Below are 230,686 nucleotides of genomic sequence, written 5' to 3'. Positions count from 1 at the left end.
ATCAGCTGTCGACCCAGTGATTTCCAGAATTCCGCAGGTCGGTCCTTTCCGATACCAAACACCGACAACTCCTTCTGCCATCCGGATATTTTGGCTGACTGAGACCCTTTCAAAACCAAAATTACCTGCCCCAATCCAAATTTTTGTTCCAACCGCACCACTGCCGAAAGCAGCATCTGGGAATAAATCGTCATGTCCTCTTTGTCGTTTTTCTGAAGACAGCGATCACAATTTCCGCATTCCCCCGGGTAAGCTTCTCCAAAATACTGCAGTAAAAATTTTCTCCTGCATTCGCTGGATTGACAATACCGAACCATCGTTTCTAACTTGGCCTTCATGTGGCGCACATATCCGGGATCCTCGGCAGTTTCCAGCATGCGTGAGAGGGTAATGCTATCCCCGATGCTGTAAAAGAGCAGTGCCTCGCTCGGCAGTCCATCCCTGCCGGCACGTCCGGTTTCCTGGTAATAGCTTTCGATGTTCTGTGGCATATTGGTATGCACCACAAAGCGGACGTTCGACTTGTCTATCCCCATTCCAAAAGCCACCGTAGCCACAATGATCCGCACCTCATCCCGAAGGAATTTTTCCTGGTTGGCCTGCCGGATTTCCCTGGGAAGGCCGGCATGATACGGAACCGCCTCATGGCCATTGGCTTGCAACTTTGCCGCCGTTTCCTCCACCGATTTCCGGGACAAGCAATACACAATGCCGGAATCCCGGGGACGGACGGACAAAAAATCCAGCAGCTTCCCAAATGCGTCCGAGCGTAGACCCACGCGATAGGTAATATTGGGACGGTCAAAAGAAGAGATGAACCATTCCGGTTGTACCAGCTGCAACCCCGATGCAATATCAGCCCTGGTTTGTGGGTCGGCAGTGGCCGTAAGTGCCAAAAAAGTGGTATCGGGAAAAATACCCCGTAGCTTCCCCAAATTTAGGTATTCCGGCCTGAAATCATGCCCCCATTGGGAAACACAATGCGCCTCGTCCACTGCCACCAAGGACAGGTTCAACGTAGCGAGCAGGTCCAGCAAGGGGTAAGTCCCCCCAAAAAGGCGTTCCGGCGCCACATACAACAGTTTGATTCTACCCTTGGACACTTCGTCAGAGATGTGACGCTGCTCGCTGATATCCTGGCTTGAGTTCAGAAATGCCGCAGGTATCCCTAATTCGTTCAGGGCATCCACCTGGTCCTTCATCAATGCAATTAGCGGAGAAATCACCAGGGTCAGGCCAGGAAGAATCATTGCGGGTACCTGGTAACAAACCGACTTGCCTGCTCCGGTAGGCATCAAGGCAATGCAATCTTTTTTTGCCAGTACCTTTTCGATGATTGCCTCTTGCTTGCCTCGAAAGGAAGCGTATCCAAAATATTGCTTTAATACGTCCAGTGGTTGCATTCCTGGGGTGAGTAGGGGTAAAAACACGAGCCGGGAAGGTACTACAAATTAAAAAAAAATTCAACTTCCGCTCGTTCGTGGGCGGGCCGCGGGTTAATGCTCCCTGCCCTGAACCGGGAGGCCGGGAATGAATGAGATCGATGAAAACGAGGGTGCGCACCGCCTCGTCGAGGAAAAAGCCTGCATCTTTCCTCGGTAAGGGAAAAAGATATTGCCTGTGCTGCACCGTTTTTGCCCGCTAAAGAACCGAAAAATTTCATGTCGTACCTGACCGGTGGGTTGCATCTCGTCCCAAGTGATTGCTGGCACGAGGTATTCTCTCGAAACAAATGGCGACTGAAAACCATTCTCCATACAGCCCACCGAATCGTTTGCGGAACGACTGGCCAACAAGCCCGAACCTGCCGGACCCCTCTCCGACCATTGGTGCCGTTGTATAGCGATTCACCGGGGCGTACAGGCTGCTTTGAGCCATCCCAAAAACGATACCCATGATTTCCAGCCATTACCGCTACAATTGGAGGAGCCCCGGGAAATAGGTCATTGGTATTTATTTTCCATCATTTATCCCGGTATATCCGGTTATGCTTTCGTTTTGCCGAAGAACAAAAGGTAAAAAACGAACTTTCTTTGATTGCTTTTTGGGAAATGTGTTCCGTTGAAAGTACCCGTCTGAGGCGTCAATCCGCTAAGAATCTCATTTTTCAAGAGATCCTTCCAGGGAAGGAAAACGAAACGCGGAATAGCCAGCTACCGATGTTTTTGGTTAGCTGTGAATAGGCTGCCCCGGTTAAACTTTCATGATTTTAATCCGGTCCACCTTTCCGTTATAAACCAGCTCCAATACACAGACGCCTTTGGAAGCTTTTTGAATGACTTCTCTCAGCCATTGATCCAAGGCCATTCCAACTTCACCCTCAAAGGACACCGATGAGGATCCGGAGGAAAATCGGGCACGTACCGGGCCGGAGACTACGCCCCTGCTTACTTTTACCTGCAAATTCGACCCGTTGCTGGGATTCGGAAATGCAGTCCAGTCAACTTCCACCGGTGCATGGTTTACCACTTTGGTAGAAACCACTTGACTGTAGTCGCTTTCGCCGGTAAAGTCAACCTGCTTCAGGCGGTAATAAACCATCCCCTGAGCGCCGTCAAGGCGCCGGTCTTCAAAAGTATACCGGGTTTCAGCCGTAGTCCATCCTGCGGCGGTAACTTCTCCCAGTTTCTGAAAATTTCCAACCCCGCCAATGGATCGTTCGATCTCGTAGTGGCTGGATGCGGTTTCTTTGGCGGTTTTCCAAACCAATTGATTCCCCTGGACAGCTAGCGGGCTTACGGAAACGGATTTCCACACCACGGGTAAAGCCAGGCACCCTTCTCCATAAAAGGCATTGTTTTGCATGGAAATATGGTAGGTTTCTCTTTGGGTAGAATTTGGGTAGTCGCAAATGAAAAACCCAGTGTTATTTTTGCCATTAACGGAACCTCCGTTGGATGCAGTCAGCTTTCCTCCAACAAAAATTTCCGAAGTATTGTGTAGGTGAAAGGAGCCATTAGTCATGGTGACATCTTTTTTAATCACTCCCATGGCAGCATTTCTCAGGGTAATGGTCGCACCTCCACTCGTCTGCAGGTATTCCTCAAACGTAAAGGTAGCATTGTTTTCGGCCTGTAGGGACCCCCCGTTTCCCATGGTGACATTGCCCATAAACCTCCCGTTCGCATGGTTTGCCAACCGTATTGACCCACTTTGTCCGGTAGAGGTAGTCCCCTCTACAAGGATGCTACCATCTCCATTCACCTCCAAGGTGCCATTGGTTATTTCGAGATCACCTGTTACCAGAGCTGTCCCGCTTTGAGCGCCTACGGTCACGGTCCCTCCGGAGGTATAATTCAAATCCACCGTCTCAAAAACACCGTATACGTTCAGATTTGCATTGCTTCGCATAACGGTTGTTTCCAACACTTCCAGCATCCCACCTTCTTCCACCGTGATGGTCGGCTGATTGTTTCCAATCACAAACTCCCTAACCGTCATTTTGGCGTTGTTTGGAACGACTATGCTGACTTTCCGATCGATGACGAATTGTCCGTTTACAATCAATTCTGCGCCTTCTTCCAATACGATCTGGGGAACAGAGCCTCCACCATTGATCGTCAGGTCTCCATTAAAAATCAACTTTGCATTGCTCCCTAAGGATAACCCCGAAAACGTACCGCTGCCAAAACCGGAAGCATTCCCATTAAACGTCACCTCGTGATTGATGCCCACGCTTATGGCACACCCCCAGTTCTTTGAAATCGGCGGGAAGCCATGACTCAGATTTTGATGGGAGGAGCAAGAAGTAGAACTACTCCAGGTAGCGGTCTGCTGCCATTCACCGTCTGCAACACTTGTGAAATTCTGTGCAAGGGCCTGTCCGAGAGAGGAAAATACCCCTAGGCCTGCAAGGAAAAGCGCTAGATTCTGCGTGGTTAGGAAAAAGGTTTTCATAGCTGTCCGAAATAGATTGTAGCCTAAACCTACGAACCAATCGCCGCTGACAGGAAATTATTCGTTCAAGCGGGGATAATGGCAGCCAAAACCAGAAAAATCAAGGGTGAAAATTTTTCAACTATTACTTTTTGTATTTTGAATATATAGTTTCCCCTTATAATCCGTGACATGGGATGTAGCAGGGGTAAAGGAGGACACCGGGATATTGGCGCTACCGTAACACGCTTAGTACCCGACCCTCCGCCACAGCTACGATTTCGCTGCACAGCCCCCGGGAGCTCCGATTCCCATTCGGTTACCAGGCGGTATAACCGAAAATTCCGCGAAGGGATCTACCCTTTATAACGGGTGAATCCCACTTTGGAAGGTATTGAACGCAATCGCTTGCCGGTCCAACCTGTACAAACAAGTGGTGGAGGGACGGGTTCGGGACAGGAGCCTGTTTTGGCAGGGGAGGCTTTTTGAAGAGGAGAGCCTGGCCGATCGTTTCGGATAAAAAAAGCGGCGATCCCCTAAGGAAAAGCCGCCGCTTTGTGATAATGAGCATTGGGAAAATCACCCATTCATACTGATAAGAAATTCGGCATTGTCTCTGGTTCCTTTCATTCGCTGCAAAAGAAACTCCATGGCTTCCTGAGAGGTCATGTCGGACATGATTTTTCGCAGAATCCAAACGCGTTGCATTTCTTCCTTGTCCATGAGTAGGTCTTCCCTCCTCGTCCCGGATCCTGGCACATCGATAGCGGGGTAAATACGTCGGTTGGACAATTTTCGATCAAGTGACAACTCCATGTTACCGGTTCCTTTGAATTCTTCGAAAATGACCTCATCCATTTTGGACCCGGTCTCCACCAGTGCAGTTGCGATAATGGTGAGCGATCCACCGTTTTCTACATTTCGGGCCGCTCCAAAAAATCGTTTGGGTTTGTGTAGCGCATTGGCATCCACTCCACCGGACAAAATCTTGCCGGAAGAAGGTACCACGGTATTGTGAGCACGGGCGAGGCGTGTAATGGAATCGAGTAAAATCACCACGTCGTGGCCGCATTCCACCATGCGCTTTGCCTTCTCCAACACAAGTGCCGCAACTTTCACGTGTCGTTCTGCCTGTTCATCGAACGTAGACGAGATCACTTCTGCTTTTACCGACCGGGCCATGTCCGTGACTTCTTCCGGACGCTCGTCAATCAATAAAATCATCAGATGCACCTCCGGATGATTTTCGGCAATGGCGTTGGCGATCTTTTGCAGCAAAACGGTTTTTCCCGTTTTTGGTTGGGCCACGATCATTCCCCGCTGTCCCTTTCCGATGGGTGCAAAAAGGTCCACAATACGGGTCGAGTAATTGTCGGGTTTGGTTGTCAGGCGCAACCGCTCCTCTGGAAACAGAGGAGTAAGGTATTCGAACGGAATCCGATCTCTGATTTCGTCGGAAGTCTTACCGTTAACGGTTCCTACTTTCAAAAGCGCAAAATACTTTTCACCTTCCTTGGGAGGCCGTATTTGCCCCTGGATATTGTCCCCTGTTTTCAATCCAAAAAGTTTAATCTGTGAAGGAGAAACGTAGATATCGTCCGGTGAAGCCAGGTAATTGTAATCCAGGGAACGTAAAAATCCATAGCCGTCGGACATGATTTCCAACACGCCTGAATTTTCGATGATGCCGTCAAAATCCTTGATTGTAACCGAAGTCTTTCTTTTGGGTATGAAGGTGGAATCCGGCTGCGGCTGCTCTTCCCCCTCTTTGGGGCCTCTTTTTTTTCGAAAAATCCTGCTCCGATACCGGCGTGGAACTTGAGTCGTTTCCTGACTTTAATTCTTCAACATCCACTACCGCCCTTCGTCTGGGTCTAAAACTGCGGCCTTTGGAATCGTCTGTTTTTCCGCCCGCTTTATTTGTAGTGTCTTCCTGCTTTTTTGTATCTGCTTTCTCTTTGGATCTTTTGTCGGAAATATCGGCTTTGGCTTTGGAAAAATTCTCTGTTGAGGGTTTTTTCTGTTTTTCCTCCTTGTCTACACTTTCGTTTTTACCTTTTTCATCTTTCGGAATCTCTGTTACATTCTGTCGTCTGAACTTGGGTTTCTCTTCTCCTCCCGCCTTGGATTGCCCGGCTACTTCTTCTTCCACTGCCACTTCCGTCTCTACCTTTGATGGCTTCTTCTTTGGAAGCGATTTCTCAGGAGTAATCGCTTGCTGGTCCAGAATGGCATACACCAAATCCTCTTTCTTTAATGACTTGAAATTTTTAACCCCCAGCTCCTCTGCAATTTCTTTCAATTCAGACAATAGCCTGATTCTTAATTCTTCTATGTTATACATAAAAAACGTGTGAATGTAATTCTAGACTGTGTAAATGATGAAATGGTATGTATCTTGATTGGTATAAAAAGGTATACAGACAATACTAAAATCTCCAGGATGGCGATCTTCTGCTTTTCTTGATGCTACAATATTACATCAATCGGTACTAATACGCAAATTTTTGTTTAATTGTTATTTTCAATGAAAGGAATTGCCGGAAGGATATTCCGGACGCTAATTTTTGATTCCTGTCCGCCATATCGTTAATTTTAGATGCATAAATAATATCTCCCCATGATGCCTGGCAACTACCATCCCATACAGCTGACTGCATATTCCCTGCTCTCCCTTGTCTTGATCCTTTGGGTGATGCACGTAGGTTCGTTTATACTCGTTCCTTTTATTTGGGGTGTGTTTTTTGCCTTTGCATTGCATCCAATGAGTAACTGGCTGGAAAACAGGCGTTTTCCTCGAGCCATCGCGATCGGAATAAGCCTCGTCCTGGTGAGCATTGTCGGTGCAACGGTGATTTACATCTTGTTAAACCAAATGATATTGCTCATCGCTGACATCCCCGAAATTGGTAGCATCCTTCAGGAAAAAATCAACAATTACCTGATCGAAATCGAAAACTGGCTGGGGATTGCCGGTATAGGCGGTTTGGAACAGTGGGAATCTCTCAACTGGGTACCGCTGGAAAACCTCAATGAGACGGTGTTCAATACGGGAAAATCCCTGACATTGATTGGAATTATTCCGCTGTATATTTTCTTATTGCTCTATTACAAGGATTTCTTTGTCGCATTTTTACTAAAGGCCTCGTCGAAAAGTAATGAGGCCATACTGGCCTGGGTGACGGATTCCGGGAAAGTCATTCACGCCTATTTGGTTGGCATGTTGAAAGTCACCTTTTTGGTAGCCGTCATGGCTGGCATTTATTTTTACCTCATTGGCATCAAGTATTACTTCCTTTTCGCCTTGTTTATTGCCGTCATGAATCTCATTCCCTATATCGGCGTGGTAGTCAGTTCCGTATTGGTTATTTTATACGTATTCCTGACTACCGACACTTTTCTGCTTCCGATGGTTACGTTATTGGTATTGTGGGGAATTCAACTGCTGGAAAACAACCTGATCACGCCATTGGTGGTAGGATCAAAGGTAAAAGTGAACGTACTCGTTGTGGTCCTGGCAATACTGATCGGCGGAGGTATTTGGGGAATTTCCGGAATGGTATTATTCATCCCCCTGGTGGGAATAATAAAAATTGCCTTCGACCGGATACCTTCGCTGCAGCCCTACGGCTACCTGCTTGGAGACGATTTTCCCGTACTGGAAAAAAACGAGAACTTTGTACGCATCTTACGGAAAAAATGGTCCGGAAAATAACAAGTGCGCACGAAAGGATTCGAACCTTCACACCCGAAGGCGCTGCCGCCTGAAGACAGTGCGTCTACCAATTTCGCCACGTGCGCATGTGCTTGCAAAAATGAAAAATAAAATGTTTTTCAGCAAAGAAATATCCAATTATTCCTCCCACAAGGTCCGAATAATTTTTTTCGGTAAATCAACCCATTCATTACTAAGCCTGTATCGCTGTAAGATTCCGAACGCACGAGCTTCGGACTTTCGTTCTACCTGAGATTAAGCCCCATTCGATGGACCCTTCTTTTGGCAGTTTGGCAGCCAGCTGCCCGGTAACCGTTGCTACCAGGCCATGGATTGGGAATTAGCTACCGCTTAAACGGTAGCTTGTCAAAGAAGCGCTTATCTACCTGAAAAACCGTTCCGTGCCTACTCCCTTCCGGGAAATTTATCCGGGAGGAAATATCGGTCCAGTTTTCCAGATCAGAGGACATTACTGCACCCATTCGGTTTTCTCTGTACTTATCGAAATATACCAGGTAATAATCGCCGACTTTAGCCACGGTGGGCCCTTCCGCCCAATAGTCGCCGGTGATGGGCTTTCCGGCTGGACCGTAAGGGCCTTCGGGTCGCTGACTTCTGGCAATCCGAATGTTTTTCTTCGGCGGCTGCCGGGTTTCATCTTTGACAAATAGCAGGTACTCTCCGTCAACTTCCCGAATGGTGCCATCAATTACATTGAAACCAGGCTCGTAAAAAAGGCGGGTTTCAGAAAAAGAAATAAAATCCTTGGTAGTCACATAATATTGGCGATGATTGTAGCCGTTTTCATCTTCCAATTGGGTTTCCGGGAAGCGGCCGGTCACGGTACTGGACCAATAAATCAGGTAGGTATCCTGCTCTTCGTCGTAAAAAATCTCGGGTGCCCAGGTATTTCTGGCATTTGGTTCGTGTTCCATCACGGGGATGAATTGTTGCTCCGACCAGTTAACCAGGTCATCCGTGTAGGCATATCCCAATCCTTTTTCGTTCCAGCTTACGGTCCACACCATATGGAATCTTCCATCCCTTCCCTGCACAATGCAGGGATCCCGCATGAGTTTATCCCCACCTGCGGTTGGCGTAAGCAAGGACCTGCCTTCTTCCAAAGGCTTGAATTGATACCCGTCCAGCGAATAAGCCAAATGCAACCCATCTTCACCATTACCGGTAAAGTAAGAAAAAAGATACACCTTCTTTTTCGCCTGGTAGGCGGTTGAGCTGCAGGCAAACAGGCTTGCAAAACTTCCCAGTATCAACATCCTGAGGTAAATAAATCTAATCGAGTTCATTGCTATCGTTCCGATTTCAAACTGTGGCAGGAACAAAGATAACAAATAATCAAGGTTCGGTGATTTATGGCAGAATTTTGATGATAAAAATCACGCTCCGCCCATCTCCCAAACTAGCCGTTTAATCCGGATATATTTCCATCTATAAAACAGTATTGGGAAAAAACGCTTAATACCACCTTAAAATAGCACTATACAGGACAGTACATAATAGAATATTTTTTATTTTCCTCTATTTTTAGGGAAAATACTTGAAATACCTTATTATGGTTCAAGTATTTATATCTATAATCAATTAATCAATAAACCTTAACTCTTATGAAAAAATTTTTCTTTGAACCCTTTAACTATGGCTGGGTCGTAGTCGCCTTTTCACTGCTTTTGCTCGGTGAACAGGCGATGGCCCAGGGACAACGCACCGTCTCTGGAGTTGTGAAATCGCAGGAAGACCAGGAATTGATTCCGGGGGTCTCTGTGCTGGTAAAAGGCACTACCCGGGGTACCGTCTCGGACATCGACGGGGAATTTAGCCTGGAAGTGAGCGATGGAGAAGTACTTGTCGCTAGTTTTATCGGGTACGAAACACAGGAAATCCCCGTTCAATCTGGGGTAACTCAAGTAGAAATCACGCTTCGTTCGTCTTTTTCGGACTTATCGGAGGTAGTGGTTGTCGGCTACGGTACTCAGAAAAAATCGGATTTGACCGGGGCGGTCGGTTCGGTGAGTGCCGACGAGCTGCAAGAACGGCCATCTGCCTCCCTTAACCAGGCCCTTTCCGGGCGGATACAGGGAGTAAATGTATCCGTAAACTCGGGGCGTCCCGGCGGAAGAGCCAATATCCGAATTCGGGGAAATACCTCGGTGAGTATTGCCAACGACCCGCTTTACGTAATTGACGGAGTCATCATTCATGCTGCGGGCCTGGCCAATGGCAGTACTCCGATTGACTACATCAACCCGAACGACATCGCTTCGGTCGAGGTATTGAAAGATGCGTCTGCCACGGCGATCTATGGCGCCAGGGGAGCCAATGGCGTTATTCTGGTGACCACCAAACGAGGCAGCAGTACCGGCGGTGTGATAACCTTCGATACAGACGTAAGTGTGGGTGTACTCCCGAAAAAAATACCCCTACTTAATTCCGAGGAGTTTTTAATGGTCGAAGACATCGCCTACCAAAATGCCCAAAAGTACGATCCCACCGGATGGGCGAATGGCATTTACCGGGACCCGCAACTCAAACGAACCAACCCACGTCTGTTTGATGCCAATGGCAATCCCCTTCACGATACCGACTGGCAGGACGAGTCCTTCCGCCAGGCAGTCACACAAAATTACCAGTTGGGACTCACCGGAGGCAACGAAAAAGACTCCTATGGTATATACATAAACCATCGAAATGAAGAAGGTCTGATGCGTGGCTCCTACCTGAAGCGGTATGCAGGCCGGTTTGTCTTTGACAGCCAAATAAAGGATTGGTTGAAAGTAGGTGGTAGCCTCAGCTATACCGACCAAAAAGAAAGCCAGGTGGATCCTCTCGGTGCCGGTGGCATCATTGCCATGCGGCAGGTCCTGGAAGCATTACCCATCATTCCGGTGAAATACGCCGACGGCTCCTGGGCTGGAAACGAAGATTATCCCGGTATGGAAGGCGGCAATAACCCGCTGCACGTGGTTGAAGACCGGGTATACATCCTCAATACCCAGACCATGCTGGGCAACCTGTATGCCAACTTCAACCTGGCCGAAGGCCTGGAGTTCCGCTCGGTATTGGCCACCAACATCATCAATCAGCGCGTAGACTATTACGGCGGCCGCATGCTCAATTACATCGCCAGAAACCAACGGGGAGACGCCTACGTAATGAACGACCGGCTGAATTCCTGGCAATTTGAAAACTACCTGACCTATACCAAGGAGATCGACGAAAACCAGTCCATCAATGCCTTGCTGGGGATTTCCTGGCAGCACGTGGACCGCTTTAACAGCATGGCCCGGTCCAGGGATTTTCAAGACGACTATTTCAAGTTCAATAATCTGGGAGCCGGTGCCAACGTGTTCCAAACCACTTCCGGGACTTCTGCATACGGGTTGAATTCCTATTTTGGACGGTTTAATTACAACCTCAAGGAAAAATACCTGCTTACCTTTACCGGACGAATCGACGGCTCTTCCAAATTTGGTGAAGCCAACCGCTATGCTGTCTTTCCATCGGCAGCATTGGCCTGGCGAGTCTCCGAAGAGGACTTCCTAAAGGATAGCCGAACCATTTCAAATTTAAAACTCAGAAGTAGCTATGGGGTTACGGGGAACTCTGAAATACCCGCCTATCAGGCCCTGGCCGGAATGGGTAACTATACGGTGATTTTTAATAACTCCCGTTCCATCGGATTGGGTATCAACCGATTGGCTAACCCCGATCTGCGCTGGGAAAAAACGTTCCAGACCGACGTGGGACTGGAATTGGGCTTGTTTAACAACCGCCTCACTTTTGAAGTAGACCTGTACCGAAAGCTTACCGAAGACATGCTGCTCAATGCACCCGTACCCTCCAGCAGTGGCTACACCCAGGTTACCCAAAACATAGGAAGCATGGAAAACAAAGGGGTAGAATTTGCCTTGAACTCCGTAAACGTGGTCAACAATGATTTTAAATGGGACACCCATTTCAATATTTCGGTCAACAAAAATACGGTACTGGAGCTGACGGGTGGGGCCGATATTTTTTCGGGATCCACCATCATTCGTGAAGGAGAGCCGGTAAGTTCCTTCTTTGGATTTGTCCACCTGGGCACCTGGGATACCGACGAAGCCGACCTGGCTGCTCAGTATTTCAAATTACCGGGTGATATCAAGTACGAAGATGTGAATGGTGACGGCGCTATCAACGACAACGACCGGGTGATCATCGGACAAGGTATTCCCAAAGGGTTTGGTACCCTAATGAACACTTTTCAGTACAAGAATTTTGAATTGATGGTGGACCTGCAATTTATGTATGGCAATCAGGTCTTGTGGAGAAGCAAGCACTCCGCCGAGGACAGGCAAGGTATTGCCAATAGTTTCCGCACGGTACTAAATGCCTGGACCCCTGACAACCAAAACACGAACATCGCCGAGTTGCGGCCTTTGACCGCCGGCTACAACACCTTCAACGATTCGGACCGCGCACAGGATGGTTCCTTCCTTCGTGGAAGAAACCTGTTGTTTGCGTATACGTTCGAGCCCGAACTGATCCAGCGCCTGCACCTCAACCGGCTACGTGCCTTTGTATCGGTACAAAACTTCTTCCTGAACACGAAATTTCAGGGATACGATCCTGAGGTTTCTACCTCGGGCTCTCCCTTCGACCAGGGAGTAGATTTGTACGCCTACCCAAAACCACGGGTATTTATGTTGGGTGTAAACATTGCCCTCTAAATAGAAAAGCTTGAAAAAATGAACATCATGAAAAAATACATCATACAATTCAGCCGATTTTGCCTCATCGGACTAGTCATGAGCACGGTTTGGGGATGCAACGAATTTCTGGAAGAGACCGATAAGTCGAATTTTACCCTGGAGAATTACTTCACCCGGCCAGAACACGCCACCAGCGTGGTGAATTCCATCTACGAGAGTCTTTACCCCGTCATGCAAAGTGGATTTGGTGGAGGACCCTGGATGATGCTGGAGTTTGCCACAGGCCTTGCCAATACAGAACTGGGACAGGCACAAAACAGCCTCTTTGTCCGAAACCTGATCAATAACTCCGACAATGGCTACGGACAAACCTACTGGACCAGTTCGTACAGGGGAATTGCCAATGCCAATCTGGCCATTGAAAAAATCCCGGAAATCGAAATGGACAATGCACTGCAAAACCGACTGCTGGGAGAAGCGCGGTTTTTACGGGCCTACTACTATTTCAACCTGATCCGGATCTTTGGAAACATTCCACTAATTACCACCTCTATCGACCTTACCAGCCCGGAATTGTACCCCGATCCGGCAAGTACCGAAGCGGTATACAATCAGATCGTAGCCGATCTGGAGGTCGCTGAAAACTCCGGCTTGCCCTGGAGGGATGCCACCGGAAGGGTCTCCATGGGAGCAGTCAAATCGCTGTTTTCCAGCGTGTACCTCACCATGGCCGGTTACCCCCTTCAGGCAGGAGACCAGTATTACCAACTAGCGGCAGAAAAAGCGGATGATGTCATCCAATCCGGCGTATTCAGCTTGTTTGATTCGTACAGCAGCCTGCATTCCGTGGAAGACAAAAACCAGGGCGAACACATCTTCATGAAGCAATACGCGGCCTTTACGGTACCCTCTTCCTGGCAGGTTTCCATCATTCCCTACAACCGGGGAATATCCGCCTATAGCGCCGAAACCGGCGGTATTTTTGCCAATCAGGAATTTGTGGAATCCTTTGAGTCCGGAGATAAGCGGGCAGAGGAAAAGGAATTCTTCTACACCGAATACAGTCTGGAATCGGATAGAAGCACGGTCATGGAATTGGGTGACTACTACATCTGGAAGCATTTCGACGAAGAGGCCCAGCTATCAACCACCAGCAGTGGGATGAACTGGCCCGTCTACCGGTATGCCGAAATTCTTCTGATCTATGCAGAGGCCATTAACGAAGCAAATGGCCCTACCACTGCAGCCTACGAAGCGATCAACAGTATTCGCCGAAGAGCAAACCTTCCGGAGCTCGAAAACCTCAGCAAGGAAGAATTCCGGGAGGCTGTCTGGAGGGAAAAATGGGTGGAATTGTGCTTTGAAAACAAAACATGGTACGACATGGTACGCCTGAGAAAGGCCTTCAATGTAAATACCCGGCAATTTGAAGACTACGTGGGACATGAATTTTCGTACGGACCTACCCTTCGGGAGCGGGAATTGCTCTTCCCCATTCCTACCGCAGAGATCCGAAACAACGACAAGCTGACACAAAATACCGGGTATTGATCAGCCAATTGGAAAAAACAAACCGAAAGGGGCGAAACAGGCGACAGACGTCTGGTTTGCCCCTTTTATCCTATATTCGTACATTAGATCGATTATCTGTAGGAATTGTTCCAAACAATTTACGTACTTTAAACTCCAAAACAACTTCTTTTCTCCATGAAAGCACCCTTTCTACACACCAACAGCCGCTACCTTTCTTTCCTGGCGTTTCTCCTTTCTTTCGTGCTGTCCGGCAACTTTTGCGTGGCCCAACAGGAAAAGCTGATGCTCCATTTTGACGGCAAAGAGGGCCCCGGTAAGGGAAAAAAAATCGTTCTGATCGCAGGGGACGATGAATACCGCTCGGAAGAAGGCCTTCCCATGCTCGCAAAAATTCTCTCCACCCATCATGGATTTTCCACAACGGTACTTTTTCCCATCAATCCGGAAAAAAACGAAGTGGTCCCCAACTATAAAAACAACATCCCCGGCATGGAAGCCCTGGAAGACGCCGACCTGGCCATCATCCTGCTGCGCTTTCGGGAGCTTCCGGATGAACAAATGCGCTACTTCGATGCCTTTCTGAAAGCCGGAAAGCCGCTAATCGCACTCCGAACGTCTACCCATGCCTTCAACTACAGTGCGGAAAGCGAAAGTCCCTACGCCAAATACCACTGGCGTAGCCAATCTCCAGGCTGGGAAAAAGGTTTTGGAAAGAAGATTCTCGGAGAAACATGGGTGGCCCATCACGGACACCATGCCGTAGAAGGTACCCGTGCCTTATTGGACGGCGTTCAGGCGGCTGCCAAAAACCCCATTCTGAATGGAGTGAAGGATATTTGGGCCGCATCGGATGTGTATACGGTGACCGACATCGGAGAAGATGCGACCGTTTTGATTCACGGTGCGTCTACCTCCGGGATGACTCCCGATGCCCCAATCAATTGGGAAAAATCCCTGATGCCGGTAGCCTGGACCAAATCCTACGCCCTGGATGGCGGGAAAAAAGGCAGGGTCTTCGCCAGTACCATGGGGGCTTCTGTGGACTTGCTCAGCGAGGATTTGCGGAGGCTCATTGTCAACGCCACCTACTGGGGCCTCGACATGGAACCAATGATTCCAGAAAAAGCCGAGGTATCCATCGTTGGTTCCTACGAACCGACCATGTTTGGATTTGATAATTTCAGAACAGGAATGAAGGTATCGGATTTCGAATAATCCCCTTAGAAAACACCTTTTTTTACCCATCATTAACGTACATATCATGAATAAAATTGGATTTAACGTGCTGGCCTGGTCTGCCGTTGTTTCGGATGAACTAAAACCCATCATTGAGCGGCTAAAAGCGATTGGTTACGATGGCGTTGAATTTTTTGTGGGATCGCCCGATGAAAAAGCCTACCGGGAAATCGGCTCCTTTACAAGCGAGGCTGGTCTGGAGACCACGACAGTTTTCGTATTGGGCCCGGATGAAAATCCGATAGACCCCAGCACCGCCGTGCGGGCAAAAGCCCTGGAAAAAATAAAATGGACCATCGACCGCTCCCACGACCTGGGGGCAAAAGTGATCTGCGGCCCCTTCCATTCCGCTTTTTCTACCTTTGCTCAGCGGTCTCCCACAGAGGAGGAATACGAATGGAGCGCAGCCGTGCTGCGGGAAGCAGGTGACCATGCGGCCCAGGCTGGCATCGTCCTCACGCCGGAAGCCCTAAACCGCTTTGAATGCTACCTGTGCAACACCATGGACCAATTAATCCATTTGGTTAAAAAAGTCGACCACCCCAATGTGAAGGCCATGTTTGACACCCATCATGCCAACATTGAGGAGAAAAAACTTGGGGATGCCCTCCGCAAGGTGGCCCCCTACCTGGGCCACGTGCACATCAGCGAAAACGATCGCGGCACTCCAGGTTCCGGTCATGTTCCCTGGGACGATACCTTTTCTACCTTGGCAGCGATCAAATTTGGAGGCTGGCTCACGATTGAGGGATTTACCAGAAATGATCCAGACTTTGCCAACTCCATCGGTGTATGGCGGGAGTTTTCCCAACCCTGGGAAATGGCCGAAAACGGATACCGCTTTATCCGGGAAATGGGGGCCAAACACGGACTTTAATCCGGCTCCAACTTCATCTCTCACGTCAACTAACTTAACTAAAAAAAACAATGAATACCTTACCCTTTCGATTCGGAGCAGAAGTCTATACCTGGTTCATGAGTAACAATGGAGAAACCTACAAAGGTCAGCTCGGCCACATGATTGAAGTAATCGCCAAAGCTGGATTTACGGGAATCCAACCGATTTTTACCTGGATGGGCCCCCTGGCGGATGCCGATCTGCTCGAGAAGAAACTCAAGGACGAAAATATCGATCTGGCAGCGGTTGCCCTCGCACTGGATTGGAACGGGAGCCAGGAAACCGAGGAGGAGAAAAAGATCGCCGATGAGGCCATCAAACTGCTCGCCAAATTCCCCGGCTCGGTTCTCTGTACCGTGCAGATACCCACCGGCCGACACGATCTGGTGCAGCGGAGAAAAAACCTGGTGGAGATCGTAAACACCGTGTCTTCCCGGGCAGCCGATCAGGGAGTGGTCAGTAGCTTTCACCCGAATTCACCCCATAGTTCGATTACCCGAACGGAAGAAGATTACCAGGTAATTCTGGAAAGCCTGGATCCAAAGGTGACCGGCTGGTGCCCGGATGTGGGCCACATCATTAATGGAGGCATGGACCCTTTGGCAAAGATGAAGGAATACCGCTCGCTGATCAATCACGTCCACTACAAGGACTGGGACGGAAATCCGGAATTCACGCTGATGGGAAAAGGAAAGGTGGATTTCACCGGGATCACGCAATGGTTAAAAGACGAACAATTCAACGGCTGGATCATCTGCGAAGACGAGGGGCAGGAAGCGCTGGAGGATCCCGATTTTGTCACCCTCCACGATGGCAAATGGGTTCATGAATCGCTCATTCCAAAACTGAAATAGAAAATGCCTACCGTTCAAAGCAATGGAATCAACCTCTATTACGAGGAAAAAGGATCGGGTGATCCGTTACTATTGATCATGGGAATCACCGCCCCGGGATCCGTCTGGGAAAAACACCTGGCACATTGGGAAAAAAGCTTTCGCTGCATTGTGGTCGATAACCGCGGTGTAGGACTATCCGATAAGCCTCCAGGCCCTTACAGTTCGGCGCAAATGGCGGACGACTGCGCCGGGTTATTGCGCCACCTGGACCTTAGGGATGTCCGCGTAGTAGGTGTGTCCATGGGCAGCATCATCGCCCAGCAATTGGCCATTCGCCATCCCGAACTGCTGCGATCCCTGGTACTTATGTGCCCTTGGGCACGCTGCGACCGGATGGCCGAAACGATCTTCCGACACATGGTAGATTGCAAAGCCCGGCTGCGCCCGGAAGAATTTAGCTTGTACGTGCAACTGTTGATTTATTCCAAAGCCTCTTTTGATGACAAAAAAAGTTTCGAAGGCCTGGAAGAAGACCGGAAAAACGCCGCCCTGGAGCCCAACCCCCAACCCTTGATTGGTCTGGAAGGACAGGCCGAGGCATGTATCCACCACCAGGTGTTGGAGCAACTACCTTCCATCTCCCATCCTACCTTTGTACTGGGCGGAGAGGTAGATGCGTTTACACCGCAATGGATGACCCGGGAAGTGGCCGAAGCCATTCCCAATTCTCAGCTACACATCTACCCGGGTAGCGGACATGCCTTTCATTGGGAAAATCTTGAGGATTTCAACCAGCGGGTTAACCAATGGTTGCTGGAAAATTAACCATCACCGAGGCCCCAACGGTTTTTTGGATTTTTTCACCCTCGCAAAATGCTGCCTGGCCGGTAATGTTACCTCCCGGGCAGCATTTTTTTGTTTTTTTTGAAATCAAATGACCCCCTCACTCCTACTGAAAGTTGGGAACATCCTTCCGACAAGCCCTCTGAAATCGAGCCTGTCAGAGGCAGGCAGACAGCTGCCTGCTAAAAAGAAATTACGTACCGATGAAATATCCACTTCCCCTCGGCTCTCTATCAATCGTTACAGCATATCGCATCCTTTTCCAGCTGGGATTGAATCTGGCAGCTGTCTGGATGCAACACCCAATGGAAGATTCGCGGCCTATTTTTCAATTTTTCATCCGTATTTTTGACTTTACCGAGGAAGGCAATATACCCTCTTTCCTTCCTCGTTGATACTCCTTACCGCATCCTTGCTGCTTTTCTCAGGCTATCCTCTAAAAAAAATGACGAGATTCCATCGCCTGGCTGACTCGGGTAGGCGCTTGTCGTTGCATTTTTATGCCTGAATGAAGCCCCCAAATCCATGGATTTTTGATTGGCTTTTTTTGAAAAAACGTAGGCCGATCCGATTATTTTTAGTGCGCCTGGATTGCTCCGTTCGGCAGGGCAGGACCGCTACTGGGCATGGTATACGTTTCATTTTTCAAACGATTAGACTGGAAACTATTTCTTTCGATGATGGTGTCTGGTGCTGTCTAGGTAGCTGGCGCCTTTGGAATGGAGATGCCAGGAGAGAATCCCAAGGACAACGAGGGATTTGGCTTTCAGTAGCTGGTATTTTATCCGTTGAGCAAACCCTGGAAAAGACGGGCCTGACCTTTTACACGTTAACACTTTTGCGGGCAATCTCTCGCACGAAAAGGAAAATCTCTTTCAAATTGGCTCCTTCTGCCGGGCAAACGATTTTAAATCGGCTATCAAACAGGATAGTGCAGGATACTTTGTACGGTAAATACACTAACTTTATAGCATGATTGGATATACATGCATTGCTCTTTCGTTGACACTTCTCAACATTGACCCCAAGCCGGTTACCTTCGAAAAACAACTCATCGCGATGGAAAGCGCGGAATCCGTGGGCGTGTTTGATGTAGATGGCGATGGAAACCCGGATTTAGTTTCCGGAAGCTATTGGTACAAAGGTCCGGAATTTTCAACCCGACAGCTTATTGGCCAGGTAAAAAGGGTGAGTGAATATTTCGATGATTTTTCCACCATACCGATGGATGTGAATGGAGACGGAAAAATGGATTACGTTACCGGAGGTTGGTTTGGAAAGACGCTGTTTTGGGTGGAAAACCCTGGAAATAACGGAGAATGGGTGGTGCACGAAATCGCCAATACCGGAAATGTGGAAACCACCCGTGCCTGGGACGTGGACGGAGATGGCCACCTGGACGTTGTCCCCAATACCCCCAACCAACCCCTGGCCTACTACCGCCTGATTCGGGACACCAACGGTAAGGGAACAGGCCGCTTTGAAAAGCACCCCGTCACCGAAAAACACGGACACGGCCTGGGCTTTGGCGATATCAATGGAGACGGGCAGGGGGACTTTATTGTCCCGGAAGGATGGCTGGAAGCCCCTGGCGATTTGGAAACAGGTACCTGGAAGCTTCATCCTTCTTTTTCCCTGGGCGGAGCCAGTGTGCCTATTATCGTTACCGATGTGAATGCGGATGGATTGAATGACTTTATTGTGGGGCAAGGCCACGACTATGGCTTGCATTGGTACGAACAGAAGCGCGAAGGCGAGGAGATTTCCTTCACGAAACGCCCCATCGATCCCTTTCAATCCCAGTACCACACCATGGAATGGGCAGATATTGACAACGACGGGCAGATGGAATTGATCACCGGTAAGCGCTACCGGGCCCATAATGGAAGAGACCCGGGAGCAAACGACCATTTGGGGCTGTATTATTTCAAGTGGAACGGAGAATCCTTTACAAAAAATATTATAAGTTACGGGCCATTTGGAGAAGGAAAGGGTGCCGGACTGTATTTTTCGGTAGAAGATCTGAATGGTAACGGCCTATTGGACATTGTGGTTGCTGGCAAAGACGGTCTGGTGGTCTTTCACAACCAGGGTCCTCGATAAGTTATGCATCCCCTTGCTCCTAACGCAAGGAGCGGGAAAAATCCTCCGGAAGCAACACGGAACGATAACGTTAAGTTAACGCAACTTTATCAGCGATTCCCTAAATTGCTTGAAAAGAAATACAATCAACCCTTATGAAAAATATCGCATTTTTATGCTGGTGTTGCTGCATCAGCATTTCGGTTTTCGCCCAGGATCATGTATCGGGCTTTGTGTTTGAAGACAGCAACCAAAATGGAAAAAAAGAACGCAGAGAAAAAGGCCTCCCCGCCGTAGGCGTTAGCAACGGTGTAGAGGTGGTACTCACCGATGAGGACGGTAGGTACCGGCTTCCCATAACCGGGGATGAGATAATTTTTGTCATCAAACCGTCCGGATACGCTGTCCCTACGGAAGCAAACGGATTGCCCGCATTCTACTACAACCACAAACCCGAAGGTTCACCAGAGCTAGAATACGGCGGGGTTGCACCCACTGGGAAATTACCGAAATCGGTGGATTTTGCGCTTTATCTATCCGAGGAACCGGAAGAATTTACCGCCATGGTCTTCGGGGACCCGCAACCCTACACCCAGAAAGAACTGGAAGCCTTTGCAAAGGGGGTAGTCAGTGAGGCCAAAAACGAATCCGGTATTCGCTTTGGGATTAGTCTGGGAGACCTTGCCGGTGACGACCTGGACCTTCATCCGGGTTACGTGGAAATCCTGAAACAAACCAGCTGGCCCTGGTACAATGTCATGGGAAACCACGACATGAATTACGATGCAACGATTGACGCGCATGCGGATGAATCCTTCGAGAAGACCTTTGGGCCCTCCTCCTATGCCTTTAACTACGGCAGTGCACATTTTATCGTATTGGACGACATCCTGTACCCCGATCCCAGAGACGGGCAAGGGTACTGGGGAGGCTTCCGGCAGGACCAGTTGGATTTTGTCGAAAACAATCTGAAACACGTAGACACGGACCGCCTGGTGGTGCTTTCATTTCACATCCCCTTGCTTCACCAAAATGAAAATGCCTTTCGCAATAGTGACCGAAAACGATTGTTTGACTTGTTGAAAGACTACCCGAACCGCCTTGCCCTATCGGCCCACACCCACCTGCAACGACATAATTTCTATACGGCCGAAGATGGATGGGAAGGTGAAGGGCGTTTTCACGAATACAATGCCGGTACTACCTCTGGGGATTGGTACTCCGGAAAACTGAATGAACAGGGTATTCCCATTTCCACCATGCGTGATGGTACGCCAAAAGGGTACGCCCTGCTACAGGTTTCAGGTAATCGATACACAATCGACTACAAGGTAGTAGGAGAGCCCAGAGATTATCAGCTACGGATTTTTAATCCCAAGGTCGTAGCCAATAACCGAGGCAGCTCCTCCGGCATATTCGCCAATTTCTTTATCGGAGACAAAGACGACCTGGTAGAATACAAAATTGATAATGGAGATTGGCGCCCCATGACCTGGATCGAAGCACCGGATCCTTCCTTCCTGGTAGATGTCATGGAATGGGATTTGATGGAATCCCTGGAGGCAGGCAGGCGACCTTCGAACCCGGTCAATTCTACCCATCTTTGGCGAGGCGCCATCCCCACAAACCTACCCGTTGGTATGCACACGATTACGGTGCGGGCACGGGACATGTTTGGAAGAACCCATACCGGGACCAGTGCCTACCGGATTGCCGAACCGGTCAGCTTTTAAAACCACCCACCTGCGTTCCTTGGGAAAATGGCCGTCTATCCGACGGTCATTTTTTTTCCATTAGGGGTAAGAGATTCACGGGTAACCTACCCACCCGGCCCGGTTCTGAGGATTTCGCTTGCCTGTTTTCTCAGAAATTCACTTCAGCCCAAAATGACGCAACTCCTCGTCGATTTTCTGGTTCCATCGCTCCTGCGCAGGACCGTTCAATCCGTGGGCGGTTTCGCGGTCGTATTGCTCCTGAAGCCGATTCATTTCCCGATAGGCCTCCAGGTAATGGAAAGAAACCTTTCTATCAAAATTATGCGGCTGTAGATCCAGTTGCTGCACGCGTTCCTTCAGGCGTTCCATCACGATTTTCGCAATATCAAAGTGCCGTTGTTCGTGATTCAGCCCATAGCTATTATTGGTCCCGCGCACCCAGGAAGCGCTTTTTAGCATGTAGGTTTTAAACACCAGGTCCACGATTACTTCTCCGTCTTCGATCCAGCTATCGCCTTCGTAGCTGATGCTGGCAAAGATGGAGGCTGCGTAATTATTGAACCGGGGTCTTCCTTTAAAATCAGCCCAGGTTAGGGGCCGGATGGGGTTGTAAAACACGGTATCGTCTCCCAAATCTTCCCGGTAATCCCGTATGCGCACCTGCACATCGCTGAGAAGCTTGATTTCATTTTTGGATTCCTTTTCTATCCAGTCATTAAAATACGTGAGGGAATTGTTGATGGACCTTCTGAGCACAGGTTCGATCAGGTAAAATTGCCGAATCCCCCGTTTGTAACTGATTCCCCCCTGAAAATCCAATAAGTGAACGAGCTCGTCTCCCCTGTCCAATTCAAAGGAAAAATCCAGGAAAACCTCGCCCGCTACCAGCCCTTTCCCCTCGCCCTTAAGCTCCTCCAGGATTTTCAAATCCTTGATTCGGACCACGATCGGTTTTAATTTTTGGTTTTGGGGAAGTACCGCGAACAGGTACGTTTCCAGGCCTTTCAGGGCTCCTCCTTCGAGATCCACCGTCTCCAACTGCCTGCCGCTATTGGCACCGGGCACCAAAAATGCCACCGGGGATCGGTCGGTGCGGTCATCAATCACTCCTTTAATGTAGTAGTCCGAGGGAACAAATAACTGGGAGGTCACCTTCAACACAATAGGGTCTATGGCCTGCACGGCTGCCACCGGTCGTCCGGACAAAAACAAGAGTTGCCCCAAACAACCAAGGAGGAGCGGGAGAGTTGGCATGTATAGCTGCGAAATTCTCATGGACAGTTTACCTTTCTATCAGCCATAACATGAATTCGACCCCAGGGGTTCTAGGGGGCAGGAATACCCAAAGCGGCTGCGATGGTTTCCAAATCCCGGACCACCGGCAGTTGCAGAGGAATGCCTTCCTTCATCCGAATCCGGTAGGCTGCCCACTCCGGATCACCCGGGATCCGAACTTTTGGACCACCCGGCAGGTGTCGCGTGGCACGCATGGTCTGTATCCAGGCGTCCATGTCTGACTTGAAGACCTTGAGGTCGCGAAACCCTTCTATGTCCCAGGCTCCGAAAAAATGACCAATCCCCTTTCCTACCTGCTTTTCTGACCGCGGGGAGTCGATGGCAAAAGGGGTGGCAAATGGTCCCCAATTGGCCCCGCTCAAAACCGCGGTCATGAGGTCTACAATCCCTGCGATGCAATATCCCTTGTGCCCGGATCCTTCTTTGCTACTGCCCAGGGGTAGCAAAGCCCCGCCCTGCATCATGCGCTCCGGCACAGTGGTGCCGCGACCCTGATCGTCCAGACACCATCCCAGCGGCACGTTTTCTCCTGCCCTCCAGGCGATTTCCACCTTACCGTAGGCTACCGTGCTGCTGGCAAAATCCATCAAAACAGTAGGCTCAACCCCCGTGGGAAAACCCATGGCAAGGGGGTTGGTTCCGAGCATTTTATCTATACCGTTGAACGGGACCACTCCCTTGGAAGAATTGGTCATGGACATGCCAATAAAATCCTCCCGTACCGCCATCAAGGGATAATAGCCCGCAGCCCCATAATGGTTGGTATGGCATACCGAAATCGAACCCTGCCCGTGCATCCGGGCTTTTTCTATGGCCATTTCCATGCATTTCGGCCCTACAACCAAACCCAGCCCATTGTCTCCATCCACCGTGGCTACGGCATGCTTTTCCCGGATGACTTTAAGTTTGGGTTTGGGATTAATCCTGCCCGCTTTTAATAGATCCACGTAGGTTTTTAATCGGGCCACTCCATGGGAATCAATACCATGTTCGTCGCTGTAAGCGAGAACATCTGCCGCCTGGAAGGCATCCTCCTCAGAAACTCCGAAATGAGTAAATGCACGGATGGTAAATCCACGTAGCGCTTTCGGGTCAAAACGTACTCTTTCTTTACTCATCGGTTGAAAACAAAAAGTAATACCCGGGTTTTTGTACGAACACTACTCGATCCCAGGGACTACCGAAGCGGAACTTCCATCATCAGGGAAGGGGTTTGATCATAATGTCCTTGTAGTAGATGACACTTTTCGGATCGTGAGCCTGTAGCGCGATGGTGCCACTGCTCAACCTTTTCCTGCTGTCACCGATTTCTCCCCGATCTGTTGATTCCGTGAATTCGTTGATTACCTTTCCATTGACCTTTACCGTTACCTGATCACCCTGCACAATGATGTGTTTGGTGTACCATTCTCCATCCGGTACGTAGGTTTCCTTGACATCCTTAAAACTGTACACACTTCCGGTTTTTCTCCAGTCCCCGTGCGTTTGGTTTACCTGGATTTCGTAACCTTTCTCTGGCCATCCCCCTTCCTGAAATTCGGAATGGATAAAAATACCCGAGTTGGCGTTGGGCATGGTTTTGATTTGCAGTTTCAATTCGAAGTTTTTGAAGTCATGGTCCGCCACTTTCCCGGTGTAGAATAGATGCGCCCGTGGGCCATCAATTTTGATCACACCGTCTTCTATCGAGAACGATTCCGGATTTTCGCTGATACTCCACCCCTTAAAGGATTTGCCATTAAAAAGTTTGATCCAGCCTTCTTTGTCTGCTTTTTGCGCATGAAGGGAAAAGGAAATGAGAGCGAATACAGCGATACATGCAATTTTTTTCATCAGAGCTAGCATTGGTTTATTGTTGAATTGAGAACGAAAATACGACAATAACGGGGATTAATCAAACAGGACCATTGAATCCGATTTCAAAAATTTACCTAACTCCCTATTTCCAAAGATTCTACTAAAAGCGAGCCGTAAATATAAATTTACCTCCCTCAATCCCTGTGTTTTATAGCCGATTTAGAATTAAATGGAGCGGCGGGCCGACGTGTGTGCGCAAATTAAAAATATTTGATTTTTGATTTTAGAATAGTCACTGTATTTTAGGGAAATTTTTAAAAAACGGATACATGAGCCAGGAAGAAAAAACCACTTACTCCCGGGAGGAACTTCAGGAATTTGAAGTATTAATCAATGAAAAGCTTGCGGTCGCCAGAGAAGAACTTGGGCAATTGAAAAGGTCTCTCAGCAAACAAAATGACAGCGGCACGGACAATACTGCCTCGACTTCCAAAATTTTGGAAGACGGAGCCGATACGCTGGAAAGGGAGAGCCTGAGTCAACTGGCAGCCCGGCAACAAAAATTCATCATCAACCTCGAAAACGCCCTGAGGAGAATTAAAAACGGGACCTACGGGGTCTGTGTGGACACCGGCAAGCTCATAAGCAAAGAACGGTTGCGGGCCGTACCGCATACCATGCACAGCATTGAAGCTAAATTAGCGAAAAAATAAGTTTGGATTTTTTACACCGACACATTGAGGCATTGGTATTCTGCTCCTCCGATCCGCTGGGATTGGAGGAGATGCGGAAGTGCCTATCCGAAATGTTTGAATCCGAAATTCCAGTCGAGCACCTGGAAGAAGCAGTGCAAGCCCTGCAACAGCAATACCAAAGCGATAGTCATGCCTTTAGCCTCGAAAGAATAGCCGGGGGCTATCAGTTTTTAACCAAACCGGCCTACCAAAGCAGCATTGCTATTCTGCAAAAACACCAATCCCAGAAACGGCTGTCTACCGCCCAGTTGGAAACGCTGTCCATCATCGCCTACAAACAACCGGTGACCAAGTCTGAAATCGAACAAATCCGGGGTGTGAACTGCGACTACTCTGTTCAAAAGCTGTTAGAAAAGTCACTGGTAGCCATCAAGGGAAAATCCGAGGGTATTGGCCGGCCCTTACTTTACGGCACTAGTCAGAAATTCATGGAATATTTTGGCATCAATGACTTGAGCGACCTGCCGCAACCCAAAGATTTCAAGCCCGAAGAAAACGAAATCGGCGACCAAAAAGAATGATTTTCTCGATTTTTTAAAATTATCCCATAAATAAATCCTAAATTTACAGCCGCTTTGCGTAACAATACGTCCATTTGGATTGATTTTGCGCATGCATACACGAGTTAACTACAGCAGCGATGCTGCAATCTTTATGAAAAAATCCGATACAAATTCAAGCGATGCTGCTGGAAAATCCAGCAGGTTTGCGCGCGGTTCAGCAAAATCATCCCTCCACGAAAAAGGCAAGCCCAAGAAGACCGAAACAGGCCTACGCACGGAAAAAAGTGAATACAAGGGAAGAGGGAAGAATCAAAAGCCCATTTACGGAGAGGTTGAGGAACGTGGAGCCAAAAAGAAAAGCTTTCGGAAACCGTACTCACCGATAAAAAAAGCAGGAAAACCCGGCAAGAAAGAAAAAACCGAAAACCAACCGGAGTACGACCTTTCCGCCATACGAAAGCAGGTACCGAAAGACACGGAGGCAATCCGTCTGAACAAATACATCGCCAATGCGGGCGTTTGTTCCCGAAGAGAGGCAGATACACTGATAGAAAAAGGAGAAATCACCGTAAATGGGCAGGTAATCACCGAATTGGGCTACAAGGTATCCCGGAAGGATAAAGTTACCTGCCGTGGCAAGTCCATCCGGCCAGAAAAGCCGGTATACCTCTTGCTAAATAAACCCAAAGATTTCATCACTACCACAGACGACCCTTTGGAACGAAAAACGGTCATGCACCTGATAGAGGGGGCCTGCGAGGAACGCTTGTTTCCTGTTGGAAGACTGGATCGAAACACCACGGGTTTGCTCCTGTTTACCAATGACGGAGAACTCTCTGCACGCCTGACCCATCCCGCCTATGAGATTAAAAAAATCTATCAGGTGACATTGGACAAGCCCATTAGCAAAAACGATGTGGATGCCATTCGGGAAGGAGTGACGCTGGAAGACGGCCTGACGCAGGTGGACGATTTGCAAGTACTCTCCCTGGACAAAACCATTCTGGGGCTGGAAATCCATTCGGGAAAAAACCGGATTGTACGCAGACTATTTGCCCATTTCGGCTACGAAGTGACGGCCTTGGATCGGGTTACCTTTGCGGGGTTGAGCAAGAAAGACATTCCCCGGGGAAAGTACCGTTTTCTGACCGAACGGGAAGTGATCCACCTGAAATTCATGAACAAAGGCAAAAACAAAAAGCGGCATGCATAAGCCGCTTTTTTGTTTTTGGGCGGGATTTGGTTACCTTATTGTAAAATACGATCAGAAACCATGAAAGCCATTTGGAACAATAAAGTACTCGCCCAATCTGATGAAACCATCTTTTTGGAAAACAACCACTATTTCCCTCCGGAATCCCTTAACCGGGAGTTTTTTGAATCGTCAAACCACACCACCGACTGCCCCTGGAAAGGCCGGGCTAATTACTATACCCTCCAAATCGGGGAAGAAATCAACCGGGATGCGGCCTGGTTTTATCCCGAACCCAAAGAAGCCGCAAAAGAAATAAAGAATTACGTGGCTTTTTGGAAAGGAGTAAAAGTGGAAGAATAAGGCCTTATGAAGAAATTTGATGCCATTATCATCGGTGCGGGTCAATCCGGCATGCCACTGGCCAAAAAAATTAGCGCTAAAGGCCTTTCTGTCGCACTGATAGAGAAAAGAGCTATTGGCGGTACCTGCATCAACGACGGTTGCTCTCCGACTAAAACAATGGCCGCTGCTGCCCGGATAGCGCATTTAGTCGGTCGTGCCGGTGATTTCGGGGTCGAAGTAGCATCCTATGCCGTAAACCAAAAAACCGTCAAGAAGCGGAAAGACTATATTGTTGACCTCTTTCGGGGTGGAGCGTCCAAAAGCTTGGAAAAATCGGAAAAGATCACCGTCATTATGGGGAAAGCGATTTTTCAATCCAGTAAAACTGTCCTTGTGAAACGTGAAGGCCAGGCAGATATGGAAGTGGGAGCAGATAAAATTTTTATCAATACGGGATCGTCTCCCAGGATTCCAGAAATAAAAGGATTGTTGCACAGCCCCTTTCTGAACAGCAGCAGCATCATGGAGCTGGAGGAAACTCCCGAGCACTTGCTTGTGCTGGGAGGTGGTTACATCGGATTGGAGTTCGGCCAGATGTTCCGCCGTTTTGGAAGTAAGGTGACCGTTATGGACATGGCTTCGCGTCTGGTACCGACGGAGGATACCGATGTCTGTGAAGAAATTTCCTCCATTTTCAAAGAGGAACAAATCGATACCAAATTCAACATCAAGGTAAAAAAAGTAAGCCATTCCAATGGTAAAATTACCCTTAGCTACGATGATAAATCGGGTGAAGGCAGCATCAGTGGTTCGCACCTACTGGTAGCAACGGGCCGAAAACCCAGCAGCGAGGAGATGGGCCTGGAAAACATAGCTGTGGCACGCACTGATAGCGGTCATATAGTCGTGGACGAAAACTTCGAAACTTCCGCCCCGGGAATTTATGCGCTGGGTGATGTGGCCGGAAGTCCGCCCTTTACCCATATGGCTTACCACGATGCCTATCTGGCATTTAACCGGATCTACGAAAAAAATACCAGCCAATCAACAAAGGACCGTCTGGTGCCCTACTGTGTCTTCATAGACCCGCAATTGGCCCGAATCGGATTGAATGAACAGCAGGCAAAAGAAAAGGGGATTTCCTATACCACCGGCAAATTCTGGATGAAACATGCCGGAAGGGCCCTGGAAACGGATGAAACCAGGGGTTTTTTCAAAGTGCTGGTAGACCCGGAAAGCAAGCAGATTCTGGGAGCCACCAATCTGAGTATGGACGGTGGTGAGATCATGGCGGTGCTTCAAATGGCAATGGTTGGCAAGGTTCCCTATGATCAGATCCAGCACCTGCCGATTGCCCACCCCACACTGGCCGAAAGCCTGAACAACTTAATGGGACAAGTCAAAAATACCGATGAATAGTATTTCTTAGGCAGGTGAAATTTCTGATCGTGCTTTTTTAATTCTCAGGAAAGGGTATTCCAAGTAGGCACAGGACGCCAATCCACGATACAAAAAGGCATTGGCCGATAGTGGCTGCGCGGACGCGTATGACACGAAAAATTAGATCCTGTGCATCCTCGAAACGGGCAATACATCCCTTGAGGATAAAACTCAAGGTGAGCCAGGCCTTTTCAGTCCACATGACCATCATCCGTTGCCTGATAGACGAAGGAAAATTATTGATCGCAGGTCGATAGGGGGATAATGATGACCAATATCGGGGAATCTTTATTGTTGATGTAACCTCAGTAGAGGAGGCGAGCGAATGGGTGAGCAGCGAGCCCTCCATTGAGGCAGTATATTTGGGTATCAGACTGTGCCCCAGGTGTGGTTCCGCTGCCTTGGCCGTGTACCTGGATGAGGCAGATAAAATTTGGAAAGAAAATCCCTGAGCATTTTAATCCCGCATTTGCTTCCTTTTTCGAAGTACTGGGAAAAATTCCTGGCTCATTTTCACCAGGCAGAGGTTAAAGGGCTCAAAATGTCAATATTTTTTTAGTAACTTAACTATCTAATTCTTTTTACCATGAAACTTTCACCGCATACACTCAGTATTGCCGGATTGGCAAACGCCCCTATTCTTAAGTTTCTGCTATTTCTAAAGTACTGGCTTTACGTATTGTTGCTGGGAATTTTTATCATCCTGTCCGGAGCCTGTAATCAAAAAACCGAATCTGTCCCGGGCCTGGAAAGAATATCCGTGGACCTTTCGCAGGCTCGTTCGGGAAAATTATCGGAGTTTTTCGAACCGGATATTAGCTATATCTGGCTGGAGGATGATTCGCAGGAGGCTCAGCTCAATGCCGGATTGCAAAAAATACTCTTTTACGAAAACCGAATCTATACCCTGGATATTTTCGGCTGTAAGTGTATCCACATTTTCGACAAATCCGGTAAGTTTTTGTCAAAGATTGATGCCCATGGAGAGGGGCCGGGCCAATACCTGGACTTCGATGATTTCGCAGTGGTAGACGGAGAGCTGGTCCTCTTCGGAGTACTTCCACGCAAGATGATGTGGTTTAGCCTGGAGGGTGAATTTCTACGAGAACATTTTTCCAGGGATAGGATTGGCACAGGTGTATTTTCAGCATTTGACCAAAGAATGTACCTGTTCACCGACACCCGGGATCCGGGGGACTACTTTGTCAAAAGCTTCGGTAAATCATTTCAGGATACCATCAAGCGTTTCCCCTACAATTCGGAAAAGCTGTATGAATATGGTCCAACAAGAAATTATTTTCAAATAAGTAAGAAAAACCTGTACTTTGGAATGACCTATCTGGATACCATCTATCAGGCGGATAAGGGCCATTTTATTCCAAAGCTCGTTTTTGATTTCGGAAAATTCGGGCAGGACCTTGATGAGATTAAAAGGCTTGATCCTGGCATGGAAAGGCTAGACTTTATCAATAACAGAGCCAAGTTGTACTTCTATGGTCAATACCTCATTTCCGAGAAACAGCTATACACTTTTTTGAAATATGAAAAAAAAGTATACAACCTATTCTTTGATCGGGATAAGCGACAAACACATCTGCTTCGGGACAGCATTCAGGACGATATTAGCGGAGGAATCGATCCAATTATGATCATGTACAGTTTTGAGCCGGGAAAGGTAGGGTTAAAACTGTCTGGAAGGGATCTATATGAAACTCTAATGGAGAAAAAAATCAATATGGAAAAGGCGGAATTTGAAAACTGGGCAAAAAACCAGGGGAGGAATTTCGCAGAGATAGCCATGAAGGCACGAGAATCCGAAAATCCGGTGTTGATCGTGTATAGGCTGAAGTAGCATGGTATGGAAGTGAATTCCAGGTTGATCGAATAATTGGATTCCTTGCCTTATTGTCAAAATCCTCCCCGACACCGAAGCCTGTAGGGCTTCAACAGCAATAACCCCGAGCGAATACAGCCTACTCAGCTCTTCCAAGAACTATAATCAGTGAAGGGAACGAACAATCGATCTTCAAAAGGCATTCTCGCTAGGTTCAACCCCTACCGGGGTTGGAATCAATCAGCTATCCCAAAACCGTGGGCTGTACCCACGGTTATCGTTGTTCAGGCCCTCCAGGCCTGGGTCCAATGAAGAAAGCATCGAAAGCCGGGAATGAAAACTTGTTAGCGGGCGTCCCGAATTGAAATATTGAACTGCTTGATTCACAATCAAAAAAACTCTCGAATCCGAAGCCTGTAGGGCTTCAACAGCAATAACCCCGGGCGAAACCCGGTGTCTGCAGAAAACCTGCTTCCACACAACCCCGGCAGGGGTTGAACATGGTCCTCAGGATGACTTTGTTACCCTCAGTAATCAAATAAAGACCCTGTCCAATCGGGCTTTTGCCAGCCCTATACCACCCACAGCCGATTGTAATTCAATTGTCATTAACAGAAATTCCGTCTGAGGGAGACCCTCGCCTTCCCAGGTCCATTGACAACCTGGCAAATCCCATCTCGTCTTCCACATTTACGAACATCCAGATCGTGCCGTCCTTGACGAAATGCTTCTGTGGTGGCATCCTGATGTCAGGTATTCTGGTCTCCGCCAGCATGTTCAGGTTTTCGTCAAACAGGGTCAGGAAGACCTCCCCCCCGGTAGCGGAGGGCCATTGAAAGTTTTCCGAATTTGTTTCTTCCAGCACCTCCTTGTGCGAAAACCGGTAGTAAACCCTATTTTGTTCGTCCCAAATCGGTGAAGAAAAACTGATTTCTTCCCTCACCTGCCGGATCGCTTCCAAAAAACCATCTTGCGTATCAAACTCGCTGACCCCGGGGGCTGTCTTTTCATTTTCAGTAAGCTGGCTAGTGTAGGTGTATACCTGCAGGCTATCCGTCTCAGGCAAATACTGGTAAATTTCGTTCCTGACGTTACTTCCCAGCAAGATTTTGCCTCCCTCTCGAATCAGATAGGTCTGAGGACCAGATACCATTAAACCCTTTCCATCTGTAAATTTCATATTAAAGTTCTTAAGATTTTCGAATTGCGGTATGGAAATCGTTTGGGTACTGCCTTCGTTTAAATCAACCCGCATGAGTTCCGTCGATTTTGCTTCAAAGCTCCGGAGAAAGCCCAGGTACTGGCTTTCCTGATCAGGAAGACCCATCGCAACCAGAAAAGCTTGTCTAGCATCGGTTTTGCCACTATCAGTAATCAATTCCTGAAATTTCAATTCTTTCAATTTTTTACCACTCATCTCAAAAACAGCAGGATCTGGAAAGCTGATGATCACCAAATGGTCATTATCCAAAAGAAAAAAAGAACGGAAAAAATCACCCGTGCCGTCAGGGCCTTCCTTTTCAAAAGGCAGTTTCCGCACCAGCTTCTTCTCATCCAAATCAATCTGCTCGAAGCTATGATCGTGCTGGTTATAATTGTATAAATACTTTCGGTCCGGAGAAAGATCCGATTGATACACCCTTCCCGCTACAAAGAGCAACTCCTCTCCGGGATCAATGACTACCGTGTCCAGGGAATAATCCAGAGAGGTTTTGCCACTCAGGTTTTCTGCAGGGTTTTTGCCGGTACAGCCTATCTGAAACAGAAGGAACACCGTCAAGGGAAAATACTTAGGCATAACTTTTTACATTTAGAACTATAAATTTAAAAATAATGGTTGAAAAACCTATTAAAAGATCAATTTTAAATCAACTAAATTAAGATGACCTTTCCATGGTATTCGATCAGAAGGGCAATTTTTGGAGCCAACACCCTGCTGTTCGGGATTTGTAGTGTTGAACACCGATACCTAGCTGGTACCGGACTGTATCGATGAGACCTGTTTACAAAAAAAGTCCGCACTCCCATTGTTTTCAGATCAAAAGGGTTATTTTTCGGGGCAATCCTTTGTTCAATTATTTCCCTAAGATCTATTAGTTTTATGAAATTTGTTTCTAACCGATACTTGAAAGTATATTTTTTGATTAGCTGGGTGCTTGTGGGGATGTCCCCTGCCAATGCCCAAGACAACACTCCGTTCGCTAGCGGTCTGTATCTGGAAACTATTCACCGGTATGGGAGGGAGGTGATCTTTTCGGATCCGGTAGCTTTCCAGTTGGCCGAAGGAATTTTCCAAAAACCGGTAGAAGGCAAGAGCCTGGCGGCCGATGTGGATGCCATTTGGAAAACCATCCAGCCCGCAGAAGATGGAAAATTTAAAGGACGGATACGAAGTGGGTACCTCTACCTTACCTATGATTCGGATAAAAAGCAGAATGCCCTGCTAAAGGTAAGTGGAAGCAGCATGCTTTATGTCAATGGTATTCCGAGAGCAGGTGATATCTATGGAGATGGCTGGCTTTACTTGCCCATCGCCTTGGAAAAAGGCGAAAATGAAATTTTAGCCCGGTTTAACGGGCTTTGGTCGGGAATTGCCGCAGAATTACTGTTGGATCAAAAACCGGTCCTGCTAAACGTAGCAGATGCTACCCTTCCGGATATTGTATTGGGAGAGGAAAATGGTGCACTTATGGGAGCGGTAGTGCTCATCAACAATACCTCCAAACCCATCAGGAATGCCAGGATGGAGGCCGTGCTCAACGAAAAAGTGGTAAGGACTCCACTTCCCACCATTCCGCCCATGACCATCCGGAAAGTGGGTTTTGAAATAAATGCTAGCGAAATATTGCAAAAAGACGAATATGCCTGTTCTCTCAGGCTGTTGCTGGGAACCAAGGTAGCCGATAATCAAACAGTAAGCCTGGATGCAAGAGAAGCCACCGAACATTACAAGCAGACATTTGTCAGCGAAATAGATGGCAGCGTACAGTACTATGGAGTGGCACCCCAGACGGATGGGGGAAGCCCCGGTTCAGCCTTATTTTTATCCGTGCATGGTGCAGGCGTGCAAGCCATAGGCCAGGCAAGGGCCTACCAACAAAAAGACTGGGGAACATTGGTCGCCCCTACCAATCGCCGGCCCAGGGGATTCAACTGGGAAGATTGGGGCAGAATAGACGCCATGGAAGTCCTGGACCTGGCAGTAGAAAAATTCAAGCCCGATCCCTCCCGGATTTACCTGACCGGGCATTCCATGGGCGGACATGGTACCTGGTATTTGGGCGCAACCTTTGCCGGCAAATGGGCGGCCATCGCCCCCTGTGCCGGCTATCCCACCTTGATGGGCTATGGTTCTGCTGACGGAAAAATACCGGAAAACCCGGAAACGGAGTTGGAAAAAACCCTGCTAAGGGCAAGCAACCCCAGCAACACCATAGAACTGGCGAAAAACTATGCTGCGGGCGGGGTCTACATCCATCATGGCGACAATGACCGGGTGGTTTCTGTCAATTATGCCCGGCAAATGCGAGGCATTCTGGCCGAATTTCATCCGGATTTCAGCTATTATGAATATCCGGGAGGCAGCCATTGGTTTGGCAGTGAAAGTGTGGACTGGCCCCCCTTATTCGATTATTTTAAATGGCATGAGCGGAGCCCCGACAGCCTGACCCATACCATTGACTTCTCTACGGCCAATCCGGCCATCTCCTCCAACAACAAATGGCTGCATATCCTGCAACAGGAAGAGTCCCTGGCCTACAGCCGGGCCCACCTGCAACGCGATAGGGAAGGATTGAAAATCAGTGGGCGAACAGAGAATATTGCCGTGCTGGGTATTGATACCCGGGATTTTATTGGTAGTGCCAGGATCTCATTGGAAATCGATGGACAAGAGTTGGTTTGTGAAAATGAAAATACCTCCATGCTCTACCTCCACAAAAACAACAATACCTGGGTTCAAGGACCGAAGCCTGATGCTTCCCTCAAGGGCGTCGTTCGCAACGGAACTTTCAAAGAGCCCTTTAACGACCGGATGATTTTCGTGTACGGCACGGCCGGCAACAAAGCCGAAAATGAATGGGCTTACCACAAGGCTCGCTTTGATGCAGAAAGCTGGTATTACCGGGGAAATGGTGCTGTAGATCTGGTTTCAGACCGGGAGTTTGATCTGGAGAAACAGGGTGACAGAGGGATCATTATTTATGGCAATGCCGATACCAACCGTGCCTGGAGTACACTCCTTGCTGATAGTCCTGTTCAGGTTACCCGGGAAACTGTTAGCCTCGGTGATCGGATTTTGCGGCAGGACAACCTGGGAGCCTATTTTATGGTTCCCCGCAAAGACAGCGATACGCTCGGAGTGGCGGTGGTAAGCGGTACTGGATTGAAAGGCCTGCATACAGCCAATGCCAACCAATACTTTGCCGGCGGAAGCGGCTTCCCGGATTTCGTCGTTTTTACCTCCGAGCTGCCGGTAAAGGGTGTTGAAGCCATCAAGGCTGCCGGGTTTTACAACAACGACTGGACGTTGCCCGCTGGGGAATAAAGAAATAAGAATAAGGTTCAACCCCTACCGGGGTTGGAGGCAATCGATAGTCCCAATGCCGTGGGCTGCGCCCACCGTTATTGTTGTTCAGGCCCTTCAGGCCTGGGATACTTTGGGAAGTCAGTAGGAGCGGAATAGAAAATCAAAAGGGATTTATCTGATTCCAGCTCATTTATGCTGACTGAAAATCTAAAAATTACTTTCGAATCTGGTTCTAGCTCGTGGATTCATTTGACTTCCTATCCTATTATCGACGATCTTCTCGCAGTCGAAGCCTGAAGGGCTTCAATATTAATAACCCTGGGGGAAACCCGGGGCTTACAGGAAAACATCCTTAGAGCAACCCCGGCAGGGGTTGAACAACGTGCTGCGAACCGACCGTTCTTTTTGGAGATAAGGTATCCTCTGCAATCCTCGGATCGAAAATGACGCTGTATGGTAGGAAAATAGTCGTCTTTCTGAGGGCAGCTGCGTCTGATTCAACCCCTACCGGGGTTGGCGATAACCGACAGCCCATCAGCCGTGGGCTGTGCCCACCGTTATTATTGTTCAGGCCCTTCAGGCCTGGGATAAACTAGGGAACCTGGCCCAATAGACTTAGAAATAAATGAGGGTTTTTATACCTCAATTCCGGTAATGAAACCGTAACTCTCAAATCACTTTCAATCCAATTCCCAGCTAATCGAATCAGCCGACTTTTTCCCTAATTATCAAACTCCTACTTCCGAAGCCTGAAGGGCTTCAATATTAATAACCCTGGGGGAAACCCGGGGCTTACAGGAAAACATCCTTAGAGCAACCCCAGCAGGGGTTGAACAATGTCCTGCGAACCGACCGTTCTTTTTGGAGATAAGGTATCCTCTGCCAACCTCGGAAGAAATAGCGGTGTACCAGCTTTTCGGAGTTTGCCATGCTGACCTCAGATAAACAGGGTTTGCCACCCCTACTGCCGTAAACCTAGTTTTTACAGCCATCAATTCTATTCCAGGACATTAACCCCTCCACTGGACTGGCGGCAACCAATTGCGCCCTGATTCTGAAATCATAAATCTATGCTAAGCCGCACAAAGCCCAGCTCATCTTCCATATTCTCAAAAATCCAGATCGCTCCGTCCTTTACAAAATACGTCTGGGGAATGGTGGTTAATTCGGGTACCAGGGCCTCAGCTATCATCTCCAGATTCTTGTCAAACAAGGTCAGATAAACCCGAACGTTTGTAGCAGACAGGGAAAACCAGCCATCCTTCTCAACCGTTTCAACGTCTGCCTGATAGGAAAACCGGTAATAACGTTCATTGACTGTATCCCATAGTAGTCGCTCAAAATTAATCTCAGCCGTTCCGTTTGCCCTAATTCGTTCCATCTCTTGATCACTTTCTACCTCCTTGGGATAGTAAGGAGTCTTTTGGTTGGGCGTTAATCGGCTTTCATAGGTTTTCAATAGCAAACTATCGCTATTGGGAAGGTATACATACAGTTCATTGAAAACGTTATTGCTGATTACGATGCCTTCTCCTTCCGTTTGAAGCATTACCTGAGATACTAAAAAACTACTAATCTGTCCCCCGCTGAATTGTGTTACATGGTATTCTTCCAGCTTATCAAATGCCGGAAGGACCAATTCGGTGACTGTGGCAGCGGGTACATCCACCTTGATCAATTGCATGGACTTTGCTGTCCAGTCTGTTAAAAAGCCTAAATAGTGGTTGTCAATACCGGGAATTACTGCCTTCATGCGAAATCGGTTCCCTTCTTCCAAAATCGATGACTCGTCTAGTAATTCCTGGATTTTCACCTCTTCTAATTTCTCCCCTTCCAAATTAAAGATTGCTACCTGCTTCAACGAACCAGCTACCAGGACGCTGTCTCTCCCCAAAAGAAAAAAAGGAGTAAAAAAAGAGCCGGTACCCTGAGGTCCCTCCCTTTCAAAGCGTATTTTTTGGACAAATCTTAACTCATCCAAATCTATTTTTTCCAGCGCATGGTCCGTTGGATTGTAATTGTATAGATATCTTCCGTCTGCCGACAACTCAGCGTTGCCCAGATTTGCCCGGAGGTAGAGGATTTCATCTCCCGAATCGACCAGGACGGTGTCCAATGAAAATGAAAGTTGCCCTTGTTGCCCGAGATTTCCTTTTTCAGGACTTCCGCAGCCAGCTAGTAAAAGAAGGATGATAAAAAACCCAAATTTGTTCATGATCAGGGACTAAGTACGTAATATAAAAAATTAGTTCCCATATTAAAAGGGACATTTTGTTTACATCTTTTCCTTTATTTCCATTTTGTGGTTTTACATAATTCCGGCAGGGGATTTTTCCACGGATCCCTCTTAAAATTTCTTCGGCCTATCGATTAAACCTTATATTTAGGATATACAAACGCTTCCAAGATGGAAATTAAGTTCCAGACCAAAGAAGAAAGTAACCGGGAACAGCGGGACGCATTTCTACGGCTGGCACCGGAAGATCGGTTCTACGCTTTTCTGGACCTTTGCGAAAACCTGAAGAGATTCCCCGTCAATTCAACCAACAAAGCCCCTGCCGACAATTTTATAGTTGAAATCAAAACCCATGGATAAGATTGATTAATGAATGTGCCTTTGAGATTGTAGATTCAGGATGGTAAAAATCATCAATCGTAAATCAAAAATGATGGGTAGCAAAGAACTGCAAAATAGAACAAAGTAGTTTGCCTTGGATAGTATCAAATCGATAACCAATTTACCCAACAATAGGATTGGCTGGACCATTACCGATCAAATAATACGTTCATCAATATCAGTTGCTGCGAACTACAGAGCAGTGTGCAGGTCCAAAAGCAACAGGGATTTTATCAGTAAAATGGGTACTGAAATTGAAGCGGCAAACGAAACATTATTCTGGTTGGAAATGATTAAAGAAGCTAAATTAATGGCTGGAGATTAAGAAATATTAAAATTACGGAAAGAGGCGAATGAATTGGTATCAATTTTTGTATCCTCAATAAAAACAGGAAAAAAGCGGCTCAACCGATCACCCTTTTTTTTGGGAAAATTTTAAATCATAAATCTCAAATCATAAATTACCTTTCATTCCTTCCGCCGTATCACGTAATTCTTGATGGGACTGTGCATGCTGACCCGCTGCAATTTGCCATTCTCGTATAGGTAGTTGTTTTCATTGCCCTCCACATAGGTATCGTAGGCCCCGTTTCCTTTGTCGGTAATGCTGGCAAACCGACCGTGGTTTTCGGTAATCATTCTTTTTTTTCCTTTGGGCTCCTCAAAAAACAAGCGCACCGCACTGTAATCGATCTTTTCACGGACCTGATCATTAAATTCATATTTATAGGAATTGGCCCGGATATCATACACCCCGTCTTCCAGCCAGATTCGGGACAGAAAATCTCCGCGGTTGGTCTTTTTTTCTACGGATGATTCGATAAACTGCCCCCGATGGTATTTAACTTTGGTGGTATAATCCAGGTTGATCCGCCCAAAAAACCAGAAGCTTACTTCGCTTTTTAGCAAATAATAGGTGGTGTCGCTTTTGGTTTCCTTCGTCGCCACCATGTCCCCAATATCAAATCCTAAAATGGAAATGGCATATTCGTGCCTTTCCTGTGCCTGAAGCAGCATGGGCGAGAAAACTAAAATAAGGGCGGCAATTGCAACAAGGGGATATTTTAGCATGGAAAAGCTTATTTGTAATTTTTGTTTAGACGAATAGGATTTACGCTAATAACAACAAATCAAATTCAAAATAAGCTTAAACTTACCAAAAAATACGTCAAAGATGAGCATTGGGCTTGCAGATTTGCGATTTGGGGGTGGTGAATCACCAATGCATCCAGAATCACATTTCCCCCATAAATGTTCTTCTATGCCTTATATAGTTCTTCTTTTTTTTGAACCATATAAGAAATATAAGGGATTATAAGGTGGAGGGTCCCCAAATTACTTTAATCACTAAATTTACCAGTCTACTTTCCGGTTTAAGGGTGGATCGCAAGTACGCCCTGAATTACAAAATAAACCCCTTATATGTCCTTCTATGCCTTATATGGTTCCTGTTTTTTGAACCATATAGGGTATTATAAGGGTGAAGATTCACTGTGAAGCTTTTTCAACACTTAACTGAAAAAATACGATATCATAAATCAATATTGAGGCGCACAAATCCCAACTCATCCTCCAGATTGACAAAGATCCAGATTTTATCGTCTTTGGCGAAAGAAAAGTAGGGTACATGGTCAAGCTGAGGCAGGGAGGTTTCATGAAGTAAGTTAAGTTCCTTATCCAATACCATCAGGTAGACGACGGTAGAAACAGGTCTTGGAAATCCACCCGGAGGAAGCTCATCCGGATAGGAATACTCGTAGAAAAAGCGAAAATAACGTTCATTTTCAATATCCCACATTAAAGGACCGAATGATACTTCCTCATACAATGCCACGTATGCCCGCTGAAAAGCTCCCTCATCCTCGGTTGCTAGCCTATAAACCCCCTTTTTCTCATTTGCTGTCAGGGAAAGATTGTATTCCTTCTTTACTGATTTACGGGTTTCAGGGTCGAAAATAAACAAGCTGCTCGACACTGTACTGCCCACTACCAGCTTATTTTCACCATAGGCCTGCATTACGAAGCCTGCCGCATACCGTCGCCTGGAATTGCCTGCCCTGTGCTCCAGGTTAAAGTCCCCATGTCTGAATTCCTTTGCCAAAGGGATATATGAAAAATCATCCCTGCTGCCGTTAAAATACCCCAGCTCACTGCTGTTAGCCGCATTGTCAACGATCAGTCCATAAATCTGGTCTCCCACTACCTTTACGGGCTGAAAAGTCTTCCTGTCTACATGCATTAATGAGGCACCCTCAAGCAAAGGGTCAAATTCCGCAAGTTTATTCCCCTCCCAATCAAAAATGCCTGCCTGGTTACTCGTCTGTATGAGCAATTTTCCGGAGTCAAGCGATACCAGGTAATCCACGTATTCCCCGGTGCCGTTGGGACCTTCCTTTTCAAAGGGATATTTAGCGGCCAACTCAAGTTTTTCCAAGTCAATTTTTTCAACCGCATGGTCGAAATCATTGAAATTAAACAGAAAGCGCTTATTCTCTGTAAAAAAACTTCTTGAAGCAGCTAAATTGGGAAAAACGAGCTGCTCTCCTCCATCAACAATAACCGTATCCAAACTAATATCCAGGCGGATCTCTCCAGTTCTTCCCCGATGATCACCGCTCCCACAGCCAATAAGTAAACTGACGGTGAAAAGAAAAACGAAAACCCTCATGCGTTTATGATTTGATTTAGACAATAAAAAAAATTACCTGTTAAATATTAAATTATTCATACCAAAACACTCTATGTTTATTACATTTTTTTTAATAAACCTAATTTATTTCCTAGCTGGTAAACTGCTGGTATACCTGAACTGGTTTGTGGCTAACTATCTCACAAAAAAACGCATGGCAGATTGGTAAGCGACTTAGGATAAATAGTAAAAAACGGCAAGGAATAATTATGCCATTAGACAATAAATCTCAAATAAGCCCTGTATTACAATAAAAATCACTGAAGTATTCTTATATGCCTTATATGGTTCCTTCTTTTTTTTACCCTATACGATATAAGGGATTGTAAGGATAAGGGCACATTTTGACCTTTTCTTCTGGAAATCGATAATTAGCTGTTATTTAAAGAATAAATTAAAATAGTGGCCTGGTCTAATTAACGCTTGTATGTCTTATAGGGTTGACATTTGTTCAAACGACCTACAAACAATCCGAAATCAAAAATCAAAGCTCAACCTTACAAAACCCATTTCGTCTTTCATGTTCTCAAACAACCAGATTTTGCCTTCTTTGGCGAAGTGGTAGGCCGGTGGCTGGTCCAATTCAGGAACGGTAGTCTCTCTCAGCAGGTTAAAATCGGCATCGTATATGGTGAGGTACACGCTGGCATCCGTGGGTTTCGGAAAAAGACCATCTGTGGGACCGTCACCCCCAGCTCCGTATTGCAGCTTGTGGGAAAACCGGTAATAGACCTTCCGACTTTCATCCCAGATCGGCTTGTGGTAAAATATTTCCTGCGTTGCTTTTTTATACAGTTCTTGAAATAAGGCCCGGTCATTTATTTTTTCCGGAAAGACCGTCTCCTTTTCCCGGGGAATCCAGCCGTTTTCAAAGGTCTTTTTTTTAAAATCGTATTGACCCGGTTCGAGAATAAAAAGATCAGAGCTTGCTGCCAGACCTAATAAAACTCGATCATTGACCGCTTCGAGATATTCGCCTCCACTGATAAACATGGCGGTAGTCCCGTCGTCAAAGTCCATCTGGTACTGCATGGATTTCCTTAGCAAAGGATTACTAACTTTCCGATAGGTTTGCTCTTCCACATCCCAAAACAATAGCCGAGGCGCCCGCTCCCCGGGAACGATGTACACGCCCACATAAGCGAACGCATTTTCCGGTAATCGTACCGGAAATAGTACATTGCCATCTTCGGTCCGGGAGGCAAAAGAAGGAATTGTTTTCGGCCCCACCTCCGCTAATTTCTTACCTTCTCCATCAAAAAGAGCGTGATTGCCATATCCGGCAAGCAGGAATGTATCTTTCCCCACCAGCCTCATACCCAATCGATAAGGCCCAATGCCATCTGGCCCTTCTTGCTCGAAAGGAAGCAAGGCCTGCAGTGCCAATTTTTCCAGGTTGATTTTTTCGATGCGATTGCTTTGAGTATTTAAATTGTATAGGTTTTGTTTGTCCGCACTCAGCGCAGCAGAACGCAGAGAGCTGTTCAGAAACAAGATTTCTCCTTTGGCATCGATCTGTACGGTATCCAAGGTGAAATCCAAATCCGGAGCCCTGACTTTCTCACCGGGCGAGCCGCAGGCTGCCATAAACAGGAAAACCACAACGCATCGCAATGCCTTCATCGGTAGTGATTGGATTAAAAAAGTAAAATACGGAAAAAATTATGCCCTTGAAAATTCCTTTCAATTATCAACGTGCTGGTCCAATTAAGTCTTTCCCGGAACGTGCACAAAAAAACCGTCCAGGTCTCAAAGACCTAAACGGTTATAGACATTGACCCTTGGGGTTCTCCCAACCCCGAGGGTCTTTTCGCGGAGCGTGTACGAATAAAACCCTCGAGGTCTCGAAGACCTCAAGGGTTTTAGACGAGTGCGGTTTTCCCAACCCTTTCCTTCTCGGAGTGGGTACGACGTCTCAAATCCCCTTCCCTACTTTGGCAAGCGCCTTTTGGTCAAACTGTCCTTCCAGCTCTATCACCAGGTATTCGGCATCCTCATTGGAACGGATCAGCAGCACCAGCCCCTTCATGCTGCGCTGACCCAGCGCATAAATGGATACGCCACTGTCTTTTTCTTCCGCCTCCATCATCAGTTCGTAGTGTTCCCGCTCAAGTCCTTGCGCCAACTTTCTAAAATCAGCTCGCGCTTGATTTCCACTCACTGGCAGCTTGAAAAGCTTGACCCGGTCGATGCTCTCTGTAATGGCCGATAGGTTGGCTTCCTCAATATCAATGTCCCAACCTTTGGCAAAATCCAGGAAATTACCCGCCAGATCCAGGTGGAAAAAGGATTCATCTCCTTTGTATTGATTGTACAGCCGGTCCACGCTTTTACTTTGCCCAAAGAGGCTCATTGGAAGGCTGAATAAAATAGATAAGGAAACAATTTTCAGTACATTTTTCATAACAGTAATCGTTGATTGTATGGGAATAAATAGTTTTAATCTCATGGGTTATTGCCCTGCCCGTATTCCTTCATGCCCGGCAGGTTGGTTTTTTCGGATAACATGTTCAGGTCTTGATAGGTAAAATCCCCCAGCATACTCATCAGGGTAAATTCCTCCTGCGCTCCCGAAACCATCAGCAATTCTTTGATGCGTCCTCCTTCTTCCCGCACCATGAATTTCAGCGAACTGCTCTTGTCTTTGATATCCATCAACTCTTCGTATTGATTGCGGTTCAGTAGACCGATGGCTTCTTCGAACATGGCCAGTCCTTTCACCTGCTCGCCCGATAAAATCCGAATACCCTTAATTTTCGAAATAAGGGACAGCATCTGTTCGGCCTCTTCGTCCCCTTCCACGCTGTTGGAATTCAGAAAACCGCCGGCCATCTGCATCATTTTGGGACTGATATAAACCCTGGAAAAACGTTCGTCCTCCACGTATTTGGAATAGAATTTTTCGATGGCGCCCTCCTGGGCTTGTAGGCTACCCAGTATCAATGCCAACGGGCATAAAAGGACAATAAATTTTCTAATCATTTTTCAAATCGTTTAAATTGAATAATTGATGGGGAGCATGCAGGTATTTGAGATCCTGCATGACCTGCAGCTGCTCTTCTCCCTTTTGCAGATTTTGCTGGATTAAGCCAAATGCCTCCATGACCTCAAAATAGGCACGTTCCTGAGCTTCTTTTTCTTGCCAAACCTGGTATTGACGTACCGAGACCCCCACACCGGCAAGCAAAATCAGCGTCGCCGCAAGCTTCATCCAGCCCCTGACAAATCCACCGTCTGTTGGCCTGCTTATCTTGCGAAAACCCGAATTTTCCGGAAGTTCAGATTTCATGCGCTTGATCTCCTGCAGGCCCAGGAAAAAGGCCTTTTCCTGCTCGTACCCCGGCTCTTGCGCTAACAGTGCCTTCATCTCCTCTTCTTCCGCTGGCGAACTGGCTCCCTGCCAATAATTCTCCAGTAATTGATCCAGTCTATCGTTCATCTTCCTTGCATTTCAGTAAAAATTCTCTGAGTTTCTTTCTGGCCCGGTGCAGGTTCACTTTTACTTGCTCGACTGAAATCTCCAGGTAGCTGGCAATTTCTTCGTAGGTCAGTCCCTCTACTTCCCGCAACTCAAAAACCTCCCGCTGTTTTTCGGGCAAATCCTCCAGGAAGCGAAACACCAGCTTCACAGTATCACCTGCTTCCGGGGATTCAGGCGTCGCCTCCGGGATTGCTTGACCCTGGTCTTCCAACGGTTCCGTCCGGCCTGCGCCTCGAAACTGCTGCAGCACTTCATTTTTGAGGGTCTTCACCATCCATCCTTCCGGATTATCCATTTGCTCCAATCCTTCCCGGTGTACCCAAGCTTTGGAAAAGGCCTCCTGAACGGCATCGTTGGCAGCATCCCGATCTTTTGTCCGGAGGTATGCCATTCGGTACAGTCTATTTCTTAGTGGCCAGATCTTCGCTTCAAAAAAAGTGCTCATGTAGGTGTAAGATGAAGTTGTAGCAGGAATGTTACACTTTTTACCAACTTTTTTTTAAAGCAGTGCATTCCGAGGACCTTTTCGCCGAGGAAACGGTCCGAATTTCGAACAACTGCACGATTCATGGGTTGATTAATTCGGTATTGATAGCATGCATCGGTACTATTTAGTAATTTGCCACGGAAATGATAAAAAACAACCGCACCAACCATTCCTTCGGGTATAAAAAAAGGCAAAAAAAAAGCCCTGGTCGAAACCAGGGCCAGTGGTGATGAGTGGGCTCGAACCACCGACTCACGGATTTTCAGTCCGATGCTCTACCAACTGAGCTACATCACCGCTGAAAGTGTTGCAAAGGTAGGTAATTGTTACTTTTGTACAAACGATTTGAATAAAAAAATAGAAGCATTAGAGTAATACATTCACTATGAGCAGCTTACCACAAATCCTATTTTTATTGGTTCTGGGTGCCTCGGGATATATTTTATACAAGCGAATCAGCTATTTACGACAGACCATTCTGTTGGGAAAACCACTGGCACGAAACGACCGGCCTGGGGAACGTTGGAAAACGATGGCGCTGGTAGCTTTCGGCCAAAAGAAAATGTTCAAACGACTGGGACCGGCTCTGCTGCACCTGATCATTTACGTTTCCTTCGTGGTCATCAACCTGGAAGTGCTGGAGTTTATCATCGATGGCTTGGCCGGCACCCACCGGATTTTTGCCCCATTTCTCGCGGGTTTTTACACCCTGGCCATGAACCTGTTTGAAATCCTTGCATTCGGCGTATTGATCTCCTGTGTCGCATTCCTGGTGCGCCGCAATGGCATGAAGGTCCCCCGGCTTTCCTCAGCCGAACTAAAGGGTTGGCCCAAGCTGGATGCCAACCTTATTTTATGGATTGAAATTGCGCTGATGCTTGCCATCCTCACCATGAATGCCACCGATCAGTTATTGGCCTATCGGGGAATAGCAGGATACATCCCCCTCGGAGGCCTCTGGATTAGCAGCAGCCTGCACGGACTTTTTGATGGGATGAGCAGCAGCACCCTGCTGCTTGTCGAACGCGGTGCCTGGTGGTTTCACATCCTGGGTATCCTGGGTTTTGCCATTTACGTAACCTATTCAAAGCACCTGCACATATTCCTGGCTTTTCCAAACACATGGTATGCCAATCTGGAGCCCCAGGGCAAAATGCCGAACATGGAAGTGGTGACGCAGGAAGTAAAATCCATGCTGGGTCTGCAAGCGGTCCCCGAGCCAACGGATCAGGCCGAGATTGGCCGGTTTGGTGCAAAAGATATCCCGGACCTTTCCTGGGTACAGCTCATGAATGCCTTTTCTTGTACCGAGTGCGGCCGCTGTACGGCCGAATGTCCGGCTCACCTCACGGGTAAAAAGCTGTCGCCCCGCAAAATCATGATGGATACCCGGGACCGTGCCGAAGAAATCAGCCGAGCCAATGCAGCCGGAAAAGACGGGATAAACGATGGTAAAGCCCTTCTGGGCGACTACATCAGCCAGGAAGAAATCAACGCGTGTACCAGTTGCAATGCGTGTGTCGAAGCCTGTCCGATCAATATAGACCCTTTATCGATTATTTTAGAGTTGAGGCGATACACCGCGATGGAGGAAAGCGGTAGTCCTGCGCAGTGGAACGCCATGTTTCAAAACATCGAAACCAGCTTTGCGCCCTGGAAATTTTCCCCAACCGATCGGTTTAACTGGGCAACCAAACTTAATCAGGAAGAAAAGAAACCAACAACGAATGAGTAATACCTACCAAGTCCCTACCATGGCCCAAAAGGCGGCGGCAGGAGAAACCCCCGAAGTACTTTTTTGGGTGGGTTGCGCCGGATCCTTTGACGAACGGTACCAGGCCGTTACCCTGGCCTTTACAAAAATTCTGACCAAAGTCGGGATCAATTTTGCAGTGCTGGGGGAGGAAGAAACCTGCACCGGAGACCCTGCCCGTCGGGCGGGAAACGAGTTTTTGTTTCAAATGCAGGCCATCAGCAACATACAGGTGCTGGATGGATATCGGATCAAAAAGATTGTCACGGCATGCCCCCATTGTTTCAATACCTTGAAAAATGAATACCCAGCCCTGGGAGGCAATTACGAAGTCATGCACCACTCCCAGTTTCTACAGGCACTGATCGAGGAAGGAAAAATCGTCATGAAAGGGGGCGGCGCATACAAAGGAAAGCGGATCACCTTTCACGACAGCTGCTACCTGGGAAGGGCCAACAACGTTTACGAAGCCCCCCGAGAGATCATCAAAGCCCTGGACATGGAGTTGGTAGAGATGAAAAGGTGCCGCAGCAAGGGACTTTGCTGCGGAGCCGGTGGTGCCCAGATGTTCAAGGAACCCGAGAAAGGCAATAAGGACATCAACGTAGAACGAACCGAAGAAGCCTTGCAGACGGGAGCAAAAACCATTGCTGTGGGCTGTCCGTTTTGCCTTACCATGATGTCCGATGGAGTGAAAAACAAAGAACAAGAAAAACAGGTAGAAGTTCTGGACCTGGCCGAACTGATTGCAAGGGATCAGGGCTTGTCCGGCTGAGTGGAACCAGCGTTTGCGTGATTAAGGCAACATTCTTTTGACTTATTGCGTTTTTTAGTGGATCTTAATCCCTATTTTGCATCATATTTCGCTCGATTTACGTTTAGTAGGTATGCGTGTCACAAACCCGGGCGATGCGCAACGCAGCAAACGTAAACTACCATTTCTAAACCAAGATCAGGCATGTACGTACCTTTTGAACAAATGTCCGAAGAAGCCAGAATATGGGTCTACCAGGCAGACAGGCCTTTTGAAGAAGAGGAGAAGACCTGGATCATTTCCAAACTGGTAAGTTTCTGCAATCAGTGGAATAGCCACGGAACACAGTTGCCCACGTCGTTTGATATCAAATACGACCAATTCATTGTGCTCGCGGTGGAGGAAGGCGCCTTTGGTGCCAGCGGTTGTTCGATCGACAGTTCGGTACGCGCGTTGCGCGAAATTGAGACCCAGCTATCCATCAATCTCCTGGATAGCGGAAAAGTGTCGTACCTGGACGGGAAAGGCGTCAACGTGGCTTTTTTACCAGAGATAAAAATGCATGTTCAGGAGGGGCACTTGCGGCCGACAAGTAAGGTGTTCAATCCCGGTGTCAATAAAATTGCCGATTTAAAAAACCAATGGCTGATACCGGCCGAGTCAAGTTGGTTGAAAAAATATTTTGCCCACTAAATTCGAAAGGGAATCTATTTCGTATGAAAAAAGCAACGCATTCCATCCGTTTCGCTGCCCTTTGGGTCCCCCTCCTTGTGATTTTGCTTCATGCTTCCTGTACCAGTCTCCAACAGAAAGCACAAAACCAATTTAGCTCAGGGGAATACCAAATGGCAATTAGTTCTTACTCCAGATTACTGGACAAAGACCCGGATAACAGCGAGGCCAACCTATTCATTGCCGAAAGTTACCGCCTTTCCAATCGCATTGAACAGGCCGCTCGCTTTTACGAAAAAGTTTCCGAGGCGGATGCCACCTTTGAAAGCGCCTATTACAAAGGCAAAAGTTTGCAAGGAAAAGGTGAGTACGATTCGGCGAAAGTAGCGTTTCAAACGGCCAAAACCCTGACCATGGACGATGAAAAAATCGGCCTGGCAGAAAAAGAAATCCAAAATATTGACGCGCTTTCCAATATTGAACCCCTTTGGCCGAACCACGAACTTGAAAATTACGAGTTATTGAACACGACAGGGATCGACTATGCACCGGTTCTGAGCGAAAATTACCTTTATTTTACGAGTTCCAGAGGTGCCGGAGGATTGTATCCTGCTACCGGACAGGGATACACCCGCCTGTTCAGGGCACGCGCCGAGGGGATCAATGTGGACGTACAAAACGTGCAAACCCTTCCCGAATTTCAAAACGAAAGCGGCTTGAATCAGGGAGCTATTGCGATCAGCCCCGACGGAAATACCATCATCTACGCACGTGGAAATGCCAATGCAAAAAATGACCTTCCGGAGGTGAGCTTGTTTGCCTCCTATTTCAGAGGAGGAGGATTTACCGAGCCCATCTTTATGCCAGTAAACGGAGAACCGGAATACTGGAATTCCACACCGGCATTTAGTGCCGACGGGGACACGCTTTTCTTTGCTTCCAACCGTCCCGGAGGTTTCGGTGGGATTGATTTGTACCGCTCAACGCGACTTGCCAATGGTGATTTTGGCAATGTGGTGAACGTGGGAGCCCCCATCAATACACCCGGCAACGAACTATTTCCCCGGCCCCTTCCGAATGGCGATTTTTATTTTTCTTCCGACGGACATCCCGGATACGGAAAGCTAGACCTTTTCCTTGCCCAAAAGGAAAATGGAGCGATTAACGTAAAAAACCTCGGCGCCAACATCAACTCCATTGGCGATGATTTTGGAATCTTTTTTACAGATTACCCGGAAGAGGGATACCTTACCTCCAACCGTCCCGGAGGCAAAGGGGACGACGATATTTATTATTTTAAAGACATGACCCCTCCGCCCAAAGTGGTAAACGTGCTGCTAAACGTGGTCACGAAAGAACGGTTGGAAAGCGGGGATGAGCAGGTACTCCCACAAACCCGGGTCGTATTGTACGATGCCAATAACCAAACCATTGATGGCAATTTTTCCAGCCAAAGCGGGAGATTACGCTTTCCTTTAGAGCCGGAGAAGACCTATACCATGATCGCTTCGAAAAACGGATATTTTTCCCAGAGTGTGCCCTACAGTACGATCGGGAAAACGCCGGCTCCCGAGGAACTGATCCAGGACGTAACCAATGTGACCCTGGATACCACCATCGTACTGGAGCAATTGGTATTGGAGCGGGCGATTGTGTTGGAAAACATTTATTACGATTTGGACAAAGCCGATATTCGACCCGATGCCGCGCAAGAGCTGGATAAACTGGTCAAAATTCTCAAGGACAATCCAGGTATCCGAATTGAGCTCAGTAGCCATACCGATGCGCGGGCAACCGACGCCTACAACCAGGATCTCTCGCAGCGAAGAGCCGAATCCGCAGTGGAATACATTGTTTCGCAGGGAATCGATCCCTCCCGCCTGGAAGCCAGAGGTTATGGAGAACAACAACTGCTGATCGAGAACGCCCAAACGGAAGAGGAACACCAAGTCAACCGTCGAACCGAGTTTAAGGTAATAGAAATCACCGGGTAAAATCCATATATTTGTAGCCTGTTTGTTTTTTTCAAAGCCAAGGTTATGAACGAAAGGTATATGCAACGCGGGGTATCGGCCTCCAAGGAAGACGTACACGAAGCCATCTCCAAATTGGATAAGGGGCTCTACCCCAAGGCCTTTTGTAAAATTGTACCCGATATCCTCGGAAACGACCCTGCTTATTGCAACATCATGCATGCCGACGGGGCCGGTACCAAATCCTCCCTCGCTTACTTGTATTGGAAGGCCACCGGTGATCTGAGTGTCTGGAAAGGTATTGCGCAAGATGCCATCGTCATGAACATTGACGATCTTCTTTGCGTAGGTGCGGCCGATAATATTCTGGTCTCCTCTACCATTGGTCGAAATAAAAACCTGATCCCTGGCGAAGTCATATCTGCCATCATTAATGGCACCGAAGAAGTCCTTCAACTACTGCGGGAACACGGGGTGTATGCCCTGCTTACCGGGGGAGAGACCGCCGATGTGGGGGACCTCGTTCGTACCATCATCGTAGACAGCACGGTTACTTGCCGGATGAAGCGGGAAGATGTCATTTCCAACGACCGCATTGCCGCCGGCGACCTGGTAGTCGGGCTCGCCTCTTTTGGACAAGCCCGGTACGAAACCACCTACAACGGCGGGATGGGCAGCAACGGGCTTACCTCAGCCCGACACGATGTTTTTCACAAAAGCCTGGCCCAGGCCTTTCCCGAGAGCTACGATCCCCTTCTGCCAAACGAATTGGTTTACTCGGGCAGTTTTGGGCTCACGGCCCCTGCTCCCGGCACTCCGCTGGACATGGGCAAACTCGTCCTTTCGCCCACCCGTACCTATGCACCGGTCATCGCTTCCCTTTTAAAGTCCTTACGCACCGAAATCCACGGTCTGGTACATTGCAGCGGTGGGGCACAGACCAAAGTGTTGCATTTCATCGAAAACCTGCACGTCATCAAAGATAACTTGTTCGACACCCCTCCCCTTTTTACCTTCATTCAGCAGGAAAGTGGAACAGATTGGAAGGAAATGTACAAGGTGTTTAATATGGGACACCGGATGGAAGTCTATCTGGAGGAAAAAAGAGCCGAGGAGGTGATTCAACTCGCCTCGGAGTTTGGAGTGGCGGCCCGGGTGATCGGTCGCGTGACGGACTACCCGGGAAAAAAAGTCACCGTAAAGGGGCAGCACGGAGAATTTATCTACGAAGGCTAGCCCATGCCGTTGCTGCGATTTTCCCTAAACCGGTGGCTTGCGTATTTGCTTTACCTGGCAGCATTCCTACTTTTTGCAATTTCTGTAAGCCTAACCACCGTTGACTGGACTCCGTATCCGGAAAAAAGCTACTATAAAAAGACCATGGCAGCATTGGACGGGCTTCCTGTAACAGGCTCTGACCGGGGCTTTCTGCTGGGGGGCTGGGCCAGCGCCAACATGACGCCGGAAAAACCTGTCCCGCTGGTCGCCTACCGCCCCAGAGGCAACTATGAATTTGTGCAAGACAGTAGTTACATCAAAGCACTCGTGGTTGGCAACGGTGATATTACCCTCGCTTTTCTGAATTACGAATTGCTCATTGTTCACCCCAAACTAGCAGAGGCACTAACAAATGAAATCCGGGAACGTGCCATTCCTGTGGATCGGGTTTATTTCACCGCCACCCATACCCATAGCGGTATGGGCGGAACCATTCCGGGACCCGTTGGGAACCTCGCTCTGGGAGGCTGGAATCAGCCGCTCGTGGATGGCATCGCTGGCGGCACGATAAGGGCCTTGCAGGAAGCAATTTCGCGTATGGACACCGTGCGGATTCGTTATAAAAAAAGCAATGCCCGAGATTTTGTCAGCAACCGTCTGGTTGCCGGGGATCCGGTGGACCCGTTTATACGGCAATTTCATTTAACAAACACAGCCGGAAGAAGCGCAAGCCTGGTAACCTTCAGCGCGCATGCGACCTGTTTGAGTAGTCGATTCATGGGCCTTTCGGGCGATTATCCCTTTTATTTTTCGAAAGAACTCGAAGCCGACCAGGACCTGGTGCTGTTCGCTGCCGGAGCCGTTGGCAGCCATCGGCCCGCTATTCCCGGAAACAACATCGAAAATGTGCGGAAGTATGCGGCGGAACTGGGTACCATCTTGCGCCAAACTCCTTACCGAAACGGCAAGCAGGCCGAAACACTACTCATGGCTGCCCGGCTTCCGCTGTACCTGCGCGAACCCCATTACCGCATCAGCAACAACTGGCGGATCCGTCCATGGCTTTTCGAATGGGCCATTGGCGATTACCCCGCCCATTTTGACCTGGTAAAAATCGGAAACACCCTGTTTATCTCTTCCTCTGGAGAGGTATCTGGCGTATTTTATGAGGCCTGGGAAAAAAAAGCGGCCGCTCTGGGGATGAATCTGATGATCACCACCTTTAACGGAGGATACATCGGTTACATCACACCGGACAACTACTACCAGGAAAGCTACTACGAGGTACGAGACATGAATTTTTACGGTCCCTACAATGGGGCTTATTTTAACGAGGTAATTGGTAGATTAATCGATTTGGGCGCAAGTTGGTAACACATGGCCCGAAAAAACCCTCTCTGGAAAGCAATGCGATCCAGCTCTTTCCATCCCCATTTCTGAAAAAATGACTCATAATCCGGAAGATCCTTGCGGGGGTGTCGCGCAAACCACCGAAAAAGGCAAATCATCGCGACAAGCAACCACCGCCGATCGGAAATTGGAAAAAAATCGGCAAAAAGCCATCGGGTTTCCGAATGAATGCGGGTCTGCAGTTCCAAAAATATCCGGTCAATGCCTTCGTCCGGCAACACGTCCAGTAAATAGTGAGAGACGATCGCGTCCAACTTCACCGCAGGTAAATCGCCCAGCTGCGACGAGTGAACCCATTCGATCTGCGCTTGTACGGATAATTCCAGGCGCTGCCTGGCTCGCCGCAGCATGGCCTGCGAAGGCTCCAGGTAAAGAATACGACCACCAGTTCCGCATCGATTCAACAGTTGGGGAAGAATCGATCCCGTACCTCCACCCAGTACCAAGACCGTATTACCCGGTCGGATCCGATCCAAAAAAACAGTTCTACTCCGCTGAAAGTCTTTTCCAAACACCAACTGTGACAAAAAATCATAGACCGGGGCGATCAGGCAATACGGGTCCTCAGCTACTTTTTTACGCAAGCCAATCATACCAGGAGTAAAACAAGTGGAAAGGAAAAGCTGGCTTCGAGCCGCCTCCTGGCGGACGCGATGTTCTCTGGTCTTTCCACAAAGCTGATAACATGAACGAGCAGCATGAGTGCCCATATCAGTGTGTAGCGGTGGTAGTAGGAAGACAGGTCGGAAAACAAGAAAACAGCATAGCCCAGGCCCAGAAGGCTCAATACCCAGAGCAAATTGCGCGTTTTATTTTTGCCCAGAACGGTTGCGATGGAATGATGCCCCTCTGCCTGGTCCAGCTCCCCGTCCAGGAACGACAAATAGACCAAGTTGTACCAAGCGAGGAGAAAATAGGCCAGTACATACACGAGCCAGGGATGGGGTGCAAATTCAAAGTCGTGGCGCAGGAACGGAGCCAGTACCACCCCGGCTACGTAAAAGCCCGCGATTGAGAATTCTTTGGCAACGGCCGTCCTTTCGCCCCCCCAGTGCAAAGCCAGCATGATAAGAACAATCAACAAGAAGACGAGCAAACCAACTTCCAGTAATGGGGTAGCTCTCAGGTAACGAAAAGCGAGTAGCAGCCCGGCGATCCCCACGGCCCCAAGTGCTCCTACCAGTCCTCGGAAGTGTTCCTGATGAAAGCGGTGTCTTTTGGTGAGCGCATGGCGGTATATCTTGCGGGCATCCAACAGGTGATCAAAAGTGTAAATGGTCCAAACCGCCATGCCCAGCAGCAGGTAGTGGTACCAAAAAAGGGAAATGCGCATCATGTCGGTAAAAAAATACATGCCCGCGCAGGCCCCGGATACCACGTCCAGCGAGAGGATGTTGAAATTTTCGACCAATTTCCTTATTTTTTTTTTCAATAAGCCCACAAGCGTACGATTCGCTGCAAATTAACGAATTGAAAACCCGATTTCACGGAAATAGTGTGTAATTTCCCATTTGTTTGATATTCGCTGAAATGAAAAAGATTATTTGTGCGCTCTTGTTGTTTTGGAGCCAGGAAGGCAGTGCCCAGCAGCATTTGGTTAAAATCGCATGCGTTGGAAACAGCATCACGGAGGGGCCCGGTAGAAACCACCCGGATAGCTATCCCCTGCAGCTTCAAAAGCTTCTAGGTAAAAATTATGAGGTGAAAAACTTCGGCGTGAGTGCCCGAACACTTCTGAAAAAGGGAGATTTTCCCTATTGGAACGAACCCCAGTTTGAGCAGGTGCAAGCATATGCACCCGACATTTTGATTCTCCTCCTGGGGACAAATGACTCCAAGCCGCAGAATTGGGCCTACAAGGAATCCTTTCTGGAGGATTATCTGGAGATGATTTCGGTGATTAAAAGCCGCATGCCCCAGCAGGGGAAAATATTCCTTTGCCTTCCGGTGCCGGTGTTTGAAGACAACTGGGGCATAACAGAAAAAGTGATCGTGGAGGAAATGACCCCGCTGATTCGGGAAGCAGCCAAAAGAACCGGAGCGGGACTGATTGACCTCCATCTTCCCTTGAAGCCCTACGGCAAGCATTTTCCGGACGGCGTGCACCCCAACAAGCACGGCGCAACTATCATGGCCCAACGCCTGGCAGACGCGATCCGGTAGTCCCTCCCTAGTCCTATATGGAAAAAGCCGCTGCTTTCTTCGCTCCGGGTTTCCAATTTTGTTTTTCCCTTTGTAAATTGTTTGGAACATGGGAGAACACCGCGTAAATAAGGCAATCAAATTACCCGAGAGGAAGCGATTTCTCAAAAACCTGATCCGGGATATAGAGGCGTTGGACCAAATGATCCTGGAAGGACTCATCGAAAAAGACGTACAACGTATCGGTGCCGAGCAGGAATTTGCGCTAATCGACGCGCACAATAAACCCTCGAAGAATGGTCCCCTGATTTTGGGCAAGCTGGACGATTCCCATTTTACTTCCGAGCTGGCCATGTACAACCTGGAGCTAAACCTGGATCCCTTTGAATTAAAAGGGGGAGCTTTTCCCCTGATGGAAAAGCAGCTCAGAAAATACCTGCGTAAAGCCGAGCAGGTGGCTGCCACTTTTGGAGACGAAGTCGTGCTGACAGGTATATTACCTTCCATCGATTTGCGTTCGGGACAAATGGACTACATGACCCCAAATCCCCGTTACCAGGCGCTAGACGAGATCATCAAACAGCTGAGGGGGCAGGATTTCGAACTGAATATTTCCGGGGTGGACGAATTGATTTTGGCGCATACCAATATTCTGTTTGAGGCCTGTAATACAAGCTTTCAGTGCCACCTTCAGGTCACTGCGGAAGAGTTTGTCGACCAATACAATTGGGCGCAGCTGATTTCAGGCCCCGTTCTCGCGGTCTGTACCAACTCTCCCTTGCTATTTGGCCGGGAGTTGTGGTCGGAAACCCGAATTCCGCTTTTTCAGCAAAGCATCGATATTCGCAGCAAAGGCTACCACCTAAAAGAAAAAGAACAGCGGGTGTCCTTTGGCAACCATTGGGTCCGGGATACCACCGAGATTTACAAGGAGAATATCGCTCGATTTCCCTTAATCCTTACCCACAAGTCCACCGCTGACTCCCTTCAGGAATTGCAAAAAGGGGAAATTCCCCATCTGCAAGCCTTAAAACTGCATAACGGTACCATTTGGCGCTGGAATAGACCTTGTTTCGGGACGGGCAACGGGATTCCCCACCTGAGAATCGAAAACCGATACCTGCCTTCCGGACCCACCATTATCGATGAAATGGCGAATTTTGTCCTTTGGGTAGGCTTGATGAAAGCCATGCCCGAGTCGTACCGAAAATCCTGGCACCGCCGATCCTTTGAGGATACAAAAGGGAATTTTTACCGGGCGGCGACCTCTGGTATCTTTAGTAACATGGCCTGGGAAAACCGAATGGTTCCGGTGCAAAAACTGCTATTGGACGAACTACTCCCCCTCGCGGAAAAAGGCTTGTTGTCAGTGGGTATTTCCCGGGAGGAAGCCAACGGCTACCTGGAAATCATACGTAAACGGGTTAAAACCGGCCAAACGGGCAGTAGTTGGATGATTAAAAGCTACCGGACCATAAAAAAGCACATGAGCAGAGACGAAGCCATGGTAACCTTGACCCAGGCGATACAAACACGAAGAAAATCCGAACTGCCCATCAGCGAATGGAAAGCTGCCAGCCCTTCGGAGCTCAAATCCATACCGATCCAATACGATTGGATTGGTAACATCATGACTACGGACTTGATAACCGTGCAGGAAGACGACCTTGTCGCTTTGGTGAAGAAAATCATGCTTTGGAAAAACATTCGCCACGTACCGGTAGAAAACAAAGCCGGAAAACTAACCGGATTGATTACCCGATCCACTATTGAAAAACTCGGGGGCACCGGCGAGGAGCTTGAAATCGCTAAAAACATTATGGTATCTGAACTGGTCACGGTGGGACCACACACGGACATCAAGTATGCGATGTTGCTCATGGTCAATAAGAAAATCAGTTGCCTGCCCGTGGTAGACGGGGACCAGTTGATCGGCCTGGTAACGGATACAGATGCACAAGAAGTCTGGGACAAGCTATACGCGAAAAACAATGTTTGAGTCCCTTCTCGACACAGGAAATCCACGGGTCCTGTTTGCGCACCATCGGGACACCCGGTCTCCAACCCTGGTGATCGTGGCAGGTATCCACGGCAACGAACCGGCTTCCGTAATTGCCATGGAGTCCCTTTTTGGCAGCCAGGCCGACAGCAACTTTTCTTTTGACGGAAACGTATTGGTCCTCAAGGGAAACGAACAGGCACTCAGGCAAAATCTGAGGTACATCGCAAAGGACCTGAACCGGATCTGGACGACAGAAAACCTGCGCCGGATACGCAGGAAAGATGTGGGGCAAAATGGCTTTGCCTACCCGGAATTGGAGGAATTGGCTGCGTTGGATCAGCTAATCACCGCGATCCTTGCCCGGTACGGACAGGGACGCCTGCTGTTTGCAGATCTTCACACCACTTCCTCGGAGAGTTGCGCATTCCTTCCCTTTAACGATACGCTCGTCAATCGGGCCGTAGCAAAACAATTCCCAGTGCCGCTGATTCTGGGCATAGAGGAATACCTGGAGGGACCCTTGATGAGCCATATCAACGATCTGGGCTTCCCTGCTCTGGGTTTTGAGGCCGGCAGACACGAGGATCCGGGAAGTATCCGAAGGCATCAGGCATTTGTCAAACTTTGCATGAATTATCTGGGTATTATCCACCTGTCTGCAGTCGATATCGCAAGAGAAGAAGGTTTTCTGAAAAGCAAACAGGACGTCCGACCGGGCTTCTACGAAATCCTTTGCCGCTATCCCCTTGGACCCGAACAGCGGTTCGAAATGAAACCCGGATTTTTCAATTTCAATCCCATTCGGAAAGGGCACCTGCTGGCAAGCAACGATGGGAAGCCTGTCATAAGCCCCTATAAGGGCATGATTTTCCTTCCTCTTTATCAGAAAATGGGTCAAGAGGGTTTTTTTATCGTACGACCAGTTTCCCGGTTTTGGCTCTGGCTTTCGCAAGTCCTTAGGAAAACGCGTTTACCAGATATCCTCCCCTTGCTTCCCGGGATTTCCAAAAAAGAACCCCAGGCAAACCGGTACGCCGTGAATCCAAAAATCGCTCGGTTTCTAAATAAAGAAATCTTTCACCTACTGGGCTTTCAAATCGTATTGAAAGATCCGGCAACCCACTGGGAATTGGTAAAAAGGAAATGAGTTTGTTACCGGTAAGCAAATTTTTCGTATTTTTCAACGGTGGTAAACCTTACCGCCCACTTTACGGTTTACCTGTTTGATGCTTCATTACACAACATACATTCGAAATGCCGAAACCCCCTGGGTTACTTTTGTACACGGAGCAGGAGGAAGCAGTGCCATTTGGTTTCGCCAAATTCGGGATTTCAAAAAATCCTTCAACGTGTTATTGGTGGATTTACGTGGTCATGGAAAATCCAAAAACCAGGTTTACGAAAAAATAAAGCAGTATTCGTTCGACATTATCGGTGATGAGGTAATCGAAGTGCTGGACCATTTGAACATCCGCCGATCTCATTTTGTCGGGATTTCTCTGGGCACCATCATTATCCGGGAGATTACCGAACGGCATCCGGAGCGGGTTAGCAGCATGATTCTTGCGGGCGCAATCATGAAGCTAAACATTCGCGGTCAATTGCTGATGCGGCTGGGCATTTTATTAAAGTCGGTCATCCCCTACCTTTTGCTCTACAAGCTGTTTGCATTCATTATCATGCCCCGGAAAAACCACAAGGCATCGAGGTACCTCTTCGTACAGGAAGCAAAAAAACTGTACCAAAAAGAATTTATTCGCTGGTTTTCGCTGGCTGCAAAAGTGAATCCGCTGTTGGCCTTTTTTCGGATCAGGGAAACCCCCATTCCGACCCTGTACGTGATGGGAGAAGAAGATTACATGTTTTTACCCTCCATCACCAAACTGGTTGAAAATCACCGATCTGCCAAATTGGTAGTGGTTCCCTCCTGTGGGCACGTGGTGAACGTAGAAAAGCCAGAAGATTTTAATCGGATTGCACTGGAATTTCTGGCGAGGTGATGTTTATACGAATCGTACAGGGATTTTAAAAACCCGGAGGTCCCTGTTTCGCTAGCCCACCAAAAACAACGCGGAATTACTTTTTTCCCTGTACGGTGAGCCTATCGCTACACCTGCCAGGCTGACTCAATAAATGTTGCTACTAATTGGAATCAATCAAGTTTGCTTCTCCTGAGAAACGAATTCGCGGTCAGGTCAGGAAACCAAATCACCAATTACTACTTGCGACTCGTCTTCCGAAAAAATCAGGGTCAAAAAAATAGTAAAAAGCCACGCCTGTATCCGACTCTCGGACCGGTACCCTTCCGTCTGGGTAGCAGAACGGGTGATCCGGAAAGGTGAAAGAAAATTTCCTTTTTTCAAGATTTCTTGGACAATTTTAATGCATTTGACTGATATACAACCCCTTGCGATTGGTGAACAGGCTTTTCTTTTACATAAAAGGCATATTTAAGTGTTTCAAAATTTTAGACAGCTAATTTAATGTATTTCAAAATAAATAAAATATTTTGTACATTTTTTCAGTAATTTATATTAAAAAATATTGGGATTCGTACGATTTCCATGCTAAGTTTCGGATGCTAAAGAAATGAAAAAGGATCGGAGAATTCAAAGAGGATAAAAAATATTGTTAGTTGGTTATTTTTTAATGTAGGGTTTGCCCGGGGTCTTATGGAAACATAAGGCTCCGGCATTTTTTTTTGAAAGCCCTCAAACCGGATAAGGGGCACTACTTTACCCCCGACTTCTCCAAGACAATGCACCAATTAAGAACCATTCACCTGCTGTTGCCTGCCAACCAACCCCTTAAATCATTCAGCGTCAAGCCCTTTTCCAAGCTGAATCAGAAAAAACTCGCAGCGGCATGCATGGCTAGAAATTAACTTTTTACATGATTAAATAAAATTTATTTGAGTTTTTCCGTTAAAAAAAATCGATGATCGGTCACGAACGCATTTTTTCTCTGGACAAAAGACATTAATATCCCTATTACTATTTTCCGTACCCTATTTTCTGCATTTCAAAATATTTAAAACATTTTGTAAATATTTTCAGTCATTTATTTCTTTATTTGTTCGGATTTGTTCTTTTCGTATAGTAAGTTTCGGAAGTTAAAGAGATGGGATACGGATTGGAGAGAACGAGGGAGTTGGACATCCGTGAAGGCAGTTGGTTATTTTTTTAATGTAGGGTTTGTCCGGGGTCTTATGGAAGCATAAGGCTCCGGCATTTTTTTTTGATTGGCGACCCGGGCTAATGCAATCAACGGCCTGATTCGGTAGCTATCAGCTGCAGGCGCCTATTGCGATCGGGCGTGGTAAACATAAAAGATACCAGTATACCTTACGGCTCCTTTAGGATCGCTTCTATGTTTTTTCGCCAACCAAAGCGGCACCACAGAATAGTTGTTGGAAGGGTTTACCCGTACCAAAATAGACATCGCCAATTCCATGCCGGTGAACCGCGCATCCCGTGCCTGTGGGTGTCCAACGGAAAAGAGCTCGTGGAAAGTGAGGCGGGTGGCAGCTGAGGGCTATACCTCCGGTTAGGGCAGCCACCGTTTTTCATCAAAACAGCGGATTAGCAATCGGCCCTTTTGGGGACCATCAGGCTCCTCACCGCTACAATTGACACCGGCCTCACGGCCCTCCCGAAAGCGAAGTACCGGGCTTTTCCCGACCGTACCCTTCGCGCATTGCATCGATTTTCCCCTACACCGGCCGGAAGAGCAAACCTGCTTCGAGGTACCCGTAGTTGCCGAGCCACCTGTCCGAGCCCTACAAGAGGCGTAGTAATTTAACCGTGGCCTACGGCACGAATGGACGGGCAGGAACGGTGCTTTTGGCAGGACCTTTGATGACAGTGACAGAGGTGCCGAGGATCCGGCTCTTTCGCGCTCGAGAATAGCACGTTTACAGGATAAACTCAGTGAGGATGGCCAGTCCTGAGGCGAATAAAATGATCAAAAGTTTGTGGAGTTGAAATCGGTGCTGGGGCGAGCTTTCAAAAAAGATAATGGTGGAGATGTGCAGAAATCCTCCTGCCACCAAGCCAAATAAGATATTAAGGGTACCCCTGCCGATGAGTTGTTGGTCAAAAAGCAAATCGGTAGACACCATTCCCAAAGGGGATGCTAAGGAGAAAAGGGCCAATAACACTAGAATACCTGCTCGTTTCATCCGAGTCATCAATACTGCCACCAGTGCAAATGCTTCCGGCATCTTGTGCAGAATAATCCCAATCAATAGTGTTTCGCTGCCGTGCTCGTGCCCTGCCAGCATGGGTTGTTTGGAAAGAAGGGTGCCTTCAAGGAAAGCATGTAGAAATAGTCCGATCATCAAGGTCCAGACACTATTGCCCCGCCCCTGTAGGCCGTGATCGTGGATATGACCGTGCTCTATTCCGGACGACATTACATCCAAAACCTGCTGCAATAAAAACCCCAACAGTATGTACAAACCCATGAAGTAGGCAGTACCTTGGTCTGCAAAAAGCTCTGGCAAGATATGTAAAATAGTGATGGCAAAAAGGTAGGCTCCTGCGAAAATCAGTCCCAATTTAAAGCTTTTTTCTTTCCATTCAGGAACCAAAAGGGCCAACAACCCGGCGCCAAATGCGGCCAAAAAAAGTAACAGAAAATGCAGCATAGTTGTATTTTGGGTTAGTTGGCTTTCTTTTCATCCACTGTGGTAAGCAGGGGAGCCAGGCCTTCACTGACGTGATATCGCATCTGTCCCTGTTCGTCGTTAAAGATAAGAAAGATCTCCAAGTCTTTTCTAGCTGTTTGTATCTCGATGGCCTTTTCCAGACCCAACACCATAAAAGCGGTCGCAAATGCATCGGCAGTCATACAGTCCCTGGCTACCACTGTGGCACTTAATAATCGGTGTTCTACCGGATAGCCCGTAAAGGGACTGATGGTGTGCGAATACTTTACGGAATCCTTCACGTAATAATTTCGGTAGTTCCCTGAGGTGGCCATGCCCTTGTTGTCCAGGGCGATGATGGAATACAGATCATTGGCCAGCCCTTCTTCGCTTGGCCGGCTGACACCTACTTTCCAAAGTTCGCCTCGTTCGTTTCGCCCGCGAGCGACCAGTTCTCCTCCGATTTCCACCAAAAAATGCTGAACCCCCCGTTGCTCCAGATACGCTCCCACCAAATCCACACCGTATCCTTTAGCGATCGCACTCAAATCAAGATAGCTGGCTGAATTGGTTTTCTTTAAAACGGATTCGTCAAAAAACAATTGATCAAAACCAACCTGCTCCAAGAGTTGCCGAATGGCCACGCTATCTTTCAGGGAGGCTCCTTCCGGACCAAATCCCCATGCATTTACCAGCGGACCTACGGTCGGATCAAATGCACCAGCGGTGGCTTGATACACCTCGTTGCTTGCCTTCAGTACCGGATACAGATAGGGCGATTCGAACACAATCGAATCGGTTTGATTGAATCTACTGATCTCAGAATCCGGAATATAGGTAGAAAGGGACTGATTGATCTCCCGAAGCAAGGAATCGATTTCTTCCTGAAAGTCTCTTTTTCCGGGATCCAGGTAGACGATGCGGTAGCTGGTACCCATAGTCGGGCCGGTAAGGACAATTTTTGGGTCATCCGGCACATCGGTAACCGGAGCGTTTCTATTTTGCCGGTACAAATACACCATAAACACCACCAACAACAACAAAATGCTGTAAATGATATTTTTTTTGGCTGATTTTCGCATAAAACGATGCCTGCTTTATTTTTCCGAAAGTTAATTCTTATTTTCCAATTGCGCCTACTATTTACCCAATATCCCCCGCTGCTACCGGAGGTATCCGTTTCTGAGAGCAGAAAACCGCACCATTTTATTTATATTTGTACCTATTAGTAAGCGACTATGAGAGAAGACTATCTGCGTGGCGACCAAAACAGCCTCAGTCCGGGTGACAAAGAAATCGAAAAAGCCTTGCGGCCCTTGAGTTTCCAAGATTTTACCGGTCAGCACAAAACGGTGGAAAATATCAAAATCTTTGTTTTAGCCGCAAAGAAAAGGGGAGAGTCCCTGGACCACGTCTTGCTTCATGGTCCTCCCGGTTTAGGGAAAACCACCCTGAGCCATATCATAGCGAACGAATTGGAATCCAGTCTCAAGATTACCTCCGGACCCGTGCTGGATAAACCCTCGGACCTGGCCGGCTTGTTGACCAATCTTGAAGAGGGAGATGTTCTTTTTATCGATGAAATTCATCGCCTCAACCCCATCGTGGAAGAATACCTCTATTCTGCCATGGAAGATTTTCGGATAGACATCATGCTGGATTCGGGACCCAACGCCCGTTCCGTTCAGATCAGCCTGAATCCCTTTACCCTGGTGGGTGCCACCACCCGGTCCGGGTTGCTCACCTCCCCATTGAGAGCGCGCTTCGGGATCAACGCCCGCCTGGAATACTACGACGCGGCGCTACTCTGCACCATTGTCCAACGGTCCGCTTCCATCTTGGGCACCCCACTTGATGAGGAGGCGGCCTTCGAAATCGCACGAAGGAGCCGGGGCACACCGCGGATTGCCAATATGCTGTTGCGCAGGACGCGGGATTTTGCAGAAATAAAGGGCAATGGACGAATCAGTATGGAGATCGCAAAAATTGCACTCAACGCGCTGGATGTAGATGAAAACGGACTCGACGAAATGGACAACCGCATCCTGACTACCATCATCAAGAAATTTAGCGGTGGTCCGGTAGGCCTCTCCACCATTGCCACCGCCTGCGGAGAAGAAGCAGAGACCATCGAAGAGGTCTACGAGCCGTTTCTGATTCAGGAAGGCTACCTCAAACGAACCAGCAGGGGAAGAACCGCGACCGAACTGGCCTACAAGCACCTGAAAATAAAACCAGATTTTGGTGGACAATCCGGCAGCCTATTTGATGTATAGCCTCCTCTTGAGGTTTTGACGCCATGCAAAAAAACAAGGAAAAAAACAGCCAACTCATCAAAGACGCAGCCCGGAAATTGGGCTTTGACTTTTGCGGCATCGCAAAGGCGGAGTTTCTGGAAGAAGAAGCACCAAAGCTGGAATCCTGGCTAAACAAGAATTACCATGGAAAAATGGCCTACATGGCCAACCATTTTGATAAAAGGCTGGACCCCCGAAAACTTGTGGAGGATGCCCAGTCGGTGATCAGCCTGATTTACAATTATTACCCCCCGGATCGACTCCCGGAGGAGAGCACAGACATAAAAATCGCCAAATACGCTTATGGAAACGATTACCATTTTGTGATCAAAGACAAATTGAAAGACCTTCTTTCCCTACTACGCGAAGAAATTGGCGAAATCAACGGCCGGGTTTTTGTCGACAGCGCACCGGTGATGGAACGGCAATGGGCTCAAAAAGCGGGTCTGGGCTGGACGGGTAAAAACAGCTTGTTATTGAATCGAGACATGGGGAGTTTCTTTTTTTTGGCAGAATTGATCATTGATTTGCCCCTACACTACGATGCTCCCATTACCAAAGATTATTGCGGCACCTGTACGCGATGCATCGATGCCTGCCCTACGGACGCCATTCTTCAACCGAACCTGCTGGATGCCTCAAAATGCATCTCCTACCTGACGATCGAATTAAAAGACGAAATCCCATCCGAATTCAAGGGGAAGATGGAAAACTGGGCCTTTGGATGCGATATCTGCCAGGATGTATGTCCCTGGAATCGTTTTTCCAAACCCCATCGGGAACCGGCATTTTTACCCCATACAGCGCTGAAATCCATGGACTGGGAGGAAATGACCAAGGAAACCTTCCATCGTGTGTTTAAAAAATCAGCGTTGAAACGAAGCAAATGGGAGGGCCTGATGCAAACAATCAAATTTTTACGCAACGGAAAATCAGGGTAACGAGCTTTTTTTTTGAAAAACTAAAACTATTCCACTGCTCTGACTGTTCTTGATATTTTCAAGGGAAAATACCTCCCGGTGCACCGCTAACTCGTTAGCTATCTGTCAGTAAAACAATTTGTACATCTTTTGACTTTACTAATTCAAAAGACAATACGGAACAGCATATCAATAAATACAATTATATTAAATATTTTTGCGGAAAACCCGTGTAAAGTCAAACCATTGAAACTATAACAACAAAAAAATTGTATTTACCTAATTCTAATTAACCTTAATCTAAATTTTATTCCATGCGTAACATTTACCGATTATCATTGGTCATGTTTCTGTCTGTACTCAGTATGGGCTGGGTACATGCACAGTACAGCGTATCGGGCGTAGTCACCGATGAGCGGACCGGAGACCCTATGATTGGGGCCAGTATCCTGGTCCGGAATACGACAAAAGGCACTGTCACCGATCTGGACGGCAGATTTAATCTAAACTTTGACTCCAATTCTCCAGCGACACTGGTCATATCCTCGCTTGGGTACCTCAGTCAAACCATTGATGTCAGCCCGGGGTCAAACACCTCACTGGCGGTATCGCTAAAAGAAGATGCAACCAACTTGGAAGAAGTGGTCGTAACGGGTCTTGCTTCCACGGTCAAGCGTTCCAACCTGGCAAATGCGGTATCTTCCGTCTCTTCCCGTGAACTCACCGGAACAACAACGATTCAAACCACCGATGGCGCATTGTACGGCAAAATAGCCGGTGCCAACATCCGGTCCAATGGCGGTGCTCCGGGAGGAGGACTTTCCATCCAGTTGCGAGGCATTTCCAGCCTGATCGGCGCTTCACAGCCATTGATCATTCTCGATGGCGTGTACATCAACAACTCCTTTCAGCGTACCGGACGTGCAACCGTCACCGGTGCGGGCGCTTCCAGCCAGGACGACGGCGCCAACCGCCTCGCGGACCTGAATCCCGCGGACATCGAATCCATCGAGGTCTTGAAAGGACCTTCGGCGGCCGCCATTTACGGAACCCGGGCAAACGCCGGTGTCATCATCATCACGACCAAAAGGGGTTCGGAGGGAAGGACCAAAGTATCCCTGGCTCAGGACATTGGCTTTGCCCAACCCTTGCGCCTGCTGGGCGTAGACGAATGGAGTGAAGAGAAAATCAACGTCTTTTTCCCTGAGAACCGACGACCGATCGAACTGCAACGATTCCGGGAGTCTACCGGAACCATTGACTACGAAGACTACTTCTATAACAATACCGCCCTGCTGAGCAATACCCGCCTTACGGTATCCGGCGGCGACGAGAAGACCAAGTTTTTCGTGTCGGGAAACATCAATTCAGAGGATGGTACCGTAAAAAATACCGGATTTGACCGCTTTTCCTTGCGTGCGAACCTGGACCACAAGATCACGGATAACATCAAATTGGGGGTGTCCTCCAACTACATCAAATCGAATACGCAACGGGGTTTTACCGGAAACCAGAACAATACGGGAGCAAGTATTGGATACAGCATCGCCTACGTACCCAACTATTTTGACCTGCGGCCCGATGAAAACGGAAACTATCCGGTCAACCCGTACTTCAGTGAAAATCCGGTCGCGGTGACCGACAATGCCATCAACGATTCCGATGTACAGCGATTTGTACAAGCTTTCAACCTCGATGTGGATATTCTTAAGACCAGCAACAGTTTCCTGCGGGCCAATGTCGCCGGTGGTTTTGATTTCTATCAAAACTCCACCCTGGTGTACCTGCCCGAATTTTTGCAGTTTCAGCGAGGACAGGCAAATCCGGGAGATGCCTTTTGGGGAAAGCAGGAGAGTTTCAATACCAATTTTCAGGCGGCCTTGGTTTATAACTTCAACTGGGGCAAAGTCAACATGAATTCCCAAGCCGGTATGGTTCGGTTGGATTTCAACAACAGCTCCTTGTTTAACCGCGGGCGGGGCCTGGTACCGGGCCAAACCAATCTTCGACAGGCGTCGATCCAAGAGATCGTGGATCAATTCAACAGCGAAGTACAGGAAGCCGGTGTGTTTGTGCAGCAAGAGGCAAATTTCGAAGACAAAATCATCGGTACGGTGGGCGTCCGTTGGGATAAATCCACACTGAACGGAGACCCCAACCAATACTACGCTTTCCCCAGAGCTTCACTTGCATTTAATGTGGCCAATTTTGATTTCTGGAATTCCTCGGTAGTGACCCAGTTGAAACCCAGGATCGCCTACGGGGAAACAGCTGGTCCGGTTGCATTTGGAAACACGTTCACCCGTCTTGAAGGGGCCAATATTGGAGGCTTGCTGGGGTCGGTCGTAGGTACGCAAATCGGAAATACGGAAATACGGCCGGAAACAGCTACTGAGTTGGAATTTGGAGTAGATCTTGGCTTGCTTAACAACCGATTTTCACTGGAGGCTACCTACTACATCAAAAACACGCAAAACAACATTCAGAATCTAAACCTGGCGCCATCTACGGGGGTAAACACCACCCCAAGCAACGAAGCAGAATTACAAAACAAAGGCCTGGAATTGAGTTTATCAGGTACGGTAATTGATCAGTCCAATTTCAATTGGTTTTCCCGAATCATGTACTGGCAAAACCGGGTAAACATGACTCGCCTGGGTATTCCACAGTACCTCCTGGGTGGTTTTGGTCCCGCATTGGGCACGTTTTATTATGCCGAAGGATTTGCGCCAACCACCATCGTCGGTACGCCGGCCAATCCAGAGCATCCGAGCGGATTTACGGTATGGGGAAATGCCCAGCCTAAATTCAATGCCTCCACATACAATGTATTGCGCATTTATAATAACCTGGAATTGTCGTTTCTGGTGGAATGGCGCCAAGGGGGAGAAAACATTAACCTCACCTCATTCCTATCCGACGCAGGCGGAACCACCAATGGATGGTTTGGCGATGACAATGGGGATGGAACACCGAACGGAAGGCAACGACCGCCTGAGCCTTACAACAATGCCGGGCGATGGGTACAGGATGCTTCGTTTGTGAAAGTGAGGGAAATAGGCTTGTATTACACCCTTCCTAAAGCTACCGTGACCAATGCCTTTGGCAACGCACTGGAAGGAGTTCGGTTTGGAATGTCTGTGAACAATGCGTTCTTATTTACCGATTACCAAGGATACGATCCCGAAACCTCCACCTTTGGCGCGCAATCGGTGGCCAATAACGTGGATATCGCTCCCTATCCCACACCACGAAGGATTTTCTTTCACGTAAATCTTGATTTTTAATCCTAAACTAATGAAAACGATGCATATCATTCAAAAATACATTGGATTGAGTGTTGTGGCCGGATTGCTCTTGTTCAGCTGCAACCCTTTGGAACTGGATCAAATCAACGATCCCAACAACCCTTCGGTCGGAAGTGTAAGTGAAAACGCCAGCCGATCTCAGATACAGTTTTTGGTGACCGGATTGGAATCCCGACACCGGGGCTATGTGACAAACGTTTCCCAGGCATGGAATACCTTTGGCCGAGAAATTTGGTACTTAAACGGATCGGATCCTCGTTTCCAAACCGATTGGCTCGGTCAGGCCGGTCGGGTACCCGACAGGATTTATTTCGGCTTTGGAACTACCGGCGGTGGATCCTGGGCAAACCCCTATCAGGCAATTCGGCAGGCATCGACACTGATTTCTGCCGCTGAAAACACTACCGTACTCAGTACTCAGGAACAGGCCGCTATCATTGGATTCGCCCGCATGATTCAGGGTTATCAATTCATGATTCCCGCGAACTTTGTGTATGACAACGGGATTCGCATCGATGTAGAAGACCCCTTGAATCCAGGACCGTACGTTTCCTACGAAGACGCCATTCGGCATGCACAATCCCTGCTGCTGGAAGCAGACCAGTTGTTGGAATCCGCCGGATCCGGCGATTTTCCGTTCACCCTGACGTCGGGGTTTGCCGGATTCAATTCGCTGCAGCGCCTGCGGGAGATAAACAACGCCATTCTTGCCAGAACGGATATCTACCTGGAAGATTGGCAGGGTGTATTGGATGCGTTGGAAAACTCCTTCATGGATCTGGAGGGAGATTTGCAGGAAGGACCCGCACACCCCTATACCGGTGCACCCGATTTGTTTAACCCGCTGTTTTACGTCCGGGATGCCGCTATCAATACCATTATCGTGGTCCATCCGTCTGTTTTGGCAGACGCTACACCGGGCGACGCCCGCGTAGCAGCCAAGTTCTTTGAACGACAAGAACCTGTCATCGTGACCACGGATGCCACACCACTGGTAGGTACCCACCAGGACAACCGTTGGCCGACCAATACCACTCCCATTCCATTTATACGGAACGAAGAGTTGATTTTGCTGAAAGCCGAAGCCCACGCACAATTGGGTCAAACGGACCTTGCCGTGGAAGCGATTAACGTTATCAGAAATGCCGCCGAAATTGGCGACTACAACGGTGCCACCGATCAGGCAAGTCTGATCGATGAAATTCTCTACCAACGACGCTACTCACTTTGGGCAGAGCCCTGGGGTCACCGGTGGATTGATGCACGCCGGTACGAGCGAATGGATGAAATCAATACTTCCTTTGATCAGGGTACCGTATTTCGGCAGTTCCCGCATCCGCAGTCCGAAGTAAACTGGGACATTTACGCGGAAGACTAATCGATCCCATCTTTCATTAAGAAAGCCATTCCCTGCTTAGGGAATGGCTTTTTTTCTGCTTGCTTTTTCGGCAATGTACCGCCGACACGAACACCGCCGACGGTGAAAGCAGCGCAAGCATACGATTTTTTTTGCCTTGCTACCTTGTATAAATGTTTCGTTGAAAAACGTTTTTCAGACCAACACGCAGCCGCTTATTCCAGTACCCGAAAAAGGTAAGCCAAGGAAAATTCCAATTGCGTGAAATTGATATCAAAAATACGCTCCTGTGATTCAGGCCGACCAAATTCATAGGAATAACGTACTTCCCCCTGGAGCGTATGCTTACCAAACAATTTTGAGAGCCCCACGCCGGCTGTCAATCCGTACATGACTTTCCGGGGCCGGTCATCCGGCTGACCGTATGTGGGAATTACCAACTCTCCCTCCATCACCCGACTAACGTCCCTGGCATCCAGCAGGTAGCCGATATGGGGTCCGAGCTTGATATGAAACCTCCCGGAATTCCCCAGGTAAAAATTAGAAAGAATCGGTATTTTCAGGTAATCAAATCGGGTTTCGTTTCCAATATTGATGGTATCGGTGGCGGCATAGCCGGTCGTAAGCAGCTGAAATTCTACCTGGGCGCCGGCATTTTTTTCAAAAAACTGCTCAATGACGAACGAATACGTCGGCGCCATGACCCCGGTAACGGTTCGGGGGAAACTACCCAAGGTAACCCGGTAGGTAGCACTAGATTCGGTATACCCAGCCCGGAAACCCACACTGGTCTGGGCCAGAAGATTGCCGGAGAGTAAAAAAGAGGAACAGTACCGGCCAGAGGATTTTCATAGGAAATAAGTTGAAATTCCTTGGTTACTGATCGCCTTTACTGGTATCCTTTTTGGAATCTTCCCGGTCTCTCAGTTTCTTATCGTCCACATTTTTATTGAGGAAATCATTGATTTTATCGATCGAAAATGAACTGGAAATCTCGCCAAACGAATTGATATTCATGGTGAAGCCTTCCAGCTCTTCATTCACCTTTGGTGTCTCCTTCTTTTTGCTTTTTTTAGCCATGGCTGTTTATCGTTTACTCCGATATCGTTTTCGGACACGGTCAAGATCAGGCCGTCCCTATTTTATTCAACGCAAATTCTATTCTTTTGATCAATTCTTCGCTGCCTAATATCTCAAAAATCTCCATTAAGTCAGGTCCCGCTCCCACTCCGGTGACTGCCAGGCGTACCGCTTGCATCACTTTCCCTAACTTGATACCTTCGGATGCAGCAGTGGCTTCAAGCAGCGCTTTGGCTGAGGCTGCCGTAAGTGGTGCTTCCGCGGCACGCAGGTTTTTGCTGTAGGCCGTCAGCAGGGAGATAGCTTCCTGATTCCACTTTTTTGCGACCACCTGGGCATCGAAATCTTCTGGCGCAAGCAGCATAAACCGACCTTCGCTCCACAAATCCTTGGGAAACGTAGCCCTTTCCTTCATTACGGAGGCAATCCTTTCTGCTTTCTCCGCAGGCACGGACAAATTTTCCTTTTTCAAGTCTTCCAATAAATAGGCTGCAAGCTCCTTATCGGATTTCTTTCGCAAGTATTGCTCGTTATACCACTTGGCTTTATTAATATCAAACTTGGTGCCTGACTTGCCGATCCGATCGATGGAAAAGGCTTCTATCAACTCTTCCGTAGAAAACAGTTCTCGCTGGTCACCTGGATTCCATCCCAAAAAAGCCAAAAAGTTCAAAAATGCATCCGGCAGGTAGCCGGCTTCCTTGAAACCTGCCACCCACTCCCCGGAATTGGGATCTTTCCAGCTGAGCGGAAAGATGGGGAACCCGTGTTTTTCGGCATCTCTTTTGGAAAGTTTGCCATTGCCGTCCGGTTTCAACAATAGGGGTAAATGGGCAAATTCGGGCATGCTGTCTTCCCAGCCAAGGTACCTGTATAACAATACGTGTAAAGGCGCCGATGGCAGCCATTCCTCTCCCCGGATCACGTGTGTGATACCCATTAAATGATCGTCTACAATATTGGCCAGGTGATAGGTAGGCATTCCGTCGGATTTCATGAGCACCTTATCATCCAAAGAATTAGAATGAACCATGACCCAACCCCGAACCATGTCGTTTAATCGCACTTCCTCTTTTCGCGGTATTTTGATACGGATGACATAGGGCGCACCGGAGGCCAACCGGGCTTTTACCTCGTCGGCCGGCAGCGTAAGTGAATTTTTCATTTGCGTCCGGGTGATCGAATTGTACTGGGGCGAAACCACACGTGCAGCCGTCAGTCGCTGCCGCATCTCTTCCAACTCCTCGGAGGTGTCAAATGCGTAATAGGCATGTCCCTTTTCAAGCAAGTACTCGGCATACTCCCGGTACATGGATTTGCGTTCCGATTGCCGGTAGGGTCCACAATCCCCCGGATTCCAGGGACTCTCATCTGGATTGATCCCTATCCAGTCCAGAGAATTCTTTATATAATCCTCGGCCCCCGGAACGTATCGGTTTTGATCGGTATCTTCAATCCGTAGCAAGAACTTTCCACCCTGCTTGCGGGCAAAAAGATAATTGTACAAAGCGGTTCTTACGCCTCCTATATGCAATGCTCCGGTGGGAGATGGAGCAAATCTTACGCGTACTTCTTTACTCATAAACAACCGTTGATTTCTTTTAAGAGGGCAAAGATAGGCAAATAATAAAGAATTTGGCCCCTAAACCCCGGAAGACTTATTCGTTTTTCGATTAAACCATACCGGGTCAAAAAAGGTTACCAAGAACGTACCATGACAAAAAGCACATCCCATACCGACCAAATGACGGCGGAAATGTACCGCCTGCTAAAGATCTTTGGATCGATCTCGGTCGGCTTGGTGTTATTGCTTTCGTTTTTCAATGAGTACCGGGCCAACAATTCCGGGGAAGAAACGGAATTTACTGCCTCCGATGCCGGACTGATCTACTTTAACAACATTCGGAAAATAGATTACCACACCGCTCGACTGCCGGAGGCGATGATCGACCGCTATACACATCAGGATTTTGATCCGGATAGTCTCAAACCGGCCATTCACCTGGACCTTATCGTTCACAAAAATAACATGACGGCGGTGCCCTATCTTGTACCGAAAGGAGGGCTACAAACGAGCCCATCCTTATTGCTCAGGGCCTACCAAACCCACGAAAACCCGAATGACTCGCTCGCATTCCAAACAGGAGACCGACAGGCCCATCTGCAGGCTGCCAAAAAACTCTACCAATGGCTTGCCGCGGATATGGTCCTCATCGAAGCCAAGACGGAAAGCGGCTGGGAAACAGTGCTCTCCGATCCGAAAGAACGAAAGGCATTTATTCAAACGGTTAGAGACTACGAAAAAATCACCTCTGCTAAATAAAATTCTTTGCTCGGCTGGCGATCTACCCTGTAGTGGTACCGGCTGAGTGCACATGGAAAAAAAGAAAAATTACTATAACTTGTGAAACAGTCGACCGGTACAACCGAATCCGTCGGCCACTGATACCCAAAATAACCCCCTGATGGAACTCAAGAGAATTGATAACCTCTGGCACTTTTTTGCCACCCAAAATCAATTGTTCTTAAAGAAAAAGACAGGCCAGGAAGTTGCCTACACCTTTGTAAAACACAACATCCTCCTCACGCATCTATTTAACCCGAGGTTTACCAGCCAATCTGTCCTTACCATCGGTCCCGAATCCTTCGAATTGGCCGTAGAAAGTCAGGCCGCTGGTCGGAAAAGGTTTGGTCTGCCCGGCCAGGCGATCAAGGTCCATCAGCGACTTTTCTTCCCTAGAGATTTGCTGCGTCTTACCGCTCATTTCTCCGTAACGGTAGAGAGGGATCGCTTCCGGAACATTCGGGTCTCACTGGAGCCATTTGTACCCCAAACGATAATAAAAACGTATCAGCCGGTCAACTTCATCAGCGAAATCCTGTGGGGATTTCGGTATTTTTCAGAAACCATTAAAAATTAAATGCAACGCGAACCACCAACCCCTGGTGAACGTTACATTCCTGTCTACGAGGAATTATGAAGCGCCCTTCCAATCACACAGAATTTCCACAGTTTACCATGCCGCATAGAGGTTTGTTATTGCTTGCAGGCATTTATGCCGTCCTCTGGGGGGCCTTTTTCCGTTGGTTCGGGCCAACCGTTTTGAACTGGCTGGCCATGGACACCGGGCTGGAGGTATGGCAGGGAACCGTTTTCTACGGAAGCCTGGGAATGCTGGCTGGCTTGCTGTTATTCCTGTCCGCTTTTTACCCGCTGAGCTGGATCTACCTGATGGGATTGGGAATTATTTCGAAAGTCGCTTCTCTCGTTACTTTTCTGGCCCTTTACATGGGGGACATGGATTGGAACAAACGGCTGGGTTTCCACCTGATTTTTAACGAATTGCTCTGGCTCATCCCCCTCTCAATCATCTTCTGGAAGGCCCTTCAGGTAAAAAAGTATCTTAAATCCCTATCCGGGTAACCCCTGCGCTAACTCCCAAAAAGTCTCCCTTTTCCAACCAACAGTCCTGCCCTGTGGTCTTCTCACAATACCTGCCAAAAACGTCAACGCCGGCCAACCAGGCAAGCTGCCATCTCTGGTGCATCTCGGGCGTTTGCTAGCGGTTCGATCCAGGTCAGGGCACGAAGTGCAGGGAGGTTGCCGTAACCAATGGCAACTCCGTTTGAAATAGCTGTTGGATGCACTTCCTTCTCATTCGATCTGAGTACAGGTGCACCGATGAACCGGCTCAAAACAGATGGCGATTTTCGCCAAAAAAAATCGAGAACAAAATACCAACCCTAAGCGGTCCTGTGGTACGCTGACCGCCCGGACAGCTTCGCTAAGTGGATGGTACCCGGGTCGCTACCGCGGGCAGCCGGGTACCCATGGAAACGGTTGGCCGAAGTCTGCCCGAATACCAGAGAGAAACAGATACAAACACCCCCGATTATTTTTGAGAAACCGGGGGCGCCGGTGATCAAGTCAATATAATGAGCAACAGCAGAATAACGATCAATGCACCTGCGGAGATGTAAATACCCCCGCCCAAAGCTTTCGCTTCTTTATTGATCTCTCGCAGCTCCTCGCGGATTTCCTTTCTCTCTTCCTTGTCCATGGCGCGGAAATCCATGGTTTTTATCTCTTTTACCCGCTCGTCCAATTGCTCCAGACGGGCCTTTTCTTCGGGACTGGGTTCCTTTTTTGCAGGCTCATTTTTTGCCATGGCTGAAGGAGCGATTGCTGTCAAGCACATCAGGATGGCTAAGAAGTACGCGATCTTTTTCATTGAAAGGGGTTGTTAACGTGAAACATGTTTCTGCATTTTTGAATAGCAAGCTAACGACGTCTTGAAATATTTCCAAAATATACCAATAATCCTAGCAAAAAAGGAATATCTTCGCGTTGACCGTCAAAATCAGTGGGAAGGACCTCTGCTTGTCCGCTTTTTTTCCATACGGAGTTCGGCCCTGCCCGGTACATTGCCCGGGCAAAAAGCAATCTTCCCGGAATGAGCGTCCCTGCCTGAACAAAGCGTGGGAGGCCGCTACCTCTCTCCTCAGCCGAGGATCAATTTGTTCAAATTCAGGGGTCAACGATTTGGTCAGCTGATGGCGGTTGGATCTAATTTTTTTCTGGGCGCAGCATTGCCTAAAATTCACTAACTTGTGCTGGGTTTGGGGGCAAATGGCTCCGGCAATCCCATAGGACACCTCAAAAAAACCAGATCAACTAATGGCTAAAGGCAGCAAAAAGCTTTTTCTTCTGGATGCAATGGCATTGATATACCGGGCGCATTTTGCATTCAGCAAAAACCCCCGGATCAACAGCAAGGGGCTTAATACCGGCGTGATGTTAGGCTTTACGAATACCCTTCTGGAAGTATTGGAAAAAGAAAAACCCACGCACATTGCGGTGGTTTTCGACACCCATGCACCCACCTTCCGGCACGAACGATTTGAAGCCTATAAAGCCAACCGTCAGGAGCAACCGGAGGACATTGCCGTCGCCATACCCTGGGTCAAGCAGATTGTGCAGGCTTTCAATATCCCCACCTTGGAATTGGACGGATTTGAAGCAGATGATATTATTGGAACCTTGGCGAAGAAAGCCGAACGAACCAGCTTTACCGTGTACATGATGACACCGGATAAGGACTACGGGCAACTGGTGGAAGACCATATTTTCCTCTATAAACCCGCCTTTATGGGAAACGCGGTAGACGTCATGGGTCCAAAAGAAATCTGCGAAAAGTGGGATATCGCGCACGTGGACCAAGTACGCGATATATTGGGATTGATGGGCGACGCGGTCGATAACATCCCGGGTATTCCTGGTATTGGTGCCAAAACCGCAGTAAAACTGCTAAAACAATTCGGATCGATCGAAGAACTGCTCCGGAACACCGATCAACTCAAGGGGAAACAAAAAGAGAACGTTGAGAATTTTGCCCAGCAAGGACTATTGTCCAAGGAGTTGGCCACCATTATTCAAGACGTGCCCGTTGACTTCGAGGAAAATGCCCTAATCTACGAACCACCGAACGAGGAAAAACTCAAAGCCCTTTTTGCAGAACTGGAGTTTCAAACCTTGACCAGGAGGGTGTTCGGAGAAGCCATAAAAAAACCAAACATAAAAGTAGACGAGCAATTGGGGCTTTTTACAGGAAATGAACCTAATGCGACCTCCGAAGAGGTCCAAGACCCGCCCATTTCCGTTCCAAATAGCCTGGACACGATCTATACCCGTAACCACGATTACCACCTGGTGACGGGAGAGGAGACCATTCGGGAGCTGGTGCATTATTTACTGCTTCAGCAAGAGATTTGTTTCGATACAGAAACCACCTCCATCAACCCCAACCAAGCACAACTTGTGGGCATATCCTTTGCCTACCTACCGGGCGAAGCCTACTATATTCCCTTTCCCGCAGACAGAAAAATAGCTGATCGCATTCTGGCACTTTTGGCCCCTGTCTTTTCTTCGACTGAAATCCTTAAGATCGGGCAAAACATCAAATACGATATCCTGGTATTGATGAATTATGGCATCTCTGTAAAGGGGAAACTTTACGATACCATGCTGGCGCATTACCTGATCGAACCGGAAGGAAAGCACTCCATGGACTGGATGGCCGAGCAGTACCTTCGCTACAAGCCGGTTTCGATCGAAAGCCTCATTGGGAAGCGGGGAAAAAACCAAGGCAATATGCGGGATGTGGCCCCGGAGGAGGTGGCTCCTTATGCGGCAGAAGATGCCGATATCACCCTATTATTGAAGAAAGAATTGGATCCCCTGATCCGGGAGAATACCTTGGAAAAGCTATTGCATGAGGTAGAAAGCCCCCTAATCGAAGTATTGGCTGCCATGGAATTTGAAGGGGTTCGCATCGATACCGAGAGCTTGAAAGAAATGTCCGTCGAGCTTGAAACAGAAAGCCGGGTCATCGAAAAAAAGGTGTACGAATTGGCCGGTGAGCAATTTAACTTGAGCTCACCCAAGCAATTGGGAGAAATTCTTTTTGTCAAACTGCAGTTGGACCCCAAAGCAAAAAAGACCAAAACCGGGCAATACGCGACCGGGGAGGAAGTACTCAGCAAGCTGGCAGTAGACCACGAAATTGCTCAGGCCATTTTGGATTTCCGTCAGCTGGTCAAGCTAAAGTCGACCTACGTGGACGCCTTGCCAGGATTAATAAATCCGAAAACCGGCCGCATTCACACCACCTACAACCAATTTGTGGCTGCTACCGGCAGGCTCTCTTCCATCAATCCGAACCTGCAAAACATTCCCATTCGAACCGAACGAGGTCGAGAGATCCGAAAAGCTTTCGTGCCAAAGGATGAAGACCACCTGATACTGGCGGCAGACTATAGCCAGATTGAACTACGCATCATGGCTGCCTTTTCTGAAGACCGGTCCATGATCGAGGCCTTCGAGCAAGGACGCGACATCCACGCCACGACAGCTGCCAAGATATTTCAGGTACCTTTGGAGCAGGTAAGTGCAGACATGCGAAGGAAAGCCAAAACAGCCAACTTTGGAATCATCTACGGCATTTCTGCCTTTGGTCTTTCCCAACGATTGAAGATTCCCCGATCGGAAGCAAAAGAAATCATCGACGCCTACTTTAAGGAATTCCCTGCCGTAAAAGCCTATATGGATAAAAGCATCGAAAAAGCGCGAAAAAACGAATTTGTGGAAACCATTTTGGGCCGAAGGAGGTACCTGAGGGACATCAACAGCCGAAACGCCACCATGCGCGGCTTTGCCGAGCGCAACGCCATCAACGCCCCCATTCAGGGTTCTGCCGCGGATATGATCAAAGTGGCCATGATCCAGGTGCACGAATGGATGGTCCGTGAACAACTGCGTTCCAGAATGATCCTGCAGGTACACGATGAATTGGTGTTTGATGCGCACAAAGAGGAGGTGAACTTGCTGAAAGAGAAAATTCCTGTGCTCATGTCAGGAGCGATCCGCTTTGCGGTACCGTTGGAAGCAGAGGTGGGCATTGGCAACAATTGGCTGGAGGCCCACTGATCCCTCATATACCACATGGGTAGTCACAAACCATCTTTTCCCTATCGTCCATGGCCAAAGTAAAAACTGCTTTTTTTTGTCAAAATTGTGGGGTAGAAAGCCCCAAATGGGTAGGAAAATGCCCCTCCTGTGGAGAATGGAATACCTACGTGGAGGAAGTCATCCAAAAGGAGGTGAATCAGAAAGGCAGTTGGAAATCAGGAACACTCGCCCCCAAGAAAGTCAGTCACCCCAAGCGACTCAAAGAAATCGACTACGAAGCACAAAGTCGCCTTATCACCGGAGATGTGGAACTGGATCGGGTGCTGGGAGGTGGCATCGTTCCGGGTTCGTTGGTATTGATCGGCGGGGAACCGGGTATTGGCAAATCTACCTTGATGCTGCAAATTGCACTCATGTTGGCTTCCACAAAAATCCTATATGTATCCGGGGAAGAAAGCGAAAACCAAATCAAGATGCGCAGCGAACGGATGGACTACCGATCCGATAATTGTTACGTACTCTCCGAAACCAACACACAACTAATTTTTCAGCAGGTAGACCTGCTGAAACCCGAATTGCTGATCATCGACTCCATACAGACCTTGCATTCCCAATACATAGAATCGGCCGCAGGATCGGTGAGTCAGGTGCGGGAATGTACGGCCGAACTGATGAAATTCGCCAAAGAAACCGGAACACCGGTTTTTCTGATCGGTCATATAACCAAAGACGGAGCCATCGCAGGCCCAAAAATCCTCGAGCACATGGTGGATACGGTGTTGCAGTTTGAGGGCGATCGCCACTTGAGCTACCGGATCCTGCGAACCTCCAAAAACCGTTTTGGCTCCACCAATGAATTGGGGATTTACGAAATGCATGCTGCCGGATTAAAAGCTGTTACCAATCCTTCCGAAATACTAATGACGCAACGGGAGGAACAGCTGAATGGCGTGGCCATTGGTGCCATGCTGGAAGGAAACCGGCCGCTACTCATTGAGATACAGTCTCTGGTAAGTCCAGCTACCTATGGCACACCGCAGCGAAGCAGTACCGGACACGACGCAAAACGCCTCAACATGCTCTTGGCTGTATTGGAAAAAAGAGGTGGTATGCGCCTGGGGCAGCAGGATGTATTTCTAAATATCGCCGGGGGATTACGGGTGGATGATCCAGGGCTGGACCTGGCGGTATGCGCTTCCCTGATCTCTTCCTACGAAGATAGTCCCGTAGACCCACGCATCTGTTTTGCCGGAGAAATCGGCCTGGGCGGGGAAATCCGCGCCGTCAACCGCATCGAAAGCCGCATTGCAGAGGCAGCAAAAATGGGATTTAAGAAAATCATGCTCTCCCGATACGGGTTGAAATCCCTGAATACGGAGCAGTTTTCACTGGAAATTGTGCCCGTTACCAAATTGGAAGAAGTATACCGACACCTCTTTTTGTGAGGGGCCTAGTCGGCAAGCTTTTTATTGGCTTTTCTCCCCCCAAAGGCAGCGAAACAACAATTCTTGTGCAATAGCTCCAGTTGGGAGAAGCCTACTTTTTTCATTAGGTCCAACTGAAACAGAAGGGACCGGGGACTGTCTTCTTTTTCGATGTAGTCGAATACCTTTTTTCGGTAGGTCAGTCCTCCGATAGACTCCAGGTACAAACCGTACCGGTTCCACATCATTCTCTGCATCTTGGGATCATCGTGCACCACCAAATCCGAAACCCAGAAGCTTCCTCCCGGTGCCAGCACCGAATAAATCTTCCTGAACACCCGTTCCCAATCGGCGGTATCACGCAGGTGATGCAGCACCGCAGCCGCCACGATGATATCGTACGAATTCTCAACCAGCTGCGCCTTCCGAATGTCCGATTGGATCGTTTGCACCTTTCCGGTAGTGGCCCAGCTGACCCGATCATAGGCCCTGTCCAACATCGGCTTACTCAGGTCCAGTAAATCGCAATCCATCTGGGGAAAGTAGTGCAAGATCTTTAACGAAAGATTGCCGGCACCAGAGCCAATATCCAACATGGCTGTTGCCTGAGGATTGGATACCACAGCAGCATTGGCGATCAACTCCATCGACAGCGGAGCATCCATGGTGGCCTGCTGTCCCGATTCCAGGTTCGAAAACCTTTCCACATCCCGATCAAATCGGGCTCTGATTTCTTCTGTAGTAGATTTATCCCGCATGCGAGCCAATCGATTTGGTTCAAAACAATTTTAATCTTACGAATTTTACCATACAATTACAAAATTAAGTCGTTCACGTGCATTCCAGCCTCGGGATCCTTTGAATCCCCTGCACCTGGAACGGCCATTTTGCTAGTTGACGGGATGCCGAAACGCTTCTGAACCCGGATTTTGCAGGTCGATCAAGTAGCCGTTTACCACTGCGTAGCGGTATTCGCCCTCCCTGACGAGAAAAAAATTCGGGGCATTTGCAAGCGAAGGTTCCAAATCCGGAAGCTCCTCTCCGGTTAAGAGCAGCAAGGGCAGCTCGTGCAGTTTTCCCTTATTTTCCGTTGACGTCTTTACTCCCAGATAACCTTCCCGTAGCAAGCGGAACGCTTCTTCTCGATTGAGTTCTTCCAGAGGTTTCTCCTCTTCCCATACCTTGCCGGCGGTCGCCTCCAGGCCGGTGGCGTCTAGTTCTTTGTAGCCATGGTATACCGAGAGGTCTCCCCAATCCGAAACCGTCCCCTGAAAATACCTGCGTTCCTCCGCATACCGGGCAGCACGCCGTACGCCAATATCGGTGACATACGAATGCCCGGCAGTGGTTACGGAAACATTTCGAACAATCAGGTCCATCAAACGGGAAGAATTATCAGGAATAGCCAGGTAATCGTCCACCGGAAATGTTTCGTACGTACCCGCAGCAATTTCGTACAGAGCGTTCAGAATAATCATGAAATTCAGTTTTCGCACGTATTGCTTTTCCGGATCATCTGGAAACGCTCCCGATTCGATCAGGATGGTACTCGTCCCCCATTTCTGAAAATTATCTCCAAAAGCCCGGGGCTCAAAGGAATCGTTGTACTTGCCAAGGTGGTCTGGAATCTCTTCCTGCAACACCCGATTCATACCCGCGATCACTTTCATGGCTTTTTCCCTTCCGGGGTTCATCTCCCGGGCCTCGTTATAGGCCGGTGCAAGCACCGAAATGGTGGCCGGATTGGTCGTTCCGGATACATTGTAATAGCTGTTCTGATCGTGGAGGTTAAAGCCAAAATCGGGCTCAAACGCGTCTCTGGCATTTTTTAATACAACGGCCTCCGGGCTACTTTGTCGAATCGCATCGCGGTTTAGGTCAATGTGCAACGCGTTTCTACGCTGAAACCGTTCCGCCCCGTCAGGATTGACCATAGGAATGAATCGGATTTGCAATTCATTTCGAATCTTCTGCCGGATATCCTCAAAGGCATCGGTTTCGCTGCCTTCCAAAAAATTGAACAGGTCAAACAGCGCCATGGTGGCCGTACTTTCGTCTCCGTGCATCTGCGACCATAGCAGGACAGGCCTGGTGCCATCGCCGTAGGTAAGCGCGTGGATGGGCCTTCCCTCCACCGAATTTCCCAGGATTTGGTTTTCAAACAAAGAAGAGCGGGATTCAATCAAAGGAGCGATGGTCGCGTACCCAAATCGACGCTGGGTAAGACTGGGCTCCCGAAACTGTTCGAATGCCTCAGCCAGACGGTTAGTATCCAGAACTTCCGCATCAGGGCTGCAGGAATGCATGCCCAGCACACAGAAGATCGCACAAAGTAGAAAGATTCGAAGGTGGTTGCGGTTGGTATTCATGCTGCGTCGTGGTTTTGGTGTAAATATGGCTAAATTTAATGAAATATTGAGGAGAGAGTTTAAACGAAATCCGGCGAAAGCGTACCTTTGGGTGATGAAAACACCAGATCCTATCCTATGAAGCTCGAAATCTTACCTTTTCAACTTCCATTAAAACACACCTTTACCATCGCCCATCAAAGCCGGGACATTCAGGATACATTGATCGTTAGGCTGCTGGGACCGGATGGGCTGTATGGACTGGGCGAATCCACTACCAATCCCTATTACGGCATAACGATCGAAAACATGCAGGCATGTTTGCTAAAAGTGGCAGATGAGGTCTTGTCCGGATTAGCGCCCATGCACCCGGAAGAGCTTTGGAAGATCACCCAACCCTATTTTAAAGACAATCCCTTTGCTCAATGTGCGCTGGACATCGCTGCCTGGGATCTGTATGCCAAAATGCAGGGCAAAAAGTTATACGAGCTATTGGATTTAAACCCGGCCGCCATTCCGGTAACCAATTTCACCATTGGCATTGCTCCCATTCCTAAGATGATCGAAAAAATGAAGGAGGTAGACTGGCCCATTTACAAAATTAAATTGGGTACGGATCACGACCTGGACATCATCAAATCCCTACGTGCACACACCGACGCGGTCTTTCGGATTGATGCGAATTGTGCCTGGACTGCCGATCAGGCCATCGCATATTCTGGGGAACTGGCCAAACTAAATGTAGAATTCATGGAACAACCCCTGGCCAGGGAAGACAACGAAGGGATGAAGAAAGTCTATCGGTACAGCGAACTTCCGGTAATTGCCGACGAAAGTTGCATCACAGAAGAGGATGTTTCCCGTTGTTCGGGCCTTTTTGACGGAATAAATGTGAAATTGGTAAAGGCAGGAGGCATCACGCCTGGCCTGCGGATGCTTCGGCAGGCCAAATCCATGGGAATGAAGACGATGGTAGGTTGCATGACCGAATCTTCTGTAGGAATTGCAGCCATCGCGCACATTGCTCCCCTACTGGATTATGTAGACATGGATGGGGCCATGCTTTTGGCCCGGGATATTGCGGAGGGCGTGACCATTCGTACCGACGGGGTCGAATTCCCTAACCGGCCCGGAACGGGCGCAGTCTTGATAGAAAGTCCCGGTGTCGGATGAGTCGTACCTACTGCACTTCTCAGTTGGGACGAACCATTTCCCATCAAGGCAAAGAATACCTGCATTTTAGCGGTACTTCCTATTTCGGCATGGGCACCCTTCCCGAATTCAAAGAACTCCTGATTCAGGGGATCCACATTCACGGGCCCAATCACGGATCCAGCCGAAACAGCAATGTACAATTGCCTGTATACGAACAATTTGAGAGCCGATTTGCCGCCGGATCCGGGTCCGAAGACGCGGTACTCCTAAGTAGTGGCTACATGGCCGGGCAACTTGCATTGCATACGCTCCGACCCCTGGCGGATCTCGTCTGGACGGCACCGGACACCCATCCCGCCATTGCCATTGACAATCAACGTCCGGAGGGTCTCAGCCACAGGCAGTGGCAGGAGAAATGCATTGCCAAATCCCTGGAACTCATCGGACAAAAAATCCTGCTGCTCTCGAATGCCGTGAATCCCCTGCTCCCCGAGGTGTATGATTTTGCCTGGACCAAGCAGCTATCTCCTGCGAACGACTATTTCTTGCTGATTGATGACAGCCATGCCTTTGGATTGCTGGGACCGGGCATATTTGGTACCCATGCCCAATGGAAGGAACTGCCGGTGAACCTGATGGTCGCCGGATCGCTGGGCAAAGCACTGGCTCTTCCAGCCGGAATTATCATCGGAAGCCATTCGCTTGTTGATCTTGTTCGAAAAAATCCCGGTTACCGCACTGCCTCTCCGCCTGCTCCTGCATTCTTACATGCATTTTTGGAAGGGCAAAACTGCTACCTCAAGCAGAAGGAAACCCTGCAACGAAACATGCAGCAGCTTTTTGGAGCATTGAACGGGCTGAGGGGTTTTCATTTTCTGCCTAACTATCCGGTGGTCACCTTTGATCGGGAAGACTGGGTGGAACAACTGCACCGGGAAGGCTTCGTCTTATCATCCTTTCCTTATCCATTACCCGATAGCCCTGCAGTAAACCGAATTGTTTTGTCGGCCTGGCACCTACCCGCTGACCTGGAAGCATTGGTGGCTGCACTAAAAAAGTTGCCTGAGCATGGATAAGCAGGAGCAATGAAGGAAGCTATTGCTTTGCTTCTGCTACAATGGGATAATTTTCAAGGTATTCCCTGGGAGTGGTATGCCACTCGGAAATCCGACTGACCTTCGCCTCGGTGCACTGAAAGTAGAATTCGTAAAGAAGTTCCTGAACCTTGGTCGGCAGGAGGGCTTTTTGTTTTCCTTCTTCTAGGTAGGTTTCCCAATTGGCAGCATCATTGGCTTTCCAGATTTCGAGCATGGCATAGGTTACCGGAAGACGGGCTTTTTTGACCCGGGAGAGTTGCACCGGGTTTTTCCGAACCGCCCGCTCTGCCTTATCAAACAGCCCATTGTAAGCGTCGATTAGCTCCGGACGAAGAAAACTATCCTGTTCCTGCTCAGGGCTACCGAAAATGGACATTTTTCTTCCGGTAAACCCTTGATTGTGGTCGTGCAGCAGGTCGATATAACGTTGGATAAAGGTTGCGGCTCTTCCGTAGTACGCGCTCAGGAAATCGCTGATTTCCCGGTCCACATTCAGGTCTGGGTTCCAAAGCAGTTTGGCGAGGAGGTACGCCCGCAGTTCCGAAGCCTCACCGCCAGACTGAATATTTCCCTGGGCAAAGACGGCGCTCACGTTATTCTTCCGAAGAAAAGAGATATTGGGCTGCAAGGTTCGCAGGTTTGGAAACGGAGCCAGCAAATTCGCAAATTGAATGGTGTAATCCCATACCAATATATTATCTGTCAGCTGCCCCCAACCCTTCAGGTCATTGCTGAAGTCCGGGTCGCCCGACTCCATCGGCTCGTTTCGGGTGCTTTCGATGCTGCAAAGCATGATATTTACATTTTCACGGGGAATCAAATTTTTGGGAGGCACCCGGGTATACTGATAAGCCAGGGTAGAAATTACCTTATCGGGAAATCGCGCTGCCACTTTGTTGATAAAGGTTAGCAAGGAGCCCATACCCAACGCCGGGTACCGACTGCCGTGTGTGGCATACATTTTCTCTTCGGGTGCAAACGCCGCATACCTGGCATCCAGGGCGGCGCATTCGGCGCATCGGCAATAATTTACATTGTCGTTTTGGCTAACGGACCAATAGCGCGCGCCGGGCTTCTCATCAATGGCTTTTTGAAGGTTCTGGCATACAATCTCAAGCACTTCCGGGTTGCTAAGGCAGAGTTGGGATTCCGGCTGCACGCTCTTTCCGTCCCAGGAAGGTACCAAGCCGGGGTGTCGCTTCCCATCATAAAAACTAAAGTACTCCGGATGGCTTTCTCCGTATTCCTCAGGAGCGAGAAAATGATGAAAGGTATGCACCCAATACCCCCATTCCGAAGGGCTGTTGCCCCGCTCGCCGTGAGCATGCAATTTGTGCCAGTCCATAAATTTGGGATCGTAGGCATGCTGGTAAAACACTTCCCGGAAAGAAAAATCAGGCACCTGGAGGTCATCGATGCGGGGTATGCGGATCGTTTTTTGCCTTGGAACCACTTCGAAGTCCGACGTGTATTTTCTACAGCCCAGGTATTTTTCCAAAAACGTATAAACCGCATAAACCACCTCGTTTTTCGGGCCACCGGTCAGGATAAGTTGCCCGCGAGTCGTTCCAATGTACAATCCATCCGCTCCGAGCTGCGTGTAATCTACGAAAGCAGATCCCCGCCGCTTTACCCTTCCTATCAGGATTTCTTTATCCCTTGGCAGGTCTTTTTCCGTACTTATCTCAAGGCGTATGTCCGCTATTCTATACAAATAGTGTTGCAACACTTTCGCCGCGTGCACCTCTGTCAGACTGGGTTGTTCGGGAATAACGATGGTAAAATCAGAGGCTCTGTTTTTGACCAGCGTAAGCGCTTGGGCCAGGCCAGTTGCGTAGACGGAAAATGCCAGTAAGAGGGTAAGGATCGTTTTCATGGGCAAGCGTATAGAATCCGCGGGAAATCTTAGATGTATAGAAATATACGACAGATGAAGGGAAGGCACAAAACTTGAGGCTATTTCATCGAGTTTAACCCGATGATTTTTATTCATGATACGATATGGTCTTTTAGCCGCGATGGTACTCGTTCTTTTGTACATTCCCGATGTCCGGGCCCAATTTACGATAGACATCGAATCCGGGTTGGCATTTCCCGGATATAACGTTGTCCGCATTCCGAACGAAGGAGGAACGTTGTTTAGCTTTCAGAAAGACTTCGAGACAAGCAGCCCCGTGATCCCATGGAGGATACGGGTGGGGCATGCGTTTAACGAAAGGAATCATATTTTCGCCCTGTTTGCCCCGCTTTCCATTCCTTATACCGGAACAGCTCCCCGGGACATTGATTTCCAATCCAGCACGTTCAGGCAAGGCACCAACCTGACTGGTTGGTATACATTCAACAGCTACCGCCTCACCTACCGGAGAGACATAGCTCATTCGAATGATTGGCTGCTGGGAATTGGCTTTACCGCGAAAATTCGAGATGCCAGGATTCGTCTGGCGGACGATCGGGGCTTGGACGATCGGAAAGACGATCTGGGCTTTGTGCCTCTACTGCATCTTTACGCCGCCTACGATTTTGGTGCGGGAAAATTGCTTTATTTTGAAGGTGACGGACTGGCAGGAGGGCCGGGGCGCGCCTTTGACCTCTTTCTGGGTACCCGCATAGCCCTGAGCGACCGAATAGCGGTAAAGGCAGGGTATCGCCTGCTGGAGGGAGGAGCGGACGTGGAGGAAGTGTATAACTTCACCCTGGTTCAATTTGCGGTCGGGGGAGTTTTTCTTCGGTTTTGAGCTTGCCGATAATTTACTCTACCTCTCCCGCTTGTTGCGTTTGTTTTTCATACAGCTCGGCATAGGAGCCTTTGGCCAGCATGAGGTTTCCGTGGGTACCTTTTTCCACGATTTTTCCGTCGTGTAGCACAATGATCTGGTCGGCCAACTTCGCAGAGGAAACGCGGTGGGAAATAATAATGGAGGTTCGGTCCTTCATAATTTTTTCCAATGCATTTAGAATGGCATTTTCCGTTTTGGTATCGACGGCTGACAGGCAATCGTCCAAAAGCAAGATGCGGGGAGACTTGACGATGGCCCTCGCAATCGAAACCCGTTGCTTCTGTCCTCCGGATAGCGTGATCCCCCGCTCCCCAAGCCGTGTATCGAAGCCGAGGGGAAAATCCACTATATTTTGATACACGTCTGCATCCTTTGCTGCTTGTTCGATTCGATTGGCATCCAACGTTTCTCCAAGACCAAATCCGATGTTGTTGGTGATGCTATCGCTAAAAAGAAAAACATCCTGTGGAACGTATCCGATCTGTTCGCGCAAGTGAGCAATGTCGTAGGAACGGATATCAACATCGTCAATTAAAATCCTTCCGGAACTCGCATCGTACATGCGCATGAGCAAATTAGCAATGGTCGACTTGCCCGAGCCGGTAGTACCAATGATTGCCAGGGACTGCCCCGCGGCAATCTCGAAACTCACGTCGTCAAGAGCCCGTATTCCCGAATCGGGGTACACAAAGGAAAGGTTTTCGGCCCGAATGCTGCCCTCGATATCACGCACAAGGTTTTCGGTGCTGATCAGGTCGTTCTTTTGATCCAAAAATTCGTTGATCCGTGTTTGGGAAGCTGCCGCGCGCTGCACGATACTGGTGACCCACCCAAGTGAAGTCACCGGCCAGGTAAGCATGTTGACATACAGAATAAACTCGGCTATCACCCCGTAGCCGATGGCCCCCTCAATTACCTGAATTCCTCCCACATACACCGTGATAATCGTACTAAGACCGATCAGGGCCAAAATCAGAGGAAAAAACAGCGATTGCACCCGGGTGAGGGAAATTGATTTTTCTTTGTAATCCTCGCTGGCTTTTTCAAATTGCCTGGCACTATCCGACTCACGAACGAAGGATTTGATCACCCGAATTCCTGAAAAAGCCTCTTGTACAAAGGTACTCAAGCCAGACATGCTCCGCTGAATTTTCTCAGACCGTTCGTTGATCATGTTGTTGACCAGATAAATGCTGAGTGACAGTACGGGTAGGGGCATTAGCGAATACAGGGTCAGCGGAACATTGACCGTAAACATGTATCCGATAACCATTGGAAACAAAATCAATAAATTGATCCCATACATCAGGGCCGGGCCAAGGTACATCCGGACTTTAGACACGTCTTCCGTAATCCTTGCCATGAGATCTCCGGTGCTGTTTTGACGAAAAAACGCGAGTGGAAGGCTTTGATAATGGCGATAGATTTCGTTTTTGAGATCGTATTCGATAAGCCGTGACATGGCGATAATGGTTTGCCGAATCAAAAACAAAAATAAACCCCGAAGCAGCGCCATGGCAAGGATAAGCATGCCGAACACGAGAATGTACTTCAAGAACACGGCTCGGGCCGACTCCCGCACCAGATCCCCTTCTTCGTATATTTGGTAATAAGAAAAGCTTTCGACCACGTAGTCGATGGCTATTCGTACCAATTGCGCCGGGATGATGACGAATATGTTGGAAATCAACGTAAACAACAGTCCCAGAAAAAGGTACAGCTTGTATTTATACAAGTATTTATTTAATCTCCAAAGGGCCTTCACAAATTAAAAAACGTTTAAATTGGCATTTTCTTTTGATGCTTCCGGTGTTTCCGATTCATTCGCTGCACATTTCAATACATAATTTTGTCAGTCCGTAAAAATGCGCCTCCGGGTGCAAATATAACAGTTTCCAAACGCCAAAGTTCACCGGTGGGTCGCAAAACCGTACAAAACAAAAAAGTGTGCATTGAGGCGGTATAAAATACCGATCGATTATCGTAAGGGAATTGCTTGGTTTTGAAAATGCGGTGCCGTTCGGCCTGCCACCAAAACGGTTTGCGCCGGATTCGGGAGATTCAGAAAATTGCTGCGCTGGTAAAAAATTTATTTCCATCCCGAATGAACCGATATATTTGCCCGTTGCGGGTACATTTACTAATTTGCAGAAATTTTCATTTTAACAGGCATATCTGCACCGGTGGTACAATTCGGGGGTCATCCCATCACGTTCTTTAATTTCACTTAATGGTAAACAGAAGAATCCTTAGAGTCAAAGCATTTCAGACCTTGTATGCGTACCAGCAATGCACGTACAGCAACGCAAACCTCGCACAAGACTTCATCCGGGAGGCCTTTCTGCCGGACCTAAATACCATGGAAGTGCAGGACAAGGGGCAGTTGAAACGAGATGCGGAACGATGCGTGCAGCTTTTTTTGGCTAACCTTCACGGAGATACCTGGCAGTCGGGTGGGGAAAGTGATGAAAAAATCACCCATACCGCTGTCAAGGCGATGGATCTTTTTAAAAAATACAACCGGAAGGACAAGGAATTTTTGAAGCAAAACATGCTTACTTCCGTAGAAAATATCCCGGGTTTGTACGTCTACGCCATTCACATGTTGGTAGATTTTGGCATACATGTTCGGAACGAGAAGGGCAAAAAAAGAAAATACGAGTCCCAACCGGAGGTGCAACAGGGTTCCGTGTACAATCTGGGAGCAAACAAAGCCTTGCAGATCATCGAAGAAAACCTGGGTTTTCGCCGCGAATGCAACCGGTTTCAAATAAACGGGCAGGAGCTTGAGCTCGAGATCAAGGAATGGTTTCGTGAGCTGGTAAAGCCTAACGAGGACTACCAACGGTACATTGCTATCGAAAACCCCTCCTTTGAGGAAGACAAGGAAATCCTCCAATCCTTGTTGAAAAAGGTACTGTTTAAAAGTGAGGCAGTGATTAGTTTTTTTCAGGACAAGGACTTGAATTGGTCGGAAAATAAATCCATTGTAAGAAGTTTGGCATCAAAAGTGATAAAAAATCTGACAGGAGCGGAAGAAAATACGGACGAGATCCTGCCTGAATTGGCATTAAACTGGGAGGAGGACAAGGAATTTTTCCAAAATATCTATAACTTGACGATAGCTTCAGAGGATGAATTCAGTTCCCTGATCGCTCAGAAAACCAAAAACTGGGACGTGGAAAGGATAGCGCTGACCGACCGGGTAATATTAATCATGGCGTTGACGGAAATGGTTAACTTCCCTAGTATTCCGACGAAGGTTTCGATCAATGAATACATTGACATATCCAAAACCTACAGCACACCCAAAAGCAAGCAGTTTGTGAATGGTTTACTGGACACCTTGTCAAAAGAACTAACCGAAAAGGGAAAAATCCGTAAAAGTGGTAGAGGACTTATTGATAATAAATAACAAAGATAATGGGTAAAAAAAGTAATTCACTAGTCATTTTTGCTTTAGGGGCAGGATTGGGAGCAGTCATGGGCGTGCTTTTCGCACCTGATTCGGGCAATAACACCAGGGACAAACTTTCCTACCGATTGGGAAAGTACAGAAATGAACTGGAAGATCTAATCGAAGAGTTAATGGAGGGGAAGAATTTACCGGACAACCTGGCAAAGTCAGAAGGCGATAAAGTCATCACGGAGGCTAAGTCTAAGGCCGAAAATCTTCTCAACGATGTCAATAAACTAATTGATCAAATCAATCAAGAAAATAACAATAACTAAATCAGTTAATCTTATGAATTATTCAAAAACCACGGTTTGGATCCTTGGCATTTCGCTGATGCTGACCGCCGCCTGCAGTCAGGGAGGTGGGGATAAAGACGACCGAATCAAAGCGTTGGAACAGAAAATCTCTCAGTTGGAGCAAAACCAGGTAGCAATGCCCGCCAATGCACAAAACATACAGGCAGCGGACCCTGCTTCCATGGGAGCCTTTTCTTTTGAGGAGGAAGTCTTTGATTTTGGCACCATACAGGAGGGTGAGGTCGTAGAAAAACTCTTTACGTTTGAAAATTCAGGACAGGCTCCCCTGGTAATTTCCAACATACAGGCTTCCTGCGGATGCACCAGTCCTGAATGGACCAAAACGCCCATCAAACCGGGAGAAGAAGGCTTTGTGAAAGTTGTTTTCAATTCTACCGGAAAATCCGGAGTCCAGAGCCCAACGGTAACCATACAGGCCAACACCTCCCCGAACGTAACCCGCTTGCGCTTGAAAGGAAACGTCACTAGAAAAACAGCTTCTGCATCACCCGGGCCCTCTGCAGGCCCTGTTAAACGATAAAAATGTACCATTCACTATTGCTTCAAGTAGACGGTGGTGCCGGAAGTGGCATCATGGGTCAGGTTTTTCTCTTCGGGAGTATCATCCTCATCATGTATTTCTTCATGATCCGTCCCCAACAAAAAAAACAAAAGGAAACTACCAAGTTTATCTCAGAAATCAAAAAAGGAGACCAGGTGGTCACGGTGGGAGGAATCCATGGCAAGATTTATGCCGTGGAAGGAGATCAGGTGCTGGTGGAACTGGATAAGGGAATGAAACTCAAGGTTGAAAAAACCGCACTTTCACTCGATTACACCAAAAAATTAACGAATGCAAATTAATTTTCCGTACAGTTGAGTACTCTTGGTAATTATTTTAGGAAACTGAAACCTGAAAAATCATCCAATCTAAAGGTGGTAGTCCTCTGTGTGTTTACGGCTACCACCTTTTGGCTTTTAAACGCCCTGAACAAAGACAATTACACAACGACGGTAAATCAACCCATATCAATCCTATACGACACAGAGGAATACATGGCTGTCGAAGAAGTTCCCCAGGAAGTTGGGATTCAAATCAACGGAAACGGCTGGGATTTGTTAAAAAGACACTTGAAAATTAGTGTTACCCCCTTGGAGGTCTTTCTAGAGGACCCCTTCCGAAAACCCTTCCTGCTGGCCTCTGAACTAGCTCCACAAATGCAGGAACACATTGCCTCCTCCGATCTGATAACCATTGTTCCCGATACCCTGAACTTCAAAATTGACAGGATCGTTTCAAAAAAAATTCGACTGGCTCCGGATACCACCGCCAATACGCTTGCAGAAAACCATGCCTTTGCTTCTCCCATCTCCATCGAACCGGAAGTGGTAACCGTGACGGGACCGATTTCCATTATCGAGCAGATGGAGGGAAAGTTATTACTTGGATTTGGCGAAACCAATATCCGGGAAAACTTCTCAAGACTCCTGCCTCTCACGTTAAAGAAGGAGCAGCAGGCCTTTCTTCGCCTGGATGAAGAAACGGCACAGGTATCCTTCGAGGTAGTTGCGTTTGTGGAAAATCGGTTGACCCTTCAAATTCAACAGCGCTACTTTCCTGAAAACGTGACGGTGGATACGGATATCACCGAACTGGAAGCCCGTTTCCTGATCCAGGAGGACAAGCAGGCGATGCTAAATGAGCTGGAGCTGAGTGCCGTTTTAAACTACAACAATCGAAACCGGGAGGACAGCACCATCTCGGCCTCCCTCAATAAAACTCCCGAGTACATCCGGAACATCAGGTTTGAACCCGAAACGTTTAAGCTGATTTATGACGAATAGAAAACCCCTATTGGTTGGAATAACCGGGGGCATTGGTGCTGGAAAGTCCCTCATTGCTCAAATTTTTTCCTTGTTGGGAATACCGGTATACAACGCAGACAGCCGCGCCAAATGGCTCATGGCCCACGATACCCTGCTGAAAGAGGACATTCGGACCCGTTTTGGTGATTCCGCTTTTACACCCGAGGGTACCCTAAATAGCCGTTACCTGGCCGAAAGAGTATTCGCTGATCCCAGGGAAACCGAAGAAATAAATCAGTTGGTACACCCGGTAGTAGGACAGGATTTTATGGACTGGGCAAGCAAACAGACCACGAACTATCTGTTAAAGGAAGCCGCTTTATTATTCGAAACTGGCTCCTACCGGCAATTGGATTGTACCATTCACGTCACTGCCCCCTGGCAATTACGGGTTGAGCGGGTATTGAAGCGAGACCCGCACCGGAGCCGGAAACAGATTGTTCAGATAATGGAAAAACAATGGGAAGACGATAAAAAAAACAAACTGGCAACCTATGTTGTCCCCAATGACGAAAGAGAACTGGTCATTCCCCAGGTGCTGTCGATTCACAAGGATATTAGTCAGCGAGCATCCAGCTCCTCCTGAATCATATCTCACGAAGGCGTATCTGGTCCAGGTAAAATTTCATCCGGGAATGGCGTTGATTTAAGAATTCTATTTTATCAATCCGATCGTATTTATGATTATAGAAAACTTCTACGTATTCCCGGCCGAGCAAATACAAATTTACCTTGTAGGTGTAATACCGAATGGCTACCACGAAGGTCCCTTCGGTGTATAATTTCTGTATCTTCTTTTGAAGGGTAAGCCTTCTAAAATCATCTTTACTCATGCTCGGTCAAAGGGGATTTGATTTCTTACTCGAACAGCAATACCTGCAAGGCTACTCCGGGTGATTCGCGTTACTTGAGGTAATAAAAGTAACCAATTCCCGCAAAAATTACACGGGCAATCCCAAGTAATTTAGCGGTAACCTGTATCTTACCTGATTAGAACGTTGCGCGTACGGTTGGGTTTTTTTATCATTGAACAAATGTTATATCAGCAATGCATAACGGCATAAACAGAATGGTACACCTGATTTTGGGTGTTGGATTGGCGGTACTTCTTTTAAGTTCCTGCGCTTCCAGCCGAAAAATCAGGCAAGAACGAGTTGATAAAGTGGTGGAAACAGCAAAAACCTTCCAAGGAACCCCGTACCGGTACGGAGGAACTACCCGGGCAGGAATGGACTGCTCGGCGCTGGTCTACCTGTCCTTCCGAAGTGCAGGCATCCGACTGCCCAGGGTTTCCGAAGAACAAAGCCGCGTAGGCAAACGGGTCTCGAAACGAAAGCTAAAAGAGGGAGATGTGGTCTTTTTTGCCACCGGCAGGCGGCGAAGAAAAGTGACTCACGCCGGCATTGTCACTGAAAGGCGGAGCGGTACCGTTTATTTCATTCACGCCTCCACATCCCTAGGAGTAACAGAGGACAACATCCAATCCCGCTATTGGTCCAGGCGTTGGGTACGGGCAAGAAGGATGTTTTAACAAGGCCTACATCGGAGCCTGGGCGCAAAATCAAGAAATTTTTTGTATTAAAACTCTAGTCTTATAAAAATTTGAGGCAAAGTGCATTAATTTTTAAAACATCCTTTGGTATTCACCAATATTAACTAATTTTGCACTCGAATTAAAAAAAGTATTGTTCCTATTCATCTTATAAATTTAACAATGGCGAATACTGGTAAGATAACTCAGGTAATTGGTCCTGTAGTGGATGTTTCCTTTGAGGGAAGTAAACTGCCAAATATCCTCGATGCACTAGAAATTACGAAAGAAAATGGACAACAGGTAATTCTGGAGGTTCAACAACACCTTGGCGAAGACCGTGTACGGACCATCGCGATGGATTCTTCTGAAGGCATGGTGCGAGGAATGGAAGTTTTGGACCTGGGAGCGCCCATCTCTGTACCTACCGGTGACAGCATCAAAGGAAGGTTGTTTAACGTAGTCGGAGAAGCTATTGATGGATTGCCTCAACCTACCGATACAAACCGCCTTCCCATTCACCGTTCAGCGCCCAAATTTGAAGATCTTTCAACCTCGACTGAGGTATTGTATACGGGAATCAAAGTAATTGACCTGATTGAACCCTATGCCAAGGGTGGAAAAATTGGTCTTTTCGGTGGTGCCGGTGTGGGAAAAACCGTATTGATTCAGGAATTAATCAACAACATCGCCAAAGCCTATTCGGGATTGTCTGTGTTTGCCGGCGTAGGTGAGCGTACCCGTGAAGGAAATGATTTGTTGCGGGAAATGATCGAATCCGGTATTGTTACCTATGGAGACGATTTTGTCAAGTCACTGGAGGAAGAAGGTGGCTGGGACCTTTCCAAGGTGGATCTGGAAAAACTTCAGGAATCCAAGGCAACTTTTGTATTTGGTCAGATGAACGAACCTCCCGGAGCCCGTGCACGCGTAGCACTGACGGGCCTGACTTTGGCGGAATACTACCGCGATGGCGAAGGAGACGGTGCAGGAAAAGACATCCTTTTCTTTATCGATAACATTTTCCGCTTCACTCAGGCAGGTTCGGAAGTATCGGCGCTATTGGGGCGGATGCCATCGGCCGTGGGCTACCAGCCTACCCTGGCCACGGAAATGGGAGCGATGCAAGAGCGCATTACCTCCACCAAAAACGGATCCATTACTTCGGTACAGGCCGTCTACGTCCCTGCGGATGACTTGACCGATCCGGCTCCTGCCACTACGTTTGCACACCTTGATGCGACGACCGTACTTTCACGGAAAATTGCAGAGTTAGGGATCTATCCGGCGGTGGACCCCTTGGATTCCACTTCCCGGATCCTGGAACCTGGTATCCTTGGAGACGAGCACTACGATTGTGCGACCCGGGTGAAAGAAATCCTTCAACGCTACAAAGAACTTCAAGACATCATTGCTATCCTGGGAATGGAAGAGCTTTCGGAAGAAGACAAGCTCGTCGTGCACCGTGCCAGAAGGGTACAGCGATTCCTATCGCAGCCTTTCCACGTAGCGGAACAGTTTACCGGCCTCAAAGGGGTCTTGGTAGACATCAAAGACACCATCAAGGGCTTTAACCGAATTATGGACGGAGAATTGGATCATCTGCCGGAAGCAGCATTTAACCTGGTAGGTAGCATCGAAGATGCCATCGCGAAGGGAGAGAAAATGTTGGCCGAAGTTAAGTAATACGGTCCGCGCCCGACGAAGAAAAACGAATAGTTGCTTCATTTTATCCTTAGGCATGCATTTAGAAATCATTACACCCGATAAAAAAATATTTGAAGGAGAAGTCTCGGAGGCCACTTTTCCGGGAGCAGACGGTTCCTTTCAACTATTAAAAAATCACGCGGCGCTCGTTTCGGCCCTGCAAAAGGGAGCCCTTACCTACACCACCGCTGAAGGTAGGCAATCTCTGGTAGTGGACGGAGGTGTGGTCGAAGTAAACGACAATAAAATTATCGTACTGGCCGAAAAGGTTATCGGCTGATCCGATTTCGATTCAGAAATAAAGAAAAGGGGGCAACGGTCGCTGCCCCCTTTTCTTGTTTACATTCCAAGCGCATCCAACGCTTTCCTCACCGAACCATTTTTGGTCAGGATCGCTTTGGCTTCCGCGTAATCCGAAAGCCCTCCTCGCTCCATCAGCATTTTTACGGCCCGGTCAATGATCTTATCGTTGATCAGTTGCACATTGACCATTTTGTTGTCCTCTACCCGGCCCAACCGAATCATACAAGTAGTAGAAATCATATCAAAAATCATTTTCTGGGCGGTCCCACATTTCATGCGGGTGCTCCCGGAAACGAATTCCGGGCCAGTAATGATTTCTACGGGAAAATCCGCAACTCCGGCAATAGGAGACTCTGGATTGCTTACAATGCATCCGGTGCTGATTCCATTTTCACGGCAAGCTCCCAATGCTGCCAATACAAACGGAGTGGTCCCGCTGGCAGAAATACCCAAAACAAAATCTCCCTCTGAAACCTGCTGGGCCGAAAGTGCCTTCCAGCCCGCTTCCCTGTCGTCTTCCTCCTCCTCCCGGGCTTCGATCAAGTGTTCCACTCCACCGGCTAAAATAACATTTACGACTCCTTTGGGTATGCCGTAGGTGGTGGGCAATTCAATGGCATCCAAAACGGACAGTCTCCCTCCACTTCCGGCTCCCAAATAAAATAACCTGCCTCCTTTTTCCAGTTTTTTGAGAATTTCCTCAATCAAGCGGTTGATTTGAGGGAGTGCTGCTTCGATAGCAAGGGCTACTTTCTTATCCTCCTTATTGATGTTTGCCGTAAGTTCCGACACCGACATCTTTTCCAGATGCCGGTACAGGGATGGTTGTTCGGTAATCTTTGTCATGGTGTTGAAGTTACGTAAATCGTACGAAATAATTGTTGCAGGGTCGCATACTTTCACTGTCTGTTGTACCAAGAGCAGATCTGACAGCATACCGCCTTGGAAACAAGGCGAAGCAACGGAATCCGGCAGTTACCGAATCACGTGTAAGTAACGGCCCATCCAATAGGGCAACAGCCAAATATCCCCCGCACTGCTTTCCTGGTTACCGTCCCTGCCTCCGTCCAGTTCAAAGCGGTTGGCATTGTGCCTGCGTACATGCAATTCATCGGGAGGCAATACCTCGGCAGTAGCCTGCCGGCGAAAATTCTCCTCAATCAGAACAATGTCCTTTCGGTGACTGTTCTTCATGGTCCAATGAATCAAATCCAGCGGGTATTCCTGCAAATACCAGATTGCCTCGTCCAAATCAAAATTATCGGGAGAAACCATAGCAGTAAAAATGTTCCAGAGGCCCTCCTTTTCGGGTCGTTCGGCTTCCCAATGATCTACGATGGCCTCTTTGTACATGCCTTTTAATTCATTGGTGAATGCGTATCGGTACAGCCCCCAGTACCCCAGGAAATACATTTCGTCGTCGGAGTGATTCCAGGATTCGGAAAGCATGGCGGCCCACTCGTCACTACCTTCCTCTGCCCTGCCAATCTCCTCCATGGGACGCATGAGATTCTCGAGATAGCCGTGATTTTCCATGAGGTAATAGGCCTTTTCCTTATAGATCTCCTTACGGGTAAAATGATAGGCTGTTTGCAACATGGCCACAATGTTGGACGAATTCAATTTTCTGTCCCCCACCATGGTTGCGAAACCATTCACGTACTCCGGGTTCCAGCGACCCCAGGTGGTAGGCTCGCCATCGTAGTCAATCAGGTACCAGTCGTTGTCCACAATGTGCTGCATCAATTCGTCCAGCAGGCGAATCGCTTTGCCCCGAATTGCTTCGTCTGGTATCAATTCGGCGATGACACCAAAAACAAATACATGTCCGATCGCCTCGTCACTACTTGTGGTCGCTTTCCAATCCCATTCCGGATCCGAAGCATGCTGCCATCGCTCCGGGTCGGACAAAACATCAATGTGTCCGCTACGTTCAAAAGATCGGGAAGGAAAACCCGGTACCGGATTAATGGTATACAAACGCTCCATGGCGTCCAGGGATTCTCTTACATGCTGCAACGCTTCGTCAGATCCCGTCACGGCATGGCGAAACACTTCTCCGGCAAGGTACATGGAGGTCCATAACCCATCGTTGTCTGAATCGGCAAGGTAGCCTGTCGACAGGTTACCATCACGCATGCCACTGAGTGTGGCATTGAAGCCATTACGTATGTGGCGGAGGCGGACCTGCTTCTCAAAATATTCCGCCTTTTCTGCGAGTGTCATCTCGGTAAAAACGATCTGACCCAGTCCCTCTTCGGTCAATACCAGCACGGAACCGGCCGGTCCCGCGGCTATATCCACCACCCGGTTGTCCGGAAGCCAACGTTTGCCGTAATAATAATTGTATCCCCCGTCCTCACGAAGAGAAAAAGCCCCTTCGGGCGTTCCAAACCAGACCTGTCCGTTTACTTCCTTCACGGTTCGAATCTCGGTAACGGGTATTTTTCTATGAATCCCTCCGTCCGTTTTGTTGCTCAGATTGTTGAGCGCAAGGTATCCATTTGATGTCCCAATGATGGTCTTGGTACCGGAAGCCACCACATCAAATGCCGTAAAATCAGTTCCTTCGAAAACGAGTTTCAGCTCCTCTGTTTCCGGGGTAAAGGTATGGAGTGAGACCGGAGTGAGTATCCAAAAGCGGTCGGTACCCGGTACATACTTCACATCCAGAATCGGTCCGGAAATCTTGCTGCGCCACAGCCTCTTGGAATCCTTTAGGTAACTTAATTCTCCCTCTCCCGCAAGTAGAAAATCGAAATCTTCCCCTGCTGCAAACATCCGGGCACCGGGCATCTGGTGCCTGGAAAACAATTCCCCGGCCCAGGCATTGCTCAGCACCGCTTCCTCGTCCAGGTATACCAACTGTTCCCGGTATACCTGAAGGTCGACAATCGCTTTATCCGCCATGAATCGGTAGGTTTCGTCGACAGCCAATTCTCCGGGATACAAGAAAGCACCGGCATGGGGGTGAAGCAGGCCAGCCGTAGACAATACCTGTATTTTTCCATTCCGGTCGGTTCGCACCTTTTTCAGTGGTTTTTTCACATCGTCGTAGCTATACTTGATGCTATAATCCTGGAAGAAGGGTTTGTCCTTCCAATAGCTATCCCCCTGTCGGGCGGACAGTGGAGAAATGAAGGCTAGTCCGGTCAAGGTCATTAGAAAAACCAATCCGTAAAATCGCACTATTTTTTTCATAATCAAGGTTAAATTATTCGTTGTTTCGTCCTCAGTTTTATTAGTCTCTACGGCCAACAGGCCAGGTATTAATGCGGTGGCGTGATCAGGCCCAGGTACCTACCCATCCAGTAGGGAAGCAGCCAAATGTCTGCTGCGCTGTATTCGGAGGTCCCATTTTGCCGGGTCTCGTCCAGAATAAACAAATTCTTATTGTTTCGAAGCACCGGCCGCTCAGCCGGCGGCAGTACCGTTTCGGTCGTTTGATTTCTTGGATTTTCTTCAAGAAACCGGAGATCGTTCCGATGACTATTCGCTACATTCCAACGGATAAAATCCAGGGGATGCTCCCGCAGCACCCAAAGTGCATCCGATGCATCCGTTTCCGGATCGGCAAGCAGTGCAAACATATTCAGTGTTGCCTGCCTTTCCGGCTTTTCGAATTTCCAATGATCAAGAATGGCCTGTCGGAACTTTACTCGTAGCGAGTCATGGAAGGCATAGCGGTAAAGTCCCCAATAGCCGGCAAAATACATCTGATCGTCAGAATGGTTCCAACTTTCCGAAAGCAGGATAGCCAGTGGATCGCTCCCTTCCCCGGCCCTACCGATGGCATTCATGGGCCGCATGAGATTTTTCAAATACCCCTGTTCTTTCATGAGCCAGTAGGCCTTTTGCCGGTAAATCTCCTTTCCGGTAAATCGATAGGCTGTCTGCAGCATGGCTACGATGTTGGAGGAATTTAGTTTTCTGTCTCCGACCATGGGCGGCAGGCCGTTTACATAGTCCGGATTCCATTTTCCCCAGGTAGTCGGCTGCCCGTCCTTACCAACCAGGTAAAAGTCATTCGCTACGATGTGATCCATTAGTTGTTCGATCAGACCGATGGCCGTCTGCCGTAGGTCGGCTTCGTCTACTACCTCCGCCAATACCCCTAGACCGAACACATGACCAATCACCTCGTCGCTGCTCGTCGTTCCGCGCCAGTTCCATTCCGAATGCGTTCCAGAATGCCACTCCCACTTACTTTCCTGATTTCGCAATTGGCTGACACGCTCAAAAGTTCTGGCGGGAAAACCCGGCAATGGATGGATGGTATACAGCCGTTCCATTGCTTCCAGGGATTCCCTACAATTTTGAAGTGCTTCCGGTTCTGCGGTCACCGCGTACCGAAATGCCTGGCTCGCCAGGTACATCGCAGTCCAAAGACCATCATTGGAGGCACTGTATAACGATCCGGTGGACACATCACCCGGTTCCATGTCCTGTAAAATCGAATTGATTCCAAACCGAATGTGTCGGCTACGAACCTGATCCTCCAAAAAAAGTGCTTTTTCGTGCAAGGTCATTTTTTTAAAACAAATTTGGCCGAGACCCTGCCTGGTGAGTAGTAGAACCGATCCCTCCGGACCGGCGGCAATATCCATCACCTCGTTATCGGGGATCCAACGTTTCCCGTAATAGTAATCAAACCCGCCGTCCCCACGCAACATAAATGCCCCTTTTGGACTACCAAACCAAAGGGAACCGTTCACCGCTTTTACCAGATGGATGCGGTTTACCGGCAAGTCCCTTCTTATTCCACCGATTTGCTCCCCCGTTGATCTGTCTACCCGCAGGTAGCCATCCTCGGTACCAAGGACGATGTCCGTGCTTCCCGGTAACCAATCAATGGCCGTAAAATCCTTCCCTCTGAATACCACATGTAGCCGCTTCTCCGCGGGAGCAAACGTAAATAATGTCTGGGAGCTCAAGATCCAAAAAAGATCCCTCTCGGATTCGTACTTGATGGCCAAAATAGGTTCTGGAGAGCTTCCCCTCCAAAGCGTCTGCGATTCATCGGTAAAGGCCAAACTCCTGCCGTCTGACACCATAAAATGAAACGCCCTTCCTGCTGCCATGAGGCTCGCTGCAGGTAGTGGATGAGGAACGTGCAATGTGCCGGCCCAGGAATTACTAAAAACGGCCTTTTCGTCCAGATAAACGAACTGTTTTTGAAGGATAAGGAAATCCGCTACGGACATATTATCCATGTATGGAATTAATCTATCCGGTACAAGCCGTCCTGGGTTAAGAAAAGCTCCTCCCTGCGTCGTCAAAAGTCCGGATTCAGCCAACACCTGAATCCTACCATTCCGGTCGGCACCAACTTTCTTCAAAACCCCTACAGGGTCAACGGAATAGCGAATGCTATACCGCTGCAAAAAGGGCTCGTCTTTATGCCTGTTTGCTTGCGGGACAAGAAGCTGTTGGGCCTGCACCGTGCAGGCATAACAGAGTATCGCTACCCCTAGCCAGCACTTGTAAAATGGACTCGTTTTCATTGGCACCTTGAGGTTCATCGTAGCGAATCAGTACTTCCATAGAGAAGGGCAAAAAATACTCCGGCTGCCGAGGGTCCTTTTTTTTCATCAGCGGTCGGTCTGGCGAAGGAGCAGGGCAGCAAACGTCTACCTTTCACGGAAGAACAGCAACCAGCGTATGTAAAATAAATTTGTCCGTCCTGCCCTATGGACAGGAACGGACAAACCTTACCTAACCTAACTACTAAAGTCAAATCAATTCTACCATTATTGGTTACCGATTCGCTCAATGATAGTACAGCAAACCGGCGGAATAGGGCTACCTTTGCTAGAATTTATTTGGGTCGATTTTTATGTATTTTATGGATTTCCCTCCTTCCTCCAAGTGGTAGGAATAGGTGACGTGGATTTGTCCTTCGGTATCCTGGATCAGCGCAGGATAGGAAAATCCCCCAAATCCCTTTTTCTCGTCTTCCAGGTACATTTTGCTTCGCCAGGTTTTGCCCTCATCGTCCGAAAGATACATGGCTAACTGATACCTGCCATCGTCCACATCGTTTCCTAAAAAGATCCAGCGTCCATCGTCCAGTGCCAGTAATTCCACGCTTGCGGTATTGGGAATGGTTGATTTTTCACTGGGGGTCCAGGTCATCCCTTCATCCGAAGAGTAGCTCCGTTGCAATCTATTCGGAGCATCGCCACTGTCGCGCATGAAAGCCACGATTTCTCCACTCTTTCGTTGTGCCAGCGCCGGCTGAATGGGTCCCCTACCTACAATGGGCAAACTTTCGGTCCAGGTTTCGCCGTCATCGTCGGAAATCGCCAACATGGAAAAATTAAATCCGTCCGAATAGAGTGGCAATAGCAGTCGTCCCGAGGGTAGGGCCAGTGGCTTGATGCGTGTCATCCAACCGATACTGGTTTTTTTACTGTCCTTGCTCGCTTCGATGATCATCTCGTCGTACAAAGGCGCATATTCGGACCAACCGGCTTCTGTGGGCGGAAGTTCCTTGAATTTTTGCACCACTTCCTGGTGAAATGCGTCCCCTGGTTTTAACAATATATTGTCCTGCCAATCCCAAATGGGCGCACCGGCATTGTCGTAAGCGGTACTGGTGCGCAAGCGCAGGATGGACTGTTCCCAGCGGTTTGCCTGCACGGCTATCCATACCAAAAACAGTTTTCCTTCCTGGTTCAAAAAAACCACCGGGTTGCAATCGGGTAGGCCCGGCGTATCTGCCATCAGAAACGGAGCCCCCCATTCACTATCGCGTTTTCGCAGCCGGGCCCCCATGATGCGCACGTCGTCTGCGGTTCGCTCTCCTGAACCCTCAAACCAGGCTGCAAGCATGTCTCCATTGGGCAAGGCGACAATACTGCTTCCATGCACGTGCTTATCCTGGAGTGGAAAGATCAACTGCTCCTGTACCACTACTTTTTCCTTTGGAATGTACTGTGCGTGCAGGGAAAAACCCACAACCATCGGCCAAAGCAATATCCATTGCAGTTTTTTCATCGGACTTTTTTTCGTCGATCCATGACTTCCCTCCAGGTAGTCAAAATAATTCCTTCCGTTTCTATGAATCGCCGAAGTTCCGGATCGGTCATCGCGAGCATGTCGGCAAACCGCGATCCTCCCGAGGAACTGATGCGATCAAACACCTGCCGGTCGCCGTTGCTGTGAACGATTATCATCGCCAGCCCGGGTTCCATTTGGGACAATACCTCCTTGAATTGCGCGACTTTGTACTTGCCCCAATCGGTGTCTTCCACCACACCTTCCGGCTTCCAGTTACCACTTACGGTGTGCAAATCGTCCAAAACCGGGAGACCTGCGGCCCAAATTTGAGCCCCTATTTCCGGAGCCTGTTCCAGCAAGGGATTGGTCGGGAGTTCCATTCCCTCCCGGTACCTTCCTTCCTTTTTTAGCTGCTTGACAAGGTTGTCGTTCATGGAAAGCCTCAAAAGTTTGTTATTGCCCCCGGGAAACATCACCGGAATATCGTAATCCGTCCCAACTTTTATGTACCGCTCCAAAAAAGGCGGATGGTAAAAAAGCGTTCCCATATGGCTGTCCATATGCGTCGGACGAAGTCCCATTTCCAACGCCCGGTCTACCTGAGCCCGTAGTTCGCGTTCCACTTCTTCCGGACTGGCATTCCGGACCACTTCTTCTACGGATGGCCAGAAGGCCCCTTCCTGATCTACCAGACCCGGCACTGCATCCTTCCCCGAAAGGGGGTGCCAGCGGTAATTTTTCCACTCGGAGGTCAGGGTGAGGTGAATGCCAGCATCCATGGGTTCCTTCAATGCTACCTTTACAAAACTGGCAGCCCAGGGACAAGGCATCATGATGCTGCAAGACGTGGCAACTCCGGAATTGATCGACCGTATGGTTCCTTCATTGGACTCGTAGGACATGCCCGCATCGTCCACATGAAAAATCACTACTTTCGTGCCGGATGGATAACCTAGTTTCTCTGCGTACGTCGTTTCTTGTTGTGCTTGCAACAGTTGGCTGGCCAGTAGCATCAGACAGCCGGAAATCAAATACCTTTTCATCATTTGTGTTTATCAAATTCCTTCCAATTTTCCTTTCCAAAACGCCACCCGCTGCCTGTTCCAGGTATAACAGGCCACCAGGTGTCCGTCCTCGTAAAACATGGCAGGATAGGAAAGCTCATCCTCCTCTCCCACTCCCTTTTCGATATCGAATCGCTGGCTCCAGGTGTGCCCATTGTCCAGTGATACGGCGACAGAAATGGGGAAGCGCGCCCCCCAGTTTTCGGACACCGGATTATAGATGACCGCAATCTTCTCGCCTCCCAAATGCGCCACGTCGATGCCGCTATTGTTGTTGGGTAAACTGGTTTCGGTAATTTTCGACCAGGTTTTTCCATAATCTTCGGAATCTGCCCGGCAAATATTTCCTGAACTGCTGCGCATCAACATGTGCACGTGTCCAGGTTTGGATTCCCAAAGGGCAGGCTGGATGACTCCCTCCCCGGTAATTACCGACCGGTCCATGTCCAGCTTGTCGCTGGCCTCCCAGGTGGTACCGCCATCTTCCGAACGGTCTACAAACACCGTCCACACTTTGTTTTTTTCGTCCGAGGAAGGCGCCAGCCAGGTTCCATCGGATAGTACTAACAGGTGGTTTCTGACCGGACCCCTTCCCCCTTTGTCCCCAGGGACCAGTTCCCGGGCTTCCGACCAGGTCTCTCCGCCGTCTTCCGAAACCTGCACCCAGGTTTCCCAATAATCAATTTCCTTCCCCACTTTAAAATACAAATAGACCTTGCCGTCGGGTGCATTGAATAAAACCGGATTCCAATGAGGGTCGTTGCGAACTTTGACCAATAGCTGTGGATCGGACCAATTTCCCGGTTTTCCTTTGGCGGTCCAAATACCCACATCGTCGTGCTTTTCGTGCGAGCCTGCAAACCAGGCGACCAAATAGCCCTCTTCACCAAGCGGGACCATTGTCGAAGCATGGCACTGAGCAAAAGGCCGGTCATCTTCAAAAACATGCTCGTAAGCAACTGTACCCATCCCGACTGGGTTTTCGGTTTCTTCTTCCTGTTGCGTTTGGTTTGCGGTTTCGGTACCGGACCTACTACCACAAGACCAGGCCCCTACTACTGCCCAAAAGATGGCAAGTATCTGTATGCGTTGTTTCATTTGTTTGATTTTTATCGTGTTATTTTTTAGACGGAAGTCTCGGATAGCTATCAATGATATTTCCCTCGGCGTCAACGGAAATCAGGGAATAACTGCTTCCCTGTAAGGTCAACAGTGTAAAGGCTTGGGCGGAAAGTGCTGTATCCAGGTACCAGGTAGCGGCTGGATCGTGTACCTCCCGGGTACGGGTACCCCAGGAGCCGTCCCCAATGTAGACTACGCCTCCCGCATCGATCCGGTTATTGCGGATAGGATAGGTGCGCTTGTATGCATGGTCGTGATTTTCAAAAACCAGTTTCACCCCAGCCTCTTCTAACAAAGGCACCCAATTCTCCCGCACGCTTCGCTGGGTCCGGCCATTAAAATCCCTTACCGACGGGTAAGCGGGAACGTGGTACAGGGTGAGTAGCTGGCTCACCTCCTTGCGAATGGCAAGCTCTCTTTTTAACCATTCGGTTTGCTTCCCCACGATCGGATTCGAATGATCCGAGTCCAGCAGAAAGAAACTTAAATACGATCCAAAATCGAGAACTCCATATCCGGGTTGACTTGGAAATGCAAATAAACCGTAATAGAAGGGAGCCATTTTTTCCCTGTTTACGTCGTTAAAATCGATTTCTTCGTCCGGTGCAAAGACCGCCTTCCGTACCTCGTGGTTCCCAATCCCCAAAAGTAAAGGAATGATTTTTCCATCTTCGTGAATCAAGGTGTTTTTCACAGCATCAAACCAGGCATACCATCGATTCACGTTTTTGGGATCGCCGTTTGCGTAGGCCAAATCCCCGCCAATTACTGCAAAATGAGGATCGTAACCTGCCACCTGCCGGTTGGTCTTTTCCATCAGTTCCTGAGCATGCATGGAATCCCCTCCAATCGCAATCCGCAGGGACTCCCGAGCTATATCAGCGGGCATGGTGGTAAAATAGTAGGTTCTTGCGGATTCACCAAACCGAATACTGTACGACGTACCAGGACGCAATCCTACCAATTCAACCCGCTGTATGGTCCTGTCTGAATGAGGAAAAGGTAGGGTTCGGCTTGGTTCCTCCCACCAGTTTTCATTTCCTTTTTCCGAAACATGTAACACCTCGGGATCCGATGATTCGGTGTGCCAATCAATCACCATGGTCGTCAGTGGATCTTCTTTCCAGGTGAGAAGTATACCCAAAGGCTCTTCCTGGGCAAAGAGGGGCTGCGCCACACAGAACACGGCCAGAAAGCAAAATAAAGCAGCCGGATTTTTCATTGGGATAAGGAATTGTTTATTCATTATTCTTGGTATTATGATTCGCTATAGTAGGTTTTGCAGGGACATTGGGGGAAAGGCAAACTTCTGTGCTTCCGAATCCCTACTTTCCCGCTCCATCGGTAGCACTAATTCGCATACACCATTGCCGGTACATGCGCCGCATCTAGCATAAAATTGTGCAATTTATAATTTTCGATATAAGCAGGAAGGTTTTCACTCCCCGGGCCATACATGGCAAGTTCCACATGATCCGCAGAATGCCCGGTCCCCGCCCAGCCAATCCCGGTATGCGGAAACTGTAACCGGGCATACAGGTGATTGGGCAGCCTGGTCGACCCGTACAGACCGTCCGCGCTGGTTTCCTGATAACTTTTTAGTAACGCATCGATTTCTTCCTTCTTCAACTGAAGTCCTTGATAGGTTTCGATAAAATCCGCGACCTGACCCGGTGTATTATCGGGCGATAGCTGGCTCAACACCCATTCGTTGGAACGAGAGGTTGTATACAGCCTGGAGAATTTATCTGCGGCAAAAAGCCCCGGATTGGCATTTCCATGATCGGTGGTCATGATTACTAGTGTTTCACCGTCCCTTGCAGCAAAATCCAGGGCGATACCTACCGCTTCATCGAAATCCAACTGGTCGTATAGCAAGGCAGGCGCATCGTTGGCATGTGCTGCCCAATCCACTTTCCCACCCTCGATTTGTATGGCAAAACCGTTCGGGTTTTGAGAAAGGATCTCAATTGCCTTTTGAGACATTTCGGCCAGAGAAGGTACTTTTTTCTTTAACTCCGGGTCGTTTTCCCGGTCAATGGCATAAGGCATGCCTCCGGCACTAAAAATGCCCAATACCGGCTTTTCCCCTTTCAAGGCCATCAGTTGATCCCGGTTCCTGGCGACCGAAAAGCCTGCTTTGTCAAATGCTCCAAATAAATCCCGCCTGTCCTCCCGAGAGGAAGCGTCAAAGAGCTCCGACCCTCCCCCCATCATCAGGTCAAATTCAAGTTCGAGATACTTCAGGGCTATTTCCTGCATGGCACTCCTGCTTTTTTCATTTACACAAAACGAAGCCGGTGTGGCATGGGTCACTTGAACGGACGTCACGCAACCTACCGATTTCCCGGCATGCTTGAATTTTTGCAGGATGGGCACCGGAAGCTCTCCATCAGGCCCGACATTCAGTGAACCGTTCGGCACCCGCATGCCACCGCCCCAGGAACTCCCGGCAGCAGCTGAATCCGTCACAAGGGAATTGGCCGAAGCAGTATCCATGAGCGCTCTTTTGGCAAATCCTCCCTGATAGTAATTCATCCACCGGCTCTTTCTTCCTTCTTTCTGCCGCAGTAGCAAGTCGGCCATGGTAAGTGTTCCGGTGCTCATGCCATCGCTGACGAGAAAAATAATATTCCTTGCTTGTTTTCTGAAGGGCCTGTTTACAGGTTTGCTTACCCCCATTCCCGGAATCAGGGCACCCAGTCCGATTGAGCCCAAAATACTTTTTGCGAAAAAATCCCGTCGTTTCATTATTCGTTCAAATTTTATTGTTGACTCGTGCCTGAGTCGGCCTATTCCTCGTTTTTTGCACAAATCCTCGCTCGCCAAATAGCTTGTAAGGATCCTTTTTTTTCCACTTCTTTGGTAACAATACCCATTTTTTGTCAATTGTACTAGTAAAAAAAACATCCTTCCAAAAATAGTACATACCTACAAATCCAAGTATAATGGCTACATAGAAAGGCAATCCTGCGAGTATTACTAACTGAAAGTCAATTACATCGACACAGGCTAGTGTGCACGGCGGGTAAGGTATTGCTTTGTAAAATAGGTAATTTAAAATATATTTGTTGTTTGATTTTTTATAAAACTCACCCTAAGTAGCGAAATGAACATAGGAATAGATTTAGGAGGAACAAAAATCCAGGTAGGCATTGAGAAAGAGGGGAAGATCATCCACAAAACAAAGGCCTTACTAAAGGAGAAAGACGATCTTGAGTCAACCTTAAATCAGGTGAAGCAGTTCATTGAGCCACTGACCCGACACAAGGTGGACGGGATCGGTATTGGCGTCCCCTCTGTGGTCGATGTAGCGAAAGGTATTGTGTACAACGTCACCAATATTCCATCCTGGAAGAAAGTGAAACTAAAGGACATTCTGGAAGATGAATTCAAGTTACCCGTATTTGTAAACAATGATGTGAATTGTTTTACAATCGGTGAGCACAAATTTGGGCTCGGAAAGGATTATTCCTGCATGGTGGGCATGTCGATCGGCACGGGCCTGGGTTCGGGCATTATTATTGAAAACAAGCTATACGCCGGGACCAATTGTGGGGCGGGAGAAATCGGTTTGCTTCCCTACAAAGACAAGAACATCGAATACTATGCAAGCGGAAATTTTTTCAGTGCGTTTCATCACACCACCGCCCTGGATGCATTTAATCTGGCCGTACAGGGCGATGAACAAGCCTTATCGCTGTGGAAAACATTCGGCTACCATTTTGGTGCCGCCGTGCAGGTAGTCATGTATACCTATGACCCCGAGGCCATTGTGATCGGAGGCTCGGTAGCCAACGCCTTTCCTTATTTTGAAGCCAGTATGAAAGAAAGTTTTAGTGATTTTATTTATCCGGAATCCATAAAGAAGTTAAAAATTCACCTGACAAAAAATGAGGACATCGCCTTATTGGGAGCTGCTGCGCTGGTAGACCTATCCCTGGAGCATGCAAATGGACTGGTCTAGGTGACCGGTTTCGCAGCAGATAAGTTGATCCTGCGCCCCGAATCAACGCTCGTCCCCTCGATTTTAAACCTCCCGGATCAAACCGATAAATCCCGCAATTAATGGCTACCTTCATCCCTTGAATCACCAACGCTATGAAAAAAAACAACCTGATCGTTGCACTTATCCTGCTCATATTTTTTGTAATTTCTTTCCTGACCAACATCCTGGGACCGATCATTCCAGATATCATAGACAGTTTCACTCTTAGCATTGGGTTGGCCGGTTTCTTACCCTTTTCTTTTTTTGTAGCCTACGCCGTCATGTCCATTCCCTCCGGGATTTTGGTAGAAAAATACAAGGAGAAGAAAATGCTGGTGGTTGCCTTTGCACTGGCTTTTGTGGGAGCCCTGGTTTTTGCGCTGATTCCCAGCTTCCCTGTGGCACTGATATCGCTGTTTATTATAGGAATTGGCATGGCCATTTTACAGGTCGTGATCAATCCCCTGCTTCGGACCGCTGGGGGAGAAGCACACTTCGCTTTTAATTCCGTGCTGGGCCAATTGGCTTTTGGTGCGGCATCCTTTTTAAGCCCCATGCTGTATAGTTACCTCGTAACAAGCATTCATACCGGTGATACCGGAGCCTTGTTTTCATTTTTAGATGGAATGGTACCCGAAAACCTCAAATGGGTTTCGCTCTATTGGGTATTTGCGGCCATTTCCTTTGTAATGGTGCTTGTCGTATATGTCGCTCGCTTTCCCAAAGTAGAGTTGAAGGAAGACGAAAAAATCGACGTGGGTGTCGCGTTCAAGGAGTTGCTATCCAATAAATACGTTATCTTATATTTTCTTGGAATTTTCTCCTATGTGGGAACCGAACAAGGAATCGCCAACTGGATATCCAAGTTTCTGCAAACCTACCACAATGTAGACCCCGCCACTACGGGCGCTTCGGTAATATCCTATTTTTGGGGATTGCTTACCATTGGCTGTTTGTTGGGGCTGTTGCTGCTCAAATTTATGGATAGCCGAACCGTTTTGATAGCTTTTACCTCAGGAGCGATCATCGCGTTGCTGGTGGCCTTATTTGGCCCAGTTTCCTGGGCATTGATCGCTTTTCCATTGACGGGCTTCTTTGCTTCGGTGATGTGGTCCGTTATTTTCTCCCTGGCGCTGAATTCGGTCTCACAGCATCACGGAACCTTTTCTGGGATTCTTTGTACCGGTATCGCCGGTGGAGCCGTGGTCCCCTTGATTGTAGGTGGATTGGCGGAGTTGGTCGGATTAAAATTGGCCATGCTGTTTCTTTTGGTTACTTTGGGCTATATATTAAGCATTGGTCTATGGGCCAAACCGCTGGTAAGCAATGCCACCAAAAGCATCAAAGATATCTTCAATTGAAACATGTACAAAATCATCCTTTTGCTGGACTTTGCGGAAGAATACAGTAAAAGCTTACTGAAAGGTATTTCCAAGTATTCCGCCGAACACGGCCCCTGGACCTACTGCCGAATGCCCCTGTACTACCGGGAAACAATTGGTATCAAAGGTATACTCGACTGGGCAAAGGAATGGGGAGCGCACGGCATCATCGGCCAGCTTTACAACGAGATGGACCTGAAACTGATCATTGACTCCAAAATACCGGTGATCGCACAAGATTTTAAGGAAAGGTTTAGCGAACTCCCCAACATCACGGGTGCCTACCACGAAGCCGGAGAAATGGGTGCGGAATATTTTCTAAAAAAAGGCTTTAAGAATTTTGCCTTTTATGGGTTCAACGACATCGTCTGGTCCAGAGAAAGGGCCGAAGGATTCGAAAAGAAAATCAATTCGGTCGGTTTCAAAGTGAATTATTTTGAACACCGAAAATCCCGTTCCACCGATCTTTGGTATTACAAGAGTAACTCCCTGAGTAAATGGCTGATCTCTCTTCCCAAGCCTATCGCGCTCATGACCTGCGACGACAATCAGGGGCTGCACATCACCGAAGCATGCAAGCAAAATAAAATCCGGATACCGGAGGAAGTAGCGGTACTGGGCGTGGACAACGACGAAATGCTGTGTGATTTGTCCGACCCACCCCTCTCCAGCATCGGTTTGGACATTGAAAAAGGCGGATACGATACGGCAAAACTCATGGAAACCATGATCCAACATGGAGCGGATCACTACTACGACATCCACGTGAAGCCTACCCAGATCATCACCCGTCAATCCACCGATATCTACGCCACCAATGACGACTACATCGCCTCCACATTAAAGTACATTCACAAAAACATCGAAAAAAACCTTCAGGTCGACGAAGTGGTACGACAGGTACCGCTTTCAAGGAGAAGTCTGGAAAAGCGTTTTCACCAGATTACCGGCTACCCGATTTACAAGTACATTTTTAACCTGCGTATCGAAAAATTCACGCAAAAGCTACTGGAAACCGATCAGACCATTTTTGAGATCGCACTGGATTTGGGATTGAATGACAGCAAAAATATTGCCCGGCAATTCAAGCAAGTCAAGGGCTGCAACCCCATCGAATACCGTAAAAGATACCTGGCAGGCAAGTAAATCGCCCATCACCTCCTCTGCGATGCCTTTTTGGGAAGAAAACGTTGAACGGGGATGGTACAAATGCCTGCAATGGCGTATTACATCAAAATAATCGGTTACGAACACCATTCCTTAAGCGGATTTCCATTGGCGATGGAGCTGCATGGCGAACAAACGGCCTATCTGGAGTAACCTGTCGGGGGCTGTACCTGGCTCTCCCAAGGGAAGGTACCTGTACTGCTACCCCGGGTAGCTTCCCGGTTTCGGTCAATGCTCGCAACTTCACCAATAGGAAATCGGGCATGACGCAGCCATTACCCAATGGGATGCCTTTGGTAACCCCGAAAGTTATCGGCGTAGAGAACAGACCGGATTTCAGTCTGCCAGCCTCCATGCATTTGACACTAATAAAACTGTAAACCCGTGCAGCAAGCTTGAAGCACCCATCACAGGGAGAAACAATTATAACCAAGGTCAGCTGCCTGCCTGTCGGCTGGCAGCTGATCTTGGGAAATAAATAGAAATAGATGAAACAAATGAACAAAAACACGGTCATTTCCCTACTGCTGGCCGGCATGGCCTTGGGCACCGCATGGGCCATACGGGGACAATTTGGTCACGAACAGGGAGCCGCATGGGCAGGAGGTATCGGAAGCCTTTGCATCGTTTTACTTGCCAAAAACAAATCCTGGTACAATAAAGCCATGAAAGCGGCTTTTGCGGGAGCTGTGGGTTGGGGATTGGGAGGCATGATGAGCTATGGAGCCGTTGTGGGCTATGGCCGAGGGGTCGATTTCGTCAATGTCTATTATGGCCTGACGATGCTTTTTATCATTGGAGGCCTTTATGGCCTGATCGGAGGAGGTCTTTTCGGTTTGGTGCTGGCGGACACGCCCAAAAAAAAGGTCAAATGGCATCAGGTGATCGTGGAAATGACCGTGGGTGGAATTATTTTTTACTATTTCATAATTGAGCAATTGGGCATTGCGATGACACCGCCGCGGTCGGAAGCCTGGGGGGTATGTGCAGGCATGGCCATCGCCCTGATGTATTACCTGGCGCGTACCAAACAATACAGCGTGATACGAGTCGCCCTGTATGGCGGCTTAGGGGCAGGATTTGGCTTTGGCTTTGGGAATTTCCTTCAAGTACTGGGAAATGTCGCCGAGGTGCCCTTCAATATGTGGAACGTCATGGAGTATTCCCTCGGATTTTTTGGCGGATTGGGTGTGGCCTACGGCACCTTTACGAGTGCCTGGCCAAAGGAAGAAGCGACTCCCATTTTTACCTATCGAAATCTAACCATCCCCATGGTAGGGTTCCTCCTGTTGATTCCCTTCTTTGTCTGGCAACAATCCTTTGTTGAGCGGGATTTGGAACCCACACTGAGCAAGCTCGTCCAGGATCCGGAAATTTGGGTCCGGATGGTCCGATGGGTTGCCCTGGTTGCCTTCCTGGTGCCGGCGATCTATTGGATCGGCCTTTTTTCGGAAAAGAAGGGGAAACCTGCACAGGATTTTAATGAAAAACAAGTACTGGGGATCTTTGTCACCTATTTTTCCGTCTATATTGTATTTACGCTACTGATCACGGGTTCTTTTTTAAGCTTTTACCGGATCGAACAATTTTTATACATCCTCAACTTTCTGGTAATTCTATTTTTGCTTCAAAAGTTTAAACCGGAAATCGCCACCAACATGCCAAAACCCGCAAAATGGGGGTACAAAGTAGTGGCTATTTTGTTGTTCCTGGCTCTGCTTAGCCTGATTGCTATCAGCATACATGGAGAAATGCCCGGCATGAACAAGCGCTTCGGCGCATAAAAATCTTTACCGGGAACGTCGGAGGGGGAAAGGCGGTCTTTCCCCTTCCGGGTACCGGGCAGGACAGGCTTGCCCAAGCCAGGGCCGTTCGATCCACCTTTAATCCTTCCCTGTTGCGCCCCGCCCATCAGCCTTTTTCCTCTTCTGCTCTGTTTTCGGATTTCTTTTTATCCAACCCGGCCAAACCGGTATCCCGTCAGCAAAGAAACTGTCTCCTCAACTCCCAGGGGTTTCTCTTCCTGATTTGATTCTTTCGAAGCCTTTCGCTGCCCAGCCACAAGTATTGTTCTCAAAATCCCGCACCTGCCACCGCATCCCTGACTAGCTATGGCTACCAGTTTCAGCCCGCGCTAGGCAATAAAGTTCATAGTAAGGGGCGTAACCACAAGAAAATCCGCTATTTGGAGACTGAGTCATGCCATCGCTTTGGTGAAGTCGAAAATAGCAACGATTTGGTTGATTTTGAAGTGGTTTCACCACGCAATAGATGTATTGCATGTTTCGCGGTTCAAAGTCACCCCAGGGGTGCGGAATCGCCAAAAAAAACGTGCTTCCCTTTTTCAATCAAGGGAAGCACGTGGCAAAAAACACTACTATTCTACAAAGACCTAGAAAGGTACATTGGTCCCCTGGTACAACCAGGGCTTCGACCACTGGCTATCCGCACCAAAGTTGCCGGAAAACGGAGTTATTTCCAAACCGTCTAGCGCGCGAATAATATTATCGGAATTATTGTTGTATTCATCGCTACCGTATTGGAAACGCAAGGCTACCTCAGGCTGAGGAGAAAGCGGTCCTGCTTCCAGCGCCGGAAATCCGGTCCTTCGGTAGTCTGCGAACGATTCCGCTGCAGCGGTCCAACTGGCAACCCATTTTTGGGTCAGGATTTGTTCCAGGGAATTGTTGAAAGCGATTTCTGGCTGACTGATAAAGTCGGCATAGGTATCGCCTCTTCCCCAGGTTTCCAGCGATTGCTCGATACCCTTGTTGTAGTGCATTTCTGCGTCTCCCACGTTCCATCCTTTCAATGCGGCTTCCGCGAAAATAAAGCTTACCTCGGCAGCCGAGATGATTCGGGCCTTTAGGATATCTCCGGGAGCACCCGCGGTACTGTAAATTGGTGCCAACTGGGAGACGTGCTGGTTTTGCGTACCCTGACCGGGAGATGGATTACCATTGTAGGATTCCGGTACGGTGATTGCCGGCGGTAATCCTACGTACAGGTCCGTGTTGTAATCGGCCATGTTTGGATTGAACCTCCTGGTGAATTTAACGTCCGAATACAACTCTACAAAATCATCGTAAGGATACGTCACAACTCCCAAGGGTTCTCCATCTGCCCGGATGAAATCTTCCACGGCGGTGGTCAGCGTCTCGTCGGGTACCCATTGCACCCGAACGGAATCAAACCATACCGTCAATCGGGGATCCATGGTGCCGGTCAATTGGTCAATAAAGGTTTGGCAGGCCTGGTACCGTTGGAAACCATCCGGATTGAGCCGAACGTGTCGGGATAGCCACTCATCGCTCGCACCGCCGGTATAGTCCAACGTTGCATCCTGGGAAGGATCCTGGATGTAAATCCCACTGCTATAGACCGCCTCTACTCCGGCCCGTGCCACATCCGGCTTCTTTTCGGAAAGGCGCATGTAATACCTTAGCAGCAGGGAATTTGCAAATCGCCGCCAGTTATCGATGTTTCCGTTGTAATACAGGTCGTTTCCCGCATTCAAGCCATTGGGAGAAGCCGACCCCAGCAACTGTACCGCTTGCTGGAGATCGGAAATGATGCCGTCGTAAATCACTTCCTGGCTGTCAAACTTCGGATACTGAAATTGTTCGCCTCCCTGATCTCCTTTGAGAGCATCGGTGTAAGGCGCATCTCCCCAAAGATCGGTGATATTGCCAAAAACAAAGGACTTCATCGTAAGGCCCATGCCCTGAAAGAAATTATTTTCCAGGTCTTCGCCTCTTCTAATCATCAATTCGTTGGTACGCAAAATATCGTACCATCCTGCCCAGCTTCGGCTGCCCCAGTCGTAGAAATTATGTCCGGAATACCAGCCATTTTTCTGGGTGTGCTGTACCGCACCGGCCAGATCATTGTAGCCCATGTTTACGTAACTCTGAGCCGCGGAGGACAAGACGGTAGGCATGAGCAAATTGGGGTTTGCTTCAGATGGCTCTATTCCGAAGGGGTTGATATTCATCTCGTCCAGCTTTTCGTCGCAACCGGTAAACAAGACCAACCCAAACACGAACAGGGCTATTTTTCGAAAATCAAATAAATGTTTCATGATTTGTATGGTATTAGCGATTTACAAATTGAAATTTAGTTTGAACCCTACAGGCGCACTCCAGGGCAGCACGTTCTGTCGTTCGATTCCCTGTCGAAACTGCTGTGCCGTATTGCCTTGGGTACCACCACTGGCCCAGAACGCCCTTTCGGGATCGACGCCAATATCAGCCTTGGTCCACAACATGATGTTTCTCGTGTAAATGGCAAAGGTGGCGTTTCGGAAGGCACCAAAGTTCGGTATTCTGTAGCCTATGGAAAGCTCCCGTAACTTGACAAACGAGGCATCGAAGGTGACCTGTTCGTTAAATCGCCAGGCGTAGGTATTGGTGATGGGATATACGTTCGTTTCGGGGCCACCCAGGTGCTCCTCGTATACGTCGTCGCTAAAGTCATTCGGGGTGTCCGCTCCCGCGGTTTGAATCACACCCGGTACGAATGCTCCATCGTGCCCGTTTTCGTCCAGTGGCAAACCGCCCGTCTCAGCTGTGTGTCCACCGACCCTTGGAAAATTCCCCGGACGTGGAATGATGTACTTTTCCGGATCCGACTTGAGCAATTCAACCAATTCGGCATCCGAATACAAACCTCCCGGAATCAGGTTATCCAACTGTCGTTGTGACTTCCAGTCAGACTCCCCGTATCGATAGGTATGAGACATAAAATTACCTCCATGCCTCCAGTCCAAACTAAAGTTCAGAACGAATCGCTTGTAGCTCAAACTGGACTGGGCTCCGAGTATAAAATCCGGGTTAAAATTCCCGACGTGTCGAAGCTCCTCGTCGACCCGTCGGAAGGCTTGCCAGGATCCCGTACTGGTCAAAATGGGCCACCTGTAGTAGGGAGAATTGGGATCCTCCACCTGGGCAAAGCCCGTACTGTACATATCTCCGATGTCTTGTCCAAGGAAAGTAATCGCTCCGGCATCGTTTTCGCTCCAAAGGACGATTCGATCCAGGTTATCGCTCAGTTCTACCACTTTGGTTCGGTTTCGGCTCCAGTTAAGGTTGATATCCCAGTTCCAGCCGTTTCTGCTGACGGGAGTGCCACCAAGTGTGAATTCCCAACCCCTGCTTTGAATCAAACCGGCGTTGATCAAACGACTGCTAAACCCGGAAGAACGGGGGAGGTTTACCGCAAAAATCTGGTTTCGGTTATCAATGGTGTAATAGGTACCCGTAAACCGCAATCGGTTTTGGTACATGTTCAAATCAATACCAAATTCCAAAGAGGTTGCTTCTTCTGGCTTGAGATCCGGATTCAATAAACCCGATGGCATGGCCGCTGTATTGATATTGTTGTACAGGCCGGTGCTTAGGTTTTGGACCAAACGGTAAGGATCGGTATCGTTCCCTACCTGCGCCCATCCGATTCTACCTTTAAGCATGTCGATGTTTTCCGGTAAGCTAAAGGTATAATTAGCCAACCAGCTAAGTGACGCGGAAGGATAGAAATAGGACCGGTTTGCTGCTGGTAAGGTGGATGACCAGTCATTCCGTGCTGTCAGATCCAGGTACAACTGGTCGGCGTAGCCGAAGGATGCGAGGCCATAAACACTGTAGATGGCGCGCTTGGAAAAACTGCTGGATACCGATCGGTTATCAGCCGGGATATTTTGAACGTTGTAAATACCCGGAACTACCAGCCCATTATTTCGGTTTCCGCCCACGCCTACGTTATTACTGGAACCAAAACGCGTCATGATGTTACCACCAGCCGATGCATTGAAATCCAGTTCACCAAAATCCTTTTTGTAGCTGGCCAGAATGTCCGCATTGGACTCCTGCGTCAACAGGTCCGATGTGTAGTACCCGCCTCTGGCCATTCGGCTGAAGCTAAACGGGATTTTTGTCTCCCGGTTTTCAGCGGATCGGTCCAGGGAATACCTGGCTGTGATATTAAAATTATCATTGAACTTGTAATCAAGCGAGGTATTACCAAAAATCCGGTCTCTACGGAATGCATTCTGGATTCCATAGGCGATGAAATAAGGGTTGTCCCCCGCCGTTGTTCGCAGCTGTTGAATCTCCTCCTGACCTTCAACCCAAATACTTCGCATCTCGTCATAATTGACATAGGAGGAAGCATACACTGCTTCCAACGGATTTGCCCGTCGGTCCCCTGTACTTGGGCGGTCGTTGGACTGGCTGTTGCTGTAGTTGAAATTCGTACTAAAGGTCAGTTTATCTGCCAACTTGTAGGAAACGGAGGTAGATAAGTTGTTCCGGAAAAGATCCGAATTCGGAATCATCCCTCTGTGTAGCATGTTTGAGTAAGATACCCGATAGGTAGCATCGTCGTTTCCACCACTGACCGCCAGGTTGTTGGTAGACGTTACCCCGATCTGCAGAAAATCCCTCATGGCATTGGGGTACGAGCGTAGTTCCGTTGGAATTCTGTTTCCATTTTCATCCACGGGGCTATTCCACTGGATGGCGGTATTGCCTACATCCAATTGCGGACCCCCCCAATAGGCAGATCCTTCGTTAAACACGCCCTCCCTATTGCCATTGGCATAGCGGTAATGGAAATCCAGCAATCGGGTAGGCCGTTCAAACACGTTGCTTGTGGAAAAGGAAACGCCCATGTCTTTGCGCTTGCTTCCGGATTTGGTGGTAATCAATACCACCCCATTTCCTGCACGTGTACCGTAGAGCGCCGCAGCACTTGGGCCCTTCAGTACACTGATGTTTGCGATATCATCCGGATTGATGTCCGAAATGGCGTTACCATAATCTACCTGGTTACCGTCTCCATTTTGGGAGATATTATTCAGGGAATTGGACATGGGAACACCATCCACTACGAAAAGCGGCTGGTTATCCGTGGTCAGGGAGGTAGCTCCCCGAATCACCATACTCATGGAAGAACCTGGCCCACTCGTCTGGTTGATCGTTACACCGGGCATGCGACCAGCCAGGGAACTCAATACGTTTTCCTGGGTCACCTGCGTCAAATCTTCTGCTTGCACACTGGAAACATCGTAGCCCAGAGAACGCTGGTCCCGCTCAATCCCCAGGGCGGTTACTACTACTTCGGACATGGCGGACATGGTTTCCTCCAGGCTCACATTCAAGGTAGTACGGTTACCCACCGTGACTTCCTGGCTTTCAAAACCTACGTAGGAAAATACCAATACGGAGTTTGGGCCCGCTACGTCAATGGTGTACACACCGTCGATGTCGGTGACCGTTCCATTATTCGTTCCTTTTTCCAATACCGTCACTCCGGGCAGTCCAGAGTCGTCACCCGCGGAAGTAACGGTTCCTCTAATCGTAACAGCGATGGATTCTTCCATCGCTGAGGCATGCATGGGATTGGCTACCAACAGCTTGTCTACCTCAGCCAGCAAGGAGCTGGTAGAAACCAAACCAACTGATAGAAGTGGCACCATCCACCTCAGCATTTTTTTAGTACGGCGTTTTTTCATAATTCAGTAAATTGATGTGTAGTATTCATTTAGCTTTCTTGTAATTCCATTGGAATCATTCTTCCAAACCTTGTCTCTCATAGGGACCTCCATGCTTGATTTTATTTTTGTTGATTCGTTTGCGATACTGCTTTCTTTTTTTCGGTGTTCTTTTTTCGATTCTCCTCCTCATAGGCAGTCATTATCCTATCGAAATGGGCTCTCATGGCCTCTTCCAAAAAACCAGCGGTCTCCGCGTCTTCTATTCCACGAAGCAACTCTTCAAATTCATCGCGTGAAATCTTATTTTCTATAAGCCGTTGAAGCAGCGCCTCTGATTTTTTCTTTTTCATGTGTTTGCCCTCCATCGTATATACCATCCGGTTCGAAAAAGAGACTATCTCCTTCATTTCTTTTTTGTTATGAAAAAATTGTGAACCGATTTAACAATTTGGTAAATAGTCCGATTTCGGCGAAACCTGTATACCTTCGTACTGACAACGATCCTTTGAATCGGAGATACCTTTAGAAAATTGAATGCACGTATGAAAAAATTGCACCTACTTGTCGGCTGTATTTGGCTACTTACCCTTTCCTGTGGTCCCCAACAAGATACTGACAAAGAACTGCTTCCTGTGTCCGAAACCATGGACCGCATCGTTACCCGAATGTATGCAGAATGGGACAGCAAGACCCTCGATACCCTTTCCCATGATTTTATCGAACAATCGCTCAGCCCGGAAGAAAAGGAATCCCTGGCCACGCAGTACTGGAAATTTCAGGTGAACGTGCCCGTCACGGTATCGCTCATGCGGGACAAAGCCCAGGAAAAAATTCCATTTTGGCTCGAATCATCCGGTTTTCAACCGACAACAATGGTGGTTAAAAACGAGATTTACACCTACGAGGTATGGCAGAAGGATTTCGAGGCCGGCGAAGTTCAGCTGGGGATCAACGGCTTCGGCAAGCATCGCCCCGTATATTTTTTGGCAGTTGCCGCACAAGACCCAGAGGATGATTTGACGGTTTCGCCCGTATTTCCGCAACAACAACACATTGAGTTCCTTCAGGAAGGGGCTTTCACCTACCACGATTGGGACGGACTGGTACTTACTGAGGTACCGGAGTCACTTCAAGGACAACAGTTATTGACGACCATTCGGGGCAGAGCCCGGGAAGCTCACCTGGTCAATGCCTTTCGTCGCACGGATTTTCCGAGTGGAGATACCCCCGACCACCTACTCCTTACCTGGAGCGGGGATCCAAGCAACTCCATCGATATTCAATGGAGAACCTCAGAAAAAATTACCGATGGGATGGTTCATTACTGGAAAAAAGGAAGCACGGACACCTTGCGACTGAACGTCGACCCCTACCTGATGGAAGATCGCCTGCTCCAAAACGACCGCTACATGCACCGCTTCACAGCCAAACTCAGAGGTTTGGATCCCGACACCTCCTACGGTTACCGGGTAGGAACTGCCTCCGGTAACTGGTCGGAAGCACAGTCCTTTTCTACGGGCCCCTCGCAGGCCCGTCCTTTTTCTTTTATTTGGTTTGGTGATGTTCACAATTCAGCGATTTGGGGGGAACTCATTCAAAAATCCGAACGCCAACACCCTACTACCGAGTTTTATTTCATCGCAGGAGATCTGGTGAACACCGGACTCTACCGCGATGACTGGGACAAACTTTTTGCCTATGCAGGCGAGCCCATTTCTCGAAAGCCGCTTTTGGCAGTACCGGGCAATCACGACAGCCAGGATGGGTTGGGCGCGTGGATGTACGAAAAGATGCTGAGCCTACCTGCCGATAGTCCTGCCGGAATGGAAGGAAGATCGTATGCGTTTAATTATCAAAACGCCCTCTTTTTAATGATGGACGTCACCCTGCCCCTTTCCGAGCAAACGGAATGGCTGGAGAACAAACTGAGCGAATCCGAAGCCACATGGAAAATCGCTGTTTTCCATTTTCCTCCCTACAATGGGGTAGAACCCTATACCGACATTCAGGATCTTTGGGGACCAATTTTTGATCGTTACCAGGTGGACCTGGTGCTGGGCGGACATTTTCATTACTACATGCGCTCACAACCCATTCGGGGCGGACAGGTGCAGGCCGATCCCAGGGACGGCACCATTTACTGGATCTCTATTGGTACCACCGGCAAAAACAAGGATATCGAGCGGGAACCCTACGCTGCCGTTCAATTTCCAGCCGAGCACCTCTATCAATCCATAACCATTGATGGGAAGGAGCTGCGTGCAGAGACCATCAATCTCGACGGCGATCTAGTCGATCAATTTGTTCTGAAAAAATAAGGCCGATCCCCAGACCGTATTCCTCCGGTCCCCGCCAAATGCAAGCTGGCAAGGACCCATTTCTTAGGAAGTCGCTGTACCTAAATTACTTACTTCAGGCTACAGCGGCTTTCTTATTTATTTTCCTACAATTCTTGGCAGATCCCCGAGATTCCCTGTATTTTTAAATGAGAAACGGAAGCAGAATGGTCGGCGTCGGTACGCTCTGTACAAAAAAAACGGGCCCTTTTTAACCGGGGTCTACCGTCCGTTCCGCTGCAATAAGGAAAACACCCCATGGGCAAAGAATCAACCGGAAGCTTTTACTATCCGGAAGCCAGTGATTTCTGCCCGGGCAACCCTTGTCTGTCAGAAAGGCAACCAGCGTTTCGGCATTTCTTGTGTTCTTGATAAATTAACCATTTGGCGATGTACTTAGTATTTGATACCGAAACCACCGGATTACCCAGAAACTACAATGCCCCCATGTCCGACCTGGACAACTGGCCGCGTTTGGTACAGTTGGCCTGGCAACTTCACGACGAACGGGGCCACTTGCTTTCCCAGCACAATTTCATCGTCAGACCCGAGGGGTTTACCATTCCGTATAACGCCGAGAAAATTCACGGTATTTCTACGGAACGAGCACTAAAGGAAGGGCATGAACTCAATCAGGTCTTGCAAGAATTTGAAACCGACCTGAACCGCTGCCAATACCTGGTTGGTCACAACATTGGGTTTGACATCAACGTGGTCGGGGCCGAACTGCTGCGCAACAGCCGGCAGGCTGCCGCATTGAAGAAAGAAAACCTGGACACCAAAGATATTGGTACGGATTTTTGTGCCTTGCCCGGGGGCAAGGGCGGCAAGTACAAATGGCCCACATTGCTAGAACTACATACCAAATTATTTGGAACCGGTTTTGGCGATGCTCACGATGCTGCCTATGACGTGGATGCCACGGCAAAATGTTTTTTTGGCTTGATAAAAGAAGGAGTACTGCCACCGGCGGATGGAGTAGCCCTACCCGAAGTACAGTACGAAGCGCCCGATCTGGAAGAAGCGAATTTTGCAGCGGCGAAAGACAGCAGTAAAACCGCTGCCAAAGACGTATTAAAAGCAGCAGACGGGGCAGACATTTCGGACCTGGAGGCAGTTCCATTCAGTCATTTGCATGTGCATACTCAGTTTTCCATTTTGCAGGCAACTTCGGAGATTCCAGTCGCCGTAAGACGGGCTCGGGAATTGGGCATGCCCGCGCTGGCGATGACCGATCACGGAAACATGATGGGTGCCTTTCATTTTGTCCGGGAAGCATTTAATCAGGGGATCAAGCCCATCATTGGCTGTGAATTTAACCTGTGCAGAGACCGGAAAAACAAGTCCAACAAGGACGATGGCTTTCAGACCGTGTTGCTGGCAAAAAATAAAAATGGCTACCATAACCTGGCGAAATTGGCCTCTTACGCAAACATTGAGGGTTTTTATTATGTACCCCGTATAGATCGGGAGTTGCTCGTGCAGTACAAAGGCGACATCATTGCCAGTACCGGGGGCCTCTGGGGAGAAATTCCGTACCTTATTCTAAATGTAGGAGAAACACAGGCGGAGGAAGCATTTGTCTGGTGGCTGGAACAGTTTGGAGAAGATTTTTACATCGAACTCAACCGGCATGGCATTCCCGAGGAAGAAAAAGTAAACGAAGTCTTGCTTCAATGGGCCGCAAAATACCAGGTCAAGTATTTCGCAGCGAATAATTCCTATTACAATACGAAAACCGATGCAAAGGCCCATGATATCCTGCTCTGCGTGAAGGACGGAGAGTTGGTCGCAAAACCAAAAAAATACATTGGAAAAAGGGGGAGGGAATTCCGGTATGGATTTCCCAACGAGGAATTTTACCTCAAGAGCCCGGAAGAAATGAAAAAACTCTTTGCAGACCTTCCCGAAGCCATCGCTTGTACCAACGAGATCGTCGAAAAAATCGACCCCTTCAAACTGGCCCGTGAAGTCTTGCTTCCGAAGTTCGATATTCCGGAAGAGTTCATTGATCCGCAGGATGAAGTGGACGGAGGAAACCGTGGCGAAAACGCATTCTTGAGGCACCTGACCTACGAAGGAGCTAAAAAACGCTATCCTACGCTTACCGAAGAAATAAGGGAGCGTCTGGATTTTGAACTGGAGACCATCGAGCGTACGGGATACCCCGGATATTTTCTTATTGTACAGGATTTTACGCGAGCTGCCAGAGATATGGGCGTATCCGTTGGTCCCGGTAGGGGATCGGCGGCTGGATCGGCGGTAGCCTATTGCGTGGGAATCACCAATGTAGACCCCATTGCTTATGATCTTCTATTTGAGAGATTCCTGAATCCGGATCGGGTCTCGCTTCCGGATATCGACATTGACTTTGACGACGAAGGGCGCCAGCGTGTCATCGAGTATGTAATCGAAAAATACGGTGCCAACCAGGTGGCTCAAATCATCACTTACGGAACCATGGCTGCCAAATCCGCAATACGGGATACAGCCCGGGTACTCGACCTTCCCCTCTCGGAGGCCGACCGGCTCGCCAAGCTGGTACCGGATATCAAACTTAAAAGTCTTTTTGAACTGGCCAACGATCGTCCGAGGCTTTCCGCAAAGTTGAAAAACGACAACGAAAACCTGGACAAAGCGTTGGAACTGATTCGGATTTCAAAGGGAAACGACGACAATGCCAAAACAGTAAATCAGGCAATGGTGCTGGAAGGATCCGTGCGTAACACCGGAATTCATGCCTGTGGCGTGATCATCACCCCGGATGACATCACCAATTTTGTGCCCGTGGCACTGGCAAAGGATTCCGACATGGTTTGTACGCAATTTGACAATTCCGTCGTAGAAAGTGCCGGTCTTTTGAAAATGGATTTTTTGGGGTTAAAAACCCTTACTCTTATCAAAGATGCGGTACGTATCATCCAGGAACGGCACGGTATCTTGCTGGATCCCGAAAACTTTCCAATCGATGACGAAAAAACCTACGAACTATTTCAACGTGGAGAAACCGTGGGCATCTTTCAATACGAATCCGCTGGCATGCAAAAGTACATGCGCGAACTCAAACCTACCGTTTTTGCAGATCTGATCGCCATGAATGCCCTCTACCGGCCCGGACCCTTGGAGTATATCCCCAGTTTTATCAAGCGAAAACACGGGGTGGAACCCATCGCCTACGATCTGGAGGACATGGAGGAGTACCTGGAGGAAACCTATGGCATTACCGTCTATCAGGAGCAGGTCATGCTTCTTTCCCAAAAACTTGCCGGATTTACCAAAGGTGAAGCCGACGTACTTCGGAAAGCAATGGGTAAGAAACAAAAGGATGTGCTGGATAAAATGAAGCCCAAATTCATTGATCAGGCAGCAGCCAAAGGACACGACTCCAAAAAGCTGGAGAAAATATGGAAAGACTGGGAAGCCTTTGCCTCCTATGCGTTTAACAAATCCCACTCTACCTGCTACGCCTGGATCGCCTACCAAACCGCGTACCTGAAAGCCCATTACCCCGCCGAATACATGGCTTCGGTACTGAGTAATAACATGAATGACATCACCCAAGTGACGTTTTTCATGGAGGAGTGCAAGCGAATGGGCATCCAGGTGTTGGGCCCGGATGTCAACGAATCCAAAAGCGACTTTACCGTAAACATGGAGGGACAGGTGCGCTTTGGAATGGCCGCGATCAAAGGGGCGGGCAACGCGGCAGTAAATGCCATCATCGAAGAACGAGAAGCCGCCGGCACCTACAAAAATATCTTTGATTTTACAAAACGGGTAAACCTACGGGCAGTCAATAAAAAAACCATGGAGGTATTGGCTATGGCTGGAGGCTTTGATTGTTTTTCAGAATTTCACCGAAGGCAATACCTGGAAGCGCCGGAGGGTGAATCCAGCCTATTGGAAAAGGCCGTAAAATACGCACAAAAAGTCATTCAGGAAGAGGAAAGTTCTCAGGTATCCTTGTTTGGAGGAAGCAACGGTACCGACATACCACTTCCTTCCGTTCCGAGCCTGGAGCCATTCAGTCAACTACAGCAACTCAACATTGAAAAAGAGGTAGTGGGGCTGTACATTTCGGGACATCCGCTCGACCAGTTTAAAGTAGAAATCGAAGCCTTTACGAACGCCGGTCTGCCGGAGTTAGCCGATCTTGCACAGCTAAAAACCCGGGGAGAGATCAAATTAGCCGGGGCCGTTACCTCATTTGCACACCGAACCACAAAGAATGGCAAGCCCTTTGGCACGCTAAGCCTGGAAGATTACCAGGGCGGACACACCTTCTTTCTGTTCGGTGAAGATTACGTCAAGTTCAAGCAGTATTTCATGACCGGATGGTTCCTGTATATTTCCGGCTCAGTCCATCCCAATAAATACAAACCGGGCGAATTTGAATTCAAGATCAACCAAATCGTACTACTAAACGAAATCCGGGGAAGAATGATCAAGGGAGTACGCGTACACATAGACCTGGACGACCTAAGTCTGGACCTGATGGAAAAACTGGAATCAATCACCCAAAAATACCAGGGCGAGGCCAAACTCTATATCAATATCATCGACAACAAAGAAAATATAACCTTGGATCTCATGTCCTCAAAATACCGCATAGATCCTTCGAATGAACTAATCCAGGCCCTGGAACAGTTGCCGGAGGTGGCCTATAAAATCATCTAGAACACCTTGCGCTAAAATTTGAACAGCAGCGGGAACTAATCGCCGGGGAATCGGATTAACATATATATTTCAAAAAATAACTATAGGAAAATGGCAAAAGCAATTGAAATTACAGATACCAACTTTAATGAAATCGTCAATTCAAATCAGCCGGTTTTAGTAGATTTTTGGGCAGAATGGTGTGGACCTTGTAAAATGATTGGTCCTATTGTGGAAGAGTTGGCGGGAGACTATGACGGGAAAGCCACCATTGGCAAAGTAGATGTAGACACAAATCCGAACATTTCCAGCCAATTTGGAATACGAAGTATCCCTACGTTGCTGATATTCAAAGGCGGACAGGTAGTGGATAAAATAGTTGGAGCTGTACCTAAATCCGTTCTCTCAGAAAAATTAGAAGCACAGATATAAGCAATAGATAAACAAGTAAAAAACAGGGGCTTTTTCCAAAGCCCCTGTTTTTTTCACCTACGCTGAGCTATTCCGAAACCAAATTATGCGCAAGGTGCCCCGTATCCAAATCTGCATACAGCGGCAAGCGAATCAACCTATCCTGGTACTTTTCTGCGTGTACCAGTGGAGCGCCGGTATAAGGCGCCTTACAATAAGGGCTGCTGTGCAGACAGCGGTAATGAGTCACCGATAGAATGCCTTTGGATTGTAAGTACCGAATCAAGGCCTGACGTTTTCCCAGATTCTTTTCCAGCAGAAAAAAAGCGTGGTAATTTTGCTCCGCAAATGCTGGCACCGATGGAAGCTCTCCTTCAAAAACCGGAAGGATTCGACGCAAATTTTCCCGGTACCAATGCCAAATTTTCTCCCGCTTTTTTTGAATCTCCTCCAGATATTGCAACTGAGCCCAAAGCCAGGCAGCGTTGATTTCCGAAGGGCCAAATGCGGAACCCAGGCTTACCCATTCGTAATAGTCGGCACGTCCAGCCTCAAAATCTGCCCGATTGGTTCCCCGGTTCCATACCATCTCCGCTTTTACCAGCAGTTCCGGGTCGTTAACCACTAACATACCTCCTTCCCCACAGGAAATATTTTTTGTCTCGTGAAAGGAAAATGTAGCAAGACATCCAAAACTACCCAAGGGAAGCCGGTGTCCCTGCCCATCGAGGTAAAACCCATTCAATGCCGCAGCTGCATCCTCTATCAGGTATATTCCGCGGCGCCGGCAAAGGGAGACAATGGGATCCATATCGCAGGCAATTCCCGCGTAGTGAACGATCACCAAGGCTCTGGTTCGACTACTGATCAGTTTTTCAATACCGGTCTCGTCGATACCCGGATAATCGGGGCGACTGTCCGCGAAAACCAAGCGGCACCCGCGAAGTGCAAACGCATTGGCCGTACTCACGTAGGCAAAACTTGGAACAATCACCTCGTCCCCAGGGCCAAGTCCCAAAACCAAGGCTGCCATCTCCAACGCCTGGGTACAAGAATGGGTCAGGAAAACCTTGTTAAAACCGAACGTCGTTTCGAAAAATTGCTGGCACTTCTTTGTAAAGATACCGTTGGCTGAAAGCCTTCCCCCAAGCATCGCCTCTTGTACATGGCTCCATTCCTTGCCGGTAAGGTAGGGCTGATTGAATGGGATCGAATGCATATCAGTGAACTTCAGCGGAAGAATCCAGCTCGTTACCGGATGCCTTGTCACGAATCGGATGCTTGTAATAATTCAATTGAGATACTCCTCCGGAGACAATAAATTTCATGATTTCCGTGCTGTTTACATTCTTTAACCGTGTCACGTTCGCCCGTGGAACCAGAAAAAGATTTCCACTGAAATTGTAGGAATGCGGAAAGTACACCGCCACCAATTCCTCCTGACCGAGTACAGACAAATCATCCTGCGTCATAAACCCCAACCGAGACATATTTTCGGACAACTTGACGATGATTGGCGTATTGAATTTTTTCTTATCCCCGACAAAAGCAGACATTAGATCTTTAATACTGGTGTACAGAATGTTCACCAGGGGAATCTTAAACACGATCTTCTCCAGTTCCTCAAAAATTGATTTGGTAATGAATATACTCGCCAGGTACCCGACGAGCGTAACAAAGACCAACATCACCAAAATACCCAGTCCAGGGATATTTACCGGAATGATATTATCAAGAAACTGCACGGTAAGCACGATGATATACCCGGTTAGAAAAAAAGGCACCACAACGAGCAATCCCCGGAGGAAATAGCCCAAGATACGTTTTGATGTGAAGTCTGACATGGCTGCTACTAGTAGATAAAGCTGTAAAAAAACGTAAAAAAACCCTGCTCGCTAAAAAGTGAACAGGGTCCTGCAATGTAAATCAAATTGAATAACTAATAAACCGAGCAATTACAAATCAATTCCCATAAAGGACATGAATGCGATTCCCATGAGCCCTGTAAGCAACATGGTAATGCCCAACCCTTTCAATCCGTTCGGAACATTGGAATATTTTAGCTTTTCGCGTATCGCCGCCAGAGCAACGATCGCCAGAAAGAAACCCGTACCTGATCCAAATCCGTACACCGTGGCCTCTGCCAACGTATAGTCTCGCTGTGCCATGAATAGTGAACCTCCCAGAATGGCGCAGTTTACGGCAATCAAGGGAAGAAATATCCCCAAGGCTCCGTACAAAGCCGGTGCAAATTTTTCAACCACCATTTCCACTAACTGTACCATCGCTGCGATGATCGCGATAAACATGATAAACCGAAGAAACGTCAGGTCAATGGATGCGAAAGATTCACCCATAAAGGCCAATGCACCCTCTTTTAGGATAAATTCATTCAATAGCCAGTTTAAGGGTACCGTAATGGTCAAAACGAAAATTACGGCTGCTCCTAACCCAAGTGCCGTACTGACTTTTTTAGACACTGCCAGAAACGAACACATTCCCAAGAAGTAGGCAAACACCATGTTGTCGATAAATATCGACCGTATTGCTAAATTAAATAATTCCATTCGTTCAAACGTTTAATGTTCTACATACCCTGTCTTGGAGCGTTGCACCCAAATGAGCAAGCCAAGGATAATAAATGCACCTACCGGAGTCACCATCAGGCCATTGGTCGCCAATTGAAAATCAGGACCAAAAAGACTGGAAATACCGTCAAAAATTGGGATTCCAAAAAGGGAGCCGGAACCCCAAAGTTCCCGGAAAAACGCCACCGTAAGGATGATCCAGGAATAGCCCAATGCACTACCAAATCCGTCCAGAATGGAATCATAGGGCTTGTTTCCCAGAGCGTACGCTTCCAGTCTACCCATGACAATGCAGTTGGTAATGATAAGTCCGACAAACACGGACAACTCCTTGTACATATCGTAGGCAAAGGCCTTCAGTACTTCGTTTACGAGAGTCACCAGGGAAGCCACTACCGCCAACTGCACAATGATCCGGACCCGGGTAGGAATCTTGTTGCGTAATAAGGAGATCGACAGGTTAGCCATGACCATTACAAAGATAACCGATATGGCCATGACCAAGGTGGGCTGCATCTGGGTGGTAACTGCAAGTGCGGAACAGATGCCCAATACCTGAATGGTGATCGGGTTATCGTCCACCAATGGATCCGTGATCAGCTTCTTCCTTCGTTTCGACAGAAGGGCTTCTGATTCTTTTACCGCTGCGTCTTTTTCAGCTATTTCTGTACTCATAATATTTTCCGATTGAAACGTTTCAAATTAATTCAATGCCATGCTCGGGGCGCTTTCTTTTGTCTTCTCCATGAAGGCCTTGTAGTGCTCGAGATAGTTTTTCAGCATTTTATTTACTCCCTCGGCGGTAATGGTCGCTCCGGAAAGCCCATCTACTTTATGCGGATCACCGGAATAATCCTTTCCTTCTCCTTTTTGCATGACTACAGAAACCAACTCACCGTTTTCGTCGTAAATCGATTTTTCCTTGTAGCGTTGCTGCACGTCGCTCGAAGTGATCCTGGCGCCAAGGCCGGGCGTTTCCCCAGCATGGGAAAAGGTGATACCCTCGATGGTCACCATGTCCGTCTGCAATGCCAGGTATCCCCAAATATTGTCCCAAAGGCCGTTCCCGTAAACCGGAAAGATGTAGGAAACAGCTGCGTCTGCATCTCCTTCTTCATGGAAAACAAATACAGGGTACAAGCGGTCTTCCGGAGCCTTTTTGTAATTTTTCCCTACATCAATCGATTCGGCGGTAACCTGTACACCATCCTGTTCCTCTACCTCTTCGCCCTCAATGTTGACGACCTTGGAAGAGATTCGGTTTTCGTAGAAGGCGTTGATTTCTTCTGGTTTCATTGCCGCGATTTCCTCGGCAGACATTACTGCTCCCAAAATTTGCTTTTTGGTATCCAACTCCTCTGCTTTTTTTTGAATAGGCTTTAATACCTCAGAGGTACCTGATAACAAGAGACCCAATACCACCGTAAGGATGATTGAGAATGTAATGATATACGCATTAGACTGTTGCACGTTGTAACCTCCTTTTCTTGTTAGCTTTAACTACATAATGATCTATCAACGGGGCAAATACATTCATAAAGAGTACTGCCAACATGATTCCTTCGGGATAAGCTGGATTGGTAACACGGATAATTATGGTCAATACACCGATCAACAACCCGTACACCCACTTTCCGGACTCCGTCTGGGCCGCTGATACCGGATCCGTCGCCATAAAAACAATCCCAAAAGCAATACCTCCCATGACCAGATGATAATGGGCAGGCATGGCCATAAATTCGTTCACTGCCAGTAGCTGCATAACAGCTGCCATGATGTAGGCACCTCCGAATGCACTGACCATAATTTTCCAACTTGCGACCCCTGTAAACAGCAGGATAGCTGCCCCCAAAAGGACCATCAGGGTAGAGGTTTCACCAATGGACCCCGGAATGAACCCAAAAAACATGTTTGTAAAACTAAACATCCCATCCATTACAGAGGCGTTATGACTGCCGAGGTTGGAAACGGCATCTACACCTTCTTGTCCGGATTGATAGGCTACGGCCAGTGCAGTGGCACCCGAAAAACCATCAACAGGTGTCTTATCTCCCAAATAGGTCCAAACCTGATCGCCGGATATTTGCGCAGGGTAGGCAAAATACAAGAAAGCCCGTGCGGTCATGGCGACGTTAAGAATATTCATGCCCGTACCTCCAAAAACTTCTTTGGCGATGACGACGGCAAACACGGTAGCAAGTGCGACCTGCCAGAGAGGCGTCGTTGCCGGAACCACCAGAGGAATTAACATTCCGGTTACCAGAAAGCCTTCATTGATGGGGTGCTTCCGCACTACGGCAAAACCGGCTTCGACCAAGCCCCCCGCTGCATAGGCAACAAGTACGATTGGCAACACCAGGGTGAGTCCCAAAACAAATTTATCGCCAAAACTGGCTTCTTCCCCCACCGCCAGGTAATGCATGTGTCCGGTGTTGTAAATCCCGAACAACAAGCAAGGAATCATCGCAATTACCACGGTAATCATCATCCGCTTCAAATCGATGGCATCCTTTACCTGTGCACCTCTGGGTGCCGTTGTATGCTTGGGTGAAAACAAGAATGTTTCCCCCGCTTCATACAGGTAATAGAGGTTCTCTAATTTCCCGCCCTTTTGAAACAAGGGTTTCTGTTGGTCCAACAGATCACGTAAAAACTTCATATTGGTTAACTGTATTGAATGAGTTCGATACCTTTTCTAACTATTTCCTGGACCGGGTGTTTTGAGACATCCACAAATTCACACAAAGCCAGGTCTTCTTCTATTACTTCATAGATGCCAAGTTCCTCCATTTCGTCAAAATCCTCCGCCATAATGGCCTTGAGCAGGTACACCGGGTAAATATCCATGGGCGTCACACTCTCAAACACACCGGTTTGAACAAATGCTCGCTCTTCCCCCCGGGCATTGGAATCCAACACGTATTCTTTCTTGGGAAATAAAAAGGACAACAAGCCCAAGGCTTTGTGGTAGCTTAGCTTTTCGGCAGTTGGCTTCATCCAGCCCAGAAACTCATAATAATCTCCTTCGGGAATGACCGTAAGCTGGTGTTGATAAAAACCCAGGTAGCCGTCACGATTGATTTTTTCGCCGGTGAGGACATTTCCAGAAATCACCCGAACGTGATCAGATTTGGTTTGCCCATCCACATAGGCATCTACACAACTTCCGATGTAGGTCTGTGCATAGGAGGGAGAAGTAATTTCAGATCCAGTTATCGCAACCAATTTGGAAGCGTCGTAGATTCCATTGGTAAACAACTTTCCGATCTGAACGACGCCGTAAGGATTGATGGTCCAGACAATTTCTCCCTTATTGATGGGGGCGAGGTGATGGATTTGTACCCCTACATTGCCTGAGGGATGCGGACCAGAAAAATAATGCGTTTCAACGCCTTGGACGCTCGCCAATTCGGTGGACTTGTTTTCACCGGATAACCCCAGATAAATCTTACCGCTGGTAAGTTTTTTCAAAACGGAGATACCGGTTTGAAAATAGCTGGATTGGCCTTTGAGCAGGTAGTCGTAGTCAGGAGCCAAAGGATGTGTGTCAAAACCTGAAATAAATATGGCCTTCGGTTCGTCCACAGGATTGGCAACTACTCCATAGGGCCGTTGTATCAGTTGCGGCCAAACGCCGGTAGCTGCCAGGTGATCGATGACTTTTTCTCTGCTGGCTGTTGAAATATCCTCCTCGCTAAAGGTTTCGAATTTCTCAAAATCGATCTCAGTGTCTGCAAGGATTTTTATTTCCAACAGCTTCCTTTTTTCTCCACGCTTGATTTCGACAATTTCTCCGGAAACAGGTGCCACGTACTGTACCTTTTCCATTTTCTTGTCAAATAAAATGGGAGAACCTGCCTTTACCGTATCACCTTCTTTGACAATGACCTTGGGTCGTTGCATTCCGATGAAATCTGTAGGCTTGATGGCAAAGGTTTTGACAGGTTGAAAATCACCGATCTTTTTTTCGGCTTTACCAACCAGGCGTATATCAAACCCTTTTTTAAGCTTGATTTGTTTTGACATATTTGATTTTTGAAACTATATGGTCCTGTGAAAAACGTCTCAAATCTAATAAATTACATTAGTTATACGAAGCTAATTCGGCGATTATTTATCATATTTTGAAGGATTAGCCCCTTTGATCGCATTCTTTTAAATCTCGGCTTCAACCGAACGACTGTCCAGTGAAAGTATGTAACTGCGAACTTGCTCCATCAGCCACATCGGCGTGGAGGTAGCGCCACAAATCCCCACCCTGTCTTCCGGCTGTATCCAATCCGGTGCGATCTCTTCTTCGTTTTCCACAAAATAACTTCGTGGATTTTCCCCTTTACACACCTGATACAAAGCCTTTCCATTCGAACTCTTTTTGCCCGAAACAAAGATGATGACGTCGTTTTCGTTCGAAAATTTTCGCAATTGCGGCTCCCGATTGGAAACCTGTCTGCAAATGGAGTCATTGGCACTGAAATCCAGTTCATCCATACTCCCTCTTGCATGCTCGATGCGCTTCCGGATCTTTTCTTTTAGGGCATAAAAACCCCGGGTACTTTTGGTAGTCTGGCTAAACAAGGTCACCGGTTTTGAAAAATCAATTTGGTCCAGATCCTGATCGTCCATGACCACAATTGCCTTTTCAAGCGTTTGTCCTGTCAGGCCAATCACCTCTGCGTGCCCTTTTTTTCCGTAAATTACAATCTGCCCTTCCTGTTTCTCCATTTTATCGAAGGCAGTCTTCACCCGGTGCTGCAATTTAAGAACCACCGGACAAGAAGCATCGATAAGTTCAATATTGTTTTCTATGGCCATGCGGTAGGTTTCGGGTGGCTCACCGTGGGCGCGAATCAATACCTTGCAATCGTGCAAGCAACGTAAATCTTCCCGATCGATTACCACCAGCCCTTTATTGCTCAAACGCTTTACTTCCATGTCATTGTGGACAATATCGCCCAAGCAATACAATTTCTGATCTTCGACCATCTCGTCCTCGGCCATTTTAATGGCGTACTCTACACCAAAACAATATCCCGAGTTTTTATCTATTGTTACTTCCATAACCCTAATTCATTCGCTCCTTTGCCAAATTTAAAATCCTGGAAACCTGTTCGTCGAACTGCAGGTAGCTGGTATCCAATTCCACCGCGTCCGCTGCCTTTTTTAAGGGACTGTGTACCCTTCCGCTGTCCATGGCATCACGGGACTCCAGGTTCTCTTTCACTTTATCCATACTGATCTGCTGGCCCTTGCGCAGCAACTCCTGCTGCCGGCGCATGGCCCGGATATCGGTATTCGCCTTCATAAATATTTTCAACTCTGCCTGCGGAAAAACCACCGTGCCAATATCCCTGCCATCCATTACAATCCCTTTGTGCTTTCCCAACTCTCGTTGCTTCCTGACCAGTGCTTGCCGCACCTCGGGTAGCTTGCTAATCTCACTCACACGCGCCGACACCTCCATTCCCCGAATTTCCTCCTCTACATTAACTCCATTTAATAAAACTTGTTGGCTGCCCTCGGAAGAATTGACGTGAAAAGCAATATCCATTTTACTCAGACCATTCTCCACTTCAGCGGAAATCTCTGGATTGATGCCGTTCTTTAAAAAATGTAGCGTCACTGCCCGGTACATGGCGCCAGAATCCAGGTACATATAACCCAACTCTTTGGCTACTGCCTTTGCTGTGGTACTCTTCCCACAACCGGAATAACCATCAATGGCAATGATAATTTTTTTCATTAACGAAAAATGAATGGTGCCTGCTTTCCTTTTCAGCTGCAAATATAGTATATTTATGACTATTCTTGGCAGCAGGCCTTATTTGAATTGGTTTTTTATTCCAACCAGGCGAACAAACCAACAATTCTTGACGATTCATAACTTTTATTCCGGGAATGGAAGCAGCTTACAGCGTTAGGGGACAATTCGTGGATATCATCAACAGAAGAATTTTTCCTGCAAAAATAGAGGTAAATCAGGGCAGCATTCAGTCTGTTGATCCGCTACCTTCCGCTCCTATGCGCTATTTACTCCCGGGTTTTGTGGACGCCCACGTACATATCGAGTCTTCGCTGCTAATTCCCTCCAGTTTTGCCCGATTGGCTGTTTTGCACGGGACGGTGGCTACCGTATCCGACCCGCACGAAATCGCCAATGTTTCCGGAATGGAGGGAATCAAATTTATGGTGGAGAATGGACGTAAATCAGATTTTAAATTTTTCTTTGGCGCCCCCTCTTGCGTACCCGCCACACCGTTTGAAACGGCCGGGGCCCGGATTACCGCAGCACAGATCGAGCAACTGTTTGTCGATGGAACCGTGCATTACCTTGCTGAAATGATGAATTGGCCGGGTGTCCTGGCAAACGATCCAGAAGTAGTGAGCAAAATCGAGGTCGCTAAAAAGTACGGCAAGCCGGTGGATGGACACGCGCCGGGACTTCGAGGAAAGGAAGCAGCCCAATACGCTGCTGCAGGGATCACTACCGACCACGAATGCATCCACCTGGAGGAGGGAAGAGACCGAATCCGCAACGGGATGAAGGTAGCTATCCGAGAAGGTAGCGCCGCGAAAAATTTTGATGCACTCATCGACCTTCTGGACGAATCTCCGGACCATGTATTCTTTTGCTCCGACGATAAACACCCCGATAGCTTACTGGAAGGACATATCAATCAACTGGCAGCACGGGCGATTTCCCGGGGGAAAGATCTCTTTGACGTGCTCCGGGCTGCTTGCCTCAATCCGGTACTGCACTATGACCTGCCGGTGGGACTCCTCCGCGAGAGCGATCCGGCCGACTTCATCGTGGTGGAAGACCTCCGCGATTTCAGGGTTCTCGAAACCTACATCAATGGAAAATTGGTAGCAAAAGCAGGGCGATCGATTCTTGCCCATACGAATTGCCTGCCTGTAACGACCTTCGCCGCACAGACCCTTACCGGCGACGCCTTTGCGTTGACGCACAAAGGAGGGCCGGCTCGGGTCATACAGGCGATGGACCGGCAATTGATCACGCAGGAACTGCTACTGACCGTGCCTGCCAGGGAGGGAAAAGTGATCGCCAGCACGGATATTGATTGCTTAAAAATCGCCGTGATCAACCGCTACGAAACAACCGCTCCCCCCCAGGTAGCACTTATCAATGGGTTCGGGTTCCTTCGCGGAGCCATTGCTTCTTCCGTGGCCCATGACTCGCACAATATCCTGGTGGTCGGAGTCAGCGACGAAGACATGGCCAGGGCGGTCAATCTCATCGTTGCCAACCAAGGAGGGCTAGCTGCGGTGGACGGGGAGCTGGAAAACGTCCTACCGCTACAGGTCGCAGGACTCATGAGTTCGGACGACGCATTTGTCGTGGCACAGCACTACACCACACTGGATAAAATGGCTAAAAAGATGGGGTCTACGCTGCAATCACCCTTTATGACCTTGAGCTTTATGGCCTTATTGGTGATTCCGGCCCTAAAATTAAGCGATAAGGGTCTTTTCAACGGGAACACTTTTCAATTTACTCAGGTGTTTGACTCAGATTTGACGAACACACCTTAAATCAAAAAAAGTATTTTGAGCTTCTGGAACAAAATAAAAACACAGGTTACCCACTTTTTTCTCTGGGAAAACACTCCAGTCATGGAGAAAAAAATCTTCAACTCTACGCTGGTCATCGTCTTCAGCTTTATGCTGGCGATGTTGATTTACAATGCGATTTTCGGTAGTTGGATACTGATTGGATTGGTTCTTTTTGTAATCGTTGGACTTGCCATCTGCTTCTACTGGCTGCGTTGGCAAAACCAGTTCAAGTATGCCTATTATTTATTTGGAATATTTACCTACCCGGTTTTGACCATCAACTTTTTCTACAACGATGGCATAGACGGGCCGACGTTCTACATATTTTTGCTTTTCCATCTCATCCTTTTGACGATTTCTTCGGTTCGTGGATACCTTATCTGGAGTTTGATCAATGCTGCTAGTTTTCTTCTCTTGTACTATGTCGGCGTCTTTCGTGAAGACCTTATTCCCGAAATGTATCCCAACAAACAGGTGGTTTTTCTGGACCATGCCATTACCTACCCGGCCTGCCTGACAGGTATCGGATTCATGGTAGCCACTCTAAAGGAGTTTTACAAGTCCCAGAAAAATAAAGTCAAAGAAAAAACAAAAGAGCTGACTCGCATAAACCGTAGCCTGGCAAAAACCAGTTCCCAGAAAGATAAAATCATCACCATTATCTCTCATGACCTGAAAAATCCCCTGCAATCCATCATGCAAACACTCGAGCTGATCAATAAGGGCGATTTGCCTCCGGATGAAATGAAGTTTATTCATGAGGAATTGCTAAAAATCACCACCAGAACCTACAATATGATGGAAAACATCCTGGATTGGTCATCCTTCGAATTGAAAAACAAATCTACCCGGGTAAAAGAAATCTACTTGCAGGAGCTTTTTGAAGACACCCTCGAGATCCTAAAAGTAATCGCAAAACAGAAGTCAATTTCTTTACTCATCAATTTTAAGAAAAACCCGCTCGTCAAAATTGAAACGGATCGCTTGTTGTTGATTTTGAGAAATCTCGTCCAAAATGCCATAAAATTTACCCCTTCGGGAGGACAGGTATCGCTGGAGGTAGATAGCAGCACCGAATGGATTACCGTAACGATCCGGGACAACGGTATTGGTATTTCCCGGGAGCGGTTGGACAAGATTTTTGAACAGGATATCAAATCCACCTATGGGACAGAAAACGAAAAAGGAACCGGGATGGGTTTACATCTATGCTTCCAAAATGCGGAAAAACTAGGCGGTACTATCGAAGTGGTCAGCGAGGAAGGTGCCGGATCAAGTTTTACGCTGTCTTTTCCCAATGGACACAACACCTAACCCCTCCTGCGGTATTTCTCGAATTTGCGGCGGCTGGATTGACTTCTTTGGTCGAAAGGCAGCGCCTGGAACTCGTTTGAGTTGTACATGAATTCGGCTTTCTTCCGTTTGGTTGTCCCGCGTAAAACAAACCGGTACTGCCATGGAAGGCCAACGGAGAGCGGGATCTTCCGGAACCGCCTGGCGGCGAGGCTACCTGGATTTGAGTCCTATTCTTCCCGGCGTGTTCGCCATGCCCTTGCCAACATCGGGAGCTCGGCATAGCTTTTTACCCCTGCTTTTACTCCCTGGGTTTTCAGATAGAGGTCGTTGGATTTTCGACTCAGTTCCCTGAAATAGGGTTGAACCCGTAGATTGTCTTGCTGAATCTCCCGAATATCCGCACGGATTTCGGTTGCAATGGTTTCAACGAACTGCTCGTAGGCCTCCCGGTCCATTCGGTACAAATCATTTAACTGATAGCGGAGCAATTTCAACTCACCCGCATACCTCAGGAAGGGGTCCGAACTCGAGGAACACACCAACCAGGCTACAAAATTGGCTTCGCCCTCGTCAGTAATACCAAAACCATGGGCCAATTCATGGGCAAGTGTAAACACTTTTTCTATGGGATGAAGCGAGGGATCGAGGTAGCCCTCTCCGGTAAAGGGAAAGTAAATTCCAAAAATTCCCATTCTTCGCATGAAGCCCTCGGGGTACAATGGCTTAACACTGGGATCACCCGGCATGGAATAGTCTAATTCGGTAAGAATAGCCTTCATCTCTTCTCTCAATCTTTTTTCCCATTTCCGGAAATTTCCCGAATAAAATAGCTGCGCCGGTTTTCCGGCAAGTTCCGACCGGAATTTGCGTAAGTCGGTCTCGGTCAACTTCATTTCTTCCAGGGTTGAGGCAAGGCTCATTGGTTCTGGAGTCAGCGATAACTGACTATATAGAGGTATCCGGTGGTAATTAAATCCCCAGAGAAAAAGAAAAAAGAATATGATCCAGCCGGAAAAATTTATTGTGCCGCGAAAAACACCTGGAATTATTGAGGTAGTTTTCTTCCTTCTGACACGCAGAAGGTAAAAAAAAAGCAGAAAGATGCCGGCCAACAACAAGTAAAGGACTGGAAAGGGTACGTACAGCGTTGTACGATCGAAGACTCCACGAATGATGGGAAAAAGACCCTTTGCATACCAGACTTCGGTCACTTCAGGAAAACTTCCTAAAAGCCACCGGATAAGGATTGCCAAAAGACCGGCAATTCCCCCTATCCATTTCCACAGGACCATTTGTATCAAAAAGGGCGCTTATATTCCTTCTGCCTCCACCGCTTTGACTTCTGGTAGCATCCCTTTCAGCAAGTTTTCTATACCAGCCTTCAAGGTGACCGTACTGGATGGACAGCCAGAGCAGGCGCCCTGCAACAAGACTTTTACTACCCCTTCCTGAAAACTGTGAAACACAATCGCGCCTCCGTCCTGCTCCACTGCGGGGCGAATGTATTCATCCAAAATACCTTTGATTTTCTTGACGGTTTCGCTGTCGTTTTCATCAAAAAGGGGATCGGATTCAATCTGCACATTTACCGCGGGTTTGCCCGCTTCCAGGTAACTCCTGATTTGATCTCGGATATGATCTTGAATGCTCTCCCAGGTAACGTCACTTTTTTTGGTTACGGTCACAAAATTGGCCGCAATAAATACCCTTTCCACCGCAGCAAAATTGAACAATGCCTTGGCCAGGGGGGAGTTTTCTGCCTGCCGCTCATCCGGGAAATCGAAACTTACACCATCGTCCACCAGCATGAAATTTACAACGAATTTCAGGGAGTTGGGATTTGGATTCGCCTCCAGGTACAGGTGAACGGGCTTTTTCTTTGCTTCTAGCATCGCAACTTATGGTTTATTTTTTTACATCCTTGATTTGTTGTTGTAAAACGCCGGGAAGGTTCCGATGGTTCGAAATCCGGAAAATTCCTTACCTGGATCGGGGCTTAAGAAACCGTCAGGGGGTTTGATTTCCGAATCAATCCATCTGGCAGCTCGCCTTCGGTAGACGCCACTACTGTACAGACCATGGCATCCCCCGTCACGTTTACAATGGTCCGGAACATATCTAGTATCCGGTCAGGTGCTAAAATCAAGGCGATCCCGGCCGCCGGAACACCGATCGATTCCAGAACAATGATCAACATAATGATTCCTGCGCCCGGTACGCCGGCTGTGCCGATGGATGCGAGCGTTGCAGTCATGACGATCAGCAGTTGCTGGGTGAAGCTCAAGTCCATGCCAAGTGCTTGGGCGATAAACACCGCTGCCACACCTTGATAGAGACTCGTTCCATCCATATTGATGGTAGCTCCAAGGGGTAGGACAAAACTGCTTACCTCCTCCGAAACACCGATCTCTTCTTCTACTTGCTTCATGGTCACCGGAAGCGTAGCCGAACTGGAGCTCGTAGTAAATGCCAGCAGCTGTGCAGGTCGTATAGCCCTGAAGAATTCCAGATAAGTCACCTTGGTAAACGATTTTAGGATCAGTGGATACACCACCAGTACCATGAAAAACAGTCCGCCCAACACGACGAGGCTATACTTCAGCAAGGCCAACAACAATTCCAGGGCGGAATCGGGATTATCCCCGGTAATTTCTACAATAAGGGAGGCCATCAGCGCAAACACACCGTAGGGAGCAAGGATCATGATAAATCCCACGATTTGGATGATTACGTCATTCAATCCATCAAAAAAAGCGATTACCGGTTCTGCCTTGCTCTTGGGAATCTTGATGAGCGCGATCCCGACAATTATGGCAAAAAATACGATCTGTAACATACTGGCATTGTCGGCGGCTGCCTGAAATACGTTTTCCGGAACCATGTCCACCAAGGGCTGCAGAGGGCTTTGCTGTTTGAGTTCTGCTGCCTGCAGTGATTTGGTACCGGCCGCCTCCGTGTACAGGTTCATGAGGTTATCCCGAGTTTCCACCGGAAGGCTTTTTCCAGGGTTAAAAATATTCACGAATAACAAGCCCATCGAAACTGAAAGTGCGGTGGTAAAAATATACGTCAGAATGGTTTTTCCACCTATTCTGCTAAGCTTGGTAATGTCTCCCAAGTTGGATACCCCCACGATCAGGGAGGCAAGTACAAGTGGAACGGCGATCATTTTTAGCCCAGTAATAAAGATCGTACCAACGGGCTTGATGTAATTGATCGCAAAATCAGGAGCAATCCCAAACTTTACTATTCCTAAACCGACGATAAGTCCCAAGACCAAACCGATAATGATCTGGGTGTGAAGCGGTATTTTTTTTTTCATGGATGGTTAGTGGTTGTATGGTTAAATTTTGCTTGAGCGATTTAATAGCAGGTAATCGGCTAATACCAGTGCGCACATGGATTCCACGATCGGAACAGCTCGGGGCACCACACAGGGATCGTGCCTGCCTTTTCCGGACACGATTGCCGAATCTCCCCGAGTATCGACACTTTCCTGGTCCTGCATGATGGTCGCTACCGGCTTGAAAGCCACGCGAAAATAGATATCCTCTCCGTTGGATATTCCTCCCTGAATGCCTCCGGAATGATTGGTCCTTGTTTTTATCTTGTCGCCTTCCCGGTAAAATGCATCGTTGTGTTCGGAACCTTTCATTTTCACCCCTTCAAAGCCACTTCCGTACTCGAAGCCTTTTACAGCATTGATGCTGAGCATGGCATGCCCAAGGGCCGCATGAAGCCTGTCAAACACCGGCTCTCCCAAGCCAATGGGCACCCCCTGCGCCACGCAGCTGACCACGCCACCAATGGTATCCCGGTTTTTTCTGGTTTCATCGATCAGAGCAATCATCTGTTCGGCGGCATCGGCATCCGGACAACGAACAATCGTACCTTCCGTACGGCTAAAATCCAATTCGCTATAGTGCTTTTCCAGCCTTATATGTCCAGCCTGACTCACATAGGCATGAATGGAGACCCCGTATTGGCTGAGAAGCAACTTTGCAATGGCTCCTCCGGCAACCCTTGCCGCGGTTTCCCGGGCGCTGCTTCTGCCCCCGCCGCGGTAATCCCGCACACCAAATTTTTCGTGGTAGGTAAAATCGGCGTGCGAAGGCCTGAATTTATCTGCGATATGGGAATAATCCTTGCTTTTCTGATCGGTATTGTAAATGACAATGGCGATGGGCGTACCGGTACTCTTGCCTTCAAACACGCCCGAAAGTATTTCAAATGCGTCTTCCTCCTTTCGCTGAGTAGTGATTTTGGATTGTCCGGGCTTCCTTCGCTGAAGCTCCTGAGCAATAAATCTCTCGTCGATGGTTACTCCAGCCGGACAGCCATCGACAATCACTCCAAGCCCTTTTCCGTGAGATTCACCAAAGGTGGTGATAGTGAAAACATTACCAAATGTGTTACGCATGAATTATTTCTTCTTAAGCATCAAAAACCCCAGGAAAACGACTGCCACTATAAGTAGGCCGTTTATGAATGCGGAAAAATAATATTTATATCCCTGGTTTAAAAGTTTATTGTCTTCTACTTCTATCAAGTCATACAAGCCTCCCAAGCGGGAAGAAGAGATAGCTTGGTTAATTTTGCTGTCACCGCTAACCAAAACCACCGCCTGAGGCTTCAGCGTATCGTAAAGTGCCCGTTCGGGATCGAAATAAATCCACTCAAAATGGTCTTCAAGTGCCAAGTCCTGCTGCTCGTTGATTGTCATAAAATAACTGAACTCCTTCATTCCGGTGACCTTGCCCCGACCCCTGTTGATCTGTACCTGCTCGTTCGGGTCGAACGTATTGAGCTTTTGACTTCGCTTTATCCGAGGTGGGCGAATGGAACTGATATTGCCTTCACCCGTGATGGTAAAGTCATAGGTAAATCCTTCTCCAGTTCGGGCTTCCTTTTGATCAAAGCTTTCCCTCAGGCGGTAGACGCCCACGCTTACCTCGTTTTTCAACGGATGGGCAGGCAATGGCATCACCCGGATGGACCTCGGTTGCGAATAGAAGGTCTTGAAATCCTGCAGGCGGTTACTCCCAAAAAAGCTCGGGTTTTTTGCGATTCGGTATTTGATCATTTCCCAGCCAACCGAAGGGAATTCCACGGAACCCGCATTAAATGGAAAAAAACTTGCTTCGTACACCTTGTATTTGGTCCATCTTTTTCCTCCAAACTCAACCCTTTCGGGCTGAATACTGGTGATATTGAAGTTTTCTTCCCAGGCATTTCCCGGTTTGATCTCATTGATAATGCGTTCGAGTTGCTTTCCTGGTTCGTGAAAGTTAAAAGGTGCCTGGTTGCTCTCGGACATGTAGAAGGCCAGGCTTACGTTGAAGCCTTCTCCCACGTATACCTCTTCCTTGTCCACCGAAAGGGAGAAAAACGCATCGTCCTCAACCTCGACGTATTCGGGCTCCTCTGAGTTTCCTCTTCCAAAGAGGTCATCAAATGGGTCAAGGGCTCGGTTATTCCTGCTGCTGGCCCGGGCATCCACCACTGTTATGGACTTTCCGGGCGAGGAAACCTGCTGCCCGTTTACCGAAAGCGTAAATGCGGGCAAGGTGAATTGGCCTTTCCTCAGTGGCTTGTAATATTGAATGACGCTATTGGTGCTACTCATTTGCCCATTGACAATGTTCATGGATGAGCTTTGCGATACACCCTGTTTCTGAAATCCCGTAATTTCAGGCAGCTGATCGTACGAGCGGATTTTTTCGCCGGAAACGGTTACTTTTATGGTAAAGGTCTCGTTCAATGCCACTTCACTTTCCCCCAATTCGACGTTCGACATCCTGAGCCCAGGCCTGAAGCGAAAAAAGGAGCGAGATAAATACGAAATGAAAACGAAAATTCGTTAAAGACATAGAAAATGCTTGAGGTCCTTATTTTATAACTACAAATAAACAAGGATATTTTATACGTAACAAATCAAATTTTAAACCGTATAAACTATTTAAATCAATCTTTTTAACAAACCTAACTTAAACTAACATGAACCATGATGGAATATGTTAAAACCATTTTATTAAAGGTAAGTTTTGACAAAAAACTCTTTGAAAAAGAGTTGCGAAAGGGACTGAATCTTCTTGTTCCAGCGGAGCTGGAAGAATTCAGGAAATGGTGTTACCGGACATTTTCCAAAATATACGGGCCAATTCTGAACAAGTATTTTATCAAATTGGCCGGTTAGTTTAACCTTTGTATGCCCCAAAACGAATTGGGGCTTTTTTTTTAGCGATGCCGCTTTTTGATTTACAAGGATGATTTTTCTACAGATTTGTACTAAATTTTACCTACTTTTAAGGTTAATCAGGATTTGCCATGGAAAAGAAAAGCACAGGATTTGACGAAATTGAAAAAATGCTCCAGGAAATCGGGAGTAAAATAGATGTTCTTATCGAAAAGGGAGCCAAAGCTACCGGTGAGCTTAGTGAAGAAATCGAGAAAAAAATCTCGGAATTGCACGGGAAAAAAGAAAAACTCGAAAAGGAACTCAACGAAAAAAAAGCCACATTCGAGGAGAAATACCGGGGTAAAAAAGGGAATGCCCAACCTTTTCTAGACGAGTCGCTGGACCACTTTAAGCAAAGTATCCGGTCGTTAATCAATGCGGTCAATGAATTTTTAAAATAAATTAATTCCATTCCCCGGAATCTGCCAGAAATCCGGGCCTACCTTCTTTCCAATCCCGCTAGGCTGCCTCCAAAACAAGAAACCTCTGCTCCGGCTTCGATCGGCTTTTGGCTACTCTCAAGATACAAAAGTAGCTGCCGGCATCCCACGGTACATCCGACTACCAAAGATTGAAATATCGGAAATACGATTGTAATATTACACCATGAATTACCTCTCAGTAGAAAATTTAAGTAAGTCTTTTGGAGAACGGGTGCTTTTTTCCCGGATTTCCTTTGGCTTGGAGCGGGGCCAAAAAACCGCCCTCGTTGGAATAAACGGAGCTGGAAAATCCACCCTGATGAAAATTATTATGGGGGAAGAAATTCCTGACGAGGGGCAGGTGGTGATAAACCAGGAAGCTAAAATCGCCTATGTCCACCAAAACCCGGTTTTCGCGGGCGATAAAACCATCTATCAGACGGTATTTGACGACCCCGACAATGAAATCATACAGGTAATTGAGGAATACCAACAGGTATTGTTGCAGGCGGAAAACGATTCGCAGGGTCGCCTCCAGCCAGTACTCGAGAAAATGGATCGGCTGCAAGCCTGGGATTTTGAATACCAAATCAATGAAGTATTGGGTAAACTCGGTCTGCACGATACCGACATTCCCGTTCTCAGCGCTGAGCGGAGGACAGCGAAAACGGGTAGCTCTCGCCAAAGCCATCTTAAATTTCCCCGACCTACTACTATTGGATGAGCCAACCAACCACCTGGACCTGGAAACCATCGAATGGTTGGAAGAATACCTATCCAAGTCCAACCTTTCCTTGCTTATGGTTACTCACGACCGGTACTTTTTAGACCGAGTCACCAATCAACTATTGGAACTGGAACAAGGCACCATCTACCGGTATGCCGGCAATTATGCCTACTTCCTGGAAAAGAAGGCCGAAAGAAAAGCCAATCAGGCTACAGAACAGGAAAAAGCCAAAAGCCTGTACAAAAAAGAATTGGATTGGATCCGCAGACAACCCAAAGCCAGAGGCACCAAGGCCAAATACCGTATCGACGCATTTGAAGTGACCAGGGAGAAAGCATTTCGTGCGGACGAAGAGCGAGACATTAGTCTGGAAGTGACTGCCACCAGATTGGGCAAAAAAATCGTCGAATTGGAAAACGTCCACAAATCCTATGGGAACGTAAAGCTAATCGAAGATTTCAGCTATGTGTTCAAAAAAGGGGACAAAATCGGCATCATTGGCCCCAATGGTGTTGGAAAAACAACCTTTCTAAACCTGCTTACCGGTGGCTCCGACCCCGACAAAGGTACCGTCGCTATTGGGCAAACGACGGTTTTTGGCTACTACAAGCAGGAAGAAAATAGTTTTGATGAAGAAAAACGCCTCATCGATTGTGTCAAAGACGTGGCTGAAGTGGTGACCGTAGCCGGTGGAAGTACCATCACGATCAGCCAATTCCTCAACCAATTTGGCTTCCCTCCCAAACAACAACACACACCGATCGCTAAATTAAGTGGGGGGGAACGCAGGAGACTTCAGCTACTTATGGTGCTGGTCAAAAACCCAAATTTCCTGATTTTGGATGAACCGACCAACGATCTGGACATTGTTACGCTCAATACGCTGGAGGAATTTCTGGAAAATTTTCCAGGCTGCCTGGTCATCGTTTCGCACGACCGTTACTTCATGGATCGGTTGGTCGACCACTTGTTTGTGTTTGAAGGTCAAGGCCAGATCAGCGATTTTCCGGGCAACTACTCCGACTACCGCGAAAGTCAAAAGCAACCCAAAACAACTGGGGGGAAAAAAATAGCGGAAAAACCGGCCAAATCTCCCGAACCACCGACGGCAACTCCCCAGAAAGCCAGCTACAAAGAAAAAAAGGAATTTGAGGCGATCGAAGCAGAATTAAACCAGCTTGCCGAGCAAAAGAAAGAACTGATGGAAAAGATCAGCGCGGGTACCGAAGACCACGAGCTATTGATCCAATGGTCCCAGGAAATCGAAACGGTCGGTTCGAAAGTCGAAGCATTGGAAATGCGCTGGCTCGAGCTTAGTGAACGCGAAGGTATCAACTAACCCCTATTCACTTCCTCCTAGGCGAATCGTCAATCCTCATTAAAAATCACTGTCCTCTCCGTCAAATTCCCGATTTCCGTCTCTGCCATTGTTCCGGTCTTTGAAGCCACCAAATCGGTAGGTAAACGACAGGGTGCCAATTTGGGTTTCCCAGTTATACAAACGATCCTGAACAAAACGGGAATCGCGGTTATCGATTTTGAAAACCCGGGTATTGAAAATATCGCTCACATTCAAGCTAATCGTACCCTTATCGTTTAAGACAGATTTACGTATACCCGCGTTGATTCCCCAGAGGGGCTCAATTTCACCCTGAGGAAAAACGATGGGGCCCCGATAATTGCCCTGAATCTGGAGAGAAAACCAGTCTGGAATTACCATATTGGACAGCAGACTGAGGGTCCAGCTAAAATTACTGTTAGAGAACCCTTCTTCGATGTTTTCTCCAAATACCTCGGAATAGAAAAAGTTAGCCGAAAGCGTGAAGTCCCACCAGTCGAGCGGTTGTACCTGATTGATCACTTCCAGCCCGGTGCTCTTTCTAAAATTCGCGTTTTCACGTGTTTGTATCGCAACGTTGTCATCCGTCAGCCGAATTACCCGTGTCAATACGTTCGTGGAATACCGGTGGTAAACCGTTGCATTTAGCAACAGCTTTTCCCAGCCGTTCGTGTACCCGAGCTCGTAGCTGTCGGTAAGTTCAGGTTGCAAATAGGGGTTTCCAATGCTGAAATTCTGCATGTCTCTGACCCGATAAAAGGGCGATAAAGACCATAGGCTTGGCCGCGAAATCCTCCTGCTATAATTCGCGGTAATCGATTCTTCTTTTCCCATGTCGTAACTCAAATACAAACTGGGGAAGAGGTTGCCGTAATTATTCACAACGGTAGTGGCATTCCTTTCCTGGTAGCTAATGGTTTCGGTGTATTCACCCCGGAGTCCAAATTGGTAGCCAAATTTATTGACCGAATTTCGGTAACTGGCATACAGGGCATAGACGTCCTCTTTGAAATCGAACGCATCGCTGATCGAGTCCACCCGTACCGGATCAAAACCAGTAGAGGCATCACCTTGACTAAATTCCTGCACCCTGCGCCACTGGCTAAATGTACCCTTCATGCCAGCCTCAAACCGACCGCCGTTATCAAAAGGCTTTTCATAATCTGCCTGTGCAATCCATAAATCGCTGGTTTGGGGTCTATCGTTGATTTGAGCCAGAAAATTATTGGGTACCTCAACGTTTGATCCATCGAAGTAGTCTTGCTGAAAAAACTCTGTCTGCGTACGGTCGTCCCTGGAAAAGGACAACGAAGCAAAAAGACGCTGCCCAGCCGTATCTATTTGGTAATCGTAACTAAGACCTGTTTCCACATTCGTGCTGATTCGCTGATCTTCCTCGGTACGGATCACCCGATTTCTCAAGCGTTCCTCCTCAGTGAGATTCCGCTGATCCAATTCGTTACCTGCCGTTCGATCTCTGAAATTTCCCTGCAAATAAAAACTCAGCGTTTTCCCATCGGACAAGCTGTAATCCATACCGCCCCGCAGCAGATGGGTCGCGTCGAAACGCTCACCGTAAGCATACTGATCAAGAATAGGACTCACCCCCGGAATAAAATTCACTCGATAGGCTTCCGACTCACGAAATGTTTTCCGATCCTGGTAGCTATAGGAAACAAAATAGTTGACCTTTTCTGCTCCATAATTCAGGTTCAAACCGGCGTTGTATTTGTCACGTGTTCCCAGCGCCACGTTTGCTTGTCCATTGAAGCCGGTGCGTTGATTCTTTTTAAGAATAATGTTAATGATTCCACCCACGCCTGCAGCATCGTACCTGGAGGAGGGATTGGTGATTAATTCCACACTTTTAATACTGTTTGCAGGAAATTGGGCCAAAATTGATTCGGCATCGTCTCCGGACAAATTGGAGGGACGTCCATTGATGTAAATGAGTACTTCACCACTTCCGCGCATGCTGATGCCCCCTTCTTCGTCCACCTGTATGGAGGGTAAAGTTTCCAATAATTCGGTGGCAGTTGCCCCTTCTGCGACAATACTATTTTCTACGTCGTATCTTCGCTTATCTATGTCGGTCTCAAACATGGAAGTTACCCCCTCGACCGTAACCTCATCGAGGTTGGTGGCGCCCGGAGATAACGCGATGACGCCTATATTCGCTGTCTTTCTATCCGCCAGGCTAATTTCCTGAAAATAATCGTCGTAGCCGATAAAGCCCACCCGAAGCAGGTAATTTGATGGATCTCCTCTAAATTCAAAGCTCCCATCCAGATCCGACATCCCTCCAAAAACTACGGACGAATCCGCCGGATTCAATAAAGCTAAATTGGCAAATTCAAGTGGACTCCGGGTTTCTTTGTCCTGTACCTTACCCCTCACCAAAACCTCCTGAGCAAAAGATCCGGTCAGGGTAAAAAGAATGATGCTCACAACTACTACGATCTGTTTCATGTTGGTTTCGTTTTCTCTGCTAAAAGGCTATTCTGCGCGTGTGTATAGGCCAGCGCCAAAAAGGACCGAAAGAGACAATTGTAGCGGATTCGCCATCAAAATCAACCTATAGCCTATCCTCTACGCTACTAAACCAACTCATTTAGAATATTTTATGTTTAAAAAATAAATGTCTATACAGGCAATTTCACGGCGCGTACCGCCTGTATTTTTTACATAAGGAGAATTATCAGTACGCTAACGGAGGCGTAGATCCAGGGATGGTCGTTAGCCGGCTGCTAAATTTTTTCCAGAAGTATGGCTATCAATTTTTCGATCAGGGCTTCTGGTTTTTTGGAGACGCGATTAGTAACTCTGTTTGCCACGATGGCGTTGAGGCTTAGCATGTCATGCCCGAGCAAACGTCCCATGGCATAATAGCCGGCCGTTTCCATTTCAAAATTGGAAACCGCACCCATCTCCACGCGTATACCGCTCAGGGTAATTAAAAGATCCGGTGTTCCGGCAGCAAGCCGAACCCGCCTGCCCTGCGGCCCATAAAAACCCGGACAGGTCACCGTAATTCCTTGTGGTAAGTCCGCAAACCTCGCGAGCAACTCCTTTGAACCTTTCACGCAATACGGCAAAAAAGGCAGCTGCAAACGCTCTTTTGTTAGCTGGGCAACAAACCTTTCCTCCGAGTGCTGAGGCAAGTTGTAAAAGGTCATTAATGTGTCCAATCCAAGGCCGGAAGAGGAAGCCAATAGGCTGTCTTCCGGAAGGCTGGCAAGCATGCTTCCAGACGTTCCCAGGCGAATGATCCTGAGTCGTGTAGCCGTCTCTTTAGGTAGTCGGGTCTGGAAATCCACGTTGAACAGCGCGTCCAGCTCGGTCATAAAAATCTCCACATTGTCGGTTCCGATCCCCGTGCTCATCACGCTGAGGCGCTTTCCCTTGTATGAACCGGTGTGGGTGACAAATTCCCGTTTTCGTACCTGTACTTCCAGCGAATCAAAATGCCTTGAAATCATTGCCACACGATCGGGGTCCCCCACTGCGATTACTGTCTCCGCTACCTGTCCGGGCAGCAGGTTTAGGTGATAAACGCTCCCATCCGGATTGAGGATAAATTCCGACTCAGGAAGGGGATTTACCATAGAGGGCCGATTTTATTTTTTCCGCATTGGGCTTTTGAAAAAGGCCTTTGTAGGGGTTGTACCCATTCGTATTTTTCTGGTAATAGCCAGTTCCGTTGTACGGCCGTTTTTTAGGGTGATTTTTGCAGGATTCCGAACAGGCGCCTTCCAGTTCCCAACCACAAGATGGGCAGATGGGCACGTGCACATTGCATTCCGGATTTGCGCAGTTGACCATTCGGTCCGAAGCCGTACCGCACACGAAACAGTTGGAAATAACTTTTGGGTTTACAGTATTTACATCTACTGCGAGTCGGTTGTCGAAGACATAACATTTGCCTTCGAAGTCTTCGCCTCCTGCCTCCATTCCGTATTTGATAATCCCGCCATGAAGTTGGTACACATCCTCAAAGCCCTGCTCCAATAAAAATGCAGAGGCTTTTTCACATTTGATGCCTCCGGTACAGTACGTTAGGACTTTCTTGGATTTAAGATGGGCGAGTTCTTTCACCTTTTCCGGAAAATCCCGGAAGTTATCAATATCCAGCCGAATGGCATTTTTGAAATGGCCCAACTCGTGTTCGTAATTCGAGCGTACGTCGAGAATGACCACATCCTCTGCATCCTTCAAGGCTTTGAATTCGTTAGGTTCCAGGTGTTTGCCTGTTTTTGTTCTCGGGTTGATGTGTCGCAATCCGGAATGCACGATTTCCTCCTTTGCGCGTACGTTAATTTTTGCAAAGGCATGCTCGTGATGCTTGTCCACCTTAAATTCCGTATCGGCAAACCTCGGATCGGACCTGACATAGTCCATGTACTTGTCGCAATCTTCCTTCAGGCCAGATACCGTGCCATTCAATCCTTCCGAGGACACGATAATTCGACCCCGGATGTTGTTTTCGACACAAAACAGGTGGTGTTCGTCCCGGTACGCCTCCATATCCACGATAGGGGCATAACAATAATACAGTAAAATTCGATAGTCCATAACCAATGCCCTGTTTCAAGCAGGGTGTTATTTTTTATAGTTGCGTTGCTTTTTTGTTATTTTTCGATCACTTGCGCTGGGTTTCCAAACACGGTTTGATTCGCCTCCACATCGGAGATGACCACCGAACCGGCGCCAATACGGGCATTCTTACCGATGGAAACGCCGGACACAACGATTACTCCCGAACCGAGAAACGCACCGTCTCCGATGCTCGCTCCTGCGTTTACCACCGCTCCGGCCCCAATTTGTACGAAATCCCCCACCGTAGCTGTGTGCTCAATGGAGGCATTTGTGTGGATGATGCAATGGCTCCCGAGGCTGGCGCCTGCCCCCAAGGTCACTTTTGCATTGATAAAATTACCGTGTCCGATCGCCGCATCGGTCGAAATATAGGAAAGCCGATGCAGGGCATTGACGGGCTGCACTTTCCGCCTTTCGTTCAATAACTTGACGATAGCTGCCCGGTAAGGGGCATCGTCGATGGCAACGAAGGCTTCACATTTCTTGCCAATCAACTTTAAAAACCCCTCGTCTTCCGGTCCTCCAAGTACGGCTACATTATTGATCTGCGTTTTTTGGAGGCGTTCATCCTCTTCCAAAAAACCATATACTACCAGATCATGGCTATTGAAAATTTCCAGAGCTGGATGGGCGATACCTTTGGCTCCGAAGATAATGATGGGTTTTTCCATGAAACTTCGTTTTGACAGGCAAAATTAACGGAAATTACTCGCCCGTGCAACGATCACCTTAAATTGCCCCGGAGAAGATTCTGACCAATTTTGCAAGAAAGGCACCTCCTTTTCGAACAATAATCTGTATACAATCCCAGCATTCCCTGGCTATCAAAAGCCTGAAATGCTGGCCAACCCACTTCAGAAAACAGGCCAATCCGGCTGTTTTTCTCAGCAGGTAAGCGCTGAAGGAAATTAAAACATTTTTCCTGCCATTGGTCAAGGCCCGCGTATACCCCGTACGCATACCAAAGGGGGACCACAAAGTTTATGGCCAGTAGGTTGAGCACGCTTTCGCTGAGTTTTCCGGTAGTTTTGGTTTTCATCGGTTTACCAAAATCATAGTGCTGCCGCCAATAATCACTAACCTCAAGAGAAAAAGCCTCACGAAAAAATGCGGGGTCTTCCAACTGATACAAAACTGTGGAAAACAGATTGGGACGTTTACTCAGCAGTGCCGCCAGTTGAGAAAGCCGAAACGAAGGGAAATTGCTGGGCCGCACTTTCATAAATTTCCATTCCGAACCAAAGACGACGCTTTTCAATCGGTATTTCTGCTTCAAGTAGGCATACTCGCTGGCTAGTTGTTTCTCATAGTCTTCCTGAAGTGGCAAGCGGGGTTTAATCATGTCTCCCTGCCCAAAAATCAGGGCCTCTACCTGTAACAGATCCCCCGCATTTTTTTTCACTAACGCGTAGGGAAGGCTTTTGGCCAGCCGTAGCATGGGACGGGCGTTGGTCTTAAAGCCGAACGAATGAAACAACCATTGATAGGCTGTCTCCTCCCAGTCCTGTTCGTTTTCTTCGAGCAATTGGGTGACCCGCTGACTTTTGGTATGCAAGCGCTCAACCAGTGCCTTTTCAAGCATGGAAAACTTCAATATGCCGGGTACCTCGGACAGGGAATCGGTGCACAGGAGTTTCCGCGAAGAATACCATAATTTCTCGTAGTTTTTGATCACGTCCAGGGGAATTTTACCCCGTAGAGAAAGGGTTGGAATGGGTATGCCGTCCGCACGGGTTGCTACCTCGTCGTGGTCCCACACCACGTGTAGGATCACGCTATTGTATGCAGGGTCTTTGTGATGCTGGTGGGATTTCCAATCGGAGGAACGGAGGTGGATTTCGACGTGCCCGTAGTACATGATTCCTCCAATCCTGACCTCTGACTCTTTGAAATCGGGGCCTTCGTGTTGGTTGTGAAATCCGATCTTTTGAACGAGCAAGGGTAGTCCGTCGGAAGTATCCAGTCCTCTTTTATCAAAATACTGGTATTTCCATACCATATGAAGAAAATCCTCCTGAAACCGAATCATAGAGAAAAAGAAAGTCGTTTTCCTGATGAAGATACGAAATAAACTATTTTTTCGGTCGAAATCTTGGAGGAATTTTCAAGCTAAGTACTTGGATAGCAGCTCTTCCATAGCAATCTGGAGGGATTGCGCCTCTTTTTTGGCCGCCAGCGCAAAGTCCGTACCCGAGGAGGCATACAAAATCCCCCGGGAGGAATTGACAAGCAGGCCACATTGGGAGTTCATTCCAAACTTAGCTACCTCTTCTAAGCTCCCTCCCTGGGCACCCACGCCAGGCACTAGCAGAAAATGGTCGGGAACAATCTCCCGAACCGACTGGATATGGGAACCCCTCGTGGCTCCTACCACGTACATCGTATTTTGGGTAGTTCCCCATTCCCTGCTTTTTTCCAATACAGCGGCATACAGGGGCATCCCATTGGGGTCTTCTATCATCTGAAAATCCTGACTGCCCTGATTAGAGGTCAGAGCCAGTATCACCACCCATTTTCCGTCGAACCCGAGAAAGGGACGCACGCTGTCTTCGCCCATGTACGGTGCAACGGTGAGGGCGTCGAAATCCATTTGTTCAAAAAATGCCTTCGCATACAGGGTAGAGGTATTTCCGATGTCCCCTCTTTTGGCGTCTGCTATGGTAAACACCTCCGAGGGAAGGTAATCGAGGGTTTTTTGCAAGGTTTCCCAGCCCCCAGGGCCCAATGCCTCATAAAACGCCAGATTGGGTTTATAGGCCACTGCCTGATCTATGGTCGCGTCAATGATCGCTTTATTAAAGCTGAAAACAGGATCTTCCTCGCGCAGCAGCTGCCGGGGGATTTTTTCCATGACGGGGTCCAAACCCACACAGAGAAAAGATTTCTTTTTTTGAATTTCCGCAAAAATGTCCGATGAAGTCATGGCACAAAAATAGAAAAAATATGCGCTCTACCACTTGCGGATTTACTAACTATCGTAAATCAATTACCTCCACATCAGGATTTTCCTGGGTATCAAACACAAAATAGTCGTCCATAATTTGTACGGAGCTATCTACGTCCTTAAACCTGTACGTAAATTTCCCTCCTATATCGTCCTGTATTTCCCAGGCCAACAATTCCGGCCTTGCTTTATTTATAAAGAGAGTAATGGATTCAAATTGGGCCTTCTCCTTTTCTGAGGTTAGGAGAATCTCGTGTACCGCCTTTCCATCTATCTGATCACTCCCCTGCAAACTGGCCCGGTACCCCTTCTTATAGATTGAATAGATATTGGAAGGAGTCAATTCTTCAGAGTCATCCTCTACATCATTGATGGTCACTTCCTTGTACTTGCTCGACTTTATGAGCGTCCATACCGTATTGCCATCGTTAAAAATTTCCTGGTCATTAAGTGTAAGCCGGTATTTTTCCCCTTTGACAGTGACCGCACCGGTATTGGTCTGGATCAAACCCTCGTCTTCGGTGGAATAGGTGTATTCAAAAGAAGCGGAAAACCCATTTAGTTTTTGGTAATTCTCACTTACCTCTGCTAGTATTTCTACTGCTTGTGGGTCGTTCTGGGCCAGTACTACCTGGAAACACCAAAGGAAAGCAAGGCTTAAAGCGATCGTTTTTATGCTTTTCATTTTACACTATCTAACTGTTTTAAAGACTGCTCAATAATTGTTCCAAACTACTTTCGTCCTGAATCAACACCTCTCGCGCTTTACTTCCCTCGAATGCACCCACTACACCAGCCGCCTCCAGCTGGTCGATTATTCGACCAGCACGGTTATATCCCAGCTTTAACTTTCTCTGAATCAGTGAAGTACTCCCCTGCTGATGCAATACAATCAACCGTGCTGCATCGTCAAACAAGGGATCCCGCTCGGAGAGGTCTACCTCACCCATGCCCCCATCGCCTTCCTCCCCGACAAATTCGGGAAGCAGGTAGGCATCCGGATATCCTCTTTGCTCTCCTATCCATTCACAAATGGAATCTACTTCCGGTGTGTCCAGGAAGGCACATTGCAACCGGATAACATCCGATCCCATGGACAGCAACATGTCCCCCATACCGATTAGCTGTTCGGCACCTCCGGCATCCAGAATCGTTCGGCTATCGATTTTACTTGTCACCCGAAAGGACAAACGGGCCGGAAAATTGGCTTTGATGATTCCCGTGATTACGTTGACGGATGGCCGCTGAGTAGCCAACACCAGGTGAATCCCGATGGCACGGGCCAGTTGGGCCAGCCTGGCAATCGGCCCCTCAATCTCTTTACCGGCAGTCATCATCAAATCCGCCAATTCATCGATTACCAGTACAATATACGGCATAAACTGGTGCCCTTTTTCCGGATTCAACTTTCTGCCAACAAATTTGGTATTGTATTCTTTCAAATTCCTACACCCGGCATCTTTCAATAAATCGTACCGGTTATCCATTTCGATGCACAGGGAGTTCAGCGTATAAATCACCTTCTTGGTATCGGTGATGATGGCTTCTTCCGCATTGGGAAGCTTGGCAAGAAAATGCCTTTCGATTTTATTAAATAAGGTGAGCTCTACCTTTTTGGGATCTACCAAAATCAGCTTTAGCTGGGAAGGGTGCTTTTTATAAATCAGCGAAGCGAGTATCATGTTTAACCCAACGGATTTCCCTTGTCCGGTAGCTCCGGCCATGAGTAAATGGGGCATTTTTGCCAAATCTACCACAAACACCTCGTTGGATATGGTTTTGCCTAGTGCCACCGGAAGCTCTTTGTCGCTTTTCATGAATTTTTCCGTCCCCAACACCGACCGGGCAGCAACCAATTCCCGGTTTTTATTCGGAACCTCAATTCCGATGGTGCCCTTACCGGGTATGGGGGCGATAATCCGCATTCCCAGGGCGGCGAGACTCAACGCGATGTCGTCTTCAAGGTTTTTAATCTTACTAATTTTAACCCCCGGATCCGGGATGATTTCGTAGAGCGTGACCGTGGGTCCAATGGTTGCCTTGATTTCCTGAATTCCTATTTTAAAATTGACCAGGGTTTCTACAATTTTATTTTTATTTTCCTCCAGTTCCTGCCGGCTTACGGTGACTTTTTGCTGATCGTATTCGTTCAGTAGGTCCAGTGTGGGAAATCTATAGCTAGGTAAATCCAACGTTGGGTCATAGGGGTCGGAATTGACGACCTGGTCGGCAGTCTTTTCCTCGACGGATTGCTGTTCCACAAAAAAATTATCGGGCGTTTCAGCTTCACTGCTTTCAGAGAACTGGGTCCGGTCTTCTACGTTAAAGCTCGGCTCCTCTGTAGTGTTTTTCTGGTTTCCGGGGACGTCATTTTCTGAAAGCTTCCAACTGTTTTGTGGGTCGACGTCTTCAGTAAGGTCCTCAAACGCTTCATCCATTTCCGTATCCAAAACCTCCTCCTGCTCCTTGCCCGACAGATTCAAAGGATCCTCTCGCTCGGAAGGATCCGATTTTTCGACGCTGCCAAACAAGTTTATTTGTTCCACATTGAAAAAAACGACCACAAATATCAACAATGACCCGAATATTAGGATAACGGTCCCCCACCCCAGGAGCTCATCTGCCAGAACCGCCAACTCGAAGCCAATCCCTCCGCTGAGAAAGCCCAGGTAATGAAACCCGTCGATCAGATGCACCAGGTAACCGAGCAGTAGACCCAGCCAGACCAGGAAAAAGAGGGAAAATGCGGCATATCGGCTTAGGGACAATAAGGTTGATTTAAACGATAGACGGTATCCCCAAATGAACAAAAAGGGAGGAAAAAGTAAGGCAGCCAGTCCAAACCAACGAAAAATCATGTAATGGGCCATCACTGCACCGCTGTAGCCAAGAAGGTTTTGTGTTTCTCCAGCTTTTGTACGTAAAGGAATCCCTGACTCGCTTACGAGACTTTGGTCGGCTTGACCAGCGAACAGGTAACTCAAAAATGCGAAGAACATGAATACCGCAAACATCATCAAAAAAATCCCAAAAGATAGGCTCCAGCGCTTGTCTTTAAACAGGGCCCAATTGAATGAACGGCTGGTTTTTCGGCTGCCGCCTGCGGGCGCAGCTTTCTTCTTAAAAGTATTTTTCTTGTACGTATTTGCAGCCATGGTGATTCCTTTCCTCCACAATCGGATTGTAAGTTAATGCATGCGAAAGAAATAAAAAAGACCTGCTACCGGGATAGCCTTTTTGCGAGCCCCTTTTTCAAACGCTTGACCAACGCAGGCCCCTCATAAATCATGCCCGAGTACACTTGCACCAGACTGGCCCCTGCTTCGAGCTTTTCCTGTACGTCCCGATCTGAAAAAATTCCACCCACGCCGATAACCGGAAAGGCATTACCGGATTTGCTGGTCAGGTAACGTATCACCTCTGTGCTTCTATCGGAAAGCACTTTTCCGCTCAATCCACCGGCGCCCATTTTCTCTACTTCTTCTTCAGAGGTTTTCAGACCCTGCCGGTCGATGGTGGTATTCGTGGCAACCACCCCGTCAATGCCTGTGCCGGTAACGATCGCAATGATATCGTCCAATTGACCGTCTGTCAGGTCGGGAGCAATTTTTAAAAGTACCGGTCGAGTCTTCGGATAGCGCTCCATGGCTTTTTTTATCGCCGTCAATAGTTTTTCGAGGGGTTCCTTGTCTTGCAGCCTCCGAAGGTCAGGGGTGTTCGGTGAACTCACATTTACCACAAAATAGTCTACATATGGGTGCAAGGCGTGTAGACAGTACAAATAATCATTCAGTGCCTCTTCGTTTGGAGTGTCCTTATTTTTACCAATGTTCCCTCCAATCAGAACCCGGGTCTTTCTTTTTTTCAACCGCTCCACGGCTGCGGTAACGCCCCCGTTATTGAAGCCCATTCGATTGATTAATGCCTGGTCTTTGGGAAGGCGAAATAACCGCGGTTTTGGATTCCCCGCTTGTGGACGCGGTGTCAGGGTCCCGATTTCGATAAAACCAAATCCCAACAAGGACATCTCGTCTATCAAACTGGCATCTTTGTCAAAGCCTGCTGCCAGCCCTATGGGATTACTAAACGTCAAGCCAAAAACCGTTCGCTCCAAAACAGGGTGCTCGTACGCAAAGCCAGATTTAATGAGGGATTGAAGCACTGGCAGGTTAAAAAACCTTTTGATCCAGGAAAAGGTAAACTGATGTGCGGCCTCAGGGTCTTTAAGAAATAAAAAGGGCTTGATAAAGTACTTATACACGTTGGATTCGATTTTATGCTCCCAAAATTAAACCAATTCTCTGACTTCCTCAGCTATTCTGTTGATAAAGTAATGGAATCCTCCGCGGCGAAAAAAATCCAATCGGGCTTTGCGGACACGAAGCAAGGGTTTGATAGAAAAATATGTTATTTTTAACCCATAAACCCAATGAAAAAATGCACCAGTCAACGAAAATTTTGCTCGCCTACTTGTTTTCCTTTGCGCTCGTCCTCCCGAATGCCCGGGCACAGGACATGCCCTTCCCCTGGCCGGGAGGGAAAAAAATGGCGCTAAGCCTGAGCTTTGACGATGCCAGGGCAAGTAACCCAAAAACAGGCATCCCCTTATTGAACAAGTACGATATAAAAGCGACCTTTTTCGTCCTTCCGGAGGCCCTTTCCTCCGATTTGGTCGGTTGGAGGATGGCGGTGGAACAGGGGCACGAAATGGCCAATCACTCGTACGTGCATCCTTGCAGCGGCAACTTTACATGGTCCAGGGACCGGGCCCTCGAGGACTATACCCTGGACCGAATGGAAATGGAATTGATGCAAGCTAACCAGGCTGTCTATGAGCGACTGGGGGTAGTGCCCGCAGTATATGCCTATCCCTGCGGACAGAAGTTTGTCGGTAGAGGTATACATACCCAGAGTTTGGTACCGCTGATTTCTGAAAAATTTCTGGCAGGACGGGGATGGCTGGACGAGGCAGCGGCCGATCCCTGGTATGCTGACCTGGCCCAATTACCGGGCGTACAAATGGACGACACCGATTTTGAATCCCTGCTCCCAATGATTGAGCAAAGTTCAGCAAACGGCCACTGGCTGATTCTGGCAGGCCACGAAACGGGAACTTCCGGCTCTCAAACGACTCGCCTTGAATTTTTGGAAAAGCTGGCAAGGTACGTCAACGATCCGGCCAATGAAATATGGGTGGCCCCCATAGGAACCGTGGCTCAATACGTGAAAGCCACCCGCGAAAGCATGCTGGATACCATCAATCAGCCCGGTCTGGTGCGGGCAGACCCAAGCGGTCGTCTGCGGCTAACCGCAGAAAAAGGAAAAGGAAGCGGCCCCGACATTCAATACATGCCGGAATGGAATGCTTTCGGGTGGTTTACCGAAAAGGACCAGGTGACCTGGGAATTAGAGGTGCCCGAAACGGCCATCTATCAAGTCTGGTTGGACTGGTCGGTCTCCGACGAGGAAGCCGGAAAAGAATACCTACTCTCCGTTGCGGGACAACAATTGCGCGGCCGGGTAGAGCGATCGGGATCTTGGGAAACCTTTAAACAAACGCGCACTCGGTACCCTCCGCCTGGAAAAGGGATACCAGCGACTTACGTTTCGGTCTGCCAATCCGGATGAAAAAGGCCCGTTACTTGATCTGCGAACCATCCGGCTGACGCCGATTGACTAAGGGGAAAAGTTTCGTTTCGGCCCATCCGCGAGCCTACGGGTTGTTCATTTTTGGGAAAAAAGAGCTAAAAACAGGAGGAAAGCATTGGATTAGCCGAGATCGATGGGCTCTTTTTTCCCGGAAGCTACGGCCTTGTAGATGGTATCAATGATGATCAGGTCTTTGAGGCCTTCCTCTCCATCAACGGGTACCTCGGCACGTTTTCCTTCCAAAATGATCTCCGCCATACGGTCCATTTGGACCGTTTGATGGGTGATGTGCGGATTGTCCAGGGGACCTTTGTGAGTTTTCCCCTTGATCGGACCATAGCCTGTGGAAGGCTGCATTTCAGCAAAACCCTGGGTGCCGTTCAGAAAAAACCGGTCCAGATTGCCCATACTGTACGTGGACAGACAGGAAGCCACGATGCCCTCGGGAAATCCGAACTGAAACAAAATGGTTTCGTCAACGCCCTCTTTGAATTTAACCGGATCGGTCTTGGTCTCCTGGGCTGTCACCCAGATCGGTTCTTTGCCCACCATGTACCGGGCTCCATTCACGGAGTATATGCCAATATCCATCATTGCCCCACCACCTGCAAGCTCTTTGTTCAGTCGCCATTGGGTAGGATCTCCGATTTTGAAACCGCTCAGACCCTGAAAAAATTTGATGGCACCGAATGCTCCTGCTTCCCGCATCCGAATGACCTCCAGCGTATTCGCCTCAAAGTGCATGCGGTATCCTACCAGCAGGTGCACACCTGCCTTTTTGCAGGCGGCAACCATCTCCCTGCCCTCCCGGGCATTGAGGGCCATAGGTTTCTCGCAAATCACGTGTTTTCCCGCAGCAGCCACCCGTAAGGTCTGTGGATGATGCAGGGAGTTGGGTGTGATGATATACACCGCATCAATGTCCGGGTTGTCCTTGATGGCATCGAAATTTTCGTAGTTGTAGCAGTTTTTTGCCGGTATGTTGTATTTGTTTTGCCAGGCAGTGATTTTGGAGGGAGTACCACTTATCACCCCCACCAGCTTTGCCTTTTTACTATCCCGCATCGCCTCAGCCACCCTCGTACCATAGCCCCCAAGTCCCATGATGGCCACACGCAATACCGTATCCTGTCTTTTTTCATTCCCCAACCCAAAAAATGTGTTGGTTTCCAATCGCGGAATAAGCGGCAGGGACACCGCAGATAGGGTCAGTTTTTGTAAAAAATTTCTTCTGCTCTTCATGGTTTGTAGGTTTTGGTTATGGATGTTGGATTTGCCATTCGCTAGATGCAAGATATTGGTTTTTCTCGAAAAATTAAAAATAAAATTATGTTTACCTTTGATAGGTAAAACAAATCATCTAACGTCAATCAAAGAAGGTGCAACCGATTATCTATCAGCAGGAAAACGATTTATCCGTTTCGGAGTTTAAGGAATTACTCATTGCGTCCACCCTGGGCGAACGGAGACCAATCTCCGATTTACAGAGATTGGAAGTCATGCTTCGAGAGGCCAACCTGATTCTAACCGCCCGGGCAGAAGGACAGCTGGTGGGTCTGGCCCGTTCCATTACAGATAAGGCTTTCTGTACGTATTTATCGGATTTGGCTGTGCATCGGAACTACCAAAACCAGGGGATAGGAAAAACATTGGTCCAACGGACCAGTGCTGCCTATCCCCTGGCAAAGCTTATCCTTCTGTCGGCACCAAAAGCTACCGGATACTATCCCAAAATCGGAATGCAAAAGCACGAAAACTGTTTTTATCTTGATGGAGCCGCTGAGCCGGACTAACGACTCCCAGATTATCGCATTCCCTTTTTCCGAACCGGAAAACCAGGCTTGTTCTTAGACAGCATCCGGTGAGGGAAGGTCAAACTCAGCCCTCCGCGGATCGTACAGCAGGCGGTTGGCCTCCACCGACTTTTCGCCGACGAAATGCTCCGCCTCTCCGTCGAATTCCAACCAGGGGCCAACGATATAGTCCGCCTGATCCACCGGCACACCCATTCCGTCTCTGGCTATTTCATGGATTTTCATGAATTCTTCAAATGCCAACTGGTTGTCACCAAAACGACCCGCTTTTGCATTGAACGGTACCTTTTCGCCCAATCGATACGATATATTCATCAAATGGCCCATGGTACAACTGTAGTGTGCATCGTACATGTTTCCGTTAGCCATCATGGGGTCATTCGCTTTGCAGGCTGCCACAAAACTTCCAAAAGCACCTCCCGGGGTGATTTTTACGGGTTTGGCATCGATGTTTCTGGGCTGACTTCCCTGATGGGAGGTATAGTCTCCTCCTTCCATCAATCGTCCACCGTCCTCAAAATAAAACCGATTCGTTACCTCTCGCTGGTAGCCTTCGTGGTCCACGTTTCTGACATTGAAAAAAACGTATTGCCCGTTTGCAAATTCAGCCAGGGCAAACATGGTATTCGGCGTTTCACCTTGATCGTCCCATTTGAAACGACCCCCCAACGCCATGACGCGCTTGGGATGCGTGTTGGCCACCTCATCGTCCAATGCCCAATAAGCCACGTCCAGTTGATGGGTTCCCTGATTGTTTAATTCACCGTTACCAACTTGCCAAAACCAATGCCAGTTGTAATGCACCAGGTTTTCGTGGTAGCCGTCAATCACCGAAGGTCCTTTCCATAAATTCCAGTCGAGGTGTTCCGGTGGATTGGTAACCGGCTTGTACCCAATTCCGGCTCTGGGTTTACACGCGAAGCCGTGGGACACTTTCATCTTTCCGTATTTTCCCGATTTTATTTCGCCAATTTGTTTGGCCCAGTTATCGCTGCTACGGCGTTGGGTTCCATGCTGCACCACAATGCCGTATTTCTGTGCGGCTGCCAGGGCGATCCGGCCTTCCTTTACATCGTGACTGGCGGGCTTTTCTACGTAGCAATGCTTACCGGCCTGTGCGGCCCACACGACCATCAGCGAATGCCAGTTATTGGGGGTAGCCACACTGATTGCATCTATCTCTTTACTGTCTAGCACCCGGCGCACATCCTTTTCTCCTTTGGCCCGGTTACTCGGCGTAGAACCGTCCCGAAGACTCTGCAAACGTTCGTTCAACACATGACTGTCCGGGTCTACCAGGTATACGATCTCGGAGTCTTTGTGTTCCGAAAATTCCCGAATATGGGTTTTACCCCGGCCGTTTACCCCACATACCGCAATGCGCAGCCGCTCGTTCGCTCCCATGATGGCAGCGTAGGATTTGGCGTTGAATCCCATGGCACCTATGGTCAAGCCACCTGCACCGAAAATTGATTTTTTGATAAAGTCCCTTCTTTGTGTCATTATTTGGGTTTATTTGATTGATTAAGTAAAACTAGCATGGCTATAAATAAAAGAAAATTCCCTCTGGAATCAAACAGGACGCCACGATTATTGATTGTAAGTCTTTCGAAATTCTGTCAGCTGACACAAATTTTCCCCGGAAATCATTGGTAGTTTTGGCTCATCGCGGGGACATATCCTAAGCGGAGCGAAGCATCGATTGCTCCGAAAACAAAAATCTACCAAACACAAACGATTCGTCAGAAAAGAAAAAAAATTGACACGAACAGCATTTGAAGCCGGGCCCTCCGCTTGGTTGGAAACGGTTCCTTACAATACAGGTAAAAAAGAACGGCTCCGGGCACTCGCCGCACTAAAAAGCCAGTCAACGCCATCGGCGGTTTAGCTAATCGCAAAAAAAATCAATGCGCAGCATTCAACCTGTACGGCAGTTCTTACCCCTAGGAGGCTTGCAAGAGGGAATTGATTAGTTCAGAAGGTGTTTGAATCCGGGCGATCTTTTCGTCCTCCAATTCCTTTTTCAATTCGTATTCCAACTCAAAGATCAATCCGGATACAAAAATTTTATCCATCCGAAGGTCGTTGTAGAAATTGGCAGCTTTCTTTTTACCGGTAAGCGGGATGCCGTACGATTGAAATACCCCAATTGCTTTACGCATGGCTGTAATAGTCTTCATATTCTTTTCCAGAAATTAAGTTAAGTTGAAGACGAATTAACTTGTGGTTTTGTTGTGCCAACAGCACAGTTTTTTTATAAAAATTTCCTAAACAGGGGAAAGATCACCGGGAAACCCAATTTTAGTCTGAAAACATTGGCTTATAATCATCCCACTCGTTTTCCTTTATGGCGAGCGGACCGCTGCTGCTTCGGACTACCAATTACCTGTGCGCGATAGATGCTCGAATGACCACTGAACAAGTAGGCAATTACGCAGGTTAGCCCGATGAACAAGCCCGATTCGGCACCAAACAATTCTATGCCCATTAACGTACAGGCCAGGGGCGTATTGGTGGCTCCGGAAAAGACACCGACAAACCCCATTCCAGCCAGTAACGCTACTGGCAGCGGAATAGCCATCGATAGGGCATTCCCCAAGGTAGCACCGATGTAAAACAAGGGGGTTACCTCCCCTCCCTTGAATCCAGAGCCGAGGGTGATGGCCGTCTTCATCAGTTTTACCAAAAAATCGTAGGAAGGCAAACTTTCGGAAAAAGCATCCACGATGGTAGGGATCCCCAAACCTATGTACTTGGTGGTACCCATCAGGTAAACCAAAAGCGCAATTACCAATCCACCGATGGCTGGACGAAGTGGGGGGTAAGCGATGTGGTTGGAAAACAACCGAGTCCAAAAATGGGTAACCTTGGCAAACAGTCTGCCCGCCAATCCAAAACAGATTCCGGCCGGAATCACCCATAAAAATGACCGTACATCCGCCTCGGGGACCGTGGGTATGAAATACGCAGTATGGTGAACTTCCCACAAACCGCTACAGGCATAATGCGCCAGATAGGCAGCAAAAAAAGCCGGCACAATCGACTCGTACCTTAGTCTACCTATCACCAACCATTCCAGAGCAAAGATTGCCCCTGCCAAAGGAGTGCCAAAAACGGAAGAAAACCCTGCCGCTACACCAACCGTCAGGATGATTTTCCTATCGGATACCGGGAGTTTGAATCGTTTCGTGAATTGATCGGCTATGGCGCCGCCCATTTGCACAGCGGTACCTTCCCGACCGGCTGAACCTCCAAAAAAATGGGTCAAAAGGGTGCCGGCTAGCACCAACGGCGCCATCCGTAGGGGAATGACCCGAAGCGGATTGTAAAACTCCTCCAGCAATTGATTATTTCCTTTGACAACAGCTGCCCCGTATTTGTGATACATCCAACCAATAAAAAACCCACCAAGCGGCAGAAGACCAATGATCCAGCGGTGTGTTTCCCGATACCGAGTAACCCAATCCAACGATTCGAGAAAAAAAGCAGAAGCCGTCCCCACGAGCAAGCCTACCCCAGCTGCTAATAGCAACCAACGCCCGGTGAACTGCAGACTGGGTAGCAATTCCCGAAAAAGAAATTTCTTGAGCGCCAGCAGGGGGATGTTCCTCTTCAACATAAAAAACAATCGGTAAATCCTGGACATTTCCGACGCCCATCGGGGATCAGCCCAGACAGGTAAGCAGGAGTCATTTGCTGGAACGAACAGCGGTGTAAAACGGGAAACCTTTTTGGTAAGGTCGCCGGTTCGGACAGAACCCCATTACCCAGTGGCACAAATATAGAAAAAGAATTTAATTATATTCGAAGCAGCTATTCGCCCAGAAATGTTTACATGGGATGGTTGGCACCCGAAACCAGGCACCGGCTTCCGGTAAACGGTGGCCTGTTTGATAAAGGGAAGTCGAAAGGTATTCGATGCAAGTACGCGGCTGGAATGCTTTTTGATAGAAGGTGCTTTCAGATAGGCTGAATTACAGATGAAAAAATGATGCAACACGTATTGATTACCGGCGGGTCCGGTTTAATTGGCAAGTCCATCACAAAACTGCTACAGGACGAAGGAAAGGAAGTAGCCTGGCTAAGCCGAAGCCCCAAAAACAAGGCCCAAACGTCTTTTTTTTGGGATCCGGAAAAAGGGATGCTTGACCAGGAGGCCCTTTATTGGGCAGATGGCATCATTCACCTGGCCGGCGCTGGGGTGGCTGACAAACGCTGGACCGTTCGTCGGAAAAAAGAAATACTGGACAGCCGAGTGGACGGCAGCACCTTACTTTACCAGGAACTTCAAAAGGTCCGGGACAAACCCAAGGCGTTTATAAGTTCCAGCGCCATAGGCTATTATGGATTTAATACAGGAGACAAACTGGTCTTTGAGGGAGATCCACCAGGCAATGACTTCCTGGCTGAAGTGGTACGAAAGTGGGAAGCCGCTTCCGAAAGAATACAGGATTTGAAAATCCGAACGGTACTGCTGCGGGTAGGGATTGTTTTGGCCAAAGACGGTGGGGCACTCGCGGAACTGCTTAAGCCTCCCGTGACCGCTCCACTGGGTTCGGGAAACCAATACATGAGTTGGATCCACCTGGAAGATGTCTCCCGGATGTTTGTGCATGCCCTGGAAAATCAGGGGATTTCGGGATTGTACAATGCCGTTGGCCCGGTGCCAGTGACTAACCGTGTACTTATCCGAAAAGCAGCCAAACTAAGCGGGAAACCCTTTTTGAACATGGGTGTACCCGGTTTCGCTTTAAAACTGGCGCTGGGGGAGATGGCACAAATGGTGTTGGGTGGAAATCGGGTCAGCTCCGAAAAAATGGAAGGAACCGGATTCCAATTTAACTTTGGTGACCTCCACCTGGCGTTGACCGACCTTTTTGAAAAGAAATGATAGAAGTTCTTCTCGTTATTAATTAATTCCATTATTTTCATCGGATTTCTTCCGTTACTCCGAACAAATTACACTGCCATGAAAATCTTTTTGTCAAGCATCCTCGTAGTTCTGTCTTTTTCCATCGGTTGGGCTCAGGAGGAAGTAAATCTGGACTACTACCTGCCGGATACATTCAGCTATAATCCCGGTATCCCTGAACCCTCTTCTATTTTGGGTTTCGAAGTAGGAGAATGGCATGCAAACCACTCCCAGGTCGTTCAGTATTACCAGGCGATTGCCGCCAGTTCGCCCCGGGCAACGCTCGTCGAATACGGGCGCAGCTACGAGAAGCGGCCCTTGCTGATGCTGATCGTCTCCTCTCCTGAAAATATCGGCAAGATAGAGGAGATAAAATCAAGCCGGGCTGGATTGCGAAACGGCAGCGCCAAGCCCAATCAAATGCCCGTTGTCATGTACATGGGTCACTCGGTGCATGGAAACGAACCCTCTGGAGTGAACGCCTCTTTATTGTCTGCCTATCATTTCGCCGCAGCCAAAGAAATCGAAAAAGACCTGGAAAATATCGTCCTTCTGATTGATCCAGCCATCAATCCGGACGGTATCAACCGATTTGCTTCCTGGGTCAACAGTCACAAAAGTTATCATCCAAACGGCGATCCGGCAAACCGGGAATTGAACGAAGCCTGGCCCAGGGGTCGAACCAACCATTATTGGTTTGATTTAAACCGGGATTGGCTACCGGTACAGCACCCGGAATCAAGAGGAAGAATCAGCCAGATTCAGGCCTGGCTTCCCAATATTGTGCTCGATTTTCATGAGATGGGAACCGACAATACCTTTTTCTTTCAACCAGGCATTCCAAGCCGAAACAACCCGCTTACCCCCAAAAAGAATTTTGAGCTAACCGAAAAAATCGCCGGGTACCACGCCCGGTTGCTGGATGAGATTGGATCATTGTATTACACACGAGAGAGCTTTGACGATTACTATTATGGAAAAGGATCCACTTACCCCGATATACAGGGAGCCGTTGGCATTTTATTTGAACAAGCCTCATCCCGGGGACACCTTCAGGAAAATGTTTTCGGAAAAATCAGCTTTCCATTTACCATACGCAACCAATTTACAACTGCCCTTTCTTCTTTTGAGGCTGCACGGGACATGCGGGTAGAACTCAATCAATACATGGTGGATTTTTACAAAGAATCCAAGGCAGCCTATGCTGAAGATGATGACAAAGCCTACATTTTTGGAGCAACTGAAGATTATGCCCGATCCTACCACCTTGCCGATATCCTGCTCCAGCACGACATACAGTTGTATAGCCTGGAAGAAGACGTAAGCCTGAATAGAGTGCCTTTTTCTTCCGGGAGCTCTTTCATCGTGCCATTGGACCAGCCTCAATACAAACTGATTAAATCCATGTTTGAAACCCGAACGGAGTTTCAGGACAGCCTTTTCTACGACGTATCTACCTGGAACATGCCCATGGCTTTTAATTTGGATTACATGGCGCTTAGCAGCCGGATCCTGAATCTTGCAAAGGTAGAAGATGTCAGTAAGGGGTTGGCCTTCCGACCGGGAAAGGTACTCGGAGCGGCAGGGGCTTACAGCTATGCCATCGAATGGCAGGGGTACTATGCCCCCAGAGCCGTGTACCAATTGATGGAAAAAGGATACCAGGTGCGTGTGGCCCACAAAGCTTTTCAGAACCAACTTGGAAAACTATTCAACCGCGGCACCATCCTGATCGAAAAAGGCAATTCCAATGCCACGGATGAGGCCCTATATGAGGATTTGAGGCAGGTAGCGTCAACGAACGCAATCAACATTCATGCATTATCCACAGGGTATACTTCTGGCATTAATCTTGGCTCGCCGAGTATAGATGTACTCAAGCAGCCCAACATCGCGCTTCTCATCGACGAAGGAATCGGCAGTGCAGATGCTGGGGAAATCTGGCATCTGTTTGATCAGCGCATGGAGATACCCATCACCTTGATGTCTGCCGGCGACCTATCCGGAGCGGACTTAAATCGATACAACGTACTCATCCTGCCAACCGGGAACTATTCGAGGGTCGGGAAAGCAGGCCTTAGCAAGCTAAAGACATGGCTGGAAAATGGAGGAACACTGATCGCCCGAGGTACTGCCCTGAATTGGCTGGCCGCCAATGAATTGGCGGACTTTTCTTTTGAAACGCCCGAGAAGGCAACAGGCGCCGACCAAAAGCCCTACGCAGATTTGATAAACGAGCGTGGAGCCAAAGTTACCGGGGGAGCTATTTTTAACGCCAAACTGGATACCACACATCCAATAGGATACGGGTACCCTTCTGAGGATCTTCGTGTTTTTAAATCGGGTAACCAGTTTCTGAAACTCTCGGAAAATCCGTATGCGAATCCCTTGGTATATACCGAAAATCCCCTGGCAAACGGGTACGTGCACCCTGAAAACCTGGAATTGATAAAGAAAAAAGGCGTGATACAGGTCTCCTCCAAAGGTCAGGGGCGAATCATCGGGTTTGTGGATAATCCGAATTTCAGGGCTTTCTGGTTTGGTACCAACAAGCTTTTCCTAAATGCCGTGTTTTTCGGTCAAACCATCAACAGTGCCTCAGCCAGATAGCGAATGCATTGGGAGGACGACGTACTTTCGTTGCGTCGTCCTCCCTTTTTGTACATTTTAATGCGTCGGAGGCAGTAGCTATTGTGCCTTTGATTTACAAAATTCATTCGTTTTATTTAACTTGCGTCTTGAAAGGTAAATTATGGCCAAAAAGCTGTTTCCGTTAGATAAAAATTACATCCTCCAACAAGCCCAGGCGGCCATGGAAGCGGAGATGATGGTGCTCATGGTAGAGGAGGTAAAAGTATCCTTCACCCGTCTCTTCAATCCACTCCAATTGCAGGACGATACCTATCTGCAGATTCTTCAACAGCCCAAATTTCCAGCAATGTACCTGCAGGTCATTTACAGACAACTTGCGGGGATCTATCGTTTCCGCTATGGATCCAATCAGTTAGAGCTATTGTTTGACGGAAAGAGCCATTTCGAGAAATACCAGGAAGACTGGTCGGATTGCTTACGCCATTGGCTTCGAAAACTGGGACAGGAAGAAGCCTATGTAAAAGCCATGCTTCGCATGACACTGTTGTACGACAGCCCTTCGCGGGCGCAATTTGCCGAAAACAGATGCAAATCGCTGATAAATGATTTCTTTGGGTTGTTGATCATCAAACGAAAAGGAACGCTTTTGCTACGAACTGGCTCTTGAGCCAATGGCCGTTAATCCACCGATTCCAATACCGATCGAAAGGATACATACTGGCTTCCAAACTTCTCTTTCAGGGCCTCCCCTATCACGCCACTGTATCTTTGCTGGTAAAACTCCAACTCCTCCATACTTTCTGCAAAAAATTGGGCGGAAAAATTCACGCCGTCTCCATTGTCCTCCTGCAAAAGCCTGAAAAAACGTTTTTCAAAAAATAATCCGGTCTGCATCACTCGTGGCAGGTATTCGTACTTCATCCATTCCACAAATTCGGCTTCCCGCTCACTGTCAATATTAATGGTGATGGTATATAGTATCATGGGTTTAACTGATTTTTATTAGATTTGCCGGGTACGTTCCGTTTGAGTATAGCCGTTTGGTAAACGAAACAAAAATATAAAAAAAATCTTTAGTAAAAGATCGTACCAAAACTGTACCGAAAATGACATCGATGACCGGGAGCAAACCGCCAAGTGCAGCGGAGTTGATAAAGAATCATAAGGTGACCATCGCCAAAGGCGTTGTGCTGATTTTGCATCTGGTAGGCATCGCCGGACTCTACTGGGAGGCAAGCCGCCCCTTCTTTCAGTTGGTCACTCCCCTGCACCTGGTGCTGGTGACAGGGCTGTTGCTGGTCTTTCATACGGGATTCAATCGGCATTTTCTGGTTTTTGCTTTCAGTGCTTTTGCAATCGGCATGGTGACCGAGATTGTCGGTGTCAACACCGGCCTCATTTTTGGAGAGTATCACTACGGACCGGTGCTTGGTCCAAAAATCCTGGGTGTCCCAGTGATGATTGGGGTGAATTGGTTTCTAATGGTTTATGTGACTGGCGGGGTTTGGTACCGAATCCTGGAAAACGATATTTTAGCAGCCCTTGCCGGCGCTGTATTGATGGTGGCAATGGACTTGAGCATGGAGCCCGTGGCCATCAAGCTGGATTTTTGGCAATGGGAAACAGGAGGCATCCCTTTGTCGAACTATTTGAGTTGGTTTTTTATTGCCTTTGTGATCCAGATGCTGTATCGAAAATTAACCTTTCCCAGAGACAATAAACTGAACTTCTTCGTGTTCATTAATTTACTCCTGTTTTTTTTCGTTTTGGCAATTATTCTTTGATTAAAAAAACATTTTAATCCCATTAAAGTTACCTGAATGATGATTTACGCATTGCTTTACATAACTGCTGGGTTTTTATCGATGGAGTTTTCCGGCTGGTTCATCCACAAGTACCTGATGCACGGTCCGTTGTGGAAAATCCATCGGACCCATCACGTACACACCAAGGGCTATTTTGAGTGGAATGATCTTTTTTCTCTGCTCTTTGGGAGCATCGCAGTTGTCCTGATTTTTTTGGGAGTAGAGGCCCTCGATTACCGTTTTTGGATGGGGATTGGTATCAGTTTGTATGGAATGAGCTATTTTTTTTTACACGACGTATTGATTCACCGAAGGATGAAATTCTTCAAAAAACCTAAAAAAGGGTATTTGGCAGGAATTTTTAAGGCTCACCAGGCACACCATTCTACCCGGGAACGGGATGGGTCGGTAGCTTTTGGATTATTTATCGTTCCTTTTAAATACTTTAAAGAAAAATCGAAATGAGTAATTACTCCATAAAGGATCTGGAACAGTTGTCCGGGATCAAGGCCCATACATTGCGCATATGGGAGCAACGGTACAACCTTCTCAAACCCAAACGTACAGAGACAAACATTCGGTTTTACGACGACGAGGATTTAAAGCTTATTCTAAATGTGGCGCTGTTGAATGACAATGGCTTCAAGATTAGCAAGATTGCGAAAATGAATGTTGAGGACATGAAGGCGGAAGTCCTAAAGCTTACCGATCGGTCTTTTGCCTACGATGATCAAATTCACTCGCTGATTATCGCCATGGTAGAGCTGGACGAAGACCGATTTGAAAAAATAATATCGACGAACATTTTGAAAATAGGGTTCGAAATGTCGATGTTGAATATTATTTATCCCTTTCTGTCAAAAATTGGTGTGTTGTGGCAGACCGGTAGTATCCATCCTGGGCAGGAGCATTTCATTAGCAACCTGGTGAGGCAAAAACTAATCGTTGCCATTGACGGACAACTGTACACGGGGGGTGGTAAGAAATTTCTTCTTTTTCTACCCGAGGGTGAACTTCACGAAATCTCCCTGCTTTTTTCTTGTTACCTTCTAAAATCAAGTGGCCATAAGGTCATCTATCTGGGACAAAATACTCCCAGAGAAGACCTGAACAGCGTCTATGCCGCACACAAACCGGATTACCTCGTGACCGTGATTACTACTTCCCCTTCCGGTCCGCAGGTGCAGGACTACCTGGATTACTTATCCAAGCGGTTTAGCGAGGCAGAAATCCTGGTTTCCGGATACCAGATTATTGGTCAAGACTTGGAAATACCTGCCAATGTGCACATCATGCATTACTTGAAGGATATCAAAGAATATTTGCTCTCGTTGACGCACGTGGCTTGATGGCCATTTTCGAGAAAAAGTGAAGCGGGCAGGCTGGATCTGGTTTTTGCCATAAGAGGCATTTGCATTCCTTGCGGGCCACTCGCCATTTCTGTCAAGCTTTCTCCACTTACGTAATTTTTTTTGGTATTGCACATTTATTTTATGTGTATTTTATGAATTCCACTTAACTTACTGCCTTAAAAGCACCATCACCCAGAACAAAGCCCGGTCGTATTCAGTAGGAGAATCGCCAGTGAAAAAGATAGGAAAGTATACGTAAAGGGAGTACCCCAGCGGGAAGAAAGCCTCGAAGGCGGGGGAATCAGCCCACTGCTCAAGCAGCCTAACCGTGTGATTTTCGAATGTCACACCAAAACATGATCAATCGTACCTCATTTGATTGGATTACAATGAAACGAACAGTGAATTTCAAAACGCTTTCAAGTCCATGGGTACTCCTATGGACGCTATTTCTTCTCAACAGTGCCTGCCAGCCTGGCAACAGCCTTCCCGAGGCCGATCCGGATAATGGCGGATTATTCCTTCCCGATGGCTTTGAAGCCGTAGTGGTTGTGGATAGCATCGGCCGGGCCCGCCACCTTACGGTAAACGACAATGGCGACATCTACGTGAAACTTCGGGTTCCCAACGAGCAAGGGCAAGGTATCGTTGCCTTGCGGGACACCGATGCCAACGGGAAAGCCGACCTGATAGAGACCTTTGGGGACTACCCAGATACAGGAAATTACGGAACGGGCATGGAAATTTACAACGGCTACCTTTACTTCAGTACGGCAGGTGAGGTGTACCGGACCCGGTTGGACCCGGAAAAATTGGTGCCGGAAGGAGAGGTAGAATTAATAATGAAAGACGACTATAAAAATGCCGAGTATGGCTACGAACACATCGCCAAACCCATCGCTTTTGACGGAGAAGGTAATATGTACGTCCCGTTTGGCTCACCTGGAGATGTCTGCCAGGAGTTTAACCGTCGACCCGGAGCACCGGGTATGGACCCCTGCCCGCAGCTGGAATGGCACGGTGGAATCTGGCGGTTCGACGCAAACAAACTCAACCAAACCCAACAGGATGGATACCGGTATGCCACAGGGATCCGAAGTGTAGTGGCCATGGACTGGAACAAGGAAGAAAACAGTCTGTATGTCGTTCAGCACGGAAGGGACAACCTACACCGAACCTGGCCGGAGATGTATTCCCGATGGGAGTCCGCCCTGCTTCCCTCCGAGGAGTTTTTCAAGGTGGAGGACGGTACCGATGGCGGTTGGCCGTACTACTACTACGATCACATGCGCGAAAAAAAATTGCTGAATCCCGAATACGGCGGTGACAAAGAAAAAGACACGGGAGCGGATGCCGTGGAAGCGCCCCTATTGGGTTTCCCTGGACATTTCGCACCAAATGACCTGTACTTTTACCAGGGCGATCAATTTCCCGAGAGGTATAAAAACGGAGCTTTTATCGCCTTTCACGGCAGTACCATCCGGGGACCGTATCCTCAAGGCGGATATTTCGTAGGGTTTGTTCCCTTTGCAGACGGTAAACCATCCGGCCCCTGGGAAGTATTTGCAGACGGATTCGCTCAATTGGACACGATCGTCAACACCGGGGATGCAGCTGCCCGCCCTATGGGGATTTCCATGGGCCCCGACGGCTCGCTGTATGTGACCGAAAGCGTACAGGGAAAAGTCTGGAGGATCTTCTACAAAGGGGATAAATCAGCGTTTGGAGACGAGGCGCTGGCAAAGTTGGAAACGCGGAAAAATACCAGAACCAATATCAAGGACCCTGACGAGGAATTGGATAATCTTGAAAAAGGGTTGCTGGAAACCGGCGCACAGACCTATAACATTTATTGTGCGACCTGCCACCAGGCAAATGGAAAAGGTGATGGAACCCGTTTTCCTCCACTGGCAGGAACGGAATGGGTAACCGGAAACCGTGGTGAAAGCAAGCGTAAATTGATTGGTTTACTACTGAACGGCCTGGAGGGGCAAATCGAGGTAAACGGGGTAGCCTACAATGGCATCATGCCGGCTCACTCCTTCCTGAGCGATGCAGAAGTAGCTGGGGTGCTAACCTATGTACGAAAAAGCTTTGGTAACAATGCCTCCAGTATATCTGCGACCGAGGTGGCACAGGTTCGCAGAGAATTAAAATAATTTGTGTTGAAAGCTTCTATTCCTTAATTTCATGAATCAATGAATCCTGTATACTTCCTTTTCATTCTGGCTTTTGCAACATTTCAAAATCCCAACCTAAAAAAACCCATGTCCCATTCCGGACCCGCTCCTTCTGAATACCTGGTAAAATCTGTCGAAAAACCGATTCCCATTGATGCGAATTGGGAAAAAGAAGTCTGGCAAGAAGTGCCGGCGGCTGAAATTGCCCTGCATATGGGGGAAAACCCAGCCTTTTCTCCGACTACCCAGGTAAAATTGCGCTACGATAAACAGCATATTTATGGAATTTTTAAAGTGGAAGACCGCTACGTTCGTTGCGTGGTAGAGGAGATAAACGGACCGGTATCGACGGATTCTTGTGTGGAGTTTTTCTTTGCTCCGGATAGTCGGTCCCCATTGGAATACTTTAATTTGGAAATTAACTGCTCCGGCGTGCCGCTGTTTCATTATGTAACTGCTCCGAGAAAGACTTACGAAGTTGTGGATGCAAAAAAGATCGAAAAAATCGATATTGCTCATTCACTGTCAGGAAAGATCGATCCGGAAATCCAGGAGCCCCTGACCTGGTACATCGAATTTAAACTTCCCCTTAAACTACTCAAACAATACCGAAACATCAGCACGCCAGCACCCGGTGTCCGCTGGAAAGCCAATTTTTACAAAACGGGGAGTAAAACCAGTAATCCGCATTACTTCACCTGGAACGAAGTCGTCAATCACCGACCCGATTTTCACCTTCCGCACTATTTCGGAACCCTTATATTCGACTAATCCATGAAAAAGTTTAGGCTGTTTATCGCGATTTTCTTCTGCAACGTGTTGGTGCTGCACGCACAGGAATTTGACCTGTTGATCAGAAATGGACACGTAATCGATCCCAAAAACCAGCGCGATGAAGTGATGGACATCGGTATCAAAGACAAAAAAATAATACGTGTAGCAAAAAAGATCGATGCCACCGCGGCGAAAAAAACGATCGATGCGTCTGGAATGATTGTCAGTCCGGGTCTGATCGACATTCATGGCCACCACTTTTATGGAACGGTGCCGCACCGCTACCTGAGTAACAGCTATTCGGCACTGCCTCCGGACGGATTTACTTTCCGGGCGGGGGTAACGACCGTGGCCGATGCTGGCGGCGCAGGATGGAAAAATTTTCGCACGTTTAAGGAGCAGGTCATCGATCGGTCCCGAACACGGGTGTTGGCATTTATCAACATTGTGGGGGAAGGCATGAGTGGGGTAGTTCCGAACGAACAGGATCAGAGCGACATGGACCCGAAAATGACCGCAATGGTAGCCCGGCAGTTTCCGGAAATCATTGGTGTAAAGATTGCACACTTCAGGGGACATGAATGGGCTCCCTATCACAAGGCTGCGGAAGCCGGGCGGTCTGCGGGTATTCCGGTCATGGTAGACCTTGGCGGAGCAGATCCCGCCTTGCCCCTGTCTACGTTATTTTTGGAGATCCTCCGGTCAGGCGATATACTCACGCACATGTACGGTCGCAATTACTCCGGGCACGGTCCCAAGGAAGCAGTTTTGGATGAAAATGGACAGGTTCGCCCACATTGGGAGCAAGCTCAGGAAAAAGGATTGATATTTGATGTTGGCCACGGTGGCGGTTCGTTCTACTATGACATTGCCGTTCCAGCCACCCAGCAAGGCTTCTGGCCCAACACCATTAGTACGGATCTGCATACAGGAAGCATGAACGGGGGGATGAAGGACATGCTGAACGTGGTATCCAAAATGATGAATCTGGGAATGAGTCTTCAGGAGGTCATTGCGGCCTCTACCTGGAAACCGGCTCAGGTCATTCAACGAGAAGAACTCGGGCACCTCTCGGAAGGGGCAGAAGCCGATATCGCGGTGTTTTCACTTCACAACGGCAACTTTGGTTTTCTGGACTCCTCAGGGGCCTCCGCAACTGGAGATAAAAAACTTCAGGCCGAATTGACCATTCGGGCAGGGACGATCGTGTGGGACCTGAACGGTTTGGGTAGCAAGGCCTGGAACGAGTGACACACTGGCCCACCACCAACCACCGCATCCTCAAAAAGCAACAATTAAACAGATAATATCATGCAAAAGCCACTACAATACCTGCTCCTACTGGGATTTCTTACCATTTCCTGGATGGGCTACTCTCAACAGGACCCTGAAAAAAAATTAAAAGCCATGGGTATTACGCTCAGGGAACCTTCTCCTCCTACCGCCAACTTTGTTAGAGCTGTGCGTACCGGGAATTTGGTCTTTCTCTCAGGACACGGACCAAGCAGGGGAGACGGGACCAGCGTTCAAGGGAAATTGGGTACTGAATTGACCGTCACGGAGGGACAGGAAGCCGCCCGGCTCACCGGCATTGCCCTACTGTCGACCTTAAAGGCGGAAATTGGAGATTTGAATAAAGTAAAACGAATCGTAAAAGTCCTTGGCATGGTTAATGCCAGCACGGATTTTACGCAACAGCCCCGTGTTATGAATGGCTTTTCGGACTTTATGGTGGAAGTTTTTGGTGAGAGAGGAAAACATGCCCGCTCAGCAGTGGGTATGGGCTCCCTACCCAATAATATTGCGGTTGAAATTGAAATGATTGTAGAAGTCGAAGACTAAGGCCTTTAGCAGAGCCCGCCTTTTACCGGCTCGGAATTATTAAAACGACAAAGAAAATGATAAGCAGAAGAAAATTACTAAAGAGACTGGGTACACTTCCGTTAATTGGCGGAGTGATGGGCAGCGGAATTCCACTATCCGGTGCCATGGCCAACGAGGCGATGGCGGCCCCAAAAAGAGATTTGGTCAAGGAGCTGGGCATGCGGAGCTTCATCAATGCAGCCGGAACCTATACTGCCATGACTGCCTCCCTGATGCCGAAAGAAGTCATGGAAGCGATAAACTTCTCCTCGGACCATTACATCATGTTGGACGAGGTTCAGGACAAAGTGGGAGAAAAGATAGCAGCCATCTGCCACGCAGAGGCCGCTACGGTCACGGCAGGCTGCTGGTCCGCCATGGTATTGGGAACAGCCGGAGTTCTGACTGGAAAGGATAGGGAGAAAATTCGACAGCTTCCCAATTTAGAAGGAATGAAGTCTGAAGTAATTGTTCAAAAATCCCATAACGTGGGGTACGTCCATGCCATTACCAATACGGGAGTGTCCGTAGTAGAAGTGGAAACTGCCGCTGATGTAGACCGCGCAGTAAACGACAAAACAGCAATGCTTTGGTTTTTAAATTACCAGGCACCTGCAGGAAAGATAACCCACGAAGAATGGGTTGCACTTGGTAAAAAACACAAAATCCCAACCATGATTGACATGGCCGCAGACGTACCTCCTGTGGAAAATCTTTGGAAATACAACGATATGGGATTTGACCTGGTCTGTGTTTCGGGTGGAAAGGCCATTAGGGGGCCGCAAAGTGCCGGTATCCTCATGGGCAGAAAAGACCTCATTGAGGCCGCCCGCCTAAGCGCGCCTCCTCGCGGCGGCACCATCGGCCGCGGGATGAAAGTAAACAAAGAGGAAATCCTGGGCATGTACGTCGCACTGGATGAGTACGTGAAAAAAGATCATGCCAAAGAATGGAAAGAGTGGGAAGATAAAGTAGCCTATGTAGCGGCCGAAGTAGAAAAAATCAGTGGCGTATCTACTGAAGTTTCTGTCCCGCCCATCGCCAACCATACCCCCTACCTGAAAATCTCCTGGGATCCGGCTATCATACAGCTGACCCGGCAACAGATGCAGGAAAAACTTCGGATGGGACAACCTTCCATAGAGGTAATTAGTGGAGGTGATCATGCCATTAGCATGACGGTGTTTATGCTGCGACCAAAGGAGGAAAAAATTGTGGCAAAACGAATTGCCGAAGAATTACAAATCGCTAAAGTTTAACCAATGAAACAAAGAATCGCCAGTGTATTCCTATTGCTACTTTTCAGTGGCATGGTTTCTGCCCAGACCTATGACCTTTTAATCAAAGGGGGCAGGCTAATCGATCCGAAAAATACGATTGATGCCCGGATGGATATCGCCATTACTGACGGAAAAGTGGCCAAAGTCGCTGCATCCATACCCGCAACAGATGCCCGAAAAGTGATCCCCGCCGAAGGACTGATCGTCACACCCGGCCTGATCGACATGCACGGTCACGTTTTTCATGGCACCCAACCCAATCACTACCTGAGTGACGGGCTGCTTGCAGTGCCACCGGATGGATTTACCTTTCGCGTGGGCGTTACCACGATCGTTGACTGTGGAGGGCCCGGATGGAAAAACTTTGATACATTTAAAAAGAATATCATCGAGCCCAGTAAAACCCGTGTGCTTGCTTTCATGAACATCGTGGGAGAAGGGATGCGCGGTGGTGCCTGGGAACAAAATACCGGGGACATGGATGCGAAATTGACCGCGATGGTCGCCCGGCAAAACCGACAACACGTAGTTGGATTTAAAGTGGCCCATTACGGCAGTAGGGATTGGATTCCCATTGATCGGGCCGTCGAAGCGGGTAGGATTGCCGACATGCCTGTGATCGTGGATTTTGGAGGCTCTACCGAGTTTGAACCGCTCTCCATCCGCGAACTCTTTTTCGAAAGGTTGCGCCCAGGTGACATCTATACGCACACCTATGCGGAACTGAATGGCTCCCGGGAAACGGTTGTCAATCGGGAAACCCGTAAATTTGAACCTTTCGTTTTGGACGCGCAAAAAAGAGGCATTGTTTTCGATGTGGGATATGGGGGAGCGAGCTTTGAATTCAAGCAGGCCATTCCTGCCCTCGCTGCCGGTCTATATCCCAATACGATCAGTACAGATCTTCACACGGGCAGTATGAATGCGGCCATGAAAGACATGCTAAACGTGATGACCACGTTTATGGCGATGGGCATGAAATTACCCCATGTAATTGCTGCCAGTACCTGGGAACCTGCCAAAGTAATAAAGCGAACCGAACTGGGACACCTCTCAGAAGGTGCCATCGCCGATATTGCGTTATTACACCTGCGGGAAGGAGAGTTTGGCGTATGGGATCGTACCGGACAGAAACTGGCTACCAACCAAAGGCTTGAATGTGAAATGACCATTAAGGGTGGGCAAGTGGTGTACGACTTCAACGGACGGGCTGCTCAGGACCTTATTCAATAAAAGTATTCTCTATTGTTGTTCTAAAAAAGCTTCCCTGGATAACCGGAGAAGCTTTTTTTTAAAAAAGATACGTAGGGATACAACCAAATCTGTAAAATCCGAAACGTTTCCAGGAAGGTTACCTATAGACCTGGATTTCATCGTAGCCTGAGATTTCCGCTTCTTACTCCCGCTGCTAAGAAACCAGCGTAAGGGGCTCTCATTATCCAAAAACGCTACCCCTCATTCTTTTCCTTGAGGCTTACCTTATCGGTCTTATTTACAATATCACGGATAATTTCGTCCAACTCCTCTGCTGAATCCAGAATCATTTTTCGAAAATTATCCCTCCCAAAGTCCTTTTCCAGGCTTTCCATGGCCATTACCAAACTCATTAATCTGGCCAGAGGAGCCCTGACTACGTGGGATTGCATCCAGGCGATTTCTTGCAGGCGTTTGTTTTGATCCTCAATGGCATGAATGTACTTCATCCGCTCCGTAATGTCATTGGCAAGCACTACTTCCGCGCGGACCCCTTGATAATCGATGACATTGCTCTTGATCTCAACGGAGATGATTTCTCCGTTTTTCTTCCGGTGTTTAAAAATCTTAGGTCCAGGCAAGGCCGGTTTCCCTTCTCTAATGCCCGCAATAACGCTTTCCAATCGGGAAACTTCTTCTTTTGGGCGAATATCCCGAAGCGTCATTGTTAAAAACTCCTGTTTGGAATAACCATAATGATCGATCGCTGCCTTATTTACATCCAAAAAATTGAGTGATTCCAGTGCATATAGGTACATGGGTTGTGGACTCAGATGAAACAACTCCTTGTAGCGTTTCTCCGACTCTTTTAATTGTCGTGAGATTTTATACCTCCCAATGCTATACACGATGCTTTTGTACAGGGACGTGGGAGACAACTCGTCCTTCAGTATATAATCCGAGACGCCAAGGGCCAGCGACTTCATGCCAAACTCAATATTCGAATAACCCGTCAGTACCAAAAGACTTACATCTCCGGCCAATTCTCTAATTTTTAAAATCAGCGCCTGCCCCTGCAAATCAGGTAGCGTAAGATCAAGGATGATGGCATCCAGAAAAAAGTCTGGCTCCTCCAATTTTTCCTTTGCTTCCTGAAAAGTATTGGCTACTGTTAATTCCAGGTTGAGTATTTTCTCATGGAGGTACTCCTCTATCAGCAGTACATCTCCCAGATTATCCTCAACCAACAAAATGTGATATCCTTCCTGATCCTTTACCATTCTATTCTAAAAAAAACTATGCAGGAAAGCTAGCTGTTGCCTAAGCTAGTTGGCTGCATGACTTATTGCTGTACATCTACTTGTTTTGAACGACACTATTAAAAACAATTTAATTGAATTAAATCAATATTAAAATTAAATCCTATCAATAAATAACTTTTCTAAGAATTAGCTTTGGAAAATCGGCAAGAATTTCCATCTTTTGGCGAAATCCCGTCAGCGAATGGTTTTGGGTACGGTGAAATAAAAGGTACTTCCCTTACCAACCTCCGACCGGAAACCAATCTTCCCTCCAATGTTCTCTATGATTTTTTTACTCATGGCCAAGCCAATCCCGGAACCCGCAAATTGATCCTTCGGATGTAGCCTTGAAAATAACTGAAAGACCCGACCCTGTGAACCCTCGGGAATTCCGGTTCCGTTGTCACGTACACAAAACTGCCAGCAATCCTCCTTTTCTTCTGCTCCTATGAAGATTTTCGGCACATTTCCCGGGTCCTGGTATTTAAGCGCATTGCTGATAAGGTTATGAAACACTTGTTGGATGGGAGCAACGGGTACGCGTAGCACTGGAAAGACGCCCAGCGTTATTTCTGCCTGTTTCTGTTGAATAAGTTCCTTGTGAAGCCTTAGGATGTTTGTGACCACATCTGCTATTGCCAAATCCTTAACTTTTTCCTCTATCCGACCTACCCTGGAATAGGCCAAAAGGTCCATGATAATGTTTTTCATACGCGTGGCTCCATCCACGGCATAAAATATAAACTCCTTCCCTTTTTCGTCCAAAACCGATTCGTAGCGCTTTTCCAAAAGACCCAAAAATCCTGTAATCATTCGAAGCGGTTCCTGCAAATCGTGCGAGGCAATGTATGCAAACTGCTCCAACTCCTGATTGGAACGTTCCAACTCCCGTGCCTTTTTCTTTAATTCCGCGTTTAAGTTGTTTAGGTTTTCCTCTCTAATCTTGCGGTCGGTCACGTCCCGGGACATGCCAACCAATCCCACGACCTTTCCTTTGGAATCTTTTAATGGAACCTTATTGGTAAGCAACCAGACTTGTTTTCCCTCCCGATCCAGGTAAAATTCCTCCACATTCATGACCGATACGCCATCTTCAAGTATTCGCCGGTCGTAGGCATCCATACCGGCGGCGATATCCTGTGGAAAATAGTCGAAAACCGTTTTACCTAAGGTTTCCCATTCCGTTTTGGCCCCCAACAGGTCCATGTACTGGCACTTATTATTAATAATGTGACGACCGTACACATCCTTTACATAAATCTGAATGGGTAAATTGTCAATTATTGCCCGCAGCAGGGATCGTTCTTTGGCCAGGGCCTCGTCCACCTGCTTTTTCTGGGTAATGTCGTAACCCACCCAAATGAATTGATACACGCTGCCCTGTTGATCCCGAAAGGGTATCACCACGGTATCTGCCCAAAAACTACCCCCGTTGCGCTTTCTGCCCCTCAATTCGCCCCGCCAGATATTCCCTGACATCACTGTCTCCCAGCAGCTGGCAATCAGGTCCCGGTCACTTTCCTGGTACAGAATCTTGAGCGAGGCCTGCTCGATACTTTTTGTATCAAATCCGGAAATCTTCTGAAATTTCTGGTTGAGATACACTACCTCCTTTTCCTTTCCCAGGATCATTACGAGGCAGGAGGCATCCAAGGCAAACCGGTAATCGGATAGCTCTTTCAAGCTGGCCAGTAACTGCTCCTCAGCGTCCCTACGGTCGGTTATGTCATTAATCAATTCCATGGAACACTTTTTTCCATCGATTTCTACGAGGTGCCTGGTCACCTCCACCCAAAGGACTTTTCCTGCTTTGTTTCGGTGGCTCCACACTTTCTGGTCGACCTTTGCCTGCCGACCGGTTTTCTCTACTGCTTCGGGTCGCCAACTCTCTTCTCCCGGACAGATGTCCTGGATGCTAAGCCGCAAAAATTCCTCCCGGCTGTATCCATATTTCAATAAGGCATGTCGATTGCAATCGATGAGGGACTGTGTTTCCACCTCCCAAATGAACATGGGCATGGGGTTCTCCTGAAACAGATGCCGGTAAAGATCCCCAGAATCCGGAGAAAAATGCATGTAGGACTGCCGGGCAGAATGACTTAATAACTCGAGACTTCCACAAAAGCAATACGCTTCTGGCGGCTCTGCCTGGACTAGCGCCCTTCCTTTCATCCGCACCCAACTGCCGGAAGTCAACACCAATGTTTCATCAAATGCTTGCTTGCTCGCCAATACCCTTTCCATATTTCTGGAAAAAATACGGCCGAAAGGAGGGGCAAATAGCTTGAATGCCTCTTCCAGGGAAAAGGACTGATCTCCTGAAAATCCAAGAATCTCGGCACAAACAGGGTTGACATGCAATAATCGCTGATCCGGATCAACTTCCCACGCACCAATTTCACAGGCATTTAATACCTTGGACCATCGATTGTCTTCCTCAGGCCGAGCAATCATTCGCATTGGATTTATAAAAAAAAACCGATAGCGCGCTATCTACCAAAAGATCTTCCGGGCTTCTCTACCCGAAACCAGTCAATGTTTCCATTATCCTGTAAGGTGACATAGGCTGTTTTTCCGTCAGGGCCGCCAAATGCGATGTTGGATGGCTTTTTCCCCGAAACGGTAATCTCCTCAAGTAATTCTCCCCTAGGTGACAATTTGGCCACTGTTCCTTTGCCATGTCGGGTAACATAAAGGTTTCCCTCGGTGTCTACCCGCATACCGTCCATACCAAAATCATCGAATTGATGAATCAGCCGCTTGTTTGAAATTTCGCCGGCATCTGTCAAATCGTAGGCCCAAACCGTACGCTGAACCGACTCGTTGACATATAACGTACGATTATCAGGGCTCACTTCAATCCCATTGGTGGTGCCCATCCCGGACTCCAGCAGTACAAACTCTCCGTCAAGCCCTACACGCCAGATCTGACCGGTACTCTCTTTCCAATTCGGATCACTGGCAAATACGATGTCGTTATCCATAATGGCCAGATCGTTTGGCTGATTTAGCGCGTCCTGGTGAGCATATACCGATATTTCCCGCGTATCCATGTCCACACGGAGTACATTGTGACCCGTGTAATCCGCAATAAGCATTTCCCCTGCTGAGGTAAACCGGATGCCATTGCCCGTGCTTCCCTCGGGAAGCGTCACAAACAAAGCTACCTCACCATCCGGAGTAACCTTCCCAATCGTTCCCTCCTTTTCGAAATTAACCACATACAGGTTTCCCTCCCTATCCACTGCTGGCCCCTCTATACCGGTCGTGAATTCATTTCCGGTAGTAAAGGGCTTGCTTTGGTAGACAACTTCTTTCTCTTCCATAACGGTCGTTTTTTCTACGTTCTTGTTTGGGCTACAGGCCAGTACAACCACCAAAGTAAAAATGGGGTACCAGCGAAGGCTACGTGTAACGGATCGGTACATTACCATAGATAAAGATAAACAGATTGGTTTGCAGGAAACGGTTGGTTACTCCCTTTATCGGTGCCATCCGGTTCCAAACGAATGTACACAAAAATTAAGAAAAAATTGATAAGAACCGGAACATTTCAACGCTACACCAGGAGGACTATAACTTTAGAGGCACTTTTTCAACCGAAATAGCTCCCGCTGACAAGACTGCGTGGGATCTTGCCAGAGAAGCATTTGGAGAAAAAAATATATTGGTATATATTCCGTGGTTTTATTGTTTACACAAAAATCAATCCCCATATTCAATCATGGAAAAACTGAAACGAAGAACCACGCTAAAGAAATTGTTTGCCTCTCTTGCTGGATTTGCCGGCCTCGGGACCGTTGCTCATGCCAAATCATCAGCTGCCCCCGAAAAGGAAGCTTTTAGCATCACTGAGGAACAGGACGTCCCCCTGTTTTCCGGGGCAACCAAACTCGGGAATACCGTATTTATTGCCGGCAAAGGCGCACATTTTGAAGGCGATATCAAAGCCCACACCGACCATGTATTGAAAGAGTTGGAAAAGGAATTGGTCAAAGCAGGCAGTTCCATGGAAAAAGTGTTGAAAGTAAACGTATACCTGCACGACCTTGCCGATTATAAGGGGATGAATGAAGTATTTAGAGGAAGATTCGGGAGCAAGCCACCAGTTAGAACCACGGTAGCCACCTATGGAGGTGTTCCGGGTGACTCCCTGGTAGAAATGGATTGCATTGCTTACATATAATCGCTACACGCTCTTCTGAATCCACCCAAAAACCCAGAGCCCTTGAAAAAAGAACGTATTTTTACCTACTTCATTGGAGCGGGACTTGTATGCCTGCTCCTGGTTTTTATCCTTCTTTTCGCAGGAAAAATCGCGACCGCCGGTCCGGTGCTGATTCTTTTCTTCGCCCTCCTGGGTATTGGCTTCCGCGGGTTTGCGCAGCTTAAGGGATTCACCTATACCACCATGATCTTCGCGGGCGTGACGGCCGCCATGTACTACCCCGAGTACTTCGTGGAATACAAGGGCTATGCCTACAGCAACCTGATCACGCCCCTGATTCAGATCATCATGTTTGGGATGGGCACCTCCATGTCGGTCAAGGATTTTGCCGGGGTGGCCAAAATGCCCAAGGGTGTATTTGTGGGTTTGCTTTCGCAATTTACCATCATGCCCGTATTGGGTTTTATCCTCGCTACGCTCAGTAATTTTCCTCCGGAAATTGCTGCCGGACTAATCCTCATCGGCTGTTCCCCCAGTGGCCTTGCTTCGAACGTAATGAGCTATCTGGCAAAAGCCAATCTCGCCCTATCCATCACCATTACGGCCATTTCTACCCTGTTGGCGCCATTCATGACCCCCTTGCTGATGAAATTCCTCGCCGGGGAGTTTGTGGCAATCGACGTGCTGGACATGATGTGGAGCATCATTAAAATGGTCATCATCCCCATAGGTGCCGGACTCGTATTTAACCGCTTCCTGAGTGGCAAAGCAAAATGGCTGGATGACGCCATGCCCCTGGTATCCATGATCGGCATCGGCGTGATCATCGTGATCATCACCGCAGCTGGACGAGACAGCCTGCTGGATATCGGCGGACTTCTGATTATTCTGGTATTTATCCACAACATCATGGGCTACAACCTGGGTTTTTGGTTTAGCAAATGGCTAGGTCTTTCCGAAAGAGATGCGCGTACCGTAGCGCTCGAGGTGGGCATGCAAAATGGGGGACTCGCCTCCGGACTGGCCAAGGAAATGGGGAAAATAGCTACCATTGGTCTTGCACCGGCTGTTTTCGGACCCTTGATGAATATTACCGGATCGGTGCTCGCTTCCTACTGGCACCGAAAACCGCCCAAAGAAGATTCACCCAGCTAACGCGTGCAGCTTTCACGTTTGACTCCACGAAAAGTTGTCCGACTCTTACTGACCCTATCCGGCCTCGGACTGGTAATCGCTGCCTATCTTTTTTCTGCCGGAAGTACTGATCGAGCACAAGTACTGCTCTTGTCTTCCCTGGTACTGACGGGGCTGGCTTTTTACCTGCACCCCTCGCTGAGAGGATACCTATACACGCTGATGATCCTGACAGCAGCTACGCTTGCGCTGCTGTATCCGAGCCCTTTTGTATCCTATCAGGGCTACCCTCTCAGCCAGCTAATCATTCCACTCCTTCAGTTTATCATGTTTGGTATGGGCAGCTCCATGACCGTTAAGGATTTCGCCGCAGTCATCAAGATGCCCAAAGGCGTATTTGTCGGACTGGCTTGTCAGCTTACCATCATGCCATTATCGGGACTGCTCATCGCCCTTTGGGCGGGTCTACCAACGGAAATCGCAGCTGGAGTGATTTTGGTTGGGTGTTCTCCAAGTGGGGTCGCTTCGAACGTCATTAGTTTTTTGGCCCGGGCAAACCTCGCATTATCCATTACCATCACTGCCCTATCCACACTATTGGCTCCGCTTACCACCCCGTTTCTGATGAGTTGGCTGGCTGGATCTTTTATCGAAATCAACGTGTGGGACATGGTATGGAGCATCCTGAAACTGGTGCTATTCCCAATAGCTGGCGGTTTGCTCTTCAACCGGCTCTTGCACGACCGGGCCAGGTGGCTCCAACGAATAATGCCCACGGCATCCATGCTTGTCATCGCTATGGTCATTGTCCTCATCACCGCATCCGGAAGAGATAATTTGTTGGAAATCGGGGCATTGCTGGTATTCGTCGTTCTGGTACACAACCTGCTTGGGTACAATCTCGGCTATTGGGCAGCCAGATTGTCCGGACTGGACGAGCGCGATAGCCGAACCATTGCCCTCGAGGTAGGCCTGCAAAACGGAGGGATGGCCGGTGGGCTGGCAAAAGAAATGGGCAAATTGGCTACCCTGGGCCTGGCCCCAGCGGTTTTCAGCGTATTGCAAAACATTACTGGATCCATCCTTGCTTCCTTTTGGCACAAGCATCCTCCTTCTGCTAGAGATTGAGAGCATATACCTTCAATCGTCCATTATTGAGCGAATATACTACATAAGGATCCCCCTGAATGCGGATCACCTGTATGTCCCGAACATCCCCCCGAACAAATATCCCGGTAGCTGCTGCATCCAAGGTTTTGAAACCTCCCCTTCCGTCTCCCAACAATACATACCCGTTATTGGCATCCTGTTGCCCAAAGCTCACCCGTGTCTTTGTCAGGTTACCTCCGGTAAGCAGGTCGAGATGCCCGTCTCCATTCACGTCCAGCAGTTCCGTAGCGTACATGGGAGCAAACTGCGCTTCCCGTGGAAAGGGAACAAAGCGGAAGCTAGCGTTTCCATCATTCATAAAATACCCGGATTGCAAGGAGGCTGTGAGCAGGGTGTCCGCTCCCTGAATTTGTTCCGCGGTAAAAAAATCAGCAACCGGAGTCTTTGCGAAGCTACGGTAATCCGAAAACTTCCCCTTAAACGAGGGGAGTTGACCAAGAAATTCATCCCTGCTAAACGCAAAAACACTGGTATCAGCCATGTAATAGGTAAATAGAGGGTCTACAGACCCATTCCCATCGAAATCTTTATAAACCAGCCGCATGGGCCGCTCTTCGCTGCTCGTGTACGGATTGTTTTCGCCCTGATTTCCCATAATCAGATCCATGTCCCAATCCCCATCCAGGTCAGCAGCCGCAAGGTGCTTCCACCAGCCCGATACTCCCTCGGGCATGGCATCCGGTAGGTACTCCAGCGAATTCCCTCCCTGGTTGAGGTATACCTGGGGGGTCAACCACTCCCCCGTAAGTACCAGGTCAGGCAGACCGTCCCCATTCAGGTCAAGCAATTGGGCATCGGAAATCAAGCCAGGCTGAAACAGAGCGGCACAAAAACGTTCGGTCATATCAACAAAGGTTCCGTCCCCCTTATTTCGCAGCAGGTAGCTCCTGGGAGCTTTTGGGAAACTACCCGGAACATAGCGTCCGCCCACGAAAAGATCTGCCAAGCCATCGTTGTCCAGGTCGCCTACCTGCACGACACTTCCGCTGACGCGTATATCCGGAAGCGACGAGGGACTGGCAGTGAAATTACCCTGGCCGTCGTTCAGGTAAAGGCGGTCCCCATACCGCTGGTCTCCCGCCGGATAATCATTACCACCACTGACCACGTACAAATCCAGGTAACCGTTGCCGGTGACATCGATAAAGGCCGCATCGGTATCGATCCGGGCTCGATCCGCATCAAAGGCCAGCTGAGGAAGCTCACGAAAGGAACCATCCGCCAATTGCCTGAAAAGTTGCCCGGGCTGGTCCATTCCTCCTCCTACGTACAGATCCTCTAAACCGTCACCGGTAACATCGCCAATCGTTAATTTGGGTCCGAGGGCCGAAAGGGTATTCGGCATGAGCCGATCTTGGATGAAATCAAGAAAGGGACTTTCCTGATGAATGAAATCAATTCCCAACGCATCCTCCACGGTTTCAAACAGCGCCTTGCCTTCGGCGTCGGCAGGAGGTTCTTCCCCTGCATTTCGTTGATCCAGATGCAGGGTTTGGTTTACAGGGAGATTCTGCAACACCTGATAATATCCCCCTGGCCAAAACACTTCCAGACTGTCAATTTGCCCGGTGTTCCCGAGACCAAACACTAGCTCGTGATCCACCGAGGACTGATACCCCCGCGTAGGAATTAATTCCTGTTGCCAATGCTTTTCGCCCGCATGTATCCGCACTTTGGCTCCTATGCCGCTTGTGTTTTGCCCGCTGCCCTGCAACCGTACTTTCAAAAAGGTTCGATCAAAAAGCCGCTCGCTATTGTTGCGGTAAATACTGACAGGCTCATTCGTATGGCAGACAATGAGGTCCAGATCTCCGTCTCCATCCAAATCGGCATAAGCCGCCGCATTGGATACGGTTTCCCGCTGCAGGCCCCATTCCTGAGCCTTGTTGACAAAGGTTAGGTCGCCCTGATTTTGGTACAGGTAGTTCTGTACGTATATCGGTGGCATTTTATCGATCAAGTCAATCAGGGCTTCTTCCTTTTCATTTTGATTGGACTTCATCCGTTCGCTCACCATGTAGTTCAAAAAGTCCATGTCCAGGTAATTCCTGGCGTAGCCATTGCTGACAAAGATGTCCTTCCAGCCATCGTTATCGAAGTCCGCAGCCAAAACTGCCCAACTCCAATCGGTGTGGGCAATGCCGGCATATTGCCCGATTTCTGCAAACTTACCCGCGCCTTGATTGAGATGAAACATGTTGCGCATGGTTTGGGCATGAAAGCCCTTTGCCAGTAGCTCCCGGTATTTGTCGTAATTTTCCGGGCCCAATATTGTTTTTTGGTTGTAATTAAATTCCGGCATCATGTCCATGGTCAGGAAATCCGGACGCAGGTCATTGTTCATATCGGCAGCATCTGCTCCCATAGAAAAAAGCGAAACATGCCCCATGTATTCCCGAACACTTTCCTTAAACGTTCCATCTTGTTGGTTCACATACAAATAGTCCTCTTCGTTGTAATCGTTGCTAACATAAATATCAAGCCAGCCGTCATCGTTGAAATCGGTTACCGTGACCGCCAACCCGAATCCCAAGACGTTGCCGATGATGCCACTTTCGCGGCTAACGTCAGTAAATTTACCCCCATCGTTTCGATACAATTTGTCGCCTAAAAAATTGCCGGTCTTTCGTTTAAAGGAACCATCTATCCTGCTGAATCCGGCGTACTCCTGGGTCGAATGGTTTAGCAGGAACAGGTCCAGGTCGCCATCATTGTCGTAGTCAAAAAACGAGGCCTGGGTAGCGTATCCAGGATCATCCAGCCCGTATGCCGCTCCCTGCTCCTCGAAGGTCAGGTCACCCTGATTGATAAAAAGTAAGTTTCTCCGGTTATTGGGGTCGTTTGCAGCGGATCGGCAAATATAAATATCCAGCAAACCGTCTCCATTCACATCCGCCATCGTGGTGCCGGTATTCCAAAGGCCTGCCGCAGCTACACCGGCCGATTCGGTAATGTCCGTAAAAGAAAAATCGCCCTTGTTCAGGTACAATTTGCTGGCCATCATGTTTCCGGTAAAGTATATATCGGGCAAGCTATCTCCGTTGATATCACCAACAGCCACTCCCCCGCCCTGGTAAAAGTACCCGTACGTCAACACATTGAATGCATCCGACTCACGTACCAGGTTTTTGAAAACAATGTTGGTTTTGCTGGATGGTAGCTCCGTAAAAACCGCATTGGGATCCTCTTTGGTACAGGAAATGCCTGCCAGTACGAGCAGTCCTACAAATAAAATCCAAATTCGCTTCGCCATAACCTACATCATTGAATGGAAAGTAAAAAAGTGCCGCGATGTGCGGCACTTTTTAAACTAGTATGCATTATCGGGTGGTTGATTACCAAGGCTTATTCTGCTTGGCATCCCACCACAGGCGGGTAGCATTGGTGTCGCCTCCTCTGGAAGTCAACTCCGGCAGCTGCGTAGCCGCTTCAACGGCAGCGCGATTGCTATTGTACTCACCCTCCACGAAAATCAATCGTGCCATAATTTCATCCCTCGGTACGTCTACGTTATCCGAAGCAACGCGAGGATAAGGATCAGGATAACCGGTTCTTCTAAGTTCGGTCCAGGCTTCCCAGCCATCTGGATAGATCGCAATCCATTTCTGCGTGATGATTTGCTCAAGCTGGCTTTCCATGTCTCCATTTTCAAGAAAAGCGACCGGAATGTCTGATGATGCAGGCAGGTTCCAGGCGGAGTTTTCCGGATACACGACGGGAGCCGGCATGCTCATACTCGCGGTGTATGCTGCGACTTGTTCTGGAGTAGCACCAATTCGCTCTTCGGTCATGGACATTTCGATACCTTTCTCGTAAAGTTCTTTTGCGGTACCGCCCATGGCCCATCCTTCCAATGCGCCCTCGGCACGCAAGAAGTACACTTCGGCAGCGCACATCATACGGAACTCGGGTCCAGAGGCACTTCCGCCCCGGACTTCATTCAGCCAGCGAACGCCCATATCGGAAAAGGCCCGGTTAAGTGCTCCCTGATCCAGGTCGGCACGTGGAAGTCCATTTCTAACCCCTCTGTACGGTTTTCCTTCCCCAGAAGTAGTGTAATCATCGGTTGGGCTGAAATAGATTTGCATGCGGGGATCTTCGTATCCGGAAAGGATACTCTCCATCAATGCGCTCATCCGGAATTCACCCCAGTTGGTGATCGTCCAATACGGGTGTCTGGAGAAAGGCGTGGTCAATACAGCCGCATTTTCAGCATTGCTCATCATCACCCCATCGGCTACAGCCTTTTCGGCTTCTGCTTTCGCCAAGGCTGGATCTACGTATTTCACCCGCATGGCTACCCGAAGGCGTAGGGAATTCGCAAAGGTAAGCCATTGGTCGGCATTGCCTGCGTAGACCTGGTCGTGGCCTACAAAAGCCCTTGCTCCCGGATTTGCCTTCAGTGCATTCACTGCGATATCCAACTGGTTGAAAAAATCTCGGTACACAGATTCCTGCGTATCGTAGTTTACACTGGTCTCTCCATTACCGAATTCGGAGTAGATGATCGGTCCCCAATAGTCGGTGTGACGTTGGTACGCATGCACCTTTAAAACACGTCCAATGGCATTCTCAACCTCCATTCCATTCTCTTCGGTGAAGTCCACTACAAACTGAAGCAAAGGAGCCGCCTGCTGGTAGAAATAATTCCACACACCATTTGACCAGCCACCTACCTGGATGTGCCGATCGGAATCAAAGTTTGTCGCGGTATTGGCGAAATACTGAGAATAGATGTCTGCAAACAAACTTTGTGCAAGCTGAAAACCACCTGCTCCTCCACCCGGCGCACCTCTCATGGACCTCATTTGGGCGTTGGCAAATGCTTGCCCCAACAGTCCTGCGTCTACATTCGACGCAATAATCGCATTAGGGGGCGTATTGATTTCCTCAAAATCTTCGGTACAGGACACAAAGACCGCGATAGAGAAAACAATCCCTAAAGATATTTTAAATATTTTCATAGTCTTGAAATTAATGTTTTTAGAGTCCAATATTAAGATTGAAGCCATACGACCTTGCAGTTGGAGGACCAAAGGAATCAAACCCTTCTGCAGCAGCTCCGGTTCCAACGGTCACATCGGGATCAATGTTCCCAGCCTCGTTCAAGAAGAAGAACAAGTTTCGGGCAACAAAGTTAATACCCAGCGAACGAATGGGCAGATTTCCCAGTTTGCTCGAAGGAATGGTATAACCGATTACAGCCTCTCTCATCCGTATGTTGGTGGCAGAATAAGAGAAAACCTCGCCAATAGGGGCATTTCGACCGCCCATGTTTACCCAGAACTGCTCTGCAGTGATAGGAATATTGTTGGGTTCTCCCGATTCAAGCACTGCAGTCTCGTGAGTCATAAAATTCTCACCAAATATCAAACCTCCTTCTCTTCCTTCAAGCGTCTCCTCGGTCACACCGTCTGCATAGATGATCGCATTGGTAAGTGAGGCAATGCTTCCACCTTCCCGGAAGTCAATGGTAAAGTTAGCCCGGAAGTTTTTGTAGGTAAATGAATTTTGAATTCCTCCCAGCCATCTTGGATTGTAATTGGCTACATTCACGGTAAATCCCGGAGTGGTACGTGGAATCCCATTGGACCCTACGATGACTCTACCCTGGTCGTCCCGAAGGTATCCCCTGGAGTACACTTCTCCAAATGGTCTGCCTTCCTCCACCCGGTACCTTCTAAGAAAATCCCCTCCAACCTGTATGCTTGGTCGTTCGTCGTTGATTTCAACTACTAACGGAATGTTTCTGGCAAAATTCATAGAGATATCCCAGTTGAAATCCGATTTGCGAACCGGAGTCAATGTCAGGACGGTCTCTACACCGGTATTCTGTACGTTTCCTCCGTTAGTGAAAAACTGGGAAGCCCCAGAACCAACCGGCAGCGCAACGGTAAACAACTGGTTGAAGGAATTTGTCTTATAGTACGTGAAATCCAAACCAATTCGATTGTCAAGGAAGCGTAAATCGGCTCCGATTTCAATGGATTGAGTGGTCTCTGGAAGGAGGTTCTCGTTGGGAAGCGTGGTGCTCAACGATAGGTATCCACCCAATCCACCGGCAGCCAGAGAAGCCGTACGCTGCAATTGATAAGGGTTTGTATCGTTACCCACTTCTGCGAAGGAACCCCTTACTTTAGCAAAGGTGAACCACTCTGGGAATACGATCAGGTCAGAAAGGACCGCGTTCAAACCCACAGAGGGATAGAAGAAGGACCAGTTGGCACGAGGCAAGGTGGATGACCAGTCATTTCTGGCAGTAATATCCAAAAAGATGGAGTTTTTCCACGCCAGCTGGCCAAAACCATACAGGGAATTTACATTCCTTGGAGCACCTACGTTGTGCGAAGAAAGCACTTGCTGCGTATTGCTCAACGCAAAGAAGTTGGGAATCGTTAACTGAGGACCGGTGTTGGAATTAAGCCCGGAATTTCGGTTGATTCGCGCGTTTCCTCCGGCATTGACATTGAAATACCAGTCCTGATTGAGTGACTTCTCATAGGTAATCAAGAAATCCGTGTTGATCTCCATGCTCTCAGAAAAGCCTACAGAGTACCTTCCGCCCTGAGCGATGATGTACGAATCTGCCCACAACTTTTCCTCGCTATCTCCAGTAGACCGATCTAAGGCTGCCCGAGCAAGCACGTTTAGCCCCTCTGCCAGTTCATAGTTCAACGAAGTAAATGCGATGATTCGATCCAGGGTATTTCTACGCAAATTGCGATTTGCCGCCCAATAAGGGTTGGCACCACCGTTGGAGCCTGGATTGAAATAATTTTGTCGCAACAGTCCTGCCTCGTTTACGAATTCGAAGTTGGATATATCTTCGGTCCGAATATTTCGCGGGAGTCGTAGAATATGTCGGGTGGGGTTGGAGTAATTTTCACCCTGGGTTAACTGATTATCGATGTCTTGTTTGATATAGTTTATCTTCGAATCCAAGGTCAACCGATCCGTCAGCTTGTTTGTAAGTCGTAAGTTTACACTATGCCTTCCGAGCGCATTTCCCGGAACAACGCCGGCAGCATCATTAAAGGTGTAGGAAAAATACGTCTGATTCTTTTCATTTCCTCCACTGACGGTTAGCGTGGTAGCAAAGTTGTGACCGGTTTGGTAGAAATCACTCACGTTATTTGGCTGTGGAGAGAACGGATAGTTCTGGATTGCTGCATTTGGATCCGGTGACCAAAAAGCAACAGAAGAGCCGTCCAATCTTGGACCCCAGGAAAACTCCGACGCTGGCGAGTATACGCCTCCACTTCCTTGTCCAAATTCGTTTTGGAAATTAGTAAGCAATATGGGCGTGTCGAACATGTACGAAGTGTTCACATTGACTTGAAATCCACCTTCACGTCCACGTTTGGTATTTACCACAATCGCACCGTTGTTGGCACGGCTACCGTACAAGGCAGCTGCGTTTGGTCCTTTCAGTACGTTGATGCTTTCAATATCGTCTGGATTCAGATTTTCGATACCGGCGGCAGGCACACCGTCCACAATGTAAAGCGGCTGGCTGTTACCGGTTATCGACCGGTTTCCTCTCAGAATAACACGTGTAGGAGATCCTACACCACTACCGGATCGGTTGATGGACAAACCTGCTACCTTCCCGGAAAGGGAGTTCATTACGTTCAATTCCCGAGCTTGAGATAGCTCCTCTGTTTTAACGTCCTGCACCGTGTAGGTAAGCGCTTTCTTTTCTCTTTCCAGACCAAATGCCGTCACCACCACCTCGGATAGTGCCGATTCTTCCGCAGCCAGGGAAACATTTATCTGGCTGTTGTTTCCAACGGCCCTTTCCTGCTGCCCATAACCCAAATAGGAAAACACCAAGGTAGCCCCTGAACCAGGCACACTGATGCTGTATTGTCCATCAATGTCCGTGATGGTACCTGTATTGGTCCCTTTGATCAATATGCTGACTCCCGGCAAGGGGGCGTCCGCATCTGCATCGGTCACGGTTCCCGTGACCGTTCGTTCCTGAGCCATGCCTTGAAAGGCAAACAAGGCCAGAAATAAAACTAGTAAACTTCTTTTCATAAGTAAATAAACAATTGATTGAATTGGATGTTGGAATGTGTTCCAATAGTTTAACTATAACCGTCACTGTCGGAAATCGACAGTACCCTTCCGGAAACGCTCCGAAAACAATTACCTTTTAATTTGTAGTTTTTTGTATCATTCTTATTCTTGAGAATTTGATTTTCACACAAATCTTACACAATAAGGTCTGATAGGCTGGCTAGCTCGGGGTGATTTTGGGGCTAATATTAAGTAAAATTTAATTGACAAGCAACCGAATCACCTTTGAAATAATTTTTTTAATCTTTGTGCACACTTCATTTGAAAAAAAAGTCAAAGCAATCGCCTAACTCTTTAACTATTTTCATTAAGTCAAGTCACTTTTAATAGATATTATAGGCGATTTTTTCAGTAAAACCTTGCATTTTATTTCGATACTAAAAACGAATAGCCATTCAAAAACGCCGCGTCTTTATTGGATTATTCCAATTTTTAGCATTTCGCATAACCTTCTATTGTATTCCTGCGCATTTTTTACTAATTATCCCCAAAAATTTGCTACGAAGCTATGAATCACTCACTTTCCAGTTGTTATTGTTTTTTCTTCAGCCTGGCACTCCTTACTTTTTGTGTTTCCTCCTGCCAGGCCCCGCTTCCAATCGCAGATGCGGACAATGGCGGACTTACGCTTCCGGAAGGATTTGGCGCCCTGGTCGTAGTAGATAGCATCGGGCGGGGGAGGCATCTTGCTGTCAATGATAATGGGGACATTTATGTAAAACTGCGGTATGCAAAAGAGACCGGTAGCAACGTGGCACTTCGGGATACCACCGGAGACGGAAAAGCAGATATCATCCGCTATTTCGGTGCATACAAAGACGAAGGGAGCCTGGCCAACGGCATGCGAATTCACGAGGGCTACCTCTACTACAGCGCCGCAAGGGTGGTGTACCGCAGCCGACTTGAGCCTGGAAAACTGGTTCCGGATAGCCCCATGGAGGTGGTGCTGACCGATGACCACGAACACGGGATTCATTGGCACATCACCAAACCGATGTCCTTTGACAAAGAAGGCAACCTCTACGTCCCCTTCGGTAGCCCCTCCAATGCCTGCCAGGACCTGGTGAACAAACCTGGTGGCATACCCGGCTCCTCCGGGCTGGACCCCTGTCCCGAACTTATCGAACACGGCGGGGTTTGGAAATTTCCCAAGGACAAACTGGGAATGACACAGAAAGACGGTGAATTGTATGCGACCGGTATTCGCAGCGTGGTAGCCATGGATTACCATCCTGTGGACGAACAGTTGTACCTGGTCATGCATGGCAGAGACAACCTACATCTGCTGTATCCGGAAACATTTACCCCCTGGGAAAGCGCGGTTTTGCCTTCGGAGGAATTTATCCGGGTAAGAGAGGGGGGAGATTACGGGTGGCCTTATTGCTATTATGACCACCTGCAAGGAGAAAAGGTGCTGGCCCCCGAATACGGAGGAGACGGTAAAATCACAGGCAGGTGTGAAGGCATGGATGATCCGGTCATGGGATTCCCCGGGCACTGGGCGCCCAACGATTTACTCTTCTACAAAGGCGATCAATTCCCGGACCGATACAAGGGAGGGGCTTTTGTAGCCTTTCACGGCTCTACCAACCGAGCTCCCTATCCACAGTCCGGCTATTTTGTAGCCTTTGTGCCTTTTGAAAACGGACAAGCCACCGGCGACTGGGAGGTCTTCGCCAATGGATTTGCCGGAACCAATCCCATTGTCAATGTGAGTGATGCCGAATTCCGTCCCATGGGACTTGCCGAAGGTCCAGACGGTTCGCTCTACATCTCGGATTCAAACAAGGGACGAATCTGGCGCATTCTGTATACCGGCAACAAAAACCGTTTTGCTGAGTCGCAGCTTGCAGCCATGGAGGAGCAAAAGCTACAGCCCAACATCCGCAGACCTGATCCCGAAAAAGACAACCTGGATCGGGGACAACAACCCAAGGGGAACCAAGTCTACACAACCTATTGTGCTCCCTGCCATCAACGGGACGGAAAAGGAGCGAGTGGAAGAATTCCCGGGCTTCACCAGACCCACTGGGTGACCGGAGACAAAGAACGCCTGATAGGTATCGTGCTTCAGGGACTGGAAGGTGAAATAGAAGTAAATGGCGAACGATACGATAACGTCATGCCAGCCCATGGGTTCCTTGATGACGCACAAATCGCCAGCGTATTGACCTTTATCCGGCAAAATTTCGGCAATCAGGCCGATGCAGTCCTGCCTGAAGAGGTAGCCGCCCAGCGCTCCGATCTCCGCTAACAAGCGGGCATTAGCCTTTCACCAGTTCCATCAACGCCAAATACCCCGTGTAGGAAATCATACAGGCAAAGACCAGGGCCGCTACCAGGCCGAAGTTGAGCCAGATGCCTGCACGGTGGTCGCCCATCAGCTTCTTTTGGTTGATAAGGTATAGCATGCAGGCAATCACCAGGGGCAAGACGAAGACCGCCGCCACCTGGGTTACTATTTGGGCAAAAATGGGATTTGCCCCGAGGATGGGTACGGTAAGACCAACCAGGCAGGCAATACCGGTTAGCACTTTAAACCTGGGAGAACGGGTGTCCAGCTCGCCTTCCTTGTAATCCGCGACTAGAAGTGGCGCCACCATCAGAATGGGGAAAACCGAGGAAAGACCGGCACTCAGTGCTCCGGTCATAAATAAGGCCACGGCAAACTTCCCTGCCACCGGCTCCAGGGTGTACACCATGTCCATCACCTTTTCGATGGTCTTGCCTTCCGCATACAATGCTCCGGTAGCCGCTGCCATGATTGACAGGTTGATTACCAGCATCAGCAGTGCACTGATCCACGCGTCTTTGGATTGTTCTGCCGTATGGGCAGGGCCCCAGCCTTTTCCTTTCATCAAGAGAGGCCGAACCACGAAGGTAGGAGCTGCCATGGTGGTCCCCACAAAGGCCGCTACCAGGAGCTTTCCGTCCGCTACATCCGGCACGGAAGGCACAAGCCCGGCAAATATCTGGCCCGGATCCGGCAGTACCACGAACATGGATATGATGAAGGAAATCCCCATGACCGTCACAAACACGATCAGCACCTTTTCGAAAAATGAATATTGTCCCACCAGCAGCAAGGCATACATCAATACGATCAATCCGATGGCGATGCCAAGCACCGCCCAATACGAGTCTCCCGAAACCCCCGGAAAAAACAACACAACCATTTCATAGATGGCATTGGCACTCAAACCCAGGATACCCGACAGGGAATTCCACTGAGCCAGAATGATGCCTCCTACCACAAGAATGGAAATCAACTTGCCCCCCTTCAGTTTGGTTTTGAAGCTGTAAATGGAGGTCTGACCGGTAATGACCGCATACCGTCCATAGGCCTCCATCAACACCCAGGAAAACACACAACTGAGCACCAATACCCAAAGCAGTTGCATCCCAAACTGGCTGCCGGCTTTTGCCATGGAAGTTACACTGCCGGTACCAACCGTGTAGCCAATGCAGAAAATTCCAGGCCCGATCCCAAGCATCCAAAGCCAAATTTTTTGTAAAAGGTTATTTTGGGGTGTATTGTTTGTTGCGTTCATACGAGGACGGGACATGCTTTGGTTAGAACGCCGTTAAATTGACTATTTTTATCCTCAATACAAAGCGAAAGTTCCTTTTGCCGGTCCATTTATGGAATACCGCTTTGTTAAAACATTTTTTTTTGCAATATTTCCGTACTTCCTATTAGGAATTCCACAGGTAATTGCTTGTTACACCCAAAACCCATTTCTCCTTGAACGCATCCATCTGCTCTATCGAGTCCCTGAGACGTCGCCTGCTTGCACTTTTTGCCTGTCTGCTAGTTGCATGGGCCCCAGCCCTTTCTCAGGAAATTGACCTCTTGCTTAAGGGAGGCCATGTATTAGATCCCAAAAACGGGATCAACGAACCGATGGACCTGGCGATCATCGGCAAGACGATCGTAAAAGTCGAAAAAAATATTCCGGCAAATCAGGCAAAAAAAGTTCTGGACATTGAAGGATTGTACCTTACACCCGGCCTGGTGGATATGCACGTGCATGTATTTCACGGGACCGACACCGATTCTTACATCGCCAATGGCCTGACCAGCCTGCCACCGGACGGGTTTACCTTCCGGTCTGGCGTCACTACGGTGGTCGATGCCGGATCCTCCGGATGGCGAAATTTCCGCCAGTTTAAAAAACAAACCATCGATCGATCACAAACACGGGTACTGGCCTTTCTGAATATCGTGGGCACGGGCATGTACGGCAGATACGAAGAACAGGATGTCATGGACATGAATCCGACCATGACAGCGAACATGATTCGCCGTTTGTATCCAGATATACTGGTAGGCATTAAATCCGCTCATTATTGGGGAGATTTCACCCAGGTGGACCTAGCAGTAGAAGCAGGTAAGCTGGCCCAAGTACCCGTGATGGTTGATTTTGGCGAGCACCAACCCCCCAATTCCATTGAATCTTTATTTATGGAGCACCTGCGTCCCGGCGATATTTTCACCCACACGTTTTCCTACGGGCCCGCCAACCGGGAGACCATTGTAGACGAACAGCTGAAAGTAAAGCCGTTTATTTTCGAGGCGCAGAAACGGGGAATCCGCTTCGACGTGGGTCATGGCGGTGGTGCGTTTTCATTTCGGCAAGCCATCCCCGCCATAGAGCAGGGCTTTTTACCGAATGTGATCAGCTCAGACCTGCACAAAGACAGCATGAATGGCGGATTTAAGGACATGGCCAATCTCTTGTCCAAGTTTATGAACATGGGACTAAGCCTGGAAGAGGTCATCGAACGAGCCACCTGGATGCCTGCTCAAGTGATCAACCGGGAGGATTTGGGAAACCTGGACGTGGGAGCCGAAGCGGACATTGCGGTATTCCGGCTGGTGGAAGGAAACTTTGGATTTCAGGACATCCGGCGAACAAAAATCGATGGAGACCGGCGGTTGGAAACCGAATTAACCTTGCGGGCAGGAAGAATCGTTTGGGACCTGAATGGTATTAGCGCACCCTACTGGGAGTCTGAAATTAGCGACCGATAACCCTCGTTAAATGAAACAATGCCTGCTTTTTTTCCTGGGGATGCTCCTTTTTATCCCCCTTTTTGGTCAGGAATTTGACCTATTGATCCAAAACGCCTACCTGGTCGATGCCAGAAATGCCCGTCGGGATACCCTGGACGTAGGCATAGCGAATGGAAAAATTGCGCAGGTTGCTCCTTCGATCGATGCCAGTCGGGCAGAGAAAGTAATCGATGCATCCGGGTTAATTTTAAGCCCGGGACTCATCGATACACACACCCACGTATTCGTAGGCAGTAAGGCGCGTACCTTTGCCGATGGTTTTTCCAGCGTTTCACCGGATGACTTTTCGTTTCGATCGGGTGTCACCACCGTAGTGGATGCCGGTACTTCCGGTTGGAGAAACTTTGAGACCTTCAAAAAAAACGTCATTGACGCCTCTCAAACGCGGGTGTTGGCTTTTTTAAATATTGCAGGTTCAGGCATGAGCGGCAATCCCAGCCAGGAAAATCTGGAAGACATGGATGCTGAAATGGCTGTGGAAATGATTCAAAGGTACCCGGATCATTTAGTCGGAATAAAAATCGGCCATTACACGGGAGCGGAATGGCTGCCTTTTGATCGCGCAATACTGGCCGCGGAAACGGCCAAAAAACCCTTGTTGGTGGAATGCCACCTGCCGCAATACACCCTGGCCGAGCAACTTGGAAAAATGCGACCGGGAGATATCCTGACCCACAGTTTTGAGGAGATCGACGAACGCATGCCCATCGTGGATGAACAGGGGCGCCTGCGTCCCTTCGTACAAGCGGCCTATGAGCGAGGGATAATCTTCGATGTGGGGCACGGTGGAGCCGGGTTCTGGTTCAGTCAGGCCATTCCTGCCTTGCGTCAAGGCCTGGCTCCGCATACCTTCGGAACCGATCTGCACAGGTTTAGCATGAACGCAGGAATGAAAAATATCCTGAATGTGATGTCCAAATTCATCGCCATGGGCATGGAAACGGAAGAAGTCATCAAACGGGCTTCCTGGCAGGCTGCCCAAGCCATACAGCGCCCGGATTTAGGGCATTTGAGCGAAGGAGCGGTAGCCGATTTGACGCTACTGAAACTGCATGAAGGGAAATTTGGCTTTGTTGACGCTGCCGGAAACCGAATTGCAGGGAAACAAAAATTGGAAGCAGAATTGACCATGAAAGGTGGTAAGGTCGTGTACGACCTGAATGGTCTGACAGCGAAAACGTATAACGAAAACACGATATGGATAGACGAGAAATGATTAAAAACCTGGCCATACTGCCAGTAGGCGGAAGCCTTATGGGCATGTCGCCCTTATTGGACCAGAGAAAAAAGCCAACCGGTCCACTGTCTCTGGACGAAAACATTTACCGCTCCCTGGGTGTGGAACCTATCATCAACTGCAGGGGTACTTTCACCATTATCGGTGGATCCATCGAACGCCCGGAGGTACATCAAGCCATGGCAGCGGCAGGTAAAAACTTTGTGCAATACGATGAATTGGCTTTTGCTATTGGAGAAAGACTGGCAGAAATCACCAAGGCAGAATTTGGCATCATCACCGCGGGCTGTGCAGCCGCCATGAAACATGCCACAGCAGCCTGCGTCACCGGGGGTAATCCGGAAAAACTCCTGCGAATTCCCGATCTCTCCGGAATGGAGAAAACCGAAGTAATCGTTCCCAGGCACTCGCGTAACGTCTACGACCATGCGGTGCGAAACGTAGGAGTGACCATCGTGGAGGTCAATAGCCCTGAGGAGTTGGAGCGAGCCATTAATCCCAAAACGGCGATGATCTACCTCATTTCAGGTAGAGGAGCTGCTACCGGACAGCCCTTATCATTGGAAAACATTGCCCGAATCGCCAAAAAACAAGAAGTGCCCATACTGATGGACGCCGCTGCAGAGAATCTGACGATTCCCTGCGTACACTTTGAAAGAGGGGCAACCATGGTAGCGTACAGCGGAGGAAAAGCCATTTGCGGACCGCAGTGTGCGGGGCTGTTACTCGGACGAAAAGACCTGATGCTTTCCGCCTGGCAGGCCAGCTCCCCCCATCATGGACCGGGACGAGACAACAAAGTCGGCAAGGAAGAAATGTTGGGCATGCTTGCCGCCGTGGAAGCGTGGACTACCCGAGACCATGAAAAGGAATGGGACACCTGGATGGAATGGCTAAATCAAATCGCCGACCGGGCTACCAAGGTTAAGGGGGTCAGCTTTCAGATCAACCAACCCTACGACCTTAACAACCGCGCGCCCATGCTACAGATCCTTTGGGATCCGGAACAATTACACATCACGGGTGAGGAAGTGGCCGAGCGCTTCGGTCGCACTCCTCCACGTATCGCCGTCGGAAGTCGCAATCAGGACGGACTTACCTCCATCACCATTAGCCCCAATCAAATGCAGGCCGGAGAAGCCAAAGTAGTCGCTGACCGGATCCACCAAACGCTTTCGGAAAAAAGAAAAGCTCCCGACAAGTCGCTGATCCCGCCGGCCGCTACCATTAGTGGTAGCTGGGAAGTAGAAATGAGTTTCTTTAGCAGCAAAAGCACCCATCAATGGATCTTGAATCAGGATGGGAACTGGCTGAATGGCACGCATATGAGTGATTTTGCCAAGCAAGACCTCTATGGAAGTATTGAGGGAGACAAAGTCGTTTTGCGAAGCAATTTCCGAAAACCCGGCGACTCGGTGGTCTTCATGTTTACCGGGAAGCTTCAGGGAGAAAGCCTGGAAGGAGAAGTCTTTATGGGCGAATACCTAACGGCTCGTTTCAGCGCCAAAAAGTCCGGATCACAACCAAGAAGAGAACGAATCATGGTGCCTTCAGGCCCTCCATTGGCCACCTAAAATAAGACCAGGCCCCATCCACCCAAAATGACCGGATTCAACCACCGTAAAAATAAACAATCGTATGAAAGACTATGCACTTTTGCTGTCATTGTCCATCCTGACACTCATTTCTTGTGCGCCACCCTCCTCCGAGGTTCGGGAAGAACCCGCTCCCATGCAACAGGAGCAGGAGGGTCCGGACGTCGAGCAACGCATCCAAGAGCTGGGCATTGAACTGATCTTGCCCAACCCGCCTACTGCCAATTACCTTAAAGCCAAAACCGTCGGAAATACGGTATACCTGGCCGGACATGGACCAGACCGGCCCGACGGAAGCCAGGTGATTGGTAAACTGGGTTCTGACCTGGAATTGGAAGAAGGCATCGAAGCAGCCCGGTTTACAGGTATATCCTTACTTTCGTCCCTAAAAGCCGAAATAGGAGATCTAAACCGGGTAAAAAACATCGTACGCGCCCAGGGCATGGTCAATGCGGATCCTTCATTCAAGCAACACTCCCAGGTAATCAATGGTTTTTCTGACCTAATGGTAGAGGTATTTGGCGAAAAAGGCAAACATGCCCGGGCCGCCATTGGCATGAGTTCCCTCCCTAACAATATCGCAGTTGAGATCGACATGATCGTCGAACTTTATGAGTAATTGATTTCATTTTCTAAAGAAGGGTACTAATTTTATCCTTTCCCAAAAACCAATCAGGCGGGGAGCGAAATACCTTCCCGCCTGATATAGGTTTGGGTGAAACCTGTAACAACTGCCATAAAAATTAGTCATTGTATGCCAATGGAACCCATCCAAACGGAATCCACCTTACAAGCACTCATCCGCCAATTTCAAGACTGTCGTCACCAAACGGAGCAGCTCTGCGCTCCACTAACACCGGAAGACCATGTGCCTCAGCCGACGGTGGATGTCTCTCCTCCAAAATGGCACCTGGCCCACACCACCTGGTTTTTTGAGCAGTTTCTTCTCGGTCCGTTCAATCCGGAGTACCGGGTTTACGATGCCGATTTCGCGTACTTATTCAATAGCTACTATAACAATGCCGGGAAGCGAATCCTGCGGCCAAACAGGGGCCTGATGAGCCGGCCTCCCGTACAGGAAGTCATGAACTACCGGGCGCATGTAACCCAGGCGGTAACCGACTTTATTTCCTCCGGCAGCGCAGACGCCCGAATCCTTGAGGTGCTTACGCTGGGCATCCACCACGAACAACAACACCAGGAATTGCTGGTCTACGATATCAAATACATACTCGGCCACCAACCTACCTTTCCGGTTTACGGAGAAGCCTTCGGCCTGCAAGCGGAAAAACAGGAATTCAGCTGGATTCCCATGGACGAGGGCATATATTCGATCGGATACCAGGGAAACGGCTTTTGCTACGACAACGAATTGGCCAGGCACCGGGTATTTCTGGAGCCCTTCCGCATTGCCAACAAACTGGTCACCAATGGGGAATTCATGGAATTTATCGCCTCCGGCGCCTACTCGGATTTTAACCTTTGGCATGCAGACGGCTGGGACTACCTGAAAGCCAATCAGCTGTCAGCGCCCTTGTACTGGCATCGGCTGGACGGCCAATGGCTACAATACAGCCTTAACGGGCTGGTTCCGGTAGATCCTGCAGCGCCCGTCCAACACGTAAGTTTTTACGAAGCCTTTGCATTTGCAGAGTGGCAGGGCAGTCGCCTGCCGACTGAATTTGAATGGGAGGCCGCTGCAGGACAGTTTTCATGGGGCCAGCTCTGGGAATGGACTGGCAGTGCGTACCTTCCCTATCCCGGATTTCAAAAAGCCCCCGGTGCTTTGGGCGAATACAACGGTAAATTCATGATAAATCAACAAGTCCTGAGAGGAGCATCGGTGGCGACCGCACCGGACCATAGCCGAAACAGCTACCGGAACTTTTTCGCTCCACCTTCCCGATGGATCTTTTCAGGTATCAGACTTGCCAATTCCCTATGAAGCCTACCGCTTTCGAAAAAGACGTAGTCGACGGACTCAACGCTTCCCCGAAAAAACTATTTTCCAAGTATTTTTACGACGATAAGGGCTCAGCGCTCTTTCAGCAAATCATGCAGCTGCCCGAGTACTATCTCCCGGCCTGCGAAACCGAAATACTAACGGAAAAGTCCAGCCGACTTATCGACAAACTTCCCCGGAAAAACTACGAAGTAGTCGAACTGGGAGCCGGAGATGGCACCAAAACCGCGCTCTTCCTGGAAAGCCTTATCCGGGGAGGTAAAACCGTTCGCTACCTCCCGCTGGATATTTCGCCCGATATTTTGGAATTCAATCGGGACTATATGCGCAAAAGAATCCCAGGCCTCCCCGTAGAACCGATCCCCGGCGACTACTTCCATACACTGGAAACCATCAAGACACGAAAAACTCCCAAAATCATCCTATTTTTAGGCTCCAATATTGGGAATTTCGAGGGGAAGAAAGCCCTCGAGTTCATTACTTTTGTAAAAAAATACCTGAACGAGGGAGATCACTTCCTGCTAGGCGTGGATCTCAAGAAAAACCCCCGCACGATTCTGGCCGCTTACGACGATGCTGCCGGCATCACCAAGAAATTTAATTTAAATCTTCTCGAACGGATCAACCGGGAACTGGCAGCGAACTTTATTTTAGCAAACTTTGACCACTATGCCAGCTATAACCCCGTCTCCGGGGCAACGAACAGCTACCTGATCAGCAAGAAAGCCCAACAGGTCCTGGTTGCGGGAAACCTCGTTTATTTCAGGGCATTTGAACCCATTCACATGGAGGTGTCTCAGAAATACAGCCTGGACGACCTGGAAACTATCCGCGAACAAGCGGGCTTCCATTCCGTACAGCATTTTACCGATAGTCGAAGCTATTTCAGCATCAGTCTTTTCCAAACCCAGGCGTAAAAATCGCGGTCCGGACGGCTGTTTTGCCCCGTGCAATGAGCGGAGCCCTTCCTCATTTCAAAGACATGAGCCAGCCGGATCGCGCTACCCATGAAAACCAGTTGGAAAGTTGTCTGATTCCCAAGAATTCCCTTTTCGATCCACTATATTTAGGGAATTAATTTTAGCTAGTTTACAATGATACCAGAAAACCCTTACCTGCTCCTTACACCCGGGCCCTTGAGTACCAGCAAAACCGTTCGTGCTGCCATGAACCGCGACTGGTGTACCTGGGACTCCGACTATAACGGTCTCGTTCAAACAATCCGAGCCAGATTAGTAGAATTGAGCCAGGGGGGATCCGCGTATACCTCCGTTTTAATGCAGGGGAGCGGGACGTTTTCGGTGGAGGCTGTTCTTTGGACCTGTCTGAAACCGGACAGTACGTTGTTGGTAGTTTCAAATGGTGCATACGGAAAGCGAATGGCTCGGATTGCGTCTCAAATGGGGGCCAATTTGCGTGTACTAACGTTTCCAGAAGGAAGCCAGCCAGACCCTGAAGCCGTGGAAAAAACCTTGCAGGAATATCCGGAAATCAGTCATGTGGGCATGGTGCATTGCGAAACCACCACGGGTATGCTGAACCGATACATCCCCATTGCGGATTTGGCAAGCAAGTGGGAAAAGGTCTTTATCCTGGATGCCATGAGTAGCTTTGGTGGTATTCCTCTGGATATACGGGCACCAAAAATCGACTTCCTCATCAGCAGCGCCAATAAGTGCATACAGGGCGTTCCGGGCTTTGGTTTTGTCCTGGCCGACCGCAGGCGGCTTCAGGAGTGCGAAGTAAACTCAAAAAGTCATTCACTGGACCTGGTCGATCAATGGCAAACAATGGAGACGAACCAAGGCAAATGGCGATTTACCTCCCCTACCCACACCGTTCGGGCATTTTTGCAAGCCTTGTCAGAGTTGGACGAAGAAGGCGGGGTAGAGGCCAGGTACCGACGCTACTGTGAAAACCACCGGCTGCTGGTGCAGGGAATGGAAGCCTTGGGAATCCAGGCCTTTTTGCCCCCTACGGACCAATCGCCCATTATCACCGCCTTCCGTGAACCGGCTGCTCCAAACTTCTCGTTCGAAAAGCTCTACAACCTATTGAAATCGGAAGGATTTGTCATCTATCCGGGAAAGGTCTCCCAGGCTCCAACGTTTCGTATTGGACATATTGGTCATGTATTTCCGGAGGACATTCGCCAGTTGCTAAACGCAGTAGAACGGATAAAATTTTGGTAAACAAAAAAGCGCCTGGAAATCCCCGATCAGGTCGTGGATTTTCCAGGCACTGGTTTCAACCGACAGGGACTCCGTTACTTTTTACCGTAGGTGATTCCCTCCCAATCGTCCGTTCGGAAAGGATTGGCAGGAAGCCCTTCCTCGTTGTACAGATTGACATCGTCCGGATTGTCCGCCCAGCCGTATCGTACTGCGACCGGTTGCGCGATATCTCCGGTTTCCAAAACGACTTGATTTCCATCCTGGTATCCTTTCACCCAGTGAAATTGTTTATCAGCACCTGCTACCGCAAAGCCTTTCACATAGCCGTATTTGTCCTTCACCCATAAGCCGGACCCCAGGTGATCAAAACTGACCCGGATCCGATCGCCCTGAATCTCCATGGATTTGAAGGTAGGGCCGCTATAAACCAGATCCATGCCATAGGCCACTTTTTTCGCCGCAAGGGCCAGCCTTTCTGCAACCGTCCATTTGTCTCTGGGATGGATATCGTCTGCTTCCCCTTTGTCTATAATGACCGCCTGCGCGGTGTTGGGAAGGGAAAGGGTCATGCTCTGCGCCTCTCTCAGCTCCGCCCAATCGCTATCTTCGGGGTTTTCTTTCGGCTGCTTGAAATTCGCCAGCTGTACCCAGATAAACGGAAAATCTCCCTGTCCCCATTGCTTGCGCCAATCCCGGATCATTAGCGGAAAAATCTCCCGGTATTGATATGCCCTGCCGGCATTGGATTCCCCCTGATACCACAAGGCTCCCTTTATGGCAAAGGGGATGACCGGCTCCAGCATGCCGTAATACAAACTGGTGGGCCAATTGTTCGGTCTCCGGACTTCAGGATCTGAAAAATCGGCGGGACCCTCCGCCTGGTTCGTAGCGATTCGCTGACTAAAGTCTTCATGGGAGGCCAGCGCTTCTGCACTCGTCCAGGCTTCGGAAACGGTGCCTCCCCAATTGATATCCAACAATCCGATGGCAACATCCATGTCCGCCTGAATTCGCCGCGCAAAATAATACCCAATCGCAGAAAAATTTTCGACGGAGGCTGGCGTACAAATCGACCATTTGGCTTCTGCTACGTCATCAAGGGGTTTCAGATTCATGTTTCTACCCACCTCAAACAACCGAATGTTGGGGTAATCGGCTACCTTGATGCTGTCTTCTCCATTGTTGGTGTTTTTTAAGGCCCACTCCATGTTAGACTGCCCGCCAAGCATCCACACGTCTCCCATCATGACATTTTCGTAGGAAAAAGATTCCTTGTTGGTGCTTACGGTTAATACATAAGGACCACCTTTTGGGAAAGCACCCATTTTTAGCTCCCAGGCGCCTTCTTTATCCGCCCTTACCCGGTATTCCTGTCCTTGAAAACTGACGATCACCCGTTGTCTGGGGTCTGCCGTACCCCACACGGGAATTTCCTGCCCCCGCTGCAACACCATGTGATCGGCAAATACTTTCGGCAATTTGAGTTCTGCGTGTACCTGAAACATCCACAGGCTCAGGAAGAAAACCATCCCAATTCTTTTCATCATTATCTGGATTTAGTGTAGTAAAAAAACATTCGATAATATACGGGATTTTAATCAAAAAATGGGTGTTTTTTGGGTAATAGCTTATTTTTTATTGCTGGAAATAGAGCTCGGTTCCATCCACTGCATTCACCTCGTAGGCCTTCAGATGGATGCCAAATCGCTTGTCGTAGGCGGTGGAAATTTTGTCAATAAAGGCCTGCCTGGCGGATTTCTTTACCAGATTCAATGTACAGCCTCCAAAACCACCTCCCATCATGCGGGAGCCCATCACCTCTGGAAGTTCCCGGGTAAATTCGACCAGAAAGTCGAGCTCGGGACAACTCACCTCGTAGTCTCTGGAAAGCCCTTCGTGGGACCGGTACAAATAAGCGCCTAAACGATCCAAGTCCTTTCTTTCCAGTGCCTCACAACTTTGAATTACCCGCTCGTTTTCCTGGATTACAAAGGAACAGCGTTGAAAAACCGTATCCGGTAGCTGGTCTTTGACCAAGCTTAGCTGTGCGTAATTTACATCCCGAAGACTGCTGACCTGGGGATAATGGGCCTGCAGCAGGGTTACTCCCTGTCTGCATTCCTCCCGACGTTCGTTATACGCCGAATCGGCCAAGGAATGAGAAACCCTGGAGTCACACAACAGCCACTGGTGATCGCCCAGGTCTACCGGAAAGTAGGCATAGTCCAATGAGCGACAGTCCAAACGTATGGCCTGTTGTTCTTTACCCATCATGGAGGCGAACATGTCCATGATACCGCACTTGACACCGGCAAACTCGTGCTCGGCTTGCTGGGAGTACTTTACCAGGTCCAACCTGTCCACGTTCAACTCAAACAAGGTAGACAATCCCATTCCTACGCCATTTTCCAGCGCGGCGGAGGAGGACAAGCCTGCTCCGATGGGAATATCTCCTCCAAATACACAATCGAACCCATCGAGTACATACCCTGCCTTCGCGAGTTGGGCAGCCACTCCCATGACAAAGTTAATCCATCCCGTTCCCGGACGCATGTCGCGCAGCATAAAAGTCTGCTCCTGTTCAAAATCCCTGGAATATACCCGGCAACTTTCTCCCGAATTCCTGGCAAAAGCGAGGTAGATGTACTTATCTATTGCAGCCGGGAGCACATATCCTTCGTTGTAATCGGTGTGCTCACCGATAAGGTTGATCCGCCCCGGAGAACGAATCAGCAGGGGCTCGGCGCCGTATTTTTCCAGAAAGGTCTCACGAATCAATTGAGGAAGGGACATAAAATGGCTCGTTTCGAAGTAGTTAATCTTCCTGGTAAAGGGTGAACAAAACCGTTTGGCCTACCACAGAAAGGGTCTTTTTATCAATCAATTCCATGCTGTCATCGTGGGTATGGTGGTAATGACCAAAGCCGTAATCCGGACTGTATTCGATGATATTGATCATCGGAATGTTGGCATTCTGATTCACAAACAGGTGGTCATCGGTGATGGCTTCCGACCGACGCATGGGGAAAAATTCACCGTGCCCCAGGCGGTGCGCGTAGTTCCACACCCGGTCCACCAGATTTTTGGCATATTGCACGGAATAGCCTTCTTTGTAAAAACGGGCGTTTCTTCCACCCACCATGTCAAGCAATATCCCGTAATACGCGGAATATCCCCTGACATGAGGATTTTTGGACCAATGTTGTGAACCAAGGCACCACCAGATCTGGCTGGTATCCCGGAAGTTTTGGTGTTCGGGCTCTCCATCGTCCTCTCCATCGAAAAATACGATATCGACTCCTACCTCTGGCTGCAGGCTATCGGTATGCAGTAGCCGGGCAATTTCCAACAACACGCCCACGCCGCTTCCGCCATCATTTGCTCCATCAATGGGTTCGTCGATCCGTTCGGTATCCTTATCCGCAATGCGACGCGTATCCCAGTGGGCTGCCAACAAAATCCGTTTAGTCGCTTCCGGACGGTACGTTCCGATGATGTTTGTTAGTTCCAGATTTTTGCCATCGTAGGCCCTGGCCGTAAATTCCTGCTCCGTTACCGAAAAGCCGTACGCTTCCAGTTTTTTGACCAACCAATCTCCGGTCTCCCGGTGAGCCTGCGTATTGGGTACTCTCGGACCAAAGGCTACCTGCTTTTCGATAAACGTATAGGCGGAATCGGCATTGAAGGAAGGAAAGGGTTTCGCTGTAAATTCCGATGTGGACGTCTCTTCTGTGACTTTCTGATCTCCGCAGGACCACAAAAGTAGTGTCAGGAGCACCAGGCAACTGTTATTCTTCATATCCCCAATCGATTTTCTCTTTCATGTCTTTGACGATAAGGCCGGCAGCCTTCAGCCCGGCCCGGATTCGATCTACTTTTTGATAGTCCCGGGCGGTCTTTGCACTCCCGTACAAATCCAGTATCACCTGCAATAATTGCTCCTGATTGTCTCCTTTTTCCTCTATCAATCCCAGAATATCGGAAATAAACCCACAGAATGTATGAATGAGTTCGTCAAACACCTTTTCACCCAATTGAGCAGGGTGCAGGTGCCCGGTATACAGGCTGTTTATTTTCTTCAACAGATTAAACAAGTGGCCGGTTGCCTGGGCCGTATTAAAGTCGTCGTCCATGGAAGCAAAGGCAGCGTCCATGCTTTGGCGAATCTGCCCAACCTGCTTTTCATCCGGACTTATGGAGGGATCCTCCCGGTACTCCAGGCTTTTGGCGATGCGGTACCCGTTGATTAGTTTCTTATACCCTTTCTGCGCAGCCTGTAGCGCCTGGTTGGAAAAATCCAGTGTGGAGCGGTAATGAGCTGTCAGGATAAAATACCGCACCGTCATGGGGCTGTAGGGCTGTTCGAGGCGCTCGTGGTCTCCCTGAAAAAGCTGCTGCAGCGTAATAAAATTACCGAGCGATTTGCCCATTTTCTGCCCATTGATGGTAATCATGTTGTTATGCAACCAATATTTAGCCGGATCGGTATGGTTGCAAGCATTTCCCTGGGCAATTTCACATTCGTGGTGAGGAAACATCAGGTCCATGCCACCTCCATGGATGTCAAACTGACTACCCAGATATTTTGAACTCATGGCGGTGCATTCAAGGTGCCATCCGGGAAAGCCCAGGCTCCAGGGAGAGGCCCATTTCATCAGGTGTTCAGGGCTTGCCTTTTTCCAAAGTGCGAAATCCAGCGGGTTTCTTTTCTCGGATTGGCCATCTAGTTCCCTACTACCACTCATGAGTTCTTCGACCACCCTGCCGGACAGGCGCCCGTATTTTTTGATTTCATTGTAAGCTAGAACATCAAAATACACGCTGCCATTCACTTCGTAAGCGAGTCCTTCGTCGAGGATTTGCTCCACCAGCCGGATTTGCTCCGGGATGTGTCCGGTAGCCCGGGGTTCGATGCTAGGGCGAAGGGTATTGAGCAATTCCATGTCACGGTGGTAGGAGGTAGCGTATTGTTGGGCCACTTCCATGGGTTCAAGCTGCTCGAGCTTGGCTTTTTTTGCAATTTTGTCCTCACCTTCGTCCGCATCCGCCTCCAGATGTCCCACATCGGTGATATTTCGTACGTATCGTACCTTGTAACCCAAATAGGTAAGGTAACGGTAGACCACATCAAAGGTGACCGCCGCTCTCGCGTGGCCAAGGTGCGCATCGCCGTATACCGTGGGACCGCAGACATACATGCCCACATGGGGAGGTTTCAGGGGCTCGAAAAAGACTTTGTTTCTGGATAAGGTATTGTATATTTTTAACTTTTTTGAATGCATGGGGCAAATTTATCAAACTTTCAATACTTTTTTTAGGAAAATAATTTTATTACATTTGTGCTAGCATTCGTTAGTGATCACAGAGGGGACAGGCAGTCCCCTCTTTCATTATGAATCATTCTGGAGGGAAGCCCTTGGAGCAAGTAAGCAAAAAGATATGAATTTGAGGCAAACGATAGAGGAAATAGTGGAAAAACACCTTCCCGATGCGAGCCATTTTGTGGTGGACATCCAAATCGTGGAGAAAGGTCCCAAAAAATCCCTGCATATCCTGATCGATGCGGATCAAGGCATTACCATCGATACCTGCGCACTGGTGAGCAGAGCTGTAGGGGATGAAATCGAAGCCAAGGAATTGATGGATACCGCCTACGTCATGGAAGTGTCCTCGCCAGGAGTGGATTTTCCGCTAAGTTCGCGCAGGCAGTACCATAAAAACGTCGGGCGTAGCCTAAAAATTACACTCGAAAACGGCGAAACGCTGGAAGGAAAACTCAGCGAAGTCGACCAACGGGGTATTCAACTCCAAATAGTAAAAAAAGAAAAAGGAAAAAAAGCGGCGGAGGAAGGCGTCTTCCTACCTTTTGACCAAATAAGGAAATCTATAGTAGTAGTCTCTTTCAAATAAAAACAATGGATGCTAAAGTTCTGATTGAATCATTTGCTGAGTTTGCAAGATCGAAAAATGTGGATCGACCAACAATGATCCGTATTCTCGAAGATGTTTTTCGGGCAATGATTCGCAAAAAGTACGAAACAGATGAAAATTTTGATGTGATCATCAATGCCGACAAGGGGGATCTGGAGATCGTTCGGATTAGAGAGATTGTAGACGATAACTCGGAAGATATCTGGGATTACGACAAAATAAGTTTGTCAGAGGCAAAGAAAATTGAACCTGATTTCGAGATCGGAGAAGAAACCTATGAAAAAGTAGAGTTAGAGGACTTTGGTCGCCGAGCCGTGATGATGGCCCGGCAAACGCTCATTCAGCGAATCAAGGACCTGGAAAAAGACCTGCTTTTTCAACAGTACGAAGAATTGGTCGGGGAAATCATCAGTGCAGAAGTATACCAAATCCTGGGAAGGGAGATTCTTCTGATGGACGGAGAGGGAAACGAATTAATCATGCCCAAATCCGAGCAGATTCCAAAAGACCGTTTTCGAAAAGGTGACAGCGTGCGCGCCATTGTTCACAAAGTAGAAATGATCAACGGAAACCCCCGCATCATTTTGTCGCGAACGTCTCCGATCTTTTTGGAACGCCTGTTTGAAAACGAAGTGCCCGAGGTATACGACGGACTCATTACGATCAAAAAGATCGTACGTGAGCCAGGCGAACGTGCGAAAGTGGCGGTGGAATCCTACGATGACCGGATCGATCCCGTAGGAGCCTGCGTGGGGATGAAAGGAAGCCGAATCCACGCTGTGGTACGGGAATTGCAAAATGAGAACATAGATGTGATCAACTATACGGATAATCTGGATCTGTACGTTTCCAGAGCGCTGAGTCCGGCGAAGGTGTCTTCCCTCCAGGTCAGTGAAGAAGACAAGCGAATCTCGGTGTACCTAAAACCCGATCAGGTCTCTCTGGCCATTGGAAAAGGGGGCTTTAACATCCGGCTTGCCAGCCGTCTGGTAGGCTATGAAATTGACGTTTTCAGAGAGTTATCCGATTACGAAGAAGAGGAAGATGTCGATTTGTCCGAATTTTCTGACGAAATTGAGGGTTGGGTAATAGACGAATTGAAGAAAACCGGCCTGGATACCGCAAAAAGCGTATTGGCTCTCACCAAGGAAGACTTGTTGCGGAGAACCGAACTGGAAGAAGAAACGATTGATGATGTGTTTAAAATATTAAAACAGGAATTTGAATAGCAAATAACGATAGATTATTCGTTATCCCCTTTATATTTGCATTAGAATAAAATACAGGAATAGGTATTAGTATGTCAGAAGAAAAAATGATGCGATTAGGCCAGGTAGCCAGAAAGCTCAACGTAGGTGTAGCGACCATCGTGGAGTCCATGGCTAAGAAGGGCTTTGAAGTAGAAAGTAACCCAAACTCTAAAATAAGTATGGAGCATTTCAACATGCTTGCGAAAGAGTTTCGGTCTTCTGCTCAGGAGAAGGAAGAGGCCTCCCATCTTTCCATTGGCAAAAGACACAATGAAAACTTTACCATAAAAGCGGAATCTGAATCCGAGCCGGAAACGGAAATCAAAAAGCCGGAACCGGAAAAACCTGCTCCAGCTCCACAAGAAGTAAAACCTTCGACAGAAAAAGATACCGAAAAAATATCAACAGAAGCTCCCAAACTCCAAGGGATAAAAGTAGTAGGGAAAATCGATTTGGAAGGGAAATCCCCCAAAGCCGATGAACCGAAGCCAGGAGAGTCCGCAAAAACACCCGAACCAAAAGCAGAAGCTCCTGCCAAAGAAACGCCCAGTGAGAAAAATATAGACCAACCGGCAGCAGCGGAAAAAACCACTGCCAGCAGTAGTCCCGAAGAAAAAAAGGCAGCGACATCGGAAGCAAAAACTCCAGAGAGTACTCCGGAAAAAGCGGATCCAAAACAAGACAAACCTATTCCTGAAACGACCGCAAAAGCTGAAGAAAAACCGATCGAAGCCGAGAAACCAAGCACTGACGTAGGGAAAGAGGACGAAGCTGCCCAGAACAAGGACAAAGTGATTTCTGCAAAAGCAGACTCACTGAAAGGGCTGACCGTCCTGGGGAAAATTGAGCTTCCGAAAGACAAATCAAAGAAGAAAACCAAACCGGTTGCCTCTTCGGACGAACGAAACAAAGATAAGAAGAAGCGACCAAGAAAACGCATCGATAACCGACCGGCCCGCGGACCGGAGGGGGCCCGTCCGGCCGCTGGTGCAGCCGGAAAAGGTCCGGGTGCCAGAAAAGGGAACAACCGCGGAGCGGCGGCCAGACCAGGCGCAAGAGGTGCCGGGAATACCCGTTTCCAGAAAGAAGAACCTACCCAAAAAGAAATACAAGATCAAATCAAACAAACCCTCGCCCGATTGCAAGGAGGGGGAAAATCAGGTGGCAAAGGAAGAAATCGAAGAGACAAGCGATCCGATCGGTCCAAGGAGGTGAGTGATGCTCCGGAAGAAAGCAAGGTATTGAAGGTAACCGAATTCATTTCTGCCAATGACCTGGCTTCGCTAATGGACGTTTCGGTCAATGAGGTCATTTCTGTGTGTATGGGACTCGGCATGTTTGTTTCCATCAACCAGCGCCTGGATGCAGAGGCCATCACCATCATTGCGGACGAATTCAACTACGACGTGGAATTCACCAAGTCCGACGAAGAAGAAGCAGAAATAAAGGTGGAAGAAGATCCGGAGGAGTTGGTCGAACGGGCACCGATCGTGACGATTATGGGCCACGTAGACCATGGAAAGACTTCCTTGCTCGACTTTATCCGAAGATCCAAAGTCACCCATGGAGAAGCCGGAGGGATCACCCAGCATATCGGCGCCTATGATGTGGAAACCAGCGATGGGCACAAAATTGCCTTCCTGGATACACCCGGACACGAAGCTTTTACCGCCATGCGGGCCCGGGGTGCCAAAATAACGGATGTGGCTATTATTGTGATAGCGGCGGACGATAACGTGATGCCCCAGACCAAGGAGGCGATTAATCACGCCCAGGTGGCAGGCGTACCCATGATTTTCGCAATCAATAAAGTGGACAAACCCAACGCCAATCCGGATAAGATCAAAGAAGAACTCGCCAATATGAATTTACTGGTCGAGGACTGGGGAGGTAAATACCAATCCCAGGAAATATCGGCCAAGACCGGTTTGGGGATCGACGAGCTGCTGGAAAAGGTGCTGCTGGAATCCGAAATCCTGGAGCTTAAAGCCAACCCTAAAAAGAATGCAGTGGGTACGGTCGTGGAAGCCTCTCTCGACAAAGGAAGAGGCTATGTCTCTACCATCATGGTGCAGGCTGGTACCCTTCGGGTAGGAGACACCATCCTTGCCGGACAGCATTACGGCCGGGTGAAAGCCATGTTTGACCATTTGGGTCAAAAAGTGGAAGAGGCAGGGCCCTCCACGCCGGTACAGGTACTGGGTCTGGGCGGTGCACCACAGGCCGGAGACGTATTTAAGGTCTATGATTCGGAACGAGAAGCCCGGGAAATTGCCAACTCACGCGAGCAAATCCAACGGGAACAGAGTTTGCGTACGAAAAAACACATCACCCTGGACGAAATCGGCAGACAATTGGCGATTGGAAGTTTCAAGGAACTCAACATCATCATCAAGGGGGACGTGGATGGTTCCGTCGAGGCGCTTTCAGATTCCCTGCTCAAATTATCGAAAGACGAAGTGAAAGTAAATATCATCCATCAAGGTGTAGGACAAATATCCGAATCGGATGTATTGCTTGCTTCTGCCTCCGATGCGATTATTCTTGGTTTCCAGGTACGCCCCTCCGCCAATGCCAAGCGCCTCGCAGAGCAGGAAGAAATCGAGATCAGGCACTACTCCATCATATACGATGCCATCAACCAAATCAAAGATGCCATCGAAGGTATGCTGGAACCTGAATTCGAAGAAGTCATTACCGGTAATATCGAAGTTCGGGAAGTATTTAAAATTTCGAAAGTGGGTACCGTGGCCGGTTCCTACGTAACCGATGGTTACATTAGCCGGAAAAATAAAATCCGCATAATACGGGATGGAATCGTTATCCACGAGGGAGAAATCAGTGCCCTGAAACGCTTCAAAGACGACGTAAACGAAGTGAAAAACGGCTACGAATGTGGCGTTTCCATCAAAGGATTCAACGACATCGAAGTAGGAGATACCTTTGAAGGCTATAAAATGGAGGAAATCAAACGGAAGAAATAATCCGCATGCAAATTGCAATCCGAAAAGAAAGGCTGTCACGTATCTGCGACAGCCTTTTTTGCTGAAGAATATCAAAGATTAAGCTTGGCCCCAACAAATGGACACCCTTTTTGCCAGTCTGAAAATCCTCACCCTCCTTACAGGTATGGCGGTTGTGCTGGGCTTTATCCGGCCGATTTGGGTCTTGTGGTTTATGCACCGTAGCAACCGCCTGCTGGTCCTAAAATACTACGGAATCTCCTGCCTGCTGTTGCTTGTTACCTGGCTTTTGCTGGAAAAGATGCTCGACTAGGCGGTTATCCCCACCTTCAGTCCTTCCGAACGAATGTACGCTGCAGCCAGGTCGTATTCTGCTTCGGAACTCAGGTGCTCCATCATCAGCGGTATGTCCACGAGGCGGCTTACTTCCTGCAAAAATACCTGGTAATCCAGATGGCCCAGTCCCGGTCGCACTTCAGAAAATTGTGGCATGTAATAGTCCTGCCGTAGGTCGATGTCCTTCGCGTGGCAACTTCGGATATAGGCGCCCAGTTTTTTAAAGCAGTCCCGTATCAGATTGGCATTGTCGTAAAACAACCGGGGACTTACGATTAGGTTCATGGGATCCATGTGCACAGCAAAAGCTTTGCGGTCGATGGCCCGGATTAGGTCTAGGTAGCTATCCGCCGAGTCAGGAAATGCCCAGGGCATGGGTTCGAGCGCAAAAAAGGTTCGGGTTGGCTGCACCTCATCGATGATTTTTCGCGTCACTTCTACGATATGATCGAAGGTATCTTGGCTGAGGTTATCGCGATGCGGTCCGGCCCAGTGAACGGGGTTCTTGGAACCGCTGATGTTGACGCAACAATTGGCACCAATACGTTCCGCCAGGTGCAGGGACTGAATGCACTTTTCCATGGCCTCCCGGGCCATAGTGGCGTCAGGGCTAATGGGATTGCTCCAGGCTCCTACTTCTGCGATGACAATGTCTGCGTTTTTAGCCGCGCGTTCATAGGCTTGAATTTCCACCTCGCTTGCTGTGATGGAAAGTGGGCAATAGGCTGCACGGAATCCTTTGGCGGTTACCGCCGCAGCCCATTCTTCCGGTCCCTGGGGCTTGGAAAAGATCGGCCCTCCCAGGCGTACGGCGGCTTTGGGACGCATCCGGGCAAAAGCAGGCGTTCCTACCATTGCCAGCCCCATGGCAGAAAGGCTCTTTCGTGTAAATGTTCTTCGGTTCATGGTTGGGTTATTTGGTTTGGAAAGGGAAGATAAAGAAAAAATGGAATAGCTTTATCCCCTTGGCGCTGAAAGTAAGGGACTGCTTTTAGTCGACGTCGAAAGCCGACGGGGCTTTCGGTAATCCGTAGAAAATTAACGATTCTTTGCCCCGCGTGTTTTTGAAGCGCCCTGCGGAAATTCGACACGTGGCGCTTAAAACCCTCTTGGAAAAAACGAAACGCTAAACGGCTACGCCAGGTCTGGTGATGGTTTAAAAAACCATATAAACGAAGTTACTCGATTAAACCCGCAAATATTTAAAACCAGTTAAAAAAACCATTCATCTCCTTTGTCAAATCGAAGAAAAAAGGAGTTGTTCTACGAACTATAGGCTATAGTTGCCCATGGGAAACGGAAAATCGGTATCGATTTAGGCAGCTTTTGACTATCCTGAAATTAGCATCCCAAATCCCCGCCTTTAGCCAAAAAGGAGGAAATACCCGAACTTGTGTTTTTAATCGTGTGTGAAAAAAAAATAACATCCAATCCATTGGTTACAGACTTGCCTTCGGTCATAAATAACTACATCTACAGTAAAAAGGATTTGTAGCTGTTTCTTGTAAACGGCGGATTTTGGCCATCAGCGGGTAAATGGTTTGGCTAGCGCCCATCGTCGCGAATACCTCGGTTGCCTGCCATTAAAGCAATAGGAAATGCATAAAAACACCTGCCGGTCCGTTACAAAATCACCCCATCAAACCATCCTGCACCGCCAAACCCGCGGCTTCCCATCGACTGCCGTAGCCGCAATCAAAAACTCCGTTCCCCCGTCTCTGAGGCGGCACTTTCTTTTCAAAGCCTCTGCTTTCAGGGGATGGTTTTTCGAAATCACGTGCACCTTGCCCTCCGGGTATCGTTTTTTCAGTGCTTTCTTATCCAGACGGATTTCCTCCAGTACCTCGAACACCCTTCCGGGGACGGCATTTGGATACCGATCGGATGTATACACGTGGGTGTGCGGATGCAATTTGGCCAGGCCCTGTTCCACGGAAAAGCTTTTAAACGCCCCGGCTTTTAATAGGGCGGCGTAGGGGACGATCAGGTATTTTCCGGGACAGGCAAATGTGGGCTCAGCCAGCGCTTCCGACTCCGGGGAAAACGAAAAGGTAAGGGTCTCCTCCTCCCGCATTTCCACGGCTACAATCCGCAGCGGTTTTCCGGAACCGTCGGCTAGCAATACCAATTCCCTGACCTCGTTTTTTACACCAAGTACGTGTACCTGGGTAATTCCGGGTAATTCCCGGCAAGCCTCGGTGATGTCCAACATGGGAGAAGCCTTTACCAAAATGGTCCTGGCTTTTTGCTGCAATAGTGCCCAATTACTCACCAGATCCGGCTCCAGATCCCGAAGGCGGTGTAATTTTTGATTGCCTTCGCCCCTTCGCGCAGGATCTACGTAAAGCAGGTCGTAGATTTCCGGCGTTTCCCGTAGAAATTCGAGGGAATCTCGTTGTAAAAAAGTACAGTGCTGGGATGTCAAAAAATAGGGAAGGTTCCGCCGTGCCAGGGCTACCAATTCCTCTTGCCGCTCCACATAGGTCACCCGCTCCATTTTTTCACCCAAATAAACGGTGTCCACGCCAAAGCCGCCGGTCAGGTCCAGCAGGGTTTTTCCCTGCACCAGGCTGGCTTTGTAGATCGCCGTACGTTCCGATGAGCATTGTTCCAGGGAAAGCCTGGGCGGAAAAATAAGCTGTGGATGGACAACCCAGGTAGGCAACTTTTGCCTTGCCCTCTGCCGCAAGGCTATCTGGGTAGCGGCAGTCTTAAGGTCCAGGCCAGGAATGACTTTTTGCTGTAAAAGTAATTGTGCAGGATCTTCCTTCAGATGATCCTGCACAAATTGCATCAGTTGGGCGGTATAGGTCGCTTCCAGACTCACCTAAGCCATGCTGTGCGCCAACAGGTACTCGGCTATTTGCACGGCATTGGTAGCCGCCCCCTTTCGAAGGTTATCTGCCACAATCCACATGTTCAGTGTATTGGGCTGGGTTTCATCCCGTCGCAGTCGGCCGACAAACACCTCGTCCCGCTTGTGGGCATGCAGGGGCATGGGGTAGGTATTGGTGGCCGGGTCGTCTTGCACGACCACACCGGGGGTTTCAGCCAGCAACTTCCGGACCTCATCCAGGTCAAAGTCTTTTTTGAATTCCACATTGACGGATTCGGAGTGTCCGCCCATCACCGGTATCCGGACGGCAGTCGCAGTCACCTGAATGGAATCGTCGTCGAAGATCTTTTTGGTCTCGTTGATCATCTTCATTTCTTCCTTGGTGTAGCCGTTTTCCTGAAACACGTCGATATGGGGCAATACGTTCAGATCGATTTTATACGGGTAGACCATGGTCGCATCGTCTCCTTTTCGCTCTGCCATTAGTTGATCGACTGCATCCTTTCCCGTTCCCGTAACCGATTGGTAGGTGGATACAACGATTCGTTTGATGCCGTATTTCTGCCGCAAGGGGGCCAAGGCAAGCACCATTTGGATGGTGGAACAGTTGGGATTGGCAATGATGCGATCGTCGATGCGCAACGCTCTTCCGTTGATTTCGGGGACGATCAGTTTCTTGGTCGGATCCATTCTCCAGGCCGAAGAATTATCGATCACGATGGTTCCGGCTTCGGCAAACCGAGGCGCCCATTCCAGGGAAGTACCTCCTCCGGCGGAAAATATTGCAATATCCGGCTTCGCTGCCACCGCCTGTTCCAGGCCAATTACCGTATATTCCTTTCCCTTAAACGCAATCTTTTTCCCCGCGGACCGCTCAGAGGCGACCAAAAGGAGTTCGTCGAAAGCAAAATTGTGCTCGTCCAGCACTTCCAAAATTTCCGAGCCTACCAATCCGGTGGCTCCCACTACGGCTAACTTCATCTTGACTATTTTTTGACCGGTTTCACTTTCCTGAGAAATGCACAGGAAAATTTTTTTCTTTGAATTAATCGTGCTTTCTACTCTATTTATTATATTCCATCTATGAAAGCCATCATTTTGATCGGATACTTCATTACTTTTTCCTTGCCAGGATTTGCTTTTTTTATCCCTTTAACCCCCCCAGTAACGCAGGATTTCGAAGAACGTTTTGTGCTTGTCAACCATCCGGGGGAATTTCTGCCCGGGTGGTCCGCCAACGAACTGAGAACCGGATCTTCCCGGGTGTTTCAAGCGAGTGGACAGGGGGTAAACCAGTCCAGCGCCTTGGGTATTCAACCCATCGCAAGTTTCAGTGCGCAAATTTACATAAAAATAGCGACTGTTGGGGTAAACGATCCCAGAATTTCCTTTCAGGCCCGGACCGCAAAAAACGGCTCGGGTACTCGTCCGGCCCTGGTTTACCTGTCATTTTCCAGTGATCCGGCTCAGGGATTTAGCGCGCGCGTTCCGTTGGGAGATACTTCTACCTTTCCGAACCAAGACCTGCCTTTTGCCGCCTATTCCCTTCCTGTCCCTGACGAATTCGTAAACTCCGCCGCAGTTACCGTTCTTCTGGAAGTTGAATATGGGCCAGGCTCGGGTACCGCTGCACGACTATTTCTGGATGATTTCTCGGTAGAAAGCGGTCCGGGCCAGGTGCCAGAATTGAGCCTGACGGAAGCAAGCCTCGCGGCAGAAAACATCCTCTCCCTGCAGTTTAACCAGCCGCTGCAACTTCAGAAAGAGGGTGTAATGCTGAATAACCGCTACGGAACACCCCTAACGATCCAGCAGACAGCTAATTCGGAAGTGCAGCTGGAATTCGATCGACCCCTGTACACCAACCAATACCGCATTGAATTTGAGCAAATAGAGGTAACGGATACGGGACAGCTTCTGGATGATCAAGCGTTCACATTTTCCATCCACACGCCTACTCCTGCAGGTGCCCTGATCATCAATGAAGTCATGGTAGACCCCAATCCAAAAGGAAGGGTCCCTCCCGAACCGGTACTGCCTACCGCGGCCAATGCCGAGTACATTGAATTGTACAACCGCCTGGACAGACCTCTCCTGCTACGGGGGTTTACCTACAATGAGGCCCCCATTGAGGAGCGGGTAATCGAGCCCCTTTCTTACCTGATCCTCTGCTCACCGGGTACAAAACCGTCCCTGGAGCACTTTGGTCCGTTAGCCCTGGTAGACCCTTTTCGCACCTTGCCCAATGCATCGGGAACCATCCATATCCGGGACGGATTCTCAAACCTGATCGACAGCCTGACTTATTCCGAAGAATTCTACCGGAACCCCGAAAAAACCGATGGAGGCTGGGCATTGGAACGAATCAATCCCTTCCAGACCTGTAGCGATTCATTCAATTGGCTGGCATCTTCTGCCCCAAAAGGGGGAACCCCGGGAGCACAGAATTCCGTCTACAGCGAAGAACCGGATAACAGACCTTTTGCCATGGTGGCGGTACAGCCGCTCTCTGCGGAACAAATCCGGGTTACCTTTTCCAAAGCGTTGCCCGCAGAATCCGGCGAAGCTCCCTCGTTTTCCCTTTCGGGACTTCCCCTTCAGGTGTTGCAGTACAGGCGCTATAGCCTGGACCTGGGCCTCCCGGAAGCCATGATTTCGGGAACCAGCTATTTACTCAAATCGGGACCGCTGATCGATTGTTTTGGGCAGCCCCTGCAGTCCGATACCCTATCTTTTGTATTTGATGCGATCCCTCCCCGGCTGCTATCGGTTTGGGGGATTTCAGAAAACGGACTCTTACTGGTCTTCGACGAAGCCCTGGAATCCACCTCCGCTTCCGAGCCGCAAAATTACGGATTGCAAAACGGCGCAGGCCCCGTAAGCACAGCAAATATTCACGAACGTGCGCCCAATCAAGTACGCTTGCAGGTGGAGGGGAGCTTTCAAGCGGGAGCGAAATATACCGTGCAGGTGAGTGCCGTTGCCGACCTTTTTGGCAATGAACTAATGGAAGCCGAGGCTTCGTTTACCTGGGATAATTTTCTGGACAGTCTCTTTTTCAATTCTCCTACCAGCCTGGGCCTGCGATTCGTCGGTGCCGTGGCCGAAGAAAGCGTACTGAATCCCAACAATTATTTCCTACTTCCGGCCGCTATTCGGCCCACGAGAGTATTGCCGGCCCCAGAGGATGCCGCTGGATTTATCCTGATTTTTGACCGAGAGCTTCCTCAAAACCAGGATTTCCTGCTCGAAATCACCGGTATCAGCGATGAGGAAGGAAGGGAGCGCTTCACTTTTCATGCGCCGCTGCAGTGGGATACCCGTCCGCTACAACTTAATCATCTGGAAATCCCCACTTCGCACAGCCTTTTGCTGGAATTCAACAAACCCCTGGACCCTAAATGGGCGGCCATTCCCCAATTTTACGAAGTAAACGAAGGTATCGGCTTTCCGGAAACCCTATCCTTACCCGGCCCTGAAAAGGTGCAGCTTGCCTTCGCTAATGATTTCATTCCCGGCAAAACTTACCGAATTCAACTAAGCCATTTACGGGATCAGTTCGGGGAAGAAATGGCATCGAGCATCTACCGATCCTTTACCTGGGATACGCTGCCTCCCCAACTTGACACCGCCTTTCTGCTGTCTCCCTTTGAACTGAAAATGAAGTGGAGCAAAGCCATCCAACTTCCGGATTCTGTACTGGTAAACCATCGGTTAGAAAAAAACATTTTTCTCAATGAAACGAGAAAATACCTTACGCTACGGACGCAACGTCCCCTAACGGACGATGTTCTGCACATCCGGGTTCCACTCGTCGAAACCGGTTCCGGAGAGCATGGACGAAACGTGGAATACGAGCTGGATCAATCCCTCTTTATTATTGGTAATTCCAGCTTTAGGGACCAGGAAACCCTGGAAATAAGCTTCACCGATTTTCCCGATCCGGGTTCGGTGCTATTCCCCGAAAATTACCGAATTGGGGGCCGCCCACCCAAGGAGGTACAGCTATCGGGAAATGGATATCAGGTATCGCTGTTGTTACAGGAAACGCTTGGCCTGGGTGATACGGTTTCGATCGCGGTAGCACCAATACATACCGCTAACGGAAAATCCAGTCGGCCGCACGATTCGTCCCTTGTCTACCACGACGGTATTCTGGATATATGGATGGAACAGGCCCAATTGCTTCGAATCCGGCAGGAAGAGTCCCTGGATAGTACCCAGCCCTGGATGGGTGATTTTCTGGTTTTGGAAGAGGAGCTGCAGCCCGAGGCCTTTCTTAACCAAAGCAGGCCCAATCAGATTCAGGTGATTTTGGATGTCCCTATACCGGTGGGAGCCTCTTGGACACTTCAGATTCCACCGAGACTTACCGAAAGTGGCACCCGGCTTCCCGGGAGTCTGCGGAGCTTTTCCTGGAATCCATTGCCTCCGGAGCTACTGGAGGTAGAACCCCTACCGGCAAACCAACTACTATTGCATTTTGACAAGGAACTCAATCCGGTTCTGGCGGTGGTCCCTGGGTTTTACTCCGCAAACGGGGAACCTCCCTCCTGGGTATCGGTGGAAGGGAATGGAGACCGAATTCTTCTTACGTTTGACGCGGGCTGGGAAAACGGGCAGGATATCCGGCTGCGTATAGAGGCATTGGAGGACCTGGATGGGAACACCATCGTTCCCGTAGATCTTGTATTTCCCTACCGATCTCCACAAATCCCGGGGTTCAGAGAGTTAGTTATCAATGAATTGATGCCCGCTCCACGTGGCGGAAATGCACTACCTGAAGCGGAGTACCTGGAACTATTCAACCCTACCGATCTGACGTTTCCCCTGGGTGGGATGGTGCTTTCCAATAGCCGTACCGAAACCACACTGCCCCGCGCCAGTCTGGGTCCGGGACAATACCTCATCCTCTGTCCGGAAAGCATGGTGGAGGCCTTCTCTCGCTTCGGTCCGGTGCTTGGCCTTAAATCCTGGCCTACACTCTTGAACAGCGGGGATCTGGTCAGCCTGAAAAATACGCAGGGACTGCTGGTGGACCGCATTCGCTTTGATCCGGGCATGCCTTTGGGTAGCGAAGTCTCGGCCAATGGTTTCAGCCTGGAAGCCATCAATCCATGGTATCCCTGCGAATCCGGAACCAATTATGCCCCATCGATCAGCGAAAACAAGGGGACTCCCGGTCAGCCAAATTCGGTTTTCGATGCCAGTCCGGACCGGACGAAACCCCAGCTGCTTTCCGCCATTCCGGAAGACGATTACCGGATACTGCTGCGGTTTTCAAAACCAGTCGGCCCCCATAATGAGGAAAGTTCCTTTCGATTGACTCCTGAGCGGGAAATACGGGCCTCTTACAGCGATTCGTTGGATCAGTTTCAATATGTAGTGGAATTACTGGAGCCTTTGCAGCAAAACCAGGCCTATTTGTTGACCACGGAGAATTGGCGGGACTGTTCGGGCAACTCCATCGATCCGGAAGCGGCTGATTTGTGGCTAAAAATTCCCGGAGTCGCCGAGGAAGGAGATTTGCTGTTGAACGAGATTCTTTTTAATCCGGATGCCGGCGTACCGAAATTTGTGGAGATCTACAACCATTCTGAAAAGTACCTAAACCTGAAAAATTGGAAACTGGCCAATGCCACTGAGGGAGAAATTACCAATCGCCGGATCATCGCAGGAGGTAACCTGATTGTGGATCCGTTTGATTACCTGGTAGTAACGACCGATGTGCAGCGCCTGGCGGAGCGGTACCCCCTTCATGATCGGGAAAAAATGGTAGAAATGAGTTTACCCAGCTATCCCATTCGTTCCGGAACGGTGATTCTATTGGACCCGGATGAAAATTGGGTAGAACGCCTGGACTATGAGGAAGATTTCCATCACGCTTTCCTGCGGGATTTCAAGGGGATCTCACTGGAGAGGTATTCCGTAACCGCTCCTACGAACGACCCGGAAAACTGGCATTCAGCCAGTGCTCATGTAGGCCATGCCAGTCCCGGCGCCAAAAATTCCCAGGTATTCGTTCCGGGTAGCTCCGCATTTGGCATTTCGGTCACTCCAGAAGTGTTTGTTCCCATGGCTACCGGTGAGCAGCCGTTTACGACCATATCCTATACCATGGAGACGCCAGGATTTCAGGCCACCCTGCGCATCTTCACGCCCACCGGGGTTCCGGTGAAAGTCTTGTGTGAGAACGCTATCTGGGGAGCCGAAGGATTTTATACCTGGGACGGTACCAACGAACGTGGTGAAAAAGTGAATGCGGGCTATTACATCCTTTCCGTGGAATTGGTTCATCCCAGCGGGCAGGTACAGCACCTGAAAAAAACCGTGGTGGTGGGTGCTAAATTTTGAAAATAAAATGTCCTGGGCGAATAATTTTCGTACTTTGAAGCCAATTTCCATCGAATGAATTCGTATTACCTGTATGATAGCCGTATCCATGAACCCAAAATGCTGTTTTCAGGTATTTCTCCTTGCCGTTGCGCTTCAGCTAGGTGCATGCCAGCCTAAGCAGGGGGAAAAGCCGGAGTTTGTCCTGCGTTTCGGCCATTTGGCCAATCGGGATCACGGCTGGCACCAAGCCAGTCTGAAATTTGCCGAGGAGGTGAAAAAACGGTCCAACGGGAGGATCGAAGTAAAGGTATACCCCAACGAACAGCTGGGGAAGGAGATGGATGTACTTACGGGCCTTTTGGTAGGAAGTGCCGACATCATGATTACAGGAGAATCCCTCCAGAGCTGGAGCCTTCCCAAGTCGATCCTGTGTGCTACGCCTTTTGCCATCCGCGATTCCGATCACTTGAAAAAGGTTGCCGGTGGCCCCCTCGGAGAGGAAATTGAGCAACACATTTTGGATGTGGCAGGATTTCGCCCGATCGCCTGGTTTGAGCGGGGAGCCCGGAACTTAACCGCTAACCGGCCCATCCGGCATCCGGATGAATTGCAGGGGATGATCCTTCGCGTCCCGGCGGTATCGTTATATGTAGACACCTGGAGTGCGCTGGGAGCAAAACCGACTCCCATGGCCTTTTCGGAGGTATTCACTGCCTTGCAGCAATCCACCATTCACGGACAGGAAAATCCTTTTGCGCTGATCAAAGATGCAGGGCTGTACGAGGTGCAAAAATACTGCATGCTCACCGAGCACGTGAAAAGCTGGGCCTATGTGGTCATGAGCAATAAAAAATATGAAATGTTGCCAGCAGACCTTCAGCAAGTCATCGATGAAGCTGCTGCGGTGATGCAGGAGTACGAGCACGAATTGTTTTTGGTGCAGGAAAAAGAAGATTACCAATTTCTGCTGGACAAAGGGATGGAATTCATAGAGGTAGATAAGCAAGCTTTTCGGGAAGCAGCCAACAGGGCTGTTATGGAGGCTTTTGATGCCGATCAGATCGATTTGTTAAACAGAATCCAGCAGGTGCAATGATCAAAACTCACTTCCCCGTTTTGGATAAAATTCTTGGATTCTTTTTGAATCTCAGTTTCCTATTGATGATCGCGGTTGTTGTACTACAGATCATCGCCAGATATGCCCTACCCTGGTCACCAAACTGGACGGAGGAGTTGGCCAGGTTTTGCTTTATCTATCTTGTCAGCATTGGGGCTGCCCTTGCGGTAAAAGACAGGGGGTATGTAAGTGTGAACACCTTTCTGGACCGGCTCTCCCCAACAGCAAAATCAAAAATGGAAGCGGTCATTCTGATTTTGGTCATTTGCCTGATGCTTACCCAATTTGTTTTCAGTCTCCCCTTGATGGATATCGTTACTTTGCAAAAATCTCCTTCCCTGAACCTCAATATGGCGATCATGTATGGATCAATGGCCATAATGGGTTTCTTCGTCAGCCTGTACAGCATTTTTGAACTGGTAAAAAAATTCAAATGACCGTTTTGCTTTTTCTGGTGTTCTTGATTTTACTTATTTTGGGTTTCCCTATCGCTTTTGCCTTGGGAATTTCCGCTTTCACGTACCTGATCTTTAGCGATATTCCCTTGATGGTCATTCCCCAAAAAATGTATGCCGGCATTGACGTGTTTGTGCTGTTGTCCATCCCCGGTTTTATTCTGGCAGGCAACCTGATGAATGCCGGTGGGATCACCCAACGGATTATCCATTTTTGCAATGCCTTGTTGGGACATATTCGTGGTGGGCTGGGTCTGGCAAATGTGGGCGCATCCATGCTTTTCGGGGGAATATCCGGAACGGCCATAGCGGATACCGCCAGTATCGGCTCGGTGATGATCCCTGCGATGAAAAAGGAGGGCTACGATGCTCCCTTTTCCTGTGCCGTAACGGCTTCCTCTTCAACCATTGGCCCGATCATTCCTCCCAGCCTGCCCATGATTATTGCGGCCACCCTTACCGGCCTTTCCGTTGGTCGGTTGTTTGTTGCAGGCATTGTACCTGGTTTGTTACTTGGGCTGGGTTTTTTGCTCACCGCCTATTTGATCGCCGTAAAGAAAAACTACCCAAAAAGTGATCGCAAACCCATGATCGTCATCGTGAAAAGCTTCTTTCAGGCATTCTGGGCACTGATGATGACCCTGCTCATCCTTTTCGGCATTATCGGCGGTGTCTTTACTCCAACCGAGGCTTCTATCGTAGCCGTGATCTATGCCATGGGAATTGGACTGTGGGTTTACAAAGATCTGACTTTCAAACGCATCCCGGAAATTCTTTTGAAATCTGCCAAAACCACCGCAGCCCTGATGGTCCTCGTCGGCTTCGCCAACTTGTTTGCCTGGATCATGACGGTGGAAGAACTTCCCCAGCAAATCGCCAGTACCCTGCTACAACTCACCGAGAATAAATGGCTACTCCTGCTGTTGATCAACCTCTTATTGATCCTGGTGGGGGCATTTATGGAAACCATTGCCGCACTACTTATACTGTTCCCTGTCCTGTTAGGAGTTGCGGTTCAGGTAGGGGTGGATCCGGTGCAATTTGCAATTATCATGGTTTTTAATCTGGTAATCGGGCTGACCACCCCTCCCGTCGGCGTTTGCTTGTTTGTGGCCTCCAGTATTGGCGGTGTATCCCTTGAAAAAATTGCGCGCGCGGGTATGCCCTTTTTGTTGGTCAGCCTGTTGGTACTCGCGTTGGTAACCTACGTTCCGGCGGTGAGCCTTTGGCTCCCTGGACTCTTTTACGAATGAATCCGAGGTGGACATTTTGGCATTTTTCAGCTAATTTTTTGACATTTTGACGGATATCACTTGCCAATAACTGACGTATTGTCTTCTTAATCAGTGGATTACTCTTTTTTTCGAAATGGCATCGCTTTTGAATTGGAAGGAATGAAAACGAAGTAGAAAACATAAAACCAATAAAGCCATGACACTGATGAAAGTAGCAAACAACGGAAAAAAATCCCAAGTACCTGCATTTGACAATTTGTTTGACAGGTTATTCGACATGCCTTCGGCCTTTGACCTGGGTGCGCCCCTGAGCCGTTTCAAAGCCAGCGTACCGGCAGTGAATATCAAAGAAAATGAAAAGCATTACCTGCTGGAACTGGCCGTACCCGGTTTGAAAAAAGAAGATTTTAACATCTCCTATGAAAACGAGCACCTGGTGATCGCCTCCGAAAAGAAAACCGAAGCCCAGGAAGAAAAGGAACAGGTAACCAGAAGGGAATTTCATTACGAGTCCTTCCAACGGTCTTTTTTCCTACCTGAAGAGAAGGCGGACATTGACAACATCAATGCGCAGTACAAAGACGGAATCCTTTTGGTCAGCATACCCAAAAAGGAAATCCAGAATAAGGTAAAACAAATCACTGTGGGATAAATTAACATCCCTGGAATTAATCCATTAGCCTCCCCTACCAGGGAGGCTTTTTTTTGCCCCCTTCCTAAACGCTATCTGTGCCAATCTGCGTGATCTATGACAGACATCTGGGTTTCACGGCCATATTTTCTGGTTCCGACAAAACCATATGGGCCCTTATATACTACTTATATACCTGAGATTCGATTCTAGATGAGGTTTATTGTACCTTAAATCAAAAAAGAAAATAAAAAATCAAGACTGTACGAAATCCCCCTTAATAAGAGGGAAGGGGGATTATCTTCAACATTCCCAAATAAATTTTTGTTATAAGATGACTTTACCGTCAAAATCCCTCCTGAATAAAATGGGTACAGGCCCTAGTAGCTCCTTTTAGTGGGAATAGTCAAAGAAAATGGGATTTGAATAGACTCTTAGGTGCTTTGTGTTTTCAGGGAATTCCTCAATTGCTTAGGAGAGGAATAGCACCCATAATCCACATAATTTAATGATAGAATCTCAGCTTATATGGTTTAAAAAAGGGAACCCTATTAGGAAGGAATAG

The 230,686-nt window shown here is 48.5% G+C and carries 176 protein-coding genes, 2 tRNA genes and 2 pseudogenes (1 of these 180 only partly in view); 96 read left to right on the top strand and 84 right to left on the bottom strand.

From position 1 onward, the window contains the following. Together recQ and ABWH99_RS04275 are read right to left on the bottom strand one after the other, a co-directional pair. On the bottom strand, positions 1-1,403 hold the 5' portion of the coding sequence (gene recQ, locus ABWH99_RS04280; RefSeq protein ID WP_375585069.1) for a DNA helicase RecQ. The gene continues 736 nt to the left of window position 1, outside the view; 1,403 of the gene's 2,139 nt are visible here — the first part of the coding sequence; it begins with the start codon at positions 1,401-1,403; the stop codon falls past the left edge of the window. 790 nt (positions 1,404-2,193) lie between these two features. Further along, complete coding sequence (locus ABWH99_RS04275) at positions 2,194-3,897, bottom strand: hypothetical protein (protein ID WP_375585068.1); 1,704 nt, start codon at positions 3,895-3,897, stop codon at positions 2,194-2,196. A 373-nt stretch (positions 3,898-4,270) separates the two neighbouring features. Here ABWH99_RS04275 and ABWH99_RS04270 point away from each other — a divergent pair, with 373 nt between their 5' ends. Next, the gene (locus ABWH99_RS04270; RefSeq protein WP_375585067.1) at positions 4,271-4,396 is read left to right on the top strand and encodes a hypothetical protein; all 126 of its coding nucleotides are present in this window, start codon (positions 4,271-4,273) and stop codon (positions 4,394-4,396) included. 59 nt (positions 4,397-4,455) lie between these two features. Here the strand turns inward: ABWH99_RS04270 and rho are convergent. Further along, positions 4,456-6,220: pseudogene (rho, locus tag ABWH99_RS04265) on the bottom strand (transcription termination factor Rho). A 276-nt stretch (positions 6,221-6,496) separates the two neighbouring features. Here rho and ABWH99_RS04260 point away from each other — a divergent pair. Further along, complete coding sequence (locus tag ABWH99_RS04260; protein WP_375585066.1) at positions 6,497-7,591, top strand: AI-2E family transporter; 1,095 nt, start codon at positions 6,497-6,499, stop codon at positions 7,589-7,591. A 4-nt stretch (positions 7,592-7,595) separates the two neighbouring features. Here ABWH99_RS04260 and ABWH99_RS04255 read toward each other — a convergent pair. After that, positions 7,596-7,677: transfer RNA gene (locus tag ABWH99_RS04255), tRNA-Leu, on the bottom strand. A gap of 258 nt (positions 7,678-7,935) precedes the next feature. Continuing rightward, positions 7,936-8,898 carry a glycoside hydrolase family 43 protein gene (locus ABWH99_RS04250; RefSeq protein ID WP_375585065.1) on the bottom strand — a complete coding sequence of 321 codons (963 nt, stop codon included), beginning with the start codon at positions 8,896-8,898 and terminating at the stop codon, positions 7,936-7,938. Between the two features lie 318 nt (positions 8,899-9,216). On the opposite strand from ABWH99_RS04250, the gene ABWH99_RS04245 reads away from it, so the two are divergent. The 8 genes from ABWH99_RS04245 to ABWH99_RS04210 all read left to right on the top strand — a co-directional run bounded on the left by ABWH99_RS04245 (position 9,217) and on the right by ABWH99_RS04210 (position 21,461). Next, entirely contained in the window at positions 9,217-12,318 is a 3,102-nt protein-coding gene (locus tag ABWH99_RS04245; protein WP_375585064.1) for a SusC/RagA family TonB-linked outer membrane protein, read from the top strand. Positions 12,319-12,345: 27 nt separating this feature from the next. After that, a complete protein-coding gene (locus tag ABWH99_RS04240; protein WP_375585063.1) occupies positions 12,346-13,851 on the top strand; it encodes a RagB/SusD family nutrient uptake outer membrane protein in 1,506 nt (501 codons plus the stop codon). 156 nt (positions 13,852-14,007) lie between these two features. Further along, positions 14,008-15,048 carry a hypothetical protein gene (locus ABWH99_RS04235; RefSeq protein WP_375585062.1) on the top strand — a complete coding sequence of 347 codons (1,041 nt, stop codon included), beginning with the start codon at positions 14,008-14,010 and terminating at the stop codon, positions 15,046-15,048. A gap of 46 nt (positions 15,049-15,094) precedes the next feature. After that, a complete protein-coding gene (locus tag ABWH99_RS04230; RefSeq protein WP_375585061.1) occupies positions 15,095-15,946 on the top strand; it encodes a sugar phosphate isomerase/epimerase family protein in 852 nt (283 codons plus the stop codon). A 50-nt stretch (positions 15,947-15,996) separates the two neighbouring features. Further along, complete coding sequence (locus ABWH99_RS04225; RefSeq protein ID WP_375585060.1) at positions 15,997-16,821, top strand: sugar phosphate isomerase/epimerase family protein; 825 nt, start codon at positions 15,997-15,999, stop codon at positions 16,819-16,821. 3 nt (positions 16,822-16,824) lie between these two features. Continuing rightward, positions 16,825-17,628: an alpha/beta fold hydrolase gene (locus ABWH99_RS04220; protein ID WP_375585059.1), complete on the top strand. Its 804-nt coding sequence runs from the start codon at positions 16,825-16,827 to the stop codon at positions 17,626-17,628. A gap of 990 nt (positions 17,629-18,618) precedes the next feature. Beyond that, positions 18,619-19,749: an FG-GAP repeat domain-containing protein gene (locus ABWH99_RS04215; RefSeq protein WP_375585058.1), complete on the top strand. Its 1,131-nt coding sequence runs from the start codon at positions 18,619-18,621 to the stop codon at positions 19,747-19,749. 134 nt (positions 19,750-19,883) lie between these two features. Next, complete coding sequence (locus tag ABWH99_RS04210; protein WP_375585057.1) at positions 19,884-21,461, top strand: calcineurin-like phosphoesterase C-terminal domain-containing protein; 1,578 nt, start codon at positions 19,884-19,886, stop codon at positions 21,459-21,461. A 138-nt stretch (positions 21,462-21,599) separates the two neighbouring features. Here the strand turns inward: ABWH99_RS04210 and ABWH99_RS04205 are convergent, their stop codons facing one another. The 3 genes from ABWH99_RS04205 to ABWH99_RS04195 all read right to left on the bottom strand — a co-directional run bounded on the left by ABWH99_RS04205 (position 21,600) and on the right by ABWH99_RS04195 (position 24,572). Further along, positions 21,600-22,718 carry a hypothetical protein gene (locus ABWH99_RS04205; protein WP_375585056.1) on the bottom strand — a complete coding sequence of 373 codons (1,119 nt, stop codon included), beginning with the start codon at positions 22,716-22,718 and terminating at the stop codon, positions 21,600-21,602. Positions 22,719-22,768: 50 nt separating this feature from the next. Next, the gene (locus tag ABWH99_RS04200) at positions 22,769-23,857 is read right to left on the bottom strand and encodes an Ldh family oxidoreductase (RefSeq protein WP_375585055.1); all 1,089 of its coding nucleotides are present in this window, start codon (positions 23,855-23,857) and stop codon (positions 22,769-22,771) included. Between the two features lie 82 nt (positions 23,858-23,939). Then, on the bottom strand, positions 23,940-24,572 hold the full coding sequence (locus tag ABWH99_RS04195) for a DUF1080 domain-containing protein (RefSeq protein ID WP_375585054.1): 633 nt from the start codon (positions 24,570-24,572) through the stop codon (positions 23,940-23,942). A 293-nt stretch (positions 24,573-24,865) separates the two neighbouring features. Here ABWH99_RS04195 and ABWH99_RS04190 point away from each other — a divergent pair, with 293 nt between their 5' ends. The 6 genes from ABWH99_RS04190 to ABWH99_RS04165 all read left to right on the top strand — a co-directional run bounded on the left by ABWH99_RS04190 (position 24,866) and on the right by ABWH99_RS04165 (position 30,623). Further along, positions 24,866-25,249 (top strand): TraR/DksA C4-type zinc finger protein, encoded by a 384-nt coding sequence (locus ABWH99_RS04190; RefSeq protein ID WP_154854043.1) that lies wholly within the window; start codon positions 24,866-24,868, stop codon positions 25,247-25,249. Between the two features lie 2 nt (positions 25,250-25,251). After that, entirely contained in the window at positions 25,252-25,812 is a 561-nt protein-coding gene (gene scpB, locus ABWH99_RS04185) for an SMC-Scp complex subunit ScpB (RefSeq protein ID WP_375585053.1), read from the top strand. Between the two features lie 133 nt (positions 25,813-25,945). Then, positions 25,946-27,007, top strand: a complete 1,062-nt coding sequence (locus ABWH99_RS04180; protein WP_375586536.1) for a pseudouridine synthase — start codon at positions 25,946-25,948, stop codon at positions 27,005-27,007. 60 nt (positions 27,008-27,067) lie between these two features. Then, positions 27,068-27,349 carry a DUF427 domain-containing protein gene (locus ABWH99_RS04175; protein ID WP_375585052.1) on the top strand — a complete coding sequence of 94 codons (282 nt, stop codon included), beginning with the start codon at positions 27,068-27,070 and terminating at the stop codon, positions 27,347-27,349. A gap of 6 nt (positions 27,350-27,355) precedes the next feature. After that, positions 27,356-28,750 carry a mercuric reductase gene (locus ABWH99_RS04170; protein WP_375585051.1) on the top strand — a complete coding sequence of 465 codons (1,395 nt, stop codon included), beginning with the start codon at positions 27,356-27,358 and terminating at the stop codon, positions 28,748-28,750. Between the two features lie 607 nt (positions 28,751-29,357). Next, the gene (locus ABWH99_RS04165; RefSeq protein ID WP_375585050.1) at positions 29,358-30,623 is read left to right on the top strand and encodes a 6-bladed beta-propeller; all 1,266 of its coding nucleotides are present in this window, start codon (positions 29,358-29,360) and stop codon (positions 30,621-30,623) included. Positions 30,624-31,203: 580 nt separating this feature from the next. Here ABWH99_RS04165 and ABWH99_RS04160 read toward each other — a convergent pair. Beyond that, complete coding sequence (locus ABWH99_RS04160) at positions 31,204-32,403, bottom strand: DUF4221 family protein (RefSeq protein WP_375585049.1); 1,200 nt, start codon at positions 32,401-32,403, stop codon at positions 31,204-31,206. A 327-nt stretch (positions 32,404-32,730) separates the two neighbouring features. On the opposite strand from ABWH99_RS04160, the gene ABWH99_RS04155 reads away from it, so the two are divergent. Beyond that, positions 32,731-35,151, top strand: a complete 2,421-nt coding sequence (locus ABWH99_RS04155; protein ID WP_375585048.1) for a prolyl oligopeptidase family serine peptidase — start codon at positions 32,731-32,733, stop codon at positions 35,149-35,151. Positions 35,152-36,193: 1,042 nt separating this feature from the next. On the opposite strand, the gene ABWH99_RS04150 is transcribed toward ABWH99_RS04155, so the two are convergent. Then, on the bottom strand, positions 36,194-37,348 hold the full coding sequence (locus tag ABWH99_RS04150; RefSeq protein WP_375585047.1) for a DUF4221 family protein: 1,155 nt from the start codon (positions 37,346-37,348) through the stop codon (positions 36,194-36,196). 192 nt (positions 37,349-37,540) lie between these two features. Here ABWH99_RS04150 and ABWH99_RS04145 point away from each other — a divergent pair, with 192 nt between their 5' ends. Next, entirely contained in the window at positions 37,541-37,729 is a 189-nt protein-coding gene (locus ABWH99_RS04145) for a hypothetical protein (protein WP_375585046.1), read from the top strand. A gap of 115 nt (positions 37,730-37,844) precedes the next feature. After that, positions 37,845-38,075, top strand: a complete 231-nt coding sequence (locus tag ABWH99_RS04140) for a four helix bundle protein (protein ID WP_375585045.1) — start codon at positions 37,845-37,847, stop codon at positions 38,073-38,075. Positions 38,076-38,218: 143 nt separating this feature from the next. Here the strand turns inward: ABWH99_RS04140 and ABWH99_RS04135 are convergent, their stop codons facing one another. The 8 genes from ABWH99_RS04135 to ABWH99_RS04100 form a co-directional block, all read right to left on the bottom strand. Beyond that, on the bottom strand, positions 38,219-38,821 hold the full coding sequence (locus ABWH99_RS04135; protein ID WP_375585044.1) for a DUF6134 family protein: 603 nt from the start codon (positions 38,819-38,821) through the stop codon (positions 38,219-38,221). A gap of 460 nt (positions 38,822-39,281) precedes the next feature. Continuing rightward, positions 39,282-40,418, bottom strand: coding sequence for a DUF4221 family protein (locus tag ABWH99_RS04130; RefSeq protein ID WP_375585043.1), 1,137 nt, complete (start codon positions 40,416-40,418; stop codon positions 39,282-39,284). 498 nt (positions 40,419-40,916) lie between these two features. After that, on the bottom strand, positions 40,917-42,062 hold the full coding sequence (locus ABWH99_RS04125; RefSeq protein WP_375585042.1) for a DUF4221 family protein: 1,146 nt from the start codon (positions 42,060-42,062) through the stop codon (positions 40,917-40,919). Positions 42,063-42,354: 292 nt separating this feature from the next. After that, positions 42,355-42,888: a DUF4252 domain-containing protein gene (locus ABWH99_RS04120; protein WP_375585041.1), complete on the bottom strand. Its 534-nt coding sequence runs from the start codon at positions 42,886-42,888 to the stop codon at positions 42,355-42,357. Then, entirely contained in the window at positions 42,885-43,421 is a 537-nt protein-coding gene (locus ABWH99_RS04115; RefSeq protein ID WP_375585040.1) for a DUF4252 domain-containing protein, read from the bottom strand. Before ABWH99_RS04115 ends, ABWH99_RS04120 begins: the two co-directional genes overlap by 4 nt. Further along, positions 43,414-43,878 carry a hypothetical protein gene (locus ABWH99_RS04110; protein WP_375585039.1) on the bottom strand — a complete coding sequence of 155 codons (465 nt, stop codon included), beginning with the start codon at positions 43,876-43,878 and terminating at the stop codon, positions 43,414-43,416. Before ABWH99_RS04110 ends, ABWH99_RS04115 begins: the two co-directional genes overlap by 8 nt. Beyond that, a complete protein-coding gene (locus tag ABWH99_RS04105; protein ID WP_375585038.1) occupies positions 43,868-44,311 on the bottom strand; it encodes an RNA polymerase sigma factor in 444 nt (147 codons plus the stop codon). The genes ABWH99_RS04110 and ABWH99_RS04105 overlap by 11 nt, the downstream gene beginning before the upstream one ends. 320 nt (positions 44,312-44,631) lie before the next feature. Further along, positions 44,632-44,704, bottom strand: a tRNA-Phe gene (locus ABWH99_RS04100). Positions 44,705-44,792: 88 nt separating this feature from the next. Between ABWH99_RS04100 and ABWH99_RS04095 the strand changes: the two genes are divergently transcribed. The 6 genes from ABWH99_RS04095 (at position 44,793) to ABWH99_RS04070 (ending at position 52,151) form a co-directional block, all read left to right on the top strand. Next, entirely contained in the window at positions 44,793-46,142 is a 1,350-nt protein-coding gene (locus tag ABWH99_RS04095; protein ID WP_375585037.1) for a 4Fe-4S dicluster domain-containing protein, read from the top strand. Further along, positions 46,135-46,935, top strand: a complete 801-nt coding sequence (locus ABWH99_RS04090; RefSeq protein ID WP_375585036.1) for a (Fe-S)-binding protein — start codon at positions 46,135-46,137, stop codon at positions 46,933-46,935. The genes ABWH99_RS04095 and ABWH99_RS04090 overlap by 8 nt, the downstream gene beginning before the upstream one ends. A gap of 183 nt (positions 46,936-47,118) precedes the next feature. After that, positions 47,119-47,607, top strand: a complete 489-nt coding sequence (locus ABWH99_RS04085; protein ID WP_375585035.1) for a hypothetical protein — start codon at positions 47,119-47,121, stop codon at positions 47,605-47,607. 23 nt (positions 47,608-47,630) lie between these two features. Then, a complete protein-coding gene (locus ABWH99_RS04080; protein WP_375585034.1) occupies positions 47,631-49,580 on the top strand; it encodes an OmpA family protein in 1,950 nt (649 codons plus the stop codon). A gap of 45 nt (positions 49,581-49,625) precedes the next feature. Further along, positions 49,626-50,795, top strand: coding sequence for an AIR synthase related protein (locus tag ABWH99_RS04075; protein WP_375585033.1), 1,170 nt, complete (start codon positions 49,626-49,628; stop codon positions 50,793-50,795). A gap of 45 nt (positions 50,796-50,840) precedes the next feature. Beyond that, the gene (locus tag ABWH99_RS04070) at positions 50,841-52,151 is read left to right on the top strand and encodes a neutral/alkaline non-lysosomal ceramidase N-terminal domain-containing protein (RefSeq protein WP_375585032.1); all 1,311 of its coding nucleotides are present in this window, start codon (positions 50,841-50,843) and stop codon (positions 52,149-52,151) included. On the opposite strand, the gene ABWH99_RS04065 is transcribed toward ABWH99_RS04070, so the two are convergent. Together ABWH99_RS04065 and ABWH99_RS04060 are read right to left on the bottom strand one after the other, a co-directional pair. Next, the gene (locus ABWH99_RS04065) at positions 52,100-52,780 is read right to left on the bottom strand and encodes a class I SAM-dependent methyltransferase (protein WP_375585031.1); all 681 of its coding nucleotides are present in this window, start codon (positions 52,778-52,780) and stop codon (positions 52,100-52,102) included. The genes ABWH99_RS04070 and ABWH99_RS04065 overlap by 52 nt on opposite strands. After that, on the bottom strand, positions 52,777-53,598 hold the full coding sequence (locus tag ABWH99_RS04060) for a hypothetical protein (RefSeq protein WP_375585030.1): 822 nt from the start codon (positions 53,596-53,598) through the stop codon (positions 52,777-52,779). Before ABWH99_RS04060 ends, ABWH99_RS04065 begins: the two co-directional genes overlap by 4 nt. 119 nt (positions 53,599-53,717) lie before the next feature. Here ABWH99_RS04060 and ABWH99_RS04055 point away from each other — a divergent pair, with 119 nt between their 5' ends. From ABWH99_RS04055 to ABWH99_RS04040, 4 genes are all read left to right on the top strand, one after another. Further along, complete coding sequence (locus tag ABWH99_RS04055; RefSeq protein ID WP_375585029.1) at positions 53,718-54,350, top strand: GDSL-type esterase/lipase family protein; 633 nt, start codon at positions 53,718-53,720, stop codon at positions 54,348-54,350. Positions 54,351-54,438: 88 nt separating this feature from the next. Next, complete coding sequence (locus ABWH99_RS04050; RefSeq protein ID WP_375585028.1) at positions 54,439-56,328, top strand: CBS domain-containing protein; 1,890 nt, start codon at positions 54,439-54,441, stop codon at positions 56,326-56,328. After that, complete coding sequence (locus ABWH99_RS04045) at positions 56,321-57,478, top strand: succinylglutamate desuccinylase/aspartoacylase family protein (RefSeq protein WP_375585027.1); 1,158 nt, start codon at positions 56,321-56,323, stop codon at positions 57,476-57,478. Before ABWH99_RS04050 ends, ABWH99_RS04045 begins: the two co-directional genes overlap by 8 nt. A gap of 79 nt (positions 57,479-57,557) precedes the next feature. Next, positions 57,558-58,331: an alpha/beta fold hydrolase gene (locus tag ABWH99_RS04040; RefSeq protein ID WP_375585026.1), complete on the top strand. Its 774-nt coding sequence runs from the start codon at positions 57,558-57,560 to the stop codon at positions 58,329-58,331. Positions 58,332-60,244: 1,913 nt separating this feature from the next. Here ABWH99_RS04040 and ABWH99_RS04035 read toward each other — a convergent pair. Continuing rightward, the gene (locus ABWH99_RS04035; RefSeq protein WP_375585025.1) at positions 60,245-60,979 is read right to left on the bottom strand and encodes a ZIP family metal transporter; all 735 of its coding nucleotides are present in this window, start codon (positions 60,977-60,979) and stop codon (positions 60,245-60,247) included. A gap of 14 nt (positions 60,980-60,993) precedes the next feature. Beyond that, the gene (locus ABWH99_RS04030) at positions 60,994-62,061 is read right to left on the bottom strand and encodes an FAD:protein FMN transferase (RefSeq protein ID WP_375585024.1); all 1,068 of its coding nucleotides are present in this window, start codon (positions 62,059-62,061) and stop codon (positions 60,994-60,996) included. 156 nt (positions 62,062-62,217) lie between these two features. Between ABWH99_RS04030 and ruvB the strand changes: the two genes are divergently transcribed. The 4 genes from ruvB (at position 62,218) to ABWH99_RS04010 (ending at position 68,882) form a co-directional block, all read left to right on the top strand. Next, on the top strand, positions 62,218-63,255 hold the full coding sequence (gene ruvB / locus ABWH99_RS04025) for a Holliday junction branch migration DNA helicase RuvB (RefSeq protein WP_375585023.1): 1,038 nt from the start codon (positions 62,218-62,220) through the stop codon (positions 63,253-63,255). A 23-nt stretch (positions 63,256-63,278) separates the two neighbouring features. Next, on the top strand, positions 63,279-64,217 hold the full coding sequence (gene queG, locus ABWH99_RS04020) for a tRNA epoxyqueuosine(34) reductase QueG (protein ID WP_375585022.1): 939 nt from the start codon (positions 63,279-63,281) through the stop codon (positions 64,215-64,217). Between the two features lie 293 nt (positions 64,218-64,510). Beyond that, a complete protein-coding gene (locus tag ABWH99_RS04015; RefSeq protein WP_375585021.1) occupies positions 64,511-67,483 on the top strand; it encodes a SusC/RagA family TonB-linked outer membrane protein in 2,973 nt (990 codons plus the stop codon). A 19-nt stretch (positions 67,484-67,502) separates the two neighbouring features. Then, on the top strand, positions 67,503-68,882 hold the full coding sequence (locus ABWH99_RS04010) for a RagB/SusD family nutrient uptake outer membrane protein (RefSeq protein WP_375586535.1): 1,380 nt from the start codon (positions 67,503-67,505) through the stop codon (positions 68,880-68,882). A 194-nt stretch (positions 68,883-69,076) separates the two neighbouring features. On the opposite strand, the gene ABWH99_RS04005 is transcribed toward ABWH99_RS04010, so the two are convergent. The 3 genes from ABWH99_RS04005 to gltX all read right to left on the bottom strand — a co-directional run bounded on the left by ABWH99_RS04005 (position 69,077) and on the right by gltX (position 71,523). Further along, a complete protein-coding gene (locus ABWH99_RS04005) occupies positions 69,077-69,562 on the bottom strand; it encodes an outer membrane beta-barrel protein (protein ID WP_375585020.1) in 486 nt (161 codons plus the stop codon). 175 nt (positions 69,563-69,737) lie between these two features. After that, positions 69,738-69,941, bottom strand: coding sequence for a hypothetical protein (locus ABWH99_RS04000; protein ID WP_375585019.1), 204 nt, complete (start codon positions 69,939-69,941; stop codon positions 69,738-69,740). A gap of 46 nt (positions 69,942-69,987) precedes the next feature. Beyond that, a complete protein-coding gene (gene gltX / locus ABWH99_RS03995) occupies positions 69,988-71,523 on the bottom strand; it encodes a glutamate--tRNA ligase (RefSeq protein WP_375585018.1) in 1,536 nt (511 codons plus the stop codon). Positions 71,524-71,655: 132 nt separating this feature from the next. On the opposite strand from gltX, the gene ABWH99_RS03990 reads away from it, so the two are divergent. From ABWH99_RS03990 to ABWH99_RS03980, 3 genes are all read left to right on the top strand, one after another. Further along, the gene (locus tag ABWH99_RS03990; RefSeq protein WP_375585017.1) at positions 71,656-72,264 is read left to right on the top strand and encodes a hypothetical protein; all 609 of its coding nucleotides are present in this window, start codon (positions 71,656-71,658) and stop codon (positions 72,262-72,264) included. A 142-nt stretch (positions 72,265-72,406) separates the two neighbouring features. Further along, entirely contained in the window at positions 72,407-72,862 is a 456-nt protein-coding gene (locus ABWH99_RS03985) for a hypothetical protein (RefSeq protein ID WP_375585016.1), read from the top strand. Positions 72,863-72,960: 98 nt separating this feature from the next. After that, a complete protein-coding gene (locus ABWH99_RS03980; RefSeq protein WP_375585015.1) occupies positions 72,961-73,365 on the top strand; it encodes a hypothetical protein in 405 nt (134 codons plus the stop codon). A gap of 499 nt (positions 73,366-73,864) precedes the next feature. On the opposite strand, the gene ABWH99_RS03975 is transcribed toward ABWH99_RS03980, so the two are convergent. Then, positions 73,865-74,173 (bottom strand): hypothetical protein, encoded by a 309-nt coding sequence (locus ABWH99_RS03975; protein WP_375585014.1) that lies wholly within the window; start codon positions 74,171-74,173, stop codon positions 73,865-73,867. 446 nt (positions 74,174-74,619) lie between these two features. Between ABWH99_RS03975 and polA the strand changes: the two genes are divergently transcribed. Together polA and radA are read left to right on the top strand one after the other, a co-directional pair. Continuing rightward, complete coding sequence (gene polA / locus ABWH99_RS03970; protein ID WP_375585013.1) at positions 74,620-77,427, top strand: DNA polymerase I; 2,808 nt, start codon at positions 74,620-74,622, stop codon at positions 77,425-77,427. A 50-nt stretch (positions 77,428-77,477) separates the two neighbouring features. Further along, on the top strand, positions 77,478-78,854 hold the full coding sequence (radA, locus tag ABWH99_RS03965; protein ID WP_375585012.1) for a DNA repair protein RadA: 1,377 nt from the start codon (positions 77,478-77,480) through the stop codon (positions 78,852-78,854). A 5-nt stretch (positions 78,855-78,859) separates the two neighbouring features. On the opposite strand, the gene ABWH99_RS03960 is transcribed toward radA, so the two are convergent. Together ABWH99_RS03960 and ABWH99_RS03955 are read right to left on the bottom strand one after the other, a co-directional pair. Beyond that, complete coding sequence (locus ABWH99_RS03960; protein ID WP_375585011.1) at positions 78,860-79,591, bottom strand: class I SAM-dependent methyltransferase; 732 nt, start codon at positions 79,589-79,591, stop codon at positions 78,860-78,862. A 132-nt stretch (positions 79,592-79,723) separates the two neighbouring features. After that, positions 79,724-81,202: a M14 metallopeptidase family protein gene (locus ABWH99_RS03955; RefSeq protein ID WP_375585010.1), complete on the bottom strand. Its 1,479-nt coding sequence runs from the start codon at positions 81,200-81,202 to the stop codon at positions 79,724-79,726. Positions 81,203-81,319: 117 nt separating this feature from the next. Here ABWH99_RS03955 and ABWH99_RS03950 point away from each other — a divergent pair, with 117 nt between their 5' ends. After that, the gene (locus ABWH99_RS03950) at positions 81,320-82,354 is read left to right on the top strand and encodes a mandelate racemase/muconate lactonizing enzyme family protein (RefSeq protein WP_375585009.1); all 1,035 of its coding nucleotides are present in this window, start codon (positions 81,320-81,322) and stop codon (positions 82,352-82,354) included. Then, a complete protein-coding gene (locus ABWH99_RS03945; RefSeq protein WP_375585008.1) occupies positions 82,351-83,412 on the top strand; it encodes an aminotransferase class I/II-fold pyridoxal phosphate-dependent enzyme in 1,062 nt (353 codons plus the stop codon). The genes ABWH99_RS03950 and ABWH99_RS03945 overlap by 4 nt, the downstream gene beginning before the upstream one ends. Positions 83,413-83,431: 19 nt before the next feature. Here the strand turns inward: ABWH99_RS03945 and ABWH99_RS03940 are convergent, their stop codons facing one another. Further along, on the bottom strand, positions 83,432-85,309 hold the full coding sequence (locus ABWH99_RS03940) for a DUF4838 domain-containing protein (RefSeq protein ID WP_375585007.1): 1,878 nt from the start codon (positions 85,307-85,309) through the stop codon (positions 83,432-83,434). Positions 85,310-85,424: 115 nt separating this feature from the next. On the opposite strand from ABWH99_RS03940, the gene ABWH99_RS03935 reads away from it, so the two are divergent. Then, the gene (locus ABWH99_RS03935; protein WP_375585006.1) at positions 85,425-86,171 is read left to right on the top strand and encodes a hypothetical protein; all 747 of its coding nucleotides are present in this window, start codon (positions 85,425-85,427) and stop codon (positions 86,169-86,171) included. Between the two features lie 13 nt (positions 86,172-86,184). Here ABWH99_RS03935 and ABWH99_RS03930 read toward each other — a convergent pair whose 3' ends face one another. Beyond that, on the bottom strand, positions 86,185-87,978 hold the full coding sequence (locus ABWH99_RS03930; protein WP_375585005.1) for an ABC transporter ATP-binding protein: 1,794 nt from the start codon (positions 87,976-87,978) through the stop codon (positions 86,185-86,187). Between the two features lie 465 nt (positions 87,979-88,443). On the opposite strand from ABWH99_RS03930, the gene nusB reads away from it, so the two are divergent. From nusB to coaE, 6 genes are all read left to right on the top strand, one after another. Then, entirely contained in the window at positions 88,444-89,628 is a 1,185-nt protein-coding gene (gene nusB / locus ABWH99_RS03925; protein WP_375585004.1) for a transcription antitermination factor NusB, read from the top strand. An 8-nt stretch (positions 89,629-89,636) separates the two neighbouring features. Continuing rightward, positions 89,637-89,945, top strand: a complete 309-nt coding sequence (locus ABWH99_RS03920; RefSeq protein ID WP_375585003.1) for a YtxH domain-containing protein — start codon at positions 89,637-89,639, stop codon at positions 89,943-89,945. A 13-nt stretch (positions 89,946-89,958) separates the two neighbouring features. Then, entirely contained in the window at positions 89,959-90,507 is a 549-nt protein-coding gene (locus tag ABWH99_RS03915; protein WP_375585002.1) for a DUF1573 domain-containing protein, read from the top strand. Between the two features lie 2 nt (positions 90,508-90,509). Beyond that, positions 90,510-90,830, top strand: a complete 321-nt coding sequence (gene yajC, locus ABWH99_RS03910) for a preprotein translocase subunit YajC (RefSeq protein ID WP_375585001.1) — start codon at positions 90,510-90,512, stop codon at positions 90,828-90,830. A gap of 72 nt (positions 90,831-90,902) precedes the next feature. Then, on the top strand, positions 90,903-91,811 hold the full coding sequence (locus tag ABWH99_RS03905; protein WP_375585000.1) for a YbbR-like domain-containing protein: 909 nt from the start codon (positions 90,903-90,905) through the stop codon (positions 91,809-91,811). Next, a complete protein-coding gene (gene coaE, locus ABWH99_RS03900) occupies positions 91,801-92,418 on the top strand; it encodes a dephospho-CoA kinase (RefSeq protein WP_375584999.1) in 618 nt (205 codons plus the stop codon). Before ABWH99_RS03905 ends, coaE begins: the two co-directional genes overlap by 11 nt. A gap of 1 nt (position 92,419) precedes the next feature. Here the strand turns inward: coaE and ABWH99_RS03895 are convergent, their stop codons facing one another. Beyond that, positions 92,420-92,665 carry a hypothetical protein gene (locus ABWH99_RS03895; RefSeq protein ID WP_375584998.1) on the bottom strand — a complete coding sequence of 82 codons (246 nt, stop codon included), beginning with the start codon at positions 92,663-92,665 and terminating at the stop codon, positions 92,420-92,422. 215 nt (positions 92,666-92,880) lie between these two features. Between ABWH99_RS03895 and ABWH99_RS03890 the strand changes: the two genes are divergently transcribed. The 3 genes from ABWH99_RS03890 to atpC all read left to right on the top strand — a co-directional run bounded on the left by ABWH99_RS03890 (position 92,881) and on the right by atpC (position 95,350). Continuing rightward, on the top strand, positions 92,881-93,363 hold the full coding sequence (locus ABWH99_RS03890; RefSeq protein ID WP_375584997.1) for a C40 family peptidase: 483 nt from the start codon (positions 92,881-92,883) through the stop codon (positions 93,361-93,363). A gap of 183 nt (positions 93,364-93,546) precedes the next feature. Then, positions 93,547-95,049: a F0F1 ATP synthase subunit beta gene (atpD, locus tag ABWH99_RS03885; RefSeq protein WP_375584996.1), complete on the top strand. Its 1,503-nt coding sequence runs from the start codon at positions 93,547-93,549 to the stop codon at positions 95,047-95,049. 55 nt (positions 95,050-95,104) lie between these two features. Next, on the top strand, positions 95,105-95,350 hold the full coding sequence (gene atpC, locus ABWH99_RS03880) for an ATP synthase F1 subunit epsilon (protein ID WP_375584995.1): 246 nt from the start codon (positions 95,105-95,107) through the stop codon (positions 95,348-95,350). A 59-nt stretch (positions 95,351-95,409) separates the two neighbouring features. Here atpC and ABWH99_RS03875 read toward each other — a convergent pair whose 3' ends face one another. The 8 genes from ABWH99_RS03875 to ABWH99_RS03840 all read right to left on the bottom strand — a co-directional run bounded on the left by ABWH99_RS03875 (position 95,410) and on the right by ABWH99_RS03840 (position 107,312). Further along, positions 95,410-96,219: an N-acetylmuramic acid 6-phosphate etherase gene (locus tag ABWH99_RS03875; protein WP_375584994.1), complete on the bottom strand. Its 810-nt coding sequence runs from the start codon at positions 96,217-96,219 to the stop codon at positions 95,410-95,412. A gap of 129 nt (positions 96,220-96,348) precedes the next feature. After that, complete coding sequence (locus tag ABWH99_RS03870) at positions 96,349-98,574, bottom strand: hypothetical protein (protein ID WP_375584993.1); 2,226 nt, start codon at positions 98,572-98,574, stop codon at positions 96,349-96,351. Between the two features lie 68 nt (positions 98,575-98,642). Next, the gene (locus tag ABWH99_RS03865) at positions 98,643-100,877 is read right to left on the bottom strand and encodes a hypothetical protein (RefSeq protein WP_375584992.1); all 2,235 of its coding nucleotides are present in this window, start codon (positions 100,875-100,877) and stop codon (positions 98,643-98,645) included. Positions 100,878-101,184: 307 nt separating this feature from the next. Next, positions 101,185-102,372 carry an exo-alpha-sialidase gene (locus ABWH99_RS03860; protein WP_375584991.1) on the bottom strand — a complete coding sequence of 396 codons (1,188 nt, stop codon included), beginning with the start codon at positions 102,370-102,372 and terminating at the stop codon, positions 101,185-101,187. Continuing rightward, entirely contained in the window at positions 102,369-103,418 is a 1,050-nt protein-coding gene (locus tag ABWH99_RS03855) for a polysaccharide deacetylase family protein (RefSeq protein WP_375586534.1), read from the bottom strand. The genes ABWH99_RS03860 and ABWH99_RS03855 overlap by 4 nt, the downstream gene beginning before the upstream one ends. 12 nt (positions 103,419-103,430) lie before the next feature. Continuing rightward, positions 103,431-104,537 carry an exo-alpha-sialidase gene (locus tag ABWH99_RS03850; RefSeq protein WP_375584990.1) on the bottom strand — a complete coding sequence of 369 codons (1,107 nt, stop codon included), beginning with the start codon at positions 104,535-104,537 and terminating at the stop codon, positions 103,431-103,433. Positions 104,538-104,556: 19 nt separating this feature from the next. Next, the gene (locus ABWH99_RS03845) at positions 104,557-105,807 is read right to left on the bottom strand and encodes a purple acid phosphatase family protein (protein WP_375584989.1); all 1,251 of its coding nucleotides are present in this window, start codon (positions 105,805-105,807) and stop codon (positions 104,557-104,559) included. A gap of 104 nt (positions 105,808-105,911) precedes the next feature. After that, positions 105,912-107,312 carry an alkaline phosphatase gene (locus ABWH99_RS03840; RefSeq protein WP_375584988.1) on the bottom strand — a complete coding sequence of 467 codons (1,401 nt, stop codon included), beginning with the start codon at positions 107,310-107,312 and terminating at the stop codon, positions 105,912-105,914. Between the two features lie 358 nt (positions 107,313-107,670). On the opposite strand from ABWH99_RS03840, the gene ABWH99_RS03835 reads away from it, so the two are divergent. From ABWH99_RS03835 to ABWH99_RS03820, 4 genes are all read left to right on the top strand, one after another. Beyond that, entirely contained in the window at positions 107,671-108,528 is an 858-nt protein-coding gene (locus ABWH99_RS03835; RefSeq protein WP_375584987.1) for an ROK family protein, read from the top strand. A gap of 134 nt (positions 108,529-108,662) precedes the next feature. Further along, positions 108,663-109,910, top strand: a complete 1,248-nt coding sequence (locus ABWH99_RS03830) for an MFS transporter (RefSeq protein WP_375584986.1) — start codon at positions 108,663-108,665, stop codon at positions 109,908-109,910. Positions 109,911-109,913: 3 nt separating this feature from the next. Beyond that, a complete protein-coding gene (locus ABWH99_RS03825; protein ID WP_375584985.1) occupies positions 109,914-111,077 on the top strand; it encodes a DNA-binding transcriptional regulator in 1,164 nt (387 codons plus the stop codon). 518 nt (positions 111,078-111,595) lie between these two features. After that, positions 111,596-112,882: a hypothetical protein gene (locus tag ABWH99_RS03820; protein ID WP_375584984.1), complete on the top strand. Its 1,287-nt coding sequence runs from the start codon at positions 111,596-111,598 to the stop codon at positions 112,880-112,882. A gap of 608 nt (positions 112,883-113,490) precedes the next feature. Here ABWH99_RS03820 and ABWH99_RS03815 read toward each other — a convergent pair. The 3 genes from ABWH99_RS03815 to ABWH99_RS03805 form a co-directional block, all read right to left on the bottom strand. Then, positions 113,491-115,179, bottom strand: a complete 1,689-nt coding sequence (locus ABWH99_RS03815) for a SusD/RagB family nutrient-binding outer membrane lipoprotein (RefSeq protein ID WP_375584983.1) — start codon at positions 115,177-115,179, stop codon at positions 113,491-113,493. Positions 115,180-115,200: 21 nt separating this feature from the next. Next, a complete protein-coding gene (locus ABWH99_RS03810) occupies positions 115,201-118,572 on the bottom strand; it encodes a SusC/RagA family TonB-linked outer membrane protein (RefSeq protein ID WP_375584982.1) in 3,372 nt (1,123 codons plus the stop codon). 137 nt (positions 118,573-118,709) lie between these two features. Next, the gene (locus tag ABWH99_RS03805; RefSeq protein ID WP_375584981.1) at positions 118,710-118,940 is read right to left on the bottom strand and encodes a hypothetical protein; all 231 of its coding nucleotides are present in this window, start codon (positions 118,938-118,940) and stop codon (positions 118,710-118,712) included. Positions 118,941-119,132: 192 nt separating this feature from the next. On the opposite strand from ABWH99_RS03805, the gene ABWH99_RS03800 reads away from it, so the two are divergent. The 3 genes from ABWH99_RS03800 to trxA all read left to right on the top strand — a co-directional run bounded on the left by ABWH99_RS03800 (position 119,133) and on the right by trxA (position 126,014). Beyond that, on the top strand, positions 119,133-120,908 hold the full coding sequence (locus tag ABWH99_RS03800; RefSeq protein WP_375584980.1) for a metallophosphoesterase: 1,776 nt from the start codon (positions 119,133-119,135) through the stop codon (positions 120,906-120,908). 408 nt (positions 120,909-121,316) lie between these two features. Continuing rightward, positions 121,317-125,603, top strand: coding sequence for a DNA polymerase III subunit alpha (gene dnaE / locus ABWH99_RS03795; protein WP_375584979.1), 4,287 nt, complete (start codon positions 121,317-121,319; stop codon positions 125,601-125,603). A 90-nt stretch (positions 125,604-125,693) separates the two neighbouring features. Further along, positions 125,694-126,014 carry a thioredoxin gene (gene trxA / locus ABWH99_RS03790; RefSeq protein WP_375584978.1) on the top strand — a complete coding sequence of 107 codons (321 nt, stop codon included), beginning with the start codon at positions 125,694-125,696 and terminating at the stop codon, positions 126,012-126,014. A 67-nt stretch (positions 126,015-126,081) separates the two neighbouring features. Here trxA and rffA read toward each other — a convergent pair whose 3' ends face one another. The 9 genes from rffA to cmk all read right to left on the bottom strand — a co-directional run bounded on the left by rffA (position 126,082) and on the right by cmk (position 134,321). Further along, positions 126,082-127,212, bottom strand: a complete 1,131-nt coding sequence (gene rffA / locus ABWH99_RS03785; RefSeq protein ID WP_375584977.1) for a dTDP-4-amino-4,6-dideoxygalactose transaminase — start codon at positions 127,210-127,212, stop codon at positions 126,082-126,084. 1 nt (position 127,213) lies between these two features. After that, the gene (locus ABWH99_RS03780) at positions 127,214-127,837 is read right to left on the bottom strand and encodes a DUF502 domain-containing protein (RefSeq protein ID WP_375584976.1); all 624 of its coding nucleotides are present in this window, start codon (positions 127,835-127,837) and stop codon (positions 127,214-127,216) included. A gap of 111 nt (positions 127,838-127,948) precedes the next feature. Beyond that, on the bottom strand, positions 127,949-128,560 hold the full coding sequence (nqrE, locus tag ABWH99_RS03775; RefSeq protein ID WP_375584975.1) for an NADH:ubiquinone reductase (Na(+)-transporting) subunit E: 612 nt from the start codon (positions 128,558-128,560) through the stop codon (positions 127,949-127,951). A gap of 12 nt (positions 128,561-128,572) precedes the next feature. Then, positions 128,573-129,256, bottom strand: a complete 684-nt coding sequence (locus ABWH99_RS03770) for an NADH:ubiquinone reductase (Na(+)-transporting) subunit D (protein ID WP_375584974.1) — start codon at positions 129,254-129,256, stop codon at positions 128,573-128,575. A gap of 27 nt (positions 129,257-129,283) precedes the next feature. Next, positions 129,284-130,051: an NADH:ubiquinone reductase (Na(+)-transporting) subunit C gene (gene nqrC, locus ABWH99_RS03765; protein WP_375584973.1), complete on the bottom strand. Its 768-nt coding sequence runs from the start codon at positions 130,049-130,051 to the stop codon at positions 129,284-129,286. Next, complete coding sequence (locus tag ABWH99_RS03760) at positions 130,038-131,240, bottom strand: NADH:ubiquinone reductase (Na(+)-transporting) subunit B (protein WP_375584972.1); 1,203 nt, start codon at positions 131,238-131,240, stop codon at positions 130,038-130,040. Before ABWH99_RS03760 ends, nqrC begins: the two co-directional genes overlap by 14 nt. 5 nt (positions 131,241-131,245) lie before the next feature. Next, the gene (locus ABWH99_RS03755) at positions 131,246-132,607 is read right to left on the bottom strand and encodes a Na(+)-translocating NADH-quinone reductase subunit A (protein ID WP_375584971.1); all 1,362 of its coding nucleotides are present in this window, start codon (positions 132,605-132,607) and stop codon (positions 131,246-131,248) included. Positions 132,608-132,736: 129 nt separating this feature from the next. Beyond that, entirely contained in the window at positions 132,737-133,639 is a 903-nt protein-coding gene (locus ABWH99_RS03750; RefSeq protein ID WP_375584970.1) for a 4-hydroxy-3-methylbut-2-enyl diphosphate reductase, read from the bottom strand. 4 nt (positions 133,640-133,643) lie between these two features. Beyond that, a complete protein-coding gene (gene cmk, locus ABWH99_RS03745) occupies positions 133,644-134,321 on the bottom strand; it encodes a (d)CMP kinase (RefSeq protein WP_375584969.1) in 678 nt (225 codons plus the stop codon). 155 nt (positions 134,322-134,476) lie between these two features. On the opposite strand from cmk, the gene ade reads away from it, so the two are divergent. After that, the gene (gene ade / locus ABWH99_RS03740) at positions 134,477-136,132 is read left to right on the top strand and encodes an adenine deaminase (protein WP_375584968.1); all 1,656 of its coding nucleotides are present in this window, start codon (positions 134,477-134,479) and stop codon (positions 136,130-136,132) included. Between the two features lie 81 nt (positions 136,133-136,213). After that, a complete protein-coding gene (locus ABWH99_RS03735; RefSeq protein ID WP_375584967.1) occupies positions 136,214-137,467 on the top strand; it encodes a sensor histidine kinase in 1,254 nt (417 codons plus the stop codon). 209 nt (positions 137,468-137,676) lie between these two features. Here the strand turns inward: ABWH99_RS03735 and ABWH99_RS03730 are convergent, their stop codons facing one another. The 5 genes from ABWH99_RS03730 to ABWH99_RS03710 all read right to left on the bottom strand — a co-directional run bounded on the left by ABWH99_RS03730 (position 137,677) and on the right by ABWH99_RS03710 (position 143,246). Further along, positions 137,677-138,741 carry a DUF3810 domain-containing protein gene (locus tag ABWH99_RS03730; protein ID WP_375584966.1) on the bottom strand — a complete coding sequence of 355 codons (1,065 nt, stop codon included), beginning with the start codon at positions 138,739-138,741 and terminating at the stop codon, positions 137,677-137,679. 18 nt (positions 138,742-138,759) lie between these two features. After that, positions 138,760-139,341 (bottom strand): NifU family protein, encoded by a 582-nt coding sequence (locus ABWH99_RS03725; protein ID WP_375584965.1) that lies wholly within the window; start codon positions 139,339-139,341, stop codon positions 138,760-138,762. A 104-nt stretch (positions 139,342-139,445) separates the two neighbouring features. Beyond that, entirely contained in the window at positions 139,446-140,771 is a 1,326-nt protein-coding gene (locus tag ABWH99_RS03720) for a dicarboxylate/amino acid:cation symporter (RefSeq protein ID WP_375584964.1), read from the bottom strand. Positions 140,772-140,792: 21 nt separating this feature from the next. Then, a complete protein-coding gene (gene aroC, locus ABWH99_RS03715; RefSeq protein WP_375584963.1) occupies positions 140,793-141,869 on the bottom strand; it encodes a chorismate synthase in 1,077 nt (358 codons plus the stop codon). Between the two features lie 3 nt (positions 141,870-141,872). Continuing rightward, the gene (locus ABWH99_RS03710) at positions 141,873-143,246 is read right to left on the bottom strand and encodes a BatD family protein (protein WP_375584962.1); all 1,374 of its coding nucleotides are present in this window, start codon (positions 143,244-143,246) and stop codon (positions 141,873-141,875) included. A 207-nt stretch (positions 143,247-143,453) separates the two neighbouring features. Here ABWH99_RS03710 and ABWH99_RS03705 point away from each other — a divergent pair, with 207 nt between their 5' ends. From ABWH99_RS03705 to ABWH99_RS03695, 3 genes and pseudogenes are all read left to right on the top strand, one after another. Then, the gene (locus tag ABWH99_RS03705; RefSeq protein WP_375584961.1) at positions 143,454-143,645 is read left to right on the top strand and encodes a hypothetical protein; all 192 of its coding nucleotides are present in this window, start codon (positions 143,454-143,456) and stop codon (positions 143,643-143,645) included. 131 nt (positions 143,646-143,776) lie between these two features. Next, positions 143,777-144,088, top strand: a complete 312-nt coding sequence (locus tag ABWH99_RS03700; protein WP_375584960.1) for a hypothetical protein — start codon at positions 143,777-143,779, stop codon at positions 144,086-144,088. A 205-nt stretch (positions 144,089-144,293) separates the two neighbouring features. Next, positions 144,294-146,175 (top strand): annotated as a pseudogene (locus tag ABWH99_RS03695) (ABC-F family ATP-binding cassette domain-containing protein). A gap of 39 nt (positions 146,176-146,214) precedes the next feature. Here ABWH99_RS03695 and ABWH99_RS03690 read toward each other — a convergent pair. The 9 genes from ABWH99_RS03690 to ABWH99_RS03650 form a co-directional block, all read right to left on the bottom strand. Further along, complete coding sequence (locus ABWH99_RS03690) at positions 146,215-148,644, bottom strand: TonB-dependent receptor domain-containing protein (protein WP_375584959.1); 2,430 nt, start codon at positions 148,642-148,644, stop codon at positions 146,215-146,217. 278 nt (positions 148,645-148,922) lie between these two features. Next, positions 148,923-149,780 (bottom strand): nucleoside phosphorylase, encoded by an 858-nt coding sequence (locus ABWH99_RS03685; RefSeq protein ID WP_375584958.1) that lies wholly within the window; start codon positions 149,778-149,780, stop codon positions 148,923-148,925. Next, positions 149,761-150,747 carry a rhodanese-related sulfurtransferase gene (locus ABWH99_RS03680; protein ID WP_375584957.1) on the bottom strand — a complete coding sequence of 329 codons (987 nt, stop codon included), beginning with the start codon at positions 150,745-150,747 and terminating at the stop codon, positions 149,761-149,763. The genes ABWH99_RS03685 and ABWH99_RS03680 overlap by 20 nt, the downstream gene beginning before the upstream one ends. A gap of 56 nt (positions 150,748-150,803) precedes the next feature. Beyond that, positions 150,804-151,442 (bottom strand): NeuD/PglB/VioB family sugar acetyltransferase, encoded by a 639-nt coding sequence (locus tag ABWH99_RS03675; RefSeq protein ID WP_375584956.1) that lies wholly within the window; start codon positions 151,440-151,442, stop codon positions 150,804-150,806. A gap of 53 nt (positions 151,443-151,495) precedes the next feature. Next, positions 151,496-152,800 (bottom strand): DUF2851 family protein, encoded by a 1,305-nt coding sequence (locus tag ABWH99_RS03670; RefSeq protein ID WP_375584955.1) that lies wholly within the window; start codon positions 152,798-152,800, stop codon positions 151,496-151,498. A 75-nt stretch (positions 152,801-152,875) separates the two neighbouring features. Then, the gene (pyrF, locus tag ABWH99_RS03665) at positions 152,876-153,694 is read right to left on the bottom strand and encodes an orotidine-5'-phosphate decarboxylase (protein WP_375584954.1); all 819 of its coding nucleotides are present in this window, start codon (positions 153,692-153,694) and stop codon (positions 152,876-152,878) included. A gap of 49 nt (positions 153,695-153,743) precedes the next feature. Beyond that, positions 153,744-154,400 carry an outer membrane lipoprotein carrier protein LolA gene (locus ABWH99_RS03660; protein WP_375584953.1) on the bottom strand — a complete coding sequence of 219 codons (657 nt, stop codon included), beginning with the start codon at positions 154,398-154,400 and terminating at the stop codon, positions 153,744-153,746. Between the two features lie 19 nt (positions 154,401-154,419). Next, positions 154,420-156,870 carry a DNA translocase FtsK 4TM domain-containing protein gene (locus ABWH99_RS03655; protein ID WP_375584952.1) on the bottom strand — a complete coding sequence of 817 codons (2,451 nt, stop codon included), beginning with the start codon at positions 156,868-156,870 and terminating at the stop codon, positions 154,420-154,422. A 65-nt stretch (positions 156,871-156,935) separates the two neighbouring features. Beyond that, positions 156,936-157,976 carry a quinone-dependent dihydroorotate dehydrogenase gene (locus tag ABWH99_RS03650; RefSeq protein WP_375584951.1) on the bottom strand — a complete coding sequence of 347 codons (1,041 nt, stop codon included), beginning with the start codon at positions 157,974-157,976 and terminating at the stop codon, positions 156,936-156,938. Positions 157,977-158,152: 176 nt separating this feature from the next. Here ABWH99_RS03650 and ABWH99_RS03645 point away from each other — a divergent pair, with 176 nt between their 5' ends. Further along, a complete protein-coding gene (locus tag ABWH99_RS03645) occupies positions 158,153-159,343 on the top strand; it encodes a polysaccharide deacetylase family protein (RefSeq protein ID WP_375584950.1) in 1,191 nt (396 codons plus the stop codon). A gap of 141 nt (positions 159,344-159,484) precedes the next feature. Here the strand turns inward: ABWH99_RS03645 and ABWH99_RS03640 are convergent, their stop codons facing one another. Next, positions 159,485-160,606 (bottom strand): Gfo/Idh/MocA family protein, encoded by a 1,122-nt coding sequence (locus ABWH99_RS03640; RefSeq protein ID WP_375584949.1) that lies wholly within the window; start codon positions 160,604-160,606, stop codon positions 159,485-159,487. 137 nt (positions 160,607-160,743) lie between these two features. Between ABWH99_RS03640 and ABWH99_RS03635 the strand changes: the two genes are divergently transcribed. After that, positions 160,744-161,157, top strand: a complete 414-nt coding sequence (locus ABWH99_RS03635) for a GNAT family N-acetyltransferase (protein ID WP_375584948.1) — start codon at positions 160,744-160,746, stop codon at positions 161,155-161,157. Positions 161,158-161,211: 54 nt separating this feature from the next. Here the strand turns inward: ABWH99_RS03635 and ABWH99_RS03630 are convergent, their stop codons facing one another. The 3 genes from ABWH99_RS03630 to ABWH99_RS03620 form a co-directional block, all read right to left on the bottom strand. Beyond that, positions 161,212-162,681 carry a Gfo/Idh/MocA family protein gene (locus tag ABWH99_RS03630; RefSeq protein WP_375584947.1) on the bottom strand — a complete coding sequence of 490 codons (1,470 nt, stop codon included), beginning with the start codon at positions 162,679-162,681 and terminating at the stop codon, positions 161,212-161,214. Between the two features lie 440 nt (positions 162,682-163,121). Continuing rightward, a complete protein-coding gene (locus ABWH99_RS03625; RefSeq protein WP_092172986.1) occupies positions 163,122-163,358 on the bottom strand; it encodes an acyl carrier protein in 237 nt (78 codons plus the stop codon). Between the two features lie 146 nt (positions 163,359-163,504). After that, complete coding sequence (locus ABWH99_RS03620; protein ID WP_375584946.1) at positions 163,505-164,797, bottom strand: voltage-gated chloride channel family protein; 1,293 nt, start codon at positions 164,795-164,797, stop codon at positions 163,505-163,507. A gap of 369 nt (positions 164,798-165,166) precedes the next feature. On the opposite strand from ABWH99_RS03620, the gene ABWH99_RS03615 reads away from it, so the two are divergent. The 3 genes from ABWH99_RS03615 (at position 165,167) to ABWH99_RS03605 (ending at position 169,349) form a co-directional block, all read left to right on the top strand. Beyond that, positions 165,167-166,069, top strand: a complete 903-nt coding sequence (locus tag ABWH99_RS03615) for a TIGR01777 family oxidoreductase (protein ID WP_375584945.1) — start codon at positions 165,167-165,169, stop codon at positions 166,067-166,069. Positions 166,070-166,147: 78 nt separating this feature from the next. Continuing rightward, positions 166,148-168,700 carry a M14 family metallopeptidase gene (locus ABWH99_RS03610; protein ID WP_375584944.1) on the top strand — a complete coding sequence of 851 codons (2,553 nt, stop codon included), beginning with the start codon at positions 166,148-166,150 and terminating at the stop codon, positions 168,698-168,700. Positions 168,701-168,842: 142 nt separating this feature from the next. After that, positions 168,843-169,349 carry a hypothetical protein gene (locus tag ABWH99_RS03605; RefSeq protein ID WP_375584943.1) on the top strand — a complete coding sequence of 169 codons (507 nt, stop codon included), beginning with the start codon at positions 168,843-168,845 and terminating at the stop codon, positions 169,347-169,349. 11 nt (positions 169,350-169,360) lie between these two features. Here ABWH99_RS03605 and ABWH99_RS03600 read toward each other — a convergent pair whose 3' ends face one another. Next, positions 169,361-169,666, bottom strand: coding sequence for a DUF4286 family protein (locus tag ABWH99_RS03600; protein WP_375584942.1), 306 nt, complete (start codon positions 169,664-169,666; stop codon positions 169,361-169,363). Between the two features lie 122 nt (positions 169,667-169,788). Between ABWH99_RS03600 and ABWH99_RS03595 the strand changes: the two genes are divergently transcribed. The 9 genes from ABWH99_RS03595 (at position 169,789) to ABWH99_RS03555 (ending at position 179,169) form a co-directional block, all read left to right on the top strand. Continuing rightward, positions 169,789-170,466, top strand: coding sequence for a carotenoid biosynthesis protein (locus ABWH99_RS03595; RefSeq protein ID WP_375584941.1), 678 nt, complete (start codon positions 169,789-169,791; stop codon positions 170,464-170,466). 39 nt (positions 170,467-170,505) lie between these two features. Then, positions 170,506-170,952 carry a sterol desaturase family protein gene (locus ABWH99_RS03590; RefSeq protein ID WP_375586533.1) on the top strand — a complete coding sequence of 149 codons (447 nt, stop codon included), beginning with the start codon at positions 170,506-170,508 and terminating at the stop codon, positions 170,950-170,952. Then, positions 170,949-171,836 carry a MerR family transcriptional regulator gene (locus ABWH99_RS03585; RefSeq protein WP_375584940.1) on the top strand — a complete coding sequence of 296 codons (888 nt, stop codon included), beginning with the start codon at positions 170,949-170,951 and terminating at the stop codon, positions 171,834-171,836. The genes ABWH99_RS03590 and ABWH99_RS03585 overlap by 4 nt, the downstream gene beginning before the upstream one ends. Positions 171,837-172,228: 392 nt before the next feature. Further along, a complete protein-coding gene (locus ABWH99_RS03580) occupies positions 172,229-173,998 on the top strand; it encodes a c-type cytochrome (protein WP_375584939.1) in 1,770 nt (589 codons plus the stop codon). A 108-nt stretch (positions 173,999-174,106) separates the two neighbouring features. Beyond that, positions 174,107-174,790 (top strand): carbohydrate-binding family 9-like protein, encoded by a 684-nt coding sequence (locus tag ABWH99_RS03575; protein ID WP_375584938.1) that lies wholly within the window; start codon positions 174,107-174,109, stop codon positions 174,788-174,790. A gap of 3 nt (positions 174,791-174,793) precedes the next feature. Then, on the top strand, positions 174,794-176,044 hold the full coding sequence (locus ABWH99_RS03570) for an amidohydrolase/deacetylase family metallohydrolase (RefSeq protein WP_375584937.1): 1,251 nt from the start codon (positions 174,794-174,796) through the stop codon (positions 176,042-176,044). 60 nt (positions 176,045-176,104) lie between these two features. Beyond that, a complete protein-coding gene (locus tag ABWH99_RS03565; protein ID WP_375584936.1) occupies positions 176,105-176,635 on the top strand; it encodes a RidA family protein in 531 nt (176 codons plus the stop codon). A gap of 56 nt (positions 176,636-176,691) precedes the next feature. After that, entirely contained in the window at positions 176,692-177,915 is a 1,224-nt protein-coding gene (locus ABWH99_RS03560; RefSeq protein ID WP_375584935.1) for an aminotransferase class V-fold PLP-dependent enzyme, read from the top strand. Positions 177,916-177,918: 3 nt separating this feature from the next. Continuing rightward, positions 177,919-179,169, top strand: a complete 1,251-nt coding sequence (locus ABWH99_RS03555) for an amidohydrolase/deacetylase family metallohydrolase (protein ID WP_375584934.1) — start codon at positions 177,919-177,921, stop codon at positions 179,167-179,169. A 215-nt stretch (positions 179,170-179,384) separates the two neighbouring features. Here ABWH99_RS03555 and ABWH99_RS03550 read toward each other — a convergent pair whose 3' ends face one another. The 3 genes from ABWH99_RS03550 to ABWH99_RS03540 all read right to left on the bottom strand — a co-directional run bounded on the left by ABWH99_RS03550 (position 179,385) and on the right by ABWH99_RS03540 (position 183,757). Next, positions 179,385-180,410: a PAS domain S-box protein gene (locus ABWH99_RS03550; RefSeq protein ID WP_375584933.1), complete on the bottom strand. Its 1,026-nt coding sequence runs from the start codon at positions 180,408-180,410 to the stop codon at positions 179,385-179,387. Positions 180,411-180,626: 216 nt separating this feature from the next. Continuing rightward, positions 180,627-182,885: a PAS domain S-box protein gene (locus ABWH99_RS03545; RefSeq protein WP_375584932.1), complete on the bottom strand. Its 2,259-nt coding sequence runs from the start codon at positions 182,883-182,885 to the stop codon at positions 180,627-180,629. Positions 182,886-182,920: 35 nt separating this feature from the next. After that, a complete protein-coding gene (locus ABWH99_RS03540; RefSeq protein ID WP_375584931.1) occupies positions 182,921-183,757 on the bottom strand; it encodes an SMP-30/gluconolactonase/LRE family protein in 837 nt (278 codons plus the stop codon). A 398-nt stretch (positions 183,758-184,155) separates the two neighbouring features. On the opposite strand from ABWH99_RS03540, the gene ABWH99_RS03535 reads away from it, so the two are divergent. The 3 genes from ABWH99_RS03535 to ABWH99_RS03525 are packed head-to-tail and all read left to right on the top strand — an operon-like array spanning position 184,156 to position 186,861. Continuing rightward, on the top strand, positions 184,156-184,617 hold the full coding sequence (locus tag ABWH99_RS03535) for a RidA family protein (RefSeq protein WP_375584930.1): 462 nt from the start codon (positions 184,156-184,158) through the stop codon (positions 184,615-184,617). 42 nt (positions 184,618-184,659) lie between these two features. Further along, positions 184,660-185,754 carry a bile acid:sodium symporter family protein gene (locus tag ABWH99_RS03530; protein ID WP_375584929.1) on the top strand — a complete coding sequence of 365 codons (1,095 nt, stop codon included), beginning with the start codon at positions 184,660-184,662 and terminating at the stop codon, positions 185,752-185,754. A gap of 3 nt (positions 185,755-185,757) precedes the next feature. Next, positions 185,758-186,861 (top strand): bile acid:sodium symporter family protein, encoded by a 1,104-nt coding sequence (locus ABWH99_RS03525; RefSeq protein ID WP_375584928.1) that lies wholly within the window; start codon positions 185,758-185,760, stop codon positions 186,859-186,861. Here ABWH99_RS03525 and ABWH99_RS03520 read toward each other — a convergent pair. The 3 genes from ABWH99_RS03520 to ABWH99_RS03510 all read right to left on the bottom strand — a co-directional run bounded on the left by ABWH99_RS03520 (position 186,851) and on the right by ABWH99_RS03510 (position 194,943). Then, a complete protein-coding gene (locus ABWH99_RS03520) occupies positions 186,851-190,156 on the bottom strand; it encodes a VCBS repeat-containing protein (RefSeq protein WP_375584927.1) in 3,306 nt (1,101 codons plus the stop codon). The genes ABWH99_RS03525 and ABWH99_RS03520 overlap by 11 nt on opposite strands. Positions 190,157-190,238: 82 nt before the next feature. Then, on the bottom strand, positions 190,239-191,867 hold the full coding sequence (locus ABWH99_RS03515; RefSeq protein ID WP_375584926.1) for a SusD/RagB family nutrient-binding outer membrane lipoprotein: 1,629 nt from the start codon (positions 191,865-191,867) through the stop codon (positions 190,239-190,241). Positions 191,868-191,886: 19 nt separating this feature from the next. After that, positions 191,887-194,943: a SusC/RagA family TonB-linked outer membrane protein gene (locus tag ABWH99_RS03510; protein ID WP_375584925.1), complete on the bottom strand. Its 3,057-nt coding sequence runs from the start codon at positions 194,941-194,943 to the stop codon at positions 191,887-191,889. A gap of 550 nt (positions 194,944-195,493) precedes the next feature. Between ABWH99_RS03510 and ABWH99_RS03505 the strand changes: the two genes are divergently transcribed. Next, positions 195,494-197,239, top strand: coding sequence for a PQQ-dependent sugar dehydrogenase (locus ABWH99_RS03505; protein ID WP_375584924.1), 1,746 nt, complete (start codon positions 195,494-195,496; stop codon positions 197,237-197,239). A gap of 10 nt (positions 197,240-197,249) precedes the next feature. On the opposite strand, the gene ABWH99_RS03500 is transcribed toward ABWH99_RS03505, so the two are convergent. Then, positions 197,250-198,479, bottom strand: a complete 1,230-nt coding sequence (locus ABWH99_RS03500) for an Nramp family divalent metal transporter (protein ID WP_375584923.1) — start codon at positions 198,477-198,479, stop codon at positions 197,250-197,252. A 251-nt stretch (positions 198,480-198,730) separates the two neighbouring features. Here ABWH99_RS03500 and ABWH99_RS03495 point away from each other — a divergent pair, with 251 nt between their 5' ends. From ABWH99_RS03495 to phnW, 7 genes are all read left to right on the top strand, one after another. Continuing rightward, the gene (locus tag ABWH99_RS03495; RefSeq protein WP_375584922.1) at positions 198,731-200,020 is read left to right on the top strand and encodes an amidohydrolase/deacetylase family metallohydrolase; all 1,290 of its coding nucleotides are present in this window, start codon (positions 198,731-198,733) and stop codon (positions 200,018-200,020) included. Positions 200,021-200,030: 10 nt separating this feature from the next. After that, positions 200,031-201,278, top strand: coding sequence for an amidohydrolase/deacetylase family metallohydrolase (locus tag ABWH99_RS03490; RefSeq protein ID WP_375584921.1), 1,248 nt, complete (start codon positions 200,031-200,033; stop codon positions 201,276-201,278). After that, positions 201,260-202,873 (top strand): aminotransferase class V-fold PLP-dependent enzyme, encoded by a 1,614-nt coding sequence (locus ABWH99_RS03485; RefSeq protein WP_375584920.1) that lies wholly within the window; start codon positions 201,260-201,262, stop codon positions 202,871-202,873. The genes ABWH99_RS03490 and ABWH99_RS03485 overlap by 19 nt, the downstream gene beginning before the upstream one ends. Positions 202,874-202,937: 64 nt before the next feature. Next, complete coding sequence (locus ABWH99_RS03480; protein WP_375584919.1) at positions 202,938-203,513, top strand: RidA family protein; 576 nt, start codon at positions 202,938-202,940, stop codon at positions 203,511-203,513. A gap of 135 nt (positions 203,514-203,648) precedes the next feature. After that, complete coding sequence (egtB, locus tag ABWH99_RS03475) at positions 203,649-204,839, top strand: ergothioneine biosynthesis protein EgtB (protein ID WP_375584918.1); 1,191 nt, start codon at positions 203,649-203,651, stop codon at positions 204,837-204,839. Further along, positions 204,836-205,774 (top strand): L-histidine N(alpha)-methyltransferase, encoded by a 939-nt coding sequence (gene egtD, locus ABWH99_RS03470; RefSeq protein ID WP_375584917.1) that lies wholly within the window; start codon positions 204,836-204,838, stop codon positions 205,772-205,774. The genes egtB and egtD overlap by 4 nt, the downstream gene beginning before the upstream one ends. A 177-nt stretch (positions 205,775-205,951) precedes the next feature. Continuing rightward, the gene (phnW, locus tag ABWH99_RS03465; protein WP_375584916.1) at positions 205,952-207,049 is read left to right on the top strand and encodes a 2-aminoethylphosphonate--pyruvate transaminase; all 1,098 of its coding nucleotides are present in this window, start codon (positions 205,952-205,954) and stop codon (positions 207,047-207,049) included. Between the two features lie 74 nt (positions 207,050-207,123). On the opposite strand, the gene ABWH99_RS03460 is transcribed toward phnW, so the two are convergent. The 4 genes from ABWH99_RS03460 to cysS all read right to left on the bottom strand — a co-directional run bounded on the left by ABWH99_RS03460 (position 207,124) and on the right by cysS (position 212,313). Next, a complete protein-coding gene (locus tag ABWH99_RS03460; protein WP_375584915.1) occupies positions 207,124-208,578 on the bottom strand; it encodes a sialate O-acetylesterase in 1,455 nt (484 codons plus the stop codon). An 88-nt stretch (positions 208,579-208,666) separates the two neighbouring features. Next, on the bottom strand, positions 208,667-209,824 hold the full coding sequence (gene galK, locus ABWH99_RS03455; protein ID WP_375584914.1) for a galactokinase: 1,158 nt from the start codon (positions 209,822-209,824) through the stop codon (positions 208,667-208,669). 22 nt (positions 209,825-209,846) lie between these two features. Continuing rightward, on the bottom strand, positions 209,847-210,830 hold the full coding sequence (locus ABWH99_RS03450; protein ID WP_375584913.1) for a M28 family peptidase: 984 nt from the start codon (positions 210,828-210,830) through the stop codon (positions 209,847-209,849). Continuing rightward, positions 210,820-212,313: a cysteine--tRNA ligase gene (gene cysS / locus ABWH99_RS03445; protein ID WP_375584912.1), complete on the bottom strand. Its 1,494-nt coding sequence runs from the start codon at positions 212,311-212,313 to the stop codon at positions 210,820-210,822. The genes ABWH99_RS03450 and cysS overlap by 11 nt, the downstream gene beginning before the upstream one ends. A 157-nt stretch (positions 212,314-212,470) precedes the next feature. Between cysS and rimP the strand changes: the two genes are divergently transcribed. From rimP to ABWH99_RS03425, 4 genes are all read left to right on the top strand, one after another. Beyond that, positions 212,471-212,941 (top strand): ribosome maturation factor RimP, encoded by a 471-nt coding sequence (rimP, locus tag ABWH99_RS03440; protein WP_375584911.1) that lies wholly within the window; start codon positions 212,471-212,473, stop codon positions 212,939-212,941. A 5-nt stretch (positions 212,942-212,946) separates the two neighbouring features. After that, positions 212,947-214,191: a transcription termination factor NusA gene (nusA, locus tag ABWH99_RS03435; RefSeq protein ID WP_154856181.1), complete on the top strand. Its 1,245-nt coding sequence runs from the start codon at positions 212,947-212,949 to the stop codon at positions 214,189-214,191. 71 nt (positions 214,192-214,262) lie between these two features. Then, entirely contained in the window at positions 214,263-217,196 is a 2,934-nt protein-coding gene (gene infB, locus ABWH99_RS03430; RefSeq protein ID WP_375584910.1) for a translation initiation factor IF-2, read from the top strand. Positions 217,197-217,293: 97 nt separating this feature from the next. Next, positions 217,294-217,488, top strand: coding sequence for a hypothetical protein (locus ABWH99_RS03425; protein WP_375584909.1), 195 nt, complete (start codon positions 217,294-217,296; stop codon positions 217,486-217,488). On the opposite strand, the gene ABWH99_RS03420 is transcribed toward ABWH99_RS03425, so the two are convergent. From ABWH99_RS03420 to ABWH99_RS03410, 3 genes are all read right to left on the bottom strand, one after another. Then, positions 217,485-218,417 (bottom strand): sugar phosphate isomerase/epimerase family protein, encoded by a 933-nt coding sequence (locus ABWH99_RS03420; RefSeq protein WP_375584908.1) that lies wholly within the window; start codon positions 218,415-218,417, stop codon positions 217,485-217,487. The genes ABWH99_RS03425 and ABWH99_RS03420 overlap by 4 nt on opposite strands. A 733-nt stretch (positions 218,418-219,150) precedes the next feature. Beyond that, a complete protein-coding gene (locus ABWH99_RS03415; protein ID WP_375584907.1) occupies positions 219,151-220,338 on the bottom strand; it encodes a class I SAM-dependent methyltransferase in 1,188 nt (395 codons plus the stop codon). Beyond that, on the bottom strand, positions 220,339-221,328 hold the full coding sequence (locus ABWH99_RS03410; RefSeq protein ID WP_375584906.1) for an aspartate-semialdehyde dehydrogenase: 990 nt from the start codon (positions 221,326-221,328) through the stop codon (positions 220,339-220,341). Positions 221,329-221,430: 102 nt separating this feature from the next. Here ABWH99_RS03410 and ABWH99_RS03405 point away from each other — a divergent pair, with 102 nt between their 5' ends. The 5 genes from ABWH99_RS03405 to ABWH99_RS03385 all read left to right on the top strand — a co-directional run bounded on the left by ABWH99_RS03405 (position 221,431) and on the right by ABWH99_RS03385 (position 230,142). Then, positions 221,431-226,701, top strand: coding sequence for a lamin tail domain-containing protein (locus tag ABWH99_RS03405; RefSeq protein WP_375584905.1), 5,271 nt, complete (start codon positions 221,431-221,433; stop codon positions 226,699-226,701). Positions 226,702-226,774: 73 nt separating this feature from the next. Then, positions 226,775-227,779, top strand: a complete 1,005-nt coding sequence (locus ABWH99_RS03400) for a TRAP transporter substrate-binding protein (RefSeq protein WP_375584904.1) — start codon at positions 226,775-226,777, stop codon at positions 227,777-227,779. Continuing rightward, positions 227,776-228,237 (top strand): TRAP transporter small permease, encoded by a 462-nt coding sequence (locus ABWH99_RS03395; RefSeq protein WP_375584903.1) that lies wholly within the window; start codon positions 227,776-227,778, stop codon positions 228,235-228,237. Before ABWH99_RS03400 ends, ABWH99_RS03395 begins: the two co-directional genes overlap by 4 nt. Further along, the gene (locus ABWH99_RS03390; RefSeq protein ID WP_375584902.1) at positions 228,234-229,508 is read left to right on the top strand and encodes a TRAP transporter large permease; all 1,275 of its coding nucleotides are present in this window, start codon (positions 228,234-228,236) and stop codon (positions 229,506-229,508) included. Before ABWH99_RS03395 ends, ABWH99_RS03390 begins: the two co-directional genes overlap by 4 nt. Before the next feature lie 178 nt (positions 229,509-229,686). After that, positions 229,687-230,142, top strand: coding sequence for an Hsp20/alpha crystallin family protein (locus tag ABWH99_RS03385; RefSeq protein ID WP_375584901.1), 456 nt, complete (start codon positions 229,687-229,689; stop codon positions 230,140-230,142). Positions 230,143-230,686: the final 544 nt, after the last annotated feature.

The sequence above is a fragment of the Cyclobacterium xiamenense genome (assembly GCF_042140265.1).
Lineage (GTDB): Bacteria > Bacteroidota > Bacteroidia > Cytophagales > Cyclobacteriaceae > Cyclobacterium > Cyclobacterium xiamenense_A.
This window is presented reverse-complemented; position numbering and strand designations above follow the sequence as displayed.

Bases quoted from the DNA above. Each gene is read 5' to 3' on its own strand.
- ABWH99_RS04275 (WP_375585068.1), bottom strand. From the start codon at position 3,897: ATGAAAACCTTTTTCCTAACCACGCAGAATCTAGCGCTTTTCCTTGCA.
- ABWH99_RS04260 (WP_375585066.1), top strand. From the start codon at position 6,497: ATGATGCCTGGCAACTACCATCCCATACAGCTGACTGCATATTCCCTG.
- ABWH99_RS04250 (WP_375585065.1), bottom strand. From the start codon at position 8,898: ATGAACTCGATTAGATTTATTTACCTCAGGATGTTGATACTGGGAAGT.
- ABWH99_RS04245 (WP_375585064.1), top strand. From the start codon at position 9,217: ATGAAAAAATTTTTCTTTGAACCCTTTAACTATGGCTGGGTCGTAGTC.
- ABWH99_RS04240 (WP_375585063.1), top strand. From the start codon at position 12,346: ATGAAAAAATACATCATACAATTCAGCCGATTTTGCCTCATCGGACTA.
- ABWH99_RS04235 (WP_375585062.1), top strand. From the start codon at position 14,008: ATGAAAGCACCCTTTCTACACACCAACAGCCGCTACCTTTCTTTCCTG.
- ABWH99_RS04230 (WP_375585061.1), top strand. From the start codon at position 15,095: ATGAATAAAATTGGATTTAACGTGCTGGCCTGGTCTGCCGTTGTTTCG.
- ABWH99_RS04225 (WP_375585060.1), top strand. From the start codon at position 15,997: ATGAATACCTTACCCTTTCGATTCGGAGCAGAAGTCTATACCTGGTTC.
- ABWH99_RS04220 (WP_375585059.1), top strand. From the start codon at position 16,825: ATGCCTACCGTTCAAAGCAATGGAATCAACCTCTATTACGAGGAAAAA.
- ABWH99_RS04215 (WP_375585058.1), top strand. From the start codon at position 18,619: ATGATTGGATATACATGCATTGCTCTTTCGTTGACACTTCTCAACATT.
- ABWH99_RS04210 (WP_375585057.1), top strand. From the start codon at position 19,884: ATGAAAAATATCGCATTTTTATGCTGGTGTTGCTGCATCAGCATTTCG.
- ABWH99_RS04205 (WP_375585056.1), bottom strand. From the start codon at position 22,718: ATGAGAATTTCGCAGCTATACATGCCAACTCTCCCGCTCCTCCTTGGT.
- ABWH99_RS04200 (WP_375585055.1), bottom strand. From the start codon at position 23,857: ATGAGTAAAGAAAGAGTACGTTTTGACCCGAAAGCGCTACGTGGATTT.
- ABWH99_RS04195 (WP_375585054.1), bottom strand. From the start codon at position 24,572: ATGAAAAAAATTGCATGTATCGCTGTATTCGCTCTCATTTCCTTTTCC.
- ABWH99_RS04190 (WP_154854043.1), top strand. From the start codon at position 24,866: ATGAGCCAGGAAGAAAAAACCACTTACTCCCGGGAGGAACTTCAGGAA.
- ABWH99_RS04180 (WP_375586536.1), top strand. From the start codon at position 25,946: ATGAAAAAATCCGATACAAATTCAAGCGATGCTGCTGGAAAATCCAGC.
- ABWH99_RS04175 (WP_375585052.1), top strand. From the start codon at position 27,068: ATGAAAGCCATTTGGAACAATAAAGTACTCGCCCAATCTGATGAAACC.
- ABWH99_RS04170 (WP_375585051.1), top strand. From the start codon at position 27,356: ATGAAGAAATTTGATGCCATTATCATCGGTGCGGGTCAATCCGGCATG.
- ABWH99_RS04165 (WP_375585050.1), top strand. From the start codon at position 29,358: ATGAAACTTTCACCGCATACACTCAGTATTGCCGGATTGGCAAACGCC.
- ABWH99_RS04160 (WP_375585049.1), bottom strand. From the start codon at position 32,403: ATGCCTAAGTATTTTCCCTTGACGGTGTTCCTTCTGTTTCAGATAGGC.
- ABWH99_RS04150 (WP_375585047.1), bottom strand. From the start codon at position 37,348: ATGAACAAATTTGGGTTTTTTATCATCCTTCTTTTACTAGCTGGCTGC.
- ABWH99_RS04145 (WP_375585046.1), top strand. From the start codon at position 37,541: ATGGAAATTAAGTTCCAGACCAAAGAAGAAAGTAACCGGGAACAGCGG.
- ABWH99_RS04135 (WP_375585044.1), bottom strand. From the start codon at position 38,821: ATGCTAAAATATCCCCTTGTTGCAATTGCCGCCCTTATTTTAGTTTTC.
- ABWH99_RS04130 (WP_375585043.1), bottom strand. From the start codon at position 40,418: ATGAGGGTTTTCGTTTTTCTTTTCACCGTCAGTTTACTTATTGGCTGT.
- ABWH99_RS04125 (WP_375585042.1), bottom strand. From the start codon at position 42,062: ATGAAGGCATTGCGATGCGTTGTGGTTTTCCTGTTTATGGCAGCCTGC.
- ABWH99_RS04120 (WP_375585041.1), bottom strand. From the start codon at position 42,888: ATGAGATTAAAACTATTTATTCCCATACAATCAACGATTACTGTTATG.
- ABWH99_RS04115 (WP_375585040.1), bottom strand. From the start codon at position 43,421: ATGATTAGAAAATTTATTGTCCTTTTATGCCCGTTGGCATTGATACTG.
- ABWH99_RS04110 (WP_375585039.1), bottom strand. From the start codon at position 43,878: ATGAACGATAGACTGGATCAATTACTGGAGAATTATTGGCAGGGAGCC.
- ABWH99_RS04105 (WP_375585038.1), bottom strand. From the start codon at position 44,311: ATGGCATACCTCCGGACAAAAGATCGGGATGCTGCCAACGATGCCGTT.
- ABWH99_RS04095 (WP_375585037.1), top strand. From the start codon at position 44,793: ATGAGCAGCTTACCACAAATCCTATTTTTATTGGTTCTGGGTGCCTCG.
- ABWH99_RS04090 (WP_375585036.1), top strand. From the start codon at position 46,135: ATGAGTAATACCTACCAAGTCCCTACCATGGCCCAAAAGGCGGCGGCA.
- ABWH99_RS04085 (WP_375585035.1), top strand. From the start codon at position 47,119: ATGTACGTACCTTTTGAACAAATGTCCGAAGAAGCCAGAATATGGGTC.
- ABWH99_RS04080 (WP_375585034.1), top strand. From the start codon at position 47,631: ATGAAAAAAGCAACGCATTCCATCCGTTTCGCTGCCCTTTGGGTCCCC.
- ABWH99_RS04075 (WP_375585033.1), top strand. From the start codon at position 49,626: ATGAACGAAAGGTATATGCAACGCGGGGTATCGGCCTCCAAGGAAGAC.
- ABWH99_RS04065 (WP_375585031.1), bottom strand. From the start codon at position 52,780: ATGATTGGCTTGCGTAAAAAAGTAGCTGAGGACCCGTATTGCCTGATC.
- ABWH99_RS04055 (WP_375585029.1), top strand. From the start codon at position 53,718: ATGAAAAAGATTATTTGTGCGCTCTTGTTGTTTTGGAGCCAGGAAGGC.
- ABWH99_RS04050 (WP_375585028.1), top strand. From the start codon at position 54,439: ATGGGAGAACACCGCGTAAATAAGGCAATCAAATTACCCGAGAGGAAG.
- ABWH99_RS04045 (WP_375585027.1), top strand. From the start codon at position 56,321: ATGTTTGAGTCCCTTCTCGACACAGGAAATCCACGGGTCCTGTTTGCG.
- ABWH99_RS04040 (WP_375585026.1), top strand. From the start codon at position 57,558: ATGCTTCATTACACAACATACATTCGAAATGCCGAAACCCCCTGGGTT.
- ABWH99_RS04035 (WP_375585025.1), bottom strand. From the start codon at position 60,979: ATGCTGCATTTTCTGTTACTTTTTTTGGCCGCATTTGGCGCCGGGTTG.
- ABWH99_RS04030 (WP_375585024.1), bottom strand. From the start codon at position 62,061: ATGCGAAAATCAGCCAAAAAAAATATCATTTACAGCATTTTGTTGTTG.
- ruvB (WP_375585023.1), top strand. From the start codon at position 62,218: ATGAGAGAAGACTATCTGCGTGGCGACCAAAACAGCCTCAGTCCGGGT.
- queG (WP_375585022.1), top strand. From the start codon at position 63,279: ATGCAAAAAAACAAGGAAAAAAACAGCCAACTCATCAAAGACGCAGCC.
- ABWH99_RS04015 (WP_375585021.1), top strand. From the start codon at position 64,511: ATGCGTAACATTTACCGATTATCATTGGTCATGTTTCTGTCTGTACTC.
- ABWH99_RS04010 (WP_375586535.1), top strand. From the start codon at position 67,503: ATGCATATCATTCAAAAATACATTGGATTGAGTGTTGTGGCCGGATTG.
- ABWH99_RS04005 (WP_375585020.1), bottom strand. From the start codon at position 69,562: ATGGCGCCGACGTATTCGTTCGTCATTGAGCAGTTTTTTGAAAAAAAT.
- ABWH99_RS04000 (WP_375585019.1), bottom strand. From the start codon at position 69,941: ATGGCTAAAAAAAGCAAAAAGAAGGAGACACCAAAGGTGAATGAAGAG.
- gltX (WP_375585018.1), bottom strand. From the start codon at position 71,523: ATGAGTAAAGAAGTACGCGTAAGATTTGCTCCATCTCCCACCGGAGCA.
- ABWH99_RS03990 (WP_375585017.1), top strand. From the start codon at position 71,656: ATGACAAAAAGCACATCCCATACCGACCAAATGACGGCGGAAATGTAC.
- ABWH99_RS03985 (WP_375585016.1), top strand. From the start codon at position 72,407: ATGGAACTCAAGAGAATTGATAACCTCTGGCACTTTTTTGCCACCCAA.
- ABWH99_RS03980 (WP_375585015.1), top strand. From the start codon at position 72,961: ATGCCGCATAGAGGTTTGTTATTGCTTGCAGGCATTTATGCCGTCCTC.
- ABWH99_RS03975 (WP_375585014.1), bottom strand. From the start codon at position 74,173: ATGAAAAAGATCGCGTACTTCTTAGCCATCCTGATGTGCTTGACAGCA.
- polA (WP_375585013.1), top strand. From the start codon at position 74,620: ATGGCTAAAGGCAGCAAAAAGCTTTTTCTTCTGGATGCAATGGCATTG.
- radA (WP_375585012.1), top strand. From the start codon at position 77,478: ATGGCCAAAGTAAAAACTGCTTTTTTTTGTCAAAATTGTGGGGTAGAA.
- ABWH99_RS03960 (WP_375585011.1), bottom strand. From the start codon at position 79,591: ATGCGGGATAAATCTACTACAGAAGAAATCAGAGCCCGATTTGATCGG.
- ABWH99_RS03955 (WP_375585010.1), bottom strand. From the start codon at position 81,202: ATGAATACCAACCGCAACCACCTTCGAATCTTTCTACTTTGTGCGATC.
- ABWH99_RS03950 (WP_375585009.1), top strand. From the start codon at position 81,320: ATGAAGCTCGAAATCTTACCTTTTCAACTTCCATTAAAACACACCTTT.
- ABWH99_RS03945 (WP_375585008.1), top strand. From the start codon at position 82,351: ATGAGTCGTACCTACTGCACTTCTCAGTTGGGACGAACCATTTCCCAT.
- ABWH99_RS03940 (WP_375585007.1), bottom strand. From the start codon at position 85,309: ATGAAAACGATCCTTACCCTCTTACTGGCATTTTCCGTCTACGCAACT.
- ABWH99_RS03935 (WP_375585006.1), top strand. From the start codon at position 85,425: ATGATACGATATGGTCTTTTAGCCGCGATGGTACTCGTTCTTTTGTAC.
- nusB (WP_375585004.1), top strand. From the start codon at position 88,444: ATGGTAAACAGAAGAATCCTTAGAGTCAAAGCATTTCAGACCTTGTAT.
- ABWH99_RS03920 (WP_375585003.1), top strand. From the start codon at position 89,637: ATGGGTAAAAAAAGTAATTCACTAGTCATTTTTGCTTTAGGGGCAGGA.
- ABWH99_RS03915 (WP_375585002.1), top strand. From the start codon at position 89,959: ATGAATTATTCAAAAACCACGGTTTGGATCCTTGGCATTTCGCTGATG.
- yajC (WP_375585001.1), top strand. From the start codon at position 90,510: ATGTACCATTCACTATTGCTTCAAGTAGACGGTGGTGCCGGAAGTGGC.
- coaE (WP_375584999.1), top strand. From the start codon at position 91,801: ATGACGAATAGAAAACCCCTATTGGTTGGAATAACCGGGGGCATTGGT.
- ABWH99_RS03895 (WP_375584998.1), bottom strand. From the start codon at position 92,665: ATGAGTAAAGATGATTTTAGAAGGCTTACCCTTCAAAAGAAGATACAG.
- ABWH99_RS03890 (WP_375584997.1), top strand. From the start codon at position 92,881: ATGCATAACGGCATAAACAGAATGGTACACCTGATTTTGGGTGTTGGA.
- atpD (WP_375584996.1), top strand. From the start codon at position 93,547: ATGGCGAATACTGGTAAGATAACTCAGGTAATTGGTCCTGTAGTGGAT.
- atpC (WP_375584995.1), top strand. From the start codon at position 95,105: ATGCATTTAGAAATCATTACACCCGATAAAAAAATATTTGAAGGAGAA.
- ABWH99_RS03875 (WP_375584994.1), bottom strand. From the start codon at position 96,219: ATGACAAAGATTACCGAACAACCATCCCTGTACCGGCATCTGGAAAAG.
- ABWH99_RS03870 (WP_375584993.1), bottom strand. From the start codon at position 98,574: ATGAAAAAAATAGTGCGATTTTACGGATTGGTTTTTCTAATGACCTTG.
- ABWH99_RS03865 (WP_375584992.1), bottom strand. From the start codon at position 100,877: ATGAAAACGAGTCCATTTTACAAGTGCTGGCTAGGGGTAGCGATACTC.
- ABWH99_RS03860 (WP_375584991.1), bottom strand. From the start codon at position 102,372: ATGAAAAAACTGCAATGGATATTGCTTTGGCCGATGGTTGTGGGTTTT.
- ABWH99_RS03855 (WP_375586534.1), bottom strand. From the start codon at position 103,418: ATGAAAAGGTATTTGATTTCCGGCTGTCTGATGCTACTGGCCAGCCAA.
- ABWH99_RS03850 (WP_375584990.1), bottom strand. From the start codon at position 104,537: ATGAAACAACGCATACAGATACTTGCCATCTTTTGGGCAGTAGTAGGG.
- ABWH99_RS03845 (WP_375584989.1), bottom strand. From the start codon at position 105,807: ATGAATAAACAATTCCTTATCCCAATGAAAAATCCGGCTGCTTTATTT.
- ABWH99_RS03840 (WP_375584988.1), bottom strand. From the start codon at position 107,312: ATGAAACGACGGGATTTTTTCGCAAAAAGTATTTTGGGCTCAATCGGA.
- ABWH99_RS03835 (WP_375584987.1), top strand. From the start codon at position 107,671: ATGAACATAGGAATAGATTTAGGAGGAACAAAAATCCAGGTAGGCATT.
- ABWH99_RS03830 (WP_375584986.1), top strand. From the start codon at position 108,663: ATGAAAAAAAACAACCTGATCGTTGCACTTATCCTGCTCATATTTTTT.
- ABWH99_RS03825 (WP_375584985.1), top strand. From the start codon at position 109,914: ATGTACAAAATCATCCTTTTGCTGGACTTTGCGGAAGAATACAGTAAA.
- ABWH99_RS03820 (WP_375584984.1), top strand. From the start codon at position 111,596: ATGAACAAAAACACGGTCATTTCCCTACTGCTGGCCGGCATGGCCTTG.
- ABWH99_RS03815 (WP_375584983.1), bottom strand. From the start codon at position 115,179: ATGAAACATTTATTTGATTTTCGAAAAATAGCCCTGTTCGTGTTTGGG.
- ABWH99_RS03810 (WP_375584982.1), bottom strand. From the start codon at position 118,572: ATGGTGCCACTTCTATCAGTTGGTTTGGTTTCTACCAGCTCCTTGCTG.
- ABWH99_RS03805 (WP_375584981.1), bottom strand. From the start codon at position 118,940: ATGAAAAAGAAAAAATCAGAGGCGCTGCTTCAACGGCTTATAGAAAAT.
- ABWH99_RS03800 (WP_375584980.1), top strand. From the start codon at position 119,133: ATGAAAAAATTGCACCTACTTGTCGGCTGTATTTGGCTACTTACCCTT.
- dnaE (WP_375584979.1), top strand. From the start codon at position 121,317: ATGTACTTAGTATTTGATACCGAAACCACCGGATTACCCAGAAACTAC.
- trxA (WP_375584978.1), top strand. From the start codon at position 125,694: ATGGCAAAAGCAATTGAAATTACAGATACCAACTTTAATGAAATCGTC.
- rffA (WP_375584977.1), bottom strand. From the start codon at position 127,212: ATGCATTCGATCCCATTCAATCAGCCCTACCTTACCGGCAAGGAATGG.
- ABWH99_RS03780 (WP_375584976.1), bottom strand. From the start codon at position 127,837: ATGTCAGACTTCACATCAAAACGTATCTTGGGCTATTTCCTCCGGGGA.
- nqrE (WP_375584975.1), bottom strand. From the start codon at position 128,560: ATGGAATTATTTAATTTAGCAATACGGTCGATATTTATCGACAACATG.
- ABWH99_RS03770 (WP_375584974.1), bottom strand. From the start codon at position 129,256: ATGAGTACAGAAATAGCTGAAAAAGACGCAGCGGTAAAAGAATCAGAA.
- ABWH99_RS03760 (WP_375584972.1), bottom strand. From the start codon at position 131,240: ATGAAGTTTTTACGTGATCTGTTGGACCAACAGAAACCCTTGTTTCAA.
- ABWH99_RS03755 (WP_375584971.1), bottom strand. From the start codon at position 132,607: ATGTCAAAACAAATCAAGCTTAAAAAAGGGTTTGATATACGCCTGGTT.
- ABWH99_RS03750 (WP_375584970.1), bottom strand. From the start codon at position 133,639: ATGGAAGTAACAATAGATAAAAACTCGGGATATTGTTTTGGTGTAGAG.
- cmk (WP_375584969.1), bottom strand. From the start codon at position 134,321: ATGAAAAAAATTATCATTGCCATTGATGGTTATTCCGGTTGTGGGAAG.
- ade (WP_375584968.1), top strand. From the start codon at position 134,477: ATGGAAGCAGCTTACAGCGTTAGGGGACAATTCGTGGATATCATCAAC.
- ABWH99_RS03735 (WP_375584967.1), top strand. From the start codon at position 136,214: ATGGAGAAAAAAATCTTCAACTCTACGCTGGTCATCGTCTTCAGCTTT.
- ABWH99_RS03730 (WP_375584966.1), bottom strand. From the start codon at position 138,741: ATGGTCCTGTGGAAATGGATAGGGGGAATTGCCGGTCTTTTGGCAATC.
- ABWH99_RS03725 (WP_375584965.1), bottom strand. From the start codon at position 139,341: ATGCTAGAAGCAAAGAAAAAGCCCGTTCACCTGTACCTGGAGGCGAAT.
- ABWH99_RS03720 (WP_375584964.1), bottom strand. From the start codon at position 140,771: ATGAAAAAAAAAATACCGCTTCACACCCAGATCATTATCGGTTTGGTC.
- aroC (WP_375584963.1), bottom strand. From the start codon at position 141,869: ATGCGTAACACATTTGGTAATGTTTTCACTATCACCACCTTTGGTGAA.
- ABWH99_RS03710 (WP_375584962.1), bottom strand. From the start codon at position 143,246: ATGTCGAACGTCGAATTGGGGGAAAGTGAAGTGGCATTGAACGAGACC.
- ABWH99_RS03705 (WP_375584961.1), top strand. From the start codon at position 143,454: ATGATGGAATATGTTAAAACCATTTTATTAAAGGTAAGTTTTGACAAA.
- ABWH99_RS03700 (WP_375584960.1), top strand. From the start codon at position 143,777: ATGGAAAAGAAAAGCACAGGATTTGACGAAATTGAAAAAATGCTCCAG.
- ABWH99_RS03690 (WP_375584959.1), bottom strand. From the start codon at position 148,644: ATGAAACAGATCGTAGTAGTTGTGAGCATCATTCTTTTTACCCTGACC.
- ABWH99_RS03685 (WP_375584958.1), bottom strand. From the start codon at position 149,780: ATGGTAAATCCCCTTCCTGAGTCGGAATTTATCCTCAATCCGGATGGG.
- ABWH99_RS03680 (WP_375584957.1), bottom strand. From the start codon at position 150,747: ATGGACTATCGAATTTTACTGTATTATTGTTATGCCCCTATCGTGGAT.
- ABWH99_RS03675 (WP_375584956.1), bottom strand. From the start codon at position 151,442: ATGGAAAAACCCATCATTATCTTCGGAGCCAAAGGTATCGCCCATCCA.
- ABWH99_RS03670 (WP_375584955.1), bottom strand. From the start codon at position 152,800: ATGATTCGGTTTCAGGAGGATTTTCTTCATATGGTATGGAAATACCAG.
- pyrF (WP_375584954.1), bottom strand. From the start codon at position 153,694: ATGACTTCATCGGACATTTTTGCGGAAATTCAAAAAAAGAAATCTTTT.
- ABWH99_RS03660 (WP_375584953.1), bottom strand. From the start codon at position 154,400: ATGAAAAGCATAAAAACGATCGCTTTAAGCCTTGCTTTCCTTTGGTGT.
- ABWH99_RS03655 (WP_375584952.1), bottom strand. From the start codon at position 156,870: ATGGCTGCAAATACGTACAAGAAAAATACTTTTAAGAAGAAAGCTGCG.
- ABWH99_RS03645 (WP_375584950.1), top strand. From the start codon at position 158,153: ATGCACCAGTCAACGAAAATTTTGCTCGCCTACTTGTTTTCCTTTGCG.
- ABWH99_RS03640 (WP_375584949.1), bottom strand. From the start codon at position 160,606: ATGAAGAGCAGAAGAAATTTTTTACAAAAACTGACCCTATCTGCGGTG.
- ABWH99_RS03630 (WP_375584947.1), bottom strand. From the start codon at position 162,681: ATGACACAAAGAAGGGACTTTATCAAAAAATCAATTTTCGGTGCAGGT.
- ABWH99_RS03625 (WP_092172986.1), bottom strand. From the start codon at position 163,358: ATGAAGACTATTACAGCCATGCGTAAAGCAATTGGGGTATTTCAATCG.
- ABWH99_RS03620 (WP_375584946.1), bottom strand. From the start codon at position 164,797: ATGTTGAAGAGGAACATCCCCCTGCTGGCGCTCAAGAAATTTCTTTTT.
- ABWH99_RS03615 (WP_375584945.1), top strand. From the start codon at position 165,167: ATGATGCAACACGTATTGATTACCGGCGGGTCCGGTTTAATTGGCAAG.
- ABWH99_RS03610 (WP_375584944.1), top strand. From the start codon at position 166,148: ATGAAAATCTTTTTGTCAAGCATCCTCGTAGTTCTGTCTTTTTCCATC.
- ABWH99_RS03605 (WP_375584943.1), top strand. From the start codon at position 168,843: ATGGCCAAAAAGCTGTTTCCGTTAGATAAAAATTACATCCTCCAACAA.
- ABWH99_RS03600 (WP_375584942.1), bottom strand. From the start codon at position 169,666: ATGATACTATATACCATCACCATTAATATTGACAGTGAGCGGGAAGCC.
- ABWH99_RS03595 (WP_375584941.1), top strand. From the start codon at position 169,789: ATGACATCGATGACCGGGAGCAAACCGCCAAGTGCAGCGGAGTTGATA.
- ABWH99_RS03590 (WP_375586533.1), top strand. From the start codon at position 170,506: ATGATTTACGCATTGCTTTACATAACTGCTGGGTTTTTATCGATGGAG.
- ABWH99_RS03585 (WP_375584940.1), top strand. From the start codon at position 170,949: ATGAGTAATTACTCCATAAAGGATCTGGAACAGTTGTCCGGGATCAAG.
- ABWH99_RS03580 (WP_375584939.1), top strand. From the start codon at position 172,229: ATGAAACGAACAGTGAATTTCAAAACGCTTTCAAGTCCATGGGTACTC.
- ABWH99_RS03575 (WP_375584938.1), top strand. From the start codon at position 174,107: ATGTCCCATTCCGGACCCGCTCCTTCTGAATACCTGGTAAAATCTGTC.
- ABWH99_RS03570 (WP_375584937.1), top strand. From the start codon at position 174,794: ATGAAAAAGTTTAGGCTGTTTATCGCGATTTTCTTCTGCAACGTGTTG.
- ABWH99_RS03565 (WP_375584936.1), top strand. From the start codon at position 176,105: ATGCAAAAGCCACTACAATACCTGCTCCTACTGGGATTTCTTACCATT.
- ABWH99_RS03560 (WP_375584935.1), top strand. From the start codon at position 176,692: ATGATAAGCAGAAGAAAATTACTAAAGAGACTGGGTACACTTCCGTTA.
- ABWH99_RS03555 (WP_375584934.1), top strand. From the start codon at position 177,919: ATGAAACAAAGAATCGCCAGTGTATTCCTATTGCTACTTTTCAGTGGC.
- ABWH99_RS03550 (WP_375584933.1), bottom strand. From the start codon at position 180,410: ATGGTAAAGGATCAGGAAGGATATCACATTTTGTTGGTTGAGGATAAT.
- ABWH99_RS03545 (WP_375584932.1), bottom strand. From the start codon at position 182,885: ATGATTGCTCGGCCTGAGGAAGACAATCGATGGTCCAAGGTATTAAAT.
- ABWH99_RS03540 (WP_375584931.1), bottom strand. From the start codon at position 183,757: ATGGAAGAGAAAGAAGTTGTCTACCAAAGCAAGCCCTTTACTACCGGA.
- ABWH99_RS03535 (WP_375584930.1), top strand. From the start codon at position 184,156: ATGGAAAAACTGAAACGAAGAACCACGCTAAAGAAATTGTTTGCCTCT.
- ABWH99_RS03520 (WP_375584927.1), bottom strand. From the start codon at position 190,156: ATGGCGAAGCGAATTTGGATTTTATTTGTAGGACTGCTCGTACTGGCA.
- ABWH99_RS03515 (WP_375584926.1), bottom strand. From the start codon at position 191,867: ATGAAAATATTTAAAATATCTTTAGGGATTGTTTTCTCTATCGCGGTC.
- ABWH99_RS03510 (WP_375584925.1), bottom strand. From the start codon at position 194,943: ATGAAAAGAAGTTTACTAGTTTTATTTCTGGCCTTGTTTGCCTTTCAA.
- ABWH99_RS03505 (WP_375584924.1), top strand. From the start codon at position 195,494: ATGAATCACTCACTTTCCAGTTGTTATTGTTTTTTCTTCAGCCTGGCA.
- ABWH99_RS03500 (WP_375584923.1), bottom strand. From the start codon at position 198,479: ATGCTTGGGATCGGGCCTGGAATTTTCTGCATTGGCTACACGGTTGGT.
- ABWH99_RS03490 (WP_375584921.1), top strand. From the start codon at position 200,031: ATGAAACAATGCCTGCTTTTTTTCCTGGGGATGCTCCTTTTTATCCCC.
- ABWH99_RS03485 (WP_375584920.1), top strand. From the start codon at position 201,260: ATGGATAGACGAGAAATGATTAAAAACCTGGCCATACTGCCAGTAGGC.
- ABWH99_RS03480 (WP_375584919.1), top strand. From the start codon at position 202,938: ATGAAAGACTATGCACTTTTGCTGTCATTGTCCATCCTGACACTCATT.
- egtB (WP_375584918.1), top strand. From the start codon at position 203,649: ATGCCAATGGAACCCATCCAAACGGAATCCACCTTACAAGCACTCATC.
- egtD (WP_375584917.1), top strand. From the start codon at position 204,836: ATGAAGCCTACCGCTTTCGAAAAAGACGTAGTCGACGGACTCAACGCT.
- phnW (WP_375584916.1), top strand. From the start codon at position 205,952: ATGATACCAGAAAACCCTTACCTGCTCCTTACACCCGGGCCCTTGAGT.
- ABWH99_RS03460 (WP_375584915.1), bottom strand. From the start codon at position 208,578: ATGATGAAAAGAATTGGGATGGTTTTCTTCCTGAGCCTGTGGATGTTT.
- galK (WP_375584914.1), bottom strand. From the start codon at position 209,824: ATGTCCCTTCCTCAATTGATTCGTGAGACCTTTCTGGAAAAATACGGC.
- ABWH99_RS03450 (WP_375584913.1), bottom strand. From the start codon at position 210,830: ATGAAGAATAACAGTTGCCTGGTGCTCCTGACACTACTTTTGTGGTCC.
- cysS (WP_375584912.1), bottom strand. From the start codon at position 212,313: ATGCATTCAAAAAAGTTAAAAATATACAATACCTTATCCAGAAACAAA.
- rimP (WP_375584911.1), top strand. From the start codon at position 212,471: ATGAATTTGAGGCAAACGATAGAGGAAATAGTGGAAAAACACCTTCCC.
- nusA (WP_154856181.1), top strand. From the start codon at position 212,947: ATGGATGCTAAAGTTCTGATTGAATCATTTGCTGAGTTTGCAAGATCG.
- infB (WP_375584910.1), top strand. From the start codon at position 214,263: ATGTCAGAAGAAAAAATGATGCGATTAGGCCAGGTAGCCAGAAAGCTC.
- ABWH99_RS03425 (WP_375584909.1), top strand. From the start codon at position 217,294: ATGGACACCCTTTTTGCCAGTCTGAAAATCCTCACCCTCCTTACAGGT.
- ABWH99_RS03420 (WP_375584908.1), bottom strand. From the start codon at position 218,417: ATGAACCGAAGAACATTTACACGAAAGAGCCTTTCTGCCATGGGGCTG.
- ABWH99_RS03410 (WP_375584906.1), bottom strand. From the start codon at position 221,328: ATGAAGTTAGCCGTAGTGGGAGCCACCGGATTGGTAGGCTCGGAAATT.
- ABWH99_RS03405 (WP_375584905.1), top strand. From the start codon at position 221,431: ATGAAAGCCATCATTTTGATCGGATACTTCATTACTTTTTCCTTGCCA.
- ABWH99_RS03400 (WP_375584904.1), top strand. From the start codon at position 226,775: ATGATAGCCGTATCCATGAACCCAAAATGCTGTTTTCAGGTATTTCTC.
- ABWH99_RS03395 (WP_375584903.1), top strand. From the start codon at position 227,776: ATGATCAAAACTCACTTCCCCGTTTTGGATAAAATTCTTGGATTCTTT.
- ABWH99_RS03390 (WP_375584902.1), top strand. From the start codon at position 228,234: ATGACCGTTTTGCTTTTTCTGGTGTTCTTGATTTTACTTATTTTGGGT.
- ABWH99_RS03385 (WP_375584901.1), top strand. From the start codon at position 229,687: ATGACACTGATGAAAGTAGCAAACAACGGAAAAAAATCCCAAGTACCT.